At 65.7% G+C, this 224,944-nt stretch carries 200 protein-coding genes, 2 pseudogenes and 1 riboswitch (2 of these 203 only partly in view); of the genes and pseudogenes, 90 read left to right on the top strand and 112 right to left on the bottom strand.

Annotated elements, in window-relative coordinates; genetic code table 11:
• Positions 1-187 carry the start of a three-Cys-motif partner protein TcmP gene (locus tag ACSQ22_RS05095; protein WP_436129621.1) on the bottom strand. Its footprint begins 1,109 nt before the window's first position, so the window shows 187 of its 1,296 coding nt (coding positions 1-187); the start codon lies at positions 185-187; its stop codon lies beyond the left edge, outside the window.
• A gap of 187 nt (positions 188-374) precedes the next feature.
• Between ACSQ22_RS05095 and ACSQ22_RS05090 the strand changes: the two genes are divergently transcribed.
• A complete protein-coding gene (locus ACSQ22_RS05090; protein WP_436129620.1) occupies positions 375-1,118 on the top strand; it encodes a hypothetical protein in 744 nt (247 codons plus the stop codon).
• Between the two features lie 108 nt (positions 1,119-1,226).
• Here the strand turns inward: ACSQ22_RS05090 and ACSQ22_RS05085 are convergent, their stop codons facing one another.
• Together ACSQ22_RS05085 and ACSQ22_RS05080 are read right to left on the bottom strand one after the other, a co-directional pair.
• Complete coding sequence (locus ACSQ22_RS05085; RefSeq protein WP_436129619.1) at positions 1,227-2,006, bottom strand: DUF5131 family protein; 780 nt, start codon at positions 2,004-2,006, stop codon at positions 1,227-1,229.
• Positions 2,003-2,641, bottom strand: coding sequence for a LexA family protein (locus ACSQ22_RS05080; RefSeq protein ID WP_436129618.1), 639 nt, complete (start codon positions 2,639-2,641; stop codon positions 2,003-2,005). Before ACSQ22_RS05080 ends, ACSQ22_RS05085 begins: the two co-directional genes overlap by 4 nt.
• A gap of 484 nt (positions 2,642-3,125) precedes the next feature.
• Between ACSQ22_RS05080 and ACSQ22_RS05075 the strand changes: the two genes are divergently transcribed.
• On the top strand, positions 3,126-4,748 hold the full coding sequence (locus tag ACSQ22_RS05075) for a hypothetical protein (RefSeq protein WP_436129617.1): 1,623 nt from the start codon (positions 3,126-3,128) through the stop codon (positions 4,746-4,748).
• Between the two features lie 3 nt (positions 4,749-4,751).
• On the opposite strand, the gene ACSQ22_RS05070 is transcribed toward ACSQ22_RS05075, so the two are convergent.
• The 5 genes from ACSQ22_RS05070 to ACSQ22_RS05050 all read right to left on the bottom strand — a co-directional run bounded on the left by ACSQ22_RS05070 (position 4,752) and on the right by ACSQ22_RS05050 (position 10,832).
• Positions 4,752-5,708, bottom strand: a complete 957-nt coding sequence (locus tag ACSQ22_RS05070) for a hypothetical protein (RefSeq protein WP_436129616.1) — start codon at positions 5,706-5,708, stop codon at positions 4,752-4,754.
• A 638-nt stretch (positions 5,709-6,346) separates the two neighbouring features.
• On the bottom strand, positions 6,347-7,300 hold the full coding sequence (locus tag ACSQ22_RS05065) for a TniQ family protein (protein WP_436129615.1): 954 nt from the start codon (positions 7,298-7,300) through the stop codon (positions 6,347-6,349).
• Positions 7,287-8,183 (bottom strand): TniB family NTP-binding protein, encoded by an 897-nt coding sequence (locus ACSQ22_RS05060; protein WP_436129614.1) that lies wholly within the window; start codon positions 8,181-8,183, stop codon positions 7,287-7,289. Before ACSQ22_RS05060 ends, ACSQ22_RS05065 begins: the two co-directional genes overlap by 14 nt.
• Positions 8,183-10,132 carry a Mu transposase C-terminal domain-containing protein gene (locus ACSQ22_RS05055; RefSeq protein WP_436129613.1) on the bottom strand — a complete coding sequence of 650 codons (1,950 nt, stop codon included), beginning with the start codon at positions 10,130-10,132 and terminating at the stop codon, positions 8,183-8,185. The genes ACSQ22_RS05060 and ACSQ22_RS05055 overlap by 1 nt, the downstream gene beginning before the upstream one ends.
• Complete coding sequence (locus ACSQ22_RS05050; RefSeq protein WP_436129612.1) at positions 10,110-10,832, bottom strand: TnsA endonuclease N-terminal domain-containing protein; 723 nt, start codon at positions 10,830-10,832, stop codon at positions 10,110-10,112. Before ACSQ22_RS05050 ends, ACSQ22_RS05055 begins: the two co-directional genes overlap by 23 nt.
• A 91-nt stretch (positions 10,833-10,923) precedes the next feature.
• On the opposite strand from ACSQ22_RS05050, the pseudogene ACSQ22_RS05045 reads away from it, so the two are divergent.
• Together ACSQ22_RS05045 and ACSQ22_RS05040 are read left to right on the top strand one after the other, a co-directional pair.
• Positions 10,924-11,592 (top strand): annotated as a pseudogene (locus ACSQ22_RS05045) (ATP-binding protein); the annotation flags it as partial.
• A 166-nt stretch (positions 11,593-11,758) separates the two neighbouring features.
• Positions 11,759-12,265 carry a MarR family winged helix-turn-helix transcriptional regulator gene (locus ACSQ22_RS05040; protein ID WP_436129611.1) on the top strand — a complete coding sequence of 169 codons (507 nt, stop codon included), beginning with the start codon at positions 11,759-11,761 and terminating at the stop codon, positions 12,263-12,265.
• A gap of 78 nt (positions 12,266-12,343) precedes the next feature.
• Here ACSQ22_RS05040 and ACSQ22_RS05035 read toward each other — a convergent pair whose 3' ends face one another.
• The 3 genes from ACSQ22_RS05035 to ACSQ22_RS05025 are packed head-to-tail and all read right to left on the bottom strand — an operon-like array spanning position 12,344 to position 16,437.
• On the bottom strand, positions 12,344-13,936 hold the full coding sequence (locus ACSQ22_RS05035) for an acyl CoA:acetate/3-ketoacid CoA transferase (protein WP_436129610.1): 1,593 nt from the start codon (positions 13,934-13,936) through the stop codon (positions 12,344-12,346).
• Between the two features lie 30 nt (positions 13,937-13,966).
• Positions 13,967-15,220: a thiolase family protein gene (locus ACSQ22_RS05030; protein ID WP_436129609.1), complete on the bottom strand. Its 1,254-nt coding sequence runs from the start codon at positions 15,218-15,220 to the stop codon at positions 13,967-13,969.
• A 2-nt stretch (positions 15,221-15,222) separates the two neighbouring features.
• The gene (locus ACSQ22_RS05025) at positions 15,223-16,437 is read right to left on the bottom strand and encodes a thiolase family protein (protein WP_436129608.1); all 1,215 of its coding nucleotides are present in this window, start codon (positions 16,435-16,437) and stop codon (positions 15,223-15,225) included.
• Positions 16,438-16,596: 159 nt separating this feature from the next.
• On the opposite strand from ACSQ22_RS05025, the gene ACSQ22_RS05020 reads away from it, so the two are divergent.
• The 7 genes from ACSQ22_RS05020 (at position 16,597) to ACSQ22_RS04990 (ending at position 26,947) form a co-directional block, all read left to right on the top strand.
• On the top strand, positions 16,597-17,382 hold the full coding sequence (locus ACSQ22_RS05020) for a crotonase/enoyl-CoA hydratase family protein (protein ID WP_436129607.1): 786 nt from the start codon (positions 16,597-16,599) through the stop codon (positions 17,380-17,382).
• Positions 17,383-17,426: 44 nt separating this feature from the next.
• Entirely contained in the window at positions 17,427-19,295 is a 1,869-nt protein-coding gene (locus tag ACSQ22_RS05015) for a feruloyl-CoA synthase (protein ID WP_436129606.1), read from the top strand.
• A gap of 37 nt (positions 19,296-19,332) precedes the next feature.
• Positions 19,333-20,097 carry an SDR family NAD(P)-dependent oxidoreductase gene (locus tag ACSQ22_RS05010; protein WP_055399781.1) on the top strand — a complete coding sequence of 255 codons (765 nt, stop codon included), beginning with the start codon at positions 19,333-19,335 and terminating at the stop codon, positions 20,095-20,097.
• 208 nt (positions 20,098-20,305) lie between these two features.
• Positions 20,306-21,295, top strand: a complete 990-nt coding sequence (locus ACSQ22_RS05005; RefSeq protein WP_055399779.1) for a Bug family tripartite tricarboxylate transporter substrate binding protein — start codon at positions 20,306-20,308, stop codon at positions 21,293-21,295.
• 274 nt (positions 21,296-21,569) lie between these two features.
• Positions 21,570-23,270 carry an acyl-CoA dehydrogenase family protein gene (locus tag ACSQ22_RS05000; RefSeq protein ID WP_436129605.1) on the top strand — a complete coding sequence of 567 codons (1,701 nt, stop codon included), beginning with the start codon at positions 21,570-21,572 and terminating at the stop codon, positions 23,268-23,270.
• A 124-nt stretch (positions 23,271-23,394) separates the two neighbouring features.
• Positions 23,395-25,128 carry a tannase/feruloyl esterase family alpha/beta hydrolase gene (locus ACSQ22_RS04995; protein ID WP_233573526.1) on the top strand — a complete coding sequence of 578 codons (1,734 nt, stop codon included), beginning with the start codon at positions 23,395-23,397 and terminating at the stop codon, positions 25,126-25,128.
• Between the two features lie 73 nt (positions 25,129-25,201).
• A complete protein-coding gene (locus tag ACSQ22_RS04990) occupies positions 25,202-26,947 on the top strand; it encodes a tannase/feruloyl esterase family alpha/beta hydrolase (protein ID WP_436129604.1) in 1,746 nt (581 codons plus the stop codon).
• Positions 26,948-27,015: 68 nt separating this feature from the next.
• Here the strand turns inward: ACSQ22_RS04990 and ACSQ22_RS04985 are convergent, their stop codons facing one another.
• Together ACSQ22_RS04985 and pobA are read right to left on the bottom strand one after the other, a co-directional pair.
• Entirely contained in the window at positions 27,016-29,643 is a 2,628-nt protein-coding gene (locus ACSQ22_RS04985; protein WP_436129603.1) for an AAA family ATPase, read from the bottom strand.
• Positions 29,644-30,521: 878 nt separating this feature from the next.
• Complete coding sequence (gene pobA, locus ACSQ22_RS04980) at positions 30,522-31,694, bottom strand: 4-hydroxybenzoate 3-monooxygenase (RefSeq protein WP_436129602.1); 1,173 nt, start codon at positions 31,692-31,694, stop codon at positions 30,522-30,524.
• 103 nt (positions 31,695-31,797) lie between these two features.
• Here pobA and ACSQ22_RS04975 point away from each other — a divergent pair, with 103 nt between their 5' ends.
• The 3 genes from ACSQ22_RS04975 to ACSQ22_RS04965 all read left to right on the top strand — a co-directional run bounded on the left by ACSQ22_RS04975 (position 31,798) and on the right by ACSQ22_RS04965 (position 33,606).
• Complete coding sequence (locus tag ACSQ22_RS04975; RefSeq protein ID WP_436129601.1) at positions 31,798-32,691, top strand: helix-turn-helix domain-containing protein; 894 nt, start codon at positions 31,798-31,800, stop codon at positions 32,689-32,691.
• 93 nt (positions 32,692-32,784) lie between these two features.
• The gene (locus ACSQ22_RS04970; RefSeq protein WP_436129600.1) at positions 32,785-33,162 is read left to right on the top strand and encodes a VOC family protein; all 378 of its coding nucleotides are present in this window, start codon (positions 32,785-32,787) and stop codon (positions 33,160-33,162) included.
• 15 nt (positions 33,163-33,177) lie between these two features.
• Entirely contained in the window at positions 33,178-33,606 is a 429-nt protein-coding gene (locus tag ACSQ22_RS04965; protein WP_436129599.1) for a VOC family protein, read from the top strand.
• Positions 33,607-33,614: 8 nt separating this feature from the next.
• Here the strand turns inward: ACSQ22_RS04965 and ACSQ22_RS04960 are convergent, their stop codons facing one another.
• A complete protein-coding gene (locus tag ACSQ22_RS04960; protein ID WP_015012065.1) occupies positions 33,615-34,064 on the bottom strand; it encodes an Lrp/AsnC family transcriptional regulator in 450 nt (149 codons plus the stop codon).
• A 101-nt stretch (positions 34,065-34,165) separates the two neighbouring features.
• On the opposite strand from ACSQ22_RS04960, the gene ACSQ22_RS04955 reads away from it, so the two are divergent.
• Together ACSQ22_RS04955 and ACSQ22_RS04950 are read left to right on the top strand one after the other, a co-directional pair.
• Positions 34,166-34,786: a LysE family translocator gene (locus ACSQ22_RS04955; protein WP_436129598.1), complete on the top strand. Its 621-nt coding sequence runs from the start codon at positions 34,166-34,168 to the stop codon at positions 34,784-34,786.
• A gap of 102 nt (positions 34,787-34,888) precedes the next feature.
• Positions 34,889-35,431 (top strand): EVE domain-containing protein, encoded by a 543-nt coding sequence (locus ACSQ22_RS04950; protein WP_436129597.1) that lies wholly within the window; start codon positions 34,889-34,891, stop codon positions 35,429-35,431.
• 509 nt (positions 35,432-35,940) lie between these two features.
• Here ACSQ22_RS04950 and ACSQ22_RS04945 read toward each other — a convergent pair.
• The 11 genes from ACSQ22_RS04945 to ACSQ22_RS04895 all read right to left on the bottom strand — a co-directional run bounded on the left by ACSQ22_RS04945 (position 35,941) and on the right by ACSQ22_RS04895 (position 50,193).
• Positions 35,941-39,696, bottom strand: a complete 3,756-nt coding sequence (locus ACSQ22_RS04945; protein ID WP_436129596.1) for a molybdopterin cofactor-binding domain-containing protein — start codon at positions 39,694-39,696, stop codon at positions 35,941-35,943.
• Positions 39,693-40,199, bottom strand: a complete 507-nt coding sequence (locus ACSQ22_RS04940) for a (2Fe-2S)-binding protein (RefSeq protein ID WP_436129595.1) — start codon at positions 40,197-40,199, stop codon at positions 39,693-39,695. The genes ACSQ22_RS04945 and ACSQ22_RS04940 overlap by 4 nt, the downstream gene beginning before the upstream one ends.
• A 17-nt stretch (positions 40,200-40,216) precedes the next feature.
• Positions 40,217-41,392, bottom strand: coding sequence for an ABC transporter substrate-binding protein (locus ACSQ22_RS04935; protein WP_436129594.1), 1,176 nt, complete (start codon positions 41,390-41,392; stop codon positions 40,217-40,219).
• Positions 41,393-41,523: 131 nt separating this feature from the next.
• Complete coding sequence (locus tag ACSQ22_RS04930) at positions 41,524-42,267, bottom strand: ABC transporter ATP-binding protein (protein ID WP_436129645.1); 744 nt, start codon at positions 42,265-42,267, stop codon at positions 41,524-41,526.
• 2 nt (positions 42,268-42,269) lie between these two features.
• Positions 42,270-43,055: an ABC transporter ATP-binding protein gene (locus tag ACSQ22_RS04925; protein WP_055398725.1), complete on the bottom strand. Its 786-nt coding sequence runs from the start codon at positions 43,053-43,055 to the stop codon at positions 42,270-42,272.
• Positions 43,052-44,959 carry an ABC transporter permease gene (locus tag ACSQ22_RS04920; protein ID WP_436129593.1) on the bottom strand — a complete coding sequence of 636 codons (1,908 nt, stop codon included), beginning with the start codon at positions 44,957-44,959 and terminating at the stop codon, positions 43,052-43,054. Before ACSQ22_RS04920 ends, ACSQ22_RS04925 begins: the two co-directional genes overlap by 4 nt.
• Before the next feature lie 115 nt (positions 44,960-45,074).
• Positions 45,075-46,283 carry an ABC transporter substrate-binding protein gene (locus ACSQ22_RS04915; protein WP_055398805.1) on the bottom strand — a complete coding sequence of 403 codons (1,209 nt, stop codon included), beginning with the start codon at positions 46,281-46,283 and terminating at the stop codon, positions 45,075-45,077.
• Positions 46,284-46,356: 73 nt separating this feature from the next.
• A complete protein-coding gene (locus tag ACSQ22_RS04910) occupies positions 46,357-46,941 on the bottom strand; it encodes an amino acid synthesis family protein (protein WP_274106096.1) in 585 nt (194 codons plus the stop codon).
• Positions 46,942-46,977: 36 nt separating this feature from the next.
• Complete coding sequence (locus ACSQ22_RS04905) at positions 46,978-47,619, bottom strand: amino acid synthesis family protein (RefSeq protein WP_436129592.1); 642 nt, start codon at positions 47,617-47,619, stop codon at positions 46,978-46,980.
• A gap of 21 nt (positions 47,620-47,640) precedes the next feature.
• Positions 47,641-48,561 (bottom strand): UPF0280 family protein, encoded by a 921-nt coding sequence (locus tag ACSQ22_RS04900; RefSeq protein ID WP_436129591.1) that lies wholly within the window; start codon positions 48,559-48,561, stop codon positions 47,641-47,643.
• Positions 48,562-48,573: 12 nt separating this feature from the next.
• Entirely contained in the window at positions 48,574-50,193 is a 1,620-nt protein-coding gene (locus ACSQ22_RS04895) for a 6-hydroxynicotinate reductase (protein WP_436129590.1), read from the bottom strand.
• A gap of 175 nt (positions 50,194-50,368) precedes the next feature.
• Here ACSQ22_RS04895 and fdxA point away from each other — a divergent pair, with 175 nt between their 5' ends.
• The 4 genes from fdxA to ACSQ22_RS04875 all read left to right on the top strand — a co-directional run bounded on the left by fdxA (position 50,369) and on the right by ACSQ22_RS04875 (position 53,575).
• Positions 50,369-50,698 (top strand): ferredoxin FdxA, encoded by a 330-nt coding sequence (fdxA, locus tag ACSQ22_RS04890; protein WP_056057161.1) that lies wholly within the window; start codon positions 50,369-50,371, stop codon positions 50,696-50,698.
• A gap of 76 nt (positions 50,699-50,774) precedes the next feature.
• Positions 50,775-51,551: a ferredoxin--NADP reductase gene (locus ACSQ22_RS04885; protein ID WP_055398734.1), complete on the top strand. Its 777-nt coding sequence runs from the start codon at positions 50,775-50,777 to the stop codon at positions 51,549-51,551.
• A 51-nt stretch (positions 51,552-51,602) separates the two neighbouring features.
• The gene (locus ACSQ22_RS04880; protein WP_436129589.1) at positions 51,603-52,319 is read left to right on the top strand and encodes a TetR/AcrR family transcriptional regulator; all 717 of its coding nucleotides are present in this window, start codon (positions 51,603-51,605) and stop codon (positions 52,317-52,319) included.
• Between the two features lie 68 nt (positions 52,320-52,387).
• A complete protein-coding gene (locus ACSQ22_RS04875) occupies positions 52,388-53,575 on the top strand; it encodes an amidohydrolase family protein (RefSeq protein WP_436129588.1) in 1,188 nt (395 codons plus the stop codon).
• Positions 53,576-53,640: 65 nt separating this feature from the next.
• Here ACSQ22_RS04875 and ACSQ22_RS04870 read toward each other — a convergent pair whose 3' ends face one another.
• Both ACSQ22_RS04870 and ACSQ22_RS04865 read right to left on the bottom strand, forming a co-directional pair.
• Complete coding sequence (locus ACSQ22_RS04870) at positions 53,641-54,453, bottom strand: glycine zipper 2TM domain-containing protein (RefSeq protein WP_436129587.1); 813 nt, start codon at positions 54,451-54,453, stop codon at positions 53,641-53,643.
• A 117-nt stretch (positions 54,454-54,570) separates the two neighbouring features.
• Complete coding sequence (locus ACSQ22_RS04865; protein ID WP_436129586.1) at positions 54,571-55,497, bottom strand: YihY/virulence factor BrkB family protein; 927 nt, start codon at positions 55,495-55,497, stop codon at positions 54,571-54,573.
• Positions 55,498-55,688: 191 nt separating this feature from the next.
• On the opposite strand from ACSQ22_RS04865, the gene ACSQ22_RS04860 reads away from it, so the two are divergent.
• The gene (locus ACSQ22_RS04860) at positions 55,689-56,834 is read left to right on the top strand and encodes a serine hydrolase domain-containing protein (RefSeq protein ID WP_436129585.1); all 1,146 of its coding nucleotides are present in this window, start codon (positions 55,689-55,691) and stop codon (positions 56,832-56,834) included.
• Between the two features lie 167 nt (positions 56,835-57,001).
• Entirely contained in the window at positions 57,002-57,598 is a 597-nt protein-coding gene (locus ACSQ22_RS04855; protein WP_055398746.1) for a shikimate kinase, read from the top strand.
• 91 nt (positions 57,599-57,689) lie between these two features.
• On the opposite strand, the gene ACSQ22_RS04850 is transcribed toward ACSQ22_RS04855, so the two are convergent.
• The 13 genes from ACSQ22_RS04850 to urtA form a co-directional block, all read right to left on the bottom strand.
• Positions 57,690-58,178, bottom strand: a complete 489-nt coding sequence (locus ACSQ22_RS04850) for a hypothetical protein (RefSeq protein WP_436129584.1) — start codon at positions 58,176-58,178, stop codon at positions 57,690-57,692.
• Positions 58,179-58,207: 29 nt separating this feature from the next.
• Entirely contained in the window at positions 58,208-59,275 is a 1,068-nt protein-coding gene (locus ACSQ22_RS04845) for a hypothetical protein (protein ID WP_436129583.1), read from the bottom strand.
• Between the two features lie 506 nt (positions 59,276-59,781).
• On the bottom strand, positions 59,782-62,520 hold the full coding sequence (gene metH, locus ACSQ22_RS04840) for a methionine synthase (protein ID WP_436129582.1): 2,739 nt from the start codon (positions 62,518-62,520) through the stop codon (positions 59,782-59,784).
• Positions 62,521-62,553: 33 nt separating this feature from the next.
• Positions 62,554-62,662, bottom strand: a riboswitch (S-adenosyl-L-homocysteine riboswitch).
• A 29-nt stretch (positions 62,663-62,691) separates the two neighbouring features.
• Positions 62,692-64,398, bottom strand: a complete 1,707-nt coding sequence (locus tag ACSQ22_RS04835) for an IPTL-CTERM sorting domain-containing protein (RefSeq protein ID WP_436129581.1) — start codon at positions 64,396-64,398, stop codon at positions 62,692-62,694.
• A gap of 123 nt (positions 64,399-64,521) precedes the next feature.
• A complete protein-coding gene (locus ACSQ22_RS04830) occupies positions 64,522-65,265 on the bottom strand; it encodes a hypothetical protein (RefSeq protein WP_436129580.1) in 744 nt (247 codons plus the stop codon).
• A gap of 89 nt (positions 65,266-65,354) precedes the next feature.
• Positions 65,355-66,395 carry an aliphatic amidase gene (locus ACSQ22_RS04825; RefSeq protein ID WP_436129579.1) on the bottom strand — a complete coding sequence of 347 codons (1,041 nt, stop codon included), beginning with the start codon at positions 66,393-66,395 and terminating at the stop codon, positions 65,355-65,357.
• A 15-nt stretch (positions 66,396-66,410) separates the two neighbouring features.
• Positions 66,411-66,755: an FmdB family zinc ribbon protein gene (locus ACSQ22_RS04820; protein WP_057228095.1), complete on the bottom strand. Its 345-nt coding sequence runs from the start codon at positions 66,753-66,755 to the stop codon at positions 66,411-66,413.
• Between the two features lie 33 nt (positions 66,756-66,788).
• Positions 66,789-68,015 carry a formamidase gene (gene fmdA / locus ACSQ22_RS04815; protein WP_057271077.1) on the bottom strand — a complete coding sequence of 409 codons (1,227 nt, stop codon included), beginning with the start codon at positions 68,013-68,015 and terminating at the stop codon, positions 66,789-66,791.
• Positions 68,016-68,228: 213 nt separating this feature from the next.
• Positions 68,229-68,918, bottom strand: a complete 690-nt coding sequence (gene urtE, locus ACSQ22_RS04810; protein WP_057228091.1) for an urea ABC transporter ATP-binding subunit UrtE — start codon at positions 68,916-68,918, stop codon at positions 68,229-68,231.
• Between the two features lie 28 nt (positions 68,919-68,946).
• Positions 68,947-69,690 (bottom strand): urea ABC transporter ATP-binding protein UrtD, encoded by a 744-nt coding sequence (gene urtD, locus ACSQ22_RS04805; protein ID WP_121507918.1) that lies wholly within the window; start codon positions 69,688-69,690, stop codon positions 68,947-68,949.
• Between the two features lie 19 nt (positions 69,691-69,709).
• A complete protein-coding gene (gene urtC / locus ACSQ22_RS04800) occupies positions 69,710-70,921 on the bottom strand; it encodes an urea ABC transporter permease subunit UrtC (protein ID WP_436129578.1) in 1,212 nt (403 codons plus the stop codon).
• 46 nt (positions 70,922-70,967) lie between these two features.
• Positions 70,968-71,882: an urea ABC transporter permease subunit UrtB gene (gene urtB, locus ACSQ22_RS04795; RefSeq protein WP_218301304.1), complete on the bottom strand. Its 915-nt coding sequence runs from the start codon at positions 71,880-71,882 to the stop codon at positions 70,968-70,970.
• A 158-nt stretch (positions 71,883-72,040) separates the two neighbouring features.
• Positions 72,041-73,306 carry an urea ABC transporter substrate-binding protein gene (gene urtA / locus ACSQ22_RS04790; protein ID WP_121421885.1) on the bottom strand — a complete coding sequence of 422 codons (1,266 nt, stop codon included), beginning with the start codon at positions 73,304-73,306 and terminating at the stop codon, positions 72,041-72,043.
• Between the two features lie 233 nt (positions 73,307-73,539).
• Here urtA and ACSQ22_RS04785 point away from each other — a divergent pair, with 233 nt between their 5' ends.
• Complete coding sequence (locus ACSQ22_RS04785; protein ID WP_436129577.1) at positions 73,540-76,980, top strand: hybrid sensor histidine kinase/response regulator; 3,441 nt, start codon at positions 73,540-73,542, stop codon at positions 76,978-76,980.
• Positions 76,977-77,888 (top strand): response regulator, encoded by a 912-nt coding sequence (locus tag ACSQ22_RS04780; RefSeq protein WP_436129576.1) that lies wholly within the window; start codon positions 76,977-76,979, stop codon positions 77,886-77,888. The genes ACSQ22_RS04785 and ACSQ22_RS04780 overlap by 4 nt, the downstream gene beginning before the upstream one ends.
• A gap of 209 nt (positions 77,889-78,097) precedes the next feature.
• Here the strand turns inward: ACSQ22_RS04780 and ACSQ22_RS04775 are convergent, their stop codons facing one another.
• Positions 78,098-78,559, bottom strand: a complete 462-nt coding sequence (locus tag ACSQ22_RS04775; protein ID WP_436129575.1) for a PACE efflux transporter — start codon at positions 78,557-78,559, stop codon at positions 78,098-78,100.
• A 72-nt stretch (positions 78,560-78,631) separates the two neighbouring features.
• On the opposite strand from ACSQ22_RS04775, the gene ACSQ22_RS04770 reads away from it, so the two are divergent.
• Together ACSQ22_RS04770 and ACSQ22_RS04765 are read left to right on the top strand one after the other, a co-directional pair.
• Positions 78,632-79,567: a LysR family transcriptional regulator gene (locus tag ACSQ22_RS04770; RefSeq protein WP_121421883.1), complete on the top strand. Its 936-nt coding sequence runs from the start codon at positions 78,632-78,634 to the stop codon at positions 79,565-79,567.
• A 220-nt stretch (positions 79,568-79,787) separates the two neighbouring features.
• A complete protein-coding gene (locus tag ACSQ22_RS04765; protein ID WP_436129574.1) occupies positions 79,788-81,950 on the top strand; it encodes a TonB-dependent siderophore receptor in 2,163 nt (720 codons plus the stop codon).
• Positions 81,951-81,999: 49 nt separating this feature from the next.
• Here the strand turns inward: ACSQ22_RS04765 and ACSQ22_RS04760 are convergent, their stop codons facing one another.
• Positions 82,000-82,812 carry an MBL fold metallo-hydrolase gene (locus tag ACSQ22_RS04760; RefSeq protein WP_436129573.1) on the bottom strand — a complete coding sequence of 271 codons (813 nt, stop codon included), beginning with the start codon at positions 82,810-82,812 and terminating at the stop codon, positions 82,000-82,002.
• Positions 82,813-82,926: 114 nt separating this feature from the next.
• Between ACSQ22_RS04760 and ACSQ22_RS04755 the strand changes: the two genes are divergently transcribed.
• The 6 genes from ACSQ22_RS04755 to ACSQ22_RS04730 all read left to right on the top strand — a co-directional run bounded on the left by ACSQ22_RS04755 (position 82,927) and on the right by ACSQ22_RS04730 (position 90,302).
• Complete coding sequence (locus ACSQ22_RS04755; RefSeq protein WP_436129572.1) at positions 82,927-83,916, top strand: GlxA family transcriptional regulator; 990 nt, start codon at positions 82,927-82,929, stop codon at positions 83,914-83,916.
• A 126-nt stretch (positions 83,917-84,042) separates the two neighbouring features.
• Positions 84,043-84,447, top strand: a complete 405-nt coding sequence (locus ACSQ22_RS04750) for a GFA family protein (protein ID WP_436129571.1) — start codon at positions 84,043-84,045, stop codon at positions 84,445-84,447.
• A 59-nt stretch (positions 84,448-84,506) separates the two neighbouring features.
• Positions 84,507-85,394: a PPK2 family polyphosphate kinase gene (locus tag ACSQ22_RS04745; RefSeq protein ID WP_436129570.1), complete on the top strand. Its 888-nt coding sequence runs from the start codon at positions 84,507-84,509 to the stop codon at positions 85,392-85,394.
• A 194-nt stretch (positions 85,395-85,588) separates the two neighbouring features.
• On the top strand, positions 85,589-86,896 hold the full coding sequence (locus ACSQ22_RS04740) for a Glu/Leu/Phe/Val family dehydrogenase (protein WP_055398770.1): 1,308 nt from the start codon (positions 85,589-85,591) through the stop codon (positions 86,894-86,896).
• A gap of 377 nt (positions 86,897-87,273) precedes the next feature.
• Complete coding sequence (locus ACSQ22_RS04735; protein WP_436129569.1) at positions 87,274-88,929, top strand: class I adenylate-forming enzyme family protein; 1,656 nt, start codon at positions 87,274-87,276, stop codon at positions 88,927-88,929.
• On the top strand, positions 88,926-90,302 hold the full coding sequence (locus ACSQ22_RS04730) for an MFS transporter (RefSeq protein ID WP_436129568.1): 1,377 nt from the start codon (positions 88,926-88,928) through the stop codon (positions 90,300-90,302). The genes ACSQ22_RS04735 and ACSQ22_RS04730 overlap by 4 nt, the downstream gene beginning before the upstream one ends.
• A 54-nt stretch (positions 90,303-90,356) precedes the next feature.
• On the opposite strand, the gene ACSQ22_RS04725 is transcribed toward ACSQ22_RS04730, so the two are convergent.
• Positions 90,357-90,776: a BLUF domain-containing protein gene (locus ACSQ22_RS04725; RefSeq protein WP_055398776.1), complete on the bottom strand. Its 420-nt coding sequence runs from the start codon at positions 90,774-90,776 to the stop codon at positions 90,357-90,359.
• 223 nt (positions 90,777-90,999) lie between these two features.
• Here ACSQ22_RS04725 and ACSQ22_RS04720 point away from each other — a divergent pair, with 223 nt between their 5' ends.
• Positions 91,000-92,088 carry a sensor domain-containing diguanylate cyclase gene (locus ACSQ22_RS04720; protein WP_436129567.1) on the top strand — a complete coding sequence of 363 codons (1,089 nt, stop codon included), beginning with the start codon at positions 91,000-91,002 and terminating at the stop codon, positions 92,086-92,088.
• 15 nt (positions 92,089-92,103) lie between these two features.
• On the opposite strand, the gene ACSQ22_RS04715 is transcribed toward ACSQ22_RS04720, so the two are convergent.
• Positions 92,104-92,928 (bottom strand): EAL domain-containing protein, encoded by an 825-nt coding sequence (locus tag ACSQ22_RS04715; RefSeq protein WP_436129566.1) that lies wholly within the window; start codon positions 92,926-92,928, stop codon positions 92,104-92,106.
• A gap of 119 nt (positions 92,929-93,047) precedes the next feature.
• The gene (locus tag ACSQ22_RS04710; RefSeq protein WP_436129565.1) at positions 93,048-94,190 is read right to left on the bottom strand and encodes a hypothetical protein; all 1,143 of its coding nucleotides are present in this window, start codon (positions 94,188-94,190) and stop codon (positions 93,048-93,050) included.
• A 208-nt stretch (positions 94,191-94,398) separates the two neighbouring features.
• On the opposite strand from ACSQ22_RS04710, the gene ACSQ22_RS04705 reads away from it, so the two are divergent.
• Positions 94,399-95,046, top strand: coding sequence for a hypothetical protein (locus ACSQ22_RS04705; RefSeq protein ID WP_436129564.1), 648 nt, complete (start codon positions 94,399-94,401; stop codon positions 95,044-95,046).
• Between the two features lie 3 nt (positions 95,047-95,049).
• Here the strand turns inward: ACSQ22_RS04705 and ACSQ22_RS04700 are convergent, their stop codons facing one another.
• The 3 genes from ACSQ22_RS04700 to ACSQ22_RS04690 all read right to left on the bottom strand — a co-directional run bounded on the left by ACSQ22_RS04700 (position 95,050) and on the right by ACSQ22_RS04690 (position 98,945).
• Positions 95,050-95,559, bottom strand: a complete 510-nt coding sequence (locus ACSQ22_RS04700) for a hypothetical protein (protein WP_436129563.1) — start codon at positions 95,557-95,559, stop codon at positions 95,050-95,052.
• A 245-nt stretch (positions 95,560-95,804) separates the two neighbouring features.
• Entirely contained in the window at positions 95,805-97,199 is a 1,395-nt protein-coding gene (locus ACSQ22_RS04695) for an SH3 domain-containing protein (RefSeq protein WP_436129562.1), read from the bottom strand.
• 105 nt (positions 97,200-97,304) lie between these two features.
• Positions 97,305-98,945 (bottom strand): argininosuccinate lyase, encoded by a 1,641-nt coding sequence (locus tag ACSQ22_RS04690; RefSeq protein WP_436129561.1) that lies wholly within the window; start codon positions 98,943-98,945, stop codon positions 97,305-97,307.
• A 137-nt stretch (positions 98,946-99,082) separates the two neighbouring features.
• On the opposite strand from ACSQ22_RS04690, the gene ACSQ22_RS04685 reads away from it, so the two are divergent.
• Both ACSQ22_RS04685 and ACSQ22_RS04680 read left to right on the top strand, forming a co-directional pair.
• A complete protein-coding gene (locus ACSQ22_RS04685) occupies positions 99,083-100,153 on the top strand; it encodes a LysR family transcriptional regulator (protein ID WP_436129560.1) in 1,071 nt (356 codons plus the stop codon).
• 59 nt (positions 100,154-100,212) lie between these two features.
• Positions 100,213-100,749 carry a HEPN domain-containing protein gene (locus tag ACSQ22_RS04680; protein ID WP_306555611.1) on the top strand — a complete coding sequence of 179 codons (537 nt, stop codon included), beginning with the start codon at positions 100,213-100,215 and terminating at the stop codon, positions 100,747-100,749.
• Positions 100,750-100,761: 12 nt separating this feature from the next.
• On the opposite strand, the gene trhP is transcribed toward ACSQ22_RS04680, so the two are convergent.
• The 5 genes from trhP to ACSQ22_RS04655 form a co-directional block, all read right to left on the bottom strand.
• Complete coding sequence (gene trhP / locus ACSQ22_RS04675) at positions 100,762-102,180, bottom strand: prephenate-dependent tRNA uridine(34) hydroxylase TrhP (RefSeq protein WP_436129559.1); 1,419 nt, start codon at positions 102,178-102,180, stop codon at positions 100,762-100,764.
• A 36-nt stretch (positions 102,181-102,216) separates the two neighbouring features.
• Positions 102,217-103,152: a tRNA 2-thiocytidine(32) synthetase TtcA gene (gene ttcA / locus ACSQ22_RS04670; protein WP_436129558.1), complete on the bottom strand. Its 936-nt coding sequence runs from the start codon at positions 103,150-103,152 to the stop codon at positions 102,217-102,219.
• Positions 103,153-103,436: 284 nt separating this feature from the next.
• Positions 103,437-104,501 carry a homocysteine S-methyltransferase family protein gene (locus tag ACSQ22_RS04665; protein WP_436129557.1) on the bottom strand — a complete coding sequence of 355 codons (1,065 nt, stop codon included), beginning with the start codon at positions 104,499-104,501 and terminating at the stop codon, positions 103,437-103,439.
• Positions 104,502-104,551: 50 nt separating this feature from the next.
• Positions 104,552-105,022, bottom strand: coding sequence for a GNAT family N-acetyltransferase (locus tag ACSQ22_RS04660; RefSeq protein ID WP_228896945.1), 471 nt, complete (start codon positions 105,020-105,022; stop codon positions 104,552-104,554).
• Positions 105,016-105,489 carry a rhodanese-like domain-containing protein gene (locus tag ACSQ22_RS04655; protein ID WP_436129556.1) on the bottom strand — a complete coding sequence of 158 codons (474 nt, stop codon included), beginning with the start codon at positions 105,487-105,489 and terminating at the stop codon, positions 105,016-105,018. Before ACSQ22_RS04655 ends, ACSQ22_RS04660 begins: the two co-directional genes overlap by 7 nt.
• Before the next feature lie 108 nt (positions 105,490-105,597).
• Between ACSQ22_RS04655 and ACSQ22_RS04650 the strand changes: the two genes are divergently transcribed.
• Both ACSQ22_RS04650 and recQ read left to right on the top strand, forming a co-directional pair.
• Positions 105,598-107,028, top strand: coding sequence for a PLP-dependent aminotransferase family protein (locus ACSQ22_RS04650; protein ID WP_436129555.1), 1,431 nt, complete (start codon positions 105,598-105,600; stop codon positions 107,026-107,028).
• A gap of 173 nt (positions 107,029-107,201) precedes the next feature.
• On the top strand, positions 107,202-109,073 hold the full coding sequence (recQ, locus tag ACSQ22_RS04645; RefSeq protein WP_436129644.1) for a DNA helicase RecQ: 1,872 nt from the start codon (positions 107,202-107,204) through the stop codon (positions 109,071-109,073).
• Between the two features lie 68 nt (positions 109,074-109,141).
• Here the strand turns inward: recQ and ipdC are convergent, their stop codons facing one another.
• The 6 genes from ipdC to ACSQ22_RS04615 form a co-directional block, all read right to left on the bottom strand.
• A complete protein-coding gene (gene ipdC / locus ACSQ22_RS04640; protein WP_218301326.1) occupies positions 109,142-110,800 on the bottom strand; it encodes an indolepyruvate/phenylpyruvate decarboxylase in 1,659 nt (552 codons plus the stop codon).
• Positions 110,801-110,988: 188 nt separating this feature from the next.
• Entirely contained in the window at positions 110,989-111,636 is a 648-nt protein-coding gene (locus tag ACSQ22_RS04635) for an anaerobic ribonucleoside-triphosphate reductase activating protein (protein ID WP_436129643.1), read from the bottom strand.
• 34 nt (positions 111,637-111,670) lie between these two features.
• Positions 111,671-111,880 (bottom strand): anaerobic ribonucleoside-triphosphate reductase, encoded by a 210-nt coding sequence (gene nrdD, locus ACSQ22_RS04630; RefSeq protein WP_218301327.1) that lies wholly within the window; start codon positions 111,878-111,880, stop codon positions 111,671-111,673.
• Between the two features lie 98 nt (positions 111,881-111,978).
• Entirely contained in the window at positions 111,979-113,997 is a 2,019-nt protein-coding gene (locus ACSQ22_RS04625; protein WP_218301328.1) for a ribonucleoside triphosphate reductase, read from the bottom strand.
• Between the two features lie 218 nt (positions 113,998-114,215).
• Positions 114,216-114,644 (bottom strand): hemerythrin domain-containing protein, encoded by a 429-nt coding sequence (locus tag ACSQ22_RS04620; RefSeq protein WP_055402463.1) that lies wholly within the window; start codon positions 114,642-114,644, stop codon positions 114,216-114,218.
• A 71-nt stretch (positions 114,645-114,715) separates the two neighbouring features.
• Positions 114,716-116,998, bottom strand: a complete 2,283-nt coding sequence (locus ACSQ22_RS04615; protein WP_436129554.1) for a nitric-oxide reductase large subunit — start codon at positions 116,996-116,998, stop codon at positions 114,716-114,718.
• 238 nt (positions 116,999-117,236) lie between these two features.
• On the opposite strand from ACSQ22_RS04615, the gene norR reads away from it, so the two are divergent.
• The 5 genes from norR to ACSQ22_RS04590 all read left to right on the top strand — a co-directional run bounded on the left by norR (position 117,237) and on the right by ACSQ22_RS04590 (position 123,421).
• Positions 117,237-118,802, top strand: coding sequence for a nitric oxide reductase transcriptional regulator NorR (gene norR / locus ACSQ22_RS04610; RefSeq protein ID WP_436129553.1), 1,566 nt, complete (start codon positions 117,237-117,239; stop codon positions 118,800-118,802).
• A gap of 228 nt (positions 118,803-119,030) precedes the next feature.
• Entirely contained in the window at positions 119,031-120,230 is a 1,200-nt protein-coding gene (locus ACSQ22_RS04605; protein WP_228896951.1) for a threonine ammonia-lyase, read from the top strand.
• A gap of 76 nt (positions 120,231-120,306) precedes the next feature.
• Positions 120,307-120,453, top strand: coding sequence for a hypothetical protein (locus ACSQ22_RS04600; protein ID WP_199727054.1), 147 nt, complete (start codon positions 120,307-120,309; stop codon positions 120,451-120,453).
• A gap of 91 nt (positions 120,454-120,544) precedes the next feature.
• Positions 120,545-121,255 (top strand): 7-cyano-7-deazaguanine synthase QueC, encoded by a 711-nt coding sequence (queC, locus tag ACSQ22_RS04595; RefSeq protein WP_218301331.1) that lies wholly within the window; start codon positions 120,545-120,547, stop codon positions 121,253-121,255.
• A 294-nt stretch (positions 121,256-121,549) separates the two neighbouring features.
• Positions 121,550-123,421, top strand: a complete 1,872-nt coding sequence (locus ACSQ22_RS04590) for a phosphoenolpyruvate carboxykinase (GTP) (protein WP_436129552.1) — start codon at positions 121,550-121,552, stop codon at positions 123,419-123,421.
• A gap of 183 nt (positions 123,422-123,604) precedes the next feature.
• Here ACSQ22_RS04590 and ACSQ22_RS04585 read toward each other — a convergent pair whose 3' ends face one another.
• A complete protein-coding gene (locus ACSQ22_RS04585) occupies positions 123,605-124,045 on the bottom strand; it encodes a hypothetical protein (protein WP_055397233.1) in 441 nt (146 codons plus the stop codon).
• Positions 124,046-124,171: 126 nt separating this feature from the next.
• Between ACSQ22_RS04585 and ACSQ22_RS04580 the strand changes: the two genes are divergently transcribed.
• The 5 genes from ACSQ22_RS04580 to ACSQ22_RS04560 all read left to right on the top strand — a co-directional run bounded on the left by ACSQ22_RS04580 (position 124,172) and on the right by ACSQ22_RS04560 (position 128,176).
• The gene (locus tag ACSQ22_RS04580; RefSeq protein WP_055397236.1) at positions 124,172-125,131 is read left to right on the top strand and encodes a LysR family transcriptional regulator; all 960 of its coding nucleotides are present in this window, start codon (positions 124,172-124,174) and stop codon (positions 125,129-125,131) included.
• Positions 125,132-125,165: 34 nt separating this feature from the next.
• On the top strand, positions 125,166-126,011 hold the full coding sequence (locus ACSQ22_RS04575) for a metallophosphoesterase (RefSeq protein WP_121421848.1): 846 nt from the start codon (positions 125,166-125,168) through the stop codon (positions 126,009-126,011).
• Positions 126,012-126,122: 111 nt separating this feature from the next.
• A complete protein-coding gene (locus tag ACSQ22_RS04570; RefSeq protein ID WP_055397239.1) occupies positions 126,123-126,545 on the top strand; it encodes a universal stress protein in 423 nt (140 codons plus the stop codon).
• 179 nt (positions 126,546-126,724) lie between these two features.
• Positions 126,725-127,180 (top strand): fasciclin domain-containing protein, encoded by a 456-nt coding sequence (locus ACSQ22_RS04565; protein ID WP_121421847.1) that lies wholly within the window; start codon positions 126,725-126,727, stop codon positions 127,178-127,180.
• Between the two features lie 57 nt (positions 127,181-127,237).
• Positions 127,238-128,176 (top strand): fasciclin domain-containing protein, encoded by a 939-nt coding sequence (locus ACSQ22_RS04560; protein ID WP_228896956.1) that lies wholly within the window; start codon positions 127,238-127,240, stop codon positions 128,174-128,176.
• 97 nt (positions 128,177-128,273) lie between these two features.
• Here ACSQ22_RS04560 and ACSQ22_RS04555 read toward each other — a convergent pair whose 3' ends face one another.
• Entirely contained in the window at positions 128,274-128,888 is a 615-nt protein-coding gene (locus ACSQ22_RS04555; protein WP_431151471.1) for a TetR/AcrR family transcriptional regulator, read from the bottom strand.
• A gap of 84 nt (positions 128,889-128,972) precedes the next feature.
• Positions 128,973-129,893: a LysR family transcriptional regulator ArgP gene (locus tag ACSQ22_RS04550; protein WP_055397292.1), complete on the bottom strand. Its 921-nt coding sequence runs from the start codon at positions 129,891-129,893 to the stop codon at positions 128,973-128,975.
• 176 nt (positions 129,894-130,069) lie between these two features.
• Here ACSQ22_RS04550 and ACSQ22_RS04545 point away from each other — a divergent pair, with 176 nt between their 5' ends.
• Positions 130,070-131,413 (top strand): D-amino acid dehydrogenase, encoded by a 1,344-nt coding sequence (locus ACSQ22_RS04545; RefSeq protein ID WP_436129551.1) that lies wholly within the window; start codon positions 130,070-130,072, stop codon positions 131,411-131,413.
• 66 nt (positions 131,414-131,479) lie between these two features.
• Here the strand turns inward: ACSQ22_RS04545 and ACSQ22_RS04540 are convergent, their stop codons facing one another.
• Complete coding sequence (locus ACSQ22_RS04540) at positions 131,480-132,184, bottom strand: SDR family oxidoreductase (protein ID WP_436129550.1); 705 nt, start codon at positions 132,182-132,184, stop codon at positions 131,480-131,482.
• Positions 132,185-132,297: 113 nt separating this feature from the next.
• Between ACSQ22_RS04540 and ACSQ22_RS04535 the strand changes: the two genes are divergently transcribed.
• Entirely contained in the window at positions 132,298-133,197 is a 900-nt protein-coding gene (locus tag ACSQ22_RS04535) for a LysR substrate-binding domain-containing protein (RefSeq protein WP_228896959.1), read from the top strand.
• A gap of 40 nt (positions 133,198-133,237) precedes the next feature.
• Here the strand turns inward: ACSQ22_RS04535 and ACSQ22_RS04530 are convergent, their stop codons facing one another.
• Positions 133,238-133,930 carry a hypothetical protein gene (locus tag ACSQ22_RS04530; RefSeq protein ID WP_436129549.1) on the bottom strand — a complete coding sequence of 231 codons (693 nt, stop codon included), beginning with the start codon at positions 133,928-133,930 and terminating at the stop codon, positions 133,238-133,240.
• 88 nt (positions 133,931-134,018) lie between these two features.
• Here ACSQ22_RS04530 and ACSQ22_RS04525 point away from each other — a divergent pair, with 88 nt between their 5' ends.
• Together ACSQ22_RS04525 and ACSQ22_RS04520 are read left to right on the top strand one after the other, a co-directional pair.
• Positions 134,019-134,678 (top strand): TetR/AcrR family transcriptional regulator, encoded by a 660-nt coding sequence (locus tag ACSQ22_RS04525; RefSeq protein ID WP_436129548.1) that lies wholly within the window; start codon positions 134,019-134,021, stop codon positions 134,676-134,678.
• Positions 134,675-135,250, top strand: a complete 576-nt coding sequence (locus ACSQ22_RS04520) for a flavodoxin family protein (RefSeq protein WP_121421841.1) — start codon at positions 134,675-134,677, stop codon at positions 135,248-135,250. Before ACSQ22_RS04525 ends, ACSQ22_RS04520 begins: the two co-directional genes overlap by 4 nt.
• 4 nt (positions 135,251-135,254) lie before the next feature.
• Here ACSQ22_RS04520 and ACSQ22_RS04515 read toward each other — a convergent pair whose 3' ends face one another.
• A complete protein-coding gene (locus ACSQ22_RS04515) occupies positions 135,255-136,013 on the bottom strand; it encodes a YdcF family protein (protein WP_055397259.1) in 759 nt (252 codons plus the stop codon).
• A 113-nt stretch (positions 136,014-136,126) separates the two neighbouring features.
• The gene (locus tag ACSQ22_RS04510) at positions 136,127-136,915 is read right to left on the bottom strand and encodes an alpha/beta fold hydrolase (protein WP_055397261.1); all 789 of its coding nucleotides are present in this window, start codon (positions 136,913-136,915) and stop codon (positions 136,127-136,129) included.
• A gap of 95 nt (positions 136,916-137,010) precedes the next feature.
• On the opposite strand from ACSQ22_RS04510, the gene ACSQ22_RS04505 reads away from it, so the two are divergent.
• Positions 137,011-137,532, top strand: coding sequence for a flavin reductase family protein (locus ACSQ22_RS04505; RefSeq protein ID WP_436129547.1), 522 nt, complete (start codon positions 137,011-137,013; stop codon positions 137,530-137,532).
• Complete coding sequence (locus ACSQ22_RS04500; RefSeq protein ID WP_436129546.1) at positions 137,529-138,119, top strand: MOSC domain-containing protein; 591 nt, start codon at positions 137,529-137,531, stop codon at positions 138,117-138,119. The genes ACSQ22_RS04505 and ACSQ22_RS04500 overlap by 4 nt, the downstream gene beginning before the upstream one ends.
• Positions 138,120-138,159: 40 nt before the next feature.
• Here the strand turns inward: ACSQ22_RS04500 and yccS are convergent, their stop codons facing one another.
• The 6 genes from yccS to ACSQ22_RS04470 form a co-directional block, all read right to left on the bottom strand.
• Positions 138,160-140,358, bottom strand: a complete 2,199-nt coding sequence (gene yccS / locus ACSQ22_RS04495; protein WP_436129545.1) for a YccS family putative transporter — start codon at positions 140,356-140,358, stop codon at positions 138,160-138,162.
• A gap of 168 nt (positions 140,359-140,526) precedes the next feature.
• A complete protein-coding gene (minE, locus tag ACSQ22_RS04490) occupies positions 140,527-140,793 on the bottom strand; it encodes a cell division topological specificity factor MinE (RefSeq protein WP_010465263.1) in 267 nt (88 codons plus the stop codon).
• A gap of 3 nt (positions 140,794-140,796) precedes the next feature.
• A complete protein-coding gene (gene minD, locus ACSQ22_RS04485) occupies positions 140,797-141,615 on the bottom strand; it encodes a septum site-determining protein MinD (protein ID WP_055397265.1) in 819 nt (272 codons plus the stop codon).
• A 44-nt stretch (positions 141,616-141,659) separates the two neighbouring features.
• Positions 141,660-142,421 carry a septum site-determining protein MinC gene (minC, locus tag ACSQ22_RS04480; protein ID WP_055397267.1) on the bottom strand — a complete coding sequence of 254 codons (762 nt, stop codon included), beginning with the start codon at positions 142,419-142,421 and terminating at the stop codon, positions 141,660-141,662.
• 164 nt (positions 142,422-142,585) lie between these two features.
• A complete protein-coding gene (locus ACSQ22_RS04475; RefSeq protein ID WP_218301340.1) occupies positions 142,586-142,888 on the bottom strand; it encodes a proteophosphoglycan ppg4 in 303 nt (100 codons plus the stop codon).
• A 207-nt stretch (positions 142,889-143,095) separates the two neighbouring features.
• Positions 143,096-143,929, bottom strand: coding sequence for a hypothetical protein (locus ACSQ22_RS04470; protein WP_436129544.1), 834 nt, complete (start codon positions 143,927-143,929; stop codon positions 143,096-143,098).
• Positions 143,930-144,171: 242 nt separating this feature from the next.
• Here ACSQ22_RS04470 and ACSQ22_RS04465 point away from each other — a divergent pair.
• The 3 genes and pseudogenes from ACSQ22_RS04465 to ACSQ22_RS04455 form a co-directional block, all read left to right on the top strand.
• Positions 144,172-144,432, top strand: a pseudogene (locus ACSQ22_RS04465) (EamA/RhaT family transporter); the annotation flags it as partial.
• A 381-nt stretch (positions 144,433-144,813) separates the two neighbouring features.
• Positions 144,814-146,292 carry a hypothetical protein gene (locus ACSQ22_RS04460; protein WP_436129543.1) on the top strand — a complete coding sequence of 493 codons (1,479 nt, stop codon included), beginning with the start codon at positions 144,814-144,816 and terminating at the stop codon, positions 146,290-146,292.
• A gap of 26 nt (positions 146,293-146,318) precedes the next feature.
• Positions 146,319-147,242 carry a DMT family transporter gene (locus tag ACSQ22_RS04455; RefSeq protein WP_436129542.1) on the top strand — a complete coding sequence of 308 codons (924 nt, stop codon included), beginning with the start codon at positions 146,319-146,321 and terminating at the stop codon, positions 147,240-147,242.
• Positions 147,243-147,344: 102 nt separating this feature from the next.
• Here ACSQ22_RS04455 and ACSQ22_RS04450 read toward each other — a convergent pair whose 3' ends face one another.
• Both ACSQ22_RS04450 and ACSQ22_RS04445 read right to left on the bottom strand, forming a co-directional pair.
• The gene (locus ACSQ22_RS04450; protein ID WP_436129541.1) at positions 147,345-147,857 is read right to left on the bottom strand and encodes a hypothetical protein; all 513 of its coding nucleotides are present in this window, start codon (positions 147,855-147,857) and stop codon (positions 147,345-147,347) included.
• A gap of 55 nt (positions 147,858-147,912) precedes the next feature.
• Positions 147,913-149,058, bottom strand: coding sequence for an MFS transporter (locus tag ACSQ22_RS04445; RefSeq protein ID WP_436129540.1), 1,146 nt, complete (start codon positions 149,056-149,058; stop codon positions 147,913-147,915).
• Positions 149,059-149,124: 66 nt separating this feature from the next.
• Here ACSQ22_RS04445 and ACSQ22_RS04440 point away from each other — a divergent pair, with 66 nt between their 5' ends.
• The gene (locus tag ACSQ22_RS04440; RefSeq protein WP_436129642.1) at positions 149,125-150,072 is read left to right on the top strand and encodes a LysR substrate-binding domain-containing protein; all 948 of its coding nucleotides are present in this window, start codon (positions 149,125-149,127) and stop codon (positions 150,070-150,072) included.
• A gap of 48 nt (positions 150,073-150,120) precedes the next feature.
• Here the strand turns inward: ACSQ22_RS04440 and ACSQ22_RS04435 are convergent, their stop codons facing one another.
• Positions 150,121-150,963 (bottom strand): PhzF family phenazine biosynthesis protein, encoded by an 843-nt coding sequence (locus tag ACSQ22_RS04435; protein WP_108497960.1) that lies wholly within the window; start codon positions 150,961-150,963, stop codon positions 150,121-150,123.
• 52 nt (positions 150,964-151,015) lie between these two features.
• Complete coding sequence (gene pssA / locus ACSQ22_RS04430; protein ID WP_121507966.1) at positions 151,016-151,642, bottom strand: CDP-diacylglycerol--serine O-phosphatidyltransferase; 627 nt, start codon at positions 151,640-151,642, stop codon at positions 151,016-151,018.
• 257 nt (positions 151,643-151,899) lie between these two features.
• Between pssA and ACSQ22_RS04425 the strand changes: the two genes are divergently transcribed.
• Together ACSQ22_RS04425 and ACSQ22_RS04420 are read left to right on the top strand one after the other, a co-directional pair.
• On the top strand, positions 151,900-153,852 hold the full coding sequence (locus tag ACSQ22_RS04425) for an AMP-binding protein (RefSeq protein ID WP_436129539.1): 1,953 nt from the start codon (positions 151,900-151,902) through the stop codon (positions 153,850-153,852).
• A gap of 90 nt (positions 153,853-153,942) precedes the next feature.
• Positions 153,943-154,938 (top strand): Bug family tripartite tricarboxylate transporter substrate binding protein, encoded by a 996-nt coding sequence (locus ACSQ22_RS04420; RefSeq protein WP_436129538.1) that lies wholly within the window; start codon positions 153,943-153,945, stop codon positions 154,936-154,938.
• 212 nt (positions 154,939-155,150) lie between these two features.
• Here the strand turns inward: ACSQ22_RS04420 and ACSQ22_RS04415 are convergent, their stop codons facing one another.
• Positions 155,151-157,226 carry an acetoacetate--CoA ligase gene (locus tag ACSQ22_RS04415; RefSeq protein WP_436129537.1) on the bottom strand — a complete coding sequence of 692 codons (2,076 nt, stop codon included), beginning with the start codon at positions 157,224-157,226 and terminating at the stop codon, positions 155,151-155,153.
• Between the two features lie 107 nt (positions 157,227-157,333).
• Here ACSQ22_RS04415 and ACSQ22_RS04410 point away from each other — a divergent pair, with 107 nt between their 5' ends.
• Positions 157,334-157,945 (top strand): TetR/AcrR family transcriptional regulator, encoded by a 612-nt coding sequence (locus ACSQ22_RS04410; protein WP_055396204.1) that lies wholly within the window; start codon positions 157,334-157,336, stop codon positions 157,943-157,945.
• 235 nt (positions 157,946-158,180) lie between these two features.
• Positions 158,181-159,080 carry an alpha/beta fold hydrolase gene (locus tag ACSQ22_RS04405; RefSeq protein ID WP_436129536.1) on the top strand — a complete coding sequence of 300 codons (900 nt, stop codon included), beginning with the start codon at positions 158,181-158,183 and terminating at the stop codon, positions 159,078-159,080.
• Positions 159,081-159,249: 169 nt separating this feature from the next.
• Here ACSQ22_RS04405 and metC read toward each other — a convergent pair whose 3' ends face one another.
• Complete coding sequence (gene metC / locus ACSQ22_RS04400; protein ID WP_436129535.1) at positions 159,250-160,404, bottom strand: cystathionine beta-lyase; 1,155 nt, start codon at positions 160,402-160,404, stop codon at positions 159,250-159,252.
• 59 nt (positions 160,405-160,463) lie between these two features.
• Here metC and ACSQ22_RS04395 point away from each other — a divergent pair, with 59 nt between their 5' ends.
• The 3 genes from ACSQ22_RS04395 to ubiM all read left to right on the top strand — a co-directional run bounded on the left by ACSQ22_RS04395 (position 160,464) and on the right by ubiM (position 163,288).
• Positions 160,464-161,267, top strand: coding sequence for an AraC family transcriptional regulator (locus tag ACSQ22_RS04395; RefSeq protein WP_121507971.1), 804 nt, complete (start codon positions 160,464-160,466; stop codon positions 161,265-161,267).
• A 122-nt stretch (positions 161,268-161,389) separates the two neighbouring features.
• Positions 161,390-161,818, top strand: coding sequence for a hypothetical protein (locus ACSQ22_RS04390; RefSeq protein ID WP_176887775.1), 429 nt, complete (start codon positions 161,390-161,392; stop codon positions 161,816-161,818).
• A gap of 192 nt (positions 161,819-162,010) precedes the next feature.
• Positions 162,011-163,288, top strand: coding sequence for a 5-demethoxyubiquinol-8 5-hydroxylase UbiM (gene ubiM / locus ACSQ22_RS04385; RefSeq protein WP_436129534.1), 1,278 nt, complete (start codon positions 162,011-162,013; stop codon positions 163,286-163,288).
• A 34-nt stretch (positions 163,289-163,322) separates the two neighbouring features.
• Here ubiM and ACSQ22_RS04380 read toward each other — a convergent pair whose 3' ends face one another.
• The gene (locus ACSQ22_RS04380) at positions 163,323-164,282 is read right to left on the bottom strand and encodes a class I SAM-dependent methyltransferase (RefSeq protein WP_436129533.1); all 960 of its coding nucleotides are present in this window, start codon (positions 164,280-164,282) and stop codon (positions 163,323-163,325) included.
• A 346-nt stretch (positions 164,283-164,628) separates the two neighbouring features.
• Here ACSQ22_RS04380 and ACSQ22_RS04375 point away from each other — a divergent pair, with 346 nt between their 5' ends.
• Positions 164,629-164,964, top strand: coding sequence for a DMT family transporter (locus tag ACSQ22_RS04375; RefSeq protein ID WP_121421825.1), 336 nt, complete (start codon positions 164,629-164,631; stop codon positions 164,962-164,964).
• Here the strand turns inward: ACSQ22_RS04375 and ACSQ22_RS04370 are convergent.
• Positions 164,958-165,713, bottom strand: a complete 756-nt coding sequence (locus tag ACSQ22_RS04370) for a zf-TFIIB domain-containing protein (protein ID WP_436129532.1) — start codon at positions 165,711-165,713, stop codon at positions 164,958-164,960. The two genes, ACSQ22_RS04375 and ACSQ22_RS04370, sit on opposite strands and share 7 nt — an antisense overlap.
• Before the next feature lie 146 nt (positions 165,714-165,859).
• Between ACSQ22_RS04370 and ACSQ22_RS04365 the strand changes: the two genes are divergently transcribed.
• The 5 genes from ACSQ22_RS04365 (at position 165,860) to ACSQ22_RS04345 (ending at position 171,716) form a co-directional block, all read left to right on the top strand.
• A complete protein-coding gene (locus tag ACSQ22_RS04365; RefSeq protein ID WP_436129531.1) occupies positions 165,860-167,149 on the top strand; it encodes a solute carrier family 23 protein in 1,290 nt (429 codons plus the stop codon).
• 142 nt (positions 167,150-167,291) lie between these two features.
• The gene (locus tag ACSQ22_RS04360; RefSeq protein WP_218301354.1) at positions 167,292-168,833 is read left to right on the top strand and encodes an acetyl-CoA hydrolase/transferase family protein; all 1,542 of its coding nucleotides are present in this window, start codon (positions 167,292-167,294) and stop codon (positions 168,831-168,833) included.
• 158 nt (positions 168,834-168,991) lie between these two features.
• Positions 168,992-170,143: an ABC transporter substrate-binding protein gene (locus ACSQ22_RS04355; protein WP_228896984.1), complete on the top strand. Its 1,152-nt coding sequence runs from the start codon at positions 168,992-168,994 to the stop codon at positions 170,141-170,143.
• A gap of 102 nt (positions 170,144-170,245) precedes the next feature.
• Positions 170,246-171,154, top strand: coding sequence for a hypothetical protein (locus ACSQ22_RS04350; protein ID WP_436129530.1), 909 nt, complete (start codon positions 170,246-170,248; stop codon positions 171,152-171,154).
• Positions 171,155-171,293: 139 nt separating this feature from the next.
• Positions 171,294-171,716 (top strand): hotdog fold thioesterase, encoded by a 423-nt coding sequence (locus ACSQ22_RS04345; protein ID WP_055396185.1) that lies wholly within the window; start codon positions 171,294-171,296, stop codon positions 171,714-171,716.
• Between the two features lie 197 nt (positions 171,717-171,913).
• Here the strand turns inward: ACSQ22_RS04345 and ACSQ22_RS04340 are convergent, their stop codons facing one another.
• Positions 171,914-172,483 (bottom strand): cob(I)yrinic acid a,c-diamide adenosyltransferase, encoded by a 570-nt coding sequence (locus tag ACSQ22_RS04340; protein WP_121421821.1) that lies wholly within the window; start codon positions 172,481-172,483, stop codon positions 171,914-171,916.
• Between the two features lie 238 nt (positions 172,484-172,721).
• Positions 172,722-173,162: a hypothetical protein gene (locus ACSQ22_RS04335; protein ID WP_121421820.1), complete on the bottom strand. Its 441-nt coding sequence runs from the start codon at positions 173,160-173,162 to the stop codon at positions 172,722-172,724.
• 345 nt (positions 173,163-173,507) lie between these two features.
• Here ACSQ22_RS04335 and ACSQ22_RS04330 point away from each other — a divergent pair, with 345 nt between their 5' ends.
• The gene (locus tag ACSQ22_RS04330) at positions 173,508-173,870 is read left to right on the top strand and encodes a calcium-binding protein (RefSeq protein ID WP_055396178.1); all 363 of its coding nucleotides are present in this window, start codon (positions 173,508-173,510) and stop codon (positions 173,868-173,870) included.
• 131 nt (positions 173,871-174,001) lie between these two features.
• Here ACSQ22_RS04330 and ACSQ22_RS04325 read toward each other — a convergent pair whose 3' ends face one another.
• The 10 genes from ACSQ22_RS04325 to ACSQ22_RS04280 form a co-directional block, all read right to left on the bottom strand.
• Positions 174,002-174,805, bottom strand: coding sequence for an amino acid ABC transporter ATP-binding protein (locus ACSQ22_RS04325; protein ID WP_255577867.1), 804 nt, complete (start codon positions 174,803-174,805; stop codon positions 174,002-174,004).
• Entirely contained in the window at positions 174,789-175,442 is a 654-nt protein-coding gene (locus ACSQ22_RS04320) for an amino acid ABC transporter permease (protein WP_055396175.1), read from the bottom strand. The genes ACSQ22_RS04325 and ACSQ22_RS04320 overlap by 17 nt, the downstream gene beginning before the upstream one ends.
• A gap of 6 nt (positions 175,443-175,448) precedes the next feature.
• Entirely contained in the window at positions 175,449-176,123 is a 675-nt protein-coding gene (locus ACSQ22_RS04315) for an amino acid ABC transporter permease (protein ID WP_055396173.1), read from the bottom strand.
• A gap of 72 nt (positions 176,124-176,195) precedes the next feature.
• On the bottom strand, positions 176,196-177,017 hold the full coding sequence (locus tag ACSQ22_RS04310) for a transporter substrate-binding domain-containing protein (protein WP_055396171.1): 822 nt from the start codon (positions 177,015-177,017) through the stop codon (positions 176,196-176,198).
• Positions 177,014-177,811 (bottom strand): GntR family transcriptional regulator, encoded by a 798-nt coding sequence (locus tag ACSQ22_RS04305; RefSeq protein WP_228896988.1) that lies wholly within the window; start codon positions 177,809-177,811, stop codon positions 177,014-177,016. The genes ACSQ22_RS04310 and ACSQ22_RS04305 overlap by 4 nt, the downstream gene beginning before the upstream one ends.
• A 214-nt stretch (positions 177,812-178,025) precedes the next feature.
• Complete coding sequence (locus ACSQ22_RS04300; protein WP_436129529.1) at positions 178,026-178,451, bottom strand: DUF2752 domain-containing protein; 426 nt, start codon at positions 178,449-178,451, stop codon at positions 178,026-178,028.
• 10 nt (positions 178,452-178,461) lie between these two features.
• The gene (locus ACSQ22_RS04295; RefSeq protein ID WP_055396165.1) at positions 178,462-179,034 is read right to left on the bottom strand and encodes a hypothetical protein; all 573 of its coding nucleotides are present in this window, start codon (positions 179,032-179,034) and stop codon (positions 178,462-178,464) included.
• 100 nt (positions 179,035-179,134) lie between these two features.
• Positions 179,135-180,658, bottom strand: coding sequence for a carboxylesterase/lipase family protein (locus ACSQ22_RS04290; RefSeq protein WP_436129528.1), 1,524 nt, complete (start codon positions 180,656-180,658; stop codon positions 179,135-179,137).
• On the bottom strand, positions 180,655-181,653 hold the full coding sequence (locus tag ACSQ22_RS04285; protein WP_436129527.1) for a Bug family tripartite tricarboxylate transporter substrate binding protein: 999 nt from the start codon (positions 181,651-181,653) through the stop codon (positions 180,655-180,657). Before ACSQ22_RS04285 ends, ACSQ22_RS04290 begins: the two co-directional genes overlap by 4 nt.
• Before the next feature lie 67 nt (positions 181,654-181,720).
• Positions 181,721-182,407, bottom strand: coding sequence for a TetR/AcrR family transcriptional regulator (locus ACSQ22_RS04280; RefSeq protein ID WP_436129526.1), 687 nt, complete (start codon positions 182,405-182,407; stop codon positions 181,721-181,723).
• A 170-nt stretch (positions 182,408-182,577) separates the two neighbouring features.
• Here ACSQ22_RS04280 and ACSQ22_RS04275 point away from each other — a divergent pair, with 170 nt between their 5' ends.
• The 4 genes from ACSQ22_RS04275 (at position 182,578) to ACSQ22_RS04260 (ending at position 186,921) form a co-directional block, all read left to right on the top strand.
• Positions 182,578-184,002 (top strand): FAD-binding oxidoreductase, encoded by a 1,425-nt coding sequence (locus ACSQ22_RS04275; protein WP_436129525.1) that lies wholly within the window; start codon positions 182,578-182,580, stop codon positions 184,000-184,002.
• A 739-nt stretch (positions 184,003-184,741) separates the two neighbouring features.
• Complete coding sequence (locus ACSQ22_RS04270; RefSeq protein ID WP_436129524.1) at positions 184,742-185,401, top strand: class I SAM-dependent methyltransferase; 660 nt, start codon at positions 184,742-184,744, stop codon at positions 185,399-185,401.
• 184 nt (positions 185,402-185,585) lie between these two features.
• Positions 185,586-186,143 (top strand): N-acetyltransferase family protein, encoded by a 558-nt coding sequence (locus ACSQ22_RS04265; protein ID WP_436129523.1) that lies wholly within the window; start codon positions 185,586-185,588, stop codon positions 186,141-186,143.
• Positions 186,144-186,171: 28 nt separating this feature from the next.
• Positions 186,172-186,921, top strand: coding sequence for a hypothetical protein (locus ACSQ22_RS04260; protein ID WP_436129522.1), 750 nt, complete (start codon positions 186,172-186,174; stop codon positions 186,919-186,921).
• Positions 186,922-187,106: 185 nt separating this feature from the next.
• On the opposite strand, the gene ACSQ22_RS04255 is transcribed toward ACSQ22_RS04260, so the two are convergent.
• Together ACSQ22_RS04255 and ACSQ22_RS04250 are read right to left on the bottom strand one after the other, a co-directional pair.
• Positions 187,107-187,451 carry an antibiotic biosynthesis monooxygenase family protein gene (locus tag ACSQ22_RS04255; RefSeq protein WP_055396150.1) on the bottom strand — a complete coding sequence of 115 codons (345 nt, stop codon included), beginning with the start codon at positions 187,449-187,451 and terminating at the stop codon, positions 187,107-187,109.
• Positions 187,448-187,792 (bottom strand): NIPSNAP family protein, encoded by a 345-nt coding sequence (locus ACSQ22_RS04250; RefSeq protein ID WP_228896998.1) that lies wholly within the window; start codon positions 187,790-187,792, stop codon positions 187,448-187,450. Before ACSQ22_RS04250 ends, ACSQ22_RS04255 begins: the two co-directional genes overlap by 4 nt.
• A 78-nt stretch (positions 187,793-187,870) precedes the next feature.
• Here ACSQ22_RS04250 and ACSQ22_RS04245 point away from each other — a divergent pair, with 78 nt between their 5' ends.
• From ACSQ22_RS04245 to ACSQ22_RS04235, 3 genes are all read left to right on the top strand, one after another.
• Positions 187,871-188,596: an ArsR/SmtB family transcription factor gene (locus ACSQ22_RS04245; protein ID WP_228896999.1), complete on the top strand. Its 726-nt coding sequence runs from the start codon at positions 187,871-187,873 to the stop codon at positions 188,594-188,596.
• Positions 188,596-188,919: a YnfA family protein gene (locus tag ACSQ22_RS04240; RefSeq protein ID WP_228897000.1), complete on the top strand. Its 324-nt coding sequence runs from the start codon at positions 188,596-188,598 to the stop codon at positions 188,917-188,919. The genes ACSQ22_RS04245 and ACSQ22_RS04240 overlap by 1 nt, the downstream gene beginning before the upstream one ends.
• A gap of 360 nt (positions 188,920-189,279) precedes the next feature.
• A complete protein-coding gene (locus ACSQ22_RS04235) occupies positions 189,280-191,163 on the top strand; it encodes a hypothetical protein (RefSeq protein WP_436129521.1) in 1,884 nt (627 codons plus the stop codon).
• Between the two features lie 52 nt (positions 191,164-191,215).
• Here ACSQ22_RS04235 and ACSQ22_RS04230 read toward each other — a convergent pair whose 3' ends face one another.
• From ACSQ22_RS04230 to ACSQ22_RS04220, 3 genes are all read right to left on the bottom strand, one after another.
• A complete protein-coding gene (locus ACSQ22_RS04230; protein ID WP_228897002.1) occupies positions 191,216-192,802 on the bottom strand; it encodes an ABC transporter substrate-binding protein in 1,587 nt (528 codons plus the stop codon).
• A gap of 168 nt (positions 192,803-192,970) precedes the next feature.
• Positions 192,971-193,501 carry a BON domain-containing protein gene (locus ACSQ22_RS04225; RefSeq protein ID WP_436129520.1) on the bottom strand — a complete coding sequence of 177 codons (531 nt, stop codon included), beginning with the start codon at positions 193,499-193,501 and terminating at the stop codon, positions 192,971-192,973.
• A 34-nt stretch (positions 193,502-193,535) separates the two neighbouring features.
• Positions 193,536-194,018, bottom strand: a complete 483-nt coding sequence (locus ACSQ22_RS04220; protein WP_176887722.1) for a GNAT family N-acetyltransferase — start codon at positions 194,016-194,018, stop codon at positions 193,536-193,538.
• Positions 194,019-194,254: 236 nt separating this feature from the next.
• On the opposite strand from ACSQ22_RS04220, the gene ACSQ22_RS04215 reads away from it, so the two are divergent.
• The 5 genes from ACSQ22_RS04215 to ACSQ22_RS04195 all read left to right on the top strand — a co-directional run bounded on the left by ACSQ22_RS04215 (position 194,255) and on the right by ACSQ22_RS04195 (position 202,922).
• Positions 194,255-195,319 carry a ligase-associated DNA damage response exonuclease gene (locus tag ACSQ22_RS04215; protein ID WP_228897003.1) on the top strand — a complete coding sequence of 355 codons (1,065 nt, stop codon included), beginning with the start codon at positions 194,255-194,257 and terminating at the stop codon, positions 195,317-195,319.
• Positions 195,316-197,013, top strand: coding sequence for an ATP-dependent DNA ligase (locus ACSQ22_RS04210; protein ID WP_436129519.1), 1,698 nt, complete (start codon positions 195,316-195,318; stop codon positions 197,011-197,013). Before ACSQ22_RS04215 ends, ACSQ22_RS04210 begins: the two co-directional genes overlap by 4 nt.
• Entirely contained in the window at positions 197,010-199,733 is a 2,724-nt protein-coding gene (locus ACSQ22_RS04205) for a ligase-associated DNA damage response DEXH box helicase (RefSeq protein ID WP_436129518.1), read from the top strand. The genes ACSQ22_RS04210 and ACSQ22_RS04205 overlap by 4 nt, the downstream gene beginning before the upstream one ends.
• Positions 199,734-199,738: 5 nt before the next feature.
• Positions 199,739-200,446, top strand: a complete 708-nt coding sequence (pdeM, locus tag ACSQ22_RS04200; RefSeq protein WP_228897006.1) for a ligase-associated DNA damage response endonuclease PdeM — start codon at positions 199,739-199,741, stop codon at positions 200,444-200,446.
• A gap of 241 nt (positions 200,447-200,687) precedes the next feature.
• Complete coding sequence (locus ACSQ22_RS04195) at positions 200,688-202,922, top strand: NADP-dependent isocitrate dehydrogenase (protein WP_228897007.1); 2,235 nt, start codon at positions 200,688-200,690, stop codon at positions 202,920-202,922.
• A gap of 192 nt (positions 202,923-203,114) precedes the next feature.
• Here the strand turns inward: ACSQ22_RS04195 and ACSQ22_RS04190 are convergent, their stop codons facing one another.
• Positions 203,115-204,509, bottom strand: a complete 1,395-nt coding sequence (locus tag ACSQ22_RS04190) for a hypothetical protein (protein WP_370641410.1) — start codon at positions 204,507-204,509, stop codon at positions 203,115-203,117.
• A gap of 154 nt (positions 204,510-204,663) precedes the next feature.
• Between ACSQ22_RS04190 and ACSQ22_RS04185 the strand changes: the two genes are divergently transcribed.
• Positions 204,664-205,623, top strand: a complete 960-nt coding sequence (locus ACSQ22_RS04185; RefSeq protein WP_436129517.1) for a LysR family transcriptional regulator — start codon at positions 204,664-204,666, stop codon at positions 205,621-205,623.
• Between the two features lie 71 nt (positions 205,624-205,694).
• Here ACSQ22_RS04185 and ggt read toward each other — a convergent pair whose 3' ends face one another.
• Entirely contained in the window at positions 205,695-207,572 is a 1,878-nt protein-coding gene (gene ggt, locus ACSQ22_RS04180; protein WP_228897009.1) for a gamma-glutamyltransferase, read from the bottom strand.
• 235 nt (positions 207,573-207,807) lie between these two features.
• Here ggt and ACSQ22_RS04175 point away from each other — a divergent pair, with 235 nt between their 5' ends.
• Positions 207,808-208,269, top strand: a complete 462-nt coding sequence (locus ACSQ22_RS04175) for an Lrp/AsnC family transcriptional regulator (RefSeq protein ID WP_055395804.1) — start codon at positions 207,808-207,810, stop codon at positions 208,267-208,269.
• A gap of 36 nt (positions 208,270-208,305) precedes the next feature.
• Here ACSQ22_RS04175 and ACSQ22_RS04170 read toward each other — a convergent pair whose 3' ends face one another.
• The 4 genes from ACSQ22_RS04170 to ACSQ22_RS04155 form a co-directional block, all read right to left on the bottom strand.
• Positions 208,306-208,818: a DUF1993 domain-containing protein gene (locus ACSQ22_RS04170; RefSeq protein ID WP_055395783.1), complete on the bottom strand. Its 513-nt coding sequence runs from the start codon at positions 208,816-208,818 to the stop codon at positions 208,306-208,308.
• A 101-nt stretch (positions 208,819-208,919) separates the two neighbouring features.
• Positions 208,920-209,159 carry a hypothetical protein gene (locus tag ACSQ22_RS04165; RefSeq protein ID WP_055395781.1) on the bottom strand — a complete coding sequence of 80 codons (240 nt, stop codon included), beginning with the start codon at positions 209,157-209,159 and terminating at the stop codon, positions 208,920-208,922.
• 72 nt (positions 209,160-209,231) lie between these two features.
• Positions 209,232-209,675, bottom strand: coding sequence for a hypothetical protein (locus ACSQ22_RS04160; protein ID WP_121508001.1), 444 nt, complete (start codon positions 209,673-209,675; stop codon positions 209,232-209,234).
• 183 nt (positions 209,676-209,858) lie between these two features.
• The gene (locus ACSQ22_RS04155; protein WP_121422976.1) at positions 209,859-211,127 is read right to left on the bottom strand and encodes an MFS transporter; all 1,269 of its coding nucleotides are present in this window, start codon (positions 211,125-211,127) and stop codon (positions 209,859-209,861) included.
• A 65-nt stretch (positions 211,128-211,192) separates the two neighbouring features.
• Here ACSQ22_RS04155 and ACSQ22_RS04150 point away from each other — a divergent pair, with 65 nt between their 5' ends.
• The 3 genes from ACSQ22_RS04150 (at position 211,193) to ACSQ22_RS04140 (ending at position 214,681) form a co-directional block, all read left to right on the top strand.
• On the top strand, positions 211,193-212,182 hold the full coding sequence (locus ACSQ22_RS04150; RefSeq protein WP_436129516.1) for an AraC family transcriptional regulator: 990 nt from the start codon (positions 211,193-211,195) through the stop codon (positions 212,180-212,182).
• Between the two features lie 171 nt (positions 212,183-212,353).
• Complete coding sequence (locus tag ACSQ22_RS04145; RefSeq protein ID WP_436129515.1) at positions 212,354-213,673, top strand: hypothetical protein; 1,320 nt, start codon at positions 212,354-212,356, stop codon at positions 213,671-213,673.
• 369 nt (positions 213,674-214,042) lie between these two features.
• Positions 214,043-214,681, top strand: coding sequence for a flavin reductase family protein (locus ACSQ22_RS04140; protein ID WP_436129514.1), 639 nt, complete (start codon positions 214,043-214,045; stop codon positions 214,679-214,681).
• 13 nt (positions 214,682-214,694) lie between these two features.
• Here ACSQ22_RS04140 and ACSQ22_RS04135 read toward each other — a convergent pair whose 3' ends face one another.
• Complete coding sequence (locus ACSQ22_RS04135; RefSeq protein WP_436129513.1) at positions 214,695-215,099, bottom strand: tautomerase family protein; 405 nt, start codon at positions 215,097-215,099, stop codon at positions 214,695-214,697.
• Between the two features lie 167 nt (positions 215,100-215,266).
• On the opposite strand from ACSQ22_RS04135, the gene ACSQ22_RS04130 reads away from it, so the two are divergent.
• Positions 215,267-216,208, top strand: a complete 942-nt coding sequence (locus ACSQ22_RS04130; RefSeq protein ID WP_436129512.1) for a LysR substrate-binding domain-containing protein — start codon at positions 215,267-215,269, stop codon at positions 216,206-216,208.
• A 423-nt stretch (positions 216,209-216,631) separates the two neighbouring features.
• Here the strand turns inward: ACSQ22_RS04130 and ACSQ22_RS04125 are convergent, their stop codons facing one another.
• From ACSQ22_RS04125 to ACSQ22_RS04090, 8 genes are all read right to left on the bottom strand, one after another.
• A complete protein-coding gene (locus ACSQ22_RS04125; RefSeq protein ID WP_436129511.1) occupies positions 216,632-217,795 on the bottom strand; it encodes an alpha/beta hydrolase in 1,164 nt (387 codons plus the stop codon).
• Positions 217,796-217,938: 143 nt separating this feature from the next.
• Complete coding sequence (locus ACSQ22_RS04120; protein ID WP_121508009.1) at positions 217,939-218,901, bottom strand: hypothetical protein; 963 nt, start codon at positions 218,899-218,901, stop codon at positions 217,939-217,941.
• Positions 218,902-219,093: 192 nt separating this feature from the next.
• Positions 219,094-219,711 (bottom strand): penicillin-binding protein activator LpoB, encoded by a 618-nt coding sequence (gene lpoB, locus ACSQ22_RS04115; RefSeq protein WP_218135467.1) that lies wholly within the window; start codon positions 219,709-219,711, stop codon positions 219,094-219,096.
• Between the two features lie 42 nt (positions 219,712-219,753).
• The gene (locus tag ACSQ22_RS04110) at positions 219,754-220,167 is read right to left on the bottom strand and encodes a YcfL family protein (RefSeq protein ID WP_055395763.1); all 414 of its coding nucleotides are present in this window, start codon (positions 220,165-220,167) and stop codon (positions 219,754-219,756) included.
• 35 nt (positions 220,168-220,202) lie between these two features.
• Positions 220,203-221,729 carry a COG3014 family protein gene (locus ACSQ22_RS04105; RefSeq protein ID WP_055395761.1) on the bottom strand — a complete coding sequence of 509 codons (1,527 nt, stop codon included), beginning with the start codon at positions 221,727-221,729 and terminating at the stop codon, positions 220,203-220,205.
• A gap of 327 nt (positions 221,730-222,056) precedes the next feature.
• A complete protein-coding gene (locus ACSQ22_RS04100) occupies positions 222,057-222,800 on the bottom strand; it encodes a class I SAM-dependent methyltransferase (protein WP_176887706.1) in 744 nt (247 codons plus the stop codon).
• Positions 222,801-222,806: 6 nt separating this feature from the next.
• Positions 222,807-224,162: a hypothetical protein gene (locus ACSQ22_RS04095; RefSeq protein ID WP_436129510.1), complete on the bottom strand. Its 1,356-nt coding sequence runs from the start codon at positions 224,160-224,162 to the stop codon at positions 222,807-222,809.
• Between the two features lie 237 nt (positions 224,163-224,399).
• On the bottom strand, positions 224,400-224,944 hold the 3' portion of the coding sequence (locus ACSQ22_RS04090) for a ParB/RepB/Spo0J family partition protein (protein ID WP_010465109.1). 373 nt of this gene lie beyond the right edge of the window; only the last 545 of its 918 coding nucleotides appear in the window; the start codon falls outside the window, past its right edge; its stop codon occupies positions 224,400-224,402.

Raw genomic sequence — 224,944 nt, 5'->3', positions numbered from 1 at the left:
CTCCGCCACCAGCGAAGCCATCCACAATGGAAAGCACAAGCTTTTCAATGACGTAGTTGCTCATGAGCACCTGGACATAGCGACTAAGGTACTCCCGAACGATCTCATGCTTAACAACGCTGTGTGGATCCAGCGGTGGGGGCGAGGAGCCGACTACCCAAACGTACTTATCCGAGCGTTTGACCATCTTTATTGTCGCAGTGGGGCTACTGCATGATAACGCTGACAATGCGTTGAGCTGAACACGCAGTTGGCAATTGCGCCTAGCAGTTCATCGGTGCTGATACGAGCGTGCGTGTTCGTAAGTCTGATCGCGTGAGAGCCTTTCGAGGCAGATATTCGCGACGCGATACACAAATTTTTTAGGACAATGCATGGGTCGGGGAAAAGAAAACAAAGTCCAAGCAGCAATATTCGGCGCTTTGCAGGTGTACTGCCAAGATCGCAACTTGCACCTCTTCCCACCACTCTCCAATCAGCAAGGCGGGCGACTGCGAAGCTACTGCGCAGATCTTCTCGGGCTAGCGGACCACGCAGATCTTATTGCTCTTGAAGTAAAGGAACTCGACGTTCCGAACTGCGTCTTCCATGCATTCGACGAAGAACAGCATGAAGTAGCAAAACAATTTGAAAGCCTCGGCGTACCTCTGGCCTACGCATACAACGTTCTAGAGACACTTCCATACCACGAGCGCCCACAACCGCCGCATTGGGCAAAACACACGCTGGCATCGATAAATCGTTCAATGCCGACACCGCTGCCTGGCCGGTCCCCCGACATGAACCACCACCAATCTCTTTTAGATTGGTTGGAAGGGCCACATAAAACCGATGCTTCCGATCTTTTCGGGCGAGTTCATGGAGCAGTCGAATCAGTCGAGGACCTGCGCAATGGAATTCTGGTTCTTCTATACGCCGTTCCCCAGCAGACACTCGCAGCGCTGACCCCAGATGACATCTTGCGCACGATCAATGTGCTTCAGAGTAGTCCGCGACTTTCAAGAAGCCAACGAATAGTGCTGGACAGGCTTGTTGGAACATCCGCTGAGGTCTTTGATCGCTTTACTTCACAAGCTGCAAGGGAAAGGGACCGGCGAGGCAGGCCGCCTTCGGGCTAGCGGGGAATCATGACCAGCGCCCTTATCGGCCTGGACAAATCAAAATCCCGCCAATCTTGACCTGAGCGTGCACTCGGCCGTCGTAGCTGGATGTTCGTCTTGCCCTCTTTAGACGCGTTGTTCCACCGCTATGGGAATAGTCACACGCTGAACAACCGTTGTGGGCATTTCGTCCCACGTGCGACCATTCAGTTCTCGTCCGTTGGCCGCCTTCGCACGCTTCTTGCCATCAGCCCCCCATCCACCCCATTGCTTGAAAAAGAATGCGACATCTTGTTCTTGGCATTGGACACGGACCGCCTCTGCCCATTCTGTTTTCATCGGCCGCGCCTTGGGTCCAGACTCACCACCGACGATAACCCAATGAATGTCCATGAGGTCGAGTTCGCCCACGTCGGACAGCAGCGGCTCTACAGACAGGAACCGGATGCTCGCTGGCACCTTGCGCAGATGATCGATACGAGGTACGCCGTACTTTCGATCCTCTACAGACACGCCTAGCCAAGCATTGCTCGGAACAGGTCGATGCCGGAAATAGCGCTCCATGCGAGCTGCCCGTTTTGTGAGAATTTGGTACGTGTGGTGAGGCGTCTGAGCAATCACCTCAAACACCTTCTCAATGTACTCATTGGGTACCCGCTCATGAAAGAGGTCGGACATTGAGTTCACAAAGTAGACCGTCGGCTTCTTACGCTTGAGGGGATCATTGAGCCGGTCCGGCAAGAGCGTCAAAGCAAATCCGTTCTCATAGCCCGGCGTGCCCATTGCCTTGAGTCGTTTTGCCATGGCCTCCGCATAGCAGTGTTTACACCCTGGAGAAATCTTGGTGCAACCCACTGTTGGATTCCACGTCTGCTCGGTCCACTCGATTTTGCTGGTCGTTGTCATATCGCTACCCCCCACGTAGTTAGCTTAACTTTGCCGGCCGGCGGCGGTCTAAAAGTCCTAACGATCCCCCGAACCACGCCAATGATGTTCAGCGACCTCTGTGGATCTAAAGCCTCCATGCTTGCGTTGTGAGGCACTAGACGAGGCCGCCCCGCAACCACCTGGAACTCCTTCACCGTAACGTGCCCATCCGCCTCCGCGATCACGAACTCACCTGGCAAAGCCTTGTGCGCGACCTCCACAGCTGCGATGTCTCCGCTGAGGATTCCTGCGTCCACCATCGAATCGCCGCGCAGCTTTACGAAGACGGTTTTTGATGGCTTTGTCGCCAGTATTTGGTCAAGCGCCTGGGCTTGCACGAGGCCGCTAGCCTCCATGTCCGCACCAAATCCTGCACGAACCTCATCGGCACTGAGATCCAACGTGAAAAACAACTCACTCGGCGCCACGCGCCCGCCAGCCGACTTCACCAGATGTCCACTAGAGACGAGCCGGTCAATAAGCTTGAAGGCCGCGTTTTTCGCTTTGAATCCCAGATGCGAAGCGATCCGACTGTAAGACGGAAAGCACCCCTCACTCCGATAAAGCTCTCGAAGACTACGTAAATGCATCGCGTCGCGGTTGGTGCGGGCCATGTCCACTATTTTAGTGGACATTCGTACACTAATCAAGTTTGACCTACCAATCCACACAACCGACATCACACCCTCATTGCTGTTTCAGCAGCAGCCGAGCTAACAGCCCATGCTTGCGGCCATGAAGTGCTCCAATTCAAGCGGCATCCAACGATTCCGGGTGCGTTGGGTCGAAGCGTTTCCACCAACAACCTTAGGAAAGCTATGTGGAGCACACGGTGCGTCTACCTCTGCACCCGAGCGGCGACTTGGTCCGACGAAACCACCCGCCAGTCGCATAAACTCTTGGCGTTAACAGTTTATGGATAGGCCATGCTGATTGCCAGTGTGGTTGTCTCGCCACCCAAAACGCCCTGCGCGAGGGCGCTGCTATCGCGTGAGTTTTACTAAATTTGATAGTTTCCCAGTTGATGGGCGCCTGTACCGATTGATCGCCACTGGCCGAAGGTATCCGTCTCCGTTGGACCAACAAACACGTCGTGTGATGGTCTATCTCGCCGAAATGGAAGAGCTGACGACAGGGGACGCCATCTATGCGCGCCGAGAAGACGGTTCAATCAAATTTTTGGTGATCGACGAGGCTGCAGGGTCAATCCCCAGTCTGATCCTCGGCTCCTTTTGGCGAGATAGGACTATTCAGCCGGACGACCTCCAGAACTGGGTTCAAGTACGAGATGCCATCCTGCCCGAGCAGACATGGCAACTGACCACGCTAGGGGCCCTGGGTTTGTCCACGAATCCATCCAGCGATTCCAAAGGCTTACCGCTGGCAGGAACTGACGCTGCCGGAAAAGCTATCAACGTAGAGAGAATGCCCGTCCTCCACGGCCAGACAGAATCCGGATTGGACATTTACATCCCTTGCTACGAAATTTTTCGCCGTTTTTTCGGAATCACCACGGAATTGGCCAACGCCCTCGTGGGTGGACGCTGGTCCAACGAGGTCGGCAAGTTGGTCAACTTGGAGACCACCCGGGTTACGGAAGAAGGCGACTTCGAAATAGAACCTCTCGTGAGTCTGAGCAATGTCGCATGCCGTGCGATTGCACTCTTTCAGACCGCCCCTCACGCGCTCACCCGGGCCGCCGCGATCTACGTCAATATTGTTAACGCGATTCGAGCGCTTGATGACTCACCGTGGATCGAGGCTTGGCCTCCATGGCAGAACCAGGAAATGCGAATTTCCTTCATGGGCGAGCCGCTTCCCGGCGGAGGAGTGCTCGCGTTGTGGATTCACGATGCGCAGTTCCCCAAGCTTCCATACCCAATCACTCGCCTGACTCAACAGATCATCCCGAAAGCTGAACCCGAAGCGCCCACGGGCGCGGTCGAGCCCGAGCAGAAAACACAGCAAGATGAAGATGAGTCAACCTCCATTACCAGGCCAGGGGACGTGCGGCCTATGGGGAGAGCAGTGCATTTAGCCATCCAGGACACGTGGAGTGACCTGGAGCCTTTACGTCGCCGGGTCATTTCTACGCGGGCCATACCGTACGACCCAGGCAAGCCGAAGCGCAAGCGAACACCACCCAAGAAACGGGTCGGAACCGGAGCGCGCAGTAGGCAGGGTGAGGCGCCCCCCGGATCTTTTAGCAGCGAAGATCAGGCGCGGGTTGAAGACCGGTTTCGCGCATTGGCGGAGTGTTTTCAGTTGATGGTTCAGCAAAAGCACTTGCTCTCGTTTACGCACTATAGCCTCGTAAATCCAGTGGAAACCCCGTCAGCCAGATACTGTGCATTGCCAGCAAAAATCGGAGGCGTGGACCGGCCTTGGGCCGTCGTCGAAGAACGGCCTCGCATGTGCTGGGTAGTCGAATTGACCCGAGCTGATGGACAACTGTTCTATTGGTTGGAAACCGAATCCCGAGGGGAAAAGCACCATCGAGCGCTCCTCGTGCGAATGCAAGAGAACGCTTCCTTACCCGCAGCCACCTTGGACACGCTCTTGAAGCAAGCCGTTCTGAACAGTGGCGCCTGGAAGCCTAAAGATCTCGCGATCAATCACAATGCCTTGACCACGTGCACGGTCAATCACCGCTATGGGATGGTGAAACCCTCGCTCGTCCTCCACAAGATGGAGCAGCTTGCGGGCATACCTCAGCCTTGAGGCTCATGCATTGAGCTTGTTCAGGTGATACTGCACTGCCGCAGTGCTCAAATGATCCGAAGTCATCCGACCGGGAAACACCCACCTCTGACCGGACTCTTGCGTAGGCGAGGGCCCTGCAGCCATTTCATGCAAGAGTGCCGCGACCTCCTCAGGCGCATCGACCCACTCGCCCTTCAACAACACCCTTGCTCCTGACGCAGACACCATCAGTTGGTCCATGCGCAGCTGAAGCACGTGCTCAAGCCTGGCTCCGAACAACAAGGAAACAAGCTTCGCAATCAGCGGCAACCTTTCGTGGCGCTGAACCACGTACTCAAGACGGTCCTGAATCCTGCGCACCTGCTTTGCGCGATGCGCCACCGTCGGCGACTGACCCGCCTTCTTCTGAAGATGCAACGCTACTACACCAGTTGCGCGAAGGTAGGAGACAAATGCGCTCGCGGATGCCGTCGAACCCGGGGACTTTCTCAGGTACTTCTCCAGCGCTGCATTTGACAACTCGGCGGCGCGATTAACCTTGCTGTGCTGGAGAAGCTGGATCGCCACATTCAGATAGACCTTGACGCTCCGCAACGACAGCGGCTTCTCCTTGGCCTGCATGAAGCGGTGAAACCCCTTCACATCCATCTCCCACGACTTCCCCACGACCTCTTGTAGTTGGCGCTCGACGAGTCTTTGGAGGGAGGCTTCAAGCCGTTCTTGGTTGTTGGCGGTCAACAACCCTGTTTCGGTCATGTACTGCGCCAGAATTCCCATCGACCGGATCTCCTCCGTCGTGAACAGCTTCTGCAGGAATGCGCTATCAATGACACCGCCGGACGCGGGAGCGGCATTATCGACACGCATCAGAGCTTGGGCACAACGAGCGAAGCCTGCAGCCAGCTTGCTGTGTCGGCCGCTTTCGTTGGCCCACCCGACAAAGGACAGCGTCAAGCGCTGCGCCTGTTGGTCGCTCATCAGATCAATGACAGCTTGTGCCTTCACCCAATTCGACCTCTTTATGCTGCAAGTAAGGCAGCGCGTGACCCCCGCTCCTCCCACAATGGTCCCGCAGTCTGGGCAGGCGTGACTCGCATCCAGGTTCGCGGCACACCCCTTGCACACAGGCTCTCGGGTCAACAGCACGAAAAACACCGTACGGTGCTTTCCGCACCGCTTACATGTCGCACAGGTCTGCTCGCGGACACAACGATCGCACATACGGCCGAGAGCCTCCAGTCCAGTGATCCGGGTAAGGCGCTGAGCAGGCTTCTCGCATACTTGGCAGGGTTCGGCCGCCCGGAAGTACCTTGCGCACGCAGCACATGCGGCTTGATCGCCAACGCGAAGTGCCGCGCGAGGCGTAGGCTTCCCGCAACGCAGGCATGTCTGCTCCTTCAGCCTGCAACGGCGACAGACAGGTCGCTCCTCAGCACGATGACTGCGCGCAGTTCCTCCGCAGATATAGCAAGTACGGACCGGAAAAATCCGTGGATAGCAATTCGAGCAGTAGCCGACGCCCAGGTGAACCCGATGCGCCTTGTCCATAGCGCGCTCACACTGGCCACAGTTGGCTTTTGGAAGCTTAGAGCCCAAATACTGGCTGTCATCCATATTTATCGGGATACCCTTGCTCGCGAACGGCGGGGCCACCGTACCCTGCGCGCCGTATCAAGAAGTAGCTGCGCGCGCCGTTGGGGATCGATTGGCATCGAGTCAGTCCTCCGTTTGGGCCTAGCACTCAGATCACATGCCCGGCTATATCCACACCACACCAGAGCGCCCCGTGAAGGGTGTGACGCCAAACGCACGATGACACCCTCCTGGCTGCGCAGTAGCGCTGCGCGCTCCCAAGTGCGCCAGTAGCTCCAGTGCTCGCCCGCGAGTGCAAATCGCGGGTCACATACGGCAACCTCGCTCAAATGCCGGTACAGAGCGCATAAGGGCCCAGGCCTACCTGTGCGCGCATCATTCCAAATGCTTTGGATGTGGCGATGCAACTCAAGTTCTTCCTCTGAAACAGTTTGCAGATCGTGCCCAGCAAGACTGGTGGTACATCGTCCACAGCGTGCCAACACCAGTTCATCATCGCGGTAGGGCGTGAATGGCTTTCCACACTCTGGACAACAGTCCTGAAGGGGAAGGGAGTGCGCAGGGCAAAGCCAATTTGTGGAAATGCGCCAATCTCTGCAGAGATACCTGTCCGGAGAATCTAAACACCTGCAGCAATACATCTGGCCGTAGCGTATACGTTTCCATCGGACAAGGCCGACATAAGTGATCCAAGGCTCGAAGCCGATGGCTTGCACCGGGACACCGCACTGGGAAAGGAAGGTGTTGACCGTCATGGTCCGCACACACTCGCACCCGATGCCCAAGCCTTCAGCAACCTTCTTCAAAAACAGTACATTGATACTGCGGTCAATGTCGCGACACCAAACGTCCCACGGCAGTCCCATGGACTTCGCGAACGACGCAGTGCTGTGCGCGGCACGCCACGCCCGCCTGGTCAGCAGTGAGCCCAACACCTCGTCCGGGTGGGGCAATACCTGCGCATCAGATTGCACCATCGGTACGCCCACCATTGAGAAGGCGCTCCACGAGTCCCGCTACCGCCTTGTCCAGCAGAGCGTATGTAATGCGATCCTCTCCTTCGCGCAAGGCCATCTCTGCGGCTGCCCTCACGATTGCCCGCACGGATCCAATGGTGCGAGCAGACTTCATATAGATCAGCTGGACCAACTTGCCTTGACTGAGGCCAGACGGTTTGGGCAACGGCACAAACATCTCGAAGCTCACCAACAAACGCTGGAAATCCTCGTTGGCTTGCCATCTAGGCAAGGCAAGCTTCTGAAACCGGGTCATAAACTGAGGGTCAGTTGCGAGCGCTCGCGTGACCTCCTGCGTGCCACAGCCAACTATAGAAATATTGCGCGTGTTGGAGAGCCGCTTGAGAGCCGCCATAAACAATCTCTGATTGCGCGCCGTGCCATTGAGCATTGCATGCAACTCGTCAATCACTAGAGTGGTTGTCTGGTGAGCGATCAACTCCTGTGAGACGATCGCCTCCAATCGCTCAGGCGCGGCATCGGGCCTGTGGAGGACATCCAAAGCCGTGAGGATGGAACTGAACAGGCGCCCCTCATCGGGCGCCGGCGGACACTCTGCCCACAAAACCTTGGTGATGGGGTTCCCTGTCGCATCCAGGACCACGGGATTGCGTCTTATCAGCTCGCTGGTCAACGAGGTCTTCCCGTTGTCGCTGTCCGCAATCACCGCACGGCATGGTGGCCTTTGCACGCGAGGATAGGCCACCACGTCCGCTAGGTCTCGCAAAATCGCTTCAGCGGCCGGATACTCAATGAATCGGTCTCTGCGTACAAATTCGAGTCGGTCCTCCAGAGAAGACTGCAATACCGTACGAGCATTGGGATGAAGATGTTCGAAGTCCATCAGCTACGTGTAGTGAAAGGCATGACAGGCGCGTTGGAAAATCCAGAGAACGCCTCCGAAGGGTCAGGAGCAGTGTTGACTCCGCCCAGCATGCGGTCCTCGATCTGCGAGCGATCAGGCTGCTTTGGCTTAGTAGGCTTTTTGCCCGCCTGGTTCGATTTCCCTGATCGGGCAGCCTTTCTGGCAGTGGTGGTCAACGCAACTGAAGTCGCCTCGCGCTCTTTGGAGCGCTGGCGATAGCCAGCCTTGGCGTCCGTATCCTCCATCGCCTTGCCCACCGCGTCATCGCGCGACCTCAGAGCAGAGAACTCCTCGCCAGTCAGCTGGTTCTCGTAGTCGGTATCGGGTGGAGGCGGGAACTGGGGAATCCTGTAGTACTGCCTCGTTTGCGGATCCAGGAACCAGATCGCATTGCGGCGCCTCGGGTGCTCCTTGATGACGAACTTCTTTTTCTTGCCGGTTTTGGGATCAGCGTAGTTGATCCAGGGGATCAACACTTCTGAGAAGTAGTCAGCTTTGTTGATGCGAATCCCCGTAGGGCTCACGACCCGCGTATCCTGCGGCAGAAAGTCGAAGACTAGCTTTTCTGGATTGGTGATCAGTTGAGGGAGGCCGCAAGCCGGCGTCTTGCTAGTACCTAAGATCGCTTCTTCCCACGCCTTGATCGGAGGCTTCTTCAACGCACCGTGTTTGCTCACGTGGTAGTGGTTGACGATCCAATCAGCGATTTCGACTTCAAGTTCACGCAGCGTATAGGCAGACTTCTTCTTCGAGTCATAGTCGCCCCGTTTTTGCGGATTCGAGAACGTCGTTCCAGGCTTCTTCTGAAGCATCATGTTGACGTTGCCGATCATCCGTTCAATGTGGCCGCCATAGCGAGGGGTTTTGACACGGCGAAACTCAGTGTCAATGCGCTGTTCATGGCAGGCATGCTCCAAAACCGCCCCACGAAACTCCTTGGCGTTGTCACAGTGCACCTTGTGAATCTTGCCCTGCACCGGCCATGAACCACTCAGCCCCAAATCTGCGAGATAGTCCTTCTTGGGAAGCATGCCCATCGCAAGCGCCATCCCAGCGGAGGTTGAGCTAGGTGCAGACATACTCAAATAGAACCCAACAATCATGCGGGTCATAACGTCTATGACCAACGTGAGCCAGGGTCGCCCCCAAGGTTCACGCGTGTCAGAGTAGACCACCGTAATATCCAGGCGTACGTGGTCGATCTGCACGACCCCAAGAACGTTTCTTGTTGGCGGAAACTCACCTGGCGTAGGCGTGAATTTGTCAGCCTCCTGCGAATAACCGCGCCCTCTGAGTACCTCCTTGGCCGGTATTTTTTTGATCCGGTTTCTCACAGAATTGATGTGCGGCAGCTTTAGCTTCTCCGCTTTGCATCTTTCCTCAAGCTCTTGGAACACATCCACCACTTTGAGCTTCTGGTCCTGAAGATAGAGTTCATTGATGATGTCTCGAATGATCTCTTCTACTCGCTCAGGAAGACGCGGGCCCTTCGGCCCTCGCTGCCCTGGAATGAGCCCGACGAGGGAACCCGCCTGTTCGTAGTCTTTGATAAGCCGATACACAGAGGCAGTGCTCAGATCCATCGTCGTGGCAACGCGCGCAACGTCCTCGCGTGTTCGCGAGTCCTTGCCAATCAACTCGCCAAGCTGCTCCAGGCGTTTCTTTGCCAAGTCCTGCTCAGCCTGGGAAAAAGCCTCCAGTGCTGGTAACGGCTCCGCCTTTTCGGCAGAAGGCTCCTGGACAGTGCTCGGATGCCTCAAGTGATCCAGCAAGACACTTTCTGTCCGTCCACTCTGCACATGTTGAATGATCACCCGCTCAAGTGACAGCACGGCGCAAACACGATGCAACTCGTTCTTGTAGGCAACTGTGGCCTCGGGCCTCACGTCGAAGGCCGTAACGGTCTCAAGCGGCATCTGAGTCGTCATTGAGCACCTCTTCGAACCAAATTTCTGATGCCATGTTGAGCGGGAAAGCCAAGTTGGCACCGATGTAGCCCATGGTGAGGAGGCGCCACATCACTCCCACCGCCATCGCACGGTTCTCTAGGTCCTGGAAAGCCGCCGCAAGCAAAATCGCCGGAGTTGTGACCTGCAGCTCCTCCAACGTTTCCAGCAAGCGAAGGCCCAAGCCAGCGTTGTCGTCGTACGTGCGAAAGCCACGAAGAAAAAGGACGTTTTCGAGGTAGGGACCTCGGATCTGCCGCTCGGTCACAACTCGGAAGCTCCACCCTCGGGAGCGGCACAACAGCCTCGCTGCTCTGAACCCAAACTCCAGTTCGTCCCAACGATCTCTCAGCTCTTCGCGGTACTTGATCTCGTACAACCCCGGCCGTTTCCTGCGCTGCCCATCCTGTGGCCGGAACTTCAGCAGAAAGTCCACGGTGTACCGACGTAAGCGACCGTTGTTCACGCGGTAGCGAATACACAAAGGCTGGCTGATGATTGTGTCCACTTCGTCGTCAAAGTCGGCCAAGTAGGCGAAATCACGCTCAAGAGTGCTTTCATAAGGGACGGTTTCGCCTGACGCTTGGGCCCGCCCTGTCACTGAGCGATAGCTCATCGGAATCTTGCGCACACCCTTCTCTGATTCAGTCACATCAACTATTGTAATTTCGTGATCAGTCATAGAAAATCGTGTAGCCCTTCTCATCAACCAGTAGTGTATCAATGCGTTGCTCCGTGGGGAACTACCATATGAAGTCTCATAAATTAATGGAATCAACAGCGGATCACCCCCCAGGCCCGGCGAAATTTCGTTGGCGCACAACGGAATCTTGTTTCTGGACGAACTGCCCGAGTTTCCGCGTTCTGCCCTGGAGGCCCTGCGCGAACCGCTGGAGACAGGACACATCACCATCTCCAGAGCGGCGCAGCGTGCGGATTTCCCCGCCCGGTTCCAGATGATTGCGGCCATGAACCCCTGCCCATGCGGCTACCTGGGCTCCACCCAGCGCGCGTGCCGCTGCACGCCCGACCAGGTGAACCGCTACCAGGCCAAGCTCAGCGGCCCGCTGCTGGACCGCATTGACCTGCATGTGGAGGTGCCCGCCCTGCCCGCCGACCAGCTGGTGCAGGCACCCGCGGGCGAAGCCAGCGAGGCGATCCGCGAACGCGTGGCGCAGGCCCGCGCCGTGGCACTGGCGCGGCAAGGCAAGACCAACCAGGCGCTGCAGGGCCAGGAGATCGACACCCACCTGCACCTGCAGGATGCCGCCGCCAAATTCCTCAACACCGCCGCCGCCCGCCTGGGCTGGTCGGCCCGCAGCACGCACCGTGCGCTGAAGGTGGCGCGCACCATTGCCGATCTGGCGGGTGCACCCTCGACCGAAGTGGGCCATGTGGCCGAGGCCGTGCAATACCGGCGCGTGTTGCGCAGCCCCGTCTGAGAGCCACAGGCGCCGATGCTGCACCGTGTGTGTCGCCTGCCACACATCAAATACTATAATTATGATAGCAATAGATATCCGTCAAATAAGCGCTAGCGGCTGATTTGAATCAAATTTCCGCGCAACCTGCTGCCAACACCCGCCCACCCCCCGCCACAATCACCCCATGTCCAGCGTTCGCCCCACCAAAAAGACCACCGCCTCCATGGTTCCAGCCAACCCGGCGCCCGCACCCGAATCGGTGGATACCGGCTTTCTGCGCACGCTGGTGGGCTACAACGCACGGCGCGCATCGCTGGCCGTGATCGAGGTGTTCATGGAGCGCATGGCGGTGTACCGCCTCAAGGTGGTGGACTTTTCGGTGCTGTCGCTGGTGGCGCACAACCCGGGCGTGACCTCGCGCCAGCTGTGCGTGACGCTGGGCGTGTTGCCACCCAATCTGGTGGGCCTGGTGGCTGCGCTGGAGCGGCGCGGCTTGATCGAGCGCCGCCCCCACCCCAGCGACGGCCGCGCCATGGGCCTGCACCTGACGCCCGACGGTGTGGAGCTGACGGTCCAGGCCGAGCAGACCGCCGCGCAGCTGGAGGTGGACGCCACCGCCGGCCTCACGGCCGCCGAGCGCAAGACGCTGATCCGCCTGCTGCAAAAGGTCTACGCCCGCGACGGGGCCTGACAAAGAAGAGGGGCGCTGCAGCCAGCGCCCCTTGGTCTTTGGTTTTGTGCCCGGCTTCGGGCCGCTTCTGCGCCCCGTTTATTGGCCTGCGGCCGCCGGTGCCACCGCCTCAGACTTCGCGGCCATGGCAGCAGCCAGTCCGCCCCACTTTTCGTGGAACAGGCCCGCGTCCATGGTCTTCACATTGCGCATGATCGGCTTGAAGCCCATGTGCGCCAGCACGTCGCGCTCCAGATCAATGCCGGGCGCAATCTCGGTCAGCTCCAGCCCTTCGGTGGTCAGGTGGAACACGGCGCGTTCGGTCACGAAGAGCACGTTCTGCTCCCGCTGGGCAGCATCCAGCCCGTTGAAGGTGATCTGCTCGACCTTCTCGATGAACTTGCGCGAGCGGCCTTCCTTGACGATGGTGAGCTGGCCGTCGGCCACCTTCACCTCCAGGCCCCCCGCCGTGAAGGTGCCGCAGAACACCAGGTTCTTGGTCGACCGCGTGATGTTCACAAAGCCGCCACAGCCCACGGGCCGACCGTTGAACTTGCTCACGTTCACGTTGCCGTGGTTGTCGGCCTGCGCCAGGCCCAGGAAGCTCGCGTCCAGCCCGCCGCCGTCGTAAAAGTCGAACTGCAGTGACTGCTCAATGATCGCGTCGGCGTTGTAGGCCGTGCCAAAGTCGCCCAGCTGCGCCGGAATGCCGCCGGTGATGCCGCTTTCCACGCTCAGCGTGAACTGGTCCGCCACGCCCTCTTCCGCCGCCACCGACGGCACACCGGCCGGAATACCGATGCCCAGGTTGGTGATGGCACCCGGCTTCAGCTCCAGCGCGGTGCGGCGTGCGATGACCTTGCGTTCGTCCAGTGCCATGGGCGCCAGCGAGTTCACCGGCACGCGCACATCGCCACACAGCGCGGCGTTGAACTGCGTGGTGATGGTCTGCATGTGGTTCTCGGGCTGGCTGACCACCACGTAGTCCACTGACACGCCCGGCACCTTGACCGACTTGGGGTGCAGGCTGCCCGCCTTGACGATGCGCTCCACCTGCGCGATCACGATGCCGCCGCAGGCCTTGGCCGCGTGGGCGATGTTGATCTGCTCCAGCAACACACCTTCCTTGTCCAGCGTGATGTTGCCGTTCTCGTCGGCCAGCGTGCCGCGGATGATGGCGACATCGACCTTGGGCGCGGGGTAGAACAGCCACTCCTCGCCGTTGAATTCGACGAGTTTTACAAGGTCTTCGGTGGACTTGCTGTTGAGCTTGCCGCCTTCAATGCGCGGGTCCACGAACGTGCCCAGGCCCACCTTGGTCAGCAGCCCGGGACTGCGGCTGGCAATGTGGCGCGTGAGGTGCGACAGGCTGCCCTGTGGGAAGTTGTAGGCCTCGACCTCGCCGTCGAACACCATCTTCATCATCTCGGCGCCGGTCTGGCCAAAGTGGCCTGCCACGGTGCGCTTGATCATGCCCGGGTGCGCAAAGTGGACCATGCCCGCGTCCTTGCTGTTGCCGATGGCGCCGCAGGCCCAGGTGGTCACATTGCGCGGGTGGCCGGTGTCGAGGAAGTTCTTTTCCACGCCCTTGAGCACTTCCTCGGGCAGGCTGGAGACGGCCAGGCCGCCCAGGAAGATGGTGGCGTTGTCGGGGATGAGTGCCCCGGCCTGGGCTGCGGTGATGATTTTCATGGTGTGCTTTGCAAAATGTGGATTCAGGGTTCAGGCGTCGGGGTTCTCGATCAGCAGAGCAATGCCCTGACCGCCGCCCACGCAGGCGCTGGAGATGCCGTAGCGCAGCCCACGGCGGCGCAGCTCGCGCGCCAGGGTCACCGTCAGGCGCACGCCGGTGGCGGCCAGCGGGTGGCCCAGGGCAATGGCGCCGCCGTTCACGTTGAGCTTGTTGAGGTCCAGCCCCAGCTCGCGGCCCACGGCCAGGGTCTGTGCGCCCTGGGCTTCGTTGATTTCTAACAGGCCGATGTCATCCAGCGTGAGGCCGGTGCGTGCCAGCAGCGCGCGAATGGCCGGGGCCGGGCCGATGCCCATGTACTCGGGCGCCACACCCACAGCGGCCACACCGCGCAGGCGCGCCAGGGGCTTGAGGCCACGCTGCTGCACATAGGCATCGCTGGCCACCACGGCGCCCACGGCGCCGTCCACCAGGGCCGAGCTGTTGCCAGCGGTCTGCACGCCGCCGGGGTAGACCGTGCGCAGCGCGGCCAGTGCCTCGACGGGCGAGGGGCGCGGGTGCGTGTCGCGGTCCAGCTGCGCCACCTTGCGGGGCAGCGTGATGCCGCGCGTGGCGTAGCCTTCCAGCTCAAACTTCTCGCTGGTCACTGGCACGATCTCGCCCGCCAGAAAGCCATCCTCCTGCGCCTTGAGCGCGCGGGCGAAGGATTGCGATGCGTAGGCGTCCACGTCTTCGCGCGTGATGCCGTACTTCTTGGCCAGGTTCTCGGCCGTTTCGATCATGGTGACGGGGCCGGCCGTGTCGATCAACGCCTCCATCAGGAAGTCCTTGAACTCCACGGGCGCGCCCAGCTTGAAGCCGGTGCGGTGTGTGTAGGCCGCAATCGGGTTGCGCGTCATGGACTCGGTGCCCACCACCAGCGCCACGTCGGTGTAGCCCAGCGCGATCTGGTCTGCGGCCTGGCGGAACAGCTCAAAGCCCGTGCCGCAGATGCGTTGCACCAGGATGGCGGGCACGGCCTGCGGCACGCCTGCATACAGGCCAATGTGGCGCGGCAGCACAAAGGCGTCGAAATCGGCCTGCGCCATGGAGCCGGTGATGACCGAGCCCACATCGGCTGCGGGCACGCCGCTGCGCTCCAGCACGGCGCGCGCCACCTTGATACCCATGTCGGTGGGCGACACATGGCCCAGCGGGCCGCAGTAATCGACCATGGGCGTGCGCACGCCGTCCACCAGCCAGGCGTTCAGGGGGGCGGAGAAAGAGCTTGTCGAAGTGGTCGTCATGGTCAGGCCTTGGAAGTGGTTTTGCTGTCGGTCACGCGCAACACGGTGGCATAGCCGGTGTCGCCCGCAGCGCATCCGGTGAACAGGCCCACGCCGCCGCCGCGCAGCACCAGCTCTTCGATCAGCTCGATGATGGCGCGCATGCCGGTGGGTGCCTGGGGGTGGCCCCAGATGATGGAACTGCCGTAGTTGTTCATGCGCTCCCAGGCAAAGCCGGTGTCGCGCGCCAGGGCGATGTCGTTCACAGCGAAGGGGTTGTGCGTCTTGATGGCCGCCACGTCGCTGATGGAAAGGCCCGCGTTCTTGAGCGCGTTGAACGCGGCAGGCGACGGTGCCATGGGCATGTAGCCCGCCTCCACGCGCGCCATGCCAAAGCCCAGGATCTCCACTTCGATGCCGGGGTCGGTGGCTACGGCGCGCGCACGTTCGCGGGTAGTGACGATGGCGCCCGCGTTGCCGTCGGCCGGATGCGTCTGGCCGCCAAAGGTCACCGTGCCACCCTCTTTGACGGGCTTGAGCTTGGCCAGGCCTTCGGCGGTGGTCGGGAAGATGCCTTCATCGGTGCTCAGCGTGCCCGTCTGCTTGCGGAATTTGGAGTCGGTGACGGGCACATCGGCCATGTAGCGCTTTTGGAAGGCGCGGTCGTCGGCCAGCGCCTCCTGGTACTGGTGGTAGCGGTGCAGCTTGAGCGCGTGCTGCTCTTCGGTGCTGATGCCATAGCGCGCGGCCACGTTCTCGCCGGTCTGCAGCATGGGGTTCTTGGCATACGGATCGTGTCCCATGTTGTCGGGCACCCAGTGCTCGGTAATGCCATAGCCGCCGGTGCCGCTGGAGTCGGGGTAGTACACCACCGGCCCGTTGGACTGGCGGTCGGCCATCACCAGCAGCGCGCTGGTGGCCGTGCCGCAGGCCACCTCTTGTGCAGCCATCTGCAGCGCGCGCACACTGGTGGCGCAGGCCTGCTGCACCGTGGGCCCGGCCACACGGTCGATACCCATCATGCCGGTGACCCAGGGCAGGCCGTAGAAGCTGCCCTTTTGCGGGTTGGTGATGCCGAGGATCGCCAGGTCCACCGCGGCCAGGTCGTACCCGCGCGCGGCGAGCGCCTGCTTGCCCACCGCAGCGGCCAGCGGCAGCGCGTTGAGGTTGGCCAGCGTGCCCTGCCACTTGGCAAACGGGGACGACCAGTAGATACCGTAGGGGATGAAGGCGTTCATGACAGGGTCCTTGCTTGGATTGCGCACCAATTTTAGTTATTTATCATAACCATATGAGTCGCTTGAAAAGCTAGGGAAACCCCCTAGCAAAGAGCGGCCTTGCGGTCTTGTTTTAGTTATTTTTGATAACCATAATTTCCCTAACTCACTCACACCACCATGACCAAGAACTCCGACATCTCCCTTGAAATCCGTGGCGAACGCGAGGAAATCGCGGTCATCCGCCTCACCCGCCCCGCCAAGCGCAATGCCTTGAACGACGGCCTGATCCTGGCGCTGCGCGACGTGATGGACAACCTGCCCGCCAGCGTGGGCGCCGCCGTGATCGATGGCGATGGCGAACACTTCTGCTCGGGCCTCGACCTCTCGGAGCTGAAAGAGCGCGACGCGGGCCAGGGCCTGCACCACTCGCGCATGTGGCACGCGGCGCTGGACCGCGTGCAGTTCGGCCCCGTACCCGTGGTGGCGGCGCTGCATGGTGCGGTGGTGGGCGGCGGGCTGGAGCTGGCCAGCGCCTGCCACATCCGCGTGGCGGACGAGACCACCTTCTATGCGCTGCCCGAAGGCTCGCGCGGCATCTTTGTGGGCGGCGGCGGCGCGGTGCGCATCCCGCGCCTGATCGGCACGGCCCGCATGACCGACATGATGATGACCGGCCGCGTCTACAACGCCGTGGACGGCGAGCGTGTGGGTTTTGCCCAATACCTCGTGCCCACCGGCACCGCATTCGACAAGGCCTTTGAGCTGGCCCAGCGCATTGCGCAGAACGCACCGCTGACCAACTACGCACTCATGCACGCGCTGCCCCGCATTGCCGAACAGCCGTCCGACCAGGGCCTGATGACCGAAGCCATGATGGCCGCCATCGCCCAGAGCGCGCCCGAAGCCAAGGCCCGTGTGCGCGCCTTCCTCGACGGCAAGGCAGCCAAGGTCCAGAAGGCCTGAAGATGCGAGCCCCCGCCCGCGCCAGTGAGTTCTTGAAAGCACCCATGATGGCAACCGCCCCCACCCCCCGCTACCGGCCGCTGCGCTTTGGCGTGACCGAAGTCACCACCCGCCAGGGCGACAACGGCGTGGTCTATGTGCGCGCCACGCAAGACCTGCAGCCCCACCCCGTGCGCCTGACCGACCGCCTGGCGCACTGGGCGCAGACGACGCCCGACCGCACCTGGATGGCGCAGCGTGTGAAGAACGCCGACGGCAGCCTGGGCGACTGGCGGCACATCAGCTACCGCAAGGCATGGGACAGTGCGTGCCGCATTGCGCAAGCGCTGCTCGACCGCAACCTGAGTGCCGACCGCCCCGTGGTCATGCTCAGCGAAAACGATCTGGAGCACGCCCTGCTGTCGCTGGGCTGCCTGGTGGCGGGCGTGCCGCAATGCACCGTGTCGGCCGCCTACTCCACTGTGAGCAAGGACTACGACAAGCTGCGCCACGCCATCGACACCCTCACGCCCGGCCTGGTGTTTGCGAGCAGCGGCGAGCGCTTTGCCGCCGCCATCAACGCCACGGTGGGCGCCGACGTAGAGGTGGCGCTGATCGAGGGCACCCTGCCCGGCCGCAGTACCACCCCGTTCAGCGCACTGCTGGCCACCGAGGCCACGCCCGCCGTGGACGCCGCACACGCCGCCATCACGGGCGACAGCATCGCCAAGTTCATGTTCACCTCGGGCTCCACCAAGGCGCCCAAGGCCGTGATCATCACGCACGGCATGTGGGCCGCCAACCTGCAGCAGATGAACCAGTCCATGCCCGTGCTGGCCGAGGAAGACCTGGTGCTGGTGGACTGGCTGCCGTGGAACCACACCTTCGGCGGCAACCACAACTTCGGCATCGTCATCTACAACGGCGGCACGCTGTACCTGGACGAAGGCCGCCCCACGCCCGCGGGCATGGCCGAGACCATCCGCAACCTGCGCGAGATCGCGCCCACGGTGTACTTCAACGTGCCCACGGGTTTCGAGGTGCTGGCGCACACCATGAAGACCGACGCGCAGCTGCGCAAGAACCTGCTCAGCCGCGTGAAGATGTTCTTCTTTGCCGCTGCCGCACTCTCGCAACCCATCTGGGATGCCCTCTTTGAGGTGGCCGAGCAGGAGGTGGGCGAGCGCATCGTGATGAACACCGGCCTGGGCATGACCGAGGGCTGCCCCTTTTGCGTGGCCGTGAACAGCCCCAACGTGCAGGCGGGCGACATCGGCGTGCCCACGCCGGGGCTGGAGTTGAAGCTGGTGCCGATTGATGGCAAGGTCGAGGTGCGTTATCGCGGCCCCAACATCACGCAGGGCTACTGGCGCAACGCCGAGGCCACGCACGAGGCGTTCGACGAAGAAGGCTTCTACTGCTCCGGCGACGCCGTGAAGTGGATCGACGAGGCCGACCACAACAAGGGCCTGAAGTTCGACGGCCGCATTGCCGAAGACTTCAAGCTCAGCACCGGCACCTTCGTGAGCGTGGGCCCCATGCGCGCCAAGATCATCGCGGCCTGTGCACCCTATGTGCAGGACGCCGTCATCACCGGCATCAACCTCAAGGAAGTGGGCGCGCTGCTGATCCCCACGCCCCATATCCGCACATTGGCGGGGCTGCCGGAAGATGCCAGCCTGCAGCAGGTGCTGGAGAGCGCGCCCGTGCAGCAGCACTTTCAGCAGGTGATCAACCAGCTGGCCGCACAAGCCACGGGCAGTGCCACGCGTGTGGCCCGCATGCACCTGATGGCCGAGCCGCCCTCGCTGGACAAGGGCGAGATCACCGACAAGGGCTCCATCAACCAGCGCGCCGTGCTCAAACACCGCGCCAACCTGGTGGAAGCCATGCACGAAGGCAAGTTGCCATTCACCCTCGTGCCTCAGAAATGAATTGACCTGAACTGAACGACTACCCAAGGACACCACCATGCAGATTCAAGGACAAGCCGCCCTCGTGACCGGCGGCGCATCGGGCCTCGGTGAAGCCACCGCACGCGCACTGGCCGCCCAGGGCGCCAAGGTCGCGGTGCTGGACCGCAATGCCGAACTGGCTGAAAAAGTCGCCGCAGACATTGGTGGCGTAGCCTGCCCCTGCGACATCACCGACGCCGCCAGCGTGCAGGCCGCCATCGACAAGGCCGCCGCCGCCCACGGCCCCGCGCGCATTCTCATGAATGTTGCAGGCATCGGTAGCGCCAAACGCGTGGTGCAGCGTGATGGCAGTGCCGCGCCGCTGGAAGACTTTGTGCGCGTGGTCAACATCAACCTGATCGGCACCTACAACGTGAGCCGTTTGTTTGCCGCCGCCTGCAGCAAGCTCGACGTGCTGGACAACGGCGAGCGCGGCGTAATGATGTTCACCGCCTCCGTCGCCGCCTTTGACGGCCAGGTGGGCCAGCAGGCCTACAGCGCCTCCAAGGCGGGCCTGGCGGGCATGACGCTGCCCATGGCGCGCGACCTGGCACAGCACGCGATCCGCGTGTGCACCGTGGCGCCCGGCCTGTTTGCCACGCCGCTGATGAAGGAACTGCCCGAGGCCGTGCAGCAGTCGCTGGCCGCCAGCATCCCTTTCCCGCCACGCCTGGGCAAGCCCGAGGAGTTTGCCGAGCTGGCCTGCCACATCGTGACCAACGGCCATCTCAACGGCGAAGTCATCCGCCTCGATGGCGCACTGCGCATGGCGCCGAGATGAGAAGCCCCCCTGAGTCGCTTCGCGCCATCCCCCCCTGGGGGACGCCACCCGTGGCCTGGCAAAGCCAGTTCCACGGTGGCGCTGGCTTATGCAGCGCCCGTTTGGAGCGCCTCAGGAAATGCGTCGCCATTTGCCAGATAACGAGAGGGCGTGAAAAGCCCCGTTCCAATTTTTTGAGTTTTACCCCGTCATACCAGGAGACAACACCATGACCATCACCCGCCGACAACTCGTCCAGGCCTTTGGCGCCAGCGCCGCGCTGGGCGCCCTGCACCCCTTTGCTGCCCACGCCCAGGTGGACCAGGTGAAGGTGTATTTCGGCTTCCCCGCTGGCAGCTCGGGCGACACCGTGGCCCGCCGCGTGGCAGAAAAATGGGGCGGCAGCGCCTTCAGCAAGAACGCTGGCGTGGTGGAGAACAAGCCCGGCGCGGGCGGCCGTATTGCGCTGGAGACGCTGAAGGCAGCACCCGCCGACGGCTCGGTGCTGGCGCTGGCGCAGGTGTCGGCCATTGCCAACTACCCGCACATCTACAGCAAGATGAACTACACCGACAAGGACTTCGCGCCCGTGTCGATTGCCGCCGTGATGCACCACGGACTGGCCGTGGGCCCCATGGTGCCCGCCAGCGTGAAGAACGTGAAGGACTTCCTGGCCTGGGCCAAGGCCAACCCCAAGGACGCCAGCTACGGCTCGCCCGGTGCTGGCTCCACGCCGCACTTCCTGGGCGCGCTGCTGGGCATCAACAGCGGCGTGGACCTGCGCCACGTGCCCTACCGTGGCTCCATCCCGGGCGTGACGGACGTGGTGGGCGGCCAGGTGGCTGCCATGGTCACGCCGCACGGTGACTTCATCGCCAACTACAAGGCGGGCAAGCTGCGCATCCTGGCCACCTCGGGCCCCAAGCGCTCGCAGTACGTTCCTGATGTGCCCACGTTCGCCGAGCAGGGCTTCCCCGAGCTCACCACCGAAGAATGGTTTGGCTTCTACGCCCCCGCCGCCACGCCCAAGCCGGTGATTGCCGCCGCCAACGCGGCCATCAACGCTGCGCTGAAGGAAAAGTCGGTCATCGACAGCCTGGCCATCGTGGGCCTGATGCCCCACGGCTCCACGCCCGAGGAACAAGCCCGCTGGCAGAAGGCCGAGTACGACACCTGGGGTCCGCTGATCAAGAAGATTGGTTTCACCGCAGATTCTTGAAGGTTGTGAATCCCCCCTGAGCGGCTTCGCCGCTTCCCCCCTTGGGGGGGACGCCACCAGCGCGGCGGGGCGGCCCTTGCGCGGTGGCCCTCGCCTGGGGGCGCGCCGGTATCGACAGGTGGCGGGCGCAACCCCCACACCCCACCCGTTCGGGCTGAGCCTGTCGAAGCCAAGGCGCAAGCAGCCACCAGGCTCGTGCCGACGAAATTCAGAAGAAAACGGCCTCCAGCGCTTATCTATCAAGCGCCAATAGCTATCAAATAGTGAGCATTTAATGCAAGCACGCCAAGCCCTTGCCGACATCCAGCATCTGCTGACCCACGTGTTGCAGGCGCCCAGCCGCTGGCAGGCGCTGGCGCCGTTTGCCGACACCGATGGCGAGCTGGCTGCGCAGGTGTTGGACGAGGCCGCCAAGTTTGTGGACAGCGCCATCGCCCCGTTGCAGCGCACGGGCGATGAGGAAGGCTGCCGGTTTGACGCAGGCAAAGTGCACACGCCCGCAGGATTTCGCGATGCCTACCAGGCCTTCTGGCAGGCGGGCTGGCCGTCGCTGTCGTGCGCGCCCGAGGACGGCGGCCAGGGCCTGCCTGCGGTGCTGGAGTGTGTGCTGTTTGAATGGCTGGCCGGTGCCAACCATGGCTGGACCATGGCGCCCGGCCTGCTGCATGGCGCGTACGAATGCATCAAGCACCACGCCAGCGACGAACTCAAGGCGCAGTACCTGGAGAAGGTCGCCACCGGCGAATGGCTGGCCACCATGTGCCTGACCGAAGCCCACGCGGGCAGCGACCTGGGAATGGTGCGCACACGCGGCGTGCCCCAGCCCGACGGCAGCGCGCGGGTGAACGGCAGCAAGATTTTTATCTCCGGCGGCGAACACGACCTGACCGACAACATCGTGCACCTGGTGCTGGCGCGCTTGCCCGATGCACCGGCGGGCCCCAAGGGGTTGTCGCTGTTTCTGGTGCCCAAGGTGCTTCAGGACGGCAGCCGTAATGCCGTGGTGTGCGAGCGCATCGAAGAAAAGATGGGCCTGCACGGCAGCCCCACCTGCGTGATGCGCTTTGACGACGCCACCGGCTGGCTGGTGGGCGAGCCGAACAAGGGCCTGAACGCCATGTTCGTGATGATGAACGCCGCGCGCCTGCATGTGGGCCTGCAGGGCATCGGCCTGCTGGAAGCCGCATGGCAAAAGGCCAGCGCCTACGCGGCAGAGCGCCGCCAGATGCGCGCCCCCGGCGCCAAAGACACCAGCCTCATCCACGACCACCCCGCCATCCGCCGCATCCTGCACACGCAGCGCGCCTGGATCGACGGCGGCCGCGTGCTGGCCTACCACACAGCCCTGCAGCTGGACGTGGCCAAGCACAGCACCGACGCGGGCGAGCGCGCCGCCGCCCAGCGCTGGTGTGCACTGGTCACGCCCGTGCTCAAGGCCGCGCTCACAGAACAGGGCTTCCACGGCGCCAGCGCCTGCCTGCAGGTGTTTGGCGGCCACGGCTATGTGCGCGAATGGGGCATCGAGCAGATCGTGCGCGATGCGCGCGTGGCCATGATCTACGAGGGCACCAACGAGATCCAGGCGATTGACCTGCTGGTGCGCAAGGTGCTGGCCGATGGCGGCCAGGGCCTGGCAACGCTGCTGACCACACTGCCCGGCACAGCGCCCAGCCCTGCGGCCAGCGCACGCCGCCATGCGCTGGTGGAGATCACACAGACGCTGGCGATTGCCGCCCAGTCCGACGCCGAGTTGCCCTACTGGGTGGCCGACGACTATCTGCGCGCCGTGGCGCTGGTGCTGCTGGACTGGGCCTGGTGCCAGATCGGCGCGGCCAGCCACGGCGAGCGCTGGAACGCCCCTGCCCAGGCACTCACCCAGTGGGTGCTACCCGAATTCGACATGCGCGCCGCCATCCTGCGCCAACGCATTGCACAGTCTCTGGAAATCAAAAACAAATTGGCCGCCAGCGCTTGATGGACAAGCGCTAACAGCTACAACATCAGTAGCAATCGCTGGTAGGGCTGCACCAACTCCTGCAGTGCATTGAGGCCGCGCTGCGGGTTTCCCTGGGCCTCAGATAACAAACGGAGACAACAGCATGACCATTACGAAAAGAAGAATGCGCATCCACCCCCTCGCCCTGTCGGCCCTGCCGGCAGCCCTGCTGATCGGGTGCGGAGGGGGATCGTCAGATGCAGGGCTGCCGCAGCTGGCAGCCGCCAACCCGGGCACCTTGAAATCGTGCAGCGACCTGGCCGCACGCATCAACTTTCCCAACACCACCATCACGGCGGCCAGCCCCGTAGCGGCAGGTACGCTGACCGTGGCGGGCACCCCCGTGGCAGCGCACTGCCAGATCACCGGCACCATGCACTCGCGCGTCAGCGCTGTGGATGGCAAGAACTACGCCATCGGTTTCGAGATGCGCCTGCCCAACGCCTGGAACGGCCGCTTCTACTACCAGGCCAACGGCGGGCTGGACGGCAGCGTGGTGCCCGCCACGGGCAGCTACAGCTCGGGCGTGCAGGTGACCAGCGCCTTGCTCCAAGGCTTTGCGGTCATCAGTTCGGATGCCGGCCACACCGGCGCACAGAACAACACCTTCGGTTTCGATCCGCAAGCCCGCCTGGACTACGGCTACCAGGCGCCCCAGAAGCTCACGCCCATGGCCAAGAACGCCATCGAGCTGGCCTATGGCCGCGCGCCAGACCGCTCGTACTTCGGCGGCTGCTCCAACGGCGGGCGCCACACCATGGTGGCCATGTCGCGGCTGGCCAATGAATACGACGGCTTCCTCGCGGGCGACCCAGGCTTCAACCTGCCCAAGGCAGCAGTCAGCCAGGTGTGGGGCGCCAAGAAGTACGCGGCCCTGGCCACGCCCGGCGCCATGACCACCGCGCCCGCCTGGCTGGGCGGCTTTCCGGTGCCCGACATCGGCACCGCATTCACCCCCGCCGAGCGCACGCTGGTATCGAACCGCATCCTGGCCAAGTGCGATGCGCTGGACGGTGTGACCGACGGCATCGTGGGCGATGTGGCGGCCTGCCAGACCCAGTTCAAGCTGAACGACGACGTGCCCACCTGCACCGGCGCGCGCGATGGCAGTTGCCTCACGGCCGAACAAAAGACGATGGTGGCCGAGATCCACACCGGGGCCAAGACATCGGCAGGCGCCGCCATCTACAGCACCTTCCCGCTGGACCCCGGCATCGCCAACCAGGACTGGGCGACCTGGGAGTTCGTGATCGGCCAGGTGCTGGACCCATTGTCCTCGGGCACCGTATTCAGCACGCCCCCCGTGCAGCAGACGCTGGCCACGGCCAACATTGACCAGTTGGCCGCCTCCATCTTTGCCACCAACGCCACGTTCACCGAATCGTCCATGTCGTTCATGACGCCGCCCAACCCCACCGACCTGGCCAAGCTGAAAGGCCGTGGCGCCAAGGTCATGGTGTTCCACGGCACGGGCGATGCCGTGTTCTCATACGACGACACCGTGAACTGGTACAAGGGCGTGGCCGCTGCCAACCAGGGCGATGCGAGCAACTTTGCGCGCCTGTTCCCCGTGCCCGCCATGGGCCACTGCGGCAGCGGCATCACCACCGACCAGTTCGACATGCTGACCCCGCTGGTCAACTGGGTCGAAAAGGGCCAGGCCCCCGACAAGGTGATCGCCCAGGCGCGCGGCGCTGGCAATGCCGCCGGTGCCAACCTGGAGCTGCCCGCCAGCTGGTCTGCCAACCGCACCCGCCCGCTGTGCGCCTACCCCAAGGTGGCGCGCTACAACGGCACGGGTGATATCGAAAGCGCCAGCAGCTTCAGCTGCAAGTAGTGCCCCGGCCCTGGCCACTGCGGCCAGGGCCTTTTTTGACTGCGCCCTTCCCCTGCCCACCTGGAGACATCGCATGCCACACCCCCTCCCGCGCACCCTCCCCCTGTCGGCCCTGGCCATGGCTCTGGGCACCGCCACGCTGCTGGCGGGCTGCGCCAGCGCACCGCGCACCACGCCCCCACCGCAGCTCGGCGCCGCCACACCCGCCACGCTGAAAAACTGCACCACCCTGGCCCAGAGCCTCGCGCTGCCCGACACGCGCATCACCTCGGCAGAGATGGTGGCCGAGGGCCCGATCACCCTGCAGGGCAACACCACCCAGGCGCCTGCGCACTGCCTCGTCAAAGGCAAGATGAAAGAGCGCACCGGCCCCGTGGATGGCGCCAGCTATGCCATCGGTTTTGAGATCCGCCTGCCCGTCCACTGGAACGGCCGCTTTCTGCACCAGGCCAACGGCGGGCTGGACGGCAGCGTGGTGACCGCGCTCGGCGCGGTGAGCGGCGCTGCGCCCGTGGCCCCCGGCCTGGTGCAAGGCTTTGCCGTGCTCAGCTCTGACGCGGGCCACGGCGCCCCCACGCCCTTCTTTGGGCTGGACCCCCAGGCCCGGCGCGACTATGGCTACGAGGCCGTGGGCACCCTCACCCCCATGGCCAAGGACCTGATCAAAGGCGCCTACGGCAAGGGCCCCGACCGCTCATACATCGCAGGCTGCTCCAACGGCGGGCGCCACGCCATGGTGGCCGCATCGCGCTATGCCGACCAGTACGACGGCGTGCTGGCGGGCAACCCCGGCTTCAGCCTGCCCAAGGCTGCCACGGCCCAGCTGTGGAAGGCCCAGCAGTACGCCAAGGTGGCCACCAAGGACGCCAACGGCCAGCCCGACCTGACCAAGGCCGTGAGCCCCACCGAATTCCAGCTCATCGGCCGCAAGATCGTGGAGCGCTGCGACGCGCTGGACGGCGCCACCGACGGCCAGGTGAACGACGTGCAAGCCTGCCAGGCCGCCTTCAACCTGCAACGCGACGTGCCCACCTGCACCGCTGCCAACACCGCGCGGGATGGATCGTGCATCTCTGCCGAGCAAAAGAACGTGCTGGCCAGCATCTTTGCCGGGCCCCAAAACAGCAAGGGCGAAGCCCTGTACACCGGCACCTGGTTCGACCCCGGCGTGGCGGGTAGCAACTTTGCGTTCTGGCACTTCAACGCACCCACCACGCGCGACGCAGGCGCTGTGGCCTTTTTGTTCACCACACCGCCCTCCACCCTGGACGCCTTCAAGGCCACCACCGGCCTGCAGTACGCGCTGAACTTCAGCATGGACGCGGACTACCCCAAGATGTTCGCCACCACACCGGTCTACACCGAGTCATCCTGGTCGTACATGACGCCCCCCAACGCGGCTGACCTGAGCGCCCTGCGCAACCGGGGCGCCAAGATGATGGTCTACCACGGCGTGGCCGACGGCGTGTTCTCGCCCATCGACACCGCGAACTGGATGGACCGCGTGCAGGCAAACCACGGCGGCAAGGCCGACGACTTTGCCCGCCTGTACCTGGTGCCCGGCATGAACCACTGCTCCGGCGGCCCCGCCACCGACCAGTTCGACATGCTGGCCCCGCTGGTGGCCTGGGTGGAACAGGGCAAGGCGCCCGACAGCGTGACGGCCAAGGCACGCGGCGCAGGGGCCAAGGTGGTGAATGCCGAGCTGCCTGCGACCTGGTCTGCCAACCGCACCCGGCCGCTGTGTGTGTACCCGAAGGTGGCGCGGTACAACGGGACGGGGGATGTGGAGAGTGCGGGGAGTTTTAGCTGCAAGTGATGAGCTTGAAAGCGGGAAGCCCGGCTTGTGCCGGGAGTTCTTTCTCGCGATGGACACTACACGCTTGACTACGCCACCGCCCTTCTTGAGAACTCGTCCATCCACTCGGCCAGAGCCTTTACGTCAGTTTCTAAGACAGCGAAGTCAGGCACTTCGGCGGGCAACTCATCAGCTTGCGAATGCTCAAACGCGGAATAGCTTGTCATCAGGCCATCAATGAATTCGCAATCTTCCTTGCAAATCTTTGCTAGCGCGGTAACGCGCCCTTGGGTCTGAACGCTTCGTCTGAACCTGAGCAGAACCTCATTGAGAAGGACATACTCAACCGCCCTCTCGACCAGGATTCGGAAGTCGCTGCAGATGCCCTTTACCTGACTCTCGTACGCCTCGACCTCACCGGCATCGTGAATGACCTTCAGCTTGGGTAGCAACTCATCTCGGAGCCTGTTGACTGCCTTCTGCGGCTTTCCGTCCCGGATGCTGAATTGCGTGACCAAGCCAGTTTGCTTACCAAGTCGTCTGAGGGTGACCAAATTGCTATCGACAGGGGGGGGCAACTTTGCGCTCGCTGCAATGTCCTTCAGTTTCTTCACTGAATCTTCGATGAGGGTCACGAGCGACAAGCGATGGGTGAATACGATCACTTGGCGTTGCTTCGCCAACTCAACCAACCTAGCTACTACTCGTTCTTCAAAGTCTTGGTCTAAAGAGGAAATTGGATCGTCAAAGATAAACGGCGTTGATTGGGTCGCGCCCGTGATGTCTGCGATGAACGCTGCGAGAGCGACGATTCGCAGTTCCCCTTCGCTAAGAATCCGGTCTACAGCCGCTTGGCGTTTTGTCCCGTGCAGCGCCAAGGAGAAAGTTGTCTTACCTTTCCCTTGAGGCTTTCCCATCGGTTTGACGGATAGCCGATTTCCTCCAAGACGGTCGAGTTCTGCCTCAAAGCGTTCTTTGTAGCCAGCATCCAGTTCATCTCTCGCCAGCTCTGTATTCTTTCTAGACAGGGCAGTCGTACCTGCAAGAGCCAGTGCTTGGTCAAGGATGGAAATCTGCCGCAGTCGCTCAACCTCAGCAGCGATAGCCTCCTTCTGCTGGCTGAACCACTGCTGGGCCTTTAGATGGACAACTCGATTCTCCATCTCCTTCCGCTTCCCATCCAACTGCAATGCCCTAAGCCCCTGCTCCTCGATATTGAGCGCCTGAATCTTTGCCGTTAGCGCTTCATCCACGGGTTTCCAACTAACCGCCGGAATTTTCTCGACTTCTGTTTCTTCCCTGGCACATCTATGCAGTTGATCGAGCGATGCATACATCCCATCAGCTTCGCTGAGCTCCATCTTCAAGATGGCAGTCTGAACCATCCATTCCTCCTGCGTAGGAATCCTAGGCAGCCTCGCAAGTAAGGCAACCACCTGCTCCTCCGCCTTTCCTGCATCTACCTCGAGACCCCCGCGAACATAGGCTTCGAAGTGACTTATCCGTTGCCTTCCCTCTTGCCCCAATTCCTGGTGACAAAGGACACAACGAGCATCTCCGTCGATGACCGGGAAGTCCCTGCCCCTGTAGGCATGGGCTTCCGAGAATTGCCTAGCCTTTGCCCACAGATGCATCCATGCTTCTTGCCCGACTCCTTCGAGAGGTGCGTTACCGAATGCCGCCTTGGCCCCCTCGCCGGCCGCTCTTCGCGTTGTCACTGCAATATAACGAGCGGCGACCAAACCCCGCACCGCGGCTTCGGACAACCCAAGCTTGAGAGCACCGGCCCATCGACCAAACGCCACAAAATCGGATCGCGCTCGAACGATTGCTTCAAGACGCTTGCCAATATCCTGCTGAGCAAGAAATCCTTCAGTTTGCACACGCTCTGCATCAAGCTCTGCCGAGTAAAAACAGTGCTCAGCAATTGCCGATGCCTGCGTCGTTCCGGTAAGCCGTTTCAGCCAATTTGCTGTATTGGTTTGCGAGAACTCAACGGGGACAGCGGGCATCTTGGACACCAACACAGCCTTTCTCGCACTCAGCGTCCCCGCCACTGCATCAGACAACCGAATCAAAGACGAGACAAATCGCATGCGACTGGGCTCGTAGGCTGCTTCGTTGTCCTTCGCCATATACATGGAGGCGGTCTTGGAGTCGAAAACATGAATATGGCGCAAAGCCTGGAGCGTATTGCCTCCCGAGTTCCACTCCAAAGTCTTCGCCTCAACGCCGACAGTGATGTGGATTTTTGCAGAGCTAGGGTGAACAGCTTCTGCGTATACGTTGCCGTATATGCCGTCCTTAGCGCGCGAGCCGCACGCCTCCTTGAGAATTCGCGTGAACCCGGTCTTGCCTGCACCGTTTGGTCCGTAAACAATGGTGAGGTTTCCGAGTCCGAAAGGCAGCCTCGCATCATCCTTTATCGCATTGACGCCACGGATGTCGGACAGCTCTCTGAGCTTTAACTCTGGTTGTTGCGCTGCATTCTCGAGCTGGCCAGGATGAACCACCTCAAATACAGCATGCTTGTCTGCAGAAGCTTCTGCAATGCAGAGTTCCGCTAGGTCTTGAATCTCGCGCTCGTCCGGCATCTTCCGACTACCAATCATGCGACTGGCCGCAGTCTGTAGCCACTTTGGACGGCCGCTTAACCAAACTTCAAACGCGCCCGGCTTAACGTCATGCGCGGTTTGCGCTAGGAACTCTTTATTCACTACTCTCCCCCGTCCATACTCCCGTTGGTCTTATGCCAAGCTAACGCATTTTCCCCAACCAAGCTACAAAATTTGCGCCACGCTTTCAAGGAAGCCGATTGCTGGGCCCTCCGCACTCACTGTCGCATCCCAGCCGACTAGGCAACGGGCGCCGTGCTACATGGTGTAGGGCCAGCAATAGCGACTGGAGATGCCTGGACTGCTCGCATGCTCTATGCACTAAAGATTCGGGTGCGTGAAACAGGCTTGCGACGCAGCCTATGCAAGCGTTCAAGTTTCGGAGTATTGGTCGAGACCCGTGGCATCGCCTTTTTGGTGGAGGGTGGCCATGGCGTGACGCAGGTTGGTACAAGTCTGATACCCCGCAGACCATCGTAGGGAATCAGCCGCCTACTCCGACGCGCCCGGCTTGCATTCAATCGGCATTTGCGACCTGCTGGCTTCGTTCTTCGCCTTCTTCCCCTGGTCGTAATGCCACTTGATGGCAAAGAACATACCGGTGCCGAAAACGGTCAACTTGAAGGCAATGAAGACTATCGGGACCCAATCCATCTTTGAGATTTTCCTGGCTGTTGATTGGCACTGTCGGGTGTGAAGTGCACTGCCTCAAAACGCTGCGTCAGCAGCTTCATCGTGTTCCAGCCATCGTCGAACCGCACATCGACACCGTTGGGAAAATGATCTGAAAACTTGGTGCGATGCTATCGGGCCTGCTGTGCGGGCGTAAGCATCAGTTCTGCCTAAATTTTGCGTAGCAGATGGAGACCGCTGCCCAACGCGACTGCCTGCACTGAACGCCGATCTGGGCGCAAAAAAAGGCTTGCAGGGAGACACCCCATGCAAGCCTTTGACTGGGTAGCAGTGCTACCGCAGGGGGCTCAAAACGGCAACCCCACGTAGTTCTCCGCCAGCGACCCCAGCGCCTTCTCCGACGAGAACAGATACGCCAGGTCCGTGTCCTGCAGCTTCTGGTCGTACGCGATGGAATCCGGGAAGGTGTGCAGCATGGTCGTCATCCACCACGAGAAGCGCTGGGCCTTCCATACGCGGGCCAGGGCCTTTTCGGAGTATTTGTCGAGGCCGGTGCTGTCGCCATTTTGGTAGTGCGCGACCATGGCGTGGTACAGGTAGTAGATGTCGGATGCCGCGCTGTTCAGGCCCCGTGCGCCGGTGGGCGGCACGATGTGGGCCGCGTCGCCGGCCAGGAACAGGTTGCCGTAGCGCATCGGCTCGGCCACGAAGGAGCGCAGGGGGGCGATGGACTTTTCGATGGAGGCACCCGTAATCAGCTTGTCGGACACCTCGGCGGGCAGGCGGCGCTTGAGTTCAGCCCAGAAGGCTTCGTCGGACCAGTCTTCCACCGTGTCGGTCAGCGGCACCTGGATGTAGTAGCGGCTCAGCACTTGCGAGCGCAGCGAGCACAGCGCAAAGCCGCGTTCGTGCTTGGCGTAGATCAGCTCGGGCGAGACAGGCTTGGTGCGCGAGAGCACGCCCAGCCAGCCGAAGGGGTAGACCTTTTCATACTCCTTGAGCACATCGCGCGGAATGGACTTGCGGCTCACGCCGTGGAAGCCGTCGGCGCCGATGACGAAGTCGCAGTCGATGCGCACCACTTCGTCGCCACTGCGGTAGGTCACATACGGGTTGGCGCTTTTGAGGTCGTGCGGCTGCACGTCTTCGGCGTTGTGGATGACGACGCCCTTCATGCGGTCGCGCGCTTCGTACAGGTCGCGCGTCAGCTCGGTCTGGCCGTACACCACTACGGAGCTGCCGCCGCTGTACTTGTGCAAATCGACCCGGTCCATCTTGCCGTCGTGGGCAATGATGAAGCCGTCGTGGATCTCGCCTTCCTTGTCCATGCGCTCGCCGCACTGGGCCTCGCGCATCAGTGCGGCAAAGCCGTGCTCCAGCACGCCGGCGCGGATGCGGCCCAGCACGTATTCGCGGCTTTGGCGCTCCAGCACGATGGTGTCGATGCCCTTGAGGTGCAAGAGCTGCGAGAGCATGAGGCCCGAGGGGCCTCCGCCGATGATGCAAACCTGGGTTTTCATGGTGTCTCCTGGTGTGGTTGGTGCGTTCATGACATGGGTCAAACGGACCCCCCAAAGATACGTGGCACAGTCGCCGCGTTGAATGGACGGATGGAGCCAGAACATGCACTTTTCGAACATGGCCGAGAACCACAGCAGCATCCAGTCGTACAGCCTGTTCGGCGAGTCGCAGCACCTGCCCGATGTGCTGCACTGCGAAACGATTGCCGCGCGATCGGTGCTGCACGACTGGGAGCTGGCCCCGCACCGGCACACGCGGCTGCACCAGGTGCTGCTGATCGAATCGGGCGGCGGCGTGGCGCACCTGGATGGCGAGCAGCACGCGCTGGCCGCCGGTGCGCTCATCAACGTGCCGCCGGGCCATGTGCATGCGTTTCGGTTCACACAGCACACACAGGGCTGGGTGGCCACGCTGGCCGATGAATTGATGGACGAGATTTTTGTGCGCGTGGGCGATGTGCGGCGCGACCTGGCGCGGCCCGCGGTGGTCACCGCCAGCCCGCCCATCAGCCAGGCCATGGGGCAGATCTGGCAGGAGTTCTCGGGCCGGGCCAAGGCACGCGCGCTGGTGCTGCGGGGGCTGAGCGCCACGCTGCTGGGCTGGGTGGCACGGGCCATTGAAGACCACAGCCCGGGCGACACCGCTGTACCAGAGTCCAGCCTGGTGCAGCGGCTGGAGGCGCTGATTGAGGCGCATTTTCTGGAGCACTGGCAGGTGGCGGACTATGCGCGGGCGCTGGCCGTGTCACCCACGCACCTCAGCCGCGTGTCGCGGGCCACCACGGGCGTATCGGCCCAGCGGCTGATTGAAGCGCGCCTGATGCGCGAGGCGCGGCGCAACCTGGCCTACACCCACCTGGGCGTGGCCACCATTGCCTACACGCTGGGCTATGCCGACCCGGCGTACTTCACCCGCGCCTTCACGCGCGATGCAGGCTTGTCGCCGCGCAGCTTTCGCGCACAGGTTGCAGCATCGAGCCCGGGCCGCAGCACGTGAGCCCGGTGACACGCTGCTGACACTGCGCTGTCAGCAGGCCGCCGCGACCATCAAGGCTTCTTTTTTGAATTTGCACACACAAGGAGCCTTTGCATGAAAAACGCCATCGCCTGGTTTGAAATCCCCACCACCCAACTCGACCGCGCCCAGACTTTCTATGAAACCGTGCTGGGCCAGCCCCTGCGCCGCGAGAACATGGGGCCCAGCGAAGGTGCTGTGTTTCCCTACGACGGCGCAGCAGACGGCGTGGGCGGCGCGCTGATGATGGGCCCGACGGCACCGCAGGTATCAGGCAGCGGCACACTGGTGTACCTGGATGCTTCGCCCTCGCTCGACGCCGCGCTGGAGCGCGCCGTAGCCCAGGGCGGCCAGGTCGCCCTGCCCCGCCAGGCATTGCCACCGGGCATGGGGTTCTTTGCGCACATCCATGACCTGGATGGCAACCGCGTGGGTTTGCACGCACTTTCTTGAAGAAGGGACAACCGCATGGAAACACAGGAACTGCACCGAGGCCGGCTGATTGACCACATCCAGCTCGTTGTGCGCGATCTGGCGGCCAGCCAGGCGTTTTACACAGCCGCGCTGGGGGCGCTGAAGGTGCCGATGGGTGGCGCGGACGAGGGCTATTTCTGGGCGGACGAGCTGTTTGTGTCGTCCGCCGACAGCCCTGCCGCGCAAGGCCACCTCACCGGCCGCACGCACCTGGCCTTTCAGGCGCAGGACCGGGCGATGGTGGATGCGTTCTACCGTGCCGCGCTGGCCCACGGCGGCACCGACAACGGCGCACCGGGCGAACGCCCCTACCACCCCGGCTACTACGCCGCGTTTGTGCTGGACCCGGATGGGAACAACATCGAGGCGGTGTTCCATGGCGACGCGCAGCGCAGTGCGGCGTCGGTGAAGATCACGTTCTGAGGGGTGGGTCAGCCCGCCTCCGGGCGGGCCAGGCCGCGCAGCGGGATGGGCGTGGAGAACACGATGGATGTGCGCGTTTCACCATAGCCGTTGATATCGCCCAGAAAGCGCTCCAGATCGGGCAGGTCGCGCGCCACGACCTGCATCACATACGAGTCGTTGCCGCTGACGTGGTGGCATTCGAGCACCTGGGGCGACTGGCGCAGCTTGTCGATCAGCGCCTTCTTGCCGGGCTGCGGCACGTTGATGCCCACCACGGCTCGTACGCCGTAGCCGACCTTGGCGGGGTCGATGTCGGCATGCACGCCGCGCACCACGCCCGCCTCTTGCAGGCGGCGCAGGCGCTCGAGCGTGGCGGGCACCGACAGGCCCACGGCCTCGGCCAGTTCCTTGAGCGAGGCGCGGCCATCGGCCTGCAGCGCGCTGATCAAGCGCCAGGCTTTGTCATCGACTTCCATAAAAGCCTTTATCGGTTGGCACAGAAAAAAACGAAACCAAATTCTGGATTCGCCGAATTTTCTGCATTCTCCACCGCCAGCCGCCGCCCTAGCATTGGTGCATGGACTTGACCTCAATCACCGTGTTTCTGCAAGCCGCCGTCATCGGCGTGCTCATCGCGGCCCCCGTGGGCCCCATTGGCCTGTTGACCATGCAACGCACCCTGGAGCGGGGCCTGGCAGCCGGGCTGGCCACCGGCCTCGGCGCCGCTGCGGCCGATGCGGTGTATGGCGCCGTGGGCGCCTTCAGCGTGCGCTGGCTCATCGATGGGCTGACGCAGGCCAAGACGCCGCTGGCGCTGGGGGGCGGCGCACTGCTGCTGGTGCTGGCCTGGCGCACCTGGCACGCGCCCGTGGCCCACACCGCCGCCCCGGCGCGCGATGCACGGGGCCTGCTGGGCCTGGCGGCCGGCACGTTTGCGCTGACGCTGGCCAACCCGGCCACCATCGTGTCGTTCATTGCGGTGTTTGGCTCGCTGGGTGGCGGCCGCCCCAGCCTGCCGTCGCCACTGTGGATGGTGGCGGGCGTGCTGGTGGGCTCTGCCGCTTGGTGGCTGCTGCTGACCGGCGCGATCGCCTACCAACGGCAGCGCTTTACGCCGGCGTGGCGCCAGCGCATCAACCGAGTGTCGGCCCTGCTGCTGGGCGGGTTTGCACTGTGGCAGTGGGGGCAGTTGGTCTGAGGGGTCGTGCGGTGCTGACAGGGATGCTGCAAAGGTACTGACACTGCGGTGTCAGCAGCACGCCCGCACCATCGGTGGCTTCTTTGACCCGGAGCTTTTCTCATGACCGACGCCGTGCTGCAACACCCCCTTTGGCCGGATGCCGCGCCTGAGCGCAACGACATGCCCCTGTCGGCAGCTACCTCTGCGGCCACCGCGCGCCGCAACTGGATCGCCGTGGCCTGCGCCCAGCACGCCCGCCGGGGCTGCGCCACGCCTGGCGCGGGCTACATGCAGGTGTGCCATGGCAAGGTTGCGCCGCTGCAGCGCATACGGCCCGGCGACCGCGTGGCGTACTACGCGCCCACCATCACGATGGGTGGCAAGGACCGGCTGCAGGCGTTTGTCTCCATCGGCATCGTGTTGCCGGGCGCGCCGTATGCGTTTGACATGGGTGGCGGGTTTGTGCCGTCGCGGCGGGACGTGGCCTATGTGCCTGCGCGTGAGGCGGCGATTGCGCCGCTGCTGGACGCGCTGGAGTTTGTGGACGACCGCCAGCGCTGGGGCAGCAAGTTCCGCTTTGGGTTGTTTGCCGTGAGCGACCGCGACATGCGCCTCATTGCACAAGCGATGGAGGCAGATGCTGCCTTGCTGCATTGGGCATAGCGGCACGCCAACGGACGGCAAACACTGACCGCCCTCCCGAAGGTGCGACGTGGGGCTGGCAGCTGCCGACGCAGCCCCTCAACACACGGCCATCAACGCATCCACAACCCTTCGTTGGGCCGCGCTCAGTGCGGCATAGCCTTCGCGCATCATGCGCAGCACGATCACGTGGATTTCCATTTCGGCATTGGGCATGGTGTTCTCCTTGGAGGAAGTCTTCTTCGGCCACCGAGCAGGCGGGCCGAGGGATCACGGTGCATGTTGCAGGCCCGCAGACCCACCAGCACCCTGGCCTGCCCCACCATGGACCAGGCCCCATGCCACTGTGCCAACGTGGCACGGGGGCAATGCGGTGATGTGAGGGGAAATGGCGGCGCTGTTTATGTCCCACGGGGCCATCGATGGCCCACAGGCGCGGCAGTGCCAGGCTGCCTTCAGCTTCAATCACTCCTGTTTTTATAGCTATCAGCGCTTATTCATCAAGCGCTAGCGGCCAAAAACACTAAAAATCAAGGATGCGCAGGCCCTGCCCGCACGCGCGCCAGCGCCTCGGGCACATCGCGCCACGCCGGGCGTCCGGGGGCGTAGCGCTGGCGCATGTAGCCCGCCAGCTCGGTGATCTGCGCGTCGCTGAGCGCGTGGCCGAAGCCGGGCATGAAGCCGATGTCGCGCGCGGCGGGCTCGCGGATGCCGTGCACGATGACCTGCAGCAGGTTGTCGGGCCGGTCGCTGTGCAGGTTGCTGTTGAGCGCCAGGGGCACGTTCACGCCCAGCAGGCGCGGGCCGTCGCCGTCGTGGTGGCAGGCGGCGCAGGCACCGTCGAACAAACGCTGGGCCTGGCCGGGTTGCGGGGCCAGCGCGGCCGCCTGGGCCACGGCGGTTTGGGCGCGCTGCTGCGGGTCAGACACAGGCAGGGTGGCTGGCTGGGTAGCCGCCTCGGTAGCGGTGAACGAGGCCAGGTAGCCCGCCATGGCGCGGATGTCGTCGTCTGGCAAGTGGGCCAGCTCGCGCACCACGGGTGCCATGGGGCCGGAGGCGCTGCCGTGCTGGGGGCTGTGGCCGTGGCGCAGGTAGCCGTACAGCGCATCGGCCGTCCAGGGCACGGGCGCCTTCGACAGGCCGGTGAGCGCAGGCGCCTCCCAGCCATCAACCATGGCGCCCGAGAGGAACGCAGCCCCGCCCAGCTCGGCCCCCAGCGCATTGCGCGGCGTGTGGCAGGCGCCGCAGTGGCCCACGCCCTGCACCAGGTAGGCGCCCCGATTCCATTCGGGCGGTCGGGTCGGGTCGGGCTTGAAAGGCGCGGCGTCGTGGAACAGCGCGTTCCAGCCCGCCATGAGGGGGCGTACGCTGAACGGGAAGGTCAACTCGGTCTTGGGCACCTCGGCCCGCACGGCGGGCTGCGCCATGAGGTAGGCGTACAGCGCGGTTAGGTCGTCGTCGCTCATCTTGGCGAACGAGGTGTAGGGGAACGCGGGGTACAGGTGCCTGCCGTCGCGCGAGATGCCTTCGCGCATGGCGCGCTGGAAGGCGCTGAAGGACCACTGGCCGATGCCGGTCTCGGCGTCGGGCGTGAGGTTGGTGGTGTAGACCTTGCCGAACGGGGTGTCCATGGCGCGGCCCCCCGTGTTGGGCGTGCCGCCGGGGGCGGTGTGGCATACCACGCAGTCGCCTGCAGCGGCCAGCAGGCGGCCGCGCTCGGTGGTGGCGGCGTTGTAGACCGACGCGCCCGCCGTCTGCACCACGGGCGCGATGGAGGGGCGCCAGCCCAGCAGCGCCGCGCCCACGGCGATGCCACCAGCGGCCAGGGCCAAGGCGCGGGCCCAGGGGCTGCGCTTGGCGGGCCATGTGGCGCTTGCGGGCACGGTGGGTGCGGGCAGTTCCAGCGTGGGCAATACCTCGGCCTGCTCAGTGGGTGGGGTGCTGCCTGCAGCCGCCTCGCCTGCGCCGCCGGGCAAGGGGTTGAGCCCGGCGCGCACCACCTCCGGTGTGAAGGGCGGTGCGCGGAAGCGTACGCCCGTCGCATCAAAGATCGCATTGGCAATCGCCGCCGTGCCCGGCACGGACGACGACTCGCCCGAGCCCAGCGGCGCCTCGTCCTGCCGGGGCATGTGCATGACCTCGATGACCGGCACCTCGCGGAAGCTCAGGATGGGGTAGCTGCCCCATTCACGGTTGTCCACGGCCTGCTTGACGGGCTCGAACGTCACCTGCTCCTTGAGTGCGCGGCTGGTGGTCTGCAGCACGTTGCCATGCACCTGCTGCTCCACACCGGCGGGGTTCACCATCAGGCCCGCGTCGTGCCCCACCACCACGCGGCGCACATGCACCTCGCCGGTCTTTTTGTTGACCTCCACATCGGCCACCCAGGCCGCCCAGGCAGCGCCAAAGCCGGGCCATTTGCTGTGGATGTAGCGGGCATAGGCAAAGCCTTGGCCCTGCACCCAATCACCCTCCAGCGGGCGCTGCTGCGGGCCGGTGCGGCGAATCCAGCCCGCCTTTTCGGCCGTGGCCTGCACCAGCTCGGCAGCGCGCGGGTCGTTCAGCAGTTGCAGACGAAACTGCACCGGGTCCACACCCGCCACCGTGGCTAGTTCGTCCACATACGACTCGTGCGCAAACGAATTGGGCAGGGCCGACACACCGCGCAACCACGAGGCACGCACGATGGGCGCCATGTCGTTGACGGCCACGCGCAGGTTGTCGTACTGGTACGGCGGGCGCGCGGTGCGGTCGCCCATCTCGTAGGCCTGGGCCACGGGCTCGATGGTGCGGGTGAGCAGCAGGGCCAGCGTGGGCGCGCCGTTGGAGGGGTAGGACGTTTCAAAGTCATACGCTGCCACGGTGCCATCGGCCTTGAGCCCGCCGCGCACCTGCATGAGCTGCGCCGTGCCTTTGGGCTCCCACAAATGCTCCTGCTCGCGCGTGAGCTGCACGCGCACCGGGGCGCCCACGGCGCGCGAGAGCAGCGCGGCATCGGCCGCTACATCGTCGGCACCGTTGCGGCCATAGCAGCCTGCGGCCTCCATGCGGATGAGGTCGATGTCCACATCTGCCAGGCCCATCAGGCGGGCCAGGTCGGCGCGCAGCACATGGGGGTTTTGCGTACCAGCCCACACCGCCATGCGCGGGCGGCCCGTGCTGTCATCACTGCGCCATTCGGCCACCGCGCACGATGGGCCGATGGAGCCGTGCATCTGGTACGGCCACACATAGGTGCGTGGCATGGGCTGGCCGTTGGCAGACAGCGCGGCCAGGGCGCCCTCGACATCGCCTTCGTCCACCAGACGGCGCTGGGTGGCGGGGTTGGCGCGGATGGCTTGTTCCAGCGCCTCGGCGCCGTCCTGGCGCGGGAAGCCGGGCCAGTCCTTCCAGCGCACCTTCAAATCGCGCAGGGCCTGCTCAGCCTGCTCCTCGCGCTCGGCGACGATGCCCACAAAGTCACGGATCACCACCACGGCGCGGATGCCGGGGATGTGGGCGATGGACTGCTGGTCCACCGATTCGAGCGTGTTGCCGATGAAGTCGCCATGGTCCGCCCCCGCATACGGCGGGCGCACCACGCGGCCGTGCAGCATGCCGGGCACGCGCATGTCGTGCACAAACACCAGCTCGCCACTGACCTTGGCGGGGATGTCCACGCGCGGCACGGAGTGGCCGACCACGGTGTAGTCAGCAGTGGCCTTGGTGGGCGTGGCGTCCACCAGCTCCAACGTGGTGTGCGCGCCCGCCAGCAGCGCGCCGTAGACCAGCTGGCGCGCCGGGTCTGCAGTGACCTGCACCACACCCGCGCGCACCTGCAGGGCTTCCACCTGCACGCCCAGCCGCTCTGCGGCCTGCGCCACCAGCCAGTGGCGCGCCTGCGCGGCAGCCGTGCGCAGGGGTTTGGCGTGGATCTGGATGGATGCACTCGCGATGGTGGCGCCCTGGTTGGGCGCGCGTGTGGTGTCGCCCAGCACCATGTTCACCTGGGCCAGCGGCACGTCGAGTTCTTCGGCCACGATCTGCGCGAGTGCGGTGCGGATGCCGGTGCCCAGGTCCACATGGCCGTTGAGTGCTGTCACGCTGCTGTCGTCCCACACGGCGATCAGTATCTCCACGCCCTCGGCCGGGTTGCCCGCCACGAGCGCGGGCTGGCCCTTGACGGGCGGCGGTGCGGGCGGCGGGTTGCGCACCACCAGCAGCACGCCCTGGGCGGCATGGAAGTCGGCGCGGGTGAGAGGGCTGTGGGCGCGCAGGGGCGCGGCGTTGTCAGGTGTGGCGCTCATGCCTGGGCCTCGCGCATCAACTGGGCCGCGCGCAGCACGGCGCGGATGATTTCGACATGCGTGCCGCAGCGGCACAGGTTGCCCGACAGCTCGCGGCGCACGGCGGCTTCGTCTGGGTCTGGATTGCGCTCCAGCAAGGCCACGGCCATCATCACCATGCCGCTCAGGCAATAGCCGCACTGCGCGGCCTGTTCATCCACAAAGGCCTGCTGCACCGGGTGAAGACCTTCGGTGCGGCTGCAGCGGCCGGGCAGGCCTTCCAGCGTGGTCACCTCGCGGCCTGCCACGCCATGCGCCGGGATCACGCAGGCCCGCGCGGCAATCCCATCCACCAGCACCGTGCACGCCCCGCACTGCCCCAGGCCACAGCCGTATTTGGGGCCGTTGAGCGACAGGTCGTTGCGCAGCACGTGCAGCAGCGTGGCATGGGTGGAGGTACTTGCTGGCAAGGCACAAGGCTGGCCGTTGACGACCATGGTGTGAAGCGAAGCGGGCGCGTGCATGTCTCTTTGGGGTGCCCTCAGCGCCGCAGACTGCCGGTGCGCGTGTACATCTCCAGATCCACAAAGTTGGAGCCATTGTGGTTGCCCGGGCCGTACTGCAGCGGAAAGTCACCGATCTTGGTGGTGCCCATGTCTTCCATGGCCTTGATGAAGCCTTCGCGCGTGAGCGCTTTGCCCGCGCGCTTGAGACCCTCCACAAACACGCGGGCGGCAATGTAGCCCTCCAGCATTGTGTAGCTGTCGATCTTCTCGCCCGCGTCGACGCGGTCCTTGCGGTAGTCCGCCACGATGGGCAGGCGGCTGGCCTGCGGCGAGGGCACGATGCTGGCCGTGACCAGCCCTTCGATGCCGCCGTTCAAGCGCTGCGCGGAGCCCGGCGCATCGGTGATGCCCACCGATATCGTGTACAGCGGCGAGGCGCCGCCCCCGGCACGGTAGTCGCGCAGGAACACCTCCACCATCTTGCCCGCCATGATCATCACCACCGCACCAGGCTGCGCCTTGGTGAGCGAGGCTACCTGGGCCTTGGCGTCGGTGGCCGCGATCTCCATGGGCACGGACTCCACCACCTTGACCTTGAGCCCCTGTGCAATCTGCAGGCAGGTGTCGAGGTTGGATTTGCCAAATGCGCTGTTCTGGTAGATGACCGCAATGTTGTGGATGCCCAGCGTGGCCAGGTGCCCCACGATCTTGCGAAGTTCGGCCTCGTAGCTGGCGCGCACGTGGAACAGGTAGCGGTTGTGGTTGGTGCGAAACGATGTGGTGCCGACCAGCGGCGCAAACATGGGCACACCGGCCTTCTCGGCAATGGGCATGGCAGCAATCAGGTTGCCCGTGGCGACATAGCCGATGAGAGCAAACACCTTGTCTTCGTCGATGAGGCGCGTGGTGTTTTCTGCGGTCTTCTTGGGGTCGTACGCGTCGTCATGGGAGACAAGCTCCAGCGTGCGCCCCAACACTCCACCGGTCTTGTTGACCTTGTCGAAGTAGAGCGCAATGCCCGCCTTGTAATCCACCCCAAAATCCTTGGCAGGGCCGGTGAACACGGCCGACTGCCCCACCTTGATGCGGGTGTCCGTCACTCCGGTCTCGGCAGCGGCCGGCCCCGCCCAGGCCCATCCCGCTGTTGCCGCCAGCCCCGCCATGGCAGTCCGGCGGTCGATGCATCCATCCTCCACTCCTCGACACTTCATGTAGTGCTCCTTACATCAAAGGCGCCAGTTTCGGGGCTTGTGCTCGCATCGCGCAAGTGTTTGAAGAGGTGTTTTTTGTAACCAACAGCACCCGTGTGCAGCGCACCACATCGCACGGCTGCGCAGGTGCATCACACGCTCAGGTAAGCGCGCCGCACCTCTTCGTTGGCGGCCAGCTCTTCCATGCTGGCCTGGTAGCGGATCTGGCCCTTTTCGAGCACATAGGCACGGTCGGACACCAGCTCGGCAAAGTGCATGTTCTGCTCGGACAGCAGAATGCTCACGCCCTGCTCCTTCAGCTCCAGGATCATGTGCGCCATCTGCTCCACGATGACGGGGGCCACGCCTTCGGAGGGCTCATCCAGCAGCACCAGATAAGGGTTGCCCATGAGCGTGCGCGCCACGGTGAGCATCTGCTGCTCGCCACCACTCATGCGGCCGCCGGGGCGCTGGGGCATCTCGCCCAGGTTGGGGAAGAGCTTGAACAGGCGCTCGGGCGTCCACACCGGGGCGGCCGTGCCGTCGGGCCAGGTGCGGGCGGGTTGGCGGCCTACCGCCAGGTTCTCCATCACTGTGAGGTCGGTGAACACGCGGCGGTCTTCGGGCACAAAGCCCAGGCCCAGGCGCGCGGCATCGTGCGGGTCGCTTTTGGAGATGTCCTTGCCCATGAACTGGATCTGGCCCTTGCGTTTGGCCAGCATGCCCATCAGCGTCTTGAGCGTGGTGGACTTGCCTGCGCCGTTGCGGCCCATCAGGGCCACGACTTCGCCCCGGCGCACGTCCAGGTCCACGTCATACAGGATTTGCGCCGCGCCATACCAGGCCTGCAGCCCTTTGGCCTGCAGCAGCAGCTCTTTGGGTTCGTTGGTCGTCATGCTCATGCGGCCTCTGCAGCAGCGGCTGCCGTTTTCTTCTCGAAGGTCTTGCCGGTGCCGAAGTACACCTCCTGCACCTTGGGGTGGTCACGCAGCTCCAGCGGCTTGCCCTCGGCAATGAGGCGCCCACGCGCCAGCACGATCATGCGGTCGGCATAGGCAAACACCACGTCCATGCTGTGCTCGGTGAAGAGCACGGCCATGTTGCGGTCGATCACCAGCTGCTTGGTAAGCGCCATGAGTTCGTTGCGTTCCTTGGGCGCCATGCCGGCGGTGGGCTCGTCCATGAGCAGCAGCTTCGGCGCGTTGGCCATGGCAATCGCCAGCTCCACGCGCTTCACATCGCCATAGGCCAGCACGCTGCAGGGGCGGTCGGCCTGCGACTTCATACCCACCTGGTCCAGCAGCGCAAGGGCCTCGTCGCGCTTGTGGTCTGCCGCCTTACGCCACATCGCAAACAGGCGGTTGTCGTTGGAGATCAGTGCCATCTGCACGTTCTCCACCACCGTGAGCGATGCAAAGGTTTCAGCGATCTGAAAAGTGCGACCCACACCCATGCGCCAGATGTCGCGCGGCTTGCGGCCCACCAGCTCCTGGCCATTGAGCTGGATGGAGCCTGCATCGGCTGGCAGCTGGCCGTTGACCATGTTGAAGGTGGTGGACTTGCCCGCGCCGTTGGGGCCGATCAGCGCCAGCAGCTCGCCAGCAGCCAGCTCGAAGTGGATGCCATCCACCGCCTTGACGCCGCCAAAGGACTTGCCCAGGCCAGAGACTTTGAGCAGGCTCATGCCGTGCCCTCCTTGATGTTCTTGGCTTCGCGCTTGTTGTCGAAGATCTGCTTGATGGCCCCCGCAATACCCTGCGGGAACAGCAGCACCAGGATCAGGATGATGGCGCCCAGCATGGCGCGCCAGTAGTCGGTGTTGCGCGCCACGGTGTCGTGCAGCCAGGTGAAGGTGACGGCGCCCACTACAGGGCCCGCCAGAGTTTGGATGCCGCCGAGCAGCACCATGACGAGGCCATCGACCGAGCGGCCCACATGCAGCGTCTCGGGCGAGATGCTGCCTTTGGAGAACGCGAACAGCGCACCACCCAGGCCCGCAAACAGCCCTGCGATCACGAAAGCCGTCCACTGCATGCGCTTGACGTCAATGCCGATCGCATCGGCCCGGAGCACGGAATCCCGCCCGGCCCGCAGCGCGTAACCAAACGGCGAGAACAATACGCGGCGCAACAGCAGCACACCACCCACCACCAGGGCCAGCGTGAGGTAGTAGTAGTTGCGCTTGTCTGACAGCCACTCGGCAGGCCATACGCCCGTGAGGCCATTGCTGCCGCCTGTGAAGCCGTCCCACTGGTAGCAGATGGCCCAGGTGATCTGGGCAAACGCCAGCGTCAGCATGGCCAGGTAGACGCCCGACAGGCGCACGCAGAACCAGCCATAGAGCAGCGCGCCCGCCGCCGCCGCCAGCGGCGCCAGCACCAGCGCCAGCTCCATGGGGATACCCGCCGAGCGCACCAGCAGCGCTGCGGCATAGGCGCCCAGGCCAAAGTACGCGGCATGGCCGAACGAATGCATCCCTGCCGGGCCCATGATGAAGTGCAGGCTGGCCGCAAACAGCGCGGCAATCAGCAGGTCGATCATCAGCACCGTGAGGTATGGCGAGCCCGTCGTCAGCAACGGCAACAGCACCAGCGCAACCACCAACGCCGCGCCACCGAGCTTGAACCAGCGCTCGGGCTGGCGCAGAGGCGCCTCGGGCAGGCCGGTGTTGCGGCTCACGCCCTGCGGCTTGCCCATGAGGCCCCAGGGGCGCCAGACCAGCACCACGGCCATCACCAGAAACTCCACCACCAGCGTGAGCTTGGAGAACGACACGCTGAAACCGAAGATGTCCACCACGCCCAGCCAGATGCAGATGGCCTTGATTTCGGCGATCAACAGGGCCGCGACATAGGCGCCCGGAATGGAGCCCATGCCCCCCACCACGACCACCACAAACGCTGCGCCGATAGTGTTGAGGTCCATCTCCAGCGTGGCGGGTTCGCGCGGCAACTGCAACGCACCGCCCAGGCCCGCCAGCAGCGCGCCCAGGGCAAACACCGCCGTGAACAGCCAGGCCTGGTTCACGCCCAGGGCGCTGACCATTTCGCGGTCTTGAGTAGCAGCGCGCACCAGCGTGCCCCAGCGTGTGCGGGTGAGCAGCAGCCACAACAGGCCCAGCACCACCGGGCCTACGACGATCAGAAACAGGTCATACGAAGGGAACTGCCGCCCCAGGATGTTGACCGAGCCCGACAGCCCCGGCGCGCGCGGGCCCAGCAGTTCTTCCGGCCCCCAGAACCACAGCGCTGCGTCCTTGATGACCAGCACCAGTGCAAACGTGGCCAGCAGCTGGAACAGCTCGGGCGCCTTGTAGATGCGGCGCAGCAGCACCACCTCCACCAAAGCGCCCAGCGCCCCCACCACCACCGCCGCCAGCAGCAGCGCGGGCCAGAAGCCCAGGCCGGTGCCCAGCTTGGCCACCAGCGAATAGGCCACATAGATGCCGACCATGAAGAACGAGCCATGCGCAAAGTTGACGATGCGCGTGACACCGAAGATCAGCGACAGCCCGGCGCCCACCAGGAACAGCGAGGAGGCCCCCGCCAGTCCGTTGAGCAGCTGAACGATAAAACTCGAAAAACTCATTCCACATCCTTCGGGGTCACGGCAAGGTCCATCCCTGCAGGTCGGCGCCTGCGCTATGGTTCAGAGATCAGGGGCAGTTGGCAGAGAGGAAGCCCTCCCCGGCCTTTCGCGGCCGTCAGTCGGCGGGGCGCATTTTCTTGACTTCGTCGTTCGAGGGCTGGACTTTGCTGCCATCCACATAGCGGTAGTCCACCATCACACCCTTGCCGCCTTCGTTCTTGGTGCGGCCCACATAGCCGCCCATCGTGGACTGGTTGTCCTCGGGGCGGTAGGTGATGCGGCCAAACGGCGTGGGCACCTGCAAGCCCTTGAACGCTGCCACGAGCTTTTCAGTGTCGGTGGAGCCGGCCTTCTTCATGCCTTCGGCCAGCGACTTGATGGCGCTGTAGCCCACGATGGAGCCCAGGCGCGGGTAGTCATTGAACTTGGCCTGGTAGGCAGTCTGAAATGCCTTGTGCTCAGGCGTCTGGATGCCGTACCAGGGGTAGCCGGTGACGATCCAGCCGTTCGGCGCTTCGTCCTTGAGCGGGTCCATGTATTCGGGCTCGCCCGTCAGCAGGCTGACCACTTCACGGCCCTGGAACAGGCCACGCGTGTTGCCTTCGCGCACAAACTTGGACAGGTCGGCACCGAACAGCACGTTGAAGATCGCATCCGGCTTGGCGTCGGCCAGGGCCTGCACCACGCTACCCGAATCGACCTTGCCCAACGGGGGCGCCTGCTCGGCCACAAACTCCACATCGGGCTGGGCCGCCTTGAGCAGCTGCTTGAACGTGGCCACGGCCGACTGGCCATACTCGTAGTTGGGGTACACCAGCGCCCAGCGCTTTTTCTTGAGGGCCGCTGCCTCGGGCACCATCATCGACACCTGCATGTACGTGGAGGGACGCAGGCGGTAGGTATAGCGGTTGCCGTTTTGCCAGACGATCTTGTCGGTCAGTGGCTCACCGGCCAGGAAGAAGAATTTCTTTTGCTTGGCAAAGTCGGTCAGCGCCAGCCCGATGTGCGAGAGGAACGAGCCCGTGAGCACATCGACCTTTTCGCGCGACACCAGTTCTTCGGCAGCGCGCACGGCGTCGCCAGGGTTGGCGTTGTCGTCGCGGATGATGAGCTGGACCTTCTTGCCCAGCACCCCACCCGATGCGTTGATCTCATCGACCGCCAGCTCCATGCCTTTCTTGTAGGGCTCCAGGAAGGCGGGTTGCGCCTTGTAGCTGTTGATCTCGCCAATCTTGATGACATCCTGGGCGTGCACCACAGGGGCCAGCGTGAATGCCAGCGCGGCTGCGGCCGTGGCACGCATGAGGTTTCGTCGCATCGTCATGGGGAAACTCCTGAAAGGTGGGTTGGGGAAGGGGAACTGGTGAGACTGCTCGGGATGGTAGTGCGCGCTCAGATCAGCGCAGTCCATCCTCGCCTTTGATTTCGGAGGCCTGAAGGCCGCCAATGCGTGCCAGCGGACGGCCGCTGTCGGTCACGACGATGGCGACCACGATTTCGTTGGCGCGGGGGGCGTCGGCCACGCGGGCCTCCATGGCGTCGAAGTGGCTGCGCACATAGGCGGCATCCTTGTGGCCCAGGGGCACGTCGATGGCGGTGCCCAGGCCGCCGATCTTCTTGCTGGACGGCACCAGGGCAGCGCCTTTCTCGACCGCCACACGCAGTGGCGCCCCCAGCTTGGGGTGCAGGATGGCGGCGGCATGTTCCAGCTCGCCCGCCTCGCCCACGATGGCGGCCTTGCCGTAGCTCTGTGCCTGGCCGGGCTCAATGCCCAGGGCTGCGACGCAACGGGCACCCAGCAGTGCGCCCAACTCTTCACCGATGGCCACGAGTTCGTCGAGATTCTCGACATAGCGGCCCGCGCAGGGGTTCTCGATGACGGCCATGGCCAGGGCCTTGCGCACAGGCGGCTGTACGTCGCGCCCCATCTCCACGCGGACTTCGTCGGTTTGAACAATGATCTTCCGGATCTTGGCGGGCATGTGTGGGTCTCCTAGGGTCTTGTGCTTGGCAGTGGATCAGCGCAGGCCGTTCCACTGGCTGATGTCTGCGGCCTTGAGGCCGCCAACGCGTGCATGGATGCGAGCGCCGGTGGACATGGCCAGGATGAAGACGATTTCATCCGATGTGGGTGCGCCGGGCACCCGCACTTCGATGGCATCGAAATGGCTGCGCACGTAGCTCGCGTTGATGTGGGTGAGCGGCACATCCAGCGCCGCGCCGGGGCCACCCACCTTCTTGGTGGAAGGCACGATAGACAGTGCATTGGCGGGTTGCCCGGTCTTCTCTTCGGCCAGGCCTTTGGCGTAGGCGTTGCGGTCGCCCTTCCAGCCCAGCAGCTCGCGCATGGCATAACCACCGGGCACATGCCACAGCGCGCCGTGCTCCAGCTCGCCAGTTGCCCCCACGATGGCGCCCTTGCCGTAAGTCTCAATGCGCTCGGCGGGCACAGCCATGGCCTTGAGCAGGCGCTGGGCCATGTCCAGCCCCACGTCCTGCAGGGCATCCATCATGGGCAAGATGTCGGGTTCGTACCGGCCCGCAAACGGGTTGGTCAGCACCGCACCGATGGCACCACGCAGCAGCGGCACCTCAGCCACCGGCCCGAATTCGTGCCGGATTTCCTCAAGATGGGTGAAAACGCGTCGTATCTGGATCATTTTGGAGACCTGTGCAATTCGTTAAGCAAATACTGAACCAACTTCCGATTTCATCACCGCTTGTGGGGGCCACACAGCACCGGCCAGGGCTTGCGGTGCTGCGGTCGCCAGAAACTGCCCCTGGCACGCCAGCAGCGCAAACCACAGCAGGCCGCTGGACTGCAATTCTTGCGCTTTTTGCAACCCCTGCTGCAAAGCCCGGCGAACCTGCTCTTCGGGCAAGTCAGGCACATCCACGGTGACAGGAATGGCACCCAGGTCACTGTCGTCCCGCACCAGCCACGCGGGCATGCGACCAATGCGCGCGTCCTGCACATTGACCGCATTGGCCACAATGGTCGCTGCCGCATCGGCCTGCGCGGCCGTGCGCGCCAGCACCGTGACGCTGTCCGCAATGCCCAGCGACTGGCTGCGCCCGCGCCACCCACTGGTGGCCACACCGCGCACCGGCATGGCGCTGTCGATGCGGATCTGCCCATCCAGCACCAAGCCGTTGCGCAACTGTGCAGCGTTGAGTGCAGCGATATCAGCGTACACCCCCACCGTGACCGACTGGCCTGGCGCCAGGTGCAGCGCAATGTCGCCCCCATTGTTGACCCAGGCGCGGTCTATGCCCTGCTGGTCGTAGCACGCCAGAATTTCCTGGGCCACCGCACCCGCCACCGCAGCCATCGACGTGATGAAGCCTGCGCGGTAGGGGCTGCAGGCGGCCCACATGCGGCGCGTCACCACGCCCTGCAACGCGCAGCGCTCACCCACCGGCGCCCGCAGGCCAGGGAGTTCACGCACCAGCTCCTGCAGCAGCCCTTCAAAACGTTGCCAGGCGCGCTCGTGCGCGTGGGTCACGGCGTCGCGCGCCCCTTCGGCCTGAAGGATGAGGTCCATCGGGCCATGCTGGAAGTGCCAGCGGCCGTCGGAAAGGAGTTTGCGGCAAGCGTTCACAGCGCGGCTCACTCAGCCTAGCAGGGGTGGGCGGCCCAGCGGCCACGGATTGGCCGCGGGCAAGGTCTGCCACACGCGCGCCTGCGGCGCACCGTCGTTGTGCCACGCACCGCGCTCCAGCACTTCGCGCAGGCTGCGAATTTGTTCGGTGTGGCCACCCAGCGCTTCGTAGTCCGCACGGCGCATGCTGAACTCGATGGGCGCCACGATGGCGGGCGTGGGCACAGTGCCAAAGCTGTTGTCCGGCATGCGCAGCACGTCGGCCATCACGGTGATGCCGCCGCCCGGCCATACATAGGCAGGGGCACCGCCACAGGTCACGTTGACCAGCGCGTTCTTGATGGAGCGCGTGAGCAGCACCGGGTTCTCGGTAACCCCTGCGCGCAGACTACCGCCGGCTCCGCCAAGGAACAGCACAGACGCCAGCGAAGGCTCGCAGTTTTCGCCGATGCGCTCCACGATGCGGCGCACCTCGACGGGCATCTCGGCTTCCACCGGATTCAATTGCTCGTCCAGCACGTACCAGGATGCGTGCTCCCCCGTGGTGGAGGTCATCAAGAGGCGCAACCCCGGCCAGGCGACGGATTCGCCCCAGCCCTCAATGATGGACAGCGGGTCGGCAATGTCGGTGCCACCCCAGCCGGTGCCCGGGTTCGCCACCTGAAAGTAACGGCCCGGTGTGGACTTGCGCCCGCGCATCTGTATGCCCGAGGGCTTCATGTCCAGACAGCGACCCGCCTGATGCTCGGTGAGCACGCCCGTAATGTGGTCGTCCACCACCACCACCTCGTCGGCATGGCCGAAGAACTGGCGCGCAAAGATACCAATGGCCGCCGAGCCGCAGCCCACGCGCATGCGCTGTTCGGCCACACCGTTGACGATGGGTGCGCGCCCGGCCTGGATCACGAGCTGCGAGCCGCCGTCGATGGTGAACTCCACGGCCTGCTTGTTGCCCAGCGCCTGCATCATCTCAGCGGTGATGCGGCCCTCCTTCTTGGTGCCACCCGTGAGGTGGTGCACGCCGCCGAGCGACAGCATCTGTGAGCCATATTCCGCCGTGGTCACGTGGCCCACCACCTCGCCCTTGCAACGCACGTTGGCCTGCTCGGAGCCGAGGAAGCGATCGGTGTCGATCTTCACCTTGAAGCTGCAGTAGCTGAAGATGCCCTCAGTGACCACCGTGACCATGTCCACACCATCGGTTTGGGAGCCCACGATGAAGGGCGCCGGCTTGTAGTCGGGGTAGGTGGTGGATGAGCCCACGCCCGTCACGAACACATCTTCAGACAGCAGCAGATCGCCGTTCCATGCGGGTTCTGGAGTCACCTCGGTCTCAGCGCCTTCTGCAGCGGGGGCGCGGCCCGCAAACGGCACCAGTGTGGCCTCGCCCGTTTCCAGCGTCTTGCGCAGCAACACCACCGGGTCAAGCCGCACCAGCACACCCGCCTGGTTGGCGTAACGGTCGCAAGCACCTGCGCGGCCTTCGGAGATCTGGCACAGCACCGGGCACGCATTGCACTCGACCTTGGCAGCGTTCATGCGCTCGTTGCGAGGCCGGGCGCGCTCGAGCACCTGCGGCAGATCTGGCGCATCCATGCCCGGCAGCCCATCGGTCTTGGTGTGTTCAGTCATCGTGGCAACCCATTCATTGCTTTGTTGCAAGTGCTTGTACGCGCTTTGCATTTTGTGTAGCATTCACTTAACTTAAATGTTGTGAACACTACATTTGATGCCAATGTAGCGGAATCACCCAGACTCTGCAATGGTGTTTTCGCACCCCCAAAAACGGTGCATGAGGAGCCCCAAAATGACGCACGTTGTGACGGACGCATGCATTCGGTGCAAGTACACCGACTGCGTCGATGTGTGCCCTGTCGATTGCTTCAAGGAAGGGCCGGAATACCTGGTCATTGACCCGGACGAATGCATCGACTGCGCGGTGTGCATTCCGGAGTGCCCGGCCAACGCCATCTATGCCGAAGACGACCTGCCCGAGGGCATGGAAATCTTCCTGCAGTTCAACAAAAAGCTGGCGCCCACGCTGCCCACAATCACCAAAAGAAAAGCGGCTTTGCCAGATGCGGAACAATGGAGGGTTGTGAGCCACAAGCTTTCAGGCCTGAACATTGCGCTGTAGAGCGCTTGGGGCCCTGAATCTGAGCCAGCTTCAGCCAGATTTCTTATTTGTTTCCAACTTTTCCATCTAACGCACCATGAGCGCCTTTCTTGACGAACGCGTCCTGACGGTCCACCACTGGACGGACCGCCTTTTCTCCTTCACCACCACGCGTGACACCGCGCTGCGCTTTTCCAACGGGCATTTCACGATGATTGGCCTGCGTGGCGAAAACGGCAAACCCCTGCTGCGCGCCTACAGCATCGTGAGCCCCAACTACGAAGAGCACCTGGAGTTCCTGTCCATCAAGGTGCCCGACGGCCCGCTGACCTCGCGCCTGCAGCACATCAAGGTGGGTGACACCATCGTGGTCGGCAAAAAGCCCACGGGCACCCTGCTGATCGACTACCTGCTGCCCGCCAAGCGCCTGTACATGCTGTCCACCGGCACAGGCGTGGCCCCGTTCCTGAGCCTGATCCGCGACCCCGAGACTTATGAGAAATTCGAGGAAGTCATCCTGGTGCACGGCGTGCGCGAGGTGAAGGAGCTGGCCTACCACGACTACATCACGCAGGAGCTGCCGCAGCACGAGTTCCTGGGCGAGATGGTCACCAAGCAGCTCAAGTACTACCCCACCGTGACGCGCGAGCCCTTCAAGCACCAGGGCCGTGTGACCACCGTCATCGAAAACGGCCAGCTGGCGCGCGACCTGGGCCTGCCCGCGCTCAACCCCGTGGAAGACCGCGTGATGATCTGCGGCAGCCCCGAGATGCTGCGCGACCTCAAGCACATGATGGAAGAGCGTGGCTTCAAGGAAGGCAACACCACGAAGCCTGGCGACTTCGTGATCGAACGCGCGTTCGCAGAGCAGTGATCCCCCGGCGGCCCCCGCCCTGGGGGCTCGCCTTATCCACCAGGACCCGCCATGTCTGCCACCCCCACCAAGACCCGGACCGCGTCCCCCCGCGCCGCCTCTGCCCGCAAGACGGGCGTGCGCGAGCAGGCCGCACAGACCACGCGCGACAACATCCTGAAGGCGGCGACCAAGGTGTTCGCCCGCTACGGCTACGAAGGCGGCAGCGTCGAGAAGATCTCCAAGGCGGCCAAGTCCTTCGACCGGATGATCTATTACTACTTCGGCAGCAAGGAAGGCCTGTTCATCGAGGTGCTGGAGGAAACCTACCGGCGCATGAACGATGCGGAATCCAAGCTGGACCTGGACACCGCCAAACCGGTGGAGGCGCTGCAGGCGGTGATCCGCTTTGTGGTGGGCTACTACCGCAAGAACCCCGAGTTCATCACGCTGCTCAACACCGAGAACCTGCACAAGGGCAAGCACATCTCCAAGTCGATGCGCGCCCGCGAATACTCGTCACCCGCCATCGAGGTGATCCGCCGCGTGCTCGAAAGCGGCCAGACGCAGGGGCTGTTCCGCAAGGACGTGTCGGCGCGCGATGTGTACCTGCTGATTGCCGCCACGGGCTACTTCTACATGTCCAACCGGCACACGCTGTCGGCCTTTCTGGGCGAAGACCTGGAGACGGCCGAGGCGCTGGCACACTGGGAATCGTTTGTCATCGACAGCGTGCTGCGCACTGTGGCGCCCGGCCCCAGCCTGCCCAAGGGCAGGGCAGCGGCCTGAATCAACAAGAGATTTTTCCCTGCGGGGTGCCGCGTGGCGCCCCGCCCACCACCCCACGAGGAGAATCCATGGCAGAAGCAGCAGCAAGCGGCAAATCGGGCAAGGTCGTCATCCAGAACATCGGTCTTTTGTTGTCGGGCGACCTGGACCGCCCCATCCTCGACGCCGACACCATCGTGGTGAATGACGGCCTTATCGTGGCCGTGGGCCGCTACAAGGATTGCGACACCGACCACGCCAACACCGTGATCGACGCACGCCAGACCTGCGTGGCGCCGGGCCTGATCGACAGCCATGTACACCCCGTGTTCGGAGACTGGACGCCGCGCCAGAACCAGATCGGCTGGATCGACTCGACCATGAACGGCGGCGTGACCACCATGGTGTCGGCCGGTGAAGTGCACCTGCCCGGCCGCCCCAAGGACATCGTGGGACTCAAGGCCCTGGCCATCACCGCGCAGCGCTCGTTCGACAACTTCCGCCCCGGCGGCGTGAAGGTGATCGCGGGCGCCCCGGTCATCGAAAAAGGCATGACCGAGCAGGACTTCAAGGACCTGGCCGACGCGGGCGTGACGCTGCTGGGCGAGGTGGGCCTGGGCTCCGTCAAGGCGGGCTACGAGGCCCAGCAGATGGTGGCGTGGGCGCGCAAGCACGGCATCCAGAGCACCATCCACACGGGCGGGCCGTCCATCCCAGGCTCGGGCCTGATCGACAAGGACGTGGTGCTGGAGGCCGATGCCGACGTGATCGGCCACATCAACGGCGGCCACACTTCCCTGCCCTGGAAGCACGTGTGCGAGCTGTGCGAAAAGTCGTCCCGCGCGATCGAGCTGGTGCACAACGGCAACGAAAAGATCGCCATCCAGGCCGCGCGCGCGGCCATCGAGCTCAAGTGCCCGCACCGCGTGATTTTGGGCACCGACGGCCCGGCGGGATCGGGGGTGCAGCCCCTGGGCATGCTGCGCATGATTGCGCTGATATCGAGCTTTGCCGACATCCCCGCCGAGCTGGTGTTCTGTTTTGCCACGGGCAACACGGCGCGCATCCGCAACCTGAACTGCGGCCTGATCGAGGTAGGCCGCGCGGCGGACTTTGTGTTCATGGACCGTGCCCAGCACACGGCTGGCGCCACGCTGCTGGAAAGCGTGCAGCTGGGCGACATCCCGGGCATCGGCATGGTGATGATCGACGGCCTGGTGCGCTGCGGGCGCAGCCGCAATACACCACCCGCGACCGAGATCCCCGTGGTGCTGTAGCCCACGCTCATCCCACAAAAAAGCCCGCAATCAGCGGGCTTTCTGTTGGGAGAGGTGCGGTCGAATCAATACGTGTCCGCCACACGCACCGCGCCGGGCTGTGCACGCGGGTAAGGTTCTTCAGCGCGCATGGCGGCGCCATCGTCCACGCGGAAGCCCTTGCCCTGCAGCACGACGGGCGTGCCCACGGCGGTGGGCTGTGCGCGGGTGAAGCGGCGCACCGAGCCGTCTTCCATACGCACCGCGATCTGGTAGACCGTCTGCGTGCGCGTGCGCTCTTCCACCTTGTGGCCCACGTAGCCGCCGCCCACGGCGCCCAGCACAGTGGCGGCCGTACGGCCCGAGCCCTTGCCCACCTGGTTGCCCACCACGGCCCCCAACACACCGCCCGCCACCGCCCCCACGCCTGTGGCCGGGGCCGCCTGCTGCACGGCTTGCACCGACTCGACGCGGCCGCAGGCGGCACACAGGGGGGCCTGTGCGGCAGTGCGCAGCGGTGGCTGCTGCTGTGGCTGGTATTGCTGCGGGGGTTGCCCGGCATAACCTTGCGAAGCTGCGGGCGGTTGATTTGCTGCATTATTAGTAGCAATATTTCTATTGCCAACAAGCGCTGGTGCCGGTTTTTGTTGCAAATTCTCAGCTCTTGGCGCTCCTGGCGCAGGCTGCGCCGTCATGGCCAAGGGTTGCGCGTCGGCGGCGGCGGACTTGCCCGCGTTCTGCACCACCAGGGTCGTGCCCAGCGCTACCACACTCACGCCCAGCACGCCGATAGCGACCCACAGCCACTTGAGGGAAGGGCTGGCCGAGCCGCCAAAGGCGCCAGCCTGCGCCACAGGAACGGCGGAAGTGTGGGTGGAAGGCGAAACGATAAGACTCATGATTTTTCTCCGAAAGATCCAGAAAGCTCTGGATGAATGGCCGCCAGCGTAACCAGCCAGCCCGGAAATCCGGGCGTAGCGTCTGTAAAGGACGTAAGAAGCTGTTTAAGAACCAGCCTATTGCGGCACATGCAGACGCCCCCGCGCTGCAGGCAGCGCACCCAGCTCCTGAAAAGCCCGGGCGCAGCTGGCTGAAAACAGCAGCACCGCCGATGAGAAATAGATCCACATCAGCAGCACCACCAGCGACCCCGCTGCGCCATAGGCCGACACCACAGCCGCCGTGGCCAGGTACCAGGCCAGCAGCTGCTTGCCCACCGTGAACAGCGTGGCGCCCACCACGGCCCCAGCCATGATGCAGCGCGGCGGCGGCTTGGCCCCGGCGCCAATGCGCATCAGGCCCACAAACAGTGCCACGGCAAAGCCAAAGGCCACCATTTCATTGACCAGCTGCATGGCCGGTGCCAGCGGCGCCAGCGCCAGGCGCGAGCCCGCCCAGCCCGCCAGCAGGTGGATCAGCGTGGACAGCGCCAGCGACACCAGCAGCAAAAAACCCAGCGCCAGCACATAGGCCAGCCCCCGCAGGCGCAGCGACGCCATGCGCCACCAGGCGGCCCGCTGCGGCAGGGGGCCTTCGCCGCGCCACAGGTGCTCCAGCGCCGACTGCAACTCGACAAACACCCCGGTGGCGCCTGAGACCAGCACCACAAACCCCACCAGCGACGCCAGCCGCCCCTCGGCCGGGGCCTGCGCACTGGCCATCGCCTGCCGCACCACGTCGGCCACCTGCTGCCCCATCACAGCCTGCACCTGTGCGATGAGATTGCTTTCCAGATAGCTGCGGTCCATCCACCAGCCCAGCACCCCCACCAGCAACAGCAACAGGGGCGCCAGGCTGAGCATGCCGTAGAACGACATGGCGGCGCTCATGCGCAGCCCGTCGGCGTCCAGCCAGAGCGTGGTGGCGCGCCAGAAAGGCTGGAGCAGGATCCACACGGGTTTGACAAGGCGCAGTGCGCGGCGCTTCAGGGAGGGTGCTGCCATATGCGGCTAGCCTACGGCGGCAGCCCCCGCGCGTCCACCCGCGTTTCGCTGCAACTGCGGTAGGCCCGATCCCACATCGATCCCATAGCCCCTTGCAACAGTGGCCCCGCCTGTTGCCCAGGTGACCCGCCAACCCCCACGCGCGCGGATATTCTCAGGGCCGACACCCATCCACCCGGAGACACCGCCCCATGCACCCCCACGCCTTTGCCCACCTGCGCGCCGCACTCCAGACCCACGTCGACCAGGGTCTGCTGCCCGGCGCAGTGGCCCTGGTGCACCACCAAGGGCGCACGGTGCTGCACGAAGCCGTGGGCGCCCAGCGGCCCGGGGCAGGCGCGCCCGCCATGGCGCCCGACACCGTGTTCCGCATCTATTCCATGACCAAACCCATCGCCTCGCTGGCGGCGCTGATGCTCATGGAAGAAGGCCGCCTGCTGCTGTCGCACCCTGTCTCGCACTACCTGCCGGCGTTTGCGGGCCAGCGGGTGTACGACGAAGCCACCGGCACCACCACCCCCGTGCAGCGCGAAGCCACGGTGCACGACCTGCTGCGCCACACCGCCGGGCTGAGCTATGCGTGGGAGGCCGGCACGGTGCCCGACCAATACCGGGCGGCCCGCGTCGGCTCGCGGCGCCACAGCAATGCCGAGCTGGTGGCCGCGCTCGGCCCGCTGCCGCTGGTGCACCAGCCGGGCAGCCGCTGGGAATACAGCCGCGCCACCGATGTGCTGGGTGCGGTACTGGAGGTGGTCGAAGGCGAGAGCCTGGGCACCCTCCTGAAACGCCGTATTCTGGAACCCCTGGGCATGCACGACACGGGGTTTTCGGTACTGCCCCACCGCCTGGCCGACCTCGCCGAGCCGTTCGCGCGCGACCCGCAGACCGGGGCCGAGGTGGCGTTGATCGATGTCTCTGCTCCGCCCGCGTTTGAATCCGCTGGCGGCGGGCTGGTGTCCACCGCCAGCGACTACGCACGCTTTTTGCAGCTGATGCTGGGCCAGGGCACCGTACAAGGCCCGGACGGCCACACCCTCCGCCTGGCCAGCCGCGCCACCGTCGGTTTCATGATCGCCGACCACCTGGGCAGCATCCACACAGCGGGCGACATCCTGCCCGCAGGCTACGGCTTTGGCCTGGGCGTGGCCGTTCGCAAGGCCACCGGCCTGGCATCCAGCCCCGGTTCGGCAGGCACCTACAGCTGGAGCGGACTGGGCGGCACCTTCTTTTTGGTAGACCCTGCCGAAGACCTGTTCGCCATCCTGCTCACCCAGGCGCCGGGCCAACTGCGCACCCTGTGCGAGCTGTATCCGGCGCTGGTGTACGCGGCGCTTTGATGAGCACACCTCCTTGAGGAGCTGCGTCCCAGGCCGGGGCAGCGCCAGCTGCAACCGCTGCGCATGGCAACGGAGGCCACGGCTTACACTCAACGCCCAATCACGGCACGCGACGCAGCTCCACCCGCAGCACGCATACCCGTCTCCCAGACCTCTTTTTTGAACCTATGCAGATCCGCTGCGCACTGGTCGGCATGCCCGGCTCCGGCAAATCCACCATCGGCCGCCAGCTGGCCCACCGGGCGGGGGTGCCCTTCATCGACCTGGACCACCGGCTGGAACAGACCATCGGCACCACCATCCGCAGCTTCTTCGAGGCCGAGGGCGAAGCCCGCTTTCGCGACCTGGAGTCGCAGGCCCTGGCCGACGTGGCCGGGCAAGCTGGTGGCATGGTCCTGTCCACCGGCGGCGGCGCCGTGCTGCGCCCCGAAAATCGAGAAACCTTGCGCCAGTTTGGCAACGTGCTGTACCTGCGCGCCTCGCCCGAAGAAATCTACCGGCGCGTCAAACACGACCGGACCCGCCCCCTGCTGCAAGGCGGCAACCCCATGGACAAGCTGCGCGACCTGTACGCCCAGCGTGATGGCCTGTACCGCGAAACCGCCCACTACGTCATCGAAACCGGCCGCCCCACTGTGCACACGCTGGTCAACATGATCATGATGCAGCTGGAGATGGCGGCGGGGGCACAGGGGGAGCAAGTGCCGCACGGCGCGTCAGATGCCCCAACCTTTTCGGGCGCGCCGCACGACGACCGCGTTTGAATTATTTGCTATTAAATAGATAGCCTTTTGCGCTTTACCGGCAAGCGCTAGCCGCCATTTTCATGCCCCCTGCAGCAGCGAGCAGCTCCCTCTACCGCGCCTGCAACTGCCCCTCAAACACACAGGCAGCGCCCCGATAGGCACCGCAACCCGTCTCGGACACCCAGGCCCGACGCCCGTCGGCATCCACCCGCACCTGGACCTCGCAAGCGGCAGCGTCGGGTTCGGGCCGGTAGGGCTTGAGCACCAAGGTGCCTCGTTGCCACTGCCCCAGGCTGTCCAGACCGCCGCTGCACTGCGGCGATCCAACAGTGAGCGCTGCCGCCACCACGCCGCGTTCAGCATCCAACACGATGAGTCGTAACTGCAACTGCCCCACCAAGGCCAGGCCTTCCCACTGCGCCGCCAGGCGGCTGGCTGGCAAGGTCGAACTGGCGGTAAGAGCAGGCGCCTGGGCCTGGGCCCAGCAGACGGGCTGGGCCAGTGCCAGCGCGGCGGACAGCGCTTTTGGTGCTCCAGCACACGCCACGCTGCGCGCCACGGCACCAAAACGTACAAGGGAGCGAAGTCGGGCGGACAAGGAACAAGTCATGGCAGGGGTCGGGCGTTTCAACGGAAGTTGGCGGGCACTATGCGCTGCTCAATGTACTGCCACAGGTAAGCCGTGTAAGCCTTGGCTGCACTGCCGTCATGGGCGTCGATCATCGCCTGGCGCTTGTCGGCATCAGCCACGTGGTTTTTCAGCAGGCCTTCAGCGCGCGCATCGGTCAGCGTGCCTTTGAGGATTTGCGCGGCACCATTCGCCCCCTCGTGGTGGACCAGATAGATGTACTGCGCTTTCTTGTCTGCGGGCAGATCGGCAGGCACCAGAGGGGTGCCATCGTCGTTGGTGCGGGCGCTCAGTTGGGTGAAGTAACCCTTGTCCAGCTCAGCCGCAGCCACGATGGAGGTGGTGGCGTCAAAGCGCAAGTCCAGCAGCGCAGCCCGGTCCACCACCTGGTTGGCATCGTTCACCTGCCCCAGGGACTTGGCCTGTTCATTGACGTAGCTGCCCGGCTTGGTGGCCGATTCGATCCAGGTGCTTTCCAGAAATTGCGTCAAGCCCCCAGCCTTGCTGGTGGTGTTGTAGCTCTGCGGGTCCCAGGTGGCCGAGAGTTCACGGCGCAGGGCCTTCCACTCGGCGGCCCCTGCCTTGTCCAGCTTGGCTTTTGGGTCCAGCTGCGGATGCAGCTCGCCAAAAAAGCGCTGGTTGGTGGCATCGTCCAGACGCTTGCCGCGCAGCGGGCCCGCTTCTGCAGATATCACGGCCGCAATCGTGGCGCGTGGGTAGCCCGTGCGATCCGCAGCCAGGGTAATGGCGTCGCGGTAAATCTCGTTCACGCCCAGGCGCAATGGATCGGTCCGGTCACGCTCGGCATTTCGCAACGCGGTCAGGGCATTGGGCGCAGGCACGGTGCCAGCCCCCCAGAACGGCGTGGAGTTGGCGCTTTGCGCGGTGTTGCTGCTGGCGGTGGGGTTGAGGGTATCGGCCTGCGCCAGCATCAAGCCGGATTGCAAAGACGTCGCGGTGCTTTCGTTAGCAAAGCCCGTCCCCTGAGACAAACTGGGGTCCGTAGGCGCTGCAGCAGCGCCACTGCCGGAAAGTGCCCAAGTACTGGTGTTGGTAGTGATTTGCATGGTGAAGAGCTGTCGGTATTGATCCATCCCTGGGCACGATGGGCACTGGGCCTCGGGCCCTCCCTTGGGGCATCTGCCACTTGATGCAGCCATGAGGGATGAACGTGATTGAACCGGTTTTACCTTCGTATAGCTATACAGGCGATTCCTAGCTAGGAATCTCCCTAGCTGGGAAGAACACCTACCCACAGAGAGAAGAACCGCCCGGCCACACCAAGGGCTCGGGACGGAGCCCTGCGTTCGATCTAGCGGAAAGTCTGGCCAGGAGCCTTGATCGGGCAGCCCGAGCTTTCGCCCTGCCTGTCGAGGGGCTGTTCAGCGGAGACGCCCTGGCTTGGACAGGGCCAACCCGAACGGGCGGGGGGGAAACGGGCGGGACAAAGGACGAGGGCAACGGGTGCGACATGTTGTCACAAGGTCCTCAAAATCAAGCCGAATCAGCCTCCAGCGCTTTATCCGTAAGCGTAAATTGCTACACAATTAATAGCAAGATGCATCCAACGGCATCACAGATTAGGCGCCAGCAACCGCTCCAACACCTTCTCATCCATGCCCCGGCGCTGGGCCATGTCGTGCAGCTGGTCTTCGCCGATCTTGCCGACGTTGAAGTACACGGCATCAGGGTGGCCGATGTAGAAGCCGCTCACGCTGGCGGCGGGCATCATGGCCAGGCTTTCGGTGAGCGACATGCCGATCTCGCCAGCCTGCAGCACGCGGAACAGGTCGGTCTTGGCGCTGTGGTCCGGACAGGCGGGGTAGCCGGGCGCGGGGCGGATGCCCGCGTACTTCTCGGCAATCATGTCGTCGTTGCTCAGCGCCTCGCCCGCGGCGTAGCCCCACAGGTCAGTGCGCACGCGGTGGTGCAAGGCCTCGGCAAAGGCTTCGGCCAGGCGGTCGGCCAGGCTCTTGAACATGATGGCGGAGTAGTCGTCCAGCGCGTCGATGAAGGCCTTTTCCTTCTTCTCGATCCCGAGGCCCGCCGTCACGGCGAACATGCCGGCGTAGTCGGCAATGCCGCTTTCCTTGGGCGCTACAAAGTCGGCCAGGCAGCGGCTGGGGCGGGTCACGCCGTCGATGGTGTGTTTCTCGGCCTGCTGGCGCAGGCCGTACCAGGTCATGGCCACTTCGGTGCGGGTGTCGTCGGTATAGAACTCGATGTCGTCATCGTTCACGCTGTTGGCGGGCAGCAGGGCCATCACGCCGCTGGCCGTGAGCCACCGGCCTTCGATGATCTTCTTGAGCATGGCCTGCCCATCGGCAAACACGCGCGTGGCTTCCACGCCCACGATCTCGTCGGTGAGGATGGCGGGGTACGGGCCGGCCAGGTCCCAGGTCTGGAAGAACGGACCCCAGTCGATGTACTTGGCCAGCTCGCCCAGGTCGAAGTTCTTGAACACGCGGCGGCCCAGCGCGCGCGGCACGGTGGGCTGGTAGGCAGACCAGTCCACCGGGGTCTTGTTGGCGCGGATCTTGGCCAGGGGCCACAGGGGCGTGGCCTTTTTGTTGGCGTGCTGGGTGCGGACCTTGTCGTAGTCCGCGTTGAGCTCGTCCACGTAGTTCTGCACGCCGTCGCCCAGCAGGCTCTGCGCCACGCTCACGCTGCGCGAGGCGTCGGGCACATAGACCACGGGACCTTCGTAGTGCGGCGCGATCTTGACGGCCGTGTGTACGCGGCTGGTGGTGGCGCCGCCGATCAGCAGCGGGATCTTCTTGATGCGGAAGTGCTCGTCCTTCTGCATCTCGCCCGCCACGTATTGCATTTCTTCGAGGCTGGGGGTGATCAGGCCCGACAGGCCCACGATGTCGGCGCCCTCCACCTTGGCGCGCGCCAAAATCTCGTGGCAGGGCACCATCACGCCCATGTTCACCACCTCGAAGTTATTGCACTGAAGCACCACGGTGACGATGTTCTTGCCGATGTCGTGCACGTCGCCCTTGACGGTGGCGATGACGATCTTGCCCTTGCTGCGCACGTCGCGCCCGGCCAGTTCGTCCTGGCGCTTTTCTTCCTCGATGTAGGGGATGAGATGTGCCACGGCCTGCTTCATCACGCGTGCGCTTTTCACCACCTGGGGCAAAAACATCTTGCCCGCACCAAACAGATCGCCCACCACGTTCATGCCGTCCATGAGCGGGCCTTCGATCACGTGCAGCGGGCGGCCGCCCTTGGCCAGGATCTCGCGGTAGGCCTCTTCGGTGTCTTCGGTGATGAAGTCGGTGATGCCATGCACCAGCGCGTGCGACAGGCGTTCGCCCACGGTCTTGGGGTGCTCGGGCGTTCCGCGCCATTCGAGCTTCTTGCTTTCGTCCTTGGCGCCGCTCTTGGCGGTTTCGGCGATCTCGACCAGGCGCTCACCAGCATCCGGGCGGCGGTTGAGCACCACGTCTTCCACGCGCTCGCGCAGCACGGGCTCCAGGTCGTCGTACACGCCCACCATGCCCGCGTTGACGATGCCCATGTCCATGCCGGCCTTGATGGCGTGGTACAGAAACACGGTGTGGATGGCTTCGCGCACCGGATCGTTGCCACGGAAGCTGAACGACACGTTCGATACCCCACCCGACACCTTGGCGCCGGGCAGGTTCTGCTTGATCCAGCGCGTGGCCTCGATGAAATCGACGGCGTAGTTGTTGTGCTCTTCAATGCCGGTGGCTACGGCAAAGATGTTGGGGTCGAAGATGATGTCCTCGGGCGGGAAGCCCACTTCATCGACCAGGATGCGGTAGGCGCGTTCGCAGATTTCGATCTTGCGCTCGTAGGTGTCGGCCTGGCCTTTTTCGTCAAACGCCATGACCACGGCAGCGGCGCCGTAGCGGCGCACCAGGCGCGCCTCGTGCTTGAACTTGTCCACGCCCTCCTTCATGGATATGGAGTTGACGATGCCCTTGCCCTGCACGCAGCGCAGACCGGCCTCGATCACCTCCCACTTGGAGCTGTCCACCATGATGGGCACGCGGGCGATGTCGGGCTCGGACGCGATGAGCTGCAGAAAGCGCACCATGGCGGCCTTGCTGTCGAGCATGGCCTCGTCCATGTTGATGTCGATGACCTGGGCGCCGTTCTCCACCTGCTGGCGCGCCACGGCCAGGGCTTCTTCGTACTGGCCGTTCAAAATCATGCGCGCGAACGCCTTGGAGCCGGTGACGTTGGTGCGCTCGCCGATGTTGACGAACAAGGTGCCCTCGCCAATGGAGACGGGCTCCAGGCCGGACAGCTTCATGGGGGGCAGGGATACAGCAGACATAGGACTCACTCACCTGTGCAGGGGCAGCAAAAAAACAGGTGAGCGTCGTTGCGGTGTACGGCGGGGTGCGCGGGGCCCAAGCCTGACGAATCGCCATGCACCAAGCCGGGCATGGCAAGTCGCTGCAACGCTCCTTGGGCCGAGGGGCGATTGTAAGTTGCCCGCCCGGGATCAGCGCACTGGGCGGCGGCCCCGAAGTGCGGCCAGCAGCATCAAGCCCGCCATCAGCCACAAAGCCCACTCGGACAACGACGGAATCGCGCTCGCGGCCACTGCCGTGATGGTGTCGGTATCGGTGGCGCTGTTGTTGCCGGGGTTAGGGTCGGTCACGCCACCCGGGGCCGCGACCGTCGCGGTGTTGACCAGCGTCCCTGTGGCCGACGCGCTCACCGTGGCGGTGACGGTGTAGGTCACCGATCCACCCGCGGGCAGGTTGACGACATCGTTGATGCTGCCGCTGCCCGCCGCCGTGCAGGTGCCGCCGCCGGAGCCCACGCAGGTCCAGGTGCCGGTCAGCACGGCGGGCAGGGTGTCTGCCACCGTCGCGCCAGGGGCGTTGGACGGTCCGGCATTGCTGGCGGTGATGGTGTAGGTCACCGAGCCGCCAGCGTTGGCCGTGGTCACGCCATCGGTCTTGGTGATGGTCAGGTCGGCTTGCGATGCGACGGTGTCGGAATCCGTGGCGCTGTTGTTGCCCGGATTGGGGTCGGTCACCCCGCCCGGCGCTGTCACCGTCGCGGTGTTCACCAGCGTTCCGCTGGCCGCAGCACTCACTGTGGCGCTCACCGTATAGGTCACCGATCCCCCCGCTGGCAGATTGACCAAGTCGTTGATGTTGCCGCTTCCTGCGGCGGTGCAGGTGCCGCCACCCGCACCCACGCAGGTCCAGGTGCCGGTGAGCGCTGCGGGGAAGGTATCCGCCACCGTGGCCCCCGACGCATTGGACGGCCCCGCGTTGCTGGCGGTGATGGTGTAGGTCACCGACCCGCCCGGGACGGCCGTGGTCACGCCGTCCGTTTTGGTAATGGACAGATCGGCCTGCGGCGTGATGGTGTCGGAGTCCGTGGCGCTGTTGTTGCCCGGGACGGGATCGGTCACTCCGCCCGGCGCTGTCACCGTCGCGGTATTGGCCAGCGTCCCTGTGGCCGCTGCACTCACCGTGGCGCTGACGGTGTAGGTTACCGATCCTCCGGCGGGCAGGTTGACGGTGTCGTTGATGTTGCCGCTGCCTGCGGCGGTGCAGGTGCCGCCACCCGCGCCCACACAGGTCCAGGTGCCAGTGAGTGATGCGGGGAAGGTGTCCGCCACCGTGGCCCCCGGCGCATTGGATGGCCCCGCGTTGCTGGCGGTGATGGTGTAGGTGACCGATCCGCCCGGCGTGGCCGTGGTCACACCATCGGTCTTGGTGATGGCCAGATCGGCCTGTGGCGTGAGCGTGTCGGAATCGGTGGCACTGTTGTTGGCGGGAACCGGGTCGTTCACGGCGGACGTCACTGTCGCGGTGTTGGTCAGTGTTCCGGTCGCAGAAGCGTTGATCGTGGCGCTCACCGTGTAGGTGACCGATCCCCCCGCTGGCAGGTTGACGCTGTCGTTGATGTTGCCACTGCCTGCGGCGGTGCAGGTACCGCCGCCTGCGCCCACACAGGTCCAGGTGCCGGTGAGCACGGCGGGAAAGGTGTCCGCAACCGTGGCACCGACGACGGGGTCCGGCCCTGCGTTGCTGGCGGTGATGGTGTAGGTCACCGACCCGCCCGGGACGGCCGTGGCCACACCATCGGTCTTCGTGATGGACAGGTCCGCATCTTGGGCATGCGCCGCGGTCGCAGCCACCATGGCCAACAAGAGCGCAGTGAGCCACAGCAAAACACGTTGGAGCATGGCGAAGTCCCGATTCGAAGTGGAGGGGTGACCAAAGTGTAACGCCACGTTTCCACCCGGAATCTTCGTGCATGGCGGCACGCGCTGACCGCGCGTCCCGCGTTTGAAGCGGTTGAATCGCTCTCAACGCACCGGCAGGAACTGCAGGAACGTGCCGCCCACAATGCCCTGCACATAGCTGATGGCGGCGCGGCGGTACTTTTCGGTGGTCAGGGCAGCCAGCAGGTCGAGGCGCGCGATGATCTTGCCAAACTCGCGCTCAAAGCTCAGGTTGCGGCCTTGGGGGCCGATCTCGTCCGCCAGCAGCAGTGGCTGGCCCTGGGCATTGCGGCGCTGGGCCAGCAGCCACACGGCGCTTTCCACATTGCGGGCGGCGTTGTAGAGGTGCTGGGCATCCATGCCGTCGAGCAAGAAGAATTCGATCTTTCCGCCATGGGCCGTGATGATCATGTCGGCCGTGGCATGGATGAAGGCTGCCACGCGGTCCCCGGTGAACTCCGGCGCCAACGCGAAGCCCATCGCGGCAATGTCGCGCCGCCCCTGCAGTGGTGGCCAGGGCTGGCGCTGCAGGATGGCTGTGCGCACCTGCTCGGCCGCGTGCTCGCGGCTGGTGGCGCTGGTTTTGCGCCATTCGGCGGGGTTGCGGCGGTAGAGCTTGTCCATGAGGCGGAACAAGCCCTCCAGGTTCTCGTGCATGGCCAGCGTGGCCACGCGGTTCATGTCGGACTGGGCCAGCTCGGCGGGCGTTGTGGCGGCCCCCTTGACCTCGCCGCGTGGCGTGGGCGCATTCGCCGCGCAGCCTGCGAGCACGGTGCACAGCAGTGCACACGATGACATCCACAGGATAGAAAGGAACGGCCCACGCATGGGGGCCGATTATCGGGCGCAGTGTGGGCGCCTCACAGCCGGTTAACACTGTTTGAAAATCTCAGGCCACTGCCCTGAATCCCGTGGCCTCAGCAGCGGTCTGCGCTGTCGGGGTTGGGGATACCCTCGATCGGGCACTCCTCGGTGCCCACCATGGGCCGCGTGATGGCCTCCACGGCCTTGCGCGTGCCTTCGGGGTCAGTCACCCAGCGGGTGTAAAAGTCATACGGGCAGGCGGCCACACCATGGTCTCCACCGCCGGAGTTGATCAGCCCTGTGTATCCCCGGTGCAGCAGCTTGAAGAGGTGGTTCTCGGACTGCCCGTTCTTGCGGAAGTCGCGGATCAAGCTGGTGGACAGGGCTGCGTACTGCACGCCGTATTCCTCTTCACCACATTCACCCAGCGTGCGGCCATCAAAGCCAATCAGTGCGCTATGGCCAAAGTAGCTGTATACGCCGTCGAACCCGGCGGCATTGGCCACGGCCACATAGGTGTTGTTGGCAAAGGCCATGGCCTTGCTCATCAGAATCTGCTGCTCCTTGGCGGGGTACATGTAGCCCTGGCACCGCACGATCAACTCGGCGCCCTTCATAGCGCAGTCGCGCCAGATCTCGGGGTAGTTGCCGTCGTCGCAGATGATGAGGCTGATCTTCAGGCCCTTGGGGCCTTCGCTGACGTAGGTGGTGTCCCCGGGGTACCAGCCTTCGATGGGGGTCCAGGGCATGATCTTGCGGTACTTCTGCACGATCTGGCCCTGGTCGTTCATGAGGATCAGGGTGTTGTACGGCACCTTGTGCGGGTGCTCCTCATGGCGCTCGCCGGTGAGCGAGAAGACGCCCCACACCTTGGCCTTGCGGCAGGCGGCGGCGAAGATTTCGGTCTCTTCACCCGGTACTGTGGCCGCCGTGTCCATCATCTCCTGGGCGTCGTACATGATGCCGTGGGTGCTGTACTCCGGAAAGATCACCAGGTCCATGCCGGGCAAGCCGGTCTTCATGCCCACCAGCATGTCTGCGATCTTGCGCGCGTTGTCCAGCACCTCGGCCTTGGTATGCAGGCGCGGCATCTTGTAGTTGACCACCGCCACGCCGACGGTGTCCTTGCTGCTTGAAATATCGCCGTGAATCATGGTGAAGCATCCCTATCAATGAGAAATCATCCAGGGCCGTTTGCTCGGAAACGCCTTGGCGCCGCTGGGCGCCGTCACCGTGGCCTTGCGGCTTTGCGATGACGAACAGCAACCACAGCCTGCAGGGTGTTTGAGGCGGGCGTAGTCGCCCGAGCGCTGCGGCTCGTGCCGCGCTCGCTCGTTGGTGGCGATGGCGCTGCGCGCGGACGCGCTCATGAGCGCCAGGCGCGGTGCGGTGGCAAACACGCGCGGCGATGCTGCGCCGCAGTCTGGGCAGGCGGCGGGTTCGTTGCGGTCGGCCAGCAGGCGGAAGGCATCAAACCCGCCACACTGGGCACAGGCGTAGTCGTAGGTGGGCATGGCGGGTCCTTCTGCAGCAATGGTGTTTGACTGTCAGACCAGATCGGGCGACAGCGGCATGGCCACCGAGCCATCCAGGTGCTTGATCGGCCCCGCCGCACTCGGGTTGATGTCAAAGTCAAAGATCTGCGTGGGCAGCCACAGCGTGGCGCAGGCGTTGGGCACATCCACCACGCCGCTGATGTGGCCCTGCACCGGGGCTGTGCCCAGGATGGAATACGCCTGCGCGCCCGAGTAGCCGAACTTCTTGAGGTACTCAATGGCGTTCAGGCAGGCCTGGCGGTAGGCCACGTTCACGTCCAGGTAGTACTGCTTGCCACTCTCGTCCACGCTGATGCCCTCGAAGATCAGGTAGTCGTTGTAGGTGGGCGTGATGGGGCTGGGCTTGAAGATGGGGTTCTTGATGCCGTACTTGGCCATGCCGCCCTTGATGAGCGTGACCTTCATGTGCACCCAGCCTGCCATCTCGATGGCGCCGCAGAAGGTGATCTCGCCGTCGCCCTGGCTGAAATGCAGGTCGCCCACCGACAGCCCGGCGCCGTCTACATACACCGGGAAGAACACCTTGGCGCCGCGCGACAAATCCTTGATGTCGCAGTTGCCACCATGCTCGCGCGGGGGCACCGTGCGGGCGCCTTCGGCAGCCGCTTTGGCCTTGGCATCGCCCGTGAGGCGACCCATGTGGGCCGTGCCCGCCGAGGGTGGGTTGGCCAGCCCGGCCGTGGGGTCTGAGTCGATGAGCGCCTGCTCGCGCGCATTCCACTGCTCCAGCATCTTGCGGTCGGGCAGGCAGCCAATCAGGCCGGGGTGGATGAGCCCCGCGTACTTCACGCCCGGCACATGGCGCGAGCTGGTGAACATGCCATGAAAGTCCCAGATGGACTTTTGCGCCTGCGGGAAATGCTCGGTCAAAAAACCGCCGCCGTTGTTCTTGCTGAAAAAGCCGTTGAAACCCCACAGGCTGTCCTGCTTGGCACCAATGTCCAGCAGGTCCACCACCAGCAGGTCGCCCGGCTCGGCGCCCTTCACGCCCACGGGGCCGCTGAGGTAGTGCACCGTGGTCAGATCAATATCGCGCACATCATCGGCGCTGTCGTTGTTTTGAATGAAGCCGCCCGTCCAGTCAAACGTTTCCAGCACAAACTCGTCGCCGGGGTTGACCCAGCAGGCCATGGGGATGTCGGGGTGCCAGCGGTTGTGGATGTTTTCGTTCTCGGTGGGCGACTTGCTCAGATCGACCTTGATCAGGGTTTCAGCCATGGCGTGCTCCTTGGAAGGGGTGGGTGGAAGAATGAAAACGTGAGATAAAAGCTCTAGGGCCTGCAAGGCAAGCTGCCTGTGAAACGGTCACGGCCAACGCCAGTGCCCCCGCGCAAGGGCCGCCCCGCCGCGCTGGGGGCGTCCCCCTCCCGCAGCGCGCAGCGATGCGAGAGAGGGGGAAGGCGCCGAAGGCGACTCAGGGGGTGTTTCATGTCATACCGACAGATAAGCTTTGATGCGCTGCTGGTCGGTGTCGGCGCGGGCGGTCTCGTGCACCAGGCGGCCGCCTTCGATAACGAACAGTCGGTCGGCCACGTCCATGGCGAACGAGAGCACCTGCTCGCTCACCACGATGGTGATCTGGCGCAGCTTGCGAATCTCGTTGAGCGCCTTGGCGATGTCCTTGATGATGGAAGGCTGGATGCCCTCGGTGGGCTCGTCGAGCAGCAGCACCTTGGGGTCTGTGACGAGCGCTCGCGCAATGGCCAGTTGCTGCTGCTGCCCGCCCGAGAGGTTGCCTCCCTTGCGCCGACGCATGTCCCACAGCACGGGAAACAGTGCGTAGATATCTTCGGGAATCTGTCGCGTCTTGGAGTTTTCCAGCCCGGTCTCGATGTTCTCTTCGACCGTGAGGGTCGGGAAGATCATGCGGCCTTGCGGCACATATGCGATGCCCTTGGCCACGCGGCGAAAGCTCTCGTCCTTCGTCACGTCCTGGCCTGCCACGGTGATCTGGCCGCTCTTGACGGGCATCACGCCCATGAGGCTTTTGAACAGCGTGGTTTTGCCCATGCCATTGCGGCCCATGATGGCCACGGTCTCGTTGGCACGGCCGTCAAACGAGATGCCGTGCAGCGCCTCGCTCTGGCCGTAGGCCACAAACAGATCTTTGACTTCCAGCATGCGATGCTCCTGTGAAGGAATGGGTTGCTCAGTGGCCCAGGTACACGTCGATGACCTTGGGGTCCGCCTGCACCTTCTCCATGGGGCCTTCGGCCAGGATCTTTCCCTGGTGCATCACCGTGACCTTGTGGGCAATGCGCTTGACGAACTCCATGTCGTGCTCGATCACGATCACCGCGCGGTTCTTGCAGATGCGCTGCAGCAGCTCGGCCGTCAGCTCACGCTCGCGCGCGCTCATGCCGGCAATCGGCTCGTCCAGCATCAGCAGCTCGGGCTCCTGCATCAGCAGCATGCCGATCTCCAGCCACTGTTTTTGCCCGTGGCTCAGCAAGCCAGCCTCGGTATCGAGCTTGTCGCCCAGGCCAATGTCTTCGGCCACCACCTGCACACGCGCCTTGACCTCATCGGTGCACTTGAACGCCAGCGCGCCCAGCACCGAGCGGCCTGCGGGGTAAGACACCTCCAGGTTCTGGAAGACCGACAGGTTCTCGTAGATGGACGGCGTCTGGAACTTGCGCCCGATGCCCAGCCGCACCCGCTTGTGCTCGGCCATGCGGGTGAGTTCTTCGTTCTTGAACTTGATGCTGCCGCCCGTGGCACGGGTCTTGCCGCAAATCAGATCCAGCAGCGTGGTCTTGCCCGCGCCGTTGGGGCCGATGATCACGCGCAGCTCGTTCTTGTCGATGTACAGCGTGAGGTCGTCGATGGCCTTGAAGCCGTCGAACGACACGGTCAGGTCTTCAATGGCCAGCGCGAAGTCGGTGTTGCTCATGAGGAGTGCTCCGGTGGTTTCAGACGCCCTGGCGGCTCACGCCATCAGGCAGCGTGGCGGCGGGTGCTGGCGACGCTGCCGCAGCGGTGCTTGCATCCATAGGCGGGCGCGCCGCGGATGGTCGGCCTTGCTCCGATGCCTGGCGCAGCGCTTCGCGGCGGCCCTTCCACCAGGGCACCACATGGCTCTCCCACAGGCCCGCCAGGCCCATGGGGAAAGCCATGGTCACGCCGATGAAAAGCCCGGCCATGAGGAACAGCCACAGCTCGGGAAAGCTCTCCGAGAAATACGTCTTGCCCGCGTTCACCAGCAAGGTGCCATACACGGCACCCACCAGGCTCATGCGCCCGCCCACGGCGGCGTAGATCACCATCTCGATGGACGGCACGATGCCTACGAAGCTGGGTGACATGAAGCCCACCTGCAGCGAGAACATGGCGCCCCCGATGCCCGACAGCGCTGCGGCCAGGCAGAAGGTGAACACCTTGAAATTGGCCACGTCGTAGCCCGAAAACCGCACGCGGTCTTCCTTGTCGCGCATGGCCAGCAGCAGCGTGCCCACCTTGCCGGTCTGTATCCAGCGGCACAGAATGATGGAGCCTATGAGCAGCGCCACGCACACGTAGTACAGGATGTATTTGGCGCTGTCGGTGCGCGTGTCCCAGCCCCACAGGGTCTTCAGATCCGTCATGCCGTTCACGCCACCGGTGTAGCCCTGCTGGCCGATGATGAGCACCGTCAGAATCAGCGCCACGGCCTGCGTGATGATGGCGAAATACACACCGCCCACGCGGCGCTTGAACATCGCAAAGCTGATGATCCAGGCCAGCAGCGTGGGCACGACGATGACCGCCGCCAGCGCAAACGGCAGGCTCTTGAACGGAATCCAGAAGCTGGGCAGCTCGGTGATCTGGTTCCAGTCCATGAAGTCGGGGATGCCGGGCGTGGACTGGATCTTGGTGCTGATGGGGTCAGACGCTTCGAGCTTGAGGAACATGGCCATGGCATAGCCCCCCAGGCCAAAGAACACGCCCTGCCCCAGGCTGAGCACGCCGCCGTAGCCCCACACCATCACGAGGCCGATAGCGACGAATGCATAGGTGAGGTACTTGCCCACCAGGTTCAGTCGAAAGATGTCGAGTGCCAGCGGCAGCACCACGGCCAGCAGCACGGTGAGCAGTACCAGGCTGGCGAGCTGGTAGCGCAGGATCCAGGCTTTGAGGGCGTTCATGCGGAGACTCCGGTGGGCTCGAAGGAAATGGACAGATGAGCGAATTTCATCGACGAACTTTTGACGCAAACAGGCCCTGCGGCCGCACCATCAGGATCAGCACGATCAGCGACAGCGTGATCATCTTGGCCATGGAGCCCGCCATGAAGAACTCGGTGATGGACTGCGTCTGCGCAATGCCGAAGGCCGACACCACGGTGCCCAGAAGGCTGGCCGCGCCGCCAAAGGTCACCACCAGGAAGGCGTCCACGATGTAGAGCGATCCCGATGTGGGGCCGGTGGAGCCGATGGTGGTAAACGCCGCGCCCGCCACGCCGGCAATGCCGCAGCCAATGGCAAAGGTCAGGCGGTCGGTCTTCTGGGTGTCGATGCCAATGGCGTTGGCCATGATGCGGTTGCTCACCGTTGCGCGCACCCGCAGGCCCCAGCGGCTTCTGTGCAGGGCCAGCAGCACGCCCCCCGTGACCACCGCCGTCAGCGCCAGCACAAACAGGCCATTGATCGGGATGTCCAACCCCTCAGCAGGAGCCCACGAGCCCAGTAGCCAGTCGGGCAAAGTGGGGCTGACCTCCTTGGGGCCGATGAAGGTGCGAAAGCATTGCTGCAGGGCCAGGCTGATGCCCCAGGTGGCCAGCAGGGTGTCCAGCGGGCGCTTGTACAGGTGGCGGATCAGCCCCCATTCCACCAGCCAGCCCGCTACAAACGCAAACCCAAACGCCGCCACGATGGCCAGCGGAAAGTAATACGGAATCATTTGCGGCGCATGGTTGGCCGCGAGGGTGGAGCCCAGGTAGATCGTGTAGGCGCCAATGGTCATGAACTCGCCATGGGCCATGTTGATCACGCCCATCTGCCCAAAGATGATGGCCAGGCCCAGCCCCATGAGCAGCAGCACGGCAAACAGACTCAGGCCCGCAAAGCCCTGCATCAGGCCGATGTTCATCATTTCGGAAAAGGTCATGTTGCAGCTCCTGCGTGGGCAGCGTTGGAAAACGAACAGCGGTGCCATGGGGCGGCCTCTTGCGAGGGACACCGAGGAAGGGCCGCCCCGCACCGAGGGTGTCGTCCCCCTCCCGCGCAGCGAGAGAGGGGGAAGGCGCGAAGCGCCTCAGGGGGTGTTTATTGATAACCTTTGGGAAATGGATCCGGCTTGATCAGCGCAGGCGACTCGGACACCACCTTGAACGAAGCATCCGGCATGCCCATGGCGATGCGCGACTTGCTCCACAGGTGGTGGTTGGCGTCCACCTTCACATAGCCCTCAGGCGCGGTGGTCAGCTCGATGCCGGGCGACGCGGCCACCACCTTGTCCACGTCAAAGCTCTTGGCTTTTTCGACCGCCGCCTTCCACAGCCAGGGGCCCAGGTAGCCCGCCTGCGTCACGTCGCCAATCACGGCGTCCTTGCCGTACTTGGCCTTGAAGGCCGCCACAAACTTCTTGTTGTTCTCGTTGTCGAGCGACTGGAAGTACTTCATCGACGAGTAGAAACCGTTGAAGTTCTCGCCGCCCACGCCGGTCATTTCGTCTTCGGTGACCGACAGCGTGACCAGCAGTTGCTTGTCGCCCGTGATGCCCGCGGCCTTGAGCGCCTTGTAGAACGCCACGTTGGAGCCGCCCACCACCGCCACAAACAGGCAGTCGGGCTTTTGCACCTTGATCTTGTTCATCAGCGAGCCGAAGTTGGTGCTGCCCAGCGGGTAGTACTCCTCGCCCACGACCTTGCCCTTCTGGAAGTTCTCGATGTGCTTGCGCGCAATCTTCATCGAGGTGCGGGGCCAGATGTAGTCGGAGCCGATGAGGAAGAAGGTCTTGGCCTTCTTCTCGGTCTTGGCCCATTCCAGGCTGTACAGAATCTGCTGGGTAGCTTCCTGGCCCGTGTAGATCACGTTCTTGGATTGCTCCAGGCCTTCGTAGAAGGTGGGGTAGTAGAGCAGGCCGTTTTCTTTCTCGAACACCGGCAGCACGGCCTTGCGCGAGGCGCTGGTCCAGCAGCCAAACACGGCGGCGCAGCGGTCGTTGATGAGCAGCTTCTTGGACTTCTCAGCAAACGTGGGCCAGTCGGAGGCGCCGTCTTCCTTGATGACCTTGATCTTGCGGCCCAGCACACCGCCCATGGCGTTGATCTGGTCAATGGCCAGCTGTTCGGCCTGGATGGAGCCGGTTTCGGAAATCGCCATGGTGCCCGTGGCCGAGTGCAATTGGCCCACGGTGACTTCGGTGTCGGTGATGGCCAGCTTGGTGGTGTTGACCTGCGCCGTGGGCTGGCCAAACGACCAGGCAGGCAGGCCCGCCACGGAAGCGGCGCCCAGCGCCTGCAGGATGCGACGGCGGCCGGGTTCGGCCTGGGCGGAGTCACTAAAGCGGGGGTCGGACGGGTGGCTCATGAAGACGCTCCTTGCAGGATCGGTGTGAATGAAGGGACGGGACCAAAGCGGGTTGTGTGCGCTGTGGAATGAAGGTTAGGGACAACCCTTGAATGCGCCCATACGTCAATTAACGTAGGGCTGCGTACGCCCCTCGGTGCACGCACTGCAAATAGACCTACGCACGGCAATGCGAGCACCTGCAACGCCCCAACGCGGTGCGCGCCTAGAACGCTTCTTGCTTTGTGCTGGGCATGGCCTCACCACAAGCACCCGATGCCCAGAGCGCACCACAAACGATTTTTCGTTTCCGGCGCGAGTACAACGCCTGGGTGGCCGACGAGACCATGGAGGACTACGCACTGCGCTACACGCCCAAGAGCTTTCGGCGCTGGAGCGAATTCCGCGTGGCCAACACGGCGTTCGGTTCGCTGTCATTCCTGGCACTGGAGGCCATTGGTGGCGCGATTGCGCTGAACTACGGCTTCAGCAACGCCATGTGGGCCATCCTCACCGTGGGCTTGCTGATCTTTCTGACCGGCCTGCCCATTGCCTACTACGCAGCGCGCTATGGGCTGGACATGGATTTGCTCACGCGCGGGGCGGGCTTTGGCTACCTGGGCTCCACCATCACCTCGCTGATCTATGCAGTGTTCACGTTCATCTTCTTTGCGCTGGAGGCGGCCATCATGGCGCTGGCGCTGCAGATGGTGGTGGACTGGCCGCTGGAGTGGTGCTACATCGCGTCGTCGCTGGTGATCCTGCCGCTGGCCATGCGTGGCATCACGCTGATCTCGCGCCTGCAGGCGTGGACGCAGCCGCTGTGGCTGTTCTTGCTGCTGCTGCCCTTTGTGTGGATTGCGCTGGCCCAGCCGCAGCTGTACCGCGACTTTGCGGGACTGTCGGGCCTCAAGAGCGGCAGCAGCCAGTTTGACCCGCTCATGTTTGGTGCAGCCGCGGCGGTGATCTTTTCACTGGTGGTGCAGATTGGCGAGCAAGTGGACTTTTTGCGCTTTCTGCCCGAGCGCACTGCCGCCAACCGCCTGCGCTGGTGGGGCGCGGTGCTGGTGGCGGGGCCGGGCTGGGTGGTGATGGGCATGCTCAAGATGGCGGGTGGGGCCTTTCTAGCGTTTGCCGCGCTGCAGTTCGAGGTGGGCGCCCAGCGCGCCGCCGAGCCCACGCAGATGTTCCTCGCAGGCTTTCACCAGGTCATGCAGGCGCTGGGCCTGCCGGGGCTGGCGGTGGCGGTGACGGTGGTGTTTGTGGTGGTCTCGCAGATCAAGATCAACCTCACCAATGCCTACGCGGGCTCGCTGGCGTGGTCCAATTTTTTTGCGCGCGTCACCCGCAGCCACCCCGGGCGTGTGGTGTGGCTGGTGTTCAACGTGTTGATCGCCACCTTGCTGATGACGCTCGGGGTGTTTGGCGCGCTGGAGAAAGTGCTGGCCGTGTACAGCAACGTGGCCATTGCCTGGGTGGGTGCGCTGGTGGCAGACCTGGTCATCAACAAGCCACTGGGCCTGTCGCCCAAAGGCATCGAGTTTCGGCGCGCGCACCTGTATGACTTCAACCCCGTGGGCCTGGGCGCCATGGTGCTGGCGGCCACGGTGGCCTGCTGTGCCTATGCAGGGCTGCTGGGCGAAGAGGCGGCCGCGTTTTCGCCCTTCATTGCGCTGGTGCTGTCGATGGCGCTGGCGCCGCTGCTGGCCTGGCTGACGCAGGGTCGCTACTACCTGGCGCGCGCTCCCGGCAACGAGTGGCGGCCCGGCGAGATCGTGCGCTGCGCCGTGTGCGAGAACCAGTTCGAGTCCGAAGACATGGCGCGCTGTCCGGCCTATGCCGCGCCCATCTGCTCGCTGTGCTGCTCGCTCGAATCGCGCTGCCACGACCGCTGCAAGACCGGATCGCGCGCGGCCGATCAGTTGCGCAGCGTGGTGGAAGCCTTGCTGCCGCAGCGCTGGGCCATCAAGGTGAACTTTCGCCTGGGGCAGTACCTGATGGTGATGGTGTCGCTGTGCGCGGTGATGGCGTTTCTGGTGGGCGTGGTGTATGTGCAGGAAAGCCTGCAGGCGCCGGTGCCCGGCCAAATGCTACAGATGCCGTTTCTCAAGGTGTTTGCGCTGCTGGCGCTGCTGGCCGCCGTGTGCGCGTGGTGGGTGGTGCTGAGCACCGACAGCCGGCGCATGGCGCAGGACGAGTCGGAACGGCAGACGCAGCTGCTGCTGCAGGAGATCGAAGCCCACAAGCGCACCGACGCCGAGCTGCAGGCGGCCAAGGACCAGGCCGAGTCCGCCAACCAGGCCAAGACGCGCTACGTGGCAGGCATGACGCACGAGCTGCGTTCGCCGCTCAACAGCATCCTGGGCTACACGCAGATCCTGCTCAAGAACCCGCACACCGAGGGCTGGATGCGCGAGACGTTATCCACCATGCAACACAGCGGCCAGCACATGCATGCGCTCATCGACGGCTCGCTGGAGCTGGCGCGCATCGAGGCGGGGCGCTTGCGGCTGGACATGGCCCCGCTGCCGCTGCCCGAGCTGATCGAGAACATCGAAGCCATGCTGCGCCCGCAGGCCGAGGCCAAGGGCCTGCACTTTGTGGTGGAGACGCTGGGCACCATGCCCGGGTGGATACGGGCCGACGCCAAGCGGTTGCGGCAGATTCTGATCAACCTGCTGTCTAACGCGGTGCGGTTTACCGAGCGCGGCGAGGTGCGGCTGCGCATGGACTTTCGCCAGCATGTCTCGCGCATCGAGGTGATCGACACCGGCATCGGCATCGAACCGCAAGACCTGGAGCGCATCTTTGTGCCGTTTGAGCGCGGCAGCGCCGGGCGCCGCGCCAGCGAGGCGGGCACGGGCCTGGGCCTGACCATCACGCACCTGCTTGCCGAACTGATGGGTGGCCAGCTCACGCTGACCAGCACCCCCGGCCAGGGCAGCACTTTTACCGTGCGGCTGTACCTGCCCAGCATTGCGGTAGACCCGGCCTGGACCACGCCCAGCCGCGCAACACTGCGCCCCGTGATCGGCTACCTGGCGCCCCGGCGCACGCTGCTGGTGGTGGACGACCAGCCCCTGCAGCGCCAGCTGCTGGCCGGCCTGCTGGTGCCCCTGGGTTTTGAGGTTCGCGAGGCCGCCAGCGGGCGCGAATGCATCGAGATCGTGCGCCAGACACCGCCCGACCTGGTGCTGCTCGATATCACCATGGACGACCTGGACGGCTGGCAGACCGCCGCCCTGCTGCGCGAGTTGCGGCCTGCGTCCGAGCTGCCCATCGTGTTCGTGTCGGCCAATCTGTTCGAGCACGAGGCCTCACGATTGGCGGCGCAGCAGTGCCAGGCTTTTGTCGGCAAGCCGGTGATCGAATCCGAACTGCTCCAGGCGCTGGAGCACGCGCTGCAGCTGGAATGGGTGCGCGACAACACGCCGCTTGCGCCCAGCCCCGAGCCCGCCGCGGGCCCCGCCAACCCGAACGACACCCCGGCCACGCTGCCCGACGAACTGCGCGAAGACCTGACCCGCCTGGCACGGTCTGGCCAGGCCGCCGCGCTGCGCGAGCGGCTGCGGCGCGCACGCGGCGACCTGCCCGGCCATGCCGCCACGCTGGCGCTGCTGCAGGCCAGTGCCGACCGCTTCGACTTTGAGACCCTGGCCCACCACCTGCGCGAGCCCGAAGAGGGAACCCTATGAACGACGAATCCCATCCAGGCCAGCAGGTCAGCCAGCGCGTGATCCTGGTGGTGGACGACGCACTCGACACCCTGCGCATGCTGTGCGACGCCCTGGCCGCCGAGGGCTACGCCGTGCTGGCCGCGCGCGACGCCGAAGAAGCCCTGCAGCGCTTTGACCTGACCGTGCCCGACGGCGTGCTGCTGGACGCCGTGATGCCCGGCATGGACGGCTTTGCGCTGTGCCGCCAGCTGAAAGCCACGCCGCCCTGGTCGCACGTGCCGGTGGTGTTCATGACGGGCTTGTCGGACACCGAGCAGATCCTGCGGGGCTTTGCCAGTGGCGGGGTGGACTATGTGGTCAAGCCCCTGCGCATCCCCGAGGTGCTGGCCCGGCTCGCCACCCATGTGCGCAACGCCCAGGCCACGCGGCTGGCGCGCGAGGCGGTCGACGTGGCTGGGCTGGGCGTGGTGGTGCTGGACGGCCAGGGCCGCGTGGCCTGGCGCTCCCCGCAGGCATTGCGCTGGCTGGAAGCCGCCTTTGCCGCCGACCCCGCCCCCGCAGATGCCGCCGCTGCCTGGCTGGTGCGCGCGCAAGCCACCGGCGACCAGACCCTGGCGCTGGCCGGCGGCCGCCAGTTGCTGGCCCGCCACCTGGGCGCAAGCGGCCTGGCGGAGTCGATGCTGCTGCTCAGCCGCACCACGCCCGAGGCCACCGCCCCGCGCCACCTGCAGCAGGTGGCCCTGACGCCGCGCGAGACCGAGGTGCTGTCCTGGCTGAGCAAGGGCAAGACCAACCGCGACATCGCCGACATCCTGGGCATGAGCCCGCGCACGGTGAACAAACACCTGGAGCACATTTTTGAAAAGCTGGGGGTGGAGACACGCACAGCCGCTGCGGCCATTGCGGGGCAGCTACTGCAGGCCTGAGTTCGGATTTTCCGGATGGGCCACACCTGCCCCGTCCCTGCGAGCTGAGCCTGCCAAAGCCAGGGCCCTTCGACGGGCTCAGGGCGAACGATTCGTCCGATATTCCTGAGCCAGCGCCACATCAGGTGGTTTATGGGTCAAATTGGCATCTAGCGCTTGTTTGACGGGAATGTATAGCTATCAACTAAATAGCAAAACATCTTGCAACCTCAAACAGATACTGGCTCCATGGCCGACGCCGGCAGGCCGAACAGGTGGTCGAACACCCAGTTGAAAACAAAGGTGTAGCAAAGGAAGAACACGATCAGCCCCAGGTCCATCACAAACGCGTGCCACAGGGTGATGTCGAACCACCAGGCAAACAGCGGCACGAGGGTGAAGACCAGCCCGCCTTCAAAACCGATGGCATGCGCCACGCGCCGCGCAACGCTGCGACCGCGCACGGGCTGGCGAGCTTCCCAGCGCTCAAACGCCCAGTTGAAGACGATATTCCAGACGATGGCAATCACCGAGGCTGCCACGGCCACCACGCTCGAATGGCCCGCACCCTGGCCCGAGAGCAAGGCCAGCCCGGCCGTGGCCGCCGCGATGGCGATCAGCTCGTACAGGCTCACATAGATCAGTCGACGCTTGAGGCCCTTCAGGCCGAAAAGGGTGGGTTGCTTGTCCATGGCGGTGACTTTATGTGCCTGCAGCTGATATATAAAGTCAGCTTGTTTCAGTTTATTTGATAGATCACACTCATGGCCTTCTCTTCAGACAGCGTGCAGGTGTTCCTGGCAGCGCTGGACCACGGCTCTTTTTCGGCGGCGGCGCGGGCGCTGTCGCGGGTGCCGTCGGCCGTGAGCATGACCATTGCCCACCTGGAAGCCGAGCTGGATGTGCAGCTGTTCGACCGCAGCGGCCGCGAGCCCCGGCCCACCGCCGCCGCACGCGCGCTGGAACCGCAGGCCCGGCTGCTCGCCGGGCAGCTGCAGCAGCTCAACGCCCAGGCGCTGGCGCTGACGCAGGGGCTGGAAGAGCGGCTGACGCTGGCCATCGCGCCCGAGCTGCTGGCCGCCCGATGGACGGGCCCGCTGGCCACGCTGGCATCGGAGTACCCGCTGCTGCAGGTGGAGGTGCTGACCGCCCCACAGGTGGATGCGCTGGCCCTGCTGCACAGCGGCCGCGCACAGCTGGCGCTGGTGTTCGAGCGGCCCAGCATCGACGGGCGCGAGGGTTTTCAGGAGGTGGGCACCGAAACCCTGGTGGCGGTGATGGCGCCGGACCATGCGGTATTGCAGGGCGCGCGCGCCTCGGCCCTGGCCCGGGGCGAGCCGCCCGAGCGCGCCATGCTGCGCGAAGAACACCTGACCACCACGCGCCAGATCGTGGTGGCCAGCCGTGACCTGGGGCAAACCGACCCCCGTTTTGTATTTGCCCGCCACCACTGGCGCACCGACAACCACTTGGCCGCGCTGGGCATGATCGAAGCAGGCCTGGGCTGGGGCTGGCAGCCCCGGGCGTTGGTGCAGCCGCGCATCGAGGCCGGGCGGCTGGTGGAGATGCCGTTTGAGAACCTGAGCAACGGCACCGCCCTGTGGGTGGATGTGGTGTGGTCGAAGGAGCGGCCGTTGGGCCTGGGCGCGGCGCGGTTTGTGGCGCTGATGGCCACGGCGGCCAAGGCAGCACCCCGCTGAGCGCTCCTGCAAGGCAGGCGCTGCCCGCCCCCATGCGCACCCAGAAGGCAAGGGAGCGTTGCCGCAAAAGCAAATGCGAATTGTTTGCATTTGCATGGATAATGGCGGCCTTTCATTTGCACCCCGCCCGTGCCCCGTTCAACGCGACCTCTCTCCCGTGCGGCGGTTTGCACGGCGCGCGGGAGCTAGCCCCGCCGTTTTCTCTCTACCGATCTGCACCATGCATCCCTCGATTCCCCGGCCCGCCCGGCCGACTGCTACGGCCCGCGCCACCCTGGCGCTGTGCGCCTTTACCGCCAGCGCCGCCATGGCCCAGACGGCACCCCCTGTTTCATCGGCTCTACCGACCGACGCCGTCCCCACCAGCCCCGCCCTGTCGGAAGTGCAGGTGCGTGACAGCAGCGCCACCACCGGCTACCAGGGCGTGCAGCGCAACACCGCAGCCACACGCACCGACACGCCGCTGATCGAAACCCCGCAGTCCGTGCGCGTGGTGCCCCAGCAGCTGATGGAAGACCTGGGCGCCACGCGCTTGGCCGACACCGTGGACTATGTGAGCGGCATCACCCGCCTGAACGACTTTGGCGGCACCTGGGACAACTATGCGATCCGTGGCTTCAGCAACACAGACGGCGGCCAGCTGCTCAACGGCTTTGCCTCCAACCGGGGCTATGGCCCACAGCGCGACGTGAGCTCGGTCGAGCGCATTGAATTTCTCAAAGGCCCGGCGGCCGCGTTGTATGGCAGCAGCGAGCCGGGCGGCACGCTCAACATCGTCACCAAAAAGCCGCAGTTCACTCCCGCGCACAAGGCGGGTGTGCAGGTGGGCGGGCATGGCTACCGCCGTGCCACGCTCGACACCACCGGCCCGCTGGGCACGGACGTTGCCTACCGCCTGAACGTGGCGGCCGAGGACGGCGCGAGCCGTACCGCGCTGGTGGACAACCGCAAGATGGTGGTGGCCCCGTCCCTCACCTGGAACCTGGGCGCCAACACGGTGCTGAACTACGAGGCGGAGTTCATCCGCATCCGCACCCCGCTGGACCGGGGCATCGTGCAGGTGCGAGGCGACGTGGGCGCGCTGCCGTCCGACCGCTACCTGGGCGACCCCAGCCGCGAGAACCTGCATGTCAACGGCGACACACACCAGGTGACGCTGGACCACGACCTGGGCCAGGGCTGGCGAACCCGCGTGGGTGCGTCGTACCGCGAGACGGACCTGTATGGCGCCGCCGTGGACCTGACCGGCACCCTGGCCGCCGACGGCCGCACCCTGACGCGCCGCGACAGCTGGCGCAGCCTGCCAGCGCGCGATGCATCGCTGCAGGGCGAAGTCGAAGGCAAGCTGCAAGCGGGCGGCTTCAGCCACACCATGCTGGCTGGTGTGGAGACCTGGCGGCTCACTGCGGCGCAGGACATCCGCTACTCCAGCCTGGCCAGCCAGCCGTTTGCCATCGACATCTACAACCCGGTCTACAACCAGCCCGTGGGCAACCTCACGCCGGGTTTTGACTTGGTGGACCGCACCCGCGCCACGGGCGTATTTGTGCAGGACCAGATCGATCTGAGCGCAAAGTGGAAGCTGCTGGCCGGCGTGCGCTTTGACCGCTTTCACCAGGACAGCGAAAACCGCCTGGCCGCCACCCGCCAGGAGCAGGCGCATTCGGCCACCACGCCGCGCATCGGGCTGACCTACCTGATCAACCCCAACACCTCGGTCTATGCCTCGGCCGGACGCTCGTTCCGCCCCAACGCAGGCACGGATGAAAGCGGCAAGGCGTTCGACCCGCAAAAGGGCCAAGCCCTGGAACTGGGCGCCAAGTGGCAGTCGGCCGACCAGCGGCTGAATGCGAGCGTCGCGCTATTCGACATCCGCAAGACCAACGTGCTCACGCGCAGCCCCACCAACGCCAACTTCAGCATTGCGGCGGGCGAGGTGCAAAGCCGTGGCCTGGAGCTGGATGTGGCCGGGCAGATCGACACCCACTGGCGCATGACCGCCAACATGGCCTACACCGACACCGAGGTGACCCGCGACAACAACCCCGCACTGCTGGGCAAGCGCCTGCTGAACGTGCCGCGCGTGAGCGCCGGGCTGTTTGCCATCCGCGAAGACCAGGCGCCCTGGGGCGGCCGCTACGGCATCGGCGGCGGCCTGGTGCATGTGGGCGAGCGCACGGGCACCGCCACCGACACCTACCGCCTGCCCGCCTACACCACGGCGCGCATCACAGGCTACTGGCAGATCGACAAGCGCATGCGCCTGACGCTGGACGTCCACAACCTGTTCGACAAGGCGTACTACACGGCCTCGTGGGGCGCACTCACCGTGATCCCGGGCCTGGGGCGCCAGGTGGTGGCGGGGGTGCAGGTGGTATTTTGAGCCAAATAGGACTCTAGCGCTTATTTATCAAGCGCTAATAGCTATACATTTAATAGCAATCAACTGCTGCACGACAAGGAAAACTTCTGCTGTCACCATCCTCCGGCACCCAGAGGCGGTCTGCCCAGCCACCGTCTACCGCCAATTGGCGCACCGCTGCGCGCGTGGTGGGGCAATGGTCCAGCGCCTGCAGGTGGTTCACCACCAGCGTGCCGTGGGCCAGCTGCGCGGCTTCGGCCATGTCGGCGGCGTCCATGAGGATTTCTGCCCCCACATCGAACCGGGCCCCGCCCGCAGGCAACACCGACACCTCGGGCTGAAGGCGCGCCAGGCAGTCGCGCACCGTGGACGTGAGCATGGTATCGCCCGCCAGGTAGACGCTGGGCTCGCCCGGCAGCTCCAGCAGGTAGCCGTGGCCGTGCTCCATGAAGCGGCCTACCCAGCCGGTACCGTGCACACACGGAATCGGCGTGACATGGCCGCCCAGCGCCCACGGCTGGCGCGCTGGCCCCGCCAGCGGCCACACCAGCAGGCCGCGCTGCGCCAGGTAGTCAGCATCGCGTGGCATGCAGATCACCGGAATCTGCCGCTCGCGCAGAAAGCGCTTGCCAGCTCGGTCCAGGTGGTCGAAATGGCCGCGTTGGCAGTGCGTGATGAGGGCGTGGGTCACACGCTCCAGCAGCGCATCGGTGCCCCCGGGCATCTCCACAATGGGATTGCGCTGGCGCCCCCTGCCCAGATAGCGCAGCGCGGGCAGGCTGCCCCGGGGGGCGAGCATGGGGTCCACCAGCAGGCCCACGGGGCGTCCCTGGGATTGGAATTCAAGAAGCACGGTGGCGTTGCGCAATTGGGTGATCTGCATGGTGTGGGCTCCGAAGCCAGTGGGTATGCAGTGGATTGTTGGGAATCGAACGCCCGGCGAGAATGGCCTGGTTTGACAATTTCTTTCCATTTCTAGCCAAACCACCCCGCCACCATGCGCCGCACCACCGCACCACCTGCACCACCTTTGCGCCTGGCACTGTTGCTGTACCCCGGTTGCATGCCCGCAGGCCTCTTTGCCACCGCCGACCTGGCCCGCGCCGCCAACCTGCGCGCGCAGCGCCCGGTGATCACCACCTGCTGGGCCGGCGCGGACCTGCAGCCTGTGCCCACCTGGCAAGGCCCCGCCCTCACGCCCAGCATCAGCCTGGCGCAGGCCGAGGTGGACGCGGTGCTGGTGCCAGGCCTGTGGCTGTCTTCGCCCGACGGACTGCAGGCGGCGCAGCAGCAACAGCACATCGCACCCGCCATCGCGGCACTGCGCGCCCTGCCCCGCCGCACCCAGGTGTGGAGCTATTGCGCGGGCGTAGCGCTGGCCGCGGTCAGCGGCCGGATGCGCGGGCGTGGCGCCACGGCCACCTGGTGGCTGAGGGCCCCGCTGCAACAGCAGTTTGGCGCGGTGCACTGGCGTTTTGACGAACCTTTGGTGGAAGACGGCCCCATCACCACCGCGGCAGGCGCCAACGGCTACCTGCCGCTGATGCTGCACGCACTGGCAACGCGGCTGGACGCTGAAGCCCTGGCAGATCTGCAGTCGCTGCTGATGCTGCCCCGCCCGCGCACCACCCACCCGGCGTTTGCGGGGCACGACCTCATGGCAGTGGCCGACGCCGAACTGCGGCGCGCGATGCTCTGGGTGCAGCGTTGCCCCGCCACCGCACTGCGCCTGCCCGCACTGGCCGAGGCGCTGAGCCTGTCGCCCCGCACGCTGGCGCGGCGGGTGCAGGCGCACACGGGGCTCTCTGCCGCGCACTGGATGCGGCGCATCAAGCTGCGGCAGGTGAGCGAGGCCCTGTGCGACACACCCCTGCCGCTCAAGCGCATTGCCGAGGACCTGGGGTTTGCCAGCGAGGCGGGCCTGCACCGCGCTTTTCAGCAGGCCACGGGGCAGACGCCGCTGGCCTACCGCATGGCGCACGGGTGAAGGCGCAGGGGGGGGCAGCCAGCGCACGGGATCGTTCACAAGGAGGATGCCGCCGAGCGCAAAGTTTGCGATCATGCACCCGCTCCCTCTGCATCAACCCTCAGCACCACGACAGGACGAACACCCATGCCTGCTTCCACCTACACCGCTACCTGCCACTGCGGCGCCGTCGAAGTCGAGGCCGCGCTGGACCTGGCCCAGCCCACCTACCGCTGCAACTGCAGCATCTGCCGCCGCACGCGCTTCTGGCCTGCCGTGGCACTGCCCGGGGGCTTTCGCATCACCCGGGGCCAAGGCGACCTCACGCGATACACCTTCGGCACCCACAAGAACCACCACTACTTCTGCCGCCACTGCGGCGTGCGCGTGTTCGGCCACGGCACCGACACACCGATGGGCGAAATGCACGGCGTGAACGTGGGATGTATCAATGGCCTGACCGACGAAGACCTTGCGCGCCTGGCCATCGTGCGGGTGGACGGGCTGCACGACCAGTGGCAGCAGGCACCTGCGCACAGCGGGTATCTTTGAGGGCCCCGCAGTGTTCCAATAGCGCCACTGCCACTGCCGCTGCCCTGCCTGGAGTCTCCATGCCTTTTCCGCTTGATCCGAGCAAGTCCTCTTTGATGCAGCGCCTGCTGCCCTGGCAGCCTGCTACTGCAGAGCCTGCGACCGAAGAACGGCGCCGCGAGCCCCCACGGCACACCGTGTCACTGGAAGACTTCGATCCCGGCGCCAAACCCTTCTCGCTGGGTGACAAGGCCCAGGACAAGGCAGCCGTCGAAGACCTAGCGGTGGAACTGGACGGGCTGCAGAACCTGTTCTACGCCGACAAGCGCTACAAGCTTCTCGTGGTGCTGCAAGGTACCGACACCTCAGGCAAGGACGGCACCATCCGTGGCGTGTTTGGCCGCATGAGCGCCCTGGGCGTACACGCTGTGGGCTGGAAGGCCCCCACCGAAACCGAGCGCGCACACGACTACCTCTGGCGAATCCACCAGCAGGTACCGCAGGCGGGCGACATCACCGTGTTCAACCGCAGCCACTACGAGGACGTGCTGGTGCCCGTGGTCAACGGCTGGATCACGCCTGAGCAGCACCAGCAGCGTCTGGCGCACATCAACGACTTTGAACGCATGCTCAGCGAGACGGGCACCATCGTGCTCAAGTTTCTGCTGCACATCGGGTTTGATGAGCAGCGCGAGCGGCTGCAAGAGCGCCTGGATGACCCGGCCAAACACTGGAAGTTCAGCATGGGCGACATTGAAGTGCGCAAGCAGTGGGCGCAGTACCAAGATGCCTATGGCACCCTGCTCGCTGCCACCCACACGCCCTGGGCGCCCTGGACCATCGTGCCCGCCAACTCCAAGACGCACCGCAACCTGATGATCGCCACGGTGCTGCGCGAGGTGCTGCAGAAGCTGGACCTGCGCTACCCAGCTGGCGACCCCGCGCTGGCCGGCTTCACGGTGAAATGACCGCTCGTGCGGCAGTGCAGCACGCTGCCTTCTCGGCGTTTTCACTGGCCACATTTTTGTTGCAGTGCCGCATTGGGCGGTGTTTTCCCGTGGTTATGCATTAATTGCATAACACCAAAACACTACGGCCTTAGACAGCGTGCAGCGGCAGGCATAAGCTTCGCAGCCTGAACTGATCCCACAAGGAATTCACCATGTCGCAACCCGTCGGCGCCCCTGCCGCACAATCCCACCCCCTGCCCTCGTACCTGCAGGCCGACCACCTCGGCCCCTGGGGCAACTACCTGCAGCAGGTAGACCGCGTCACCCCCTACCTGGGCAGCCTGGCGCGTTGGGTGGAAACCCTCAAGCGTCCCAAGCGCATCCTGATCGTGGACGTGCCGATCGAGCTGGACAACGGCACCATCGCCCACTACGAAGGCTACCGCGTGCAGCACAACCTGAGCCGGGGCCCCGGCAAGGGCGGCGTGCGTTTTCACCAGGACGTGACGCTGTCGGAAGTGATGGCCCTGTCGGCCTGGATGTCGGTGAAGAACGCTGCGGTGAACGTGCCCTACGGCGGCGCCAAGGGCGGTATCCGCGTGGACCCCAAGAAGCTCTCGATGGGTGAGCTGGAGCGCCTGACGCGCCGCTACACCAGCGAGATCGGCCTGCTGATCGGCCCGTCCAAAGACATCCCCGCACCCGACGTGAACACCAACGGCCAGATCATGGCCTGGATGATGGACACGTATTCGATGAACACCGGCGCCACCGCCACCGGCGTGGTCACCGGCAAGCCCGTGGACCTGGGCGGCTCGCTGGGCCGCGTCGAGGCCACCGGCCGCGGCGTGTACACCGTGGGCGTGGAAGCCGCCAAGCTGACCGGCCTGGCGCTGGAAGGTGCCCGCATCGCAGTTCAAGGCTTTGGCAACGTGGGCGGCATTGCGGCCAAACTCTTCGCCGAAGCAGGCGCCAAGGTGGTGGCTGTGCAAGATCACACCGGCACCATCTTCAACAGCAAGGGCCTCGATGTGCCCGCGCTGCTGGCGCATGTGAAGACCCGTGGCGGCGTGGGCGGCTTTGCGGGTGCCGATGTGATGAAGGCCGAGGAGTTCTGGGGCGTGGATTGCGAGATCCTGATCCCTGCCGCGCTGGAAGGCCAGATCACCAAGGACAACGCAGGCCAGATCAAGGCCAAGCTCGTGATTGAAGGCGCCAACGGCCCCACGACCACCGAGGCCGATGACATCCTGCACGACAAGGGCGTGCTGGTGCTGCCCGACGTGATCGCCAACGCGGGCGGTGTGACGGTGAGCTATTTTGAATGGGTGCAGGATTTTTCCAGCTTCTTCTGGAGCGAAGACGAGATCAACGCCCGCCTGGTGCGCATCATGCAGGAGGCCTTTGCGGGCATCTGGCAAGTGGCGCAAGAGCACAAGGTGAGCCTGCGCACCGCCACCTTCATCGTGGCCTGCCAGCGCATTCTCCATGCGCGCGAAATGCGCGGACTGTATCCGTAAGCCCCCCTGAGCGGCTGCGCCGCTTCCCCCGAGGGGGACGCACCCGGTGGCCTGGCGGAGCCAGTTCCACGGGTGCACTGGTGTGAGGGCTGCGCGCCCCGCAAAGGCCACGCCCATCCAGGCGGCGAGTCCCTTTCAAAACCGCCAGCACCGCGATCCGGTCCTGGCGGTTTTTGCTTTTCTCCGTGTTGGCACACATGCGCTGTGGCGCTGTGGCGCCGCAGCGACGGTGCCGGGATGCCGTGTGCCGTTAGCTGGTCCAAACCGACCGCACAGCCGCGCCAGCAACAACAAGATACGTGTACATACAAATTGTGGCGGCTTGCAACCTGCGCACATGAAAAACTGGCTGGCCATGCCTTCTGTCGGAGACTTCCGTGGCCTTTCCATCCCTGCGCAGCCTGGTGGTGCGCTTTCTGCTCAGCCGCCTGCGCACGGCGCGGTCGGTGGCGCGCCTGGCGTACCGACGCCATGCCCACAAACCCGCGCTCATCGACCGGCGTGGCACCCTCACCTACGCACAGCTGCAAGAGCGCGTGCAGCGGCTGCAGGCCTGGATGCAGGCGCAGGGCGTGAAGAAGGGCGACGTTGTGTTCACCCTGCTGCCCGAGACCGGTGAACAGTACGAAGCCCGGCTCGCCACGTTCGAGAACGGCACCATCTTCGCGAGCTTTCACAAACACCTGCCGGCCGATGCGGCGCTGGCCACCATGGTCCGCGTCCGGCCGGCGGTGCTCATCCACGACCCGCTGCTGAGCGCGCCCATCCTGCGGGCCGTGCGCGAGCAGTTGCCCGGGATACGCCTGCTGGCGCTGGGCGATGACTACGAGCAGGCACTGGCGCAGCATGCGCCTGCCCCCGGCAAGGCCACGCTGCACGAAGACGATATCTTTGCGCTGCACATGACCTCGGGCACCACGGGGCTGCCCAAGTCCATCGGCTACAGCAACCGCAAGTACCTCGACAGCGTGCGGCTGATCTCCAAGTCCATCGATTTCCGCCCCCCCGCCAGCCGCCAGGATGTGAACATGCTGGGCCTGCCCCTCACCGGCCCTGGCTCGGGCCTGGTGCTGCCCACCCTGCTGGCGGGCGCCACGCTCGTGATGCCCGAAGACTTCAGCGCCGCCACGCTGGCCGCGTTGATCCAGAAGCACCGCGTCTCGCGCGCCTTTCTGTCGCCCTCGGCTATCATCGACCTGCTCGACGAGCCCATGCTGGGCCAGTACGACCTCTCGTCCCTTACGCATGTGCCCTATGGCTCCGAGATGATGCCGGCGCCCAAGATTGCCGAGGCCATCCGCCGTTTCGGGCCGATCTTCCAGCAAGGTTATGGCTGCCTGGAGGCGCTGCCGCCCATCACCTGGCTGCTGCCTCACCAGCATGTGGACGCGCAGGGCCAGCCACTGGGCAATGACATCCTCTCCACCGTGGGCCGGGTGATGCCCGGGGTGCAGGTGGTCATCCGCGACGAACAGTTTGCGCCCCTGCCATTGGGCCAGATGGGCCTCATCACCGTGTTGACGCCGGTGCGTTTTGACGGCTATTGGCTCGACCCCGAAAAAACCCAGGAGACGCTGCGCGACGGCTGGGTGGTGATGGGCGATGTGGGCTATTTCGACGCGGCTGGCTACCTGCATGTGCTGGGCCGCAGCGCCGACCGCGTATTGCGCCACGGGCAGTGGCTCAACCCCCGCGAGGTGGAAGAGGTGGCGCACACCCACCCCGCCGTCAAGGAGGCCTGCCTGGTGCAGCACGGTACCCGTGCTGTGCTGGTGCTGAGCCTGCGCCAGAGCTGGCGCACCGGGCATGACTGGCAAGCGCTGGAGCACGACATTGCCCAGTATCTGGCGCACAAGCTGCCCGCCGACCACCAGCCGGACGATGTACGCATCGTCGAAGAGATCCCGCGCAGCTTCCTCAACAAGATGCTGCGCCGCGAGGTGCGCCTGATGCTGGAGGCCGCTCCGCCCCGCATGGCCCCTGCCCCCACCACCGCGAGCCCGACGGCGTCTCTTTCGGCCGCGCATCCATGACGGCCCCAGCCACCCGGCTCTCGCTGGGCACCAAGCTGGGCTATGCCACCGGCAATGTCGGCCTGCAGATGCAGATTGCCGCCATGAACTTCATGCTCATGATCTTCTACACCGACGTGGCCCTGGTGGCCCCTGCCGTGGCCGGCGCGGCGCTGCTGGTGGGCAAGGTGTGGGACACCATCAACGACCCGCTGTTTGGCTGGATGACCGACCGCACCCGCTCGCGCCATGGCCGCCACCGGGTCTATCTGATCTATGGTGCGGCTCCGCTCGCCATCGCAGCAGCAGCGGTGTGGATGGTGCCCCCGGGCCTCAGCCCGTGGGCCGCGTTCCTGTGGATCGCCCTGACCTACACCGTGTTCGACACGCTCATGACCCTGGTGCAGCTGCCCTACCAGGCCATGGCTGCCAACATGACCCGCGACTACGACGAGCGCACCAGCCTCACGGCCTATGCATCGATGGGCGCCCTGCTGGGTTTTTTTGCGGGCAGCGTTTTCATGCCGATGCTGGTGCGCGCAGCCCCGGACGCCCGCACGGGCTATGCGCTGGCGGGCTCGTGCTTCGGGCTAGTCGCGGGCGTAGCCGTCGCCGTGGTGGCCTGGCGCGTGCGCGAACCGGAAGAAAGTGTGGCGGAACAGGGGGTGCGGCCTGTGGATGCCGATACCCCCGCAATGTGGGAGTCGGTGCGCGAGACCTTGCGGACCACGCTGCACAACCGCCCCTTCCTGATGCTGATGGGCGCTGCAACGCTGGTGCGCCTGGGCCTCACGCTCGTGCAGGCCTCGCTCGCGTATTTCGTGATCTACCAGCTGCAGGGCGACAAGGGCGACCTGCCGCGCTTCATGGGCACCCTGCTGGGCGTGGTGGGCCTCTCGTTGTTCATGTGGAAGCGCGTGGTCGACCGCTGGGAAAAGAACCTGGCCTACATCCTGGGCCTGGTGTTCTGCGCGGCCGGGCTGGTGGCGCTGTACTGGGTGGGCCCGGGTGACCAGCGCTTGGTCACCGCCATTTTGGTGGTGGTCGGTATCGGCATGGGAGCCCACTGGATCGTGCCTTTTGCCATGGTGCCCGACACCATCGATCACGGCCACATGCAAACGGGCGAACGCAAGACCGGCATGTACTACGGCCTGTACGGCCTGATGGACAAGCTGGCACGCACGCTGGCCACCGTGCTGGTGGCTGGCATGCTGGACGTGACGGGCTATGTGCCCAACGTGGCGCAGTCCGCCACGGCGCTGCAGGGCATCACGCTGATGACGGGCATCCTGCCGGCGGTGTGCCTGGTGCTGGCCATTCCGCTGCTGGTGGCCTATCCGATCACCCGTTCACGCCACGCAGACATACTGGAGCGCAGTGGCAGGCACTGAGCCCCGGCAATCGCCCCGCCCTACACGGCCTGTTGCGGGCCGTGGGTCGCCAGGTCATTCCAGCCAGCGTACGTTCTGCAGAATCTCGTCGAAGAAACTGCGCAAGGTGACTGCAGACATGCTGTAGGGATCGAAATCTGCAGTCCCCGAGTATTTCAGGAACAGCTGGCGATTGGATTCGAGTGACGCAATCAGCCCCATCGACCAGCCGGTGAAGCGCCGGCAAGGAATTTCGCTCATGTCCAGGACCGCCGTGTCGCGGTGGCGGCCGTCTTTCAGCAAGCGGTGGTACAGCGCGTTGACGGCAGCCCGGTCACCTTCGAGCAGTTGCAGAAAGATGCCGTTGTTCAGGCACAGGGCGCCCGTGATCCCGGCGCGGGTGTTGTTGCGCTGCGAGGCCCCCAAAATGTCCTTCACGTCTGCAGGCCCCAGCACACGCGAAGAACGGCTCGCGTAGATCAGTTGTATCAACATGTGTGTCTCCAAAACGCCGAGTGTGTCAGCGCTGGCCTTGCCCGGTGGCCCGCACGGAAAAAACCCCTCAAAACCCATCGCCGAATCCGCCCGAAGGGACTTCAAACGGACTTCGAATACCCCGGATGGGGCATGGGTGGAGGGTCTTTGCGCGCAAGAGCACCGCAGCCAGAGGGGATCGTGTAACTTTCGGTAGCTCAACTCGGTACCCGGTACGACACCCATGACGGAATTGCCGCCTCCCCTGCCTGCCGACGACGCCCGGATACAGGCGGCGCTCACCGACACGCTGCGGTTGGCTGCGGTGTGCGAAACCGGCTTGCTCGACAGCATCGCCGAAGAGAGCTTTGACCGATTGACCCGGCTGGCCTCCACGATCACTGGCGCTCCAGTCACCTTCATCTCGTTGCTCGACGCGCACCGCGACTTCTACAAAAGCACATTTGGCATGGGCGAGCCGTTGAGCACACTGCGACAGCTCACCGGGCGGACGTTTTGCCACTACTCCATGGTGTCTGACGGGCCCCTGGTGCTGGAAGATGCCACGCAGTTGCCCGTGTTCCGCGACGTGCCCACCGTGGCATCGCTCGGGGTGCGCGCCTACGCAGGCATCCCCCTGAAAACCGAAGCGGGCGAGGTTCTGGGCAGCTTTTGTGCAGTGGATTTCAAGGCCAAGCAGTGGACGGAAAAGGACATCGAAATCCTGGTCGAACTGGCCCACTCCACGATGCGCGAGATCCGGCTGCGCCGGGCATTGCGCGACGCCGAGGTGCTCAACCAGCAGCTGGTCGAACAAATCCAGAAGGTGGACGCACTGAACCTGGCGCTCAACGAGCTGGCCCGGACCGACCCGCTCACCGGCCTGCGCAACCGGCGCGCATTTGACGACAGCCTGGAGCTGGAACTGGCCGTGGTGGAGCGCACGCAGTCGCCCCTGAGCCTGCTCATGCTGGACGTGGACCATTTCAAGCAGATCAACGACAACTTCGGCCATGAGGCTGGCGACAAGGTGCTGCGGTCCATCGCGCAGGTGCTCAGCGGCTGCGTCAGGATCATCGACATCGTGGCCCGGGTGGGCGGCGAGGAGTTTGCCGTGATCCTGCCCCACACGGATGCACAGGGCGCCCACGAAGTCGCCCAGCGCATGCGTGTTGCGGTGGCCCAGGCCGGCTGGCTGAGCCAGCCCACCACCATCAGCATTGGTGCGGCCAGCTTGCGGGATGCAGAGAGCGCGTGCAGCCTCTTTGCACGGGCGGACGCAGCGCTGTACGCCGCCAAGAAATCTGGGCGAAACCGCGTGGTGACGGCGTGAACCGCCTGAGGGCGTTCAGCGCGATGCGCTGCCGTACGCCGAAGCGTCCACCGTGGCCACCGAACGAAAAGCCGGCTTGGCAAACAGATAGCCCTGCATCAGGTGTATCCCCACATCGAACAGAAAGTCACGCTCGGCCGGTGTCTCGATGCCTTCGGCGACGACCTTGATGTCCATTTCCTCGCACAGCCGCACCAGACTGCGCACGATGGCCTGGCGGGCGCGGTTGGCATCCACGTTGCGGATCAGGTCCATGTCGATCTTGATGATGTCGGGCTGAAAATCCGACAGCAGCTTCATGCCCGCATAGCCTGCACCGAAGTCGTCAATGGCGGTCTGGAAACCGCAGCGCTTGTACTCGCGCAGGATCTGGGCAAACCAGGGGCCGTCCTCAATGCGCTCGCCCTCGGTCACCTCAAAGATGATCTGAGAGAGCGGAAAGCCGTTCGCCCTGGCAGCCTCCAGGGTCGTGCGGATGCACACCTCGGGCTTGTAGATCGCATTGGGCAGAAAGTTGATCGACACCGGCTGCGCCATCCCCAGCTCTGCTGCGCCTTTGATGGCTTTGACCCGGCAGGCCTGGTCAAAGCGGTAGCGGTTGTGGTCGTTGACCTGCGCCAGCACGGTCATCGCGCCCTCGCCACCCGGCCCCCTCACCAGTGCTTCGTGCGCAAAGACCACACGGCGCTCCACGTCCACGATGGGCTGGTACGCGTAGTCAAACTGAAACCCCAGCCCCACAGCCTTGCCGCAATCCTCGCAGTCCTTCGGAGTGCCGCCCAACGGGACAAAATTGACGGGGAAAGAGGCATTGGACGGGGAGAGGGGAAGCACGCGCATGGCCTGGATTCTCCGTTCGATTCACCAAACAAGGGGGTTGGGCTGGATTTGACCTCACACAGGCCACTGCTTGCAAATGACCGGTGTGCAAAGAGCTTGCTTGGCACCCCGTATTGCCATCAAGCGCTGGACGCCGGGCCCACCGGTTCGGGCGGCAGCACGCCGCGCATTGCCAGGCAAAACGGCTGCACACATTCAGCCCGCGCGGCATAGGGGCAGCCCACCGTTTCGCACAGGCCGGATGCGCCATTGCGCGCACGCTCATCCTCACGCGGCACCTGGCCGCTGGCCTGCAGCACGGCCATCTGCGTCCACGGGTCCAGACGGCCCGTGGCCTGCTGGAGCATGTCGCGGCCGTACACCGTGGCGGCCAGTTGCGGCTGCAGGTCCAGCACCAGCAGCGCACTGGTGCGCGGTGCGGCGGCGTCCATGCCCTGCAACACCAAAGCCATCACGCCCGACTGCAGCGGCTGGCCGCCCCCGGCAAACGGCACCTGCAGCGCGCCGCCTGCAGCACTGGCGTTTGCGCTGGCCTGTGCTGCGGCTGCACCGGTCGCGGGCGACGCCTGCGTCGCCAGCCATGGCACCGGTGCACGCAAGGTCAGCGCCAGCCCGCGCGGCCCCTCGGGTGTCAACACCACCCCCTGACGTACCAGCCAGGTCTGCAGCGGCGGCTGGTCGGCATCCAGCGCCCCACTCTCCAGCGCCTGCGCCATGCCGATGGGCCAGGGCTGCGCGGCCACTACGCGCTGCGGCACCCCGGCCTGGGCCGTGACCTGCGCCACGAGCGCGCTCACCAAACGCAGCAGCGGCGCACCCAACCCCGTGGCAGGCCAGTCAACGCCTGACAACGATGCCGCCGAAGGGGTGGACACGGAGGGTGCCGACGTTGGCGCCCCCACGGGAAGTGGGGGCGGCGCCAGCGGCGGTAACGGCCCACGCGGCGCAGGTCCCGCCTTCACCCCCGAAGCGGCAGCATGACCCGCTACTTCGCGCCGCGGGTCAAAACCCGCGCCCAACTGCTCGCGCGCCTGGGCTGAAATGCTGGCCTTGTCGGCCGGTGCGGGCAAAGGCCCAGCGGGGGGGCTGGGCGAGGTGGTTGTGGGCGGCGGCGCGCTCGGGTCGGCCGTGGGCAGCGGTGCGGGCGCAGGCGTGGGTTTGTCCAGCCCCAGCAGTGCGCTCTGCCGCTGCAGCGCCGCCTCGGCCAGAAACTGGGCCACGGGCGGAAGCGCGTTGCGGGAGGGGTCGATGGGGAGGGACATACCGTACGTGCAAAGGGATGCCCGATTCTGTAGCGATTCCGCCAGTGTGAACAGGGCGCGCCGCCCACAGCGCGGCAGCTCATTAATACGCTATTAAATAGATAGCATAAAATACAATACAGTAAAGCGCCAGCGGCCTATCTGATTCAAAATCTTATCGCCCTGCCTGCCTGCCCGACGCCAGCACCCCGTGGTTCCAAACCCCGCCATGCCCCAGCATCCCCCCCTCCCGTTGTCCGACAACACGCCAGGCCCCAGACCAGCGCCTCACCGCTGGGTCGCACCCACCCTGCTGGGCGCGGTGGCGGGATTTCTGCTGTTCAGCGCGTGGATCTTTTCACCGGGCTGGGAGCGCGCATTCCGCTCCGACAACTCGCCCGCATCGTGGCTATCGAGCGCGCTGCTGCTCACGCTGTGCGTCACCGCGCTGCGCCTCACGGCCGAACGCTGTCTGCCCTGGCGGCTGGGTGTGTGGCTGGTGCTGGCCTTCGGCGCGCTGGCGCTGGACGAACAGTTCATGCTGCACGAGCTGTGGAAGTTCCGCTGCCACGAATGGATGGATGCATGCCGCTGGAGCGCCGTGCGCGAGGTGCCGATGCTGGCGGTGGCCTTGGTGGGTTTGGTCACGCTGGCCCGGCTGCACCGGGCACTGAGCCACCGCAGCACCCGTGCCCTGCTGTGGGCGGGATTCGCGGTGGGGTTGGCGGCAATTGGCGTGGACCAGTGGCCGGAGGTACAGCCGCATGCGCCCACGCTGCCGGAGTTGCCTGTGCTGCTGGCCACGCTGGAGGAAGCGCTGGAAGTGGTGGCAGAGGCGCTGGTGTTGGCGGCGTTGTTGCGGCAACCGAAAGCCTAGGCCCTACCCTCGGGTTATTCGCGCCCGAACCATATCTTCCACACGCTCTCTCACGACAAACCGAACAATCCGTGACTGGATACTTCCCTGAAGTGCCATACCTGCAAAGACCGGGACAGCTGGTTTCCCAAGACTGCGCGAAATCGCGAAAACAGGTCCACCGCTAAAACCTGAAAACGTTGATAGTGGCGGAGGATTCGGCACAGTCAGCTGGTGAATCCAAGGGCTCTGAGCAGGTCCGATGTAGTTTGCCTCTAGCGTGACAAGCCCTTCCACAACCTCTCCGCGGTCGTAGTCCATATAGGTATGGTCATTAGGAAAGCCCAGCACTCTAAATGGCGAGATCTCTCGGTAGCTCATCCAATCTCGCTCACTGTGGTCAAGGGGAAGAATGGGTGTTTCTCCCAAATCTCTCCCCAGCTTCTGCAGGTTGAGTTCAATTACTGCAATGTCGAAATGGTCCTCGCCGTGGGCTTCGAGGGGCATGTAGAAAACATCAATCAGCTCGAACAAGCGGCCCTTTGGACTGGCGACACACAACGGAGAAAGTTCCTCGTATGGGCGAAGTCCGTGCCGTGTAGTGACCAAAAAGCATCTTCGGTTCAAACCGACAAGAAACGAACTTGCCCAAACACGGTGGGGGACTTCCTCGATTCCTGTCTCGGCGACTAGAGGACGGACACAAGACGCCAGGCTTTTACTCAGGATCATTGCGCTGCGGCTTGATTCGTTCTAACACTCACCTTTTGCAGAGTGCCTCACGTGCACTCCTCATCCACCCAAACCCCCGCCCGGAACCACTGGCCGCCGATATTGAGGTACCAGCGCCATTCAAAGATCGGCTCGAAGCTCATGCCGCCGGGCGAAGGGGTGTCGATGCGCAGGATGTCTGCGATGCCATCGCGGTCCAGGTCGATCTCGTGCACCAGCACGGCAGTGTTCTTGCGCTGGGGCTTGTCCCGGATGGGCGGGTCGGCGGGCTGCATCCAGCTCGTGGCGTATCGCCGGGTCTTCACCTTCACCGCGTCAGGCGGCAGCTTTCCGGGCAGCACCAGGCGGGTCAGCACCTCGGCACTGTCGGACAGCTTGGCATAGCCGCGCACGGGCTGGGCTTCTTCGCCAGGGTCGTTGAACCCGCGGCCGGGGTAGTGGCCGCCGCAGTAATGGTCTTCGTTGCTGATGTCCCAATAGCGCTGGCGCACGGTGTGGGCCCCCACCAGGCCCTGGTGGGTAATGGCATAGAGGGTCAGCGCAGGGGCAAAGGCCTGGTCGGCAGAGCCCACGTCCCAGAAGCCGGTGATGTATTCGATTTCAGGCCCATTGTGGCGGTTGAACCGGCCCACGGGCGCCCCGGTAGGAATGACGCTGATGCGGGCGCCCGCCACGGCAGCCAGGCCGTCGGCATCGGTCTCATGCAGCAGGGCCACGCTGGTGTGGCTGCGAAAGTACGACGGGGCAATCGTCGGCAAGGTCGGCTTGGCGGCCAAAGGGGTCACGGCGGGAATGTGGTCCACGGCACGGGTGGCCAGCTTCAGGTCGTCCAGCGGGTTGACGGGGCGGCCCCGGTCGATCTCCTGCTCGGGCCGCAGCACCACGCCAGCGCGCATGAGCTTTTTGGCGGCCTCCCATTCAGGACGCATGGGGTACTGCACCGGCATTTCATGCGCGTGGCTCTTGACCAGCGCGGGCAGCTGCAGGGCTGGCGGACGCGGCAGAGCGTTGCCGTAGGCGCGCAGGCGGTTGGGTGACGGTGCCACCCAAAAGGCGCGGGCCGCATCCTTGCCCGCCTGGGCCAGGGTGAGGGGCTGGTCGGCCAGCAAATTGCAGGCGATGTGAGCCTGGAGCGGCTCTGCCAACGGGGGACCCAGGCGGGCATCGCCCGCATAGAGCACGGCGCACCAGCCATCGCGCTCGGTGAGCTGTTGCAGCACGGTGTTGGCGGGTACTTGGGCGACGATGCGGGCCTGGGATTGAGCCGACTCGCGCAGGTTGACCCACGAGCCTTGCACATAGCGCTGCTTGGCGGGTGCTACAGCCGGGGCCTGGGCCCACGCGCTGGCGCCCGTCAGCGCGGCAACCGCCGCAGCCGCTATGGCGACCGCTAACGCGGCGGGAACTCGGAAGCGTTGCTGGGCTTTCGATGTTGTGCTCATGTGTGTTGACTCCCTTCGCGATGGGCGTCAGTATCGCCCGCCCGGGAGACCCACTCCGGTCGGGCCCGTCGGCCTGTCTGAAGCACACAGCCCGCGAGCCCACACTCAAGGCAACGACTTCACACCCTCAAACGCCGCATTCAAAGCAGCCTCAGCCGCCAGGAGCCGCTGCCGCGCTTCGCCCGACCACACGCGGTCTTTGGCCAGGGTGTCCTTGGCAACGGTCGCCATGCGCGTGACCTCCTGCGGCTGCGGCCCGCCTGTGCCGGTGCGGGTGGTCACCATGTCTGCGGGAGACAAAGCGCGGCGGAATGCGGCTTCACCCAGGGGCAGACGCTGGTCCTTGAGGTCGTATTTCTTGCCCGCTTCGCGGTAGATGCGCACGGCTTCGGCGTACGGAAAATCCTTGGGGCGAATGTTGCGCTCCTTGGCAAACAGCACCACATCCGACGCAAAGTGGTGCCCCACCCGGAACGGCACGCCATGGCTGCGTTGCAGCGCTTCGGCCAGCTCCATCGAGGTGGTCCACTCGGATTCGAGTTCGTCCAACGCGCGTGCGGGGTCGATGCGCAATGAGTCCAGCACATCGGCAAACTGCTGCAGCATCTCCACGCCCTGCACAAAGGTCTTGGCGCTGGCCGGGCTCCAGGTGTTCTTGTAGTCGATCATGCCGGGCGTGACGTTATGCGCCCGCCACAGCGACGCCTGGGCTGAGGCCACCACATCGCTGGCCTTGGCCCGCGTGTTCTGGATGATGCCGGGGTTGGCCTTTTGCGGCATGGCGCTGCTGGTGTAGGTCTTGCCGCTGGCCAGCAGCAGCCAAGGCCGCGTCTGGTGGTACTGGGTGTGCACATCCTGCATGAAGGCCCCCACGCGGATGGCGGTGGAGCTGGCGATGGACGTGGCTTCGATGGGGATGTCGTAGGTGCTGATCTGCCCTGCATCCAGCGAATTCACGATGAGACCGTCGAACCCCAGCAACTGCGCCAGGCGCTCGCGGTTGATGCCCCAGCTGGAGTTGGACAGCACCGCCGTGCCCATGGGGCTGAGGTTGATGCGGGCGTAGGCCTCGCGAATGCGCGCCGAGTCGCGCGCGAACGAGTCGGCCCAGGCCATCAGGTAGTGCCCATAGCTGATGGGCATGGCCTGCACGCCATTGGTGTAGGCGGGCACATAGGTGGCGGTGTGGGCCTGCGCCGTGTTGATGAGCCGTGCGCGCACCTGGTCCAGCGCATCGGCAAAGTCCAGCATCTCCAGGCGCAACTGCGCGGCATTCAAGGTGGAATGGATGTCCTGGCGGCTGCGCCCGGTGTGGATCAGCGTTGCCTCGGGGCCCACGGTATCCGTGATGATCTTCTCGACCTGCAGCACATCGGTGGGGCGCTTGCCACCCGGCGTAGTGGCCTGGGTGATCGAATGCTCAACGCCGCGCGCGATGCGACCGGCCTGGGCCTTGGGGATGATGCCTTGCTCCACATTCACCACGGTCGATGCCATGTTGATGCGGCCGAACCAGTAGAACGTGTCTTGCGACTTTGCCAAGGCGCTGGTGGCTTCCCCTTTGACCACCCCCTGGATCTTGGCCACCTGCGCCTGGCACTCGGCCGTGGTCTTGCACGCGGTGTCGAGGGTATCGGCGGCGTTGGCCTGGCCCATGGCGAAGATGGCCGCCATCACCGGGGCGATGAGGAAACGGGACGGGCGCGAGGTGATCTCGCCCAAGGTGGGGCGCTGCAATGACGGCATGAAGTTTTGTCTCCTGAGTTCCTGCGCACTGGCTTGCACACGGTACGGGAATAAGATTCGTTAGTTGAATGACCCCAGGGCAGGCTCGCGCCCAACCGAAGGCAAGCGATGGTTGCACAGCAGGCAACACAGGGCCAATGCTTCTTTTTCAACATGATTCAAATTTTGAATACCCCATGCCAGACCTGACGCCCTCCGTCCTGTTCAATCGCATCCTGGGCCGTGTGCGCCTCAAGCACCTGCAGTTGGCGATTGCGATTGCCGATTTGCAAAGCCTGCACCGCGCGGCCTCTGCCATTGGCCTGAGCCAGCCCGCAGCGACGCATGCGCTGGCGGAGCTGGAGAGTTCTATGGGCGGCGCCCTCTTTGAAAGGCACGCCAAGGGCATGCGCTTGACCCGCCTGGGTGAGGCGGTTCTGCCACTGCTGCGCGCTTCGCTGGTGCCCCTGCAAGCGGCTGCTGGCAACGCGGCGCTGATGCAGCAAGGGGCAGCGTCCGCGCTGATCCGCATCGGCAGCATCGCGGCGGGCATCAACGGGTTGCTGACGGCCGCCATCCCGGTCTATTGCGCCCTGCACCCCAGCGCCGCCATCGATGTGCACGAAGTCACCATCGACAACCTGCTGGAGAGCATCCAGGAAGGAAGCCTGGACCTGGCGATCTGCCGCGAACCGACCCCGCTGCCGCAAGGGTTTGAGTTTCATGCCGCGCTGCCGGATGAATTCGTCATTGCCTGCCGCCCAGGCCACCCGCTGGCTCAACAGACAACCGTCACGGCCGCCGAGCTGCTGTCACAACGCTGGCTGAGCCCGCCACTCACAGGGCTGGGCCCACAACAGGTGGATAGCCTGTTCGACGATTTGGGCGGGGTTCCGGAACTGTGTCGCGTGTCGAGCCGCTCGACGGAAATCATCTACGCCATGCTGGCGGAAAGTGACATGCTGGTCTGCGTGCCAGCGAGTCTTTTACGGCCCTTGGTAGAGCGCAAGGATCTGTCGGTTCTATCGTGGAAACCGCAGAGGGTGGGGCCGCTGGGAGTATTGGTCAGAGCGGATGTGTTTGCAGACAGCGCGCATCCTTGTCGTGCGTTTATTGAGTGCGTGATTTCTGTTTGGGATGACAGTGGCAGATCGTCTGATCTGCCGACTTTCGCTGAAACTCACCTAACATCTCGCGCTATTGCTACATACCGCATCGAGGACCATTGATGGTCGCATAGCATTGGGTGCGACTACATATATTCAGGCATCACAGAACAACACCCGATATGTCCCGCGCCTCAAATATTTTCCTAAGCTCAATCGAAGACGCAAATACGCTTCTTGCTCATTTCGACACCCTTCATAAGCAGAACGCGGAAACTGCCGAAGTCTTAAAACGGGCGGGCCTTGTCATGGCTCTCACAGCTTGGGAGACGTACGTTGAAGATAGAGCGCTCGAGGCTGTAGCCGCGAGGCTCAAGGCGGTGAACGGCAGCCCAATCGGCACCTTTGTCAACAACAAGCTCAATGAGGAATTGAAGCGCTTCCACAACCCAAATTCAGAGAAGACGCGCAAACTGTTCCTCGACTATTTGCAAGTCGATGTCTGCGCTGGCTGGAAGTGGCTGCACTACGATCCGGCTACCGCAAAGAAAACGCTCGATGAACTCATCGGCCGCCGGGGTGATGCGGTCCATCGCTCGAAACCGGTTTCCACTGGAGCGCCAGCGCCACACCTGGTCAAACGCGACGACTTGGAGAAAGCGATTCGGTTCCTGAAGGGCCTCGTAGAGGCCACTGACCGTGCGCTCGAAGGAGAGTGACGGACGCACCGCTCACGCGGCCAAAGCAGGCTCCGCCTCCACCACCCGCGCCAGCAGCGCGCCGCTGTAGCGCGCAGGCAGTGGGAGCCACACACGCACGGGGCTGCCCTGGGCGACCTGCACGGGCTGGCCTTCCACGTTGCGCATCTCTTGCAGGCGCACCGTAGTGTTGCCACTGGGGTGTACTACTTCGATCAGGTCTCCCACGGCAAAGTGGTTCTTGGTTTCGACCTGCACCCAGTCGCCTTGCAGGCCCACTTCCGCCTGACCTTCAGCTCCCAGCACCTCGCCCACGTACTGGCTGCGCTGCGTGGCGGAGTGGCCGCTGATGTAGTTCTGGTAGTCGTTGCTGGGGCGGCGCTCCAGCAGGCCGCCGGTGTAGCCGCGGTTGGACAAGCCTTCCAGCTCGATCAGCAGCTCGGGGTTGAAGGGGCGACCGGCCACGGCATCGTCAATCGCGCGGCGGTAGACCTGGGCGGTGCGGGCCACGTAGTACAGGCTCTTGGTGCGGCCTTCGATCTTGAGCGAATCCACGCCGATCTGCGCCAGGCGCGCCACGTGCTCCACCGCGCGCAGGTCCTTGCTGTTCATGATGTACGTGCCGTGCTCGTCTTCCATGATGGGCATCATCTGCCCGGGGCGGCCGGCCTCTTCGATCAGGTAGACCTTGTCGGCCTTGGGGTGGCGCTCGCCGTTGCCGGTGGTCGATGCGAAGGCCTGCTCGGCCTTTTGCTGCGCGGCTTCGAAGTTGAAGTCGCCTTCCATCTTCTGCGCAATGGCTTCGCCCGTGGTGGGGTCGATGTCGGCGTCGTGCGTGGCGTAGTTCCAGCGGCAGGCGTTGGTGCAGGTGCCCTGGTTGGGGTCGCGGTGGTTGAAGTAGCCGCTGAGCAGGCAGCGGCCCGAGTACGCGATGCACAGCGCGCCGTGCACGAACACTTCCAGCTCCATGTCGGGGCATTCCTGGCGGATTTTTTCGATCTCGTCCAGGCTGAGTTCGCGCGAGAGGATGATGCGCTCCACACCCATCTTCTGCCAGAACTTCACCGCCGCCCAGTTGGTGGTGTTGGCCTGCACCGAGAGGTGCACCACCTGCTCGGGCCACTTTTCCTTGACCATCATGATCAGACCCGCGTCGGCCATGATGAGGGCGTCGGGCTTGCAGTCGATCACGGGCTCGATGTCGCGCAGGTAGGTGCGGATCTTGTCGTTGTGTGCAATCAGGTTGCTGGTCACGAAGAACTTCTTGCCGCGTGCGTGCGCCTCGTCAATGCCTTGCTTGATCTGCTCCAGGCGGAACTCGTTGTTGCGGGCGCGCAGGCTGTAGCGCGGCTGGCCTGCGTACACGGCGTCGGCACCAAAGTCGTAGGCGGCGCGCATTTTGTCGAGCGAGCCAGCGGGCAGGAGCAGTTCGGGGGCTTTGAGGGTGGTCATGTGGTGGCCCAATCTAAAAATCGTCGGGGGTCGGGTTCAGCGGGGCATCAGGGGCAGGCCCGCGAGCATGCCCACGGCCTGCGCAGGCAGTTCTTCGGCGTCAAAGGCCTTGTCACCATCGGCGTCGGCCACGCCGTTGGGTACCAACCCCTTGAAGTCGAACTGGCGCGGGTCCATGAAGTGCGAAGGCACCAGGTTGCGCAGGGCCACGGCCATGTTCTCGATGCGGCCCGGGTAGAGCTGCTGCCAGTCGCGCAGCATCTGGCCGATCTGCTTGCGCTGCAGGTTCTCCTGGCTGCCGCACAGCGTGCAGGGGATGATGGGGAATTGCTGGATCTGCGCCCAGCGTGCCAGGTCGTCCTCGGCCACGTAGGCCAGCGGGCGGATGATGAGGTGGTCGCCGCGGTCGCTTTGCACCTTGGGCGGCATGCCCTTGAGCTTGCCGCCGAAGAACATGTTCAAAAAGAAGGTCTGCAGCATGTCGTCACGGTGGTGGCCGAGCGCGATTTTTGTGCAGCCCAGTTCGTCGGCCACGCGGTACAGGATGCCCCGGCGCAGGCGGCTGCAGAGGCTGCACATGGTTTTGCCCTCGGGGATGTGCTCCTTGACGACGCTGTAGGTGTCCTGCGTTTCGATGTGGAAGGGAACGCCCACCTGGGTCAGGTATTCAGGCAGCACATGGGCCGGAAAGCCGGGCTGCTTCTGGTCGAGGTTGACGGCGATCAGCTCGAACTTGTGGCCGTTGCGCTGCTGCAGCATACGCAGCACGTCGAGCAGGCCGTAGCTGTCCTTGCCGCCCGACACGCACACCATGACCTTGTCACCGTCTTCGATGAGGCCGAAGTCAGTGATGGCCTGCGCGACCTGGCGCACCAGGCGCTTTTCGAGCTTGAGCGCGGCGTGGGCGGCGGCTTTTTGAGCAGCCTCGTCGGCAGGTGCCGTGTCGGCGGGCAAGATAGCGTTGTCGATCATGGTGGGCTGCCTGGAACGGCACTGCGTTGCCGCACTTCAGAGCGGCAACAATTGCTATTAATTAGATAGCACCTGACGCTTGACCATCAAGCGCCAGGTACCAATTTTCCTACAAACCGTTCATTCAGCGCGAATCTCTCACCCTTGGGTGGGCGTTGCAAAACCCGCAGCGCGCGAAACCGGCGCGGCCCAGACCAAAGGCCGCCGCGCAAGGGCCGCCCCGCCGCGCTGGCGGCGTCCCCCTTGGGGGAAGGCGCCGCAGGCGACTCAGGGGGGCAGCTACTCTAGGCTTCTGCTGGGTAGAACATCTTGCGGGTGGGCACGTTCTCGACTGCCTTGGCGATGGCGCCGATGTGGTCCGGCGTGGTGCCACAGCAGCCGCCCAGAATGTTGACCAGCCCCTCGGCCGCGAACTCATGCACCAGGCGGCTGGTGATTTCTGGCGTTTCGTCAAAGCCGGTGTCGCTCATGGGGTTGGGCAGGCCGGCGTTGGGATAGCAGCTGATGAAGGTGTCCTCGGCCACGCGGTTCAGCTCCTGGATGTAGGGGCGCATCAGCGTGGCACCCAAGGCGCAGTTCAGGCCTATGGCCAGCGGGCGGGAATGGCGCACGCTGTGCCAGAAGGCCGTGACCGTCTGGCCCGAGAGGATGCGGCCCGAGGCATCGGTGACGGTGCCGCTGATGATGAGCGGCAGGCGCTCGCCGCTGTTTTCAAAGAACTCGTCGATGGCGAACAGCGCGGCCTTGGCGTTGAGCGTGTCGAAGATCGTCTCGACCAGCAGCACGTCGGAGCCGCCCTCGACCAGCGCTTCCACCTGCTCGTAGTAAGCGGCGCGCAGCTGCTCGAAGTCCACATTGCGCGCGCCGGGGTCGTTCACGTCGGGGCTGATGCTGGCCGTCTTGGGCGTGGGGCCGAGGGCGCCTGCGACAAAGCGGGGCTTGTCGGGCGTGCTGTACTTGTCACAGGCGGCGCGGGCCAGCTGGGCAGATTTCAAATTCATCTCGCGCGCCAGGTGGGCCATCTTGTAGTCCTCCTGCGCGATGGTTGTCGCGCCGAAGGTGTTGGTCTCGATCAGGTCGGCGCCTGCAGCCAGGTAGCGCTCGTGGATGTCGCGGATCACATCGGGCCGGGTGATGCTGAGCAACTCGTTGTTGCCCTTCACGTCACGCGGGAAGTCCTTGAACCGGTCGCCCGCCCCATCCGGGCCGTTGTAGCCTTCGCCCCGGTACTGCGCCTCGCCCAGCTTGAAGCGCTGGATCATGGTGCCCATGGCGCCGTCCAGGATGACGATGCGTTGGGCGAGGATGTCGGGCAGTTGCGCGGCGCGCGTGTAGGCAAGCGTTTTCATCCCCCGATTGTAGAAAGCCCCCTGGGGCTGCCGGTGGCCCAGGGGCTTTCTCACCCACACACGAGCGTGTAGCGTTGCTTGGCAAGTCGCGTTGCCCCCAGGCGGTCATAGAAACGGATGGCGCCCTCGTTCCACACGGGCGTCTGCCACTGCATCGCCTCGCAGCCCAGCATTTGGGCGCGGTGCTGCACAGCGGCCATCATCTCTGCGCCCCGGCCGCAGCCACGCGCTTCAGGCTCCAGGTACAGGCAGTCCAGATGCAGGTAAGAGCGCGCGGCGAGAGTCGAATAGTCCAGCGTGGCGCTGGCATATCCCACTGCCTGCTCACCCCAATAGCCCAGCCAGGCGAACAACCGCCCCGCCTCCAGCCCCTGGGCCAGCCGGTGGGCATGGCCGTCGGCGCTGTACGGGATGCGCTCGTACGCCGCGTGGGCGGCGCACAGGTCGGCCAGCGCGGGCGCGTCAGCGGCGCCTGCGGCGCGCAGGGTCCAGCCGGTGCGATGCGGCGGATGGCTCAGCATGCGCACTCGATGGCGGGGCCGGCCGACGGCATGGCGCCGCGCTCCGGGCCGGTGGCCACAGGCTGGCCGTCGCGGATCCAGAAGTCCAGCCCGCCCAGCATCTCCTTGACCGTGAAGCCCAGCCGCGCCAACTTGTACGCGCCCCGGGTCGAGCCGTTGCAGCCGATACCGTCGCAATACGTGACGTAGACCTTGCTGCGGTCAAGGTGCGCCGTGCTCTGCTCGTCCATGGTGCGGTGGGGAAAGCTGATGGCGCCCGGCACATGGCCCTGTTCGTAATGCGCCGTGGAGCGGGTGTCGACCACCACGATGGCGTCGATGCCGTTGCGCAGGTCTTCGGCCACGTCCCAGGCATCGGCGTGGTAGCTGAGCTTGGCGGCCATGAAGTCCCGCGACTGCTCGGGGCTGGGCGCGGGGAACGCCAGGACAGCGGAGGCGGGTGCGGAGACGGGGGCGGCGTGGGTCATGGAAAAGTCCTCTCGTGTGGCTGTGTGGTGTTGCGATGGGATGAAGTGTCCGACGATTTGGCCTGATTGATAATGCCAATCATCCGTCACAAATAAGACCAATTACCGATGAAACCACGGCTGTTGCTCACGCTGCTGGAGGACGCCCACGGAGGCGGCCGCCGCGAGCGCCTGTGCGCGGCGCTGCGCGAGGCCGTGCGCACCGGCCAGGCCGTGTTGGGCGAACGCCTGCCCTCCACCCGCGATCTGGCGCGCGACCTGGGTCTTTCACGGGTCACGGTGGAGGCGGCCTACGCCCAGCTGGAAACCGAGGGCTACCTGCACCGGCATGTCGGCCAGGGCAGCTTCGTGGCCATCGACATGCAGCGTGCCGGGGCGGCGCGGTCCCGGGCGGGCCGTATGGCCCCGGCGGCGGCACTGCCCGCGCTGTCGCGGCGCGGGCAGCGCATGGTCGATACCGGCGGTTGCGCCGAGCCCGACCGCGCCCGCGCGTTCGTGGCGGGCAGCCCGGACCTTGGGGCCTTCCCGGTCGATCTGTGGCGCCAGCTGATGCAGCGCCGCCTGCGCCAGGACGCTGGGCCCCTGCTGTTCTACGGCGACCCCCAAGGCCTGCCCGCACTGCGCGAGGCCATCGCGCGCTACCTCGCGCAGTCGCGCGGCGTGCGTTGCCATGCGGGCCAGGTGCTGGTGCTGACCAGCTCGCAACAGGCCCTGCAGCTGCTGGCCGCGACGCTGCTGGACGAAGGCGATACCGTCTGGATGGAGGACCCGGGCTACGCAGGCGCGCGCACCGCGTTCCACGCCAGCGGGGCCCAGGTGGTGGACATGCCGCTGGACGGCGAAGGCGCCCAGCTGGTGCCCACCCAGACGCCGCCACGCCTGATCTACCTCACGCCATCGCACCAGTTCCCCACCGGGCGCGCCATGTCCCTGCAGCGCCGCCTGGCCTTCATCGACCACGCACAGGCCACGGGGGCCTGGCTGATCGAGGACGACTACGACAGCGAATTCCTCTACGACCACCAGCCCACGCCCGCCTTGCAGGGCCTCGACGCGCACGGTCGCGTGCTCTACATCGGCACGTTCTCGAAGTCCTTGTTTCCTTCGGTGCGGCTGGCCTACATGGTGCTGCCCGAACCGCTGGTAAAGCCTCTGGTGACCGCCCGCACCATCTACGACGGCCACCCTTCGCAGCCCATGCAGGCGGTGGCGGCCGACTTCATGGACCAGGGCCACTTTGCGGCCCACCTGCGGCTGATGCGCCAGCTCTACCGCAGCCGGCGCGACGCCCTGCTGCAGGCGCTGCACACCCACCTGCCCTGGGCCGCGCCCCTGGACAGCCGGGGCGGGCTGCAGATGGCCGTGCGGCTGACCGAGGGCAGCGAGCAGCAGCAAACGCGCCGCGCGCTGGCGCGCGGCATTGCAACCCCCAGCCTCAGCGAGCTCTACCATGCAGCGCCTCCCATCGCGGGATGGCGGCTGGGCTTTGCCGCCATCCCGCCTGAGGTGATCGAAAGCGCTGTCCGCGCGCTGCGCTGACCCCCAACCAGCGGCGCAGGCCCGCAGCGCACAATACGGGCCTTGCATCGCACGGTTCGTCGCACGGGCCCGCACACAAATTTTTGGCTTTATTGGCGTCCAGCGCAGGTGGGTCCAGCGTGGGGCGCTCTCATTTTCAGAGTATTCGCTTGGTGTCTCGCCCGTCTTCCGTGTTGTCCCCTGCCCAGTCTGTCTTGCAGGATGTCTTCGGCTACGAACAGTTCCGCGGCCCGCAGCAAGCCATCGTCGAGCATGTGATTGGCGGCGGCGACGCGCTGGTGCTGATGCCCACGGGCGGAGGCAAGTCGCTGTGCTACCAGGTGCCGGCCATCGTGCGCCAGCAGCAGGGGCGCGGGGTGACCATCGTGATTTCGCCGCTGATCGCGCTGATGCACGACCAGGTGGGCGCGCTGCACGAGGCGGGGGTGGATGCGGCGTTCCTGAACTCGACGCTGAGCTACGACGAGACCCAGGACGTGGAGCTGCGCCTGCAGACCGGCGACCTCACGCTGCTGTATGCCGCGCCCGAGCGGCTGAACACGCCCCGTTTCCTGGGCCTGCTCGACAGCCTGTACAGCGGCGGCCACCTGAGCCTGTTCGCCATCGACGAAGCACACTGCGTCAGCCAGTGGGGCCACGATTTCCGCCCCGAATACCGCGCGCTCACGCTGCTGCACGAGCGTTACCCGCAAGTACCGCGCATTGCGCTCACCGCCACGGCCGATGCGCTCACGCGCGAGGACATCGTCGAGCGGCTGCAGCTGGAGGATGCGCGGCTGTTCATCAGCAGCTTTGACCGGCCCAACATCCGCTACCGCATCGAGGAAAAGAAGGACGTCACCACGCAGCTGCTGCGCTTCATCGAGCGCGAGCATGCGGGCGAGGCGGGCGTGGTGTATTGCCAGTCGCGCAAGCGCGTGGAAGAGCTGGCCACCACGCTGAGCGACGCGGGCATCACCGCCCTGCCCTACCACGCGGGTCTGGACACGAAAGTGCGTCAGAAGAACCAGGATCGCTTCCTGCGCGAGGAAGGCATCGTGATGGTGGCCACCATCGCGTTCGGCATGGGCATCGACAAGCCGGATGTGCGTTTTGTGGCCCATGTGGACATGCCCAAGAACATCGAAGGCTACTACCAGGAAACGGGCCGCGCGGGCCGCGACGGACTGAACGCCGATGCCTGGATGGCCTACGGCCTGAACGACGTGGTCAACCAGCGCCGCATGATCGACGAAAGCCCGGCCGGCGAGGAGTTCAAGCAGGCGCTGCGCGGCAAGCTCGACGCGCTGCTGGCGCTGGCCGAGGCCACCGACTGCCGACGCGTGCGGCTGCTGGCGTACTTTGGAGAGCAGTCCACACCCTGCGGAAACTGCGACAACTGCCTGAACCCACCGGCGGTGTGGGACGCCACGGATGCGGCACGCAAGCTGCTCTCCACCATCTACCGCGTGAACCAGGCCAGCGGCATCAGCTTTGGCACGGGGCACATCATGGACATCCTGCGCGGCAAGAAGACCGAGAAGGTCGCGCAGTTCGGGCACGAAAAAATCTCCACCTTCGGCATCGGCGCGGACCTGACCGAGCCCCAGCTGCGCGGCGTGCTGCGCCAGCTGATCGCCACCGGCGCGTTAGGCCTGCAGAAGGTGATGCTGGACAGCGGCCACAGCTTTGACACGCTGTGCCTCACCGAGGGTTCGCGCGCGGTGCTCAAGGGCGAGGTGCCGGTGCAGTTGCGCGAGTCGGTGTCATCCGCACCGGCCAAGCGCACGCGCACCCGCAAGGGCACGGGCAGCGCGCCGCCCGCCGCGGCCGCCAATCTTGGCCCCGATGCGCAGGTGCGTTTCATCAACCTCAAGGCCTGGCGCGCCGAGGTGGCACGCGAGCACAACCTGCCTGCGTATGTGATCTTTCACGATGCCACTTTGGCCGCGATTGCCGAGCGCAACCCCGGCACGCTCGACGACCTGCAGGGCATCAGCGGGATGGGGGCGAAAAAGCTGGAGGCGTACGGGGCAGACGTGCTGCGCGTGGTGCGCGCGGGGTAGCCCCGCTGCCGCGCTTTGCTGCCCCGCGATGCGATGCGTGCGGGCCTACGTGAACAGATCCTTCGCGCTCAGGCGCCCGACGCCGCCCGCGCCCGCAGGGCCCGGATGCCTTCTGAAAAACGCCGCAGCGTGGGCGTGCTGTCGCCCGGTGGCACCATCAACTCGATGAGCTGAAAGCGACCGCGCTCGGCAAACGCGGCATCGAGCGCCGCCTTGAACTGCGCCCGCGTGTGCACCCGGTGGCCGCGCCCGCCCAGCGCATCGGCGGCCTGGGCCAGGTGCCAGTCGCCCAGGGCGGCGCAGCGCGATTCGGTCTGGAAGGCGCGGATCATTTCCCAGGTCTGGTTGTTGAGCACGATGGCGATGGGGTCCAGCCCCAGGCGAGGGCAGTTGCCCAGCTCCCAGCCCGTCATTTGAAAGGCGCCGTCGCCCACCAGGATCAGGCTGCGCTGGCCCGTGGCCACCTGCGCACCGATGCCGGCCGGCACGCCGAAGCCCATGGACGCGTAGTAGCCCGGCGCCACCAGCGGGGTGGGCAGCAGCTCCATCGCAGCAAACAGGCAGTCGCCAATGTCCGCGACGATGTTCATGGGGCCGTGCGCGCGGATGCGGTCGTTGAGCGCGCGGGAGAGGTCGGCCGCACACACGGGCGCATCGTCGGCCACCAGGCCTTCGGGGCAAGTGGGCGGGGGCGGCAGGGCGCGCGGCGGCTTGGCGCCTGCGGCCGGGGCGCGGGCCAGCAGCGCTTCCACCAGCGCGGCCAGCGGGATGTTCGGGTACAGGTGGTGGCCCACGCGCGCCTCGCGGTGCGCGGTGATGAGCGCGCGGCGAAAGTCCATGCGCTGGGCGCTCACACCAAAGTTGCTGTCCGACAGGATGGCACCCAGCATCACGGGCAGGTCGGAGTCGTCGAGCAGCGCGCTGGTCTCGGGCGCGCCCGCCACGCCCAGGTAGGTGCCGTGCAGCTGTACGCCGGAGTGCACGCCCTCCTCCGCCAGCAGGCCCCGGCCCATGAAGGTGGTGAGCACCGGCAGCTGCAGGCGCCGCGCGAGTTCGGCCACGCGGGCTTCCAGGCCAAAGCGGCGCACCTCCACGTCCACCACCAGCACGGGGCGCTGGGCTGCCTGGATGCGGGCCATCCATTCGTCGGCGCACTCGGCCACGGCGGCTTCATTGAAGGGGCTGGGCGGCAGCAGGGGCACCTCGGCCATGGGGTGCAACGTCATGTCGCGCGGCACCTCGATGAGCACGGGCTGCGAGTATTCGCGGCAGCTGCGCAGCACGCGGGCCAGCTCGGCGGGCGCGGTGGCAGGGTCGGACAGGCGCACCTGGTCGCAGGTGATCTCGCGGAAGATCCGCCATTGCGAATCGACATGGCGCACCTGGTGGTGCAGCACCAGGCCCGAGTGCGCCTCGACCTCGCCGGGGCAGCCGGCCAGCACCACCAGCGGCGAGCGCTCGGCATAGGCCCCCGCCACGGCGTTGACCACGTTGAGCGCGCCCGCGCCGTAGGTGACGGCCACCACGCCCAGGCCGCAGTGCATGCGCGCGGCGGCATCGGCGGCAAAGCCCAGCGAGGGCTCGTGGCTGAGCGTGACCAGGGGCAGGATGCCGCTCTCCTCGATCTGCTTGAACAGGGGGAGGATGAAGTCGCCGGGGATGCCGAAGATTTCGCGCGCGCCATGGGTTTTGAGCGCGTGCAGCAGCTGGAGGCCGAGGGGGGTCATGGACGTGTTCCTTGCGGGTGATGCCGGTGTGCGGCGGTGGCGGATGATCCACGCGGCGTGACCAAGGCGGCTCTGATGCGCATCAAACCCAGCGACTCCTAGCGCGAGTTCGCAGATTCGTTCTTTTTTCGACCTAGAAGCGCAACAAATCTGCGCGAAGCACCGACCAAACCCGGAGCCCCGCCCGCTCAGGCCCGGCGCAGCGTGAAGGAGGGGAACCACGCGGCCAGTTGCTGCTGGTGCGCCGTGGTCAGCGCCCAGGCCGGTGCGCCAGGTGCGCGGCATTCCTGCAGCGCCCAGCGGCGCACGCCGCGCGCGGCCAGGGCCTGGGCCAGGTCCAGCAACTCATCCACACCAAACAGGCCCGCGTGCCAGGTGGTGCGGCATTCGTGGTCGGTGCCATAGGCCAGAAGCACCTCCAGCCCGGCCCAGGCGCGCGCACCGCTGCCGGGCGTGGCGGTGATGGCGTTGTAGCGCTGCGGCAGGGCCTTGATGTCCAGACCCACCCAATCGAGTTGCGGCAGCAGTGCCGCCAGCCGCTCGGGGTACATGCCGCCGGTGTGCAGGGCGGTCTGCAGGCCCAGGCTGCGCACTGCGTTCAGCGCCGCGCCCAGGCCCGCCTGCAGCGTGGGCTCGCCGCCCGAGAAAACCACGCCGTCCAGCAGGCCGCGCCGGCTTTCCAAAAAGGCCAGCGCCTGCGCCCAGGGCAGCGAGGGCGGTTCGGTGGCATCGAGCAGTTCGGGGTTGTGGCAATAGCCGCAGCGCCAGGGGCAGCCCTGGCAATACAAAACGGCCGCGAGGCGGCCGGGGAAATCGATGGTGGTGAGCGGTGTCATGCCGCCCAGCCGCAGCGCCGCGGCTGGCGGCGCCTCAGCAGGCGTTGCTTCCACCACGCGTCTGCTCTGAAAAGAAGCGGCGCTCGGCGTGCTCGCCCTGCTTGCCCGTGTTGAAGCTGGCCACGGGGCGGTGATAGCCCATCACGCGGGTCCAGACCTCGCAGGGCTGGCGCTCGTCGTCGGTGAGTTGCACGGCGGCGGCGCTGGAGATGGCGGTGTGTTCGGTAGCGGAGAAATGGCTCATGCCGGGGTCCTTTCAGGGGTGGAGGGAATGGTTTGCTTCTGTTTTGATAGCTGCTTGCGCTTGACCATCCAGCGCCAGGGCCACTTTTTGCTCAAGATCTAGGCGGCCAGACGCCGCCGCTTGGCGTCCAGCCGCTCTTCGTCGCAGCGGGGGCAGAACGGGTGCTCGCCCGCCAGGTAGCCGTGCGTGGGGCAGATGGAGAACGTGGGCGTGACGGTGATGTAGGGCAGGCGGAAGTTCGTCAGCGCGCGCCGCACCAGCTCGCGGCAGGCCACTCCGCTGGAGACACGCTCGCCCATGTACAGGTGCAGCACGGTGCCGCCGGTGTATTTGCCCTGCAGTGCCTCCTGCCGCATCAGCGCCTCGAACGGGTCGTCGGTGAAGCCCACGGGCAGTTGCGACGAGTTGGTGTAATAAGGCTGCTCGGATGTGCCCGCCTGCAGGATGGCGGGCCAGCGCTTCTTGTCTTCCTTGGCGAAGCGGTAGGTCGTGCCTTCGGCGGGCGTGGCTTCCAGGTTGTAGAGGTGACCGGTTTCTTCCTGGAAGGCGGTCATGCGCTCGCGCACGTGGTCGAGCAGGCGCAAGGCAAACGCATGGCCCCACTCGCTGGTGATGTCGTGCTGGTCCGCCGTGAAGTTGCGCACCATCTCGTTGATGCCGTTCACGCCCAGCGTGGAAAAGTGGTTGCGCAAAGTGCCGAGATACCGCTTGGTGTAGGGGAACAGGCCCTGGTCCATCAACCGCTGAATCAGCTTGCGCTTGGTCTCCAGGCTTTGTTTGCCCAGCTCCAGGAGGCGGTCCAGCGCGGCAAACAGACCGGCTTCATCGCCCGCATGCAAATACCCGAGGCGTGCGCAGTTGATCGTCACCACGCCCAGGCTGCCCGTCTGCTCGGCGCTGCCGAACAGGCCGTTGCCACGCTTGAGCAATTCACGCAAATCCAGCTGCAGGCGGCAGCACATGGAGCGCACCATGTTGGGCTCCAGCTCGGAATTGATGAAGTTCTGGAAGTACGGCAGGCCGTACTTGGCCGTCATCTCGAACAGCAGCTGCGCGTTCTCGCTCTCCCACGGGAAATCCTTGGTGATGTTGTACGTGGGGATGGGAAAGGTGAACACCCGGCCCTTGGCGTCGCCCGTGGTCATCACGTCGATGTAGGCGCGGTTGATGAGGTCCATCTCGGCCTGCAGGTCGCCGTACGCAAAGGGCATCTCCTGGCCCGCGATCACCGGCACCTGCTCGCGCAGGTCGTCGGGGCAGGTCCAGTCAAACGTGAGGTTGGTGAACGGCGTTTGCGTGCCCCAGCGCGAGGGCACGTTGAGGTTGTAGACCAGCTCCTGGATGCACTGGCGCACCTGCGCGTAGTCCATGCCGTCCTTGCGCACGAAGGGTGCCATGTAGGTGTCGAACGACGAGAACGCCTGCGCGCCCGCCCACTCGTTTTGCAACGTGCCCAGGAAGTTCACGATCTGCCCCACGGCGGAACTCATGTGCTTGGGCGGCCCCGCCTCGACCTTGCCTGGCACGCCGTTGAGCCCCTCGTGCAGCAGCGTGCGTAGCGACCAGCCCGCGCAGTAGCCGCTGAGCATGTCGAGGTCGTGGATGTGGAGGTCGCCGCTCCTGTGCGCCTCGCCGATCTCGGGCGTGTAGACGTGCGACAGCCAGTAGTTGGCCGTGACCTTGCCCGCCACGTTCAGGATCAGCCCGCCCAGCGAGTAGCCCTGGTTGGCGTTGGCGTTCACGCGCCAGTCGGCGCGCGTGAGGTATTCGTTGATGGAGCTTTCCACATCCACCAGCGTCTGCTTGTCGGCGCGCAGTGTGGCGTGCTGCTCGCGGTAGACGATGTAGGCACGCGCCGTGGCCAGGTGGTTGGCGGCGATCAGCGTCTGCTCGGCCACGTCCTGGATCTGCTCGATGGTGGGGGCCTCGCCCTGGAAGCGGTGGATAAGCACCTTGGTGACCTGGGCGGTGAGCAACGCTGCTTCGGCGGCGCCGTATTCACCCGAGGCCTGCCCGGCGCTGGCCAGCGCGGCGCGGATGCGTTCGGCATCAAACGGAACGCGCTGGCCGCTGCGCAAAACGACTTCGCGGGGCAAGGTGGCAAGGGTGGACGCCATGGGTTCGACCAATCTGTGGAACGGATTAAAAACACTACCTATGGTGTCCACGATACCCATCAAACACTATAGGTAGTTTGATTCAACACAATCGAGGCGGTAAGCAGGGGTAAAAAAATGCCGGCACAGGGGCCGGCAGAAAGGAAGGTGCCGTCAGGCCCTACCGATGGATCAGAGGTGCATGCGCAGGCATGCAGTGGGGTGCAGGAGGGTGCTGCTCAATGGCAGGCGGTGGCTTCTTCCTCCTCGATGCGCGGATAGAAGTCATGGTCTTCGCGCTGCATGCGCTCGAACACACGGCGCAGCACCACGTTGGCCTCGTTGCGAAAGCCCTGGGCATCGCGGCGCACGCCCTCGGCGGTGTTCCAGCGGCGTGCAAACGCATCGTAGGCGCTGGCGATCGATGCCATCTCGCTTTGGTACTGGCGGCCCAGGCGCGCCAGTTCGGCGTTGCCGCCGCGCTGCAGTGCGGGGTACAGCACCTGGTCTTCCACGGCCAGGTGCAGCTTGATGGTGCCGCTCATGGCCACGATGCCCTGCGCGATGGCGCTGGCATTGGCCTCCACGCCCGCCTGGGCCAGGGCGCGCAAGGTGGCGATGCTGCGCAGAATGTCAGTGTGCTGGTGTTTGAATTTGTCGAGGTTCATGGTCAGTCCTTGTGGGCAAACGGTGTGTGAGCGCGGTGGCCGCTTGTGGCAGCCGCCGCGCACAGTCCATTTCAGCGACGGGCCTGTGCCAGGTAGGGGCCCGCTTGCGCCGGGGCGCGCGAGCCGAACAGCCCGCTCACCACCTGCCAAGCCATGGCCAGCGCGCCGACGATGAAGACCACGTCGCCAAAGGTGCGCACCCAGCGCAGGGTCCGCATGAAGGGTTGCTGCATGAAGGCTTCGCCCCGTGCGTACCACAGGCCTTCGCTCACGCTGGCGTGGAACTGGAACAGTCCGATGGGCAGCAGGCTGGTGGCAATCATCAGCACCAGGCCCGCGTTGAGCCACCAGAAGCCCGACTTCATGAGCCGCTCGCTGAACACCAGCTGCGGGCGGATGTAGCGCAGCACCAGCAGCGTGAAGCCCAGCGCCAGGAAGCCATACACACCGAACAGCGCAGCGTGGGCATGCACCGGCGTGGTGTTGAGTCCCTGCAGGTAATACAGCGCAATCGGCGGGTTGATCATGAAGCCGAAGACGCCCGCGCCCAGCATGTTCCAGAAGGCCACGGCCACGAAGCACATGAGGGGCCACTTGAGGTTGGCCATCCACTTCGCGCGGTGCTGCAGGCGCCAGTGTTCCCAGGCCTCATGGCCCAGCACCACCAGGGGCACCACTTCCAGCGCGCTGAACGATGCGCCCACGGCCATCACCGGCGTGGTGGTGCCGCTGAAGTACAGGTGGTGGAAAGTGCCGGGCACGCCGCCCAGCATGAAGAGCGAGGCCGAGGCCAGGCTGGCGGCCGTGGCCATGCGTGGCGACACGAGGCCGAGCGTCGAGAAGATGAAGGCCAGCGCCGTGGTGGCGAACACTTCAAAGAAGCCCTCGACCCACAGGTGCACCACCCACCAGCGCCAGTACTCCATCACCGATAGGTGGGTACGCTCGCCGTAGAAGAAGCCCGCACCGTAGAACAGGCCGATGGCCACCACCGACGCTGTCAGCAGCGCCAGCAGGTTCTTGTCGCCGCCGGGGGTGCGCAGCGCCGGCACGATGCCGCGCAGCATGAGCACCAGCCAGAAGGCGATGCCGGTGAACTTGCCGATCTGCCACAGGCGGCCCAGGTCCACGTATTCATAGCCCTGGTGGCCCAGCCAGAAGTTCCACTCGGGCGGCATGATCTGCGCGATGGCCAGGTAGTTGCCGACGAACGAGCCCACCACCACCACGACCAGCGCCCAGAACAGGATGTCCACACCGAGCTTCTGCCAGGCCGGGTCCTTGCCGCCGTTGATGAGCGGCGCGAGGAACAGGCCGGCTGCCAGGAAGCCCGTGGCGATCCAGAACAGCGCGCTCTGGATGTGCCAGGTGCGCACCAGCGAATACGGGAACCACTGTGACACGTTGATGCCGTAGAACTGCTGGCCTTCCACCGTGTAGTGGGCCGTGAAGCCGCCTAGCAGCACCTGGAAGCTGAACAGCGCCACGATGAGGAACAGGTATTTGCCCAGCCCGCGCTGGGAGGGCGTGAGCGGCACGCGCGAGAGCGGGTCGTGCTGGGGTGGCGTGGGTTCCACCTCGTCGTGCTTGCGCAGGAAGGACCAGCCCCACACGAGGAAGCCCACGCCCGCCATCATCACGACCACGCTCATCACCGACCAGACCATGTTCTCGGCCGTGGGCTTGTTGCCGATCAACGGCTCGTGGGGCCAGTTGTTGGTGTACGTCGCCGTGGTGCCGGGGCGCTCGGTGGCGGCGGCCCAGGCCGTCCAGAAGAAGAAACCCGTCATCTGCGCGCGCCGCTCGGCGCTGGGCAGGGTGTTCTCCTTCATGGCGAAGTGCTCGCGGGTCTTGTGCAGCGCGGGCACGTCGCTGAAAAGCTGGTCGTAGTACAGCGCGGTCATCGCGATCGCGTCGGCCCGCACCGAGGACACCGTGGCCACGCCCGTCTCGGGGTTGTAGGTGTTGGTGCGGTACTCGGTCTTCATGCGGTCGCGCAGCACGGCCTGGGCGGCGGCGTCGAGCTCGGCAAAGGGCTTGCCATGCGCACGCTCGGCGGCGACGTCAAGCCAGTTGAGCAGCTCGCGGTGCAGCCAGTCGGCCGTCCAGTCAGGTGCCTGGTAGGCGCCGTGGCCCCAGATGGAACCCAGCTGCATGCCGCCCACCGACTGCCAGGCGGTCTGTCCGTCGAGGATGCTGTCGTGGGTGAAAAGCACTTCGCCCCCTGCAGTGGCGATCTTCGCGGGGATGGGCGGCGCGGTGCGGTAGACCTCGGCGCCGTAGTAGCCCAGCAGGCTGAAGGTGACGATGAGCACGCCGATCAGCGTGAACCAGAGCTTGCGGTAGTTACCCATGGCGGGCCTCCTGCTTCAACAGAACAACAACGAAGGGGCAGCGCCAGCGTGCGCTGGCGGCGTGGGGTCGGGGTCTTGTGGTCATGGCTTTTTGGAACGAGTGAATCGGTGTCACTGACCACATCGCAAGCGCCGGGCCAGGGCTGCAGGCCTATCAAATCAACCACTTACACCGGTCATGGTTTTTTTGACCCTTCTCAAATGGGGTTTAATTCACCCATTGAAGGTAAATATCACCATGGACCATAGCCCCCTGCTGGCCGACCTGGCCACCGACCTGCCCCAGGCTGTGCGCCTGCAGCGGCTGGTGGACCACCTGCGCACCCGCTTTCACTGCGGCGCCGTGGCCCTGCTGCAGCTGGAAGAAGACCACCTGCGCCCCGTGGCCGTGGAGGGACTGGTGCGCGAGGCGCTGGGCCGGCGCTTTGTGGTCAGCCAGCACCCCCGGCTCGCGGCCATCCTGGCGCGGCGCGAGGTGACCTGCTTCGACCACGACAGCACCCTGCCCGACCCCTACGACGGCCTGCTCGACACCCTGGTGGGCGAGCCCCTGCCCGTGCACGACTGCATGGGCGTGAGCCTGTGGGTGGACGGCAAGGCCTGGGGCGTGCTGACGCTCGACGCGCTGCAAACCGGCACCTTCGGCGAGGCCGCACGCGCCGCGCTGGCCGACTGCAAGGTGCTGGTGGAGGCGGCCGTGCGCATCTCGCGGCTGGAGCGCGAGGTGCAGGCGCTGCGCAGCGCCCCCCACACCCGCAGCGCTGACGACGAGCGCACCACCCGCGCGGGCGATGGCGACATGGAGATCGTCGGCCAGAGCGAACCCCTGCTGCGCCTGCTGCACGAGCTCACGGTGGTGGCGGGCTCGGACCTGCCCGTGTTGTTGCTGGGCGAAACCGGTGTCGGTAAGGAGCTGTTTGCACGCCTGCTGCACCGCCAGTCCACGCGCGCTGCCCGCCCGCTGGTGCACGTGAACTGCGCGGCGCTGCCGGAGTCGCTGGCCGAGAGCGAGCTGTTTGGCCATGTGCGCGGCGCGTTCTCGGGCGCGGTGGCCGACCGGCCGGGGCGCTTCGAGGCGGCTGAGGGCGGCACCCTGTTCCTCGACGAGGTGGGCGAGTTGCCACTGGCCGTGCAGGCCAAGCTGCTGCGCACGCTGCAGAACGGCGAGATCCAGCGCCTGGGCGCCGACCGACCGCGCCGCGTGGACGTGCGCGTGATCGCCGCCACCAACCGCAACCTGCGCGAGCAGGTGCGCGACGGCGCGTTCCGCGCCGACCTGTACCACCGGCTGTCGGTGTACCCCGTGCCCATCCCGCCGCTGCGCGAACGGGGCAACGATGTGCTGCTGCTGGCAGGTCGTTTTCTGGAACTGAACCGCGCGCGCCTGGGCCTGCGCAGCCTGCGGCTGTCTGCCAGCGCGCAGGATGCACTGCGCCGCTACCCCTGGCCCGGCAACATCCGCGAGCTGGAGCATGTGGTCAGCCGCGCGGCGCTCAAGGCCCTGAGCCGGGGCGTGAGCCGCGCCGACATCGTGACGCTGGAGCCCGCGCTGCTCGACCTGGACGCCGACGCCGCCAGCGTGGCCCCCACCGCCCTGGATGCCGGTGCCCCCGCTGTGGCCACCACGCCGCCCACCCCCACCACCGCCGAAGGCCCGCTGCGCGACGCCGTGGATGCCTGCCAGCGGCTCGCCATCAAGCAGGCACTGGCACGCCACCAGGGCAACTGGGCCCAGGCCGCGCGTGCGCTGGAGGTGGACGCGAGCAACCTGCACAAGCTGGCGCGCAGGCTGGGCATCAAATAGGAGCGATTCACAAACTCCCCTGGCGTCGTTGTTCCGTCTTGTCGTACCGCTGATGCTGCCTGCGACGGAAGGCCTGGCCAGGGCCGCTGCGCTGAGTTTTGTGAGTCGCTCCAAGAAACTTCAAAAATGATAGCACCTAGCGCTTTCCATATAAGCGCTACCGGCCTATTTGATGCCAAATCACACATCATCGGGCGCCTGCGAACGCCGCTGCGCCACAATCGGCCCATGCTGACCCTTCAAGACATCCGTGATGCCGCCACCCGCCTACAAGGCCACGTGCTGGACACTCCGTGCGTTGAATCCAAAACGCTTTCGCAAATCGTGGGCGCGCAGGTGTTTCTCAAGTTCGAGAACCTGCAATTCACCGCCTCGTTCAAGGAACGCGGCGCCTGCAACCGGCTCACGCTGCTGACGGACGCTGAGCGCGCACGCGGCGTGGTGGCCATGAGCGCGGGCAACCATGCGCAGGGCGTGGCCTACCACGCGCAGCGACTGGGCCTGCGCGCCGTGATCGTGATGCCGCGTTTTACCCCCGGCGTGAAAGTGGAGCGCACGCGCGGTTTTGGCGCCGAGGTGGTGCTGCATGGCGATACCCTGGAAGAGGCACGCGCCCACGCCTACGCGCTGGCCGATGCGCAGGGCTTGACCTTTGTGCACCCGTATGACGACGAAGGCGTGGCCGCCGGCCAGGGCACGCTGGGCCTGGAGATGCTGCAAGCCGTGCCCGACCTGGACACCCTGGTGATCGCCGTAGGCGGCGGCGGGCTGATCTCGGGCGTGGCCACGGCGGCCAAGGCCCTCAAGCCCGGCATCGAGATCATCGGCGTGCAGACCATGCGGTTCCCCGCCATGGTGAACGCCGTCAAAGGAACAAGCCATCCACAGGGCACATCCACCATCGCCGAAGGCATTGCCGTGGGCACGCCAGGCAAGATCACGCAGGAGATCGTGAAGCGCCTGGTGGACGACCTGGTGCTGGTGGACGAGGGCGACATCGAGCAGGCAGTGCTGATGCTGCTGGAGATCGAAAAGACCCTGGTCGAGGGCGCTGGTGCTGCGGGCCTGGCTGCGCTGGTGCGCTACCCCGAGCGCTTCAAGGGCAAGCGCGTAGGCCTGGTGCTGTGCGGCGGCAACATCGACCCGCTGCTGCTGGCGGCGATCATCGAACGCGGCATGGTGCGCTCGGGGCGCCTGGCGCGCATCAAGGTCAGCGCGCGCGATGTGCCCGGCGTGCTGGCGCGCATCACCGCCACCGTGGCCGACGCGGGTGCCAACATCGAGGAGGTGCACCACCAGCGCGCCTTCACCATGCTGGCCGCGCAGAACGTGGAGATCGAACTGGTGCTGCAAACCCGGGGCAAGACCCATGTGGATGAGGTGCTGGGGCAGTTGCGTACGGCGGGCATGCAGGCCGATCTGATCTGAGCGACAGCAGGGTTTTGCGCCCTGAAGGGACAGTCGCAGCTAGAATTGCGCAAGTTTTAAGCATCTGGAGCCCACCATGTCCGACCACAACACCTCGCACGCCCCCGCAACACCATCGAACGACCCCGTGGAAAACGTGGTTCACCTGGTCCCCGTGGTGCTGCCTGTGGTGGGTGGCATCATGATGTTCCTGCTGGCCTTTATTGCCGTGACGATGGCCTGAACGCTTCTGCGGCCGTCACCCACAGCCCCGCAGCGCGGGGCTTTTTTTCGTCCCGCACCACCCCCTTATCCCGTCTGAACTGGAGAACCCCATGAGACCCGGACACGCACTCGTTTTATTTTCCGGCGGTCAGGACTCCACGACCTGCCTGGCCTGGGCGCTGGAAAACTTTGCCCACGTGGAAACCATCGGTTTTGACTACGGCCAGCGCCACCACATCGAGCTGCAAGCACGGCAGACGGTGCTGTCATCGTTGCGTGCACAGTTCCCGCACTGGGCGGCCAAGCTGGGGGACGACCACATGCTCGACCTGGCGGTGCTGGGCCACATCAGTGACACGGCGCTGACCAGCGACACCGAAATCCAGATGACCGCTGCCGGCCTGCCCAACACCTTTGTGCCGGGGCGCAACCTGCTGTTCTTCCAGCTGGCGGCTGCCGTGGGCTACCGCCGGGGCCTGCACACCCTGGTGGGCGGCATGTGCGAGACCGATTTTTCGGGCTACCCCGACTGCCGTGACGACACGCTCAAGGCCCTTCAGGTGGCCGTGTCCCTGGGCATGGGCCAGCGTTTCACCTTCGACACCCCGCTGATGTGGCTGGACAAGGCCGAGACCTGGGAACTGGCCCGGTCCCTGGGCGGACAAGCGCTGGTCGATCTGATCGTGAACGACTCGCACACCTGCTACCACGGTGTGCGCGACACGCTGCATGCCTGGGGATACGGCTGTGGCACGTGCCCGGCCTGCGCGCTGCGCAGGAGCGGCTACGAACGGTGGAAGGGCGGTTCGGCCAGCGTTTGATGCGAGGGAGCGGGCAAAGTCATGCATAACCTCATGTTTTTTTTGCATGGTTTTGACCCCTGTCTGACAGACAAAAGGGCGGCAGGTTCATAAAATTGACACCCCAGCCGACCCGCGGAATCCGTGGAACTAGCCTCCACCCGTGGGGCTGACACACGCTCCCGCCCGCCGACTGAGCACGAAAGCCGTTTTTTCAAAGGCAGCGCTCAGCACCGCAACTGCGCCAGGCCTCGCCGTGACCCGCCCGGTCCGCTTCCTTTGAAAAAACGTTTTTTCAACTTAGGAAGCTCCCCGATGAACGCACCCACGATGCAGGGCCTGAACCTCAACGCCCCCGCTTACGTCAAAAACGCCCGGCTGCTTGCCTGGGTAGCCGACATGGCCGCCCTGTGCAAACCCGACACCATTTACTGGTGCGATGGCTCCAAGGAAGAGTACGACCGCCTGTGCCAGCAGCTGGTCGATGCCGGCACCTTCAAGAAGCTCAACCCCGCCAAGCGCCCCGGCAGCTTCTTGGCTTGGTCCGATCCATCGGACGTGGCCCGTGTGGAAGATCGCACCTACATCTGCTCGGCCGCCAAGGAAGACGCTGGCCCCACCAACAACTGGATGGCTCCCGCCGAAATGCGCGCCACGCTGCAGCCCCTGTTTGACGGCTGCATGAAGGGCCGCACCATGTACGTGGTGCCCTTCAGCATGGGTCCGCTGGGCAGCCACATCGCCCACATCGGCGTGGAGCTGACCGACAGCGCCTACGTGGCCGTGAACCAGCGCCTGATGACCCGCATGGGCAAGGCCGTGTACGACGTACTGGGCGTGGAAGGCGAATTCGTGCCCTGCATGCACACCGTGGGCGCACCCCTGGCCGAAGGCGAGAAGGACACGACGAGCTGGCCTTGCAACCCCAAGGTCAAGTACATCGTCCACTACCCCGAAACGCGCGAGATCTGGTCGTACGGCTCGGGCTACGGCGGCAACGCGCTGCTGGGCAAGAAGTGCCTGGCCCTGCGCATCGCGTCCACCATGGGCCGCGACCAGGGTTGGCTGGCCGAGCACATGCTCATCCTGGGCGTGACCAACCCCCAAGGCAAGAAGTACCACGTGGCAGCGGCCTTCCCCAGCGCCTGCGGCAAGACCAACTTCTCGATGCTGGTGCCGCCCGAGGCGGGCTTTGCCGGCTGGAAGGTCACCACCATCGGTGACGACATCGCCTGGATCAAGCCCCATGCCGACGGCAAGATGTACGCCATCAACCCAGAAGCGGGCTACTTTGGCGTGGCCCCCGGCACCAACATGCACACCAACCCCAACTGCATGCGCAGCTTGGACAAGGACGTGATCTTCACCAACGTGGCCCTGACGGACGACGGCGACGTGTGGTGGGAAGGCATGGAAAAAGACACCGGCAAGCTGCCCGACCATCTGATCGATTGGCAAGGCAAGGACTGGACGCCCCAGATCGCCAAGGAAACCGGCGCCAAGGCTGCCCACCCCAACTCGCGCTTCACGGTGGCTGCCACCAACAACCCTGCGCTCGACCCCCAGTGGGACGATGCCAATGGCGTGGCGATTGATGCCTTCATCTTCGGCGGCCGCCGCTCCACCACCGTGCCGCTGGTGACCGAAGCCCGCACCTGGACGGAAGGCGTGTACATGGCTGCCACCATGGGCTCTGAAACCACCGCTGCAGCCTTTGGCGCCCAAGGCGTGGTGCGCCGCGACCCCTTCGCCATGCTGCCGTTCTGCGGCTACAACATGAGCGACTACTTCCAGCACTGGCTGAACATGGAAGGCCAAATCGCCGCCACCGGCAAAGCGCTGCCCAAGGTGTTCTGCGTAAACTGGTTCCGCAAGGACGAAGCCGGCAAGTTCGTCTGGCCGGGTTATGGCGACAACATGCGCGTGCTCAAGTGGATGATCGACCGCATTGAAGGCCAGGCCCAAGGCCAGGAAACCATGTTCGGCGTGGCTCCGCAGTACGCCGAAATCAACTGGACGGGGCTGGATTTCAATGCCCAGCAGTTTGCTGCCGTGACCAGCATCGACAAGGCAGCCTGGGCCGATGAGTTCAAGCTGCACGATGCCCACTTTGAGCAGCTGGCTTACCACCTGCCCCCGGCTTTGCTCGCCACCAAGGCTGCGCTCGAAAAGCGCCTGGCAAGCTGATTCCCGGATCTTCTCAGTCCTGACAACCGCCCCTTCTGAAAAGGAGGGGCGGTTTTTTTGCGCTTGTGGATGCGGATACTGGATCAGCGCGATCTGCCCCGCGGCCATGAAAAAAGCCGTGGCGAACACTCGCCACGGCTTCAAAAAATCCGATCACTGCACGGTGGACCGTGCATCATCTTCTCAGTAGTACTTGCGGATGTCTTCCACGGTGGCAATGCCCATGGCGTGGTTCAGTTCGGCCATGATGCGGGGGTCCTTCACAGCCACTTGCCAAGTACGCTCGTCATCCGCAGCGCGGCGGCGGGCTTCGGCCCAGCCGAGGGCGGCCACACGCAGGGCAGCACCGGCACGGCGTGCGGGGGCGGTCAGCAAAGCCAGGGCCGCAAACGCGACCAGCCACAGCACCATCCAAGCCGCGAGCAGGTGGCCTTCGCTCCAGGTGTCGATGACCTGGTTGGCCACTACCAGCAAGGCCGATACCACGGCCGCGAGCAGAAGCGTGGCAGCGCCACGGGCGCCATCAAAGTTGGCGGCTACGCTCTTGAGGGCGGCAGCGGCGTTTTCGGCGCGGACAACGCCGGGGTGTTCGGTGGGGTACTCAACGTGTGCAAAGCTGGTCATTTCGGTTTCCCTTTTCTAACGCTTGTGGCGAGATTGCCGGGCGATGGAGTGATATTAGGGTTTACCCTTTGCATGTTCAAGTTTATATTTTGAATCATTGATATTCATATTGATGATGAATTGACCATGACCCCCTTGAACTTCCGCTCCTTGGACCTGAACCTGCTGCGTGTTTTCGACGAGGTCATGGCCGAGCGCAGCCTCACACGCGCAGCGCACAAGCTGTCCGTCACCCAGCCTGCCGTGAGCAACGCCATGCGGCGCCTGCGCGATGTGCTGGGGGATGAGTTGGTGGTCCGCAGCGGCCAGGGCGTGGAGCCCACTGCGCGTGCGCTGGCCCTGTGGCCCCCTGTGCGCGAAGCCCTGGCCCACCTGCAGGAATCCCTGGCGCCGGGACACTTTGAGCCCGCTACGGCCGAATCCACCTTTGTGCTGGCCATGGCCGATGCCACGGCCGCCACCCTTGTCCCGGCCCTGGTCGAAATCATCGAGCGGGAGGCGCCCGGCATTTCGATCCGCGTCTTACCCCTGACCACGCGCGACCCCCGCCGCCTGCTGGACGAAGAGGCGGCCGACATGGCGGTGGGCTATTTCCCAGCGGTGCTGGCAGACCTGACCGCCCGCGCGCAATCCGGGGGCGCAGTGGCCTTTGAAAGCCGCCGCCTGTACGACGGTGAATACGTGTGCGTGATGCGGCAAGGCCACCCTCTGGCCGATGCGCCCCTGACGCTGGACACCTATTGCGCCGCACGCCACATGCTCGTGAGCTTCTCAGGGCGCCCCTTCGGCTTCATCGACGAGGCCCTGGCATCCCTGGGCCGCGAGCGCAAGGTGGTGATCACGGTCAACCAGTTCTTCACCGCCGGGCGCGTGGTGTCAGGCTCGGACCTGCTGACCGTGCTGCCCCGCCACTTTGTTCCCGTGACCGGCATTGCCGACGCGCTGGTGCAGCGGGCCCTGCCGCTGGACGTGCCGCCCGTGCATGTGGACGCACTCTGGCGCCGGCGCGGGCCTCAGCAGGCCGCGATGACCTGGCTGCTGCACGCCCTGGCGCGCTCGGCGCGCCGGACTTTCCCCGAGGAGTGAGGCGCCCAGCCTGAACCCGTAGACTGCGCCCAGCATGAATATCCAGCTTTTGTCCGATCTGCACCTTGAGGCGCATCCCCACTTCGTCCCCGAACCGGCCCCTGGCGCCGATGTGCTGGTGCTTGCCGGCGACGTGGGTTCCTACCAGGAAGGCTCGCAGCTGGGCGACGAAGACTTTGGCCTGGCCCGGTTTTCACCATTGCCCGGGGGCGCAGGCTGGCCCACCCCCGTGCTTTTTGTGCCCGGCAACCACGAATACGATGCACAGGATTTCGACGCTGCCCACGAGCGGCTGCGCCGCACCTGTGACCGCCTGGGAATCACCTGGCTGGAGCGCGAGACCGTCGAGCTTCAAGGTGTGCGCTTCGTGGGCACCACACTCTGGAGCGATTTCGATGCACTCGCAGACCATGAAGGCAGCACCGACCTTGGCAGGCGGCTGAAACTGCGCGACAAGGCCTTTCGTGCAGCGAACTTCTACCTGCGCAAGACGGGCGGCACCCGCCACGCAGAGCCTTTTCTGGCCGAAGCCATGCGCGACCACGCACTGGTCTGCCAGCAGTGGCTGGCGCAAGCACTTGCGGTGCCTTTTGAAGGCCCCACGGTGGCCGTCACCCACTTTGCACCCAGCCTGCGCAGTGCCGATCCACGCTACGGACTGGTGCCCGGCACTGCGGGGTTCTGCAACGCCCTGGACAGCTTGTTGCCCCACGCGCAGCTGTGGCTGCACGGCCACCTGCACGCCCCGAGCGACTACACGGTGCAAGGTTTTCACGGCGACGGCACCCCCTGGCAGTGCCGCGTGGTGGCCAACCCCCTGGGCTATGCGCGCAAAGGCGAACAGGCGGCTTTCAAGGCGCAATGCTGCATCCCCGTATGATCAAGAGACGGGGCTCTGCCGCCCCGCAGCGCAGAAGAAAAACATGACCCAGGTCAAGACAACAGAAGTCCGCGCACGGTAGTCTGACCCAACCCTATTCCGGAGAACACCATGAACATCCTGCTTGCTGTCGATGGCAGCGCCTACACCAAAAAAATGCTGGCCTACCTGGCTACCCATGAGGAGCTGCTCGGTGGCAACCACCAGTACACCGCGCTCACCGTGCAGGCCCCGCTGCCGACACGCGCGCGCGCCGCTCTGGGCAAGGAAGTGGTGGACAGCTACCACGCCGAAGAGGCAGAAAAAATCCTGTCGCCCGTTTGCAAATTCCTGGCGCGCCATGGTGTGGACGCCAAGCGTGTCGTCAAGGTGGGCGCCGTGGGTGAGAACATCGCCAAGGTGGCTGACAGCGGCAAGTTCGACCTGCTGGTGATGGGCTCCCACGGCCATGGAGCCTTGGCCACCCTGGTCATGGGCTCGGTCACCACACAGGTGCTGGCCCATTGCAAGGTGCCATTGCTGATCGTTCGCTAAGCCGCATCACAAACAGCCCGGCCCACCACCAAAGCCCTGCTCCGGCAGGGCTTTTTTTTGCCCAAATGAAACCAATCGGTTACAACATAACTTGTTGGTTTACTTAGCGACCAATTGGTTATACATTCTCGCTGCGCCCATCCTGGCGTGTCATTTCCATCGAAACCGAGGAACGACCCATGAAAAAAACCCTGATCGCATTGGCCCTGACCGCAGGCGCCACCTTCACCGTGATGGCCCAGGACATCGTCGATACCGCCGTGAAGGCGGGTAATTTCAAGACCCTGGTGGCGGCCGTGCAGGCGGCGGGCCTGGTGGACACCCTCAAGGGTCCCGGCCCCTTCACGGTGTTTGCGCCCACCGACGAGGCTTTCGCCAAGATCCCCAAGGCCACCCTGGACGGCCTGCTGGCTGACAAGGCCGCACTGACCAAGGTGCTGACCTACCACGTGGTCCCCGGCAAGGTGATGGCCAAGGACGTCAAGGCCGGAAAGGTCAAGACCGTGCAGGGCCAGGAGATCACCGTGTCCACCAGCATGGGCGTGATGGTGGACCAGTCCAAGGTCATCGCGACCGATGTGGCTGCCAGCAATGGCGTGATCCACGCCATCGACACCGTTCTGATGCCCAAGTAAGCCCGCGGACTAACCGCTCGTCCTTTCCACCACCATCCACTAGCGAGGAGAAGCCCCATGAACACCGCATTCAACCGCCGTACCGTCTTGCTGGCCGCCGCCGTGGGCGCCGGCGCCACGTTGTTGCAGGCCTGTGGCGGCGGCGACGATGAGCCCCAGCGCAACATCGTCGAAGTCGCCCAGAACAATCCTGACCTCAGCATCCTCGTCGAAGCAGTGGTCGCCGCCGGTCTGGCGCCCACTCTGAGCACCGGCATGCTCACGGTTTTCGCCCCGACCAACGCCGCCTTTGCAGCGTTGCTCAGCGAGCTGGGCGTGACCAAGGAGGCCCTGCTGGCCGACAAGCCCCTGCTGACAGCGGTACTGACCTACCACGTGCTCGGCAGCAGGGTCCCGCGTGCAGACGTTCCCCTGGGCAAGGCCATCACGCCCGTGTCAGGCGGCTTCTTCAAGATCGAGTCGGCCAACGGCCTGAAGATCACCGATGGTCGCAACCGCGTTTCCACCATCACGGCCACGGACATCCAGGCCAGCAACGGCGTGGTGCATCTGGTGGACCGCGTGCTGCTGCCAGCCAACAAGGACATCGTCGCCACCGCCTCGGCGCTGCCGGACTTCAGCATCCTGGTGGAAGCCGTGGTGGCGGCCGGCTTGGCCACCACCTTGCAGGGAGCCGGCCCGTTCACGGTGTTTGCGCCGACCAACGCCGCGTTTGCAGCGCTGCTGGCCGAGCTCGGGGTGACCAAGGAAGCCCTGCTGGCGGACACTGCGCTGCTGACCACGGTGCTTACCTACCACGTGGTACCCGCGCGCGTGCTCAAGGCCGAGGTCCCTATCAATACCGCCATTGCCACTGTCCAGGGACAAACCTTCACGGTGAACGCAAGCCTCGTGATCACCGACCAGAACCTTCGCACCAGCAACATCACCATGGCCGACGTGTTCACCAGCAACGGTGTGATCCATGTCGTGGACAAGGTGATCCTGCCCAAGTAAGCCGGTGGCTGTGAGCCCCGTGAGCCCCACGCAAGAAAGCCCGGCATGCCGGGCTTTCTTTTTTGGGTGCGTACGAAACGCTGGAAAGGAGACGCGACTACCGCGCTGCCAGCCCGTCGAAACAGGTGCGCACCACCAGATCCACGATTTCCGCATCGGAATACTGGCCGCCTTCCTTGAGAAAACTCACCACCGGGTCGCAGGCGCGCGCATACAACGTGTAGAGCACCACCAGCGGCGGCAAGGTGGGGCTGATCACGCCCTGTGCCTGGGCCTGGGTGATCCATTCACCAATCTGGTCGCTCACGGCCACGAGGCCGTTGAGGTAGTCCTTGTTGGCCATCAGCACCGCGCGCAGCGTGGAGTTGCGGCTGGGCAGCAGCGGCATTTCGTTGCTCAGCAGCCGCTCCAGCGACCAGCGCACCAGCGCATGGAGCTTTTCAAGCGGAGGCATTTCACTGGGCAGATCTGCCAGGTAGGCCTGCACACGGCCCAGAATCTGCACCATGGCGGCGCTGCACAGCTCTTCCTTGCTGCAGAAGTGCTTGTACAGACTGGCTTTGGCAATGCCCACGGCATTGGCCACGTCGTCCATGGTCATGGCATCGAAGGCCTTTTCGCCCAGGAGCTGGCAGGTGGACTGGAGGATGGCATCCTCGCGCGCCTGGTGCATCTGCTCTTTGAACGAAACTTTGGGTTGCGGCGTTTGCATGGCTTGTATTTTATACATTGCAGTAAAAAAATAAATGACTAAGTTGCAATACAACTACGTCGTTCACGTTTTACCCCGCAGGAATCATGCCGCAGGCGCTTCCAGCGTCCGCGCGGCGGTGGCGGTCAGGGCCGCCGTCAGGGCGTCCAGCACGGCCGACTCCAGGTTCCAGCAGTGCCAGTACAGCTGGATGGGCAGAGAGCGGCCCGGTGCCAGATTCACCATGCTGCCGTCCGCCAGCGCCTCGCGCGCCATCAGCTCGGGCATCACACCCACGGCCCAGCCTGCGGCCACGGCGCGCATCTGCGCCTCGGAACCCGGCACGAACAGGTGATTGAGTGCCACGCGCTTGAGCCCGAATGCACGCGCCACAAACTCGGCAGCCATGTCGTCCTTGCGGTTGAACGACAGGAACGACACCTCGCGAAAGTTGTGCGGCGTGAGCCCCTGGGGCAGGTACTGCTCCGCATAGCTGGCCGACGCCACGGCCACGTAGTGCATGGCGCCCAGCGGCACCATCTTGCACCCACGCAGCGCTTGCTTGAGCGTGGTCACACAGCCCAGCACCTGGCCTGAGCGCAGCCATTCCTGCGTGAAATCCTGGTCGTCCACGATGATTTCCAGCGGCAGGCGCTGGCGCACCAGCTCGTGCAGCGCGCCCATCGCCCAGGTGGCGATGCTGTCGGCGTTGATGGCAATCGAGATGCGCTCATCCTCGCGCGTGCCGCCCGGGGCGCTGGGCGCCAGCTCGTGCAGGTCGCGCTCCAGGTCTGCGCGCAGCAGGCGCATCTGCTTGGTGTGCTTGAGCAGCAGCTGCCCGGCCGACGTGGGCCGCAGGGGTCGGCTGCGCACGATGAGCACCGAGCCCACCTGCGCCTCCAGGGCGCGCAGGCGCTGTGAGACGGCCGACTGTGTGACGTTCAGGCGCTGCGCAGCGCGCTCGAAGCCGCCCTCTTCAACGATGGCGGCAAGGCATTCCAGGGCGGCGGGATCGTAGGTGCTCATGGTCTCGGGCTCGAACAAAAGAGGGTTGTCTCTACCGCACCGTTTATTAGGTGCGCTGATGTTTTTGGAGTAAGTTTAATTTTGCTTTTAGTTGAATGCAATGTCGCGCACACTGCGCCCCATCGTGTCCCGCACTGGGGCGGGTGGCACGCAAAGGCTCACAAGGCATTACGCATATGAAAACCATTGTTCTCGGCGCCGGCATCATCGGCATCAGCACGGCGTGGCACCTGCTTGAACGCGGTCACGAGGTCATCGTGGTCGACCGCCAGCCCGATGCTGCGCTCGAAACCAGTTTTGCCAATGCAGCACAGATCTCGGTGAGCTACTGCGAGCCCTGGGCCAACCGCGAGGCGCCGCTCAAGGCGCTCAAGTGGATGTTCGACAAGGAAGCCCCGCTGCTGTTTCGCCCGCAGATGGACTGGCAGCAGTGGCGCTGGGGCCTGCAGTTTCTGGCGCAGTGCAACGACGCCGCGTTCGAGCGCAATGTGCAGCAGATCGTGGCGCTGGGCGCCTACAGCCATGCCGCGCTCAAGGATCTGGTCAGCACCACGGGCATCGAATACAACCGGCTCGAACGCGGCATTGCCCATTTCTACACCGACCAGAAATCCTTTGACGCCGCCGGCCACGCGGTGGAGCTCATGCGCAAGCACGGCGTGCAGCGCCGCCTGGTCAGCCGCGATGAGCTGCTCAAGATTGAGCCCGCGTTCAAGGCCTACGGCGACAAGATCACCGGCGGCACCTACACCAGCACCGACGAAAGCGGCGACGCCCGCGTGTTCACCCAGGAGCTGGCCCGCCGCTGCATTGCACGCGGCGCGCAGTTCCTCTACGGCCACGATGTGCTGCGCCTGAACAAAATCGGCAATGCTATTGATTCAGTAGCTGTCATGCCAAAACAGACAAGCGCTGGCGGCAAAAAAGACTTCATATTGAAGGCCGACGCCGTCGTCGTCGCCTGCGGTTCCTACAGCGCGCCGCTGCTGCGCGGCGTGGGCGTGGACCTGCCGATCTACCCGGGCAAGGGCTACAGCGCCACGTTCCCGCTGCTCAAGCCCGAGGGCGCGCCCATGGTCTCCACCATCGACGACGGCAAGAAGATCGCCATGAGCCGCCTGGGCAACTACCTGCGCGTGGCGGGCACCATCGAACTCAATGGCTGGGACCTGACGCTCGACAGCTCCCTGGCGCGCGCACGCTGCCACATGCTGTCGCGCCGCATCGAGGCCATCCTGCCCGGCGTGTGCGACACCCGCACGCCCGAACAAGGCGGCGACCCGCAGTACTGGACCGGCCTGCGCCCGGCCACCCCCACCAACATCCCGTTCATCGGGCAGACCCGCGTGGGCAAGCTTTGGGTGAACGCGGGCCACGGCACGCTGGGCTGGACACACGGTGCAGGTTCGGGCAAGGCGCTGGCCGAGCTGATCAGCGGCGAACAGCCCGCGATGAACTTCGGCTTCCTGGGCCACCAAGGATCTGCACGGCGCGCATCGGCCACGGCGCTGGCCGCCTGAGAGCACCCACACAGCCTGCAAGGGTTGGGTGGATCCATCACACCAACCCGCTCGTTGCGCGGGCACTCAGGTGGCCAGCGCGAGTCCGCCGTCCACCCGCAGGTTCTGCCCGTTGATATAGCCCGCCCCTTCCGAGGCCAGGAACGCGATGGTCGCGGCCACTTCGGCGGCCTGCCCATACCGCTGCAGGGGCACGGCGGTGCGGCGCTCTTCCCACACGGGCAAGGTGTCGATCCAGCCCGGCAGCACGTTGTTCATGCGGATGTTGTGCCGCGAATGGCTGTCGATAAAGATCCGTGTGAACGAAGCCAGCCCGGCGCGAACCAGCGCCGATGTCGGAAACAGCGCGCTCGGGTCCACCGCCCAGGCTGACGACAGATTCACGATCACGCCACCACGCTGCGCTTGCATCAAGGGGGCCACCAGCCGCGTGGGCCGGATCACGCTCTGCAGATAGGTGTCCGTCCCCTGCAGCCACCGCTCATCCGCCAGAGACAACAAAGGCGCGCGCGGCTCATGGCCGGTGCTGTTGATGAGCACATCGACCCGGCCCCAGCGGGCTTGCGCCAGATCCACCAGGCGGCCCAGATCCGCCAGGCACTGGCTGGACCCCGTGACGCCAACGCCTCCGAGTTCCTGGGCCAAGGCCTCGCCTTTGCCCGACGACGAAAGAATGCCGACCTGAAAACCATCCTCTGCCAACCGACGGGCGGTGGCAGCGGCAACGCCGGTGCCGCCCGCGGTGATGAGCGCTACTTTTTCTACTGCCATGATCGTCCTTGAATGCCGCACACCGGCATCTGGCAATTGTTCCGCATCATTCTTGTGTTGGACGACCGGACGGAGCAGCCGCCGTGCTTCGATCCAGTAGAAAATCTACACCCATGACCTCCCCGTTGGGGCCTACGCCCTCTCTCAATGCGCTGCGAGCGTTCGAAGCCGCCAGCCGCCATCTCAACTTTCGGCTGGCCGGGCTGGAGCTCGGCGTGACCCAGGGCGCCGTGGCGCAGCAGATTCGTGCGCTGGAGGCGGAGCTGGGCCTCAAGCTGTTCGAGCGGCACCCGCGCACCCTCGTGTTGACCCACAACGGCCAGCGCTATGCCACCAGCGTGCGGCGCGCGTTCGAGATGCTCGCCGATGCCACACAGGGCCTGCGGCCCGAGCCCCTGCATGTGACGGTCAGCGTCACCCCGACCTTCGCCACCAAGTGGCTCATCCCACGGCTGGCGGACTACACGCGCCTTCACCCTGGGGTTGATCTGCGGATCCTGGCGACCGAGCACCTTTCGCACTTTCAGACCGAGGCCGTGGACCTGGCGGTGCGGTACGGCCGCCCCCCATTCGGCCCGGGGCTCACGGCCGATCTCCTGTTCGAAGAGTGCCTGGTGGCGGTGGGCAGCCCGCTGTTGCTGCGCCGCTCGGGGCCACCCGGCACCGCGGGTGACATCGGCCGCTACGTGCTGCTGCACGACTCCCAGTCTCCATGGGCCGACTACCTTGCGCAGCACACGCCGCCCGCTCCCGGGGCTTCAGATCCCACACCGCAGGCCATCTGGTTCAACCAGACGACACTCGCGATCGACGCGGCCCTGACCGGCCAGGGGCTCGCGCTGGTGCAGAAAGATTTTGTGGCGCAGGACCTGTCCACCGGTCGGCTGGCCAAGGTGTTTGAGGAAGAAGCACACACGGGCGCCGGCTACTACCTGGTGGCTCCGCGCAAGCAACGCGCACCGGAAGTCGTTGCGGGCGTGAGGGCTTGGCTGCGAAGCCAGGCCGGCGCATAAACCGCAAAGACCGCACGCAGCGCGGATGCTCTGGCCCCCTTCAACCCCGACCTGCCAGCCCGGCCGGGGGGGCCAGGTAACGGGCCGGAATCTCCAGCACATGGAATCCGCCCGCCAGCAGCACCACCAAACAAACGGCCAGCAGCCAGCCCGCCAGCATGGCCCCCACCAACGCTCGCGCCCGCAGAGGCTCTGGCAGGTTCCAGTACAAAGCGCAACCCACGTGCGTGCCCAGCGCGAATACTGCGAAAAAGTAGTACGGGCCAAAGAACCACTGCCAGGGCGGTGTGTGCATGCCCGCCGCTGCAAACTGCAGGTTCGTGTCCACGCCCTGAAACCGGCCCGCCAAGACGGCCGTCACATGGATCAACAGGAACAGCGCCAGGTAGCCCCCCGAGATGGCCTGCATCCACGCCACGCCCCCACGGCGCCGGCCCCGCCCGCGCCACAGCAAGGTGAGGCCGCTGCCCATCTGGAACAGCAGGCAGCCAAGCAGCACGCCTTCGACCAACGGCTGGCGATAGATCAGGCGCAGGGCTTGCAGCACGGATTGGTGCGCTGCCGCTCCGGCCAGCCCCGCCAGGTGGCCCAGCAAGTGGGCCGCCAGGAACGATGCCAGCGCGATGGCACTGGCGCGGTGCACGGCCCGCAGCGCAAGGCGCTGGCGCCATGCCCAGGTGCCAGCCAGGCCGATGGCGGCGGCTCCCAGGGCGAGTTGGCTGGTTGCGTGCATGAAGGTTTCCTCCGGATGTTGCAAGGGACTGGCGGCAGAATAGGCAGCAGCGCCGTCTCCGCCTACTCGCATTGCGCTCAGGTTTTCCATGCCCCCTGCCTCCTCCGCCCCCCGCCGTTCGCCCCGCCAGGAACGCTCGCAGTTCACAGTCGATGCCATCTTCGGAGCCGTCGCACGCATCGTGGCCACCCAGGGCGAGGACGCGCTCACCACCAACCGCATCGCCGAGGTTGCGGGTGTTTCCGTGGGCTCGCTCTACCAGTACTTTCCCAGCAAGGAAGCCATCCTCCTGGCCATGCTCGACCAGCACTGCGACCGGGTGATGCTGGAGCTGGACGCCCTGCTCGCCCAGGCCCGCACCGAAGGCTGGACGCCCGAGCAGCAGGTGCGCGGGTATGTGCGCCACTACCTGCAGGCCTTTGGCGGCGGCCCCCAGGAAGGGCGCGCACTTGCCCGCCTGTCGTGGAAGCTCGACTACCGCGCGTCCGTGCTGATCTCGGTGCGCGGCGCCAGCGAGCGGCTGGCCCTGCACCTGCAGCGTGTGGCGCAAGAGCAGCAGATGCCCGCATCCTCGGCAACCCAGCTGTTTGTGCTCACCCGCGCCTTCATGGGCGCGGTGCGGGCGGCATCGCTGGAACAGTCGCCCTTGCTGGACAGCCCCGAATTCGAGCAGGCGCTGGTGGAGCTCTGCATCGCAACCCTGGCCCCCGGCACGGGTCTGGGGGGCGGCGCTACGATGGCACCATGACCACGCCCACCGCACCGCACTACCTCTTCCTCACCACCTCCACCCGCGAACCAGGCCACACCGGCAATACCGAATGGCTGGCGCGCCAGGCCGCCGCCGCACTCCCTGCCGGTACTGCGCAAACCTGGCACCACCTGGCCCGCATGAACCTGCCGCCCTTCGTGGACCAGCGCCACACCTCGGGTACCTATGCACCGCCCGAAGGCGACATGAAGACCTTGCTCGACGCCACGCTGGCAGCCACGCACATCGTCTTTGTGGCGCCGGTTTACTGGTACAGCATTCCCTCGCCGCTCAAGACCTACCTGGACCACTGGAGCGCGTGGATGCGCGTCCCCGGCCTGGCCTTCAAGGAGCCGATGGCCTCCAAGACGCTGGCGCTTGTCACCACCAGCGGCGATCGCACCAAGGCCCAGCCCATGATCGATTCCGTGGCGCTGTGCGCGCAGTTCCTGTCGATGACCTGGGGCGGCGCCCTGTGGGGCAAGGGCGGGCCACCGGGCGCGGTGCAGGCCGATGCGCAGGCGATGGAGGCAGCCAGCCGTTTTCTGCTGACACCGGCCGCAGATTGACGGCTTAGCGATCCAGCGACCCGTGCTGGGCCAGGATGCCCAGCCATTCGTGCAGCGCCAGGCTGCTGTCGGCCAGCGCGGAGGCGCGCGGCAACACCCGGTACAGCTTGCGCGCCTGCCCGCCCTTGAAGCCCATGGGCGCGGGCAGCACCTGCAGACCGGCGCGCTCGAAGGTCTTGGCCGCGCGCACCATGTGCCAGCCGTGGGTGACGAGCGCAATGCGCTCGATGCCAGCGGCCTTGAGCAACACGGCAGATCTTTCGGCGTTGCTGCGGGTGTCAAGGGATTCCACCTCGGTCCACCGCACCCGGCCCCTGAACTCACGCTCCACCACATCTTTCATCACCAGCGCTTCGGCCCGCGTGCCGCCGGTGGAGCCCCCCGTGGCCAGGATGGGAAGCCCGGTCTGCTGCTGCAGGTACACGGCGTAGCGCACCCGCTCACGCGCGCCCCGGCTGAGCACGTCCACGCCGTATTCAGGCGCCACCGTGTCGGCGCCGCCGCCCAGCACGACGATGGCCTGCACCTTTGACGAAGGCAAGTCCTTGGGGACGACCGCCGGATAGCGCTCCAGGCTGCGCACCAGCGCGTCCGACACCGGCGGCCAGGACAGCACCAGCACCGACAGCAGTGACAGCACCACCACCGTGATGCCCGTGCGGCGGTGGTAGCGCGCGATCCACAGCCCCACCAGCGCCAGCAGGATGCTGGACACCGGGGGCAGCAGCAGCGCAGACAGTATTTTTTTCAGGGCAAACCACATAAAACAAGAGGAGCAATCAGACCCGCGCGAACCCGCCCGGTGGCGCCAGGGCATGGCAGGGAAAAAGAAACGTTTGAAGGGCCGAAAAATCGGCTGCGCCGGGTGGGGCGAACTCAGTGCAGCACCCGCCGCTGCGCCAGAAAGTCCAGCAGCGCGGCATCGAAACCCTCCGGGTCCTCCAGTTGCGGCCAGTGCCCGATGTGGGGCAACAACACCGTCTGCGCATCGGGCATCACCTGGGCCAGGGCCTCCAGGGCAGCCGGCGGTGTGCAGCGGTCGAGCTCGCCCCCCACCAGCAGCGCGGGTATGGCCAGCTGCGCCAAGGCAGAGGCTCCGCGATCAAACGTGGACAAGGCCTCCAGCGCGCGCCGGTAGGCCCCTGGATACACCTGGCCCAGCGCGTGGCTGGCCAGCCGCACGCCTTCGGGCAACGCACCGGTGCCGATGAACTGGGGCACCAGCGTCTGCGCCAGCTGCTCCATGCTGCCACCGGCGTCCAGCGCCTTCAGGGCACCCAAGCGGGGCGCCACCCAGTCATCCATGGCCTGCGCATCCAGCGCTGGCCCACCTGCACAGAGCAGCAGGCGGCGCACCTGCGACGGGCTGCGCACGGCGGCCTCCAGCGCCACCATGGCGCCCATGCCATGCCCCACCAGGGTCACAGGGCCTCCCTGCAGGGCATCGATCAAGGCCAGGCAGCTCTGCGCCAGCGCCTTGAAGGTGTACGGCTCCACGGGCGCGCTGCGGCCATAGCCCGGCATGTTCCAGGCCACGGCGCGGTAACCGGCCGTGGCCAGCGTTTCCACCTGGGGGGCAAAGGTGAGGTGGTCGCCATCGGCGTCGTGCAGCAGGAGCACGGTGGGGCCGGAGCCCAGGGTGGTGAAGGTAGGTAGGACGGCCATGCGGTGGAAAAACCAGTAAACCCCGCAACAGCGCGGTGGTGGGTGGCGCCTGATAATAGTTGCTCCCCCATGCTGCCACCGCTGGCACCGCTTTTGTGAACCCTTCGCTCCCCCGCCCCACCCTCGCCCTGCCACCGAGCTTCTCCACGCGCGAGTTTCGCGATGCGCTGGGCATGTTTGCCACGGGCGTGACCATCGTCACGGCCCGCACGGCTGCGGGCGACCTGGTGGGGCTCACGGCCAGCTCCTTCAATTCGGTGTCGCTGGCACCCCCGCTGGTGCTTTGGAGCCTGTCACACGGCGCCAGCACCTTGCCCACCTTTGCCGATGGCTCGCACTACGCCATCCACGTGCTGGCCGCAGACCAGAAGGCGCTGGCCGAGCGTTTTGCCACGCGCGGCATCGACCGCTGGGCAGGCCTGGAATACCGGCCCGGCATCAGCGGCGCCCCGCTGCTGGCCGGGGCAGCCGCCACGTTCGAGTGCTTCAACCGCAGCCAGTACAAGGAGGGCGACCACACCATCTTTGTGGGCGAGGTCGAGCGCTGCGAACACCGAGAAGGCATCTCGCCCCTGCTGTACCACGGTGGCAAGTTCTACACCGAGCACCCGCTGTGACGACCCCCACCGTGGTCGTGCGCCACGTGAACATCGGCCTGGCCCGGCGCCTGAAGGTGGGCGAGCGCTCAGTGCTCACTGCCATCGGCAAGGCCCCCGTCACCGGCCCCGTGGCCGTGGGCCCGCTGGGGCTGGCGGGCGACGAGCAGGCCGACCTGAGCGTGCACGGCGGCCTGGCCAAGGCGGTGTATGCCTACCCTGCCGCGCACTACGCGTTCTGGCAGGCCCAGCGCCGCGAGCGGGGCGTGAGCCTGTTCGACGAGGCACTGCCGCCGGGTTTTCTGGGAGAGAACCTCACCATCGACGGGCCGCTTGAGCACGAGGTGTTTGTAGGTGACGAGTGGCATTTCCCCGATTGCGTGCTGCGCGTCACCGCACCGCGCGAGCCCTGCTTCAAGTTCACCGCCGTGATGGGTTTTGCCCAGGCCGGCCGCGCCATGGCGGTGGCAGGCTGCTGCGGCTACTACCTGGCGGTGGCCCGGCCTGGCACCATCGCCGCCGGGCAGACCGCCACGCTGGTCGCTGGGCAGCGCGGACTAAGCATCGCACAGGCTTTTGCAGGCAAGTTCGCCAAGCACGCACGCTGACCCCACTGCGGCACCGGTCGCGCGCCGCACTCCGCCCAGGCTATTCCGCGGTCACCAGCTGGCGCGCCTGCGCCTGCAGCTGTGGGAACACCTTGCCCACCAGCTGCAGCTGCGCCGCCATGAGGCTGTGCGCGCTGGGCGCTGCCGGTACCGTACCCCACTCGCGCAGCACCTGGGCCACTGCCGGGGCGCTGTGGGACTTGCGCACCCGGCCTGACTGCTGCGCGCGCTCCAGCTCCAGCGCCAGTTGCTGCAGGGACGCCAGCAGGCTTTGCGCCAGTTCACGCGTGGCCTCGTCCATGGGCCGGGCCGCCGCACCACCGCGCTGGGCACCCAGGGCCGACAGGTAGTTGAGCTGGGTATGCGACAGGCACAGGAAATGCCCCACCACCTGGGCGTTGCCACGTACATGCAAGGGCTCCTTGAGCATGGCGCTGTACGAGTTGGACAGTGCGGCATCCGCATTGTGGGCATTGCGCCGGGCCAGGCGGTAGGCCAGGTGGTCGCACTTGCCGCCCTGGTACTGCGCCAGGATCTCCCGCAGGTACAACGCCTGGGTCTGCAGCACCTGGGCGGCCAGCCGGGGCCAGTGGCGCGACTGCCACGACGGCAGCACCAGCCATGAGGCGACGGCGGCGATCACGCAGCCCACCACGGTATCGAGCAGGCGCGCGGAGATCACGCCACTGGCCGCGCCCATCTGGTGAAAGCTGAGCAGCAACAAGGTCGTGACAGCCGCCGTGGCCAGGGTGTAACGGGTGTGCCGCGCCCCAAAAAACACCGCGCCGCCCAGCACCAGCAAGGCGGCCTGCACCAGCTCGCCCGGAAACAGCTGGATCACCGCCCACCCCAGCGCAAGCCCCATGGCGGTGCCCTTGGCGCGCTCCATCAGCCGCGTCTGCGTGGCCGCGTACTGCGGCTGGCTCACGAAAACGATGGTCAGCAAGATCCAGTACCCATGCGGATCTGCCGTGGCCTGCATGATGGCAAAGCCCACCATAAGGGACAGGCTCAGCCGCAGGCTGTAGCGCAGCCAGGGAGACTGCAGCTGCCACTGCGAGCGCAGGCGTGTCCAGGCATCGCGCAGGCTGCGGGGCTCGCGGTCAAACAGTGCGTGGTCCACCGCCACTTCGGCGTTGCCAGCTGGCAGCGCCAGCGCACCGGCAAACACCCCGGCCAGCGCGGCCAGGTTGCCGGCCAGCGCCTGCAATGACCGCAACGCCCGGGACTGGGCAGGAAGGGGCGTTGCACCGCCAAGCTGCGCCTGGGACTCCAGGTGCGCCACGGCGGCCTGCATGTCCTCGATGGCGCGGGCCGTCACGCCCCAGTGCTGGGGCACCGACTGCTCCTCGATGGCCACCGACAGCTTGAGCGCCTGTTCGCCCAGCAGCGTGAGCACGCGCTGGCAGCGGTACAGCACGTCGCTGTGAAAGAACGACTGGGCAAGCAGGTCGTAATGCTCGTGGGACGAACTCACGCGCTCGTGCACGTCCTGCGCCGCCAGGTACTGGTGCATGGCCGTTTGCAGCCACAGCGGGGGTGCGCCCGCACCCATGCGGCTGATCAGGCTCTCCTTGGTGGCGTTGAGGGCGTCCACCACGCGGCCGTTGTGCAGTGCCAGCGCCATGCGGCGGCGCTCCAGGTCCACATCCCGCACCGGCTCCAGCAACAGCGCCTTCAGGCGCAGATATTCGCCCAGCATGGCATAGAGCTTGGCCAGGCGGTAGCGCACCGGCGCACGCGGCAGCACGGCATGCCACAGCACCGACACCACCCCGTACCAGGCCGCGCCCCCCAGCATGCGGGGGATGGCGTCGCCAGCGCCCGCACGGCTGCTGTGGGCGGCCAGCCCCGCATAGATAAACAGGATGAGCGAGCCAAAGGCAATGGCGCGGTAGCGCTCGCTCAGCGCTCCCAGCATGGTGATGCCAAAGGACAACAGCGCCATCACCCCCATCAGCACCCAGGGCCAGGACACCGCCGCCCAGACTGCCCCCGCCATGAGGCCAAAACACGCCAGCGCCAGGCACTGCGCCCGCAGGCGTCCGCGCCAGCTGTCGTCGGTTTCGGTGAGCGCGCTGGCGATCACGCCCAGCAGCACCGGCATCAACTCGGCCTGCCAGTCGGCCCACCAGCCATAGGCCAGCACAGCGGCTAGGGCAACCAAGGCGCGCGCGCCGCGCGTGACGCCTTCGTGGTTGCGTGCACGCTGCCAGCTGAGTTTCCAGGTTGTGTCCAAAGGAGCCTTGTTGCCGAGAGATTAGGGATTACCCTAGTGCATCTAGCAATTGTCAGGCCAAATCAGGCCACGCCGGCCCAAAAAAACCCTGCCGCGCAGGGTTGCGGGGCAGGGTCTGGGGCGACACCGGGGCACGATGGGAGTGCGTGGCCCGGTGGCAGTAGCTGCCTATCGCACGGTATCAGGCAGCTCGATCTTGACCTCCAGCACCTCCAGGTTGTCCTGGCGCTCCAGGTGCACCTTGAGGTCTTCGGGGTTGATCTTGACGTACTTGGAGATCACGGCCACCAGCTCGCGCTGCAGCGCAGGCAGGTAGTCGGGCTCGGCGGCGTTGCGGCCGTTGCGCTCGTGCGCCAGGATGATCTGCAGGCGCTCTTTGGCGACGCTGGCGGTTTTCTTCTTCTCGCCGAGCAGGAAGGACAGGAAAGAAGCCATGGCTTATTTGCTCCCGAACAGGCGTTTGAAGAAGCCTGGCTTTTCCGCATCGATGAAACGCAGCGGCTTGTCGGTGGCACCCAGGAAGCGGTCGATCACATCCTTGTAGGCCTCGGACACATCAGTGCCCTGGGCATGGATGGCGGGCGTGCCCTGGTTGGACGACTGCAGCACCACTTCCGACTCGGGAATCACGCCGATCAGCTTGATGCGCAGGATGTCCTGGATGTCTTCCAGGCTCAGCATCTGGCCGTCCTGCACGCGGCTGGGGTTGTAGCGCGTGATGAGCAGGTGCTCCTTGATGGGCTCACCGCCTTCAATCGCACGCTTGGTCTTGCTGCCCAGCATGCCCAGGATGCGGTCGGAGTCGCGCACTGACGAGACTTCGGGGTTGGTCACCAGCAGCGCCTCATCGGCAAAGTGCATGGCCATGAGCGCGCCGCTTTCGATGCCGGCAGGCGAATCGCAGACGATGTACTCAAAGCCCATCTCGGCCAGGTCCTTGAGCACCTTTTCCACGCCGTCTTGCGTGAGCGCATCCTTGTCGCGCGTCTGGCTGGCGGCCAGCACGAACAGGTTGTCGCACTGCTTGTCCTTGATGAGCGCCTGGTTCAGGTTGGCCTCGCCGTGGATCACGTTGATCAGGTCATACACCACGCGGCGTTCGCAGCCCATGATGAGGTCGAGGTTGCGCAGGCCGACGTCAAAGTCGATCACGGCAGTCTTGTGGCCGCGCAGGGCGAGGCCGGTGGCAAAGCTGGCACTGGTGGTGGTCTTGCCCACGCCACCCTTGCCGGAGGTCACGACGACGATTTTGGCCATGTGTTGCTGATTCTCTGTGGGGTTGGTACGAATGAAATGGGAACTCAGGCAAGCGGCTCGATGATGAGCTTCTCGCCGTCGAGCCGCACCTGGGCGGGCTTGCCACGCACATCGGCGGGCAACTCGGTCTCGGTGGTGCGGTAGATGCCCGCGATGGAGACCAGCTGCGGCTCCAGGCAGGTCGAAAAAATACGTGCTTCGGTGTTGCCCCGCGCGCCAGCAATCGCACGGCCGCGCAGCGGGGCATAGACGTGGATGTTGCCGTCGGCAATCACCTCGGCGCCAAAACTCACCACGGCCATCACGACCAGGTCGGCGCCGCGCGCATACACCTGCTGGCCGGAGCGCAGGGGCTTGTCCACCACCACGGTGCCGGGGCCTGGCATGGGCACTTCGCGAACGACCTCCACCTCGCGCACGACTTCACGGATGACCTCGCGCACCTCGGGGGCGGGGGCCTCGGCACGGGCAGGCGGTGCATCGGGCGCTACCGCCAGCCCTGCGGCGCGCGCAGCGTCCATCTGGGCGGGGTTGCCGCCGCGCACGGCCACGGGCAGGGTGCTGCGGCGGCGCAGCTCGGCCACGATGGCGGCAAAGTCGATGGGTGCCTCGGCCTCGCGCACGGCAGCCAGGTCGATCAGCACGGGGTCGTTGTCAAAAAAGCCCGGGGCGTCGGCCACGCGCTCGGCCAGGTCGGCGGCGAACTGCGCGGCGTCGGTGGTCTTGAGCACCACGGCCACCACGGGCAGCGAGGCGCTCTTGAGGTCAAAGCTGGTGCGGGACTGCGCCGCCGTCGTAAGGGCCATGAATGGGGTGTGGAAAGGAGCGCGGGAACCGTTTCAGAAGGCGCAAAGTGTACCGTGGGGCCACGTAAGCGCTTGTTCACGGCGTGTTTGCACTGTTCGCGCGCCCTCACCCACAAAAAAGCCGGGCGTACCCGGCATTCTTGCTATTGCCAGGGTTCCCCGGCTTAGTTGCGGTCAGCGCGCATGGGGCGGGTTGTCGCACCGCCGGAGCCCGACATGGTCCTGTCTGTGGTTACGGGGGCTGCAGCGGCAGGTGCTGGAGCGGCTTGCGTGGTCGCCGTCGCGGCGCCCCCACCGCCAACGCCCGTGGTGCCCATCGGCGTGCCTTGCGAGCTTTGCTGGCCGGCGCCCGTGGCAGCGTTGGGGCTTGCGGTGGTGGGTGGCGTGCCCTGCGCCATAGCGGTGCCCACAACGGCGACGGCAGCCAGGCCCGCGAGCAATGTCTTGAGTGTGTTCGATGCAGTCATGTGGAGACTCCTTGGTGTGTGGTGAATTTGGAAATCGCCAGCAACATCGCCAGCTGTACCCAGGCTAGTTGTTTGCGGCTGGCGCCACGTCAGCTTGAGACCGGAGCGCGTGTCGGACAGGGACGGGCCTGCACGGTGTGGGTCTTGCCATCGCAGTCCGAAAACACCCTGTTCAACAAGCCCGCACACACCGTGGGTCAATGGGCATCACTGCGCAGGCAGGTCATAGGCGCCAAAAAAAGCGGCTGCCGGTTGTGTCTCGGGCAGCACGTACACCACAGCGCCCGTGCCACGCACCAGGGGGCTCAGCACTTTTTCGTAGAAAGAGACGGGAAGGTTGATGCAACCGAAGGAGATACGGTTGTCTGCGGCGGTGCTGGAGGCCAGCCGCTCCAACCGACGCTCGGCTTTGACGTTGGCCCGCACTCGGTGCATGGAGACCGCCGCGTCGTAGTCCACCCAAACCACGTCTTCGCCATTGGCGTTCAAACCGGTTTCGGCAACGAACCGGCCTGCGGGGGTGGTGCGTTCTTCGGGCAGTACCTGGCCGACGGGCTTGTCCCCCACGCCGGGAACGGTGTGGTCGCCGATGGCCGACCCCATCAGCGCGGGGGCCGCGCCCTGGAGGGCACCGTCGCGGTCAAACACATAGACCTTTGCGTGAATTTTGTCGACCACCACGACCGCGCGGTTCTGGTTGTCACCCGAGTGCAAGGCCCACGCCGCGATCTGGCGGGCTTCGGCCGAGGCGGGCTCCTTACCGAACTGTGCCCTGCGCGGTACCTGGGTTGGCTGCGGCGCTGGCGACGCGACCTTCGCGGGTGATGTGTCTACAGGGTTCGCCAGGTCGGCGCCCAAGAACAGCGCTCCTGTGGTCTGCGATGGCTGCTGCATCGCTGGCCACAGCCCCATAAACCCCAGCAGCAGGACAACCAAAACCAGCAGTGCAGCGCCGGACAGCAGCCGGTCCTTGTGCCGTCCATGCCTTTGCCCTTCGCTCCTTGGCGTGGCGCGGTCCGGATCTGTGTGGGATACGTTCATGTTGGATCTTTGAAGGGCAAAGGCAAGGGCTTTCGCCGCAGGGGGGTGCAGAGTTGGTGCGTACCCGAAAGCCACACACTAACCAGATCACCCGCCTGGCAGCGTCCGCCAAACGCGCAACCGCTGTAGGACCAACTACCCACGCTTGGCGTTGCCTGTCGTCGCCGCGGCGCTGCGCAGGGCCAGAAGGTCACGGCACACAGGCGATCTGAAGCGCAAGGCTTGCCTTTCAGAATCGACCGATGTCCCTGTCTGCCCGCAAAACCCATATCGACGCCCTCGCCATCTCGCTGCTGCTCGCGTGCTGCATGTTCTGGGGATTCCAGCAGGTGCTGGTGAAAGCCACGGTGGCCGAGGTGGCGCCCGTGTTGCAGGCCTTTGTGCGCTTTGCGCGGGCCACCGCTGCCGTGGCGGTCTGATGCCTGTGGCGCGGAGTGCGGCTCTCGGCGGCTGCCCGCGCCGGGCTTCTGGCCCGGGCGCTGTTTGCGTGCGAGTTTGCATGTTCCAGAGTGCAAGGCCCAGTTGTCGATATGCCGGGCGTCCGTTGAGGCGCGCACGCCACCCCATTGCGCCATGCGCTGCGCTGGCGCAGGATGCCCCGCTGCTCCTGGCAGCAGCGGCCACACCATCAGCAACCCCAGCGCGGCAGTGCTCTAAAGGGCGTTGCATGGCGCCCGGACGCCGCCAGCCGCCCCACCCTGGCTGTTGTAGGACAACGATGACACATCAGATCCGCAACTGGATGGTGTAATCGCAGCGCTGTACGAGCCTGTCGACGATCTCCAGCCCAGCCCGTCACACCGCGCGCGCCATCGTTTGAAATGGAGAGCCGAATGTTTGATACGTCCCCAGCCTCCAGGAACTTTCCTGGACTATTCCGCGCCATGAATCCTCTGCAAACCGCTTGGTTACTGGGCTGCGCCACGATGGCCCTGGTTGGCTGCGGCGGAGGCTCCGACGACACCACACCGCCCCCTCCTCCCACCGCCCCCGTGGCAGCGCCCGCGAACTTCGCGATCGCGGTGGAATATGGCAGCCCCCAGTTCCGCTGGAGCCCCACGCCGGGGGCGACCCGCTACGAACTGCATGAAGACCCGGACGGACAAGGCCCCCTGCCCGAAGCGAAGGTGGACGATTACACCGAGACGTCCCGGGCCGGCTTCCGTTACCAGCAAGACACATCGCAAAATTTCGTCGGTGCTCTGGCAAACACCCCCACCCCCGTATCGGCGCGCCTCAACGCCATCTACCGCCTGCGCGCGTGCAATGCAGGCGGATGCGGTGGGTTCACGGATGCCACGCCCTTTGACATCGCCAAGGGCATCAGCTACGAATTCCCCTCCGGGCGCGCACCGCTCCTCACCTCGGCCAGCGCCTACGGACGCTACGCGATGGTGTCCAGGGATGGGCTCACCCTGGCGCTGCGCGGCGCGAGTTTGGGCGCGACCACCACCACGCTCGTCTTCGCACGCAGCAGCACCAGCCAACCCTGGCAGCAGCAGGCGTCGTTGCAGTCCGGCACCTATTTCGTCGACCAGATGCTGCTGTCGGCTGACGGCGGCACTCTGGCGGTTCGGTCCATGAAGCAGGTCTGGGGCGATTTGGGCTCCCGCGTCGTCGCCGATGCGGTCTACGTCTACCAGCGCAGCGCGGGTGCCTGGAGCCAGCAAGCCCGCCTGGACGCGGCCGGTGCGCCGGCGGGCTGCCCGCAACCCTGCCAGGCCGAAATCGCCGATCACATGGCGCTGTCGACCGATGGCAACCTGCTGGCCGTCTCGGCGGTCATCCCCGCCGCAGGCAGCGGCGGTGGTGCCTCTGCGTCCAGCGCCGTGTTCACCTACGCCCGCACCGGGACCACCTGGGCGCCACAGGCCGCCCTGAATGCGGAAGGCACCTTTATTGCGTCGCTGGCCCTGTCGGGAGACGGCAGCACCCTGGCCGTGACCGACCGCGATTTGCTGCGGACTTCCGCCACGCCCCTGGTGCTGGTGTTTTCGCAAAATGGCGGTGGCGCCTGGACCCAGCAGGGGCGCATTCCAGCCACCCTGTCCGTCTACTCGCCGCCCATCTCGGGAGGACCCGAGTACGGGGCCATGGCGCTGTCCAGCGACGGCAGCACCCTCGCCCTCAACACCGCCAACGTGGCGGGGCAGGGGGTGTGCGGCGCCGCAGGGCCGGGCAGCACCGAAACCCAGCGCATTGCGCTGCTGTCGCGCGCAGGCGGCACATGGCAACTCCAAGGGCAGGCGGTCATGCCCCGCGCACTGCCCTGGACGCCCTGGGCCCTGGCCAGCGACGGCAATGCGCTGTTCTTAGGGGGCGCGATGTTCACGCGCAGCGCCGGCGCCTGGCCCTGCCCCTGACCGCGACCCCAACGACCCACCGCGCCATGGCCCTCTCTCGCAAGCCCCACCTCGACTCCCTCGCCATCTCCCTGCTGCTCGCGTGCTGCATGTTCTGGGGCTTCCAGCAGGTGCTGGTCAAGGCCACAGTGGCCGAGGTGGCGCCCGTGTTCCAGGCCTTTGTGCGCTTTGCACTGGCCACGGTGGCGGTGGCGGCCTGGTGCCTGTGGCGCGGCGTGCGGCTGTCGGCAGCGGCCGAGCCCGCCGGGGCGGCCCGCGCCGGGCTGTTGGCCGGGGCGCTGTTTGCGGGCGAGTTTGCGTGTATCTACCTGGGCCTGCAGTACACCACCGCCTCTCGGCTCACGGTGTTTTTGTATGCCTCGCCGTTCTGGGTGGCGTTGCTGCTGCCGCGCTTCATCCCCGGCGAGCGGCTGCAGGGCTGGCAGTGGCTGGGCCTGGCTGCCGCGTTTGTGGGCGTGGGGCTGGCGCTGGGGGACGGGTTGCTGGGCCCTGCCAATGCCGCCCTGCCCCAGGCATGGCTGGGCGATCTGCTCGGGCTGGCGGCCGGGCTGATGTGGGCGCTGACTACAGTGGTCATCCGCACCACGCTGCTGGCGCGCGTGGCCCCGGCCAAGCAACTGTTCTACCAGGTGAGCGTGAGCACGGCGGTGCTGCCAGTGCTGTCGCTGGGCCTGGGCGAGGCCTGGGTCTGGCAGTTCAGCGTGTTTGCCTGGGGCTCGCTGCTGGTGCAGGCCCTGGTGGGTGCGTTTGTGAGCTACCTCGCCTGGATGTGGATGCTGGCGCACTACCCTGCCACCAAGATCTCGGTGTTTGTGTTTCTCACACCCGTGTTTGCGCTGCTGTTTGGCGCGCTGTGGCTGGGCGAACCGGTAACGCCGGGGCTGGTGGCGGCACTGGTGTTGGTGGCGGCGGGCATCGTGCTGGTGAACCGGCGGCCTGCGGTGGCGTAGTACCCGTGACAAAAGGGTTTGCATAAAAATACGGCCTAGCGCTTTATTAACAAGCACTTAAAGCTACTATTTTTATAGCAATTCTTTTGCAGGCGGGTGTCGTCAGCCCACCAGACTCAGTGCATACCGCGTATCCAGCAACACCTGAATGCGCGCACCCAGCGCGGCGCCTTCATCGTCCTCAAGCCGTGTGAACTGCTGGGTCCAAGCCTCAGACTGCGCAAAATTCGGGAACCGGGGTGGTTCGCCCCACAGCCAGTCCGGGTGCGTGGCCCTGGGGCTTCGTCCAATCACATGCAGGTGCATCTTGCGGTGCAGCGCGGGGGCTTTCGGCCCCTGGGGATGGGCCAGTGGGTTCAGCGCGTTGTTGCCCGCCTCCCAGTAGTTCAGGCAGCCACCGGCAAGCTGCGGCAAGGTGTCGAGCATGGCCCGGCCCGTTGCGGCTACCAGGCACGACCAATGCGCCAGCTCTTCGGGCGTCAGCTCGCTGCGTTCCCAGACGGGACGCGGCGGGTGGACCAGCACATGCCCGCCATCGCCGCGGTGGTTCATGGGCCGCGCGGGGAGGTCGACCGTGCCACCGGCACAGCGGATCAGGGTGGTGTGAATGTTCAAGGGCAATTCTCCAAGGCAGAGGTTTGTGAAAAGGGGGCGGTGGCCGCTGCGTGCCTTATCCATCGCCGCGAGGCGCCCAGCAGGCGATGGCCGTGGCCGACAGCAACAAGGCTGCGACGCCATACACCCAGGCGGACGGCGCAATGGGCAGCAGCACCCCCGCCAGCACCGGGCCCACACCGGCACCCAGGTCCCGCCAGACCGACCGCGTTGCCAGGGCCTGGATGCGCCCCGGCCCCGGTGTGCGGCGCGCGACCAGCGGCGGCAACAGCGGCAGCAACAGGGCTCGCAAAATCACGATGGCCAGTGCGCTGGTCCACAGCCACCCCAGGCCAAAACCCACCAGGGCCAGCGACGTGAGCACGGCGAAACCCACGAGCAGCACTTCGGCGCCATAGCGCTCGGCCAGGTCGCCACCCACCGCACTCAGCACGATCTCGGCCAGGTAGCGGACCGACAGCAACAGCCCCGCCACGACTACCGGATGGCCCGGCAGCACATCGCGGCCCAGGTACGACAGGCCGATGATGAACAGACCGTCCAGCACCAGCCCCTCGACGAAGGAAAAACGGTCCAGGCGGCCCGGCAACTTGCCCCAGCGCTTGGGCGGTGGCGGCAGAGCATGCGGCTGGGCGGGCAAGTGCCGCGTGGCCAGCAAGGCGCACAACGCAACAGCCGCAAACGCAAAGAAGATGGCCCGGGGCTCCCACCAGAGCGCGCAGACACCCCCCGCAGGCAGGGCCAGCATGGGCCCCAGCGCTGCAAAGGCGCGCGACTGTCCGGCGCGTCGCGCTGCGCCCAGAGGCTCGGCCGTGGCCAGCGCCTGCGTCGCGAGGTTCAGCGCCGCAAAGGCCAGGCCCCACAGCAGCCGCAGGCCCAACAAGGCGATGAAGCCGCTGAGGGTGGCGTACCCCAGCGCACACGCGGCGGCGGCCAGCACGGCCAGCGAGCAGGTGAGACGCTCGCCATGGCGGGCATAGAACCGCGCCACCGCCCCATAGCCCGCAATGCGCACGAGGCGGTTTGCGGCCAGCAGAATGCCCGCCTCGAACAGGGTGACGCCAAACGCCGGGGCAAACATCGGCAGCAGCAGGTAGAGCACCGTGTCCCCGGGGAGTGACAGGCCCAGCGCCAAGGCGGCGCGGCGCGAGTGGAGGTCTGAGGCAGAGGGGTTGGCTGGAGGCTGTGGCATGGCCCGCATGGTGCGCGGCGGTGCCCGGCGCGACAAACGATATTGCTGCGCCCCATGCGTGACAAAATTGCACGCATGTCACCCCGCCTGCCCCCGCTCAACGCCGTCCGCGCCTTTGCGGCGGCGGCGCGCCACCAGAGCTTTACACGCGCTGCGCTGGAGCTGCATGTCACTCACAGCGCCATCAGCCGCCAGATCAAGGCGCTGGAGGAGCACCTGGGCGTGGACCTGTTCGAGCGCAAGACGCGGCAGGTGCTGCTCACGGCGGCGGGGCATCAGTTTCACGCGCAGGTCGGGCCTGCACTCGCGCAGATCGGCGCCGCTGCCCAGTCGCTACGGGGCGATGCCGGGCTGCGCAGCGTCAAGATCAACGTGCGGCCCAGCTTTGCGGTGCGCTGGCTGATCCCCAGGCTGCCGGGTTTTGTGGCCCAGCACCCGGACATCGAGCCCCAGGTCATCACCAGCACGCTGGCACCCGACCACGCGGCCGAGGCCTTCGACCTGGCCCTGCGGCGCGGCCCGCGCGGGTGGCCGCCAGGCATGCAGATCCACCCGTTTCTGGAAGACGAAGCGCTGGTGGTGGGGTCGCCGGCGCTGTTCGCCCAGCGCCCGGTGACGCGGCCCGAGGCGTTGTCGTCCCATGTGCTGCTGCTGTCCAAGTCGCGCAGCAAGGACTGGGAAAGCTGCAAGAAGCAGGTGAACCTGCCAACGCTCCAGCCCGCCAGCTGCCTGCAGTTTGACCACCTGCACTTCGTGCTGCAGGCCGCCGTGGATGGGCTGGGCTTTGCGATGGCCCCGGTGTCGCTGATTGCCCACGACTTGGCCTCGGGGCGACTGGTGTCGCCCCTGCCCAGCTTGCGGCTGCCGCTGACCCGGCACTACTTCGGCACGGCCCCAGACCCGTCGCCGGAGACACAGTGCCTGGTGCAATGGCTCCGGCAAGAGATGGACGCCCTGCAAGGTGCACTGCCGCCGCCAGGGCCGGGGCGCACAGCGCAACATTCAAGTCAAAACAAGCCCTAGCGCTTTACCATCAAGCGCTAAAAGCTATACTATTTGTAGCAAAAAGCGTTATTCGCCGTCGCTCATCCACCGTGCCGTGCCCGACACGCGGATGGAGCTGCCCGCCACCGGCCCTATCTCGGCGCGCAGGCGCGAGCGCATGCCCATGTCCTCGCCCTGTACCACATCGATGGCGCCGCCATGCGGCCAGCCCAGGTCGCGCAGGTAGCCCGCCAGTGCGGCCGTGGCGGCGCCCGTGGCCGGGTCTTCCAGCACGCCGCCCGAGGCAAAGGCATTGCGGGTGTGCAGCAGCCGGTCCGACTCCACCCACACCAGCACGATGGTCACCAGCTTGGCGTTCACCATCAGCGTGCGGCCGGCGTCCAGCGCGTAGTGCATGGCCGCCAGCGCCGCACGGCTGCGCAGGGCCAGCACCAGGTGGTCGGCACCGCCATGGATGAGCGCGGGCGGGATGCGCGGGTCCAGATCGGCCGCGCTGAGGCCAAAAAGGGCCAGCGCGTCGGCCAGCAACGTGGCAGGCACAGGCCCGCTGCGCGTGGGGGGCGACTGCAGCGCCGCCTGCACCAGATCGCCCTGGCGGCGGCCTTCGACCGTGATCTCGGCCTGGCTCAGCGACAGCGCAAACACGCCGTCGCCCTCGCGCTGCGCCAGTGCGGCGCCCAGGGCAATGGTGGCGTGGCCACAAAAAGGCACCTCGCTCTCGGGCGAAAAGTAGCGCACCTTCCAGCGGCCATCGTCCAGTGGGGCGGCAAACGCGGTTTCAGAAAAGCCGACCTCGGCAGCGATGCGCTGCATGTCGACGGGGGCGGGCAACTCGTCACCGATCCACACACCGGCGGGGTTGCCGCCCCGTGTGCCGTCGGAAAACGCTGCGATTTTTTGGAGCGCCATGGTGTTCAACATTCAGAACGACAGGACAGGAGATGGCAGGGCAGCCAGTGGCTCAGAGCTTGGGAATGCGAATCCGGCTGATCATCAACGAGCCCGACACCGCAAACAGCAGCACCAGCGGGTGCAGCGTAAAGCCGCCAATGATTACCTTGCCAAACCACAGGCTCTCGCGCACAGCGCCCAGGTAGGCGGCCAGGGCCATCAACGCCACCAGCATGATCGAGGTGGGAATCGGCGTGCCTTCAAAGTATTTGACCTTGCCGTCCTCGCCCGACAGGGTTTCGGCCGTCACGTTGTAGCGCGCCAGGCGCGACACGCCACAGGCCACGAAGTAGGCCAGCACGATGCGGTCATACAGGCCCTGCATGCCGCAGCCGTAGGCAATGATGGCGGGCGCTACGCCGAAGGAGATCACGTCGGCCAATGAATCCAGCTCGCGGCCCATGGCCGAACTCTTCTGGCGCCAGCGCGCGATGCGGCCGTCCAGCACATCAAAGATCAGCGCGGCCAGCACCAGGGCGCACGCAAAGTACACATGCAGCACGTCGTTCGTTTCCAGGTACGACATGACCGAGAACAGCGCGCCCACGCCGCAGACCGCGTTGCCCAGCGTGAACCAGTCGGCGAGGTGGAACTCACGGATCATCGAAAAACGTTTGGGCGGCTGCGGAGTGTTCATGGAGGGAAGGCGCGCGGCGGGGCGCGCAGTGGCAATCAACAAGGTCCATTATGGGTGTGCCGCAGCACCACCCGGCGCTGAGAGCTTGCGGACGGTCTCGCAGGGGGTCCTGAACCCTCTCTGACATCTGCGTGACTGCTTTTGCGCCGGCACACAGACAGACTGTGGCCACGCGGCGGGCGCAGGCGGGTAGGACGATGCCGCATCCGCCCCCCGTCGGTGACCGACCCGCAGCCCCATCAGACCCGAGACCCGCCATGCGCCTCCCACAGATGCCCCCGCTCCACACGCCTTTCTCCCCCGGTCCCCCGGTGCGCAGCCTGCAGGATGTAGAACGGCATGAAGCCCGCCCTCTGGCCGAAGCGCTGCCAGTGCAAAGCACCTACGAAATCTTTGTGAATTCGGCGGCGGCGTTTGGCGACAAGACTGCGCTGAGCTTTTTGCCCACGGCCGACCCCGCAGACGAACCCATCCGCTGGTCGTATGCGCAGCTGCTCACCGGCATCCACCAGACAGCCAACCTGCTGCACCACCTTGACGTGGGCCCGCAGGATGCCGTGGCCGTGCTGCTGCCCGGCTGCCTGGAATACCACCTGGCCCTGTGGGGCGGCGAGGCGGCGGGCATCGTGCAACCGCTCAACCCCATGCTCACCGACGAGAAGATCGCGGCCATGATGACCCTGGCGGGTGCCAAGGTGCTGATTGCCTATGGCGGCGAAGGTGATGTGGGCTACTGGAGCAAGGCGCTGCGCCTGCGCGCCCTGGTGCCCACGCTCACCACCGTGCTGCGCGTGGCCTCCCACGATGAAGCCCCTGGTTCCGCAGGCCCGCTGCCCGACGGCGTGGTGGACCTGGCTGCGCGCCAACAGCACCCCGGCGACCACCTGGTGAGCGGTCGCCGTATCGCAGCCAGGGACATCGCCGCCTACTTTCACACCGGTGGCACCACCGGCGCGCCCAAGCTGGCGCGCCACAGCCACGGCGCGCAGGCGTTCACCGCCTGGGGCAGCGTGCAGATGCAGGGCATACGGCCCGAGGACGTGGGCATCAACGGCTACCCGCTGTTCCATGTGGCAGGCGTGCTGCCGGGCTCGCTCGCGGCGCTGTCGGCAGGCGTGGAGACCATCATCCCCACCACCGGCCTGTTCCGCAACCGCGAGGTGATTGCCAACTACTGGCGGCTGGTGGAGCGCTACCGCTGCACCTACCTGTCGGCCGTGCCCACGGTGCTGGCGGCGCTGGCCAATGTGCCGCTGGGCGGCGCCGATATCTCCACGCTGCGTTACTGCCGCACGGGTGCGGCCATCCTCGCGCCCGAGCTGGCGGCGCGCTTTGAGCGCCTGTTTGGCCTGCACATCCACGAAAGTCTGGGCATGACGGAGATGGCGGGCATCTCCACCATCACCCCGCCGGGCGTACGCGCGCCCGCAGGCTGCGTGGGCTGGCGGTTGCCCTACACGCAGCTGCGCGTGGTGGCGCTGGATGCGCAGGGCAATGCGTCCGACCAGAACCTGCCACCCGGCCAGCCGGGCATGGTGCTTTTCCAGTCGCCCAACCTGTTCTCGGGTTTTCTCGACGCAGCCGACACGGCCAAGGCGTTTACCCACGATGGCTGGCTGGCCACCGGCGACCTCGGCTTTGTGGACGACCAGGGTCGCCTGCACCTGAGCGGTCGTTCCAAGGACCTCATCATCCGCAGCGGCCACAACATCGACCCCAAGGTGATCGAAGACGCGCTGGGCGCCCACCCCGCCGTGCAGCTGTGCGCCGCCGTGGGTGCGCCCGACGCCTATGCGGGCGAGCTGCCCGTGGTCTACGCCACGTTGGTGCCCGGAGCACAGGCCGTGACCGAGGCCGAACTGCTGGCCTTCACCGCCGAACGCGTGGACGAGGCCGTGGCCCGCCCGCGCTGGGTGCAGGTGCTGGAGACCATGCCCGTGACCAACGTGGGCAAGATCTACAAGCCCGAGCTGCGCCAGCGCGCGGCCTGCCACACGGTGCAGGCGCTGGTCGATGGGGTGTGCGGACCAGTCACGAACGGCCTCCGTCCCCAGGTGCAGCCCGAAGGCGACAACGCGGTGCGTGTGGCTGTGGCCCCCTGCGCGCAGGCAGACGTACTGGCCGCCCGCCTGCGCGAGGTGCTTGCGCCCCTGCCAATCACCGTGCGCATCACCACCGCCCCCGCCGCAGGGAGCCCCCAGGCCCCATAAGCCCATGGCGTGACAGCCAGGCCCCGGCCCGCCACCATGCACGCGGAGCCCGCTGAGTGAATTTTTATAACCATGACAGGAGACAAACCCATGCCCTTCCACCCCCTGATGTCCCGCCGCACCTGGCTCGGCGCCGCTGCGCTGGCCGCCGCCTGCACTGGCACGACCGCCTTCGCGCAGGCCTACCCCAACAAGCCCATCAAGATCGTGGTGCCCTTTGCCGCAGGCGGCGCCACCGACGTGCTGGCGCGTGTGCTGGCCGAGAAGATGGCCGTAGGCCTGGGCCAGCCCATGGTCATCGACAACAAGCCCGGCGCGGCCGGCATCATCGGCACCGACGCGGTGGCCAAGGCGGCGCCCGATGGCTACACGCTGCTGCTGGGCCTGAGCAACTCCATGCTCACCAACCAGTTCCTCTACACCAAGCTGCCCTACAGCCCCGAGAAGGACATCGCGCCCATCTACCAGATCGCCATCGCGCCGCTGGTGCTGGTGGCGCACCCGAGCGTGACCGCATCCACGGGGCCCGAACTGCTCAAATACGTGGTGGCCAACAAGGGCAAGGTGGCCTATGGCTCGTACGGCACGGGCGCGTATCCGCACCTGGCCGGGGCCTACATGAGCCTCACGCAGAACGCCGACATGAGCCACGTGGCCTACCGCGGCGAGGCGCCCATGGTGCAGGACCTGCTCGGCGGCCAGATCCAGATCGCGTTTGCCAGCGCGCTGCAGGTCAAGCCCCACATCGAGGCGGGCAAGCTCAAAGCCATTGGCGTGAGCGGCGAGCGCCGCATGGGCACCCTGCCCAATGTGCCCAGCCTGGCCGAACAGGGCCTGAACGACGAGGCCTACCGCGTGGCGGGCTGGCTGGCGTTTGGTGCCCCCGCAGGCACGCCGCCCGCCATCCTGGAGCGCATTGCCGACGAGGTACGCAAGACCACGCAGCTGCCCGATGTGGCCCAGCGTATTGCGGCAATGGGCTTTGATGTGCAGAACAGCTCGCCCGCGCTGTTTTCCGCCGCGATTGCGAAGGAACGGCCGGTGTGGGAGCGCTTGATCAAGGCGTCCGGCGCGAAGCTTGACTAACCCCCTGAGGCGCTGCGCGCCTTCCCCCTGAAGGGGGACGCCGCCAGCGCGGCGGGGCGGCCCTTGCGCGGCGGCACTGGCATGGCGTCACGCCCTGAGGCGAGCAGTCAGGAGAAACAGGGCGGCTGGAACCAAGGACGGCCAGGCACCCCACGGATAGGAAAATTTCAAATAAAAACAGGCTCCTGCGCTTTTCCCCAAATCGCAGGTAGCTATGTTTTTTGCATCGACTTCGCCCGCTGCGCCGCAAACGCCACATACCAGTCCAGGCACCCAGGATTCGCCATCGCGTCCTTGTTCACTACCTTTTCGATCGGCTGGCCCAGCAGCAGCTTCTTGATGGGCAGCTCCTGCTTCTTGCCGCTCAAGGTGCGCGGCACCTCGGCCACGGCAAAGATGTCGTCGGGCACAAAACGCGGGCTCAGCGCCGTGCGCACGGCGCCATTGATGCGCGCGCGCAGGGCATCGCCGAGCACGTTGCCGGGGCGCAGCACGACGAAGAGCGGCATGTAGCTCTCGCGGCCCAGGTATTCCAGGTCCACCACCAGGCTGTCGAGCACTTCGGGCAGCGATTCGACCGCGCTGTAGATCTCGCTCGTGCCCATGCGCAGGCCGTGGCGGTTGATGGTGGCGTCAGAGCGGCCATAGATCACGCAGCCGCCGTTGGCGCCGATCTTGAGCCAGTCGCCATGTCGCCAGACTGCTCCCATGCTCGCGGGGCCATCGCCACCGCCGGGCTGGCGGCCGTGGCCTGCGGGGTACATGTCGAAGTAGCTCGACAGGTAACGCGAACCATCCTTGTCGCCCCACAGGTAGAGGGGCATCGACGGAATCGGCTGCGCGCAGACCAGCTCGCCCACGGCGTCCTGCACAGGGCGGCCCTCGGCGTCCCAGGACTCCACGGCAGCGCCCAGCATGCGGCATTGCATCTCGCCGGGCACCTGCGGCATCTCGCGGTTGCCGCCGATAAAGGCGCCGCAAAAATCCGTACCGCCCGAGATGTTGTTCCACCAGATATCGTGCGTACCAATGGCCTCGAACTGCGCCGTGCCCCACTGCTGCACCTCGGGCGACAGCGGCGAGCCAGTGGTGCCCAGCGCGCGGATGCGCGTCAGGTCGCCAAAGTCGGCCAGCGTGATGCCCGCCTTCATGCAGTTGGCAAAAAACGCCGCACCCGCGCCGAAAAAGGTCACGCCCGTTTCGGCCGCAAAGCGCCACAGCACGCCCCAATCGGGGTGGTCCTTGCTGCCGCCGGGGTTGCCGTCGTAGATCACGCAGGTGGTGCCCGAGAGCAGGCCGCTGAGCTGCGCGTTCCACATCACCCAGCCGGTGGAGCTGTACCAGTGGTAGCGCTCGCCCAAACTGTTGGGTTCGTAGCTGCAGCCGATGTCGTTGTGCAACACCTTGAGCTGCAGCGCCACCAGCACCGTGCCGCCATGGCCGTGCACGATGGGCTTGGGCAGGCCGGTGGTGCCGCTGGAGTAGACGATCCACAGCGGGTGGTCGAACGGCAGCCACAGGGGCTCGAACGCTTCAGTTTCAGCATCATTTTTAGCTGTAGCGCTTGTCCAGCTTGCGCAACCAGCTATCGAAACAGAAGCATTCAGATTACCCAGCAACACCACATGCTGCACGCTGGGCAGGTCGGCGCGCAGCTCGGCCAGCACGCCAGTGCGGTCGTGGTCACGCCCGCCGTAGGTCACGCCGTCCACGGCGATCAGCACCTTGGGCTCGATCTGGCGGAAGCGGTCGAGCACTGCGTGCGTGCCCATGTCGGGCGCGCAGATGCTCCACACCCCGCCGATGCTGACCGTGGCCAGGAAGGCGACCATGGCCTCGGGCACGTTGGGCAGGTAGGCGGCCACGCGGTCGCCGGGCTGGATGCCCTGGGCCTTGAGGTGCAGCGCCAGCGACGCGACCTGGCGGCGCAGCTCGGGCCAGCTCAGCTCGCGGTGCTGGCCTTTTTCATTGCGGCTGATGATGGCGGGCAGGCCTGCGGCGTGGGCGGCATCCACATGCCGCAGCGCCTGGCGCGCGTAGTTGACCTGAGCGCCAGGAAACCACTGGGCGCCGGGCATGGTGTTTTTGCCCAGCACGGCGGTGTGGGGGGTGGGCGATTCGATCTGGAAGTAGTCCCACACGCTTTGCCAGAACGCATCCAGCTCGGTGGTGGACCAGCGCCACAGCGCGTCGTAGCTGTCGAACTGCAGGCCGCGCTGGTCGCGCAGCCAGTTCTGGTACAGGCGGATCTGGGGGATGTAGGGCGGGGTTTGGTGTGTTGTCTCCATGGCGACGCAGCGTACCAGTGGCACGGGGTGCAGGCCAGCCAACCCCGTCACCCGGTTGACAGCAGGGTGAAATGCATATTTCGCACATTCGTGCTAAATTTCGCCCCATGGATGCCAAGACCCAGAAATCAGAACTCACCCGCGCGGCCATTGTGGGCGCAGCGCTGGACCTGGCTGCGGCCGAAGGGCTGGAGTCGATCACGCTGCAGGCCGTGGCCGACCGCGTGGGTCTGTCCAAGAGCGGCGTGTTCTCGCGCGCCGGCTCGCGCGAGGCGCTGCAGAAGGCGGTGATCGAGGAGTTTGGTCGCCGCTTCCTGGCCGATGTGTTTGTGCCCGCCATGCAGCACCCCAAGGGCCTGCCGCGCCTCCAAGAAATCGTGCGCCGCTGGATTGCCCGCACGCGCGATGTGGAGGCTTTCACCGGCTGCATCTACACCGCAGGGGCCTTCGAGCTGGACGACCGCGAGGGCGAGCTGCGCGACCTGCTGCATTCAGAGATCACACGCTGGCGAGCGGCACTGCGCCGTACGGTGATCCAGTCCATCGAGGCCGGCCACCTGCCCGCCGACACCCCGCCCGACCAGCTGGTGGGCGAGATCTATTCCATGATCATGGGCTTGTTGCACGACGTCCGCTTCCTGCGCGATCCGCAGGCAGTGTCACGCACCGAGGCGTCCTGGGCGCGCCTCGTCAAGAGCTACCTCCCTTCCCCCGCCTGAGACGCGGTGGTGTGACAGGGAGACCTCTTGTTTTTTATGTCCCAATTTCGCACAACCGTGCGAAGAAAGGAACCACCATGTTGATCATCCTGGGCATTGCCGCCATTGCGGCCGCAGTGGGCGCCATCCGGTCGCTGCGCAGCACCCTCACCAGCCTCCCGCGCAGCAACCGGGACTGGGTCTTTTTCTGAGGTGCGCGCCGCGCGCCCCACTCCATCCCTTCAGGAACCCCACCATGAACACCTCCTCTTCATCCACCGCCCTGCGGGCCACGTCCAGCTTCTACGGCGAACACCCCGCCATGCGCCTTGTGCGCCTGACCCTGGGCGCCACCGAGCGACTGTGGCCCGCACTGGCCGTGCGCGTGGCTGCGCGCCTGTTTGGCACGCCCCTGCCCCTGCGCAAACCCGGCCGCCAAGCCGTGCCGCCCGGCCACTGGCGCACAGAGCGCTGGCCGTTTGAAGACGCCGAGATCACGCTGTACCTGCCCCAGGCCCAGCCGCATGGCCCCACGGTGCTGCTGCTGCACGGCTGGGGCGGCCATGCGCGCCAGATGCTGCCGCTGGCCGATGCCCTGACCGCGCGCGGCCTGCGCCCGGTGCTGGTGGATATGCCCGCCCACGGCGGCAGCCGAGGCCGCGTGAGCAACCTGCCGCAGTTCGCCCGCGCCATCGAATACGCCACCGCCCGCCTGCACGCACAGGACTCGGCGCCCCATGCCGTGGTGGCCCATTCGCTGGCTGCCAACGCAGCGGCGCACGCGGCCAGCCGGGGCCTGGCCACCCAGCGGCTGGTGTTGCTGGCACCACCCGCGTCGCCTCACGAATACACGCGTCTGTTTGCGCAGGTGTTCGGCCTTTCGGAGCGCACGCGTGCCGCCCTGCAGCGGCGCATCGAAGCCCGAGAAGGCATCCTGATGCGCCAGTTCGAGCCCCCGGCTGTGGGCCCACGCATCGCGCTGCCCACGCTGGTGGTGCACGACCGGGGCGACCGCATCAACCGCTTTGCCGATGGCGAGGCCTACCGCGACCACATCCCGGGCGCCACGCTGCTGGCCACCGAGGGGCTGGGGCACCGCAAGATCCTGCAGCAGGTAGAGGTGCTTCAGTCGGTGGTGGACTTCGTGGCGAGCTAGTGTCCCGAATTGGAAATTCGTTTCATAAAGACGTCGAGAATCGCCGCCATGCTGCGTTGCAAATCCTCGCGATAGCACCGGCTATCGCTGTGGTTTGCGCCTTGCCTGACGACGATTTCGACATCTTTATTTCATCAACGAACTTCCAACTCGGGACACTTGGTGCCGGTCAGCCCAGACCGCTGAGCGCTTGTGCCAAGTCCGCGCGCAGGTCGCGGGCGTCTTCCAGCCCCACATGCAGGCGGACAAGGCGACCCTCATCCGGCAGCGCTGCCAGGTGGCGCTGGTCATAGGGCACGGCGGGCAGCACCAGGCTTTCGTACCCGCCCCAGCTGGTGCCCAGGCCAAAGAGCGCAAGCGCGTCGATGAACGCAGCAAATGCGGCTTCACTGCAGGGCGCCAGCTCAAAGGTGAACGGCCCCGCGGCGCCCGAAAACTGCGCGCGCCAAAGCGCGTGGCCCGGGTCGGAGGGGAGCGCCGGGAACAGCACGCGCCGGACCTGCGGCTGCTCTTGCAGCCACTGGGCCGTCGCCAGCGCGGTCTGCTGGTGCCGTTCGAGCCGCACCGCCAGGGTGCGCAGGCCGCGCAGCGCGAGCCAGCACACATCGGGCGCCGCGTGGGCGCCGCTGCGGTCGCAAAAGCGCCGGGTGCTGGCCAGGTCTGCGTGCGAACCCGTGATGAGCCCCAGCATGAGGTCGGAGTGCCCGTTGATGTATTTGGTGGCCGAATGGATGGCGATGTGCACGCCCAGGGCGTGGGCGTCAAAAAACACCGGCGTGCCCCAGGTGGCATCCACCGCCACCGGGATGTGGCGCTGGCGTGCCGCCGCGCACACGGCGCGCGCGTCCAGCATCTCCATGGTCAGCGACGCGGGGGTCTCGATGTAGACCAGGCTGGTGTTGTCCCGCAGGTAGGGCGCGATGTCGGCGCCTTCCGGAAAGTACTCGACGGTGGTGCCCTGCGGCACCAGCTCCTGGTCGCAGAAGATGCGCGTGGGCCCGTACACACCCTGGTTCAGCAGCAGGTGGCAGCCCGGCCCCGCATGGGCACTGAGCACGGCCACGATGGCCGCCAGTCCGCTGGCTGTGGCCAGGCAGGTTTCTGCGCCCGACAACGCGGCCATGCAGCGCTGCAGCTCAAACGTGGTGGAGGTGCCCGAGCGGCCGTAGCGCGGCGAGTCGAACACGGTCTGGTGGTGCGCGTGTTTGTAGGCAGCCAGGGTGTCGAACACGACGGTCGAGGCCCGCACCAGCGGCGGGTTGATGGCCTGGACGGGGTGGGCCGTCTCGCGGCCCGCATGGACAAGGAAGGTGGTGGTGTGCATGGGCTGGGGGCGGGTTTTGGGGAAGGAGTGGGGAGGAGGTGGTTTCATAATAGGACGGCATGTCAGCACCAGAACGCCAACAAACATCGCCAGGGCGCCAAGACGCCGGCCTGTGGGCCACGCTGGCAAAAACGCACGCGGCCGGCACACTTTTGCCAGCGCACCAGCACCGCAGCGGCCAGCTGGTGTTTGCCACGCGGGGCGTGATGCTGGTGGAGACACCCCACGCGCGCTGGACCGTGCCGCCGCAGCGGGCGCTGTGGGTGCCCCCGCACCACGCCCATGCGATCGAAATCCTCTCCGCCACCGACCTGCGCACGGTGTACTGCCAGCCGGCGCTGGTGGCGCAGTGCGCATCGTTTGCGCGCCGGGACGAGGTGCACGCAGTGATCGCGTCGCCGCTGATCCAGCAGCTGGTGCTGGGGCTCTTCAACGGCGGGTTCGACCACCCCACGCGGCAGTTGATGGTGTCCCTGCTGCTGCATACGCTGCAGCACACGCCCTGCCTGCCCACCCACCTGCCGATGCCTGCCAGCGAAGGGCTGCGGCGCGCGCTCGCGCTGTTGCTGCAGGCCCACCAGTGGCAGCTCTCGCTGCACGAACTCGCGGCCGAGGCCGCGATGTCCGACCGCACCTTCACCCGGCGCTTTACGGCGGAAGCGGGTCTGAGCTTTCGCGCCTGGCGCCAGCGTGCGCGCATCATTGCCTCGCTCGATCTGCTGGCCTCGGGCCGCCCGGTCAAGGGCATCGCACACGCCCTGCAGTTCGAGAGCCCCGCCGCGTACATCGCCTCGTTCCGCACGCTGCTGGGCTGCACACCGAACACCTTCCGCCAGGGACAGCACGGCGACACGCACCCATAGCCCCCGTACAGGCAGACCCTGCCCTGGGGCGGCACTGGGTGCCGGGAGCCTCCTCTATCATTCGCAGTCCGCAGCCCTGGCGCTGCCCGACACACTCTCCGATCCGCCCCCACATTCTTCCGATGCATCTCCTCATGTCCGCCTGGCCTGCCCTGGCCCTGCTGCTGCCCGCCCTGGTGCTGGTGTCGGCCATCTACTTCCTGGCCAAGGGCGACCGCAGGGCGTTTGCGCAGCTCCTGGCCCTGCTGGCCTGCTGGGTCATCGGTGCGTTGCTGATGGAGTTCTTCATCTTCATGGCGGCACGCATGGCACGTTCGGGCAGCGCGGCCATGCCGGTGCTGGGCACGGGCACACGCCAGCTGCTGGAGACCATGGCCAGCCCGCGCTCCATCGCCGCACCACCGCTGTCGCTGGCCGCCATGGCGGCCTACAGCGTGCTGGCGGCGTACCTGTGGGTGCTGGTCACCTGGGGGCTGCACCTGCGCGGCAAGCCAGCGGGTGGCGCCCGCAAGAAGCCCGCCAAGGGCGCGCGCAAACCGGCACGCTCGTAACGCACCATAATTTTTGATTTTTTAAGGCCCTAGCGCTTATCCCGTATCATTTTTTAGCTATTTAATTTATAGCATTCAGGCACACTGCCTTGATGCAGGGCAAACCGCCGCGCGGAGTGCCCGCCCACAATGGCAAGCCCCACCCCACGGTTGCAGGGTGGATGCCGGGCTGCTTCGCCCGGTCTTCTTGCCATGACCTCCTCCTCACACAGCGACGTTCTCATCGTCGGCGCGGGCCCTGCGGGCCTGTCGCTGGCCATTTCCCTGGCGCAGGCCGGGTTCACCACCACCGTGGTCGAACAGCAGTCTGAGGCCACGTTGGCCCACCCCGCGCCCGATGGCCGCGAGATCGCGCTCACCCACCCCAGCGTGGCCACACTGCAGCGGCTGGGCACCTGGGCCGGCCTGGCGCCACACGAGGTGGGCACCATCCGCGAAGCGCAGGTGCACGACGGCCCGCTGGGCCAGCGCAGCGCCCTGCAGCTGGGCACCCAGGGTACGGGGCTGGAGGCTCTGGGCTTCATCGTGCCCAACCACGCACTGCGCCGCACGGCCTATGCCGTAGCGGCACGCACACCGGGTGTCCGCATCGTGACCGGCGCCCAGGTGGTGCGCGTGGCCACGCAGTCCACCCATGCCGAGCTGGAGTACCTTCCCCAGACTCCCGCCGGTGCCCCCAGCGATGGCCCCGCGCCATCGCCACAGCGTCTGCAGGCCCCGCTGCTGGTGGCGGCGGACAGTCGCTTCTCGGCCACGCGGCGGCAGCTGGGCATTGGCGCACGCATGACGGACTTTGGCCGCACCGTGATCGTTTGCCGCATGCGCCATGCCCAACCCCATGGCGGCGTGGCGCACGAGTGTTTTGGCTATGAACGCACGCTGGCGGTGCTGCCCTTGCCCAATGACCCCCAAGAGGGGCATGCGCTGTGCTCGGTGGTAGTCACGGCGGGCACTGCCGACGCAGGTGCGCTGATGGCCCAGAGCCCGCAGGCCTTCGCCGCTACGGTGCAGGCCCAGCTGGGCGACCGCCTGGGGCCTTTGCAGCTGGAGGGCGAACGCCACGCCTACCCGCTGGTGGCCGTGTATGCACAGCGTTTTGCAGACCACCGCTGCGCGCTGCTGGGCGACGCCGCCGTGGGCATGCACCCCGTGACGGCGCATGGCTACAACCTGGGTCTGGCCGGTGTGGAACGCCTGACAGCCGCCGTGGTGGCGGCCCGCAGCCAGGGCCACGACATCGGCAATGGCGAAGCCCTGGCCACCTATGCGCGGGCGCACCACCGCCACGCATGGCCGATGTACGAGGGCACCAATGCCATCGTGCGGCTGTATACCGACACGCGCCCCGTGCCGCGCCTGCTGCGGCAGCTGGTGCTGCAGGGCGCCCGGCGGCTGCCGCCGCTGCAGGCCGCCATCGTGGGGCAGCTGACGGGCAAGGCGCCGGTGTGGGCGCAGCTGGCGCGCTCCTAGGAGCGTGCTGCCAAGCAGCCACCGGTGAGCAGCTTTACGCGCCGTCCACGCCGAGAGTCGCCATGCCATACAGCGGCGCCCCCAGCCACGGCCACCACAACGTTTCCAGCACCACACCCGGCCAGCCATAACACTCCGACACGCTCTGCTGGCGCAGCAGCGCCAGGCGCGGGTGTGCGGCGGCCAGCTCGTCCATGCTGCCCACGCCCCAGTGGAACTCCGCCCCCGTGGGTCCCACGCTGGCGTGCTGCGCCGCGCGGCCCACGGCACGGTGCGTCATGACATCAATCACCAGGCGCGAGCCTTCCGGCGCGCACTGCGCAAACTCGCGCAGCACGGCCTGCACCTGCGCGGGCTGCAGGTACATGAGCACCCCTTCGCAGACGATGAACACCGGCTGCACGCCCGCGCCATCGCCCTCCCCTTCCTCCTTTGGCAGCCCCAGCCGCTGCCACCAGCCAGGCTGCGTGATGTCCACCGTGGCATGGCGCGTGCGCGGGCAGCGCACCGGCAGCAGCTCGCGGCGCAGGTCCATGACCTCGGGCAGATCAGCATCGAGCCACTGGTTGGCGCCCGTATCGAGCCACTGAAAGTGGTGCGACAGGCCACAGCCCAGGCTCACGCCGCCAGCCTTCGGGTGCGCAAGGAAGAAACTGCGGCCCGCATCCTTGATGGCGCGCGTGCGCCACAGTACGTTGAGCACCGTGGGCAAGTCGTCCAGGCACGGTTCCACATCGGCACCCAGGCGCTCCACCAGGCTGGTGGCCACCACGTCGTTGCAGGCCAGCCAGGGAAAGTAACGGCTCCCGCGCGCGCGCGCTGCCAGCGGGATCAGGAGGGTGCTGGGCACGGCCCGCAGGTGGGAGCGCTGCAGCAGGCAGGGGGTAGCGGAGTCGGAGGCGACGGCGCCATCCCCCGCGTTCTCAGGGTTGCGCTGCGCCGGGGCGGCGGCGGTGCGGGCACGGCGTCGGGTTGGGGGCGGATGCGGCTGCAAGGTCCTCTCCTCCTGTGGCCACCGGGTGCCACGGCTGGTTGGTTGTTTGCGACGGGGCCCACCAGAACACAGGCCTGCGCCATTGTGAACGGGTTGGAGTGTGGTGCGGGGGATGGGCTGGGTGCGTGAAGGGACACCATCACGCCCTCCATCCGGCGCTGCCGCTGTGTCAACGCTCCATGATCCGCGCAAACGCAAGTGGCCGCCAGAGCCTGCGTGGGGTGTTCTTGATGGATCGCAAGGGCGTGGCTACACTGCGGCCCTTCACCATCTGGGTACCGCTTCATCGTACTGCCCGTGTCACTCGGTACAAGTGACAAACGGGCATGTTCGGCCAAGGTGCCCCATGAATCCAAACCTATCGGCCTGGCTGCTCGTCGCAGCCAGCGTCATTGCAGAAGTTGCCGGAACCGTCGCGCTCAAGTACTCCGATGGCTTCTCCAGACTCCTCCCGTCAGGCATGGCAGCTGCGTGCTACGCACTCGCCATCTGGCTCATGGCCGTTGCCATGCGCCAGCTCGACATGGGCCTCACCTATGCAGTCTGGGCGGCCAGCGGCACGGCGGCCGCAGCCGTGGTGGGGATGGCGCTGTTTGGCGAGCCAGTGGGTGTCATCAAAGTAGTGGGTCTGGTGTGCGTGGTGGGAGGCGTTGTCATGCTCCACCTCGGAAGCCCTCAGTGATGGCTTCTGGTGTTGATCAAGGCCCACACCAATTCCACCCCGGCCGTCAGCAGATCGCCCGTGAATGAGCTGTCGCTCGCATCACTGGTGCTGGTGAACGCGCGCTTTTGCCGCTCGCGTTCGGCGCGGCTGCGGTCGCGCTCCAGGGCCACCAGGGCGTCGCCGATGTCCACCGAGGGGGTGGCGTGGGTGGTGCGCTCGCTGCTGGCCTTGGCGTAGCCCTCCATGGCGCGCACCACGGCGTCGGGGTCGATGAGGGAGAACGCGGCGCGGCAGTAGGGGCAGGCGTGGTCCTTGCGGATGTCCACGGGGGCGCCGCAGCTGGTGCAATAGATGGCGCCCACGCGTTTGGCCAGGTCGTCGATCTCGGGGCGCGTCATGTGGCGCACAAAGCCTTTTTCGACCATGAAGGACGAGAAGGTGCTGAAGCGGCCATGCAGGCGCCCGCAGCGGTAGATCATGTAGCGGCCGCTGCGCACCACGTCGAAGCCTTTGGCCAGGCTGGTGTTGCAGCGCGGGCAGGCCATGCGTTCTGCCAGGGGCTGGTGCTGGTCGGTGCGGTGTTCGTGCAGCAGGCGGAACAGCTCGACCACCGACGGGGGCGCGAGCTTGAGGTTTTCGTGCCTGTCAAACCACAGGCCCTGGCAGGCAAAACAGATGTCCAGTTCCAGCGAGTGCCCCTGGTTGCTGGTGAACCGGTGGGCCTGCATGGGCTGGCGGCAGTTGGGGCAGGACGGCTGAGAGTGCATGGCGGCGGTGCCCACAAGGGGCAGAGCGGGGTAGGCCCAAATGCTAACCCGGGGCACGGCGGGCGCCCGGCGAAAGAGTTGCAGCTTCGCGGCATTGCCTCACCCATCCACTAGCATTCGCGCCTCAACAACAAGGAACCGACAAGATGGGATTCATGAACTGGCGCACAAAAAGCGCTGAAGTGCTGCAACAAGGTGGGGTGATTGGGCCCGATGAGCGGCTGCCCTGGCCGCAGACGGCGGTGATGGGGGTGCAGCACGTGATTGCGATGTTTGGGGCCACGGTGCTGGCGCCCATCCTGATGGGCTTTGACCCGAACGTGGCGATCTTGATGAGCGGCGCGGGCACGCTGATCTTCTTCCTGGTCACGGGCGGCAAGGTGCCCAGCTACCTGGGGTCGAGCTTTGCGTTCATTGGCGTGGTGATTGCGGCCACGGGCTACGCGGGCAAAGGTGCCAACGCCAACATTGCCGTGGCGCTGGGCGGCATCATTGCGTGTGGCCTGGTCTACACGCTCATCGGCGCGCTGGTGCAGGCCATTGGCACGGGCTGGATCGAGCGCTTCATGCCGCCCGTGGTCACGGGCTCGGTGGTGGCGGTGATCGGGCTGAACCTCGCGGGCATTCCCATCAAGAACATGGCGGCCAGCAACTTTGACAGCTGGATGCAGGTGGTGACCTTTGTGAGCGTGGGCCTGGTGGCCGTGCTCACGCGCGGCATGGTGCAGCGCCTGCTGATTCTGGTGGGCTTGATCGTGGCGAGCATCATCTACGCGGTGCTGACCAATGGCCTGGGGCTGGGCAAGCCCATGGACCTGTCCGCACTGGCCAACGCCGCATGGTTTGGTTTGCCCAACTTTGCTGCGCCGGTGTTCGAAGCCAATGCCATGCTGCTGATTGCGCCCGTGGCCATCATCCTGGTGGCCGAGAACCTGGGCCACATCAAGGCCGTGACGGCCATGACGGGCCAGGACCTGGACCGCTACATGGGCCGCGCGTTCATTGGCGACGGCGTGGCCACCATGGTGAGCGGCGCCGCAGGCGGCACAGGCGTGACCACCTACGCCGAAAACATTGGTGTGATGGCCGCCACCAAGATCTATTCCACCGCCGTGTTCTTGCTGGCGGGCGTGTTTGCGCTGGTGCTGGGCTTTTCCCCCAAGTTCGGCGCGCTGATCCAGACCATTCCGCTGCCGGTGATGGGCGGCGTGTCCATCGTGGTGTTTGGCCTGATCGCGGTGGCGGGCGCCAAGATCTGGGTGGACAACAAGGTGGACTTTTCGCAGAACAAGAACCTCATCGTGGCGGCCATCACCCTCATCCTGGGCACGGGCGACTTCACGCTCAAGTTCGGCCAGTTTGCGCTGGGCGGCATCGGCACCGCCACGTTCGGGGCGATCCTGCTGTACGCGCTGCTCAACCGCAAAGCGGCGTAATCTGCGGGTATGGGGACGCCGGACCGCATTTGTAAGGGTTAACCCTTAATTTGTAAGGAACGAAGGCTAGCATCCTGGGTTTTGTCCACAGGGCCATCCGCTCACCGGGCGGGTGGCCTTTTTCTTTTTGCGGAGTTTGTCCATGTCCCTGGCCGATCGGGTGCTGTACCCCGACTTTCTCTCCCGCACCATGTCCGCCGATGAAGCGGCCGCCCTGATCCCTGCCGGCGCCCATGTGGGCATGAGCGGATTCACCGGCGCGGGCTACCCCAAGGCTGTGCCGGGCGCGCTGGCCCGCCGCATCGAAAGCCTGAACGCGCAGGGCCATGGCTTCAAGATCGGTCTGTGGACGGGGGCCAGCACCGCGCCTGAGCTGGACGGCGCACTGGCCCAGGTGGACGGCATCGAGATGCGCCTGCCCTACCAGTCCGACCCGACGGTGCGCCGCCAGATCAATGCGGGGCAGATGCAGTATGTGGACATCCACCTGTCGCACGTGGCGCAGTTTGTGTGGTTCGGTTTTCTGGGCAAGCTGGATGTGGCCGTGGTCGAGGTGGCGGGCGTGTTGCCCGACGGGCGGCTGATCCCCTCGTCTTCGGTGGGCAACAACAAGACCTGGCTGGACCAGGCCGACAAAATCATCCTGGAGGTGAACGCATGGCACCACCCGGGGTTGGAGGGCATGCACGACATCTACTACGGCACCGATGTGCCGCCGCACCGCAAGCCGATCCCGATGACACGGCCCGACGAGCGCATCGGCGAGCCCTATCTGCGCTGCGACCCGAGCAAGGTGATCGCCGTGGTGATGACCAACCAGCCCGACCGCAACAGTGTGTATGCCGCGCCGGACGACACCTCCAACCGCATTGCGGGCCACATCATCGAGTTCCTGCAGCACGAGGTGAAGAAGGGCCGCCTGCCCAAAGACCTGCTGCCGCTGCAGTCGGGCGTGGGCAACATCGCCAACGCGGTGCTGGCGGGGCTGAATAACGGCCCGTTCGAGAACCTCACGGCCTACACCGAGGTGCTGCAGGACGGCATGCTGGACATGCTGCGCTCGGGCACGCTGGCCAGCGCATCGGCCACGGCGCTGTCGCTGAGCCCTGCGGCCATGCAGGACTTCAACGAGCGCATCGACTATTACAAGCAGCGCATCGTGCTGCGCCCGCAGGAGATCAGCAACCACCCCGAGCTGATCCGCCGCATGGGCCTGATTGCGATGAACGGCATGATCGAGGCCGACATCTACGGCAACGTGAACTCGACCCACATCATGGGCTCCGCCATCATGAACGGCATCGGCGGCTCGGGCGACTTTGCGCGCAATGCCTACCTGTCGATCTTCATGACGCCGTCGCTGGCCAAGAACGGCAGCATCTCCTGCATCGTGCCCATGGCCTCGCATGTGGACCACACCGAGCACGATGTGCAGATCCTTGTGACCGAGCAGGGTTTGGCCGACCTGCGTGGGCACTCGCCCTCGCAACGGGCGCAGATCATCATCGACCGCTGCGCGCACCCCGACTTCCGCCCTGCGCTGCACGACTACGTGGCCCGCGCCAAGCGGGGCGCCGTGGGCCAGCACACACCCCACCTGCTGAACGAGGCGCTGTCGTGGCACCAGCGGTATGTGGAGACGGGCAGCATGCGCGCGCCAGCGGGCCCTGGCAGCACGGTGTAAAGAGGACACCCCCAGGCCTGCCAGGCCTTTGACAGCCAATTGCCAGCCTGGGTAGATAAAATCAGGGTTAACCCTAGGTCTATCGACCTTCCCCAGTCCACCCTCCACCAGCCACCATCCGGGGCTGGTGGCTTTTTTGCCTGCGAGTTTTTTTGACCATGCAACGCCGTCAGTTCACCCAATCCCTTGTGGCCGCCAGCACCGGCCTGCTGCTTGCCACCTCTTCGCGCGCCGTGGGCGTGCAGGACCCCATGGACGCCAAGAGCGTGACCATTGGCTGCTCCATCGGCATGACCGGCGCACTGGCCAGCCTGGGCAAGGAATTGAAGCAAGGGCTGGATGCGGGCATTGCACAGGCCAACGCCAAGGGCATCCATGGCCGCGAGATCAAGCTGCTGGCACTGGACGACGGCTACGACGCCGCGCGCTCCGAAGACAACGTGCGAAAGCTGATTGCCGACGCCAACGTGGTCTCGCTGATCTCCTGCATGGGCACGGCCAACAACCAGCGCATCCTGCCGCTGGTGGACGAGGCGCAGATCCCCTATGTGGCCCCACAGAGCGGTGCCACGTCGCTGCGCAAGGCCGAGTACCGCTCGGTGTTCCACGTGCGCGCCAGCTACGCCGACGAAGCCCAGCGCCTGACGCAAAAGCTGGTGTCCATGGGAATGAACGACCTGGCCATCGTGTACCAAGACACGGCGTTTGGCCGCGAGTTTCTGGCGGACGTGAACAAGGCCATGGCAGCCGCCAAGCAGCCCGCGCCCAAGGCTTTCAAGCTGGATGCACAGGGCGCGCAGGTGCCCGATGTGGTGGGCAAGGCCGTGGCCGCCAAGGCCGCCGCTGTGCTTCTCGGAACCGCAGGTGACGTTACCGCCACACTGGTCAACGAGTTCAAGAAGGTGTCGTCCAGCACGCCGCTGGCCGCCACCAGCGTAGCGCTGTCGGGCGACAACCTGCGCCAGCTGGGCGGCAAGGCCTCGGGCATTGCACTGTCGATGGTGCTGCCCGACGCGGCCCGCACCAGCGTGGCCGTGGTGCGCGACTACCAGAAAGCCATGCGCGCGCTGGGCTACCAGGAGTTTTCGGCCCGCAGCTTTGAAGGCTATGTGAATGCCCGCGTGCTCACCGAAGGCCTGGAACGCGCCGGACGTGAGCTCACCCGCGCCAAGTTGCGCAGCGCACTGGCCGGTATCCGCAGCAGCGACCTGGGTGGCCTGTCCATCGACTACGCCGGCGGCGCGCCGTATGTGGGCTCGCGCTTTCTGGACCTGGGGGTGATGGGCGCCAACGGCAAGTTTGTGGGCTGAGGATTGATCGTCCGAACCATGCCGTGTCAGCTGTGCTAGGCGTCTGTGAGGCCCTTTCCTTGGACCGACTATAGAGGGTTGTTGTCTGGCAATTGCTTCTGCATGCACAGCATCTATCCGCTGCGCATACTGCACAATGCCCCGGCCGAAGAGAGGGAGAAACTTCGGCTCCACACAAGCCTCTGTGGTGTGTCACCGCCGAGGCCACGACCATCTTCAGTGATCGATTGCATGAAAAATCTCGCATTGTTGACCTTGCCTCGGATGATTGGGGCCGCCCTGGTGGCGTGCAGCTTTCAGGTGTATGCGCAGGCCCCCATTGACGTAAAAATCCTGGGCGTGACTTTTATCGAGGCCCCTCCTGGCAGAGACAAAAATCTGGTTCCGTTTGCTGCCACCGGCGACATGGAAAAGGTGGAGGTCAACGCTATTGCCACCACGCGCTCCGGTCTTTTCACCCAGTGGACGAACTCGTTCTTTGACAAAGGCGACGTGCGAGTGACGGCGGTGTTCCCCGACAAAACCACCCAGAGCCTAGGTCAGGCGGACATCGCCAGCTTTCCGAAATTTTCAACCGACGCTCGCTCACGCAGCTTCGCACTGACCCTCAACCGGCTGCCCGACAAGGCGGTGACCGGACTGATCTTCGAAGGGACGGTCCCCCTCAGCGTGGCCAAGCGGACCACAAAAGCGGCCCAGGCTTTCGACCCGGACCGCCCAGGCCCCATCAAGCTGGGCGGGGTAGACATCAAGCAGTTCAAGGTGGAGGGAAAGAGCGTCCAGTTCCAGGGCAATGACACGCTGTTGCGCATCAAGACGCTGTCCTTCAAGCTCTCCTCCGGTCAAGTGGTGCAAGCCGAGCGCGGCGCATGGGCGCGTATGAACAACGAACACCAGCAAACGTGGAATATCGACACAGCCTTTACCCGCGGCGAACTGCAGGCCGAGCTGTACGAAGACATGGAGACCGTGCGCCAACCCGTGCGTTTTGTCATCGGCCGCCCCTGGTAACGCCGCTTGCGTAGTGAGCGCACTGACAGAAGGCATACAGCAAAGCCGAGAGCGTACATAGGAAGCTCCACCTGCTCACCGCGGGCCATAGGCACAATCGCGGCTCGTACTGACCCGGCTCTGACGCCCGTTGAACACCATGCCCATCTGGAAAAAACCCATCGACCTGGCCCTGCTGGAGGCCGCCAACCGCAACACCGCCGTAGAGCACCTGGGCATTGAGTTTGTCGAGGTGGGTGACGATTTTCTGCGTGCACGGGTGCCCGTGGACCACCGCACCGTGCAACCCTTTCGCCTGCTGCACGGCGGGGTCAGCGTGGTGCTGGCCGAGTCGCTGGGCTCCACCGGCGCCTACTACACCCTGCCCGAGGGCTACCGCGCCGTGGGCCTGGACATCAACGCCAACCACCTGCGCTCTGCCACCAGCGGCTGGGTGACCGGGACGGCACGGCCCGTGCACATTGGCCGCACCACGCATGTGTGGCACATCGATATGCACAACGAAGCGGGTGAGCTGACCTGCGTGTCGCGGCTGACGATGGCGATCCTGGCACCGAGATAAGGTACATCCCCCTGAGGCACTGCGTGCCTTCCCCCTTCTCTCGAATCGCAGGCGCGATTCGGGAAGGGGGACGCAGCCCTCGCTGCGGGGCGGCCCTTGCTCGGCTGCCCTGGCCTGGTGCGCGCCAGTTGCAAAAGGCAGTGAAAATATGAGGAAAATTGGCCGCTACCGCACGACCATCAAGCGCAAGCAGCTATCTATTCAGTAGCATTCTGCTGCGCCAGACGCTCGCTTTTCCAGTACACGTCATCGCCACCGTCCATGCGGTTGAGCACGCGGGCGAGCACGAACATCAGGTCGGACAGGCGGTTGAGGTACTGCCGGGGTGCGTCGTTGATGGCCTCTTCGTTGCCCAGCGCCACCACCACACGCTCCGCGCGGCGCGCCACGGTGCGGCAGACATGGGCTTGCGCGGCGGCGCGGGTGCCTGCGGGAAGGATGAACTCCTGCAGCCGGGGCAGCGCCGCGTTGTGGTGGGCCAACGCCTCGTCGAGCGCCAGTACCGCCTCGGCCTTGAGCAGTTCGTAGCCGGGAATCGACAACTCGCCCCCCAGGTTGAACAGCTGGTGCTGTACCTCGACAAGCAGCTCGCGCACATCGGCGGGAACGCGCTCGCACAGCAGCAGGCCGATGTGGGAGTTGAGTTCGTCCACGTCGCCCAGAGCATGGATGCGCAGGCTGTTTTTGGAAACGCGTTGGTTGTTGCCCAGTCCGGTGGTACCGGCGTCGCCGGTGCGCGTGGCGATCTGTGTGAGTCGGTTGCCCATGGGGTGCCTCGGTAAGGTGGAGCGCAGGTGGCAGGGGCGCCGCATGCGGTGGAAGAATTCGCAGATTCTCCGCCACCCAGGCCTACTGGGGTGAGAGGGGGCCTATCACCCTGCTCTCCGCACAAGAAGCCACATTGCGATATGGCTTCACCGTGCTCCGCGCTGCCCAGACAGACCAACGCCCCTGCCATCACATGCAGGGGCGTTGGTTCGAACCCGTTGGCTACGCACGGCCCAATCAGTGGGTCATGGGGGTGCGGTTGAGCTTGTCAATGTCGGCGGTGGATACGCCCGTGTTCGTGGGCTGCAGGGTGTTCCAGGCGTTCGCATGGTAGGTGTCCCACTCCTTGCGCGACACCATCCCGTCGCCATTGCTGTCCATCAAGCGTGCATTGACACGCGTCTGTGCGGTGGCTGCGGCCTTCCCGCCTGCTGCACTGGGGTTGATCTCGGCCACAGGGGCGGCACGGCCGTCACCCGCGGTGGGGTTGGCGGGTGCAGCGCTGCTCTGGCTGCTGCGCATGTCCACCTTGTTCTGGGCATTGGCAGCCGCAGCGCCGCCCGATGCGGTGGGGTTGACTTCTGCAGGCGGACGCGCGGTGACATTGGCGGGGGCTTGTGCCAAGGCGGCGGTGCACGCCAGTGTGGCCAAAGCGGCGAGGATGGTTTGCTTTTGCATGAAAGGCTCCTTCGATAAAACACCAGAACAAGCGAATTGCTTGGATTCATTGTTTTGGCGCGCACGTCCGTCGCTTGTAGGACGTACACGGGCCTGCCGGTCATCCTGCGCACAAGCGCCACCGTGGGCATGCCGCCTTAGCCTCTCTCACCGATGCCAGGGCTGCAGGCAAACTGCGAGCTACTTCTGGCTACATCCACCCGCAAAAACTACATGTGCCGGTACTGCCGGGTTACACCACGCTGGGAAATGTTGACCTGGGCAACAGCAGGCAAGAGTGCTGGCCTTCACCACCGTGCTGCGGTGCAATGCAACCCTGTTCAACTTCGAAGGAGCTTAGCTTCCATGAAAGCACTGCAACGACGCACCTATTCGTTCGACACGCGCAGCGTGATGCTTTTCGCCGCCATCTCCCTGGGCGGCGCGGGCGCATTGCAAGCACAGACCACTTCGGCATCCCCCCAGCCCGCCCCAGCCAGTAAAACGGCACCCCAGGCGGACTCCAAATATTCGTATGGCCCCGGCACCGGCAACCCATCGAGGGCGGCCACCACGGCATTCAACCGCGCAGACCTCGACAAGGACGGCCAGCTGACCGAGAAGGAAGCGACCCAGCTGCCGGCCATCAGCCAGCGCTTCAAGGAACTGGACAAGGACCAGAGCGGCGCACTGTCACCCTCAGAATTCGAGAAGGGCCTTCTGTCCTGATTTTTTTGTGAGGCGCCTGGGCCTGGCACGGTACCAGCCTCCGGGTGGCCTCTGGGATGTAGCGGGCCATTGGGGCCTGCGGGCCCGCCTGCCCTGGAACTCTCCAGACCGCAGGCGGGCTTTGTTTTGGGTCAGTCGTGCAGCGACGACAGGAACTGCTGCAGCTCCGGCGTCTGCGGGTTGCCAAACAGCTCGGCGGGCGCACCTGTTTCATGCACACGGCCCTGGTGCATGAAGATCACGCGGTCACTCACCTTGCGGGCAAACGCCATCTCGTGTGTGACCATCATCAGTGTCATGCCTTCAAGTGCCAGCGACTCCACCACGCGCAGCACCTCGCCCACCAGCTCTGGATCCAGCGCCGAGGTGATCTCGTCGCACAGCAGCACCTGCGGCTCCATGGCCAGCGCGCGCGCAATGGCCACGCGCTGCTGCTGCCCGCCCGAGAGCTGATCGGGCATGGCGTCAAACTTTTCGGCCAGACCCACACGTTCGAGCAGCTTGCGCGCCTGCGCTTCTGCCGTCTTGGCATCACGCGCCTTCACCAGCGTGGGCGCCAGCATGATGTTGCGGCCCACGCTCAGGTGCGGGAACAGGTTGAAGCTCTGGAAGATCATGCCCACCTGCTGGCGCAACTCCCGCATGGCAGCGGGGCTGTCGTGCATGAGTTTCTTGCCGTTGACGCTCAGAGCGCCTTCCTGAAAAACCTCCAGCCCGTTCACGCAGCGCAGCAGCGTGCTCTTGCCCGAGCCGCTTTTTCCGATGATGGCAATCACCTCGCCCTTTTGCACTTTGAGATCGATGCCCTTGAGCACTTCGTTGGTGCCGTAAGACTTGCGCAGGGCCGTGATGTCCACGATGGGTGGATCGCTCACCACGATGCCATCGTGGGCGGGAGTGGGGGTAGCCGTGGTGGCTTCAGCGGCGGTTGCCATGGAGTTTCCTTTCAAGCGATTGCGCCACCAGGCTTACCGGAAAGCACAAAACAAAATACAGCAGGGCGACACAGGCGTAGACGAGGAAGGGCTGGTAGGTGGCGTTGGAGATCATGCTGCCCGCCTTGGTCAGCTCGACAAAACCAATCACCGAAGCCAGCGCCGTACCCTTGATCACCTGCACCAGAAAACCCACCGTGGGCGGCACCGCAATGCGCAGCGCCTGCGGCAGCACCACATGGCGCAGCTGCTCGCCAAAGCTGAGTGCCAGGCTCTGCGCGGCCTCCCACTGGCCCTTGGGGATCGAGGCCACGCAGCCGCGCCAGATCTCGGTGAGGTAGGCGCTGGTGTAGAGCGTAAGCGCCACGGCCGCGGCCGTCCATGGTGAGGTCTTGATGCCAAAAAGCGCAATGCCGAAATACGCCAGGAACAGCTGCATGAGCAGCGGCGTGCCCTGGAACACCTGCACATAGGCACCGATCAAACGCTCGGTGCCACGCACCTTGGACAAGCGCAGCACCAGCAGCAGCAGGCCTACCAGGCCGCCACCGATGAAGGCGATGAGGGACAGGGATACCGTCCAGCGCGCCGCCAGCAGCAGGTTGCGCAGGATGTCCCACAGAGAGAACTCGACCATGGCGGCTTACCTCCCGACCAGGAAACGTGCACCCGCCCACATCAGCAGGCGGCGGGTGAGCATGGACAGCACCAGGTACACGGCAGTAGCCAGGATGAAGGCCTCGAAAGCGCGGAAGGTGTTGCTGGAGATGAGGTTGGCGGCATAGCTCAGTTCGGGCGTGGAGATCTGCCCGCACACGGCCGATCCCAGCATCACGATGATGATCTGACTGACCATGGCAGGCCACACCTTTTGCAGCGCGGGTGGCAGCACCACGCGCCGGAAGGTCTGGCCCGGCGTCAGCGCCAGACTGTGCGCGGCTTCGATCTGGCCGCGTGGCGTGGCCTCGATGCCCGCGCGGATGATCTCGGCCGAGTACGCGCCCAGGTTGATCACCATGGCCAGCACGGAGGCGAACTCGGGCGAGAGCTTGAGCCCCAGCGCGGGCAGCCCGAAGAACAGGAAAAACAGCTGCACGATGAAGGGCGTGTTGCGCACCAGCTCCACATAGCTGGCCACCGCCCAGCGCAGTGGCAGTGCACGCGGCCCGAGGTTGCGGGCGCGTGCCCAGGCACAGGCAGTGCCCAGCAGCAGGCCCAGCACGGTGCCCACGATGGTCAGGCCAATGGTCCAGAGCACGCCGCGCACCAGCAACGGCCACGAGGACAGCACGGCAGAAAAGTCAAGCGCAATCAGCATGGTGCGAATGCCCTGTGGCGCTTGTCACGCCACGGTCCTGTTCGGTTCTTTCAGCAGGGGCGAGAACAGCGATTACAGGGGCAGATCGCCCGCAGGGCGGCCCAGCCACTTGCTGGACATCTTGTCGATGTCGCCGGATTTGCGCGCCTCGGCAATGATTTCGTTCACACGCAGGCGCAGCTTGTCCTCGCCCTTGGCCACGCCGATGAAGTTGGGACTGTCTTTCAGCAGCAGCTTGTATTCGGTCTGCAGGTTGGGGTTCTTGACCATGATGGTCCCGGCCGTCGATGCGCTGGTGGCAATCGCCTGCGTCTGGCCCGACACGAAAGCCGAGATGCTGGCCGCGTGGTCTTCAAAACGCTTCACGTCCACGCCGGGAGGCGCGACCTTGGCCAGTTCCTGGTCTTCCATGGCGCCACGCGTCACGGCTACGCTCTTGCCCGTGAGGTCGGCAAAACTCTTGATGTTCAGGCTCTTGCTGGCAAACACGGCCTGGAAGAACGGCGCATAGGCCGCAGTGAAGTCGATCACCTTTTCGCGCTCGGGGTTCTTGCCCAGCGTGGAGATGACGAGGTCGGCCTTCTGCGTCTGCAGGTAGGGGATACGGTTGGCGCTGGTCACGGGGATCAGCTCGACCTTCACGCCCAGCTTGGTGGCGATGTAATTGGCCATCTCGACATCCAGGCCCTGCGGCTTGAGGTCCGTGCCGACAAAGCCGTAGGGTGGGTAGTCGGTGGGAATGGCAATCTTGATTTCCTTGGCCTTGAGGATGTTGTCCAGCGCGTTCTGCGCGTGGGCGGCAGGCGCCATCAGGGCGGCAGACAGGCCTGCGGCGGCGAACACGCCCAGGGTCAGGCGGCGGGTGGACGAGGTGACGGTGCGGACGGTGGTCATAGCAGGGCTCCTAGGTAGGTGGATGCGTCGACAGGGGCGTCTGGGTCAGACGCTGGGGGGGTGGAACTCTTGGGGGCAGCGCGGGGCTTGCGCGCGCGGGCTGGTGGGGTGGCTTGTGCAGGGCTCTTGCGCACCGGTGCCAGCGCATCGCGCAGCCCGGCCAGCGGGTCGCTGCTGGCCTGCAGGCGCAGGGCCGACTGCACCGTGCCGATGTGCTCGGACATCAGTGCTTCGGCGCGGGCAATGTCGCCTGCCTCCAGCGCCTCGACGATGCGCACGTGGTCGGCGCAGCTCTGCGCCGCATCGTGCGACGACTGGTAGAGCATGGCGATGAGCGTGGTGCGCGCCGTGAAGTCGCGCAGCGTGTCGGCCAGCAGGCTGTTGCCCAGGCATTCAGCCAGGCATACGTGGAAGTCGCCCAATAGAAAGCTGCGCATGCCCACATCAGTGCCCGCCAGCGCGGCCTTCTCGCGCTGCAGATGGCTTTTGAGCTGGCGCAACGCGGCCTTGTCCACCACCTTGAGCTGGTGCAGCAAGCCCAGTTCGATCACGCGGCGCGCCTCGAAGGCCTCGCGCGCTTCGTCTTGCGAGGGCTCGATCACATACCAGCCGCGCCGGGCGCTGACGGTGACGATGCCCCGCGTGGCCAGCCGCGTGAGCGCCTCGCGCACGATGGTGCGGCTGCAGTCGAACAGCATGGCCAGTTGCTGCTCGCCCAGGCGGGAGCCGGGCGCGAGTTTTTGCGCCATCACGGCTTCGATGATGCGGTTGCTGATCTCGGTGGCGGTGGTCATTGCCTGCGGTTACGCAGGTTCCGTGCCAACTGGTATACAAGCCGAATGCACCAGTCTGGCGCACGGAGGCTGTGCACCGGGCGGTTCCCTGGCACCACGGACACACCACTTTGCATGCAAGTGGTGCGCGCACATCACAAGCGGTGCACGCGCGTGCCCGAAAAGTTGGAAGGGAATGGAGAGAGAAGAACGAGAAAGAAGGCTGGGCACCCGGCTACGCCAGCCCCGCAAGGCGCAGCAGCCAGGGCAGCAGCAATCCGCCGCCCACCGCCACCGGCACTGCCGGATGCCACCACGGCCAGCGCACCGTGCGGCGGTGGCCCAGCGTGCCTTCCACCACCGCCTGGCCCGCCAGCAACACCAGCCACACCAGCAACAGCACCGCGCCCGGGTTGGCGGCCCAGGCGGCCGCCCAATCGCCCTGCACCAGCGCCGCACACGCGTGTGTGCCGCCACATAGCGGGCAGGGCATGCCCGTCAGCGCGCGAAACCCGCAGCCCAGGCCCAGCCCGCCCTGCCCCAGCCACCATGGCGTGGCGGCCATGGCCAGTGGCCAGCCCAGGCCGAACGCCAGCCGCAGCCGCCGCGCATCCCTGTCCAGCGGTTGCCAGGCTGGCGCGCTGCCCGCTGGGGCCAGCACCGGGCGGGGCTCAGAGGGGAGGGAGCGCCACCGGTTCATCGCCCACCAGCTGGCGCGCCATGTAGTAGGAGCCGATGGTGGACAGCGGCAGCGTCAGCAGCGCGCCCACGCCACAGAGCAAAAAGCCCAGCGAACCCACGATGCCCAGCACCAGCGAACAGAAAAACGCCGAGCCCAGGTTCTTCGTCACGATGCTCCAGGCCTGGTTGAAGGCGGCCACACCATCGCGCTCGCCGCGCGCCACGAGGAACAGCGCCACCGGGGGCAGGGCCATGACCAGCAGACCGGGGATGAAACACAGCATGAAGCCCAGTGACACCACCAGTGAACTGATGAGCCCGGCCACGAACGCGGGCACAAAGTCGTCAAAGCCCCGGAAGATGTCGCCGATCTGCACCGCCTCGCCGCGCGCCTCGCGCTCGATCATGCGCATATAGCCCACCACCATGGGCCCGGCCAGCAGGCCCGCGCTGATGCTGGCCACCACCATCACCAGCAAGGTGCACACCACATGGGTGATGGCGTTGTTCTTGAAGATGCCCCAGGCACCCGACAGGCAATCCCCCACATTGGCTGAAGCCATGGCAACCCCTTCTGTTTGAAGTCGTCAACAAGACGCCGGACCAGTGTAGCGAGCCACCGCTCCGGCATCTACCTCTGCAGCTACCTCGGCGGCTACTTTGTCAGAGAAGACCGTCCCACAGCGAGCGCCGCACAGGTTCCGGGTGGGGCGCACACGCGGGCGACGCCACACCGAACCGCTGAACCAGCGGTTGCGCGCCCGCACACGGCGCCCATCCGGGGTCGCCCCTTTGTGCAAACGCCACCCAGTGCCGGTGCATGGTTGCGGCCAGCGCGGCGGGTGGCCTGGGCCCTGTCAGTTCCTGTCCCGTGGCGGTGTGGAGGTTGCCGAACACAAATGGCAACTCCACCCCATGCGCCGCCCCCAGGCGCCCTCGCCATTGCGGCGAAGGCCAGGCGAATTCGTAGGCATGGGCACCGCGGGCCCAGCGGCTGGCCAGTGCGGCAATGCGCTGGGCGGGCACGCGGTAGTAGAAGTCGGACTGCAGGGCACACAGCAGTTCGCCGGGCGTTTGGTGTGTGGGCGGCAATGTGGCGCGCAGGGCCTGCACCGCGTGCGCGCCCAAGCCCACCTCCTGCGCAAAGGCCAGCACCTGCGCCTCGGTCACGCGGTCCATCGCGCCGCCCGGCACGTGGTACAGGCGCATCTCCTCGGCATTGCTGCCCACCAGCACCTGCAAGTCTGGCGGGTGCGCCGCCCACTGCTGCGCCAGCGCCTGCAGCGGCGATGCAACAAGCACCTGCCCGTCCACCACGGGCCGCAGGGGAAAGAAGTTGCGGATGCCCAGGCCGTGTTGCTGCCGCAGGGCCGGGTCTGCCGCGAGGCGGTGCACCGCGTGCAGCACGGCTGGCCGGGCTGCCGCACCCAGCGCAGCCAGAGAGGGCGCCACCCCCACCAGGGCGGCCACGGCGCGGCGCGCAGCGGCGGCCTCTTGCAGCGTCTGGCAGGCCACGCTCGGGCTCTGCAAGATGGCGCGCAACAAGAGCCCACGCGATGCGGGCATGCCCAGCACACAGGCCAGTGCGCCCGCACCGGCCGACTGGCCGAACACCGTGACCTGCGCCGGGTCGCCGCCCCAGGCGGAGATGTGCTCGCGCACCCATTGCAGCGCGGCCAACAAGTCCAGCAGGCCGCGATTGGCGGGCGCTGCGCCGCCCCGCGAACCAGCCTCGTCCTCGAAATGCAGGAAACCGTCGATGCCCAAGCGGTACTGCAGCGACACAAACACCACGCCCTGCCGGGCAAATGAAGCCCCGTCGTACAACGGCTCGCTGGCCGCCCCGCGAAAGAACCCGCCGCCATGCACCCACACCATGACAGGCAGGCGGGCACCGGGCTCTGCAGGCGGGGCCCATACGTTCACGGCCAGGCAGTCTTCGCCTCCCAGCATGGGCGCATCCGCACGCGCGGTGCGGGGCAGCTGCGGTGCCATCGGCGCAAACTCGGTGGCATCGCGCACGCCAGGCCACGGTAGCGCTGGCACCGGCGCCGCAAAGCGCAAAGTGCCGCGCGGCGCCTGGGCATACGGCACACCCCGGAACACGCGCACGCCCTGCTCCCACAGGCCGCGCAGCTGCCCGCCGTGGGGCAGCGTAACCAGCGGCGCCGCTGTGCTCGTATTCATTCCGTGGCCAGGCCCAGCTTGTCGATCAGCGGGCGCCACACTGCCGCATCGCGGGCCGCCCAGGTGCGGGCATCGCCTGGTGTGGAAGTGGTCAGTGTGACGTTCATGGCTTCCAGGCGGGACTTGTACTGCGCATCACCACCACGGCATTTTTCGGTGACGGCATTGAGCCGGTTCAGCAGCTCGGGCGAGGTGCCTGCCTTGGCCACTACCGCAATCCACGCGGGGCGCGCCAGATCGCTGGCGGCGGGCAGGGCTTCGGCGATGGTGGGCACATCGGGCAGCAGCGCCGAGCGCTGCGCACCGAACAGCGCCAGCGGCACCAGCTTGCCCGCCTTGACCTGCGCCGCCGCCGTGCCAATCACCAACGTCATCGCGTGGATCTGCTGGCCCATGAGCGCAGTCAGGCCCGCGCCCTCACCCACAAAGGGCACATGGGTGCCGGGCACGCCCAGCTTGTCCACCAGCGCCGAGGTCAGCAGGTGCGCAGGGCTGCCTTTGCCTGGTGAGCCAAAGTTGATGCCGCCGGGCGTGGACCGCGCCAGCTTCTGCAAATCAGCCAGGCTGGCGATGCCCATGCCGGGCGGCACGGTCAACACCAGGGGCGACGTGCCCAGCACGGCCACACCATCAAAGTCGTGTTGCGGGTCATACGGCGGCTGCTTGTAGACATAGGGCGTGATCGTCATCTGCGACATGCCGATGCTCAGCAGGCTGTAGCCGTCGGCGGGCTGGGACTTGAGGTAGTTGATGGCCAGGATGCCATTGGCCCCGGGCTTGTTCTGCACCACCACGGCCTGGCCCAGCTCGCGCGCGGCGCAGTCGGCCCACACGCGCGTCATCGCGTCCGAGCCGCTGCCGGGCGGTTGCTGGGCGATGAGCTGGATGGGCTTGGTCGGATAGCCGCCCGGCTGCTGCGCCAGGGCGCCACCGGCCAGGCAAGCGAGTGCGGCGAGCGCGAGGAGGCGCGGAGCGCGCATGGAAGCCGAAGTCATGGTGTGTCTCCTGGTGATGTTTTAAGCGAGGGATGCCTGATCGGCGCGGCGTGCAGGCAAAGACGGGTCAGCGGCGGCGCGTGCGCACCTTCGCGGGCGTGGCCGCAGAGGCTGCTGCGGCCTCGCACCGGTTGGCGATCCAGTCGGCCAGGCAGGCCAGCTGCGCCTGATGGACGGCATCGGGCGCTGATGGCTGTGCAGGCGCAAACAGTTGCAGCATCCCCAGCCCGCGCAGCGACGACAGCACCAGGCCCAGCAGGCCATCGCGGTCGGGTTCTGCCGCCAGCTCGGGGAAGGCCGTGAAGAAGCCTTCGTGCATGCGCGCCTGCACACTCTGGCGCAGCTCGGCGATGTGGCCCAGCACCTCGGGCTGGTTGCGGCAGCCCAGGTAGATGTTCCAGGCCACGATGAAGCGCGGCTGCGCATAGACCAGACTCCACACCGCCTGCACAAACTTCGCGGCCCGTTCGCGCGCGGGCAGCGCGGGGCTGGGCCAGAGTTCGCCCGAGCGCACGGTGGACTCGATCAGCTCGCTCAGCACATTCATCATCAGCACCGCTTTCGACTCGAAGTGGTGCTGCACCGCACCCGAGGTCATGCCCGCCGACTTGGCCAGCTCGTGGATGGACATCTCCTCCAGGCTGCGGTGCTGGATCACGTCGATGGCCGTGGCAATCAGGTGCTGGCGGGTGGCGGCGCTGCGCTCGGCATGGGTGCGGCGCACCCCGGCCTTGGGGGAAACACGGTGGTTCATGGCGCTTTCACAATATACATTTCGAACGTAATGTATTTATGCAGGCGCCGACCAACAAGCCCGTGAATACCCGCATCCCCGCACAGGCCCAAGTTGGATCACCCAGAGCCCTTGCACGGGGCCGAACCTAGAATGCTTCTCACTGACCGCACCCACCGGAGACACACACCATGAACGCCCCCACCGCTGCCGCCCACCTGCTGCCCGAAATCAAGCTGCGCGACGTACCCCAGGCCCTCATCGATGCGCTGCAGGCCCGCTTTGGCGCGCAGTGCTCGCTGGCCCAGGCCGTGCGCGAGCAGCACGGGCGCGACGAAGGCTCGCTGCAGGCCCCGCCGCCCAGCGCCGTGGTGTTTGCCGAAAGCACGCAGGATGTGGCCGATGCGGTGAAGCTGGCCAGCCAGTACGAAGTGCCTGTGATCCCTTACGGCGCGGGCTCGTCGCTTGAAGGCCACCTGCTGGCCGTGCAGGGCGGCATCAGCATCGACGTGAGCCGCATGAACCAGGTGCTGAGCATCAACGCCGAAGACCTCACGGTGACGGTGCAGCCCGGCATCACGCGCAAGGCCTTGAACGAAGCCTTAAAGGACACCGGCCTGTTCTTCCCCATCGACCCCGGCGCCGACGCGAGCATCGGCGGCATGTGCGCCACGCGCGCCAGCGGCACCAATGCCGTGCGCTACGGCACCATGCGCGAAAACGTGCTGGCGCTGGAGGTGGTGACCGCCAGCGGCGAAGTCATCCACACCGGCACCCGCGCCAAAAAGAGCAGCGCGGGCTACGACCTCACGCGCCTGCTGGTGGGCAGCGAAGGCACGCTGGGCATCATGACGCAGATCACCGTGCGCCTGTACCCCCTGCCCGAGGCCGTGAGCGCGGCCATCTGCTCGTTCCCGAGCATCGAGGCTGCCGTGCGCACCACCATCCAGACCATCCAGCTGGGTGTGCCCATCGCCCGCGTGGAACTGATCGACCACCACACGGTGCGCATGGTGAACGCGCACAGCAAGCTCAATCTGCGCGAAGAACCCATGCTGCTCATGGAGTTCCACGGCTCGCCCGCCAGCGTGAAAGAACAGGCCGAGATGGTGCAGGACATCGCCAGCGAATTCGGCGGCCAGGCCTTCGAATGGGCCAGCACGCCCGAAGAACGCACCCGCCTGTGGACCGCCCGGCACAACGCCTACTTCGCGGCCGTGCAAAGCCGCCCCGGCTGCCGCGCCATCAGCACCGACACCTGCGTGCCCATCAGCCGCCTGGCCGACTGCCTGCTCGAATCCGTGGACGAAGTCGAAGCCAGCGGCATCCCCTACTTCCTCGTCGGCCACGTGGGCGACGGCAACTTCCACTTCGGCTACCTCATCGACCCCAACAGCGCCGAAGAACGCACCAAGGCCGAAGCCATGAACCACACGCTGGTGGCCCGCGCCCTCAGCATGGGCGGCACCTGCACCGGTGAGCATGGCGTGGGCATCCACAAGATGGGCTTTTTGCTGGACGAGACCGGCACGGGCGCGGTGGACATGATGCGCGCCATCAAACGCGCGCTGGACCCGAAGAACATCCTGAATCCGGGGAAAATTTTTGCGCTGTGAGTGGGCCGCCTCGTGAACGGGCTCGCTGACTGGCGCGGCTCGGATTGGAGGTTTTTTGGCACCTGGCGCTTGTCTGAAAAGCGCGAAAAGCTATTGTTTCTATAGCATTTGTGGTGCACGGCTCGCTTTCACGCCCTCGATCTGTCCCAGCGCTCCGCCCCGCTCCCATCGGTTGCTGGAAGCGGCACGCTGGAACCGTGCAGCGTTGGTTGGCCGCATGAAGAGCTTGCGCGCCTCTGTGCCGGTCGTGCTGGTCGGTATCGGTTTCTCGGCGGCTGTCGGCGCGTTGGCACTGGGGGGTCCTGCCGCCTGGATGGGCTTCGACCACCTGCCTGTGGCCCGGCATCCAAACGGCTGAACTCCTTGTGCACATCACTCCCACTGCGGTGGTGTACTGGCTCGTGCCCGAGGGCGGGGCCCCGGCCTACCTCCTGCACGTACTGACCGGAGCTTTCGTCTCGTGGGCCGTGCTCTTTGCGCTTGCGGCGTTTGCAATTCGGCGTGACGCCAGGGCGCTCCTCATGCGCAGATCACAGGCTCCTAGAATGAGGCAATGATCAAGTACTCCTTCCCAGCTGCGCCGGTGACTTACAGGCCTCCAGCAAACACCCCCGCAGTCCTGGCCAATGAGTTGATCGACTACCAGGCATGCCCGTTGTGCGAGAGCAAAGCCTTTCGTCCGCTGCGCAGTGCGGACTGTTCCCACCACCCTCGCTACAGCCAAGAACTCTCTCGCACCATGCATTGGAGCCAATGCGCGGCGTGCCAGCATGTTTTTCGCAGCGGCTACTACACCGAAGCAGCGCTGAATATCGTTTTCCGTGGCACCAACGAATCCCAGGTGGTGGGCTATGACCTGGAGCGGCAGCGCTATGTGTCTGCGCAGATGATTGAGAAAGTGCTGCCCTACCAGACCGGCGGCACGTGGCTGGACGTGGGGTTTGGCAATGCATCGCTTCTGTTCACGGCGCACGAGTACGGCTTCGAGCCTGTGGGCCTGGACCTGCGTCCGCAATCGGTGGAAGAGTTGCGCCGATGGGGCGTGGCAGCCCATTGCCAGGATGTCAAAGGGTTCGAGCTGTCGCGCCCCGCCAGTGTGATCAGCATGGCAGATGTGCTGGAGCACATGCCGTATCCCAAGGTGGGCCTGCATGCCGCCCACCGACTGTTGCAACCGGGTGGCGTGCTGCTGATCTCCATGCCCAACTCGGGCTCCATGGTCTGGAAGGCACTGGATGCCAGCAATGCGAACCCGTACTGGGGTGAAATCGAGCACTATCACAACTTCGACCGCGACCGCCTGTATGCATTGCTGGCCGAATGTGGCTTCAAGCCCGTGCGCTATGGCATCAGCCAGCGGTACCGCGTCTGTATGGAAGTGATTGCGGTGAAAACCTAGGCACGCGGTACACACAACGCGCGCCCACGGTCGGCATGGCCCACGGAAGTCCTGACCAACTTACCCCTGCGCGAAGCACGCCGCAGGGCGTGTACCGACTGTGATGCGATGGCCATTGGACACGCAGGAGGGGCCAGAATGCGCGGCTCGTCCTGTTGCAGACGCTTCCTGGTGAGAAAACCATATGCAGGCCCCCCATCCCACAAAACACCGCTTTCGCATTGAACTTGTCGCCGAACACCAGCATGCATCACTGGTCGACCTGCTGTGCGAACTGCACGCCTTCTACAACCAAGGCGCCACACCCCCTCGGCAGGTGGTGATGGAGCATCTTCGCCAGAACCTCTTGGCGCCCGGCTCCGCCCAGCGTTTGCTGGTGGCTTCGCGCAGCGATGGCGTTGTGGTGGGCCTGGCGGCCTTCTCGCTGGTGTATTCGTTGGTCGAATTTGCAGAGGAGCAGCGCAGACACTGCCAGCTCAAAGAGTTGTATGTAAGTTCGGCCTCAAGAAGCCAGGGTGCGGGCCGGGCGCTCATGCACGGGCTCGCCCGATATGCCATGGAACACGGCTGCCGCCGCATCGACTGGCCTGTGAAGGCTTCAAACGCCCGGGGAATCCTGTTCTACGAAGGCCTGGGTGCCGAGCGCGTGGCCGAACGGCTGAGCTACCGGCTCACGGAGCCCGCACTGGGCCGGCTGGTACTCGAAAGTGGATGTGCCGACGTGCGGTCTGCGCAGAGCTAAGCTGCACTGAACATTGGAGATCTCCACCTTGTTTCGCTCTTTCGTACTCCTGCTGTCCCTGCTGGGCAGCGCCGCCTTCGGCGGGTTGCTGCTGGTATCGCTGCTGCAACCTACCTGGATTGAACACGGTGCGCGCGAGCTGATCCGCCAGCAGATCGAGCACAAGACGGGCGAAAAGCTCCGGGCCCTGGACGAACGCTTTCTGAGCGCCCAGGCGCGGGTCTTCTTGCGCGGCAAGGAGCAGGAGATCGACGCCGCGCGCAAGGCGCTGTCTGCGGGCCTGCCCGCCCGGGTCGCGGCCATTGCGGCCGAGATGGGGATTCCGGCGTGCGAGTGCCGCAAACGGCGGCAACAACGGCTGGAACTGCAGATTGGCACCGCACAGCAGATGCAGGCCCAGCTCGATGCGCTGATCCGCAGCGCCTACATGGACACGGCCGAAAAGCTGTTGCGCGAATTGCGCATCTTCAGCGGTGCCAATGCCCTGGCATTCGCCCTGCTGGGCCTGGCCGCATGGCGGCGACCCCACGGTGCCGGTGGGGTATCGCTGGTGCCGGCCACCGCCACCCTCCTTCTGGCCACACTGGCAAGCAGCGCCATCTACCTTTGGGGCCAGAACTGGCTGCACACCGTCGTGTTCGGCAGCTACGTGGGCTGGGCGCAGCTGGCATACATCGCGCTGATGTACGCGTGGCTGTGCGATCTGCTATTGAACCGGGCGCGGATCAGCCTGCACCTGTGCCAGGGCAGCATGAGCGGCGCTGTGTCCCCTTGCTGAAGGCTTGCCCCTCCTGCGGATCTCTCACGCCTCCGCATCCGCCGCCGGTGGGTGCTGACCCGGCAGCAAATCTGGGTGGCAGCCCCCTTTCTCCTGCGCTGGTGCAGACCACCACAGTTCGAAACGCGGCCATGGCGAGGCTTGCCCGGCAGTACGGCCGTCGTAGCCGGGAGCGCAGGCTCCCGTCAGGTGTGCACTGATCGTGAATCTGCGGGAGCCTGATTGCGGTCGTGCATGCCGTAGTCGCGCACCACGGCGGCAACGCGCAGGCGGTAGTTGTCGAAGATCCGCTCGCGGCCTGCTTTCTGCGTGGCGCGGTGGGCTTCCATCTGGCGCCATTGCGCCACCGCTTCCTCATCACGCCAGAACGAAAGCGACAGCAGTTTGCCGGGTGCACTGAGGCTCTCGAACCGTTCGATGGAGATAAACCCGTCGATCTGCTCCAGCAAAGGCCGCAACGCAGCGGCAGCGCCCAGATAAGCGTCCTGCTGGCCCGGAGCGGGCTGTACCTCGAAAATGACGGCCATCATGCACTGATCTCCAGTGGGTGTGCGGGCAGGTCCAGCGTGCCTTCCACGCCCTGCGTGAACGTGCGCTCCTCGCGCAGGATGAAGCGCTTTTCCTGCGCCATGGCGAAGTTGGCACGGCCTTCGGGGTCGGAGCGCAGGCGGGCGCGGTAGGCCTCGTAGGCAGCCAGCGACTCAAAGCCGATGAGCCCCCAGGCCTCGTAGTTGCGGCCCTCGTGCGGCAGAAAATAGCCGATCAGGTGGCCCCCGCAGCGCGGGATGATCTGGCCCCAGCGGCGCGCGTATTCGGCAAACAGCTCGCGCTGGAAGGGGTCGATGTCGTAGCGGATAAAGCAGGTGATCATAGTGTTCAGAAGTCGTTGGTGGACAGGGCTTCACGATAGGCGGTTGACGTCCTTCGATGGTTCGCCCAAGATCGAACCATGAAAGATGGCCCCCACATCGCGCGCATTGCCGCGCTCATTGGCGACAGCGCGCGCGCCGAAGTCCTCACGGCCCTGATGGCCGACCGCGCACTCACGGCCACCGAACTGGCAGCCGTGGCAGGCGTGACCAAGCAGACCATCAGTGCCCACCTGGCCAAGCTGCTCGATGCGGGCCTGCTGACCGTCGAGCACCAGGGCCGCCACCGCTACTTCCGGCTGGCTGATCGCGATGTGGCGCACCTGCTGGAATCGCTCATGAACGTGGCCTTCCGCGCCGGTGCCGTGCGCCTGCGCGCAAGCCCCCGGGAGCCCGCGTTGCGCCGCGCGCGCATGTGCTACGACCACCTGGCCGGCGAAGTGGGCGTGCAGTTCTACGAAGCCCTGGTGCGCCAGGGGCTGCTGCACGCCACGCCCCAGGGTGCAGCGGTGACGCCCGCAGGCGCGCAGTGGTTTGCCCAGGTGGACATTGACACCACGGCACTGGCGCAACAGCGGCGCATGCTGTGCCGCCCTTGCCTGGACTGGAGCGAGCGCCGCCACCATCTGGGCGGCGCGCTGGGCGCTGCGTTGCTGCAACGCCTGTTCGACGGCGGATGGGCGCACCGGGCACAGGGCTCGCGCGTCGTGCACTTCACCGCCAAGGGCGAACTGGCGCTGCGCCAGTGGCTGGCAACCAGCCCAGAAGCACCACCATCCACCGCCCTTCGCGGCCCCGAACAATGATGAAGACCTTGCTGCTCTTCATCGCCACCGCCCTGGCTGAAATCGTGGGTTGCTACCTGCCCTGGCTGTGGCTCAAACAGGGCAAGCCGATGTGGCTGCTGCTCCCTGCAGCGCTGAGCCTCGCCCTGTTCGCGTGGCTGCTCACGCTGCATGACACCACAGGCGCGGGGCGCGTGTATGCGGCCTATGGCGGGGTCTATATCGGCGCAGCGCTGGCCTGGCTGTGGATAGTCGATGGCATTCGGCCCACCGTCTGGGATACGGCGGGCGTACTGGTCGCGCTGGCGGGCATGGCGATCATCATGCTGCAGCCTGCGCGCTAGGGAGCCTCTGCGTGCCCACCCCCACGGGCCGCGCGCGCCACTGCAACCCCTTGTAACAACCTGCTCATTTGCAACGTCGTGCTTTATAAGCAGGGCCTTCTTATCTTCAAAAGATTGTTCATGCGCACTTCAAATGAGACAGTTTCTTCTGCCCTTACGCGCCGCCACTTTGCTTTGTGGATGACAGTCTCAGGGCTTTCTCTTTCTGCTTGCGGAGGAGGAGATGGTTCCTCGTCACCGGCCCCTACGCCCGCACCGCCTCCGGCACCTGGGTCGGCCTCGCTCAGCCTGTCGGCCGGCGCACTGGGGGGGGCGGGTTTCCTTGCAGGCACCTCGACCGACGCCCGGCTGCCGGTGTCAATGACTGGACACGCCTTCGACAGCAAGGGAAACCTCTGGTTTGTCGGCTGGAACTCCTCCGAACAGAGGGTCGGAAGGGTTTCTGCCGACGGCACGCTGTCGTACTTCGCCCTCAGCCCACAGAAGGGCGACATATCTGGGGTGGTCGATGCACAGGACCGTTATCTGATCGCCCATACCGTGCACAACACCACAGGCGTACTGGTTTCGCTGTTCAGCAACGAAGGACTGGTCACCTTGGCAGGCCAGTCGATTGAAGGCCCGCTGCAGGACGGCAAAGGCCCTACGGCCCGGATCCGCAGCTTTGAAAGCCCGCTGCTGGCCAGCGACGGCTTGGTGTACTTTCTAGACCGCCCGTCCAATGCTTTGGGCTATACGCTACGCGCCGTGAGTCAAGATGGCACCGTGACCTCGGTGCTGCCAGTGCCCGACAACAGCCGCTTGGTGGCCTCCGCCACAGGTGCGGTGCGCCGGTTCACCGACGATGTCCAGAACAGCCGTGTGGAATGGGCTGAACTGACGCTGTCCCCCTTGGGCGGATATTCCTGGACTGTTCTGTCGCACAGTTGGCAAGGGGTGGGGCATCCCGAGCCATTCGCCCCCGTCAAAGGTGCGGTGGACACGTATTGGGCATTCGACTCCGCCTCCAACACCCTGGCCCACTACGCATTGGACGGAACGCGCTCAGACATCTGGCCAATGCCGGGATGGGTAAGTACAGCCGTCTCCAACCCCACCAATGGCAACTTGGTAGCGAGCGGCTCAGCTGAGCCAGAGGGCGCGCAAACCACCGAGAGCCCTGGCGTGCTCTTCGTGCTGGACCGCATGAAAGGGGCCAATGCGGTAGCCCGACCCTGGGTCGGCCTGTCCGAGCAACGCGGGTATGTCGATGGCACAGGGGGCGCAGCCCGCTTTGACTTTGTAAGAGGTGCGTACGCCACCGCCGATGCATCGGGCCCCATTTATGTAGCTACGCTGGCGGAAATCCCACTGCAAGGCACTCCGCCAAACCGGACCACGCCCACGCCTCTGCGGGTTATTACGCCCGCAGGCCAGGTGACGTCCCTGTCGAGCACGTTCTCGTCCGGCTACCAACACCTGGCCAGCGCGTACGGCTACCTGGTCACCCACAACCCAGCCAACAACACGCTGCTGCGCGCCTCCAAGAGCGCAGGCAACTCGGCCTGGGAAAGCTGGGTGACAAGCCCGCTTTTTGCGGGTGTCTCAGGGTTGAAGGTTCTGCGGACCGACTCCACAGGCCTGCTGTGGTTTGCCACCCGCACATTGCCTTTCGTGTTGGATTCGCGGCCCTACGGATCCGGCACCTCACTGATCGGCACTGTCAGCGCCAGCGGACAGGTGCAGGTGGTCGTTGGCGACCCGCAACTCATCCACACGGCTGCCAGCTACCCGCCGCTGGACCAGCGCCCTTGGTACATGGATGTGACAGACATCGCGTTCGAAGGGGGTAGTTCGCCCGTCTGGTGGGTGCTGTGCAACCGGCCCGTGCTGTCGGAGGAGCGCACGCGCCTCGTCGGCTCTGTGCCAGAGCTGGTACGACTCGAAGGCAACAACCGGCAGTCGTTCGCCCTCCCCTCATTCAACGTACAGAGCTTCATCTCCGGGCACTACCACCAACTGTGCACCCTGCCCAGCCGCCCTGGCGAGGTCTTCCTGTCCAGCGCATGCGGCGTCTACCGCTTTACCGTGGCCAAAGGCCTGGAATTGCTGGCAGGGCAAAACCAGCCCACGCCGGTCGGCGTGCGCCTGGGCTCCTTGCCCGCCAGCCTGAACCTGGTGAAGTTCATCAGCCCAGGCCCGGATGCCAACAGCCTGTACGTCGGCAGTGAAAACAGCGTGTTGCGGCTGAATCTGCCAGCGTAAGAGCGCCGCGAAAGGCCGTCCGTCAGCGGCCAGCCTTTCGCCCCCCTGCCCGTCAATTCACCTTGATCAGCCGCCAGTCAATCCGGTTGTCCGGCCGCTGCACCAGCTCCACGTTTTTCTTCATCGCCCAGGCCAGCATCTGGTTGTGCAGGGGGATGTGTGCCACGGTGTCGTTCTGCAGCTGCAGGCCTTCGGTGAGCAAGCGGTTTCGCACGGGCAGGTCGGTTTCGGTCTTCACACGGTCGACGATGTAGTCCATGCGTTCATTGGTGTAGCGGCCCAGGTTGTAGTTGCCGTCGCCGCCCGTGGTCTTGGTGCGGACGAGTGATTGCAGGGTGTACAGCGCATCGAAGGTGGGCACGCCCCAGCTGAGCAGCGCAATGCTGGCCTCGTGCCGCTGTGCCATGGGGTAATAGGTGACCGCTGGCAGCGTGCGCAGCTTGGCCTTAACGCCGATGCGCGACCACATGGAGGTGATCGCCTGGCACAGCTCTTCGTCCTGCACGATGGCGTTGTTGCTGCAGGCAAAGTCCACCTCGAAGCCGTCTTTGTAGCCTGCCTCGGCCAGCGAGGCCTTCGCGGCATTGGCGTCAAAGGGCAGGCGCTTATCCACGGCTTCCGTCCAGCCATTGACCAGCGGCGACACGATGGCTCCGGTGGGTTTGGACATGCCGCGCATGGTCACGCGCTGCAGCGTGGCGCTGTCGATAGCCTGGTAGAGCGCCTTGCGCACGCGCAGGTCCTTGAGCGGGTTCTTGCCCTTGATGTTGCTGCCCACCAGCTCTTCGCGGAACTGGTCCATGGCGAGGTACACGGTGCGGTTCTCCACCATCTCCATGACCTTGAGGGCGGGGTTGGCCTTGATGCGGGCCAGGTCCTGGATGCTGGTGTCGCGCACCATGTCCACTTCGCCCGACAGCAGTGCGGCGATGCGCGTGGCTTCGGACTTGATGGGGGTGTAGGTGATCTCCGTGACGTTGCCTTCGGCCTTGCCTGCATTCCACCAGTGGGGGTTGGCCGTGAACACGATCTTCTGGTCGGGCACCCATTCCTTGAGCACGAAGGGCCCTGTGCCCATGGCATTGCGGTGCGAATAGGTTTCGTCCTTGGCCTTGATGTCCTTGGGCTCGACCGAGTTGTTCTTCTCGGCCCAGGCCTTGCTCATCACGCGCAGCTCGGTGAGCTGGTTCAGGATCACCGGGTTGGGGTTCTTCAGGAAGATGTCAATGGTCTCGCCGTCTACCTTGGCGATGCGGTCCATGCCCTGGGTGTAGATGGAGTACGTGGAGGTCTTGCTCATCGCGCGCTGCAGCGAATAAACCACGTCATCGGCCGTCATGGCCGAGCCGTCGCTGAACTTCACCCCCTGTCGCAGCTTCACGCGCAGCTGCGTGGGGCTGACCTGCTGCCACGAGGTGGCCAGCAGCGGCTCGACCTTGAGCGTGCGGCTGTTGAACATCACCAGCGACTCATACACAGCCGCATGGATGCCATTGCCCAGGGCGCTGTTTTGCGAATGGATGTCCATGGTCTGGATGTCGCTGGAGCCTGCCCACTTGAACGGTTTTGCCGACGCGGTGGGAGCAACGGTTGCCAGGGCCAGGGTAGCGGCCGCAAGCAGGGAACGCTTGAATTGCATGGCGAAATTTCCTTGATGAAATAGGAGAAGGGCAATATGCAGCAGGAAACAGGCCAGCCCAAGCCCCCACGCGCCATGTGTGGCACCGGCGATGCAAGCCCCGTGTCGGGACCGATTGCGCGCCGGGTGCGGCTGGGATAAAAGGGCCGTGGCAGGCCGGTGCACCGGCTACGGCACTGACCGCACCGGGTAGCGCACGCCATCGCGCTCAACGCCCACCTGCAGCAGGTTGATCACCCCCATCACGTCGTCCACCAGCCACACGGCTTTCTCCAGCGCCTCGGCCTGCGCCTGCGACTGCACACAACCCATCAGTGTCACCAGCCGCCGCTCGCCCAGAACCCACACACTGGTGTCGTCAAAACGCCCATCCTGCTGGATGTAGCGCTGCACGCGCGGAATGATCTCGGCGTCGTACAGGTAGGAGTTGGGCAACCGGCAGCGCCCCACACGGTGGCAACTACCGCCGTGCTGCGAGCGCACATGGGCCAGCTCGCGGACCTCGGCCTCGGTGTAGAGCGGGCCTTCGGGCACGGGGCAAGCCGGGATGGCGCTGGTGACCTGCACAAAGGGGTCGTTGAAGGCATTGGTGCGCGGGGCGGGGTTGCCAGCCACCTGGGCAGCGGTCAGGAATGGGGCCATGGCGACGGCCACCAACAACGCCATGACGAACCGGCGGAACACACAAACACGGCGCATGAATCGTTCCTTCCTGAAGATGGTCACAGCGCGGCTACAGCACGATCTGGTACCGCGCAAACTCTCTGCTGCCTTTGCGCACACAGTCGTTCAGGGTAAAACCAAAGCCCTCATACAGCCTTCGCAGCGGTTGCCGGTCGGCCACGCAGTCCAGCCGCAGATAGCGCAGGCCCAGGCTGCCTGCGTGCTGGCACCCAAATGCCAGCAGTGCCGTAGATACCCCCTGCCCCGCCCAAGCACGCCGCACGGCCAGCTTGTGCAAGAACGCGGAGGTGCCCGGTTCAGCGTCCGGCCAGAAGACTGGGTCTTCGCGCTGGAAGCGCACCACACCCACTACCGCTTCGCTCGCTTTGGCGACCACATACAACCCGCCATCCACATCACGCTGCACGCTGTCATCTGTGAAATCAGACACGAGCCAGAGCGGAATTTTTTGATCGACCAACCACTGCGCGGCCTCGCGCAACACGGCAGCAATGGCAACGGCGTCTGACGGGCGGGCGATTTCGGTGCGCATACAAAAGCGGTGTTGGCCTGCAGACAGGGTGAAGCTGCACAAGATGATGGGACGAGGCGTTGACAGCGCTGACGGAATGAATCACGCCCAGCGCAATTGCTCACATATTTATAGCTGCCAGCACTCATCATATAAGCGCTAGCAGCCATTTTTATTCAAATTTTAGTCATGAAGCGTCGTCACGCAATCCCCAGCCCGCGCCCCGGCTTTGGCCCGCCGCCTACGATGTCCTGACCATGCACGCAAGCGACCTGATCGTCCACCGCTCCGAAGGCCTGTATTGCCCGCAGGGCAATTTCTACATCGACCCCTGGCGGCCGGTGGAGCGGGCCGTGATCACGCATGCCCATTCAGACCACGCACGCATGGGCTCGGCCCACTACCTGGCGCACCACGACAGCGCGGGCACGCTGCGCAACCGGCTGGGGGCAGACATCGCGCTGCAGACGCTGGCCTATGGCGAGGCCATTGACCACCAGGGTGTGAAGGTGTCGCTGCACCCGGCGGGCCACGTGCTGGGGTCGGCCCAAGTGCGCATCGAGCACGGCGGCCAGGTGTGGGTGGCCTCGGGCGACTACAAGCTCGAAGACGACGGCACCTGCACGCCGTTCGAACCCGTGCGCTGCCACACCTTCATCACCGAATCGACCTTTGGCCTGCCGATCTACCGCTGGCCCTCGCAGCCCACGCTGTTTGCCGACATCAATGCCTGGTGGGCGGCGAACGCAGCGGCGAGCAAGGCCAGCGTGCTGTATGCCTATGCCTTCGGCAAAGCGCAGCGGCTGCTGCATGGGGTGGACGCCAGCATCGGGCCCATCGTGGTGCATGGCGCGGTGGAGCCGCTCAACGCCGTGTACCGAGCGGCCGGTGTAGACCTGCCACCCACGCTGCGTGTGACGGACCCGGGCCTGACCAAGGCCGACCTGAAACGCGCGCTGGTGCTGGCGCCGCCCTCGGCCGCCGGCACCCCCTGGCTCAAGCGCTTTGGGGAGTTTTCTGACGCGTTTGCCAGCGGCTGGATGCTGGTGCGCGGCGCACGCCGACGCCGGGGCGTGGACCGGGGCTTTGTGATGAGCGACCACGCCGACTGGCCCAGCTTGCAAAAAGCCATTGGCGCCACGGGCGCGGAGCGCGTCATCGTGACGCACGGCAGCACTGCCGTGATGGTGCGCTGGCTGTGCGAGCAAGGGCTGGACGCCCAGGTGTTCGCCACCGAATACGGCGCCGATGACAACGAGGACGATGCAGGGGCGGCGCTTGAGGTGACAGGTAGCACACCCACACCTGAGGCAGCCGCATGAAGGCCTTTGCCCAGCTGTTCCAGGCGCTCGACGCCACCACCGCGCAGTCGGCCAAACTCGCGGCGCTGGTGGCTTACCTGCGCGTGGCGCCGCCCGCCGATGCGGCCTGGGCCACCTACTTTCTCGCAGGCGGCAAACCCCGCCAGATGGTGCCGACCAAGCGCCTCAAGGTGCTGGCACAAGAGGCCGCAGGCCTGCCCGAGTGGCTGTTTGAAGAAAGCTACCAGGCCGTGGGCGACCTGGCCGAAACGCTGGCGCTGCTGCTGCCGCTGCCCACCCAGCCCACCGAACTGACACTGGCCGAATGGATGGCCCAGCTGCTGCCCCTGCGCGCCCTGCCGCAGGGTGAGGCCGATACCCGTCTGCGCACGCAATGGGACATGCTGGCGCCCGAGCAGCGCTTTGTGTACTTCAAGCTCATCACCGGCAACTTCCGCGTGGGCGTGTCGCGCCTGCAGGTGACGCAAGCGCTGGCCACGGTGAGCGCGCTGGACCCCAAGCGCATTGCGCACCGGCTGATGGGCTACACGCAGATCGGCCGGCAGCCCCAGGCCAGCGACTACCAGGCGCTGATCGCGCCGGTGGACGACGATGCCAATACGCAGGATGCCGCCGATGCAGGCCAGCCCTACCCCTTCTTTTTGGCCCACCCGTTCAACCAGCTCGTGGCCGACATGCCCGCACTGCTGGGCACGCCCGGCGACTGGCTGGTGGAATGGAAGTGGGACGGCATCCGTGCGCAGATCGTGCGGCGTGCGGGCGTGGTGTGGATCTGGTCGCGCGGGGAGGAGCTGGTGACCGACCGCTTCCCCGAACTGGCCGAGGCCGCGATGGCGCAGCTGCCCGATGGCACGGTGGCCGATGGCGAGATTCTGGTATGGCTGCCCGATGAGCCCCAGCCCCGCCCCTTTGCCGACCTGCAAAAGCGCCTGGGCCGCAAGACCCTGGGCCCGAAGCTGCTGCGCGAACTGCCCGCGGTGCTGGTCACCTACGACCTGCTGGAGCACGCTGGGCAGGACCTGCGCCAAGAGCCGCAACAGGCCCGCCGCACGCTGCTGGAGGCCACGCTGCAGCCGCCCAATGACACCGCCATCGCCCCCCCGCCCCACAAGGCCCTGCGCCTGAGCGCGCTGCTGCACGGCTCCGACTGGGCCGACCTCGCGCGCCAGCGCGAGGCCGCGCGCAGCATGGGCACCGAGGGCTTCATGCTCAAGCACCGCAGCGCCCACTATGGCGTGGGCCGCACCAAGGATGTGGGCGTGTGGTGGAAGTGGAAGATCGACCCGATGAGTGTGGACGCGGTACTCATCTACGCCCAGCGCGGCCACGGCCGCCGCGCAAGCCTCTACACCGACTACACCTTTGCCGTGTGGACCGGGCCGCAGGACGACCCGGACCGGCAACTGGTGCCTTTTGCCAAGGCCTATTCGGGCCTGACGGATGCCGAGATTGCGCAGGTGGATGCCATCATCCGCAAGACCACGCGCGAGAGCTTTGGGCCCGTGCGCAGCGTGGACGCGACGCTGGTGTTTGAGCTGGGCTTCGAAGGCATTGCGCGCAGCCCGCGCCACAAGAGCGGCATTGCGGTGCGCTTTCCGCGCATGCTGCGCTGGCGGCAAGACAAACCCGTGGCCGAGGCCGATACTTTGCAAACGCTGATGGCACTGCTGCCTGGGCAGGACGCGGCCGCATGAGCACGACGCGCCGCCCGCGCAAGCCCCTGCCCCCGGTGGCACCGAGTGCCGCAGCCGCCTGGATGGCGGCGCGCGGGTGGCAGCCCTTCGGCTTCCAGCAAGACGTGTGGCGCGCGATGGGCGAGGGCCGCTCGGGCCTGCTGCACGCCACCACGGGCGCGGGCAAGACCTATGCGGTGTGGCTGGGCGCGCTGCAGCATCTGGCGCAGGCAGATGCTGCACCACCACCCGAAGAAGCCCCCAAAGTCCCCAACCCCCGCACCGCCCTGCGCACGCGCCGCGCTGCGGCACCGCCCCTCACCGTGCTGTGGATCACGCCCATGCGTGCACTCGCTGCCGATTCGCTGCGCGCGCTGCAGACACCGCTGCCCGAACTGGCCCCCACCTGGACCAGCGGCCTGCGCACCGGCGACACCGCCAGCGGCGAACGCGCCGCGCAAGTCCGCCGCCTGCCCACGCTGCTGGTGACCACACCCGAAAGCGTGTCGCTGCTGATGGCCCGCGCCGATGCGCGTGAGCGCCTGGCCAGCGTGCGCCTGGTGGTGGTGGACGAATGGCACGAACTGGTGGGCAACAAGCGCGGCGTGCAGGTGCAACTGGCGCTGGCGCGCCTGTCGGGCTGGAACCCGGCGCTGCAGGTGTGGGGTATGTCGGCCACGCTGGGCAACCTGGAGGAGGCCCTGCACACCTTGCTGCCGCAGCCCGTGCCGGACACGCCACAGCCACCGCCCGCCGTGCTGGTGCAGGGCCGTATCGACAAGCGGCTGGAGGTGCAGGTGATGCTGCCCCCGCGTGCCGACCGCTTTGCGTGGGCGGGCCACATGGGGCTGAGCCTGCTGCCGCAGGTGGTGCGGTCGATCGAAGCGGCAGCGTCCACCTTGGTGTTCACCAACACCCGGTCTCAGGCGGAGCGCTGGTACCAGGCGCTGCTGGAGGCACGGCCCGACTGGGCCGGCACCATCGCACTGCACCATGGGTCGCTGGGGCATGAGGTGCGCGACTGGGTGGAGCGAGGCCTGAAGGCCGGGCAGCTCAAGGCCGTGGTGTGCACATCGAGCCTGGACCTGGGCGTGGACTTTTTGCCGGTGGAGCAGGTGCTGCAAATCGGTTCGGCCAAGGGCGTGGCGCGGCTGGTGCAGCGTGCAGGCCGCTCGGGCCATGCGCCGGGGCGCAGCTCCAGCATCACGCTGGTGCCCACGCACAGCCTGGAGCTGGTGGAGGCAGCCGCTGCGCGCCACGCACTGGCGCAGGGCCGCATTGAAGACCGGCACACGCCGCGTGCGCCGCTTGACGTGCTGGTGCAGCACTTGGTCACCGTGGCGCTCGGCGGCGGCTTTGTGCCCGATGCGCTGCTGGCCGAAGTGCGGCGCGCACCGGCCTATGCTGCCTTGGCCGACAACGACTGGCAGTGGGCGCTGCAGTTCGTGCGCCAGGGCGGCGCATCGCTGGCCACCTACCCGGACTTTCACCGCGTGGTGCCCGACGACGAAGGTGTGTGGCGCGTGCCCGATGCCCGCCTGGCGCGCCGCCACCGCAGCAACATCGGCACCATCGTGAGTGATGCCAGCATGCAGGTGCAGTTTGTGAGCGGCGGGCGCCTGGGGTCGGTGGAAGAGAGCTTCATCGCCCGGTTGCGCAAGGGCGATGTGTTCATGTTCGCGGGCCGCCTGCTGGAGCTGGTGCGCACTCAGCAGATGACGGCCTATGTGCGCATCGCCCCCAAGGGCAGCGCTGCGCTACCGCGCTGGAGCGGAGGACGCATGCCGCTGTCGAACACGCTGGCCGATGCGATGCTGGAACAGCTGGCGCAGGCGGAGCGCGGCCAGTTCACCACGCCCGAGATGCGCTGCGCCCAGCCACTGCTGGAGCTGCAGCAGGCCTGGTCGGCCCTGCCCACACCCAGTCGCCTGGTGGCCGAGACCCTGCACACGCGCGAGGGCTGGCACCTGTACCTGTACCCACTGGCAGGCCGCCTGGTGCACCTGGGCCTGGCCGGGCTGCTGGGCTGGCGCGCGTCGCAGCAGGTGCCCAACACCTTCTCCATCGCGGTCAATGACTACGGGCTGGAGCTGCTGTCGGCCAAGCCCGTGGACTGGCCCGCGCTACTGCCGCGCCTGATCGGCGAAGGCACGCACACCACCATCGGTAGCGGGCTCGAAGATGAAGTGCTGGCCAGCCTGAACGCCACCGAAATGGCGCGCAGGCGCTTTCGCGAGATCGCGCGCATTGCGGGCCTGATCTTCCAGAGCCACCCCGGCGAGCAGCGCAGCAGCCGCCAGCTGCAGGCCTCGTCGTCGCTCTATTACGACGTGTTTGCGCAGTACGACCCCGACAACCTGCTGCTGGCCCAGGCCCGTGCCGAGCTGCTGGCAAACGAGCTGGACATGGAGCGACTGGCCCGCACGCTGCGCGGCATGCAGGCGCAAACCCTGTCCATCCATGCCCTCACGCGCCCCACCCCGTTTGCCCTGCCGCTGATGGTGGAGCGCTTTCGCGAGCGCCTGAGCATCGAGACCCTGGCCGACCGGCTGGCGCGTATGGTGCAAGCGCTGGAGCAGGCGGCCGACGCCACCACGGGCACCCACCTGGCGCAGCACCCTGTGCAATCCACGGACATGGCGTGGGACCTCCCTGAAGGCTCCGCGACCTCGGCACGGCGCACGCGCCGAGACCCGGCCGGGGACAGCCCTCGCCGCGCCCGCAGACGCCACGGATTCTGAGCACCATGACCTCGCTGGCCACCCCCACGCCCACCATCAGTGCGCACGCCATCACCCTGCCCTGCGGCACCGCGCTGCAGCTGCTGCCCCAGCGCGCCCTGTGGTGGCCCGCTGCCCGCATGGTGCTGGTGGCGGATGTGCATTTCGGCAAGGCAGCCACCTTCCGCCGCGCGGGCCAGCCGGTACCGCATGGCACCACGGCCGACAACCTGGCGCGGCTGGATGCGGTGCTCGCTGCCACCGGCGCCGACCACCTGGTGTTTCTGGGCGACTTTCTGCACGCACGCAGCGGCGCGGCCGATTCGCTGTGGCAGCAGTTGCTGCCCTGGCGCCAGCGCCATGCCCGTGTGGCGATGACCCTGGTGCGCGGCAACCACGACCTGCATGCGGGCGACCCACCGGCCACGCTGGCTCTGGCGCTGGTCAACGAGCCCTGGTTGCCTCGCGCCGATGTGCCGGTGCTGGCCTGCCACCACCCGCAGGCGGTGGCAGGACACACGGTGATCGCCGGGCACCTGCACCCCACGCTGCGGCTGCGCGGCCCGGCGCGGGATGCGCTGCAGGCGCCCTGCTTTGGCTGGGGAGATGGGCAGTTGGTCCTGCCCGCCTTCGGGGCCTTCACCGGCACGGCGCCCGATACGCTGCCCACGCGCTGGGCGCGGTTTGCCGTCCTGCCTGGCCGCGTGGTGGCTGTTCCAGGGGGCCTTTCATAGGGTGTACAGGGGGTGGCGCGCTGCCGCCAACGCGGTCAAACTGCAGAGCGCCGCAGGGTGATTACCACCTATTTGGTGAAAAAAAGTGCCCCGGGCTTATGATAATTTTGCATTGTGAGATTCGATTGCAAAAACAGGGGTTCCAGACAGCCCCGAGCAAGGAGAATCAGAGAGCATCCGCGTTTGGCCCCGCTGTGACCCAGCCGGGGGCATTTACATACTCTGTTTCGTGAGACAAGCCATGACGACCCAGCAACCCACCATCATCTACACCCTGACCGACGAAGCCCCCCGTCTGGCCACGGCTTCCTTCCTGCCCCTGATCCGCACGTTCGCCGCGCCTGCGGGCATCAACGTGGTGGAGTCCGACATCTCGGTGGCCGCCCGTGTGCTGGGTGAGTTCCCCGAGTTCCTGAAGGAAGAGCAGCGCGCCCCCAACACCCTGGCCGAGCTGGGCAAGAAGACGCTGCAGCCCGATGCCAACATCATCAAGCTGCCCAACATCAGCGCATCTGTCTCGCAGCTCAAGGCAGCTATCGCCGAGCTGCAGTCCAAGGGCTACGCCCTGCCCGACTACCCCGACCAGCCCAAGGACGACAAGGAAAAAGAGATCAAGGCCCGCTACGGCAAGTGCATCGGCTCCGCCGTGAACCCCGTGCTGCGCGAAGGCAACTCTGACCGCCGCGCGCCCAAGGCCGTGAAGGAATACGCACGCAAGAACCCGCACAGCATGGCCGAGTGGAGCCAGGCCTCGCGCTCGCATGTCTCGCACATGCATGCTGGCGACTTCTACCACGGTGAAAAGTCCATGACGCTGGACCGCGCCCGCGACGTGAAGATGGAGCTGATCACCAAGAGCGGCAAGACCATCATCCTCAAGCCCAAGGTCAGCCTGCTTGATCGCGAAGTGATCGACAGCATGTTCATGAGCAAGAAGGCGCTGCTGGAGTTCTACGAGAAGGAAATCGAAGACGCACGCAAGACCGGCGTGATGTTCTCGCTGCACGTGAAGGCCACGATGATGAAGGTTTCGCACCCCATCGTGTTCGGCCACTGCGTGCGCATCTTCTACAAGGACGCGTTCGAGAAACACGCCAAGACCTTTGAAGAGCTGGGCGTGAACGTGAACAACGGCATGGTCGATCTGTACAGCAAGATCGAGACGCTGCCACAAAGCCAGCGCGACGAGATCAAGCGCGACCTGCACGCCTGCCACGAGCACCGCCCCGAGCTGGCCATGGTGGATTCGGCCAAGGGCATCACCAACTTCCACTCGCCCAACGACATCATCGTGGACGCCTCCATGCCCGCGATGATCCGCAACGGCGGCAAGATGTGGGACGCCAACGGCCGCCTGAAGGATGTGAAGGCCGTGATGCCTGAATCGACCTTCGCCCGCATCTACCAGGAGATCATCAACTTCTGCAAGTGGCACGGCGCGTTCGACCCCAAGACCATGGGCACGGTGCCCAACGTGGGCCTGATGGCCCAGCAGGCCGAGGAATACGGCAGCCACGACAAGACCTTCGAGATCGCTGAAGACGGCGTGGCCAACATCACCGACCTGGCCACGGGCGAAGTGCTGCTGAGCCAGAACGTGGAAGCTGGCGACATCTGGCGCATGTGCCAGGTCAAGGACGCCGCGATCCGCGACTGGGTGAAGCTGGCCGTCAACCGCGCCCGCAACTCCGGCATGCCCGTGGTGTTCTGGCTCGACTCGTACCGCCCGCACGAAAAGGAACTCATCACCAAGGTGAAGATGTACCTGCACGAGCACAACACCGTCGGCCTCGATATCCAGATCATGAGCCAGGTGCGTGCGATGCGCTACACGCTGGAGCGCGTGATCCGTGGCCTGGACACCATCAGCGCCACCGGCAACATCCTGCGCGACTACCTCACCGACCTGTTCCCCATCATGGAACTGGGCACCTCGGCCAAGATGCTGTCCATCGTGCCGCTGATGGCCGGTGGCGGCATGTACGAAACGGGCGCGGGCGGCTCTGCCCCCAAGCACGTGCAGCAGCTGGTGGAAGAAAACCACCTGCGCTGGGATTCGCTGGGTGAGTTCCTGGCGCTGGCCGTGTCGCTGGAAGACCTGGGCCTGAAGACAGGCAACGCCAAGGCCAAGATCCTGGCCCAGACGCTGGACGCCGCCACGGGCAAGCTGCTGGACAACAACAAGAACCCCAGCCCCAAGACCGGCCAGCTGGACAACCGCGGCAGCCAGTTCTACCTGGCGCTGTACTGGGCGCAGGAACTGGCCGCACAGACCGAAGACGCCGAGCTGGCCGCCAAGTTTGCGCCCCTGGCCAAGCAGTTGACCGACAACGAGCAGACCATCGTGGCCGAGCTGGCGGCCGTGCAGGGCGCACCTGCCGACATCGGCGGCTACTACCTGCCCGACGTAGCCAAGCTGGACGCCGTGATGCGCCCGAGCGCCACGCTGAACAAGGCGCTTGCCTCCGTCAAGTAAGCAGAGGCGGCGGGGCGGCCCCGGCCGGGGCTGCACCCGGTGTGAGAAGACAGGTGCTCTGACTGTGATTTTTTGGAGATATTGGCACCTGGCGCTTATCTAGCAAGCGCGATCAGCTATGAATTTTGTAGCACCTTGACACAAGCCCCCGCTGTTCCAGCGGGGCCTTTGTTTTTTGCGCTGGCGGCCGGTTTACGGCCTCTCGCGCTCAGCCACCCGGCTGGCCAGCGGCGCAGGCACATAGCCGGGCAGGAAGGCGCAGCCCTTGCCAAATGGGGGCTCCATGCCTGCGCACTGCCGCGCAATGCCCTCGGGCGTGGGCTTGTCGCCCGTGTCCACCCAGCGCAGCAGCGCCGCCAAAAGCGTGGGGTAGGTCGGGTCGCTCAGGTAGCTGTGGGTGTTGTGCTGGGTGAAGGTCTGCACCAGGCGCGCCGCGCTGCCGCCCTGCGCCATGGTGGCCTTGAAGGCTGCATCCAGCTCGACGAAGGCGGTGGGGTCGTCCACGCCTTTCACGGTGAGCACAGGCACGGGAATGCGGCCGGTCAGGTCCGTGTCCTGCGCGAAGCGGGCCACGGCCGCAGGGTCGGCGCGGTAGCGCAGCACGGCCGCGTTCAGGGCGGCATCGTCGGGCGAGCCCCGGTACAACACCCCCTGGTTGCCAAACGGACTCGCGCCGCCCGTGCGGTGCTGCACCACGTCACGGAAGTGGAACGTGGCCCAGTTCATATGGCCCTGGATGGAATTCGCAGGGATGCGTATCACATCCACGATGGTCTGCACCTTGCGCTGCTGCTCGGGCGTGCGCTCGGCAGCGGGCTTGTTCAGGGCCAGGCATTCGTTCAGGCGCGCTGACAGGTCCGCCTGCGTCATCGCAGCGTCGGCAGGCAGGCCGATATTCAGCGCGTACTGCGGTTCGGTGGGCCGGGGGTGGTTGTTGCACAGGTACTGGTAGACCACGCGCAGGTCGGTGCGGAAGTCGTAGGACCGCGTGCCGCCTGCCAGCACGCCGCTGGTGAGCAGCACGGCGTCGTAAGGGCGCTTGCCATCGGCCGTGGTCTGGAACATCTCGGCCCCCTTGGCCGCCACGCTGGCGCCCCAGGACTGGCCGTGCAGCACCGTGCGCTGCGGCTGCGCTACGTGCTGCACAAAGATCTGCCGCAGGCGCTCGGTGTCCTCGGCCGCTGCGCGCACCTCCACGCCGCCCTGGCGGAAGGTGCTGCCCGCCCAGGCGTAGCCCGCACGGACCATGATGGACCAGCGCGTGAGGTCTTCGACCGACCGCTCCATCCTGGGCGCACCCAGCGCGGGGCCCCCGTGGGCATGCAGCACGAGGTGGCCGTTCCATTGCTGCGGCATGGCGATCAGGTAATACGCACCCGCCGAATCCTGGCCCGACAGGCAGCGGGCGATGGGTGCCAAGTCCTTGGGGCAGGCCGCAGCCACGGGGGCGGCCTCGGCCTTGGCAGAGACCGCGCTGGCCGCTGGTGCACTGCTGGGTGCCATGGGCGCACAGGCGGCCACCGCAAGGCACGCCAGGCCCAGCAGGGCCAGGCGGGGCAGAGGCAAATGGGGTTGCGGGGCAGTCATGGTGGATGTGTCTCCTTGAGGATTCTTATGGGCCGTTTCAAACCGGATGCCGCTGCATCGTAGAAACCGGCTTTCAATACGTCAAATAGGCAAAAATGCCCTGGGCGATACGATTTGCATATGAACATCCTGCCATCTGCACCCGACCTCTGACATGGACATCCGCCAGTTGCGCTACTTTCTCGCCGTGGCCGAAGCCGGGCACATGACCCGCGCGGCAGGGCTGCTGGGCATGGCCCAGCCACCGCTCAGCCAGCAGATCAAGGCCCTGGAAAACACGGTGGGCATGGTGCTGTTCAAGCGCCATTCCAAGGGCGTCACGCTGACCGAGGCGGGGCAGACACTGCAGGCCGATGCCGCCCGCCTGGTGCATGACTTCGACGCACTGCAAAGCCGCATGCAGCTGCTGGCCGAGGGCAAGACCGGCCGGCTCGTGATTGCCTTCACCAGCTCGGCCGCCGCCCATGAATTCACCCCGTTTGCCTTGCGGGAGTGCCGCGCCCGCCACCCCGGTCTGGTGCTGGAGATTGGCGAGAACAACGCCGCCGAGATCACCGAGGCCGTGGCCGATGGCCGCCTGCACTGCGGCCTGCTGCGCGTACCCGTGGCGAGGCCTGCTGGCCTGGTGTTCGATACGCTGCAGCACGAGCCCGCCATGGTGGCCCTGCCCATCGACCACCCACTGGCACAACGCCAGCGGCGCGGCAAGCCGCTGCCCATCCAGATTGCCGACCTGGAGGGTGAGCCCATGATCCTGGTGCGCCGCCCGGGCGCGCCCGGCCTGTATGCCAACCTGCTGGCGCTGTGTGCCGAGCAGGGCGTGCGCCCCCGTGTGGTGGCCGAGGTGGCGCGCATGCTGACCAACCTCAACCTGGTGGCTGCGGGCACGGGCATTTCCGTGGTGCCTTCATCGATGCTGGGCGTGCACCGCCACGCCATTGCCTACCGGCCGTTGGTGGATGGCGGGCGGCTGAATGTGCCCCTGACGCTGGTCTATCGCGCCGAGGACAACGTGGGCCCGACAGCGACCTTCACCCGCTTGCTCCAGACGCTGGCGGGCGAAAAGCATCCGGCGGCCACCACGGAGCACCCCCAAAAAAAGGTTGCCCGGTAGTCCACCCGGCAGCCTTCATCAGTATCAGCGCAGCCCCTGCTCTGGAGCCGCCACCGATCACATTGCGCAGCTCAGTTGTTGCCCAGCGCAATCCCCTCCCGGCGGGGATCGGCGCCGCCGGCATAGGTGCCCGCACCTGGGTTGCGCGACAGCAGGCCCGCATTGCCGTTGGACCGCACACCGTTGAACACCGCTCCATGCAGGCCGCTGGTGAAGGAGTCGGTCTGCGCCACGGTGTGGCCGCGTGCCTTGAGTCCGTCGCGGATGGCAGCGGTGTCGATGAGCGAGCCCTTTTCGATGGACGTGGTGGCGTTGGTCTGCGCACCGAAGTTCGGCAGGTTGATGGCCTGCTGGACGTTCAGGCCCCAGTCCGTCATGCCCAGGATGGTCTTGGCGGTGTACTGGATGATGGCACTGCCTCCTGGCGAGCCGACCACACCTTCGAGGTCGCCCGTGGTGGCGTTGAAGATGATGGTGGGTGCCATGGAACTGCGGGGGCGCTTACCAGCCTGCACGCTGTTAGCAATGGGGTTGCCTGCCGCGTCGGTGGCCGTGAACGAGAAGTCGGTGAGCTGGTTGTTCAGCAAGAAGCCGCGCACCATCTGCAGGCTGCCGAAGCCGTTCTCGATGGTGGTCGTCATGGACACGGCGTTGCCTGCGTTGTCGATGATGGACATGTGCGTGGTCGATGGCAGAGCCAGTGAGCTGTCCTTGCCCGTGGCGCCCGTGACACCCGGCGGGATGCCGGCCACCGGCACGCCCATGCTCTTTTGCAGGCTGATGAGCTTGGCGCGCTCCTTGAGGTAGTCGGCATTGATCAGCCCGGCCTGGGGCACGTTGACGAAGTCAGGGTCGGCCACATACAGCGCGCGGTCGGCATAGGCCAGGCGATAGGCTTCGGACACCAGGTGCACCGAGTCCAGCGTGTTGGGCTTCATGGCCGCCAGGTCAAAGCCCTGCAGCATGCCCAGCGTCTGCAGCACCGCGATGCCGCCGGAGCTGGGCGCGGGCATGCCACACACGCGGTACTGCACACGGTAGACGCCGCACACGGGCTCACGCACCTTGTGGGTGTAATCGCTCAGGTCATCGAGCGCGAGCTTGCCGGGGTTGGTGGGATGGCTGACCACCTTGGCCACGATGTCCTTGGCGATGTCCCCCTTGTAGAACGCATCGGCACCGCCCGCTGCAATGGCCTTGAGCGTGGCTGCAAATTCAGGGTTCTTGAGCAGCGTGCCCGCCGCCTTGGCGGTGCCGTCGGCGTTGAGGAAATAGCTGGATCCGGGCTCGCCCTGGGCCTTGATGCGCGCGGCCGACCCGGCAATGGACACACTCATGCGCTGCGAGATCGCAAAGCCGTCTTCGCTGAGCTTGATGGCGGGCTCGAACAGGTCCTTCCAGGGCAGCTTGCCGTGGGCCTTGTGCGCGGCTTCGAGCATGCGCAGCACGCCCGGCGTGCCCACCGACAGGCCGCCGTCCACCGCCGCCAGAAACGCCAGCGGCTTGCCATCGGCGCCGATGAAGAGGTTGGGCGTGGCGGCCTTGGGCGCGGTCTCGCGGCCGTCGTAGGCCAGCAGCTTGTTGGCGCCCTTGTCGTAGTGCAGCATGAAGGCGCCGCCACCAATGCCCGACGACTGCGGTTCCACTAAGTTCAGCACCATCTGCACCGCAATGGCGGCATCTGTGGCCGTGCCGCCCTTGGCCAGGATGTCGACACCTGCCTTTACCGCCAGCGGGTTGGCCGCCGCCACCATGTCCTTGTTGGCATAGCTGATGGTTTTGGGCGTGTAGCCCGAGGGCGGCTCGGGCGGCACGTACTGCTCGGCGGGCTCAGGCGTGGCCACCGGGGTGGTGGGGCCGTCACTGCCGCCACAGGCGGCCAGCACGGCCAATGCGGCAATGCTCAGTCCCAGGGCGTAGGGGTTGCGTCGAAAAACAGAAAGCGACATGGATGAAATCCTTGAAAAAAGGGCGACGGGAGGGGCCAGGAACGGCGTGCCATGGGGAGACAGCGCACCACGCACCGGGTGGATGCACGGTGCGAAATTGCGGGGACTTGACGCAGATTCCGTGCCAACGATGCCTTGACAGTATGTAACGACAGCCCTGAAAAAACTTTGCTTTTATGCCCTGATTAACGCCCAATAAGGGAAACGATTTCTCACATATCCCTTGAAACAGAATCTGGATTCCATTGACCGCCAGCTGCTGGCGATGCTGCAACACAACGCCGAGACGCCGCTGGCCGAGCTGGCCGAGGCCGTGCACCTGTCCAACACGCCCTGCTGGCGGCGCATCCAGTGGCTGCGTGAGAAGGGCTACATCACCCGCCATGTCGCCCTGGTGGACCCGCGCAAGGTGAATGTGGGTGTGACGGTGTTCGTGGCCGTGAAGACCAACCAGCACCACCAGCAATGGTTTGACACCCTGCGGGATGCCGTGATGGGCATCCCCGAGATCGTCGAGTTCTACCGCATGAGCGGGGATGTGGATTACCTGTTGCGCGTGGTGGTGCCCGACATCCGCGCCTACGATTCGGTCTACAAGCGGCTCACGCAGGCCGTGGCGCTGTCAGACGTGAGTTCGAGCTTTGCGATGGAAGAAATCAAGTTCACCACGGCGCTGCCGCTGAACTATGCGCAGTAGCGGCCACCGAGGTGACCGTCTGCGCACAGGCACTGATTAGTACTTGCCCATGTAGTCGCGTTTGCCCAGCTCCACACCGTTGTGCCGCGCAATGGCATAGGTCGCGTTCACGTGGAAGAAGAACTGCGGCAGACCGTAGTGCAGCAGGTAGTGCTCGCCGACGAACTGTTTTTCGCGCGGCGTGCCGGGCTGGATGGTGATCTGGCGTGTGGCGGCATCGGCAAACGCAGCCTCTGGCAGGCCTTCGACAAACGTGAGCACGGTGTCGATGCGTTCATTCAGGTCGGCGAAACCGGGACGCTCGGCGTCGGGGAAGGACGGCACCTCCACCCCGGCCAGGCGCGCCGCCACGCCCTTGGCAAAGTCGCAGGCAATCAGCACCTGGCGCGCCATGGGGAACATGTCGGGGAACAGCCGGGCCTGCAGCAGGGCATCCGGCTCGATCTTGCGCGCCGTGGCATGGGCCTCGGTCTTGGCCAGCACGTCTTTCAGGGAGCCCAGCATCTGGCGAAAGACGGGGATGCTGGCGTTGTAGATGGGGTGGGTCATGGGGTGTCCTGGAAATGGTGTGAGGCAGCAGCAGGGGCCACTTGTTGCCCCATCGCCGGGCCGCATTGCAACACACCCCACCCAGGCTTGCAGCTGAAAGGTCAAGCAGGCCGCGACTGGGCCAGTGCAATGGCCGCCTGGATCGCTGCGCGGGCCTGGGGGCTGTTCTTCCAGCAGGTGGAGCCCACCATGGCCGAGGCCGTGGAAACAATGTCCAGGGCATTGGCCTTGCCCAGATGCGCCAGCGATTCAAAGCCCATCTGTTCAAGCCGGGCGACGACGGTCGGCCCCACGCCCTTCACGTTGAGCAAGGCGCGGCGTTCTTCAAGGGGAAATGGCATGGCAGGAGTATGCGGGAGCCTAAGAGTTGTCGGACTGAGAGATCGTCGGCTGCAAATCGACCGCGACGATATTTAACGTCCACCCCCGCCCCTGCGCCTCATCGCCAGCACTCCGAAAGCCACCGCCACACCAAAAACCACGTGCACCACCAGGCTCGGCAGCACCACGGCCAGCCCCAGGCTCCAGGGCAATGGGTCACCAAAGTAGATCGGGAGCGCCAGCGAGTTGACGGTTGCGTAATAGAGTGCACCGTAGACAGCACCCACACCCAGCGCCCCGCCTGTGACCATACGGTGCAGTGGCAACACTACCAGGGGAAGGGCAGACACCCAGCCTAGAACCAGGTGTTGAACGAATAGCGCGACGGGCCCGGGCTGCGCAAGGTACAGGGCCGCAAACTTGGGGCCGTAGTGCCCGACGCGCATCTCCAGCAGCCGAAAGAGCCAGCCCGCCGGCATCATGGCCAGCGCAGCGAAGGTGCCCGCCGCGATGGATTCCAAAGCAATCTTGCGCATGGGTGTGTACGAAAAGGGCAATGAAGGGTTGGTGACCAAAAGCAGCAAGCTCCGTTGCGGCCAAGCCCCGGCTGGGGCTACCGGCGCGGGGCGCGCGTTCAGCCTGGCATTAGAACGCGTTCGACCTGTCTCTCGACAGCCTCGCCAGCGCGGCGGGAGTGCCCGTAGCTGCCCCAGCGTCCTTCAGACCGCCGTCGCCAGGGGCCTGGCAGCCCGTGCCGCAACCCCCACCCCCACCAGCGCCGCCGACACCACACTCAGCGCCAGCGTGAAGGCCGAGCCGTAGAAGATGCCCGAGGTCATGCCGTGGTCCAGCATGGCGCCAAACACCGGGGCGGCCAGGCAAAAGCCCAGGTCCAGACCCGAATACACGGTACCGTACACACGGCCCGTGGCGCCCGGGGGCGCAGCGCGCTTGATCAGCATGTCGCGCGAAGGGCCGGCCAGGCCTGTGCCAAGGCCAGCCACCGAAGCCACCACCACGGCTGCCATGGCGGGCAGGAGCCCCAGGCCCACCACCACCAGCAGCGCGGCCGAGCCGAGCAGGCACACCGAGATGATCTTCTCCAGCCGCTGCACACGCCCCACCAGGAAGCCGCCGATCAACATGCCCACCGCGCCGCACAGCATGTAGCCCGTGACCACCATGGCCGTGATGCTCAGCGGCAGGCCATACATGGACTGCAGCGCCGGGCTGGCAAAGCTCTGGATGGCACTCAGGGCGCAGGTGCTCCAGAAGAAGAACGAGAAACACAGCCACACCGAGGGCAGCTTGAGGAAGGCCATGGGGTGCTCGGGCTTGGCAGCCCCTGCCCCGCCCTTGGCCTGGTGCGCCCAGGCGCCCTGGCGGTCGTCCAGCGCATCGCGGTTCCAGACCATGATGGCCAGCACCACCAGGGCGAACAGCCCACCGCACAGGCAGGCCGTGCGCCACGAGCCCGTGGCCGTGGCAATGCCCGCCATGAACACGGGCGCCGTGGCCCAGCCCAGGTTGCCGCTGATGCCGTGCACCGAAAAGCCATGCCCCAGGCGCTGCGGCGACACGCGTTTGTTCAGGATCGTGAAGTCCACCGGGTGGAACGGCGCATTGCCCAGACCGGCCAGCGCGGCCGCCAGCAACAGGCCCCAGTAGCCCTGCGCCGTGCCCGCCGCCAGGCCCGCTGCTGCAAAACTCGACAGCGCAAAAAACATCACCGGCCGCGCGCCCACGCGGTCCACGATGAAGCCCGACAGCGCCTGGCCCACGCCCGAGATCACAAAAAACACCGACACCAGCAGGCCGAGCTCGGAATAGCTGAAGCCAAACTCGCCGATCAGCCACGGGAACAGCGGCGGCAGCAGCATGTGGAAGAAATGCGAGCTGCCATGGGCCAGGCCAACGAGGCCGATGGTGCGGGCGTCCTGCCGCAAGGGCACGGGGTTGGCGGTGGCGCCAGAGGATGAAGCGGTCATGGGCTTGATCTTAGGCACGCAGGCTTCGGCAGGTTTACGATAGGCGGCCAACTTCTATCGCAAACATGCCAAACCCTGCCGCCGCACCCGCCCCATCCCCCGAGCCGGTGGTGGAGCACTTTGCCGCCCAGGTTGTGCCCCGTCCAAAAAGCGGGAGCTCGCGCGGAGCGGGGCGCGGGATGTCGTACGTGGGCTCGCTCACGCCCGAGCTGTTTGTGCCTATCCCCGCCCGCCCGGTGCGCGCCAAGCTGCGCTGGCTGGCAGCCGACACCCAGGTGATGCCCCACAGCCACCCCTGGGCGCAGGTGGCGATCTCCACCACGGGCGTGATCCGGCTCACGGTGAACCACGGCACCTACATCGTTCCGCCGTCGCGCGCGCTCTGGATTCCACCCGGCGTGGAACATGCCGTGACCATGGTGGAAGACGCCGACCTGCGCACGCTGTACTTCCACCAGCCGCGCGGCCGGTGCGGCCCGGGCGCCCTCGGCGGCGATGGCGCCGGCCCCAGTCATCGCGGCGAAGACGATTCGGCCGCCTGGCGCCAGTGCCGCGTACTGGAGGTGTCCGACCTGCTGCGCTCGCTGGTGCGCGAGATGCCCACCACGCCCGACGGCGGCCCCGCTCTCACGCCCGCCCAGCGGCTGCGCGAGCAGCACCTGAGCGCCCTCATCCGCGATGAACTGGCCCGCGCCGCCGCCGTGAAGCTGGGCGTGGACCTGCCCCAGGACAAGCGTCTGCGCCACCTGTGCGAGGCCGTGCTGGCCGACCCCACGCGCCATGAAACACTGGCCGACTGGGCGCAGGACACCGGCGCCAGCCCGCGCACAGTGGCACGGCTGTTCCGTTCCGAACTGGGCAGCACCTTCACCCAGTGGCGCCAGCAGGTCATCCTGGCCAAGGCCGTGTCGCTGGCTGCCGGGCGCATGCCCATGGGCCAGATCGCCGCCGAGCTGGGCTACAGCCCCAGCGCGTTCAGCGCGATGGTGCGCAAGTCGGTGGGGCAGCCACCGGGGCGGTTTCTGGGGCAGCAACACCCGGCGCCTGAGCAATAGAGGCTGTGCAAGGCTGCACCACCGGCCTACGCGCGCGTGAAAGGGCTCAAAACGGCGCGCTCCTGACGCGCCAACGGCGTCTTGTCCTTCGAACTTGTCGCTGCCCGCCTACGTTTGGAAACATGTGTTGCGCCCACAGTGAGTTCATCCCTAGCACCAGGTTTGAACCCCATGACAAAACAGATTCGCCACCATGTGGCAGCCCTTTTCCTGCTTCTTCCCATCGCCAGCGCCCTGATGGTCGCTCCAGGTACGGTCATGGCGCAGCCCGCCGCCCCTGAATTGCGATCACTGCAGGTAGCGACAGACGACGGTCTGCGGGCCGGCGCCGACCTGCAGTTCACGGTAGAAGGCACACCGCGGGGCAAGGTTCAGCTCCGTGTGGCTGGCGTGCCCCGCGCCATCGTGCTGCAGGAAACCGAACGGGGCGTGTACACGGGCAGCTACACAGTCCGCCGCCAGGACCGGCTCAACGAAGGCAGCGCCGTGCGCGCCACGCTGAAGGTGCGCAACCGCACCATCACCAGCAACTACACGCTTCCGGCCAACATTGGTGACCGGAACGTGGTGGCCGCACCGCCACCCGGACTGAAGATCGACCGTTTCTCGGTCGCCCCCATTGACAAGATGGAGCCCGGCGCGGAATTGCGCTTTACGCTGAACGGCGCGCCCGGAGGCCGGGCGGATTTCGACATTCCCGGTGTCATCGACAACGTGCCGATGCGCGAGGTATCGCCCGGCGTGTATGAGGGCGCGTACACCATCCGCCGCATGGACAACTTGGCGCCATCGCGGCCCACGGTCGCCACCCTGCGTGTCGGGGACCGCACGGTTTCGTCAACCCTGACCCAGCCTTTGATCGCCGATGCCAAGCCGCCGGTGATTCGCCACGTGTCGCCGCGCGACGGGGAAACGGTCCCGCGCAGTGCGGCCACTTCGGTGTCCGGCACGTTTGATGACGTCGGTGGTGTGGGTGTAGACCCCAAAAGCGTTCGCATCGTGATCGCGGGTCGCGATGTCACGTCCGCCTCGCAGGTCACGCCGCAGTTTTTCACCTACCGCGCTGACCTGCCCACCGGCCGGTATCCGGTCGAAGTGACCGCCCGGGACCTGGTGGGCAACGGCATGCGCCAGAACTGGACCTTCAACATCGCTTCGCAAGTGAATGCCGCGCCCACCACGGTGCAGCTGCAGGTGACCAGCCACGCCAACCATGCCACAGTGGACAGAGGCGCCGTGGTCGTGCGCGGCCGCACCGTGCCTGGCGCGGTGGTGGATGTCAAGGTGAATGCGGTCGGCACGCTCGTCGGCGCGTTTGGCCTGAACCAGGAATTGCTGTCGCAGCGTGTGCAGGCAGATGGCAACGGTGACTTCTCGTTCAGCTTCACATCGCAAATACCGCTACCCGGCACACGCTACGAAGTGACGATGAACGCCGAAAGGGGCGGCATGGCCCCGACAGAGACCCAGCTGGTGCTGTTCCAGAAATAAGGCGCTGCCGGCACCTCGGCGGTGACGCGAAATCGCCGACTACCCATGGACCCCTCGCGGGTCCATTTTTTTGGGCGGAGCCTTTGCGGCCTGCCACCCGGGCATGGGGGCGGCTGATAGCCCTGGCCTTCGGTCTTACGTGTTGATCACCGCCAAAGCCACTGCGCCAGTGGGCGCCACCCCTTTTTGATAGAAATAGCCCCCTAGCGCTTGACCATAAGGCGCTTTTAGCTATTACTTTAGTAGCATCTTTGAAATCCCGGTGACTGCCTCCCGCAGAAGCCGGAGGTAATGTACGACCCGGAGACTGCGCGGTGAAAGGAACACCCGCTGCAGCGTGCACATCCCCATCCACCTCACTGCACCCCCATGACCACCGCCCCACCCCGCCGCGATGACATCCACAGCTACGAGCCCCGCCTGGGCCACGGCCTGCCGCACGACCCGTTCAACGCCATCGTGGGGCCGCGCCCCATTGGCTGGATTGCCACGCAGAACGCGCAGGGCGCCACCAACCTGGCGCCCTACAGTTTTTTCAACGCCTTCAACTACGTGCCGCCCATCGTGGGCTTTGCCAGCATCGGCTTCAAAGACACGGTGCGCAACGTGCAGGAGACGGGCGAGTTCGTGTGGAACCTGGCCACGCGCGATTTGGCCGACGTGATGAACCAAAGCTGCGCCGCTGTGCCGCCCGAGGTCAGCGAGTTCGCGCTGACGGGACTCACCCCCCTGCCCTCCACTTTGGTCGCACCGCCGCGCGTGGCCGAAAGTCCGGTCACCTTTGAATGCCGCAGCACGCAGATCCTGCAGTTGCAGGGCGTGGACGGCGTCCCGGTGGACACCTGGCTGGTGCTGGGCGAGGTGGTGGCCGTGCACATCGACAAGGCGCTGCTCAAGGACGGGGTGTACGACACAGCGAACGCCGGCCACATCCTGCGCGGCGGGGGCCCGGCCGATTACTTCACGGTGGGGCCGGAGCAGCTGTTCAGGATGTTCCGGCCCCGGTAGCGGGTGCCACAGCTCAGGCTGCGGCCTTGTTCTGCACCAGGTCCATCGCAAACCGCCCGTGGCCCACGGACCAGTCCGAATAGTCGTTCTCGTGCATGAAGATGAACACGTCTGCCGGGGCCACGCCCGCCATGGCCTGCAGGTTGCGCGCAATGGCAGCGTAGAGGGTGCGCTTCATCGCGTCGCTGCGCCCGCGCCGCAGCGTGATCTCGACCACCACCACGCGGTCGGAGCGTGCCACGCCGTTGAAGGTGGGGCTGCAGGCAAATTCACCGGGGGCGTAGCCAGCCACCAGGTTGAACAGCTCGTCCGGCGGCATGCCGATGGCGTCCACCAGGGCCTTGTGAGTGCCTTGCACGATGGCATCGCGCGTGGCGGCGGGGGTGTCCTGCGGAACGTTGGTGCGGATAAAGGGCATCGGTTTTCCTATGTTCATTCAAATCAAATAAAGACATTCAAACCAGCGCTTGCCAATTTGCAAGCATTTCAAGCAGCTATCGCTTGAAATTCCATCTATTTTTGCTATCAGTTTCTTGATTGAAAAGCGATGATTTGGCTGAATTTATGTGCTCTAAAATCACATAGATGAGCCACCGCCTGCCCCCACTGAGTGCCCTGCGCGCGTTCGAGGCCGCCGCCCGGCTGGGCCGCATGACGGCGGCCGCGGACGAGCTGGCAGTCACGCCCGGCGCCATCAGCCGCCAGGTGCGCCAGCTGGAGCAGCACCTGGGCGTGGCCCTGTTTGACGGCACCAAGGCCCGCCCTACCCTCACCCCGGCAGCGCATGTGCTGCAGCCGGTGCTGACCACCGCCTTTGCCCACATCGCCGATGCGGTGCGCGAGGTCAGCGACCCCAGCCGGGGGCCGCTGGACGTGGCCTGCTTCAGCACCTTCACCGTGAAGTGGCTGATCCCCCGGTTGTTCGACTTCCAGGCGCAGCACCCGGGCATCGAGGTGCGCCTGCGCACCACCGACGCAGGCACCGGTGCGGGCCGCATGCACGGCGACCTAGCCATCACTGCCGAAGAGGCCACCGGGGCGTGGGATACCAGCAAGGAACAACGGTTGTTCCCCGAACACCTGGGCCCGGTGTTGAGCCCCGAACTGGCGCAACGGGTGGCGCTGCACCAGCCCGCCGATCTGGTCGACCCGGCCCTCGCTCCCTTGCGCCTGCACACCCGCACGCGGCGCAATGCCTGGGCCATGTGGGGGGCAGCGGCGGGCGCTACCGTGCCGCTGCCCACGCCTTCACAGGCGGGGCCCGAGTTCGAGCACTACTACTTCACGCTGGAGGCCGCCGTGCGCGGGCTGGGCATTGCCGTGGCCCCCTGGCATCTGGTGATGGACGACGTGTTGGCGGGGCGGCTGGTGGCCCCGCTGGGTTTTGTGGCCTCCGGCTATGACTACGTGGTGCGCCGCCGCACCAGCGGCCCCCTGCCCCGGCTGGATGTGTTCTGTGCCTGGCTGCAGGCGCAGGCTCTTGCCAATCCCGTCCCTCCCGGGCCGCAAGGGCCACCGTCGGGCTGAGGGTCCGTTTTTTTACCGCATCGGCAGCAGCGGAGCTGGCTGCTGCACAAGGCAACTTTGCCACAGGCGGTCTTAGAACCTGTTCAAAATCTTTTCGGGGATCGCATTGGAGTGCCATCGTGATGGACGTGGACGCTTCGGATGCGCCGCATGGGCTCATGCCCATGCAAGCAGCTGAGGTGTCCAATCGCCCGATTTCACTCCAACCCTGCGGGCAAGTGCCTTGCCGGGCGGTCTGCGGCGTTGCGGCGCTTGCCAATAGCCAAGCTATTGGCTGCACCCCGCGCCTTGCATCCCATCCCGGCAAGGTACTTGTGCGACCCCGAAAAGATTTTGAACAGGTTCTTAGGTCTGCTGGCGCCCGCGCCAAAAGCGCAAGCAGCCATCAACCCAATAGCAAACTGTCTGCGGTGCGATCCTGGCTCAGGGAACGCCCACTGATGGCAACAGCATCAGCGGCCGGTCCAGCAGCGGCGCGCACAGCCCTGAGGCCGGGTTGCGCGCCCATTGCTCGATCCAGGCCCAGACCAGCTGCACGCCGTCTGTGAGCGGCCCCGCACCGCGCTGCAAGCCGTGGTTGGCGCCGTCCAGGCGGCGCGCGCAATAGGGCACGGTGCGCAAGGAGGCCAGCTCTGCAAAACGCTCGTAGGCCGCAAGGGGCACCAGCGCATCGTCGCCACCCCACACCTGCAGCAACGGCCAGGGGCTTCGCACCAGCGGCAGGGTCAAGGACCAGTTCCACAGGTCGCGCCAGTAGCCCAGGCTGCGGCCCTGCGCTACGGCGCTGTCGGGGCTGCGTCCAGCCACCACGCGGCCCAGTTCCTCCCAGTCGGCTTGCGCCCCCAGGCGCTGGGCTTGCAGGGCTCCCGCCTCCTGCGGATCAAGGCCACTGGACGCCAGCACCACCAGGCCCGCGAGTTGCGGAACCTCGGGCGCCAGGGCGGGCAGCAGTTCGGCGCCTTCGGAGATGCCCACCAGCAGTTGCGGCAGCGCGGGTGCGCCTTCGCGCGCGCGTTGCTGCGCATCGGCCACCAACGCCGCACGGGCGTGGGCCAGCCAGCTGGAGAGGCGGTCTTGCTGCACGAAGTCGCGTGCGCAGTCAGCGGGCGCCGTGCGCGCCTGCGGGTCCACGCCGGGCTTGTGCAACACCAGCACCTGGGCATGCAGCAGGCCGGCAAAGTAGCGGTCGGCAATCGGCCCCATGCCCGCGCAGCCGGAGCCGGGGATGACGATCACGCGATAGCGCAGCGAGGCGGTGCGCTCGCTGCGCGTGAGGGCCAGGAGCGTGGCGCCATCAGCGCCTGGCAAGGGCCGCAGAGCAAAGCGCTCCGCAGGGGGTGGCGTCTGGGTGGCTGCAGAAGCCTCCTGTGCATTGGCCTGTGCAGGCGCCGTGGGCGTCTCTGTGGAAGCCTCCGGCCCGTACACATTCACCAGTGATTCAGACGCGGCCGCCGCATAGAACGGCGGGGGCGAGGCGCAGCCACCCAGCACCACGGCAATGACCGTGGCGACGAAAAACGCCAGCACCGGGCTGGCCAGGGGCCGCAAAGGTGCGGCAGAAGCAGAAAGGTGTTTTACGTTGAGCACAGGCCACAGTCTGGCATGACTGCGACCACCCCGGGCGCTGCACCTGCTACGGGTGCGCCGCCCCGCGCGAGATGCCGAGCAAGAGGCGGCTGCCTCCGGCGGTCGGTACCGAGCGGCAGCGCCTCTGGGGGTTGCCGCCCCTGCTACTTCAAGATGAGGACTTGCTCAGGCTGCTGGGGCTGCGGCATGGGCATGGGCTGGCCGCCCTGTTGGTAGACCACGGGCGGGCGCACGCCGCGCGACAGGTTGGCGTCGGTGTAGCCCAGCTGCATGGCGAGCTGCTGGTACACGTCCTGCGCGAGCGACAGCGAGGTTTCGCGCATCACCTTGGCGCGGTTGGGGGGGGCGATGTCACCACGGATCGACAAAATCTTGGTGTCGTTGCCTTCGCCCTGGGCAGAGAACGCGGCCTTGATCTCGTAGGTCTTGGTGTTGATGAGCGAGAAGTCGGCCAGGAGCTGCAGGCCGTACTGGCGCGTGGCGCTGGTGGTGCCTTGCAGGGGCGAGAGCGCGTCGGTGAAGTCGATGCTGGAGACCACGCCGAACAGCACGTAGTCGGCGCCGTTGAACTCGCCCTTCTTGATGCGGCTGATCACGTCGTTGACCTGGGGCTGAACCTGCGGCGTGGCCATCTTGCCGCCCTGCACCTGGTTGAGCACCTGCTCGGCCTTGCTCGGCTGGGGCTTGCCTGCGTCAAAGCCCTTGCCCTGGATCAGGCGGAAGTACGTGCCCTGCAGGATGGCGCCCTTGATGTCGTTGGTGTAGCCGCCCAGCTCGCGCTGCTCGATGTAGCTGTAGCGCCCGGCCACGTAGGTGCCGCTGGCCTGCTCGGACGCCTGCATCGAGTGGCTGCCCGAGTGCGAGCCGCCACCGCCATAGGGGCCGTGGCTGTAGCCACCGCTGTGGCTGCCGCCTGCGCTCATCTGGCTGCTGCGCTGGTAGGTGCCGGCCACAAAGTATTCGGACACGCGCTGGGCATAGGCCAGGTCGGTCACGGCGATCTTGGGCGCCGCGCCCGGCTGCTGCGCCTGGGCGCCCGTGCCCCAGGCCATGGTGGTGGCGGCGATCACGGCCAGGGCCGTGTGCAAAGTGGTTCTGCGTTGCATGGTGTGCTCCTTGTGAGCTAACGGAAAGTCATGAATTCATCGAGCGATGTGGCCTCAGCACCGACATCCTTCGAAACTGGCGCGGCCCAGGCCAGCGGCCGCCGTGCAAGGGCCGCCCCGCCGCACTGGCGGCGTCCCCCTTCCCGCGCGCAGCGCGAGAGAAAGGGGGAAGCGGCGCAGCCGCTCAGGGGGTTACCTCTTACTCGTCTTCCGGATTTCCTTTTCGTCCTGCCACTCGATCGTGCCTTCCTGCACATCAAACAGCTTGAGCGTGAACTTGTAGTACACGTCCTTGGTCGCGTTGTTCTGCTTGACGATGCTGGTCAGCTCGCCTTCCATGCTGTACTTGGCGGCCGTCATCTGGCCGACCTTGGCGGTGGTGCCTTGCTTGTACAGACCGCTCTGGTTCTGGCGCTGCAGCTCGTCCACACCGGCCTGCATCTCGTTGATGGAGCGCACGAAACGCACCTTGCCCGACTTGACCAGCGAGGTCTGGATCGAGTTCATCACGTTGGTGGTGTCGATGTATTCGCTGGTCTTGTTCTTCACGGTGGAGATCGTCACCGTGGGGCGGCCCTGGAAGATGCCGGTTTCGAGCAAACCGCCGGTCATCTTCTCGGCAATCATCTGCAGGTCGGTGGAGCCGAATTCGTTGGTCACCAGCTCGACGGCCTTGGCATCGCCGTAGTTGACCTGGCGGTCAAAACGCACGGTGGGCGAGGACAGGTTCTGGCAGGCCGACAGGGCCAGGGTGCTGGCCGCAAAGGCCAGGACCAGCGCGCTGCGCTGGATGCGGTTCTTGGTGTTCATGTTGGTTTACTCCTCACTCAAACAGGGATTGGCGCGGCGCGATCAGCGCGGCTCCACATTCATTTCCAGGCGCAGATCGACTGCCGCAGAGGTGGGCGCCACGCTCTTGACTGTCTGCTGGCCCAGGCCGAGCACGCTCATCTGCTTCCAGGATTCGCCATCGCCCACCTGGTTGCCCACGTTGTCCAGCCACTTGAAGCGGTAGAACACGGTGCGGTCGGTGCGGCCCATGTTGGCCATGTCGGCCTGCACCACCAGGATGTCGTTCTTGCGCACGATGCGCATCTCGCGCACGGCGATGCTGTTGGCTTCGCCACGCAGGGCGACCTTGGACGCCACGGCCAGCGGGGTGGCCGGGTCGTGCAGCTGGGCGCGGGCAGCGGTGGCCAGGGTCATCGCGAGGACCGCGCACGCAACTGCGGGTGCGGCGGCAGCAAGGGCAAAACGGGTTCTCATGCCAGAGGCTCCTTGAAAATGGGACATGTTCGGTTTCAGTTCTTGGCGGCAGGCGTGGCCGAGGTGGACTTGACCGCCGACTTGGGCACCGAGCGCGTGCGGGTGGTGGTGGTCGTCGTCGTGCGCACGGTGGTGGCAGGCTCTGCGGCGGGCTGCGGTGCCGCCGCCACGGTGGGCAGCTGCCCCAGCATGGCCACGTCGCCGGTCAGCACGCTGTTTTCATACATGCGCAGGGGCACCAGGGCGTACTGGCCGTCGATCTTGATGGGCTGGGGCAGCTGGCGGCCGTTCACGCTCACCACATGCTCGCCGGGCGGCAGGTAGCCACGGGCCACATACACGCGGCCGGGCAGCATGCGCCACATGCGGTCGTCGGCCTGCTCGGTGGCCACCGAGGCGGCCGCGCCGATGATGCCGCCGATGAGGCCGCCGCGCTTTTGCAGTTCGTTCTGCAGCACGCCCTTGGCCACGGCGCGGGTGAAGCCACGCAGCACCATGCCGGGCATTTCGTCCTTGAGCGCGCGGCGCGCCATCACGTTCACGTCCACCACTTTTTCCAGCTTGAGGTCGGTGCCAGCAGCGGAGATGGTGGTCAGCAGTGGATCGGAAGACGGCTCGATCACGGGGTAGGAGATGCTGGCCGTGACCAAACCACGGCCCGTGGGCACGGGAATGGTGAAGGCCTTGGGCTTGCGCGCCGGGGCGTCACCGGCTTCGACGATGAAGAGCACGTCGGTCATGCGCTGGCGGCGCTTCCAGGTGAAGCCCGTGCGCGTGTCCAGGCCGCGCAGGCCTTCTTCGAGCACGCCGGTTTCGGGCTTGAGCTCGATGGCCTTGCGGTAGCCGGGCGCGGCCAGGCCAGGCTCGTTGAGCATTTCGTACAGAAAACCGGCCAGGTAGTGCGAAAGCGCGTTCTGGTAGCCGTTCTTGAGCGCCAGCACTTCGGGATCGTTCAGCGTCTCGACGGGGTAGCCGTTGAGTTCCTTGCCGCCAGAGGTGGCGCCCTTGGACTTTGCTTCTTCTTCAGCGGCCAGGGTCTCCTTGGCGCGGAACTCGGCAATGATGGCTTCGCGCTCGTGGGTGCGCTTGATGTCCACACGGGCGTTTTCAAAGTCGCCCACGGCCATGCGGTTGAGCGCCAGGCGCGTGGTCACCCACACCTTTTCATAGTCCTGGCCCTCGTAGACCTTCAGGCGTTCGCTGATCAGTGCAGCGCCCACGGTGCCCATGAGTTTGCTGGGGTTGGTCTTGGCGGTTTCTTCCCATTCCTTGACCTTGTTGTCGGCCAGCAGGAAGGCGTTGGTGCTGTCGGGGTAGCGGCGGTCCATGCGCAGCAGCTCGCCGCGTTCCATGTTGTAGAGCAGCGCGGTTTTTTCTTCTTCGGTCTTGGCCGTGCTTTCGAGCTGGGCGATGGCTGCGGGAATGCCGCCGCTGCGGCCGGCGTTCTGCATGTCGGTCGCCAGCTTGTCGTGGCTCTGCATGGTGGCGCAGCCCGTGAGGGCGGCACTCAGGGCCAGTACCCACAGAAGGCGCGGGCGGAAACGGGATGGATGGGCGGTCATGAATGCTCCTTGCAGATCGGTCGGTGGTGCACCAGAAAACCCCGGCCATGTCCACGCGCAAGACGGCACCGCACTGCAGGCACACCCGTCAGAGTGGTGCGCCGCAGAGGCTGGTGGGGCCTGCAGGATGGGAAGTCCGGACAAGGAAGGTGCTGGCGGCCGGTGCGCCCCCTCCCGGCGCGTTCACGTGCTGCTGGCAGCCCCCTCTGGCTGTGAGTTTCTTGGTAGTTTTGTATGGGGTTGTAGCCAGGGACGCAATGTAGCAAAAGCTTGTATCTTTTCTGTAACCGTGGCGAACGGCTCAAATCGCAATCCAACAGTGCCATTTCATGCCTCGACGCGGTTCAGGGGCATGCGGTACAGCCACACCACGCGGCCACCGGGCGCACGCAGCTGTGCACAGGGCAGAACGCCGGGTACCGCAAATTCCAGGCTCACCAGCCATGCCCCGGTTGCCAGCTCGGCCTGGGCCTTGGCGGCGGCGCGGGCCATGCTTTCGGGCCGTTGGAACAGATAGACCATGCGATAGGGGCTCCAGTCCTCGGCCCACATGTCGGCGCGCCGCACCCGGGCCCAGGGGCACCGCAGGGCGCACAGCAGGCGCAGGGGCCAGCTCCATTCGATGCCCTCCAGCTGTGCGGCCGGGTAGGCGTGGCGCAGCGCCTTGAGGCCATCGCCCACGCCGCTGCCCGCATCCAGCACGCGGGCACCCAGCGGCAGCGGAGCCTGCGAGGCCAGCGACTGCAGCGCATGGTGGGGCGTGGGAAACAGCGGCGCATCGCGCCAAGCGTTCAGGGGGTAGACCAGCAGCAGCAGCGCCAGCGGCACCAGCCAGGCCCAGGTGGGCAGGCTGGCCGCACCCAGCAGCGCCAGCGACAGCGGAAAGCCCGCCGCAATCAGCCCGCGTCGCCACCAGCTGTCGCCCAGGACACTGGCCGCCGTCCCCAGCAGGCAGGCGACCAGCAAGGCAGCCACGGGGGGAACCGCGCGCTGGAGCGCCACAAAAATCAGCCACGCGCACGCCCACGCGACCAGCGCGGGCAGGGGCCAGGGCATGCGCAGGGCCAACATGGATTCTTAACGGCCCAAAATGCCGCGCAGCAGGTTGACGGGGTTCACCACGTTGCCCGCGTTGCCGGATTCCGCACCGCCGTCGCCAGCGGGCTGCTGGCCGGTCGGCGCACCGCCCATGCCGCTCGAATAGGCACCGCCCGAAGCGGCCGGCGGAGCAGCCCCCATGCCCCCGCGCCGCGCCTGCATCTCCCCGCCCAGCATGGCCATGGTGTGTGATTTCACACGCACGCGCACGGCCCATTCGGGCTCCCACGCGGCCTTGGGGTCCGCCGGACGCGGGGGGTGCACGATGTGGCTTTCGCCGCCATAGGCCATCATGCGCAGCATGGGCGTGGCGTCACGCCCGCCGCCCGCAAAGATGCCCTGCGGAATGGCGCACTGCGTGGTTTCGGGCTGCAGCAGCACACGCTCCTTGAGCCAGCGGTCGATGGTGGCGGGCGACAGGTAGTCGAACAGGCCCATGCCCGTGTCGGGCGTCTCGGCGCTGGACCACATGATGAGGTCGTCCCCGCTCTGCGACATGGCGTGCAGGTAGTAGGCACGCGCATTGCGCACAGGCTGCCAGCTGGTGCCCATGCTGTCCTGCGGCTTGCCGGTGGTGCGCAGGTCGATGGCGGGCATGAGGTCTTGTGCCGTACCCAGCGTGAACTTCATGGACGCAGGCACACCGTCGCCGCGCACCTGGTGTTCGCCCACCAGCGAGCTGTCCCGCGACAGGCTCACCTGGTTGCGTTCGTTGGGGTACAGCGCATAGGCCGGGCCCACGCGCGGCCCCCGGTCGGGCACGGCGCGGCCGGCAAAGGCCTGTGCGTAGTCGGTCGGCTTGGCGCGCGCCAGATCGATGACGCGCGGCTGGCCCGCACGCACCGAGGCGCCGCAGCCCCAGTACAGCAGGATGCGGCCCTTGGGCTGGTGCTGCTGGTATTCCTGCGGCACCTCGCCCGGCTCGGTCTGGGTGGGCTGGGCACGGGGCGGGATCAGCGGAAGGGATTCGCCCATGCGCATGCCAGGCGGTATGGCCTGGCTGGCTTCGACGCCGGGGCGCAGGGTGTTGTGCAAGGCGATGTCGATGACACGCGGCGGCATGATGGACATGGCGCGGGCGTGGCCATAGGACGTGTTACCACCACCCGCCCTGCCCTGCGCGCCACCGCCCATCCCCCCCATCAGGCCGCCGAGCATGCCGCCGCCACCGGGCAGGCTGTCCATCTCAGGCATGCCCGCCATGGTGCCGGTGGAGACATCCATCCACAGCTGGACTTTGGGGGCTTTGGTGGTTTGGGCCTGGGCGCCCAAGCTGGCGATGCACAGGCCAATGGCCAGGCAGGCGGGGGTCAGGACGAAGCGCAAAGAGGTCATGGGGGTCTGCTCCAGGAGATACATGGATCACCCGGCAAACCATCGTGGGCCACAGGGCGGCACCTTCGCCGCCCTGTGAAGAGGCCTTGCGGTCAACCCGGGTGTGTTGAACGCAGCGCAGTGTAGGCCCCGCACAGACGCATTTTGCCTGCGCAAGTTACCTGTGGAAACCGTTTGTGTGCGCTATTTCACGCATGTTTGCGCGGCGACAGCGCCGCGCCCCGGACCAACGGTCGATCAGCCGCGCAGGCGGTCGATCAAGCCATTCAGAGCTTCGAGCGAGCCGAACTGAATCGCCAGCTCGCCCATGTCCTCCACCCGGCCGTGGCGCTTCACGCGCTTTTTCACGCGCACCTCGACCTCGGCCATGAGCAGGTCCGAGAGTTCTTCTTCCACGCGCTTCAAGTCGCGCGACTTTTCCTTCTGGGGCTTTTGCGGCACCAGGCTGAACTCGGCGCCGATCTTCTTGACCAGGGCCTCGGCCTCGCGCACCGACAGCTTCTTGGCCGCGATCTGGTTGCCCGCCGTGATCTGCGCAGCGCGGTCCAGCGACAGTAGCGCGCGCGCATGGCCCATGTCGATGTCGCCCGCCATCAGCATGGTCTGCACGGGCTCGGCCAGGTTCAAGAGGCGCAGCAGGTTGCTGGCCGCGCTGCGCGAGCGGCCCACGGCCTGCGCGGCCAGCTCGTGCGTGAGGCCAAACTCCTTGACCAGGCGCTGCAGGCCATGGGCTTCTTCCAGCGGGTTGAGGTCTTCGCGCTGGATGTTCTCGATGAGCGCCA

Origin of the sequence: Acidovorax sp. LjRoot38 (assembly GCF_964252975.1) — a bacterium.
In the GTDB taxonomy this organism is placed as follows: Bacteria; Pseudomonadota; Gammaproteobacteria; order Burkholderiales; family Burkholderiaceae_C; genus Acidovorax; species Acidovorax facilis.
This window is presented reverse-complemented; position numbering and strand designations above follow the sequence as displayed.

What these genes read in the sequence shown, in the direction of transcription:
- ACSQ22_RS05090 (WP_436129620.1), top strand. Translation starts at nt 375, where the DNA reads ATGGGTCGGGGAAAAGAAAACAAAGTCCAAGCAGCAATATTCGGCGCT.
- ACSQ22_RS05085 (WP_436129619.1), bottom strand. Translation starts at nt 2,006, where the DNA reads ATGACAACGACCAGCAAAATCGAGTGGACCGAGCAGACGTGGAATCCA.
- ACSQ22_RS05080 (WP_436129618.1), bottom strand. Translation starts at nt 2,641, where the DNA reads ATGGCCCGCACCAACCGCGACGCGATGCATTTACGTAGTCTTCGAGAG.
- ACSQ22_RS05075 (WP_436129617.1), top strand. Translation starts at nt 3,126, where the DNA reads ATGGTCTATCTCGCCGAAATGGAAGAGCTGACGACAGGGGACGCCATC.
- ACSQ22_RS05070 (WP_436129616.1), bottom strand. Translation starts at nt 5,708, where the DNA reads ATGAGCGACCAACAGGCGCAGCGCTTGACGCTGTCCTTTGTCGGGTGG.
- ACSQ22_RS05065 (WP_436129615.1), bottom strand. Translation starts at nt 7,300, where the DNA reads ATGGTGCAATCTGATGCGCAGGTATTGCCCCACCCGGACGAGGTGTTG.
- ACSQ22_RS05060 (WP_436129614.1), bottom strand. Translation starts at nt 8,183, where the DNA reads ATGGACTTCGAACATCTTCATCCCAATGCTCGTACGGTATTGCAGTCT.
- ACSQ22_RS05055 (WP_436129613.1), bottom strand. Translation starts at nt 10,132, where the DNA reads ATGACGACTCAGATGCCGCTTGAGACCGTTACGGCCTTCGACGTGAGG.
- ACSQ22_RS05050 (WP_436129612.1), bottom strand. Translation starts at nt 10,832, where the DNA reads ATGACTGATCACGAAATTACAATAGTTGATGTGACTGAATCAGAGAAG.
- ACSQ22_RS05040 (WP_436129611.1), top strand. Translation starts at nt 11,759, where the DNA reads ATGTCCAGCGTTCGCCCCACCAAAAAGACCACCGCCTCCATGGTTCCA.
- ACSQ22_RS05035 (WP_436129610.1), bottom strand. Translation starts at nt 13,936, where the DNA reads ATGAAAATCATCACCGCAGCCCAGGCCGGGGCACTCATCCCCGACAAC.
- ACSQ22_RS05030 (WP_436129609.1), bottom strand. Translation starts at nt 15,220, where the DNA reads ATGACGACCACTTCGACAAGCTCTTTCTCCGCCCCCCTGAACGCCTGG.
- ACSQ22_RS05025 (WP_436129608.1), bottom strand. Translation starts at nt 16,437, where the DNA reads ATGAACGCCTTCATCCCCTACGGTATCTACTGGTCGTCCCCGTTTGCC.
- ACSQ22_RS05020 (WP_436129607.1), top strand. Translation starts at nt 16,597, where the DNA reads ATGACCAAGAACTCCGACATCTCCCTTGAAATCCGTGGCGAACGCGAG.
- ACSQ22_RS05015 (WP_436129606.1), top strand. Translation starts at nt 17,427, where the DNA reads ATGATGGCAACCGCCCCCACCCCCCGCTACCGGCCGCTGCGCTTTGGC.
- ACSQ22_RS05010 (WP_055399781.1), top strand. Translation starts at nt 19,333, where the DNA reads ATGCAGATTCAAGGACAAGCCGCCCTCGTGACCGGCGGCGCATCGGGC.
- ACSQ22_RS05005 (WP_055399779.1), top strand. Translation starts at nt 20,306, where the DNA reads ATGACCATCACCCGCCGACAACTCGTCCAGGCCTTTGGCGCCAGCGCC.
- ACSQ22_RS05000 (WP_436129605.1), top strand. Translation starts at nt 21,570, where the DNA reads ATGCAAGCACGCCAAGCCCTTGCCGACATCCAGCATCTGCTGACCCAC.
- ACSQ22_RS04995 (WP_233573526.1), top strand. Translation starts at nt 23,395, where the DNA reads ATGACCATTACGAAAAGAAGAATGCGCATCCACCCCCTCGCCCTGTCG.
- ACSQ22_RS04990 (WP_436129604.1), top strand. Translation starts at nt 25,202, where the DNA reads ATGCCACACCCCCTCCCGCGCACCCTCCCCCTGTCGGCCCTGGCCATG.
- pobA (WP_436129602.1), bottom strand. Translation starts at nt 31,694, where the DNA reads ATGAAAACCCAGGTTTGCATCATCGGCGGAGGCCCCTCGGGCCTCATG.
- ACSQ22_RS04975 (WP_436129601.1), top strand. Translation starts at nt 31,798, where the DNA reads ATGCACTTTTCGAACATGGCCGAGAACCACAGCAGCATCCAGTCGTAC.
- ACSQ22_RS04970 (WP_436129600.1), top strand. Translation starts at nt 32,785, where the DNA reads ATGAAAAACGCCATCGCCTGGTTTGAAATCCCCACCACCCAACTCGAC.
- ACSQ22_RS04965 (WP_436129599.1), top strand. Translation starts at nt 33,178, where the DNA reads ATGGAAACACAGGAACTGCACCGAGGCCGGCTGATTGACCACATCCAG.
- ACSQ22_RS04960 (WP_015012065.1), bottom strand. Translation starts at nt 34,064, where the DNA reads ATGGAAGTCGATGACAAAGCCTGGCGCTTGATCAGCGCGCTGCAGGCC.
- ACSQ22_RS04955 (WP_436129598.1), top strand. Translation starts at nt 34,166, where the DNA reads ATGGACTTGACCTCAATCACCGTGTTTCTGCAAGCCGCCGTCATCGGC.
- ACSQ22_RS04950 (WP_436129597.1), top strand. Translation starts at nt 34,889, where the DNA reads ATGACCGACGCCGTGCTGCAACACCCCCTTTGGCCGGATGCCGCGCCT.
- ACSQ22_RS04945 (WP_436129596.1), bottom strand. Translation starts at nt 39,696, where the DNA reads ATGAGCGCCACACCTGACAACGCCGCGCCCCTGCGCGCCCACAGCCCT.
- ACSQ22_RS04940 (WP_436129595.1), bottom strand. Translation starts at nt 40,199, where the DNA reads ATGCACGCGCCCGCTTCGCTTCACACCATGGTCGTCAACGGCCAGCCT.
- ACSQ22_RS04935 (WP_436129594.1), bottom strand. Translation starts at nt 41,392, where the DNA reads ATGAAGTGTCGAGGAGTGGAGGATGGATGCATCGACCGCCGGACTGCC.
- ACSQ22_RS04930 (WP_436129645.1), bottom strand. Translation starts at nt 42,267, where the DNA reads ATGACGACCAACGAACCCAAAGAGCTGCTGCTGCAGGCCAAAGGGCTG.
- ACSQ22_RS04925 (WP_055398725.1), bottom strand. Translation starts at nt 43,055, where the DNA reads ATGAGCCTGCTCAAAGTCTCTGGCCTGGGCAAGTCCTTTGGCGGCGTC.
- ACSQ22_RS04920 (WP_436129593.1), bottom strand. Translation starts at nt 44,959, where the DNA reads ATGAGTTTTTCGAGTTTTATCGTTCAGCTGCTCAACGGACTGGCGGGG.
- ACSQ22_RS04915 (WP_055398805.1), bottom strand. Translation starts at nt 46,283, where the DNA reads ATGACGATGCGACGAAACCTCATGCGTGCCACGGCCGCAGCCGCGCTG.
- ACSQ22_RS04910 (WP_274106096.1), bottom strand. Translation starts at nt 46,941, where the DNA reads ATGCCCGCCAAGATCCGGAAGATCATTGTTCAAACCGACGAAGTCCGC.
- ACSQ22_RS04905 (WP_436129592.1), bottom strand. Translation starts at nt 47,619, where the DNA reads ATGATCCAGATACGACGCGTTTTCACCCATCTTGAGGAAATCCGGCAC.
- ACSQ22_RS04895 (WP_436129590.1), bottom strand. Translation starts at nt 50,193, where the DNA reads ATGACTGAACACACCAAGACCGATGGGCTGCCGGGCATGGATGCGCCA.
- fdxA (WP_056057161.1), top strand. Translation starts at nt 50,369, where the DNA reads ATGACGCACGTTGTGACGGACGCATGCATTCGGTGCAAGTACACCGAC.
- ACSQ22_RS04885 (WP_055398734.1), top strand. Translation starts at nt 50,775, where the DNA reads ATGAGCGCCTTTCTTGACGAACGCGTCCTGACGGTCCACCACTGGACG.
- ACSQ22_RS04880 (WP_436129589.1), top strand. Translation starts at nt 51,603, where the DNA reads ATGTCTGCCACCCCCACCAAGACCCGGACCGCGTCCCCCCGCGCCGCC.
- ACSQ22_RS04875 (WP_436129588.1), top strand. Translation starts at nt 52,388, where the DNA reads ATGGCAGAAGCAGCAGCAAGCGGCAAATCGGGCAAGGTCGTCATCCAG.
- ACSQ22_RS04870 (WP_436129587.1), bottom strand. Translation starts at nt 54,453, where the DNA reads ATGAGTCTTATCGTTTCGCCTTCCACCCACACTTCCGCCGTTCCTGTG.
- ACSQ22_RS04865 (WP_436129586.1), bottom strand. Translation starts at nt 55,497, where the DNA reads ATGGCAGCACCCTCCCTGAAGCGCCGCGCACTGCGCCTTGTCAAACCC.
- ACSQ22_RS04860 (WP_436129585.1), top strand. Translation starts at nt 55,689, where the DNA reads ATGCACCCCCACGCCTTTGCCCACCTGCGCGCCGCACTCCAGACCCAC.
- ACSQ22_RS04855 (WP_055398746.1), top strand. Translation starts at nt 57,002, where the DNA reads ATGCAGATCCGCTGCGCACTGGTCGGCATGCCCGGCTCCGGCAAATCC.
- ACSQ22_RS04845 (WP_436129583.1), bottom strand. Translation starts at nt 59,275, where the DNA reads ATGCAAATCACTACCAACACCAGTACTTGGGCACTTTCCGGCAGTGGC.
- metH (WP_436129582.1), bottom strand. Translation starts at nt 62,520, where the DNA reads ATGTCTGCTGTATCCCTGCCCCCCATGAAGCTGTCCGGCCTGGAGCCC.
- ACSQ22_RS04835 (WP_436129581.1), bottom strand. Translation starts at nt 64,398, where the DNA reads ATGCTCCAACGTGTTTTGCTGTGGCTCACTGCGCTCTTGTTGGCCATG.
- ACSQ22_RS04830 (WP_436129580.1), bottom strand. Translation starts at nt 65,265, where the DNA reads ATGCGTGGGCCGTTCCTTTCTATCCTGTGGATGTCATCGTGTGCACTG.
- ACSQ22_RS04825 (WP_436129579.1), bottom strand. Translation starts at nt 66,395, where the DNA reads ATGATTCACGGCGATATTTCAAGCAGCAAGGACACCGTCGGCGTGGCG.
- ACSQ22_RS04820 (WP_057228095.1), bottom strand. Translation starts at nt 66,755, where the DNA reads ATGCCCACCTACGACTACGCCTGTGCCCAGTGTGGCGGGTTTGATGCC.
- fmdA (WP_057271077.1), bottom strand. Translation starts at nt 68,015, where the DNA reads ATGGCTGAAACCCTGATCAAGGTCGATCTGAGCAAGTCGCCCACCGAG.
- urtE (WP_057228091.1), bottom strand. Translation starts at nt 68,918, where the DNA reads ATGCTGGAAGTCAAAGATCTGTTTGTGGCCTACGGCCAGAGCGAGGCG.
- urtD (WP_121507918.1), bottom strand. Translation starts at nt 69,690, where the DNA reads ATGAGCAACACCGACTTCGCGCTGGCCATTGAAGACCTGACCGTGTCG.
- urtC (WP_436129578.1), bottom strand. Translation starts at nt 70,921, where the DNA reads ATGAACGCCCTCAAAGCCTGGATCCTGCGCTACCAGCTCGCCAGCCTG.
- urtB (WP_218301304.1), bottom strand. Translation starts at nt 71,882, where the DNA reads ATGACCTTTTCCGAAATGATGAACATCGGCCTGATGCAGGGCTTTGCG.
- urtA (WP_121421885.1), bottom strand. Translation starts at nt 73,306, where the DNA reads ATGAGCCACCCGTCCGACCCCCGCTTTAGTGACTCCGCCCAGGCCGAA.
- ACSQ22_RS04785 (WP_436129577.1), top strand. Translation starts at nt 73,540, where the DNA reads ATGGCCTCACCACAAGCACCCGATGCCCAGAGCGCACCACAAACGATT.
- ACSQ22_RS04780 (WP_436129576.1), top strand. Translation starts at nt 76,977, where the DNA reads ATGAACGACGAATCCCATCCAGGCCAGCAGGTCAGCCAGCGCGTGATC.
- ACSQ22_RS04775 (WP_436129575.1), bottom strand. Translation starts at nt 78,559, where the DNA reads ATGGACAAGCAACCCACCCTTTTCGGCCTGAAGGGCCTCAAGCGTCGA.
- ACSQ22_RS04770 (WP_121421883.1), top strand. Translation starts at nt 78,632, where the DNA reads ATGGCCTTCTCTTCAGACAGCGTGCAGGTGTTCCTGGCAGCGCTGGAC.
- ACSQ22_RS04765 (WP_436129574.1), top strand. Translation starts at nt 79,788, where the DNA reads ATGCATCCCTCGATTCCCCGGCCCGCCCGGCCGACTGCTACGGCCCGC.
- ACSQ22_RS04760 (WP_436129573.1), bottom strand. Translation starts at nt 82,812, where the DNA reads ATGCAGATCACCCAATTGCGCAACGCCACCGTGCTTCTTGAATTCCAA.
- ACSQ22_RS04755 (WP_436129572.1), top strand. Translation starts at nt 82,927, where the DNA reads ATGCGCCGCACCACCGCACCACCTGCACCACCTTTGCGCCTGGCACTG.
- ACSQ22_RS04750 (WP_436129571.1), top strand. Translation starts at nt 84,043, where the DNA reads ATGCCTGCTTCCACCTACACCGCTACCTGCCACTGCGGCGCCGTCGAA.
- ACSQ22_RS04745 (WP_436129570.1), top strand. Translation starts at nt 84,507, where the DNA reads ATGCCTTTTCCGCTTGATCCGAGCAAGTCCTCTTTGATGCAGCGCCTG.
- ACSQ22_RS04740 (WP_055398770.1), top strand. Translation starts at nt 85,589, where the DNA reads ATGTCGCAACCCGTCGGCGCCCCTGCCGCACAATCCCACCCCCTGCCC.
- ACSQ22_RS04730 (WP_436129568.1), top strand. Translation starts at nt 88,926, where the DNA reads ATGACGGCCCCAGCCACCCGGCTCTCGCTGGGCACCAAGCTGGGCTAT.
- ACSQ22_RS04725 (WP_055398776.1), bottom strand. Translation starts at nt 90,776, where the DNA reads ATGTTGATACAACTGATCTACGCGAGCCGTTCTTCGCGTGTGCTGGGG.
- ACSQ22_RS04720 (WP_436129567.1), top strand. Translation starts at nt 91,000, where the DNA reads ATGACGGAATTGCCGCCTCCCCTGCCTGCCGACGACGCCCGGATACAG.
- ACSQ22_RS04715 (WP_436129566.1), bottom strand. Translation starts at nt 92,928, where the DNA reads ATGCGCGTGCTTCCCCTCTCCCCGTCCAATGCCTCTTTCCCCGTCAAT.
- ACSQ22_RS04710 (WP_436129565.1), bottom strand. Translation starts at nt 94,190, where the DNA reads ATGTCCCTCCCCATCGACCCCTCCCGCAACGCGCTTCCGCCCGTGGCC.
- ACSQ22_RS04705 (WP_436129564.1), top strand. Translation starts at nt 94,399, where the DNA reads ATGCCCCAGCATCCCCCCCTCCCGTTGTCCGACAACACGCCAGGCCCC.
- ACSQ22_RS04695 (WP_436129562.1), bottom strand. Translation starts at nt 97,199, where the DNA reads ATGAGCACAACATCGAAAGCCCAGCAACGCTTCCGAGTTCCCGCCGCG.
- ACSQ22_RS04690 (WP_436129561.1), bottom strand. Translation starts at nt 98,945, where the DNA reads ATGCCGTCATTGCAGCGCCCCACCTTGGGCGAGATCACCTCGCGCCCG.
- ACSQ22_RS04685 (WP_436129560.1), top strand. Translation starts at nt 99,083, where the DNA reads ATGCTTCTTTTTCAACATGATTCAAATTTTGAATACCCCATGCCAGAC.
- ACSQ22_RS04680 (WP_306555611.1), top strand. Translation starts at nt 100,213, where the DNA reads ATGTCCCGCGCCTCAAATATTTTCCTAAGCTCAATCGAAGACGCAAAT.
- trhP (WP_436129559.1), bottom strand. Translation starts at nt 102,180, where the DNA reads ATGACCACCCTCAAAGCCCCCGAACTGCTCCTGCCCGCTGGCTCGCTC.
- ttcA (WP_436129558.1), bottom strand. Translation starts at nt 103,152, where the DNA reads ATGATCGACAACGCTATCTTGCCCGCCGACACGGCACCTGCCGACGAG.
- ACSQ22_RS04665 (WP_436129557.1), bottom strand. Translation starts at nt 104,501, where the DNA reads ATGAAAACGCTTGCCTACACGCGCGCCGCGCAACTGCCCGACATCCTC.
- ACSQ22_RS04660 (WP_228896945.1), bottom strand. Translation starts at nt 105,022, where the DNA reads ATGCTGAGCCATCCGCCGCATCGCACCGGCTGGACCCTGCGCGCCGCA.
- ACSQ22_RS04655 (WP_436129556.1), bottom strand. Translation starts at nt 105,489, where the DNA reads ATGACCCACGCCGCCCCCGTCTCCGCACCCGCCTCCGCTGTCCTGGCG.
- ACSQ22_RS04650 (WP_436129555.1), top strand. Translation starts at nt 105,598, where the DNA reads ATGAAACCACGGCTGTTGCTCACGCTGCTGGAGGACGCCCACGGAGGC.
- ipdC (WP_218301326.1), bottom strand. Translation starts at nt 110,800, where the DNA reads ATGACCCCCCTCGGCCTCCAGCTGCTGCACGCGCTCAAAACCCATGGC.
- ACSQ22_RS04635 (WP_436129643.1), bottom strand. Translation starts at nt 111,636, where the DNA reads ATGACACCGCTCACCACCATCGATTTCCCCGGCCGCCTCGCGGCCGTT.
- nrdD (WP_218301327.1), bottom strand. Translation starts at nt 111,880, where the DNA reads ATGAGCCATTTCTCCGCTACCGAACACACCGCCATCTCCAGCGCCGCC.
- ACSQ22_RS04625 (WP_218301328.1), bottom strand. Translation starts at nt 113,997, where the DNA reads ATGGCGTCCACCCTTGCCACCTTGCCCCGCGAAGTCGTTTTGCGCAGC.
- ACSQ22_RS04620 (WP_055402463.1), bottom strand. Translation starts at nt 114,644, where the DNA reads ATGAACCTCGACAAATTCAAACACCAGCACACTGACATTCTGCGCAGC.
- ACSQ22_RS04615 (WP_436129554.1), bottom strand. Translation starts at nt 116,998, where the DNA reads ATGGGTAACTACCGCAAGCTCTGGTTCACGCTGATCGGCGTGCTCATC.
- norR (WP_436129553.1), top strand. Translation starts at nt 117,237, where the DNA reads ATGGACCATAGCCCCCTGCTGGCCGACCTGGCCACCGACCTGCCCCAG.
- ACSQ22_RS04605 (WP_228896951.1), top strand. Translation starts at nt 119,031, where the DNA reads ATGCTGACCCTTCAAGACATCCGTGATGCCGCCACCCGCCTACAAGGC.
- ACSQ22_RS04600 (WP_199727054.1), top strand. Translation starts at nt 120,307, where the DNA reads ATGTCCGACCACAACACCTCGCACGCCCCCGCAACACCATCGAACGAC.
- queC (WP_218301331.1), top strand. Translation starts at nt 120,545, where the DNA reads ATGAGACCCGGACACGCACTCGTTTTATTTTCCGGCGGTCAGGACTCC.
- ACSQ22_RS04590 (WP_436129552.1), top strand. Translation starts at nt 121,550, where the DNA reads ATGAACGCACCCACGATGCAGGGCCTGAACCTCAACGCCCCCGCTTAC.
- ACSQ22_RS04585 (WP_055397233.1), bottom strand. Translation starts at nt 124,045, where the DNA reads ATGACCAGCTTTGCACACGTTGAGTACCCCACCGAACACCCCGGCGTT.
- ACSQ22_RS04580 (WP_055397236.1), top strand. Translation starts at nt 124,172, where the DNA reads ATGACCCCCTTGAACTTCCGCTCCTTGGACCTGAACCTGCTGCGTGTT.
- ACSQ22_RS04575 (WP_121421848.1), top strand. Translation starts at nt 125,166, where the DNA reads ATGAATATCCAGCTTTTGTCCGATCTGCACCTTGAGGCGCATCCCCAC.
- ACSQ22_RS04570 (WP_055397239.1), top strand. Translation starts at nt 126,123, where the DNA reads ATGAACATCCTGCTTGCTGTCGATGGCAGCGCCTACACCAAAAAAATG.
- ACSQ22_RS04565 (WP_121421847.1), top strand. Translation starts at nt 126,725, where the DNA reads ATGAAAAAAACCCTGATCGCATTGGCCCTGACCGCAGGCGCCACCTTC.
- ACSQ22_RS04560 (WP_228896956.1), top strand. Translation starts at nt 127,238, where the DNA reads ATGAACACCGCATTCAACCGCCGTACCGTCTTGCTGGCCGCCGCCGTG.
- ACSQ22_RS04555 (WP_431151471.1), bottom strand. Translation starts at nt 128,888, where the DNA reads ATGCAAACGCCGCAACCCAAAGTTTCGTTCAAAGAGCAGATGCACCAG.
- ACSQ22_RS04550 (WP_055397292.1), bottom strand. Translation starts at nt 129,893, where the DNA reads ATGAGCACCTACGATCCCGCCGCCCTGGAATGCCTTGCCGCCATCGTT.
- ACSQ22_RS04545 (WP_436129551.1), top strand. Translation starts at nt 130,070, where the DNA reads ATGAAAACCATTGTTCTCGGCGCCGGCATCATCGGCATCAGCACGGCG.
- ACSQ22_RS04540 (WP_436129550.1), bottom strand. Translation starts at nt 132,184, where the DNA reads ATGGCAGTAGAAAAAGTAGCGCTCATCACCGCGGGCGGCACCGGCGTT.
- ACSQ22_RS04535 (WP_228896959.1), top strand. Translation starts at nt 132,298, where the DNA reads ATGACCTCCCCGTTGGGGCCTACGCCCTCTCTCAATGCGCTGCGAGCG.
- ACSQ22_RS04530 (WP_436129549.1), bottom strand. Translation starts at nt 133,930, where the DNA reads ATGCACGCAACCAGCCAACTCGCCCTGGGAGCCGCCGCCATCGGCCTG.
- ACSQ22_RS04525 (WP_436129548.1), top strand. Translation starts at nt 134,019, where the DNA reads ATGCCCCCTGCCTCCTCCGCCCCCCGCCGTTCGCCCCGCCAGGAACGC.
- ACSQ22_RS04520 (WP_121421841.1), top strand. Translation starts at nt 134,675, where the DNA reads ATGACCACGCCCACCGCACCGCACTACCTCTTCCTCACCACCTCCACC.
- ACSQ22_RS04515 (WP_055397259.1), bottom strand. Translation starts at nt 136,013, where the DNA reads ATGTGGTTTGCCCTGAAAAAAATACTGTCTGCGCTGCTGCTGCCCCCG.
- ACSQ22_RS04510 (WP_055397261.1), bottom strand. Translation starts at nt 136,915, where the DNA reads ATGGCCGTCCTACCTACCTTCACCACCCTGGGCTCCGGCCCCACCGTG.
- minE (WP_010465263.1), bottom strand. Translation starts at nt 140,793, where the DNA reads ATGGCTTCTTTCCTGTCCTTCCTGCTCGGCGAGAAGAAGAAAACCGCC.
- minD (WP_055397265.1), bottom strand. Translation starts at nt 141,615, where the DNA reads ATGGCCAAAATCGTCGTCGTGACCTCCGGCAAGGGTGGCGTGGGCAAG.
- minC (WP_055397267.1), bottom strand. Translation starts at nt 142,421, where the DNA reads ATGGCCCTTACGACGGCGGCGCAGTCCCGCACCAGCTTTGACCTCAAG.
- ACSQ22_RS04475 (WP_218301340.1), bottom strand. Translation starts at nt 142,888, where the DNA reads ATGACTGCATCGAACACACTCAAGACATTGCTCGCGGGCCTGGCTGCC.
- ACSQ22_RS04470 (WP_436129544.1), bottom strand. Translation starts at nt 143,929, where the DNA reads ATGAACGTATCCCACACAGATCCGGACCGCGCCACGCCAAGGAGCGAA.
- ACSQ22_RS04460 (WP_436129543.1), top strand. Translation starts at nt 144,814, where the DNA reads ATGAATCCTCTGCAAACCGCTTGGTTACTGGGCTGCGCCACGATGGCC.
- ACSQ22_RS04455 (WP_436129542.1), top strand. Translation starts at nt 146,319, where the DNA reads ATGGCCCTCTCTCGCAAGCCCCACCTCGACTCCCTCGCCATCTCCCTG.
- ACSQ22_RS04445 (WP_436129540.1), bottom strand. Translation starts at nt 149,058, where the DNA reads ATGCGGGCCATGCCACAGCCTCCAGCCAACCCCTCTGCCTCAGACCTC.
- ACSQ22_RS04440 (WP_436129642.1), top strand. Translation starts at nt 149,125, where the DNA reads ATGTCACCCCGCCTGCCCCCGCTCAACGCCGTCCGCGCCTTTGCGGCG.
- ACSQ22_RS04435 (WP_108497960.1), bottom strand. Translation starts at nt 150,963, where the DNA reads ATGGCGCTCCAAAAAATCGCAGCGTTTTCCGACGGCACACGGGGCGGC.
- pssA (WP_121507966.1), bottom strand. Translation starts at nt 151,642, where the DNA reads ATGAACACTCCGCAGCCGCCCAAACGTTTTTCGATGATCCGTGAGTTC.
- ACSQ22_RS04425 (WP_436129539.1), top strand. Translation starts at nt 151,900, where the DNA reads ATGCGCCTCCCACAGATGCCCCCGCTCCACACGCCTTTCTCCCCCGGT.
- ACSQ22_RS04420 (WP_436129538.1), top strand. Translation starts at nt 153,943, where the DNA reads ATGCCCTTCCACCCCCTGATGTCCCGCCGCACCTGGCTCGGCGCCGCT.
- ACSQ22_RS04415 (WP_436129537.1), bottom strand. Translation starts at nt 157,226, where the DNA reads ATGGAGACAACACACCAAACCCCGCCCTACATCCCCCAGATCCGCCTG.
- ACSQ22_RS04410 (WP_055396204.1), top strand. Translation starts at nt 157,334, where the DNA reads ATGGATGCCAAGACCCAGAAATCAGAACTCACCCGCGCGGCCATTGTG.
- ACSQ22_RS04405 (WP_436129536.1), top strand. Translation starts at nt 158,181, where the DNA reads ATGAACACCTCCTCTTCATCCACCGCCCTGCGGGCCACGTCCAGCTTC.
- metC (WP_436129535.1), bottom strand. Translation starts at nt 160,404, where the DNA reads ATGCACACCACCACCTTCCTTGTCCATGCGGGCCGCGAGACGGCCCAC.
- ACSQ22_RS04395 (WP_121507971.1), top strand. Translation starts at nt 160,464, where the DNA reads ATGTCAGCACCAGAACGCCAACAAACATCGCCAGGGCGCCAAGACGCC.
- ACSQ22_RS04390 (WP_176887775.1), top strand. Translation starts at nt 161,390, where the DNA reads ATGCATCTCCTCATGTCCGCCTGGCCTGCCCTGGCCCTGCTGCTGCCC.
- ubiM (WP_436129534.1), top strand. Translation starts at nt 162,011, where the DNA reads ATGACCTCCTCCTCACACAGCGACGTTCTCATCGTCGGCGCGGGCCCT.
- ACSQ22_RS04375 (WP_121421825.1), top strand. Translation starts at nt 164,629, where the DNA reads ATGAATCCAAACCTATCGGCCTGGCTGCTCGTCGCAGCCAGCGTCATT.
- ACSQ22_RS04370 (WP_436129532.1), bottom strand. Translation starts at nt 165,713, where the DNA reads ATGCACTCTCAGCCGTCCTGCCCCAACTGCCGCCAGCCCATGCAGGCC.
- ACSQ22_RS04365 (WP_436129531.1), top strand. Translation starts at nt 165,860, where the DNA reads ATGGGATTCATGAACTGGCGCACAAAAAGCGCTGAAGTGCTGCAACAA.
- ACSQ22_RS04360 (WP_218301354.1), top strand. Translation starts at nt 167,292, where the DNA reads ATGTCCCTGGCCGATCGGGTGCTGTACCCCGACTTTCTCTCCCGCACC.
- ACSQ22_RS04355 (WP_228896984.1), top strand. Translation starts at nt 168,992, where the DNA reads ATGCAACGCCGTCAGTTCACCCAATCCCTTGTGGCCGCCAGCACCGGC.
- ACSQ22_RS04350 (WP_436129530.1), top strand. Translation starts at nt 170,246, where the DNA reads ATGCACAGCATCTATCCGCTGCGCATACTGCACAATGCCCCGGCCGAA.
- ACSQ22_RS04345 (WP_055396185.1), top strand. Translation starts at nt 171,294, where the DNA reads ATGCCCATCTGGAAAAAACCCATCGACCTGGCCCTGCTGGAGGCCGCC.
- ACSQ22_RS04340 (WP_121421821.1), bottom strand. Translation starts at nt 172,483, where the DNA reads ATGGGCAACCGACTCACACAGATCGCCACGCGCACCGGCGACGCCGGT.
- ACSQ22_RS04335 (WP_121421820.1), bottom strand. Translation starts at nt 173,162, where the DNA reads ATGCAAAAGCAAACCATCCTCGCCGCTTTGGCCACACTGGCGTGCACC.
- ACSQ22_RS04330 (WP_055396178.1), top strand. Translation starts at nt 173,508, where the DNA reads ATGAAAGCACTGCAACGACGCACCTATTCGTTCGACACGCGCAGCGTG.
- ACSQ22_RS04325 (WP_255577867.1), bottom strand. Translation starts at nt 174,805, where the DNA reads ATGGCAACCGCCGCTGAAGCCACCACGGCTACCCCCACTCCCGCCCAC.
- ACSQ22_RS04320 (WP_055396175.1), bottom strand. Translation starts at nt 175,442, where the DNA reads ATGGTCGAGTTCTCTCTGTGGGACATCCTGCGCAACCTGCTGCTGGCG.
- ACSQ22_RS04315 (WP_055396173.1), bottom strand. Translation starts at nt 176,123, where the DNA reads ATGCTGATTGCGCTTGACTTTTCTGCCGTGCTGTCCTCGTGGCCGTTG.
- ACSQ22_RS04310 (WP_055396171.1), bottom strand. Translation starts at nt 177,017, where the DNA reads ATGACCACCGTCCGCACCGTCACCTCGTCCACCCGCCGCCTGACCCTG.
- ACSQ22_RS04305 (WP_228896988.1), bottom strand. Translation starts at nt 177,811, where the DNA reads ATGACCACCGCCACCGAGATCAGCAACCGCATCATCGAAGCCGTGATG.
- ACSQ22_RS04295 (WP_055396165.1), bottom strand. Translation starts at nt 179,034, where the DNA reads ATGGCTTCAGCCAATGTGGGGGATTGCCTGTCGGGTGCCTGGGGCATC.
- ACSQ22_RS04290 (WP_436129528.1), bottom strand. Translation starts at nt 180,658, where the DNA reads ATGAATACGAGCACAGCGGCGCCGCTGGTTACGCTGCCCCACGGCGGG.
- ACSQ22_RS04285 (WP_436129527.1), bottom strand. Translation starts at nt 181,653, where the DNA reads ATGACTTCGGCTTCCATGCGCGCTCCGCGCCTCCTCGCGCTCGCCGCA.
- ACSQ22_RS04280 (WP_436129526.1), bottom strand. Translation starts at nt 182,407, where the DNA reads ATGAACCACCGTGTTTCCCCCAAGGCCGGGGTGCGCCGCACCCATGCC.
- ACSQ22_RS04275 (WP_436129525.1), top strand. Translation starts at nt 182,578, where the DNA reads ATGAACGCCCCCACCGCTGCCGCCCACCTGCTGCCCGAAATCAAGCTG.
- ACSQ22_RS04270 (WP_436129524.1), top strand. Translation starts at nt 184,742, where the DNA reads ATGCATTGGAGCCAATGCGCGGCGTGCCAGCATGTTTTTCGCAGCGGC.
- ACSQ22_RS04265 (WP_436129523.1), top strand. Translation starts at nt 185,586, where the DNA reads ATGCAGGCCCCCCATCCCACAAAACACCGCTTTCGCATTGAACTTGTC.
- ACSQ22_RS04255 (WP_055396150.1), bottom strand. Translation starts at nt 187,451, where the DNA reads ATGATGGCCGTCATTTTCGAGGTACAGCCCGCTCCGGGCCAGCAGGAC.
- ACSQ22_RS04250 (WP_228896998.1), bottom strand. Translation starts at nt 187,792, where the DNA reads ATGATCACCTGCTTTATCCGCTACGACATCGACCCCTTCCAGCGCGAG.
- ACSQ22_RS04245 (WP_228896999.1), top strand. Translation starts at nt 187,871, where the DNA reads ATGAAAGATGGCCCCCACATCGCGCGCATTGCCGCGCTCATTGGCGAC.
- ACSQ22_RS04240 (WP_228897000.1), top strand. Translation starts at nt 188,596, where the DNA reads ATGAAGACCTTGCTGCTCTTCATCGCCACCGCCCTGGCTGAAATCGTG.
- ACSQ22_RS04235 (WP_436129521.1), top strand. Translation starts at nt 189,280, where the DNA reads ATGACTGGACACGCCTTCGACAGCAAGGGAAACCTCTGGTTTGTCGGC.
- ACSQ22_RS04230 (WP_228897002.1), bottom strand. Translation starts at nt 192,802, where the DNA reads ATGCAATTCAAGCGTTCCCTGCTTGCGGCCGCTACCCTGGCCCTGGCA.
- ACSQ22_RS04225 (WP_436129520.1), bottom strand. Translation starts at nt 193,501, where the DNA reads ATGCGCCGTGTTTGTGTGTTCCGCCGGTTCGTCATGGCGTTGTTGGTG.
- ACSQ22_RS04220 (WP_176887722.1), bottom strand. Translation starts at nt 194,018, where the DNA reads ATGCGCACCGAAATCGCCCGCCCGTCAGACGCCGTTGCCATTGCTGCC.
- ACSQ22_RS04215 (WP_228897003.1), top strand. Translation starts at nt 194,255, where the DNA reads ATGCACGCAAGCGACCTGATCGTCCACCGCTCCGAAGGCCTGTATTGC.
- ACSQ22_RS04210 (WP_436129519.1), top strand. Translation starts at nt 195,316, where the DNA reads ATGAAGGCCTTTGCCCAGCTGTTCCAGGCGCTCGACGCCACCACCGCG.
- ACSQ22_RS04205 (WP_436129518.1), top strand. Translation starts at nt 197,010, where the DNA reads ATGAGCACGACGCGCCGCCCGCGCAAGCCCCTGCCCCCGGTGGCACCG.
- pdeM (WP_228897006.1), top strand. Translation starts at nt 199,739, where the DNA reads ATGACCTCGCTGGCCACCCCCACGCCCACCATCAGTGCGCACGCCATC.
- ACSQ22_RS04195 (WP_228897007.1), top strand. Translation starts at nt 200,688, where the DNA reads ATGACGACCCAGCAACCCACCATCATCTACACCCTGACCGACGAAGCC.
- ACSQ22_RS04190 (WP_370641410.1), bottom strand. Translation starts at nt 204,509, where the DNA reads ATGACTGCCCCGCAACCCCATTTGCCTCTGCCCCGCCTGGCCCTGCTG.
- ACSQ22_RS04185 (WP_436129517.1), top strand. Translation starts at nt 204,664, where the DNA reads ATGGACATCCGCCAGTTGCGCTACTTTCTCGCCGTGGCCGAAGCCGGG.
- ggt (WP_228897009.1), bottom strand. Translation starts at nt 207,572, where the DNA reads ATGTCGCTTTCTGTTTTTCGACGCAACCCCTACGCCCTGGGACTGAGC.
- ACSQ22_RS04170 (WP_055395783.1), bottom strand. Translation starts at nt 208,818, where the DNA reads ATGACCCACCCCATCTACAACGCCAGCATCCCCGTCTTTCGCCAGATG.
- ACSQ22_RS04165 (WP_055395781.1), bottom strand. Translation starts at nt 209,159, where the DNA reads ATGCCATTTCCCCTTGAAGAACGCCGCGCCTTGCTCAACGTGAAGGGC.
- ACSQ22_RS04160 (WP_121508001.1), bottom strand. Translation starts at nt 209,675, where the DNA reads ATGCGCAAGATTGCTTTGGAATCCATCGCGGCGGGCACCTTCGCTGCG.
- ACSQ22_RS04155 (WP_121422976.1), bottom strand. Translation starts at nt 211,127, where the DNA reads ATGACCGCTTCATCCTCTGGCGCCACCGCCAACCCCGTGCCCTTGCGG.
- ACSQ22_RS04150 (WP_436129516.1), top strand. Translation starts at nt 211,193, where the DNA reads ATGCCAAACCCTGCCGCCGCACCCGCCCCATCCCCCGAGCCGGTGGTG.
- ACSQ22_RS04145 (WP_436129515.1), top strand. Translation starts at nt 212,354, where the DNA reads ATGACAAAACAGATTCGCCACCATGTGGCAGCCCTTTTCCTGCTTCTT.
- ACSQ22_RS04140 (WP_436129514.1), top strand. Translation starts at nt 214,043, where the DNA reads ATGACCACCGCCCCACCCCGCCGCGATGACATCCACAGCTACGAGCCC.
- ACSQ22_RS04135 (WP_436129513.1), bottom strand. Translation starts at nt 215,099, where the DNA reads ATGCCCTTTATCCGCACCAACGTTCCGCAGGACACCCCCGCCGCCACG.
- ACSQ22_RS04130 (WP_436129512.1), top strand. Translation starts at nt 215,267, where the DNA reads ATGAGCCACCGCCTGCCCCCACTGAGTGCCCTGCGCGCGTTCGAGGCC.
- ACSQ22_RS04120 (WP_121508009.1), bottom strand. Translation starts at nt 218,901, where the DNA reads ATGCAACGCAGAACCACTTTGCACACGGCCCTGGCCGTGATCGCCGCC.
- lpoB (WP_218135467.1), bottom strand. Translation starts at nt 219,711, where the DNA reads ATGAACACCAAGAACCGCATCCAGCGCAGCGCGCTGGTCCTGGCCTTT.
- ACSQ22_RS04110 (WP_055395763.1), bottom strand. Translation starts at nt 220,167, where the DNA reads ATGAGAACCCGTTTTGCCCTTGCTGCCGCCGCACCCGCAGTTGCGTGC.
- ACSQ22_RS04105 (WP_055395761.1), bottom strand. Translation starts at nt 221,729, where the DNA reads ATGACCGCCCATCCATCCCGTTTCCGCCCGCGCCTTCTGTGGGTACTG.
- ACSQ22_RS04100 (WP_176887706.1), bottom strand. Translation starts at nt 222,800, where the DNA reads ATGTTGGCCCTGCGCATGCCCTGGCCCCTGCCCGCGCTGGTCGCGTGG.
- ACSQ22_RS04095 (WP_436129510.1), bottom strand. Translation starts at nt 224,162, where the DNA reads ATGACCTCTTTGCGCTTCGTCCTGACCCCCGCCTGCCTGGCCATTGGC.